This is a genomic window from Enterobacter sp. fkY84-1 (assembly GCF_052974705.1).
On the sequence record NZ_CP169393.1, the window covers coordinates 1,773,657 to 1,996,737 of the forward strand.

The 223,081-nt window shown below is 55.3% G+C and carries 224 protein-coding genes, 2 tRNA genes, 1 other RNA gene, 5 pseudogenes and 1 other annotated feature (1 of these 233 running past the window's edge); of the genes and pseudogenes, 131 read left to right on the top strand and 101 right to left on the bottom strand.

All coding sequences use genetic code 11. The annotated features are described in order from the left end of the window. The 18 genes from fabD to ACEPLT_RS08465 form a co-directional block, all read left to right on the top strand. Positions 1-342, top strand: partial view of an ACP S-malonyltransferase gene (gene fabD / locus ACEPLT_RS08380; protein ID WP_008500796.1) — the end only. 588 nt of this gene lie to the left of the window's left edge; only the last 342 of its 930 coding nucleotides appear in the window; its start codon lies beyond the left edge, outside the window; the stop codon is at positions 340-342. 12 nt (positions 343-354) lie between these two features. Next, positions 355-1,089, top strand: a complete 735-nt coding sequence (gene fabG / locus ACEPLT_RS08385; RefSeq protein ID WP_032674533.1) for a 3-oxoacyl-ACP reductase FabG — start codon at positions 355-357, stop codon at positions 1,087-1,089. 154 nt (positions 1,090-1,243) lie between these two features. Next, positions 1,244-1,480, top strand: coding sequence for an acyl carrier protein (gene acpP, locus ACEPLT_RS08390; protein WP_003857954.1), 237 nt, complete (start codon positions 1,244-1,246; stop codon positions 1,478-1,480). Positions 1,481-1,571: 91 nt separating this feature from the next. After that, positions 1,572-2,813: a beta-ketoacyl-ACP synthase II gene (gene fabF / locus ACEPLT_RS08395; RefSeq protein WP_008500794.1), complete on the top strand. Its 1,242-nt coding sequence runs from the start codon at positions 1,572-1,574 to the stop codon at positions 2,811-2,813. Positions 2,814-2,934: 121 nt separating this feature from the next. Continuing rightward, positions 2,935-3,744, top strand: coding sequence for an aminodeoxychorismate lyase (gene pabC, locus ACEPLT_RS08400; protein ID WP_032651330.1), 810 nt, complete (start codon positions 2,935-2,937; stop codon positions 3,742-3,744). Positions 3,745-3,746: 2 nt separating this feature from the next. Continuing rightward, positions 3,747-4,769 (top strand): cell division protein YceG, encoded by a 1,023-nt coding sequence (gene yceG / locus ACEPLT_RS08405; RefSeq protein WP_025911808.1) that lies wholly within the window; start codon positions 3,747-3,749, stop codon positions 4,767-4,769. Continuing rightward, complete coding sequence (gene tmk / locus ACEPLT_RS08410) at positions 4,759-5,400, top strand: dTMP kinase (RefSeq protein ID WP_008500791.1); 642 nt, start codon at positions 4,759-4,761, stop codon at positions 5,398-5,400. The genes yceG and tmk overlap by 11 nt, the downstream gene beginning before the upstream one ends. After that, the gene (gene holB / locus ACEPLT_RS08415; RefSeq protein WP_008500790.1) at positions 5,397-6,401 is read left to right on the top strand and encodes a DNA polymerase III subunit delta'; all 1,005 of its coding nucleotides are present in this window, start codon (positions 5,397-5,399) and stop codon (positions 6,399-6,401) included. Before tmk ends, holB begins: the two co-directional genes overlap by 4 nt. Positions 6,402-6,411: 10 nt before the next feature. Beyond that, positions 6,412-7,206, top strand: a complete 795-nt coding sequence (locus tag ACEPLT_RS08420) for a metal-dependent hydrolase (protein ID WP_008500789.1) — start codon at positions 6,412-6,414, stop codon at positions 7,204-7,206. A 297-nt stretch (positions 7,207-7,503) separates the two neighbouring features. Next, positions 7,504-8,937, top strand: a complete 1,434-nt coding sequence (gene ptsG / locus ACEPLT_RS08425) for a PTS glucose transporter subunit IIBC (RefSeq protein ID WP_008500788.1) — start codon at positions 7,504-7,506, stop codon at positions 8,935-8,937. Between the two features lie 246 nt (positions 8,938-9,183). After that, positions 9,184-9,543, top strand: a complete 360-nt coding sequence (gene hinT / locus ACEPLT_RS08430; RefSeq protein ID WP_008500786.1) for a purine nucleoside phosphoramidase — start codon at positions 9,184-9,186, stop codon at positions 9,541-9,543. A gap of 1 nt (position 9,544) precedes the next feature. Beyond that, positions 9,545-9,919 (top strand): YcfL family protein, encoded by a 375-nt coding sequence (locus tag ACEPLT_RS08435; protein ID WP_008500785.1) that lies wholly within the window; start codon positions 9,545-9,547, stop codon positions 9,917-9,919. A gap of 10 nt (positions 9,920-9,929) precedes the next feature. Then, complete coding sequence (gene lpoB / locus ACEPLT_RS08440; RefSeq protein WP_008500784.1) at positions 9,930-10,577, top strand: penicillin-binding protein activator LpoB; 648 nt, start codon at positions 9,930-9,932, stop codon at positions 10,575-10,577. Next, the gene (gene thiK / locus ACEPLT_RS08445; protein ID WP_032674534.1) at positions 10,558-11,370 is read left to right on the top strand and encodes a thiamine kinase; all 813 of its coding nucleotides are present in this window, start codon (positions 10,558-10,560) and stop codon (positions 11,368-11,370) included. The genes lpoB and thiK overlap by 20 nt, the downstream gene beginning before the upstream one ends. A gap of 23 nt (positions 11,371-11,393) precedes the next feature. Further along, the gene (gene nagZ / locus ACEPLT_RS08450; RefSeq protein ID WP_025911802.1) at positions 11,394-12,419 is read left to right on the top strand and encodes a beta-N-acetylhexosaminidase; all 1,026 of its coding nucleotides are present in this window, start codon (positions 11,394-11,396) and stop codon (positions 12,417-12,419) included. Between the two features lie 34 nt (positions 12,420-12,453). Beyond that, positions 12,454-12,996 carry an alpha/beta hydrolase YcfP gene (gene ycfP, locus ACEPLT_RS08455; RefSeq protein ID WP_032674535.1) on the top strand — a complete coding sequence of 181 codons (543 nt, stop codon included), beginning with the start codon at positions 12,454-12,456 and terminating at the stop codon, positions 12,994-12,996. A gap of 237 nt (positions 12,997-13,233) precedes the next feature. Then, positions 13,234-14,538 (top strand): NAD(P)/FAD-dependent oxidoreductase, encoded by a 1,305-nt coding sequence (locus ACEPLT_RS08460; protein ID WP_008500780.1) that lies wholly within the window; start codon positions 13,234-13,236, stop codon positions 14,536-14,538. A 193-nt stretch (positions 14,539-14,731) separates the two neighbouring features. Further along, on the top strand, positions 14,732-15,271 hold the full coding sequence (locus tag ACEPLT_RS08465) for a glycine zipper 2TM domain-containing protein (protein WP_008500779.1): 540 nt from the start codon (positions 14,732-14,734) through the stop codon (positions 15,269-15,271). Between the two features lie 60 nt (positions 15,272-15,331). Here the strand turns inward: ACEPLT_RS08465 and ACEPLT_RS08470 are convergent, their stop codons facing one another. Further along, positions 15,332-15,967, bottom strand: coding sequence for a TetR/AcrR family transcriptional regulator (locus ACEPLT_RS08470; protein ID WP_032674538.1), 636 nt, complete (start codon positions 15,965-15,967; stop codon positions 15,332-15,334). Positions 15,968-16,211: 244 nt separating this feature from the next. Between ACEPLT_RS08470 and bhsA the strand changes: the two genes are divergently transcribed. Beyond that, positions 16,212-16,469 (top strand): multiple stress resistance protein BhsA, encoded by a 258-nt coding sequence (gene bhsA, locus ACEPLT_RS08475; protein ID WP_008500777.1) that lies wholly within the window; start codon positions 16,212-16,214, stop codon positions 16,467-16,469. 75 nt (positions 16,470-16,544) lie between these two features. Here bhsA and ldtC read toward each other — a convergent pair whose 3' ends face one another. From ldtC to ACEPLT_RS08490, 3 genes are all read right to left on the bottom strand, one after another. Next, positions 16,545-17,510 (bottom strand): L,D-transpeptidase LdtC, encoded by a 966-nt coding sequence (ldtC, locus tag ACEPLT_RS08480; protein WP_025911795.1) that lies wholly within the window; start codon positions 17,508-17,510, stop codon positions 16,545-16,547. Positions 17,511-17,654: 144 nt separating this feature from the next. Then, entirely contained in the window at positions 17,655-21,101 is a 3,447-nt protein-coding gene (mfd, locus tag ACEPLT_RS08485) for a transcription-repair coupling factor (protein ID WP_232928393.1), read from the bottom strand. A 148-nt stretch (positions 21,102-21,249) separates the two neighbouring features. Next, complete coding sequence (locus ACEPLT_RS08490; protein ID WP_032674540.1) at positions 21,250-22,323, bottom strand: acyltransferase family protein; 1,074 nt, start codon at positions 22,321-22,323, stop codon at positions 21,250-21,252. A gap of 256 nt (positions 22,324-22,579) precedes the next feature. Between ACEPLT_RS08490 and lolC the strand changes: the two genes are divergently transcribed. The 5 genes from lolC to cobB are packed head-to-tail and all read left to right on the top strand — an operon-like array spanning position 22,580 to position 27,518. Then, on the top strand, positions 22,580-23,779 hold the full coding sequence (lolC, locus tag ACEPLT_RS08495; protein WP_232928395.1) for a lipoprotein-releasing ABC transporter permease subunit LolC: 1,200 nt from the start codon (positions 22,580-22,582) through the stop codon (positions 23,777-23,779). Further along, complete coding sequence (gene lolD, locus ACEPLT_RS08500) at positions 23,772-24,473, top strand: lipoprotein-releasing ABC transporter ATP-binding protein LolD (RefSeq protein ID WP_008500772.1); 702 nt, start codon at positions 23,772-23,774, stop codon at positions 24,471-24,473. Before lolC ends, lolD begins: the two co-directional genes overlap by 8 nt. Further along, entirely contained in the window at positions 24,473-25,717 is a 1,245-nt protein-coding gene (gene lolE / locus ACEPLT_RS08505) for a lipoprotein-releasing ABC transporter permease subunit LolE (protein WP_032674543.1), read from the top strand. Before lolD ends, lolE begins: the two co-directional genes overlap by 1 nt. 53 nt (positions 25,718-25,770) lie before the next feature. Further along, the gene (gene nagK, locus ACEPLT_RS08510; RefSeq protein WP_021240740.1) at positions 25,771-26,682 is read left to right on the top strand and encodes an N-acetylglucosamine kinase; all 912 of its coding nucleotides are present in this window, start codon (positions 25,771-25,773) and stop codon (positions 26,680-26,682) included. Positions 26,683-26,696: 14 nt separating this feature from the next. Further along, positions 26,697-27,518 carry a Sir2 family NAD+-dependent deacetylase gene (gene cobB, locus ACEPLT_RS08515; protein WP_021240739.1) on the top strand — a complete coding sequence of 274 codons (822 nt, stop codon included), beginning with the start codon at positions 26,697-26,699 and terminating at the stop codon, positions 27,516-27,518. A gap of 45 nt (positions 27,519-27,563) precedes the next feature. Here cobB and ACEPLT_RS08520 read toward each other — a convergent pair whose 3' ends face one another. Continuing rightward, complete coding sequence (locus tag ACEPLT_RS08520; RefSeq protein ID WP_232928397.1) at positions 27,564-29,495, bottom strand: methyl-accepting chemotaxis protein; 1,932 nt, start codon at positions 29,493-29,495, stop codon at positions 27,564-27,566. A 236-nt stretch (positions 29,496-29,731) separates the two neighbouring features. Between ACEPLT_RS08520 and ACEPLT_RS08525 the strand changes: the two genes are divergently transcribed. Next, entirely contained in the window at positions 29,732-30,961 is a 1,230-nt protein-coding gene (locus ACEPLT_RS08525; RefSeq protein WP_008500767.1) for an EAL and HDOD domain-containing protein, read from the top strand. 47 nt (positions 30,962-31,008) lie between these two features. Here ACEPLT_RS08525 and potD read toward each other — a convergent pair whose 3' ends face one another. Genes potD through potA form a run of 4 tightly spaced genes read right to left on the bottom strand, consistent with a single transcriptional unit; the run spans position 31,009 to position 34,817 of the window. Then, entirely contained in the window at positions 31,009-32,043 is a 1,035-nt protein-coding gene (potD, locus tag ACEPLT_RS08530; RefSeq protein WP_008500766.1) for a spermidine/putrescine ABC transporter substrate-binding protein PotD, read from the bottom strand. After that, positions 32,040-32,831, bottom strand: coding sequence for a spermidine/putrescine ABC transporter permease PotC (gene potC, locus ACEPLT_RS08535; RefSeq protein ID WP_447088364.1), 792 nt, complete (start codon positions 32,829-32,831; stop codon positions 32,040-32,042). The genes potD and potC overlap by 4 nt, the downstream gene beginning before the upstream one ends. Further along, positions 32,828-33,685 (bottom strand): spermidine/putrescine ABC transporter permease PotB, encoded by an 858-nt coding sequence (gene potB, locus ACEPLT_RS08540; protein ID WP_023292769.1) that lies wholly within the window; start codon positions 33,683-33,685, stop codon positions 32,828-32,830. Before potB ends, potC begins: the two co-directional genes overlap by 4 nt. Further along, positions 33,669-34,817, bottom strand: coding sequence for a spermidine/putrescine ABC transporter ATP-binding protein PotA (gene potA, locus ACEPLT_RS08545; protein WP_181367696.1), 1,149 nt, complete (start codon positions 34,815-34,817; stop codon positions 33,669-33,671). Before potA ends, potB begins: the two co-directional genes overlap by 17 nt. Positions 34,818-35,054: 237 nt before the next feature. Between potA and pepT the strand changes: the two genes are divergently transcribed. Both pepT and ACEPLT_RS08555 read left to right on the top strand, forming a co-directional pair. After that, complete coding sequence (pepT, locus tag ACEPLT_RS08550) at positions 35,055-36,278, top strand: peptidase T (protein ID WP_032674547.1); 1,224 nt, start codon at positions 35,055-35,057, stop codon at positions 36,276-36,278. Between the two features lie 95 nt (positions 36,279-36,373). Beyond that, positions 36,374-36,865 (top strand): REP-associated tyrosine transposase, encoded by a 492-nt coding sequence (locus ACEPLT_RS08555; protein WP_032674548.1) that lies wholly within the window; start codon positions 36,374-36,376, stop codon positions 36,863-36,865. 90 nt (positions 36,866-36,955) lie between these two features. On the opposite strand, the gene ACEPLT_RS08560 is transcribed toward ACEPLT_RS08555, so the two are convergent. The 8 genes from ACEPLT_RS08560 to rluE all read right to left on the bottom strand — a co-directional run bounded on the left by ACEPLT_RS08560 (position 36,956) and on the right by rluE (position 44,765). Then, positions 36,956-38,077 carry a ribosomal protein uL16 3-hydroxylase gene (locus ACEPLT_RS08560; protein WP_025911765.1) on the bottom strand — a complete coding sequence of 374 codons (1,122 nt, stop codon included), beginning with the start codon at positions 38,075-38,077 and terminating at the stop codon, positions 36,956-36,958. 91 nt (positions 38,078-38,168) lie between these two features. Then, entirely contained in the window at positions 38,169-39,632 is a 1,464-nt protein-coding gene (phoQ, locus tag ACEPLT_RS08565) for a two-component system sensor histidine kinase PhoQ (protein WP_008500759.1), read from the bottom strand. After that, a complete protein-coding gene (phoP, locus tag ACEPLT_RS08570; protein WP_025911763.1) occupies positions 39,633-40,304 on the bottom strand; it encodes a two-component system response regulator PhoP in 672 nt (223 codons plus the stop codon). 123 nt (positions 40,305-40,427) lie between these two features. Beyond that, entirely contained in the window at positions 40,428-41,798 is a 1,371-nt protein-coding gene (gene purB, locus ACEPLT_RS08575; protein WP_008500757.1) for an adenylosuccinate lyase, read from the bottom strand. A 19-nt stretch (positions 41,799-41,817) separates the two neighbouring features. Beyond that, positions 41,818-42,447 carry a high frequency lysogenization protein HflD gene (hflD, locus tag ACEPLT_RS08580; RefSeq protein ID WP_008500756.1) on the bottom strand — a complete coding sequence of 210 codons (630 nt, stop codon included), beginning with the start codon at positions 42,445-42,447 and terminating at the stop codon, positions 41,818-41,820. Positions 42,448-42,475: 28 nt separating this feature from the next. Further along, positions 42,476-43,588, bottom strand: coding sequence for a tRNA 2-thiouridine(34) synthase MnmA (mnmA, locus tag ACEPLT_RS08585; protein WP_021241033.1), 1,113 nt, complete (start codon positions 43,586-43,588; stop codon positions 42,476-42,478). 37 nt (positions 43,589-43,625) lie between these two features. Next, on the bottom strand, positions 43,626-44,102 hold the full coding sequence (locus ACEPLT_RS08590) for an NUDIX hydrolase (RefSeq protein WP_163342267.1): 477 nt from the start codon (positions 44,100-44,102) through the stop codon (positions 43,626-43,628). Positions 44,103-44,111: 9 nt separating this feature from the next. After that, positions 44,112-44,765, bottom strand: a complete 654-nt coding sequence (gene rluE, locus ACEPLT_RS08595; RefSeq protein WP_163342268.1) for a 23S rRNA pseudouridine(2457) synthase RluE — start codon at positions 44,763-44,765, stop codon at positions 44,112-44,114. Between the two features lie 117 nt (positions 44,766-44,882). Here rluE and icd point away from each other — a divergent pair, with 117 nt between their 5' ends. From icd to ACEPLT_RS08615, 4 genes and pseudogenes are all read left to right on the top strand, one after another. Continuing rightward, positions 44,883-46,133 carry an NADP-dependent isocitrate dehydrogenase gene (icd, locus tag ACEPLT_RS08600; protein ID WP_023292761.1) on the top strand — a complete coding sequence of 417 codons (1,251 nt, stop codon included), beginning with the start codon at positions 44,883-44,885 and terminating at the stop codon, positions 46,131-46,133. 172 nt (positions 46,134-46,305) lie between these two features. Further along, positions 46,306-46,598 (top strand): annotated as a pseudogene (gene tnpA, locus ACEPLT_RS08605) (IS200/IS605 family transposase); the annotation flags it as partial. A gap of 68 nt (positions 46,599-46,666) precedes the next feature. Further along, positions 46,667-47,813, top strand: a pseudogene (locus tag ACEPLT_RS08610) (IS3 family transposase). A gap of 19 nt (positions 47,814-47,832) precedes the next feature. Beyond that, positions 47,833-47,967: pseudogene (locus tag ACEPLT_RS08615) on the top strand (transposase); the annotation flags it as partial. A 73-nt stretch (positions 47,968-48,040) separates the two neighbouring features. Here the strand turns inward: ACEPLT_RS08615 and ACEPLT_RS08620 are convergent. Both ACEPLT_RS08620 and ACEPLT_RS08625 read right to left on the bottom strand, forming a co-directional pair. Next, a complete protein-coding gene (locus ACEPLT_RS08620; protein WP_232928399.1) occupies positions 48,041-49,150 on the bottom strand; it encodes an acyltransferase family protein in 1,110 nt (369 codons plus the stop codon). A 398-nt stretch (positions 49,151-49,548) separates the two neighbouring features. Continuing rightward, entirely contained in the window at positions 49,549-49,815 is a 267-nt protein-coding gene (locus ACEPLT_RS08625; RefSeq protein WP_032651471.1) for a DinI family protein, read from the bottom strand. A 100-nt stretch (positions 49,816-49,915) separates the two neighbouring features. Between ACEPLT_RS08625 and ACEPLT_RS08630 the strand changes: the two genes are divergently transcribed. The 3 genes and pseudogenes from ACEPLT_RS08630 to ACEPLT_RS08640 all read left to right on the top strand — a co-directional run bounded on the left by ACEPLT_RS08630 (position 49,916) and on the right by ACEPLT_RS08640 (position 51,949). Then, positions 49,916-50,155, top strand: coding sequence for a hypothetical protein (locus tag ACEPLT_RS08630; protein ID WP_032651473.1), 240 nt, complete (start codon positions 49,916-49,918; stop codon positions 50,153-50,155). A 41-nt stretch (positions 50,156-50,196) separates the two neighbouring features. Beyond that, positions 50,197-50,474, top strand: a pseudogene (locus ACEPLT_RS08635) (hypothetical protein). A 1,070-nt stretch (positions 50,475-51,544) separates the two neighbouring features. After that, positions 51,545-51,949, top strand: a complete 405-nt coding sequence (locus ACEPLT_RS08640; protein WP_447088365.1) for a tail fiber assembly protein — start codon at positions 51,545-51,547, stop codon at positions 51,947-51,949. A 527-nt stretch (positions 51,950-52,476) separates the two neighbouring features. Here ACEPLT_RS08640 and ACEPLT_RS08645 read toward each other — a convergent pair. Next, entirely contained in the window at positions 52,477-53,547 is a 1,071-nt protein-coding gene (locus ACEPLT_RS08645; protein ID WP_232928401.1) for an acyltransferase family protein, read from the bottom strand. 312 nt (positions 53,548-53,859) lie between these two features. On the opposite strand from ACEPLT_RS08645, the pseudogene ACEPLT_RS08650 reads away from it, so the two are divergent. The 3 genes and pseudogenes from ACEPLT_RS08650 to ACEPLT_RS08660 form a co-directional block, all read left to right on the top strand. After that, positions 53,860-54,036, top strand: a pseudogene (locus tag ACEPLT_RS08650) (isocitrate/isopropylmalate family dehydrogenase); the annotation flags it as partial. Between the two features lie 77 nt (positions 54,037-54,113). Continuing rightward, complete coding sequence (locus ACEPLT_RS08655; protein ID WP_008500751.1) at positions 54,114-54,461, top strand: DUF1304 domain-containing protein; 348 nt, start codon at positions 54,114-54,116, stop codon at positions 54,459-54,461. A gap of 74 nt (positions 54,462-54,535) precedes the next feature. Beyond that, positions 54,536-54,781: a DUF2543 family protein gene (locus ACEPLT_RS08660; protein WP_032639754.1), complete on the top strand. Its 246-nt coding sequence runs from the start codon at positions 54,536-54,538 to the stop codon at positions 54,779-54,781. 290 nt (positions 54,782-55,071) lie between these two features. Here the strand turns inward: ACEPLT_RS08660 and ACEPLT_RS08665 are convergent, their stop codons facing one another. Next, positions 55,072-56,571 carry an EAL domain-containing protein gene (locus ACEPLT_RS08665; RefSeq protein WP_232928403.1) on the bottom strand — a complete coding sequence of 500 codons (1,500 nt, stop codon included), beginning with the start codon at positions 56,569-56,571 and terminating at the stop codon, positions 55,072-55,074. A 236-nt stretch (positions 56,572-56,807) separates the two neighbouring features. On the opposite strand from ACEPLT_RS08665, the gene ACEPLT_RS08670 reads away from it, so the two are divergent. From ACEPLT_RS08670 to ACEPLT_RS08685, 4 genes are all read left to right on the top strand, one after another. Beyond that, the gene (locus tag ACEPLT_RS08670; protein WP_232928405.1) at positions 56,808-58,328 is read left to right on the top strand and encodes an EAL domain-containing protein; all 1,521 of its coding nucleotides are present in this window, start codon (positions 56,808-56,810) and stop codon (positions 58,326-58,328) included. Positions 58,329-58,495: 167 nt separating this feature from the next. Next, the gene (locus tag ACEPLT_RS08675) at positions 58,496-59,980 is read left to right on the top strand and encodes a sensor domain-containing diguanylate cyclase (protein WP_232928408.1); all 1,485 of its coding nucleotides are present in this window, start codon (positions 58,496-58,498) and stop codon (positions 59,978-59,980) included. 283 nt (positions 59,981-60,263) lie between these two features. Continuing rightward, complete coding sequence (locus tag ACEPLT_RS08680) at positions 60,264-60,512, top strand: GlsB/YeaQ/YmgE family stress response membrane protein (RefSeq protein ID WP_008500746.1); 249 nt, start codon at positions 60,264-60,266, stop codon at positions 60,510-60,512. Positions 60,513-60,541: 29 nt separating this feature from the next. Further along, entirely contained in the window at positions 60,542-60,664 is a 123-nt protein-coding gene (locus ACEPLT_RS08685) for a hypothetical protein (RefSeq protein ID WP_008500745.1), read from the top strand. On the opposite strand, the gene ACEPLT_RS08690 is transcribed toward ACEPLT_RS08685, so the two are convergent. Both ACEPLT_RS08690 and ACEPLT_RS08695 read right to left on the bottom strand, forming a co-directional pair. Further along, on the bottom strand, positions 60,643-60,741 hold the full coding sequence (locus ACEPLT_RS08690) for a YoaK family small membrane protein (protein ID WP_014883431.1): 99 nt from the start codon (positions 60,739-60,741) through the stop codon (positions 60,643-60,645). The genes ACEPLT_RS08685 and ACEPLT_RS08690 overlap by 22 nt on opposite strands. Positions 60,742-60,786: 45 nt before the next feature. After that, a complete protein-coding gene (locus ACEPLT_RS08695) occupies positions 60,787-61,815 on the bottom strand; it encodes a sensor domain-containing diguanylate cyclase (RefSeq protein ID WP_031274981.1) in 1,029 nt (342 codons plus the stop codon). Positions 61,816-62,124: 309 nt separating this feature from the next. Here ACEPLT_RS08695 and ACEPLT_RS08700 point away from each other — a divergent pair, with 309 nt between their 5' ends. Then, positions 62,125-62,379, top strand: a complete 255-nt coding sequence (locus tag ACEPLT_RS08700; protein ID WP_008500743.1) for a putative hemolysin — start codon at positions 62,125-62,127, stop codon at positions 62,377-62,379. An 80-nt stretch (positions 62,380-62,459) separates the two neighbouring features. Continuing rightward, the gene (locus ACEPLT_RS08705; protein WP_008500742.1) at positions 62,460-62,765 is read left to right on the top strand and encodes a hypothetical protein; all 306 of its coding nucleotides are present in this window, start codon (positions 62,460-62,462) and stop codon (positions 62,763-62,765) included. Here the strand turns inward: ACEPLT_RS08705 and ACEPLT_RS08710 are convergent, their stop codons facing one another. Further along, positions 62,766-63,110, bottom strand: coding sequence for a DUF488 domain-containing protein (locus ACEPLT_RS08710; RefSeq protein WP_023327138.1), 345 nt, complete (start codon positions 63,108-63,110; stop codon positions 62,766-62,768). A gap of 101 nt (positions 63,111-63,211) precedes the next feature. Here ACEPLT_RS08710 and ACEPLT_RS08715 point away from each other — a divergent pair, with 101 nt between their 5' ends. Then, a complete protein-coding gene (locus ACEPLT_RS08715) occupies positions 63,212-63,919 on the top strand; it encodes a CTP synthase C-terminal region-related (seleno)protein (protein WP_021241044.1) in 708 nt (235 codons plus the stop codon). Positions 63,920-63,950: 31 nt separating this feature from the next. On the opposite strand, the gene ACEPLT_RS08720 is transcribed toward ACEPLT_RS08715, so the two are convergent. Beyond that, entirely contained in the window at positions 63,951-65,138 is a 1,188-nt protein-coding gene (locus tag ACEPLT_RS08720; RefSeq protein ID WP_021241045.1) for a CynX/NimT family MFS transporter, read from the bottom strand. A gap of 99 nt (positions 65,139-65,237) precedes the next feature. Between ACEPLT_RS08720 and ACEPLT_RS08725 the strand changes: the two genes are divergently transcribed. Beyond that, positions 65,238-66,029, top strand: a complete 792-nt coding sequence (locus ACEPLT_RS08725) for an AraC family transcriptional regulator (protein WP_021241046.1) — start codon at positions 65,238-65,240, stop codon at positions 66,027-66,029. Here ACEPLT_RS08725 and ACEPLT_RS08730 read toward each other — a convergent pair. Further along, positions 66,013-66,459, bottom strand: a complete 447-nt coding sequence (locus ACEPLT_RS08730; RefSeq protein ID WP_008500737.1) for a DUF441 domain-containing protein — start codon at positions 66,457-66,459, stop codon at positions 66,013-66,015. The two genes, ACEPLT_RS08725 and ACEPLT_RS08730, sit on opposite strands and share 17 nt — an antisense overlap. Positions 66,460-66,603: 144 nt before the next feature. Here ACEPLT_RS08730 and yoaI point away from each other — a divergent pair, with 144 nt between their 5' ends. Continuing rightward, positions 66,604-66,708: a small membrane protein YoaI gene (gene yoaI / locus ACEPLT_RS08735; RefSeq protein WP_010430055.1), complete on the top strand. Its 105-nt coding sequence runs from the start codon at positions 66,604-66,606 to the stop codon at positions 66,706-66,708. 21 nt (positions 66,709-66,729) lie between these two features. On the opposite strand, the gene ACEPLT_RS08740 is transcribed toward yoaI, so the two are convergent. The 3 genes from ACEPLT_RS08740 to yeaG form a co-directional block, all read right to left on the bottom strand. Then, positions 66,730-67,230 carry a YbaK/prolyl-tRNA synthetase associated domain-containing protein gene (locus ACEPLT_RS08740; RefSeq protein WP_008500735.1) on the bottom strand — a complete coding sequence of 167 codons (501 nt, stop codon included), beginning with the start codon at positions 67,228-67,230 and terminating at the stop codon, positions 66,730-66,732. Positions 67,231-67,329: 99 nt separating this feature from the next. Next, the gene (locus ACEPLT_RS08745) at positions 67,330-68,613 is read right to left on the bottom strand and encodes a YeaH/YhbH family protein (protein ID WP_023292702.1); all 1,284 of its coding nucleotides are present in this window, start codon (positions 68,611-68,613) and stop codon (positions 67,330-67,332) included. A gap of 74 nt (positions 68,614-68,687) precedes the next feature. Beyond that, the gene (gene yeaG / locus ACEPLT_RS08750; RefSeq protein WP_008500713.1) at positions 68,688-70,622 is read right to left on the bottom strand and encodes a protein kinase YeaG; all 1,935 of its coding nucleotides are present in this window, start codon (positions 70,620-70,622) and stop codon (positions 68,688-68,690) included. Between the two features lie 431 nt (positions 70,623-71,053). Between yeaG and ACEPLT_RS08755 the strand changes: the two genes are divergently transcribed. Beyond that, entirely contained in the window at positions 71,054-71,800 is a 747-nt protein-coding gene (locus tag ACEPLT_RS08755) for a MipA/OmpV family protein (protein WP_021241048.1), read from the top strand. Positions 71,801-71,878: 78 nt separating this feature from the next. On the opposite strand, the gene ACEPLT_RS08760 is transcribed toward ACEPLT_RS08755, so the two are convergent. Continuing rightward, the gene (locus ACEPLT_RS08760; RefSeq protein ID WP_023327142.1) at positions 71,879-72,763 is read right to left on the bottom strand and encodes a D-hexose-6-phosphate mutarotase; all 885 of its coding nucleotides are present in this window, start codon (positions 72,761-72,763) and stop codon (positions 71,879-71,881) included. A gap of 72 nt (positions 72,764-72,835) precedes the next feature. Beyond that, on the bottom strand, positions 72,836-73,831 hold the full coding sequence (gene gapA, locus ACEPLT_RS08765) for a glyceraldehyde-3-phosphate dehydrogenase (protein WP_006809136.1): 996 nt from the start codon (positions 73,829-73,831) through the stop codon (positions 72,836-72,838). A gap of 341 nt (positions 73,832-74,172) precedes the next feature. On the opposite strand from gapA, the gene msrB reads away from it, so the two are divergent. Both msrB and ACEPLT_RS08775 read left to right on the top strand, forming a co-directional pair. Continuing rightward, positions 74,173-74,586, top strand: coding sequence for a peptide-methionine (R)-S-oxide reductase MsrB (gene msrB / locus ACEPLT_RS08770; RefSeq protein ID WP_008500710.1), 414 nt, complete (start codon positions 74,173-74,175; stop codon positions 74,584-74,586). Between the two features lie 41 nt (positions 74,587-74,627). Next, positions 74,628-74,900: a YeaC family protein gene (locus ACEPLT_RS08775; protein WP_021241050.1), complete on the top strand. Its 273-nt coding sequence runs from the start codon at positions 74,628-74,630 to the stop codon at positions 74,898-74,900. A gap of 50 nt (positions 74,901-74,950) precedes the next feature. On the opposite strand, the gene ACEPLT_RS08780 is transcribed toward ACEPLT_RS08775, so the two are convergent. The 4 genes from ACEPLT_RS08780 to sppA form a co-directional block, all read right to left on the bottom strand. Beyond that, positions 74,951-76,204 (bottom strand): glycoside hydrolase family 18 protein, encoded by a 1,254-nt coding sequence (locus ACEPLT_RS08780; protein ID WP_023343914.1) that lies wholly within the window; start codon positions 76,202-76,204, stop codon positions 74,951-74,953. A gap of 220 nt (positions 76,205-76,424) precedes the next feature. Beyond that, positions 76,425-77,066 carry a bifunctional nicotinamidase/pyrazinamidase gene (pncA, locus tag ACEPLT_RS08785; RefSeq protein ID WP_023327146.1) on the bottom strand — a complete coding sequence of 214 codons (642 nt, stop codon included), beginning with the start codon at positions 77,064-77,066 and terminating at the stop codon, positions 76,425-76,427. 9 nt (positions 77,067-77,075) lie between these two features. After that, positions 77,076-78,092 carry an asparaginase gene (gene ansA / locus ACEPLT_RS08790; protein WP_008500705.1) on the bottom strand — a complete coding sequence of 339 codons (1,017 nt, stop codon included), beginning with the start codon at positions 78,090-78,092 and terminating at the stop codon, positions 77,076-77,078. Between the two features lie 63 nt (positions 78,093-78,155). Further along, the gene (gene sppA, locus ACEPLT_RS08795; protein ID WP_232928410.1) at positions 78,156-80,012 is read right to left on the bottom strand and encodes a signal peptide peptidase SppA; all 1,857 of its coding nucleotides are present in this window, start codon (positions 80,010-80,012) and stop codon (positions 78,156-78,158) included. A gap of 167 nt (positions 80,013-80,179) precedes the next feature. Here sppA and ACEPLT_RS08800 point away from each other — a divergent pair, with 167 nt between their 5' ends. The 3 genes from ACEPLT_RS08800 (at position 80,180) to ACEPLT_RS08810 (ending at position 83,809) form a co-directional block, all read left to right on the top strand. Next, positions 80,180-80,731 carry an NAD(P)H nitroreductase gene (locus ACEPLT_RS08800; protein ID WP_045353688.1) on the top strand — a complete coding sequence of 184 codons (552 nt, stop codon included), beginning with the start codon at positions 80,180-80,182 and terminating at the stop codon, positions 80,729-80,731. A 116-nt stretch (positions 80,732-80,847) separates the two neighbouring features. Beyond that, positions 80,848-81,891: a selenide, water dikinase SelD gene (gene selD, locus ACEPLT_RS08805; protein ID WP_008500702.1), complete on the top strand. Its 1,044-nt coding sequence runs from the start codon at positions 80,848-80,850 to the stop codon at positions 81,889-81,891. Between the two features lie 4 nt (positions 81,892-81,895). After that, positions 81,896-83,809, top strand: a complete 1,914-nt coding sequence (locus ACEPLT_RS08810) for a DNA topoisomerase III (protein ID WP_032651511.1) — start codon at positions 81,896-81,898, stop codon at positions 83,807-83,809. 114 nt (positions 83,810-83,923) lie between these two features. On the opposite strand, the gene gdhA is transcribed toward ACEPLT_RS08810, so the two are convergent. Then, positions 83,924-85,267, bottom strand: coding sequence for an NADP-specific glutamate dehydrogenase (gene gdhA / locus ACEPLT_RS08815; RefSeq protein WP_008500700.1), 1,344 nt, complete (start codon positions 85,265-85,267; stop codon positions 83,924-83,926). Positions 85,268-85,496: 229 nt separating this feature from the next. Between gdhA and ACEPLT_RS08820 the strand changes: the two genes are divergently transcribed. Then, complete coding sequence (locus ACEPLT_RS08820; protein ID WP_008500699.1) at positions 85,497-85,769, top strand: YnjH family protein; 273 nt, start codon at positions 85,497-85,499, stop codon at positions 85,767-85,769. Here ACEPLT_RS08820 and ACEPLT_RS08825 read toward each other — a convergent pair. Further along, positions 85,729-86,145: a pyrimidine (deoxy)nucleoside triphosphate diphosphatase gene (locus ACEPLT_RS08825; protein ID WP_269837240.1), complete on the bottom strand. Its 417-nt coding sequence runs from the start codon at positions 86,143-86,145 to the stop codon at positions 85,729-85,731. The two genes, ACEPLT_RS08820 and ACEPLT_RS08825, sit on opposite strands and share 41 nt — an antisense overlap. A 75-nt stretch (positions 86,146-86,220) precedes the next feature. On the opposite strand from ACEPLT_RS08825, the gene ACEPLT_RS08830 reads away from it, so the two are divergent. Both ACEPLT_RS08830 and ACEPLT_RS08835 read left to right on the top strand, forming a co-directional pair. Then, positions 86,221-86,790 (top strand): carboxymuconolactone decarboxylase family protein, encoded by a 570-nt coding sequence (locus ACEPLT_RS08830; RefSeq protein WP_023292695.1) that lies wholly within the window; start codon positions 86,221-86,223, stop codon positions 86,788-86,790. Then, the gene (locus tag ACEPLT_RS08835; RefSeq protein ID WP_023292694.1) at positions 86,783-87,400 is read left to right on the top strand and encodes a CDP-alcohol phosphatidyltransferase family protein; all 618 of its coding nucleotides are present in this window, start codon (positions 86,783-86,785) and stop codon (positions 87,398-87,400) included. The genes ACEPLT_RS08830 and ACEPLT_RS08835 overlap by 8 nt, the downstream gene beginning before the upstream one ends. Here ACEPLT_RS08835 and ACEPLT_RS08840 read toward each other — a convergent pair. From ACEPLT_RS08840 to xthA, 6 genes are all read right to left on the bottom strand, one after another. Further along, the gene (locus ACEPLT_RS08840) at positions 87,397-88,704 is read right to left on the bottom strand and encodes a sulfurtransferase (protein WP_063417447.1); all 1,308 of its coding nucleotides are present in this window, start codon (positions 88,702-88,704) and stop codon (positions 87,397-87,399) included. The genes ACEPLT_RS08835 and ACEPLT_RS08840 overlap by 4 nt on opposite strands. Before the next feature lie 73 nt (positions 88,705-88,777). After that, positions 88,778-89,398: an ATP-binding cassette domain-containing protein gene (locus ACEPLT_RS08845; RefSeq protein ID WP_059364688.1), complete on the bottom strand. Its 621-nt coding sequence runs from the start codon at positions 89,396-89,398 to the stop codon at positions 88,778-88,780. Next, the gene (locus tag ACEPLT_RS08850; RefSeq protein WP_447088366.1) at positions 89,398-90,927 is read right to left on the bottom strand and encodes a thiamine ABC transporter permease; all 1,530 of its coding nucleotides are present in this window, start codon (positions 90,925-90,927) and stop codon (positions 89,398-89,400) included. Before ACEPLT_RS08850 ends, ACEPLT_RS08845 begins: the two co-directional genes overlap by 1 nt. Then, a complete protein-coding gene (locus tag ACEPLT_RS08855) occupies positions 90,900-92,060 on the bottom strand; it encodes an ABC transporter substrate-binding protein (protein ID WP_416172896.1) in 1,161 nt (386 codons plus the stop codon). The genes ACEPLT_RS08850 and ACEPLT_RS08855 overlap by 28 nt, the downstream gene beginning before the upstream one ends. 15 nt (positions 92,061-92,075) lie before the next feature. Then, positions 92,076-92,696: a TVP38/TMEM64 family protein gene (locus ACEPLT_RS08860; protein WP_227009863.1), complete on the bottom strand. Its 621-nt coding sequence runs from the start codon at positions 92,694-92,696 to the stop codon at positions 92,076-92,078. 69 nt (positions 92,697-92,765) lie between these two features. Beyond that, the gene (gene xthA, locus ACEPLT_RS08865) at positions 92,766-93,572 is read right to left on the bottom strand and encodes an exodeoxyribonuclease III (protein WP_008500688.1); all 807 of its coding nucleotides are present in this window, start codon (positions 93,570-93,572) and stop codon (positions 92,766-92,768) included. 433 nt (positions 93,573-94,005) lie between these two features. On the opposite strand from xthA, the gene astC reads away from it, so the two are divergent. The 7 genes from astC (at position 94,006) to ves (ending at position 101,716) form a co-directional block, all read left to right on the top strand. Next, entirely contained in the window at positions 94,006-95,226 is a 1,221-nt protein-coding gene (gene astC / locus ACEPLT_RS08870; protein ID WP_447088367.1) for a succinylornithine/acetylornithine transaminase, read from the top strand. Further along, positions 95,223-96,257: an arginine N-succinyltransferase gene (astA, locus tag ACEPLT_RS08875; protein ID WP_008500686.1), complete on the top strand. Its 1,035-nt coding sequence runs from the start codon at positions 95,223-95,225 to the stop codon at positions 96,255-96,257. Before astC ends, astA begins: the two co-directional genes overlap by 4 nt. Next, entirely contained in the window at positions 96,254-97,741 is a 1,488-nt protein-coding gene (gene astD, locus ACEPLT_RS08880) for a succinylglutamate-semialdehyde dehydrogenase (protein ID WP_021241066.1), read from the top strand. Before astA ends, astD begins: the two co-directional genes overlap by 4 nt. Then, positions 97,728-99,053 (top strand): N-succinylarginine dihydrolase, encoded by a 1,326-nt coding sequence (gene astB / locus ACEPLT_RS08885; RefSeq protein ID WP_232928418.1) that lies wholly within the window; start codon positions 97,728-97,730, stop codon positions 99,051-99,053. Before astD ends, astB begins: the two co-directional genes overlap by 14 nt. 10 nt (positions 99,054-99,063) lie before the next feature. Further along, a complete protein-coding gene (astE, locus tag ACEPLT_RS08890; protein WP_008500683.1) occupies positions 99,064-100,029 on the top strand; it encodes a succinylglutamate desuccinylase in 966 nt (321 codons plus the stop codon). Positions 100,030-100,367: 338 nt separating this feature from the next. Further along, positions 100,368-100,862 carry an ATP-independent periplasmic protein-refolding chaperone Spy gene (gene spy / locus ACEPLT_RS08895; protein ID WP_008500682.1) on the top strand — a complete coding sequence of 165 codons (495 nt, stop codon included), beginning with the start codon at positions 100,368-100,370 and terminating at the stop codon, positions 100,860-100,862. Positions 100,863-101,158: 296 nt separating this feature from the next. After that, a complete protein-coding gene (ves, locus tag ACEPLT_RS08900; RefSeq protein ID WP_021241069.1) occupies positions 101,159-101,716 on the top strand; it encodes an environmental stress-induced protein Ves in 558 nt (185 codons plus the stop codon). Here the strand turns inward: ves and cho are convergent. Together cho and nadE are read right to left on the bottom strand one after the other, a co-directional pair. Continuing rightward, positions 101,694-102,572, bottom strand: coding sequence for an excinuclease Cho (gene cho / locus ACEPLT_RS08905; RefSeq protein ID WP_025911692.1), 879 nt, complete (start codon positions 102,570-102,572; stop codon positions 101,694-101,696). The two genes, ves and cho, sit on opposite strands and share 23 nt — an antisense overlap. Positions 102,573-102,687: 115 nt before the next feature. Beyond that, the gene (gene nadE, locus ACEPLT_RS08910) at positions 102,688-103,512 is read right to left on the bottom strand and encodes an ammonia-dependent NAD(+) synthetase (RefSeq protein ID WP_008500678.1); all 825 of its coding nucleotides are present in this window, start codon (positions 103,510-103,512) and stop codon (positions 102,688-102,690) included. Between the two features lie 221 nt (positions 103,513-103,733). Here nadE and osmE point away from each other — a divergent pair, with 221 nt between their 5' ends. The 7 genes from osmE to chbG all read left to right on the top strand — a co-directional run bounded on the left by osmE (position 103,734) and on the right by chbG (position 109,583). After that, complete coding sequence (gene osmE, locus ACEPLT_RS08915) at positions 103,734-104,075, top strand: osmotically-inducible lipoprotein OsmE (protein WP_008500677.1); 342 nt, start codon at positions 103,734-103,736, stop codon at positions 104,073-104,075. Between the two features lie 284 nt (positions 104,076-104,359). Continuing rightward, entirely contained in the window at positions 104,360-104,677 is a 318-nt protein-coding gene (gene chbB, locus ACEPLT_RS08920) for a PTS N,N'-diacetylchitobiose transporter subunit IIB (RefSeq protein ID WP_008500676.1), read from the top strand. 79 nt (positions 104,678-104,756) lie between these two features. Then, a complete protein-coding gene (chbC, locus tag ACEPLT_RS08925) occupies positions 104,757-106,115 on the top strand; it encodes a PTS N,N'-diacetylchitobiose transporter subunit IIC (protein ID WP_008500675.1) in 1,359 nt (452 codons plus the stop codon). A gap of 46 nt (positions 106,116-106,161) precedes the next feature. Beyond that, on the top strand, positions 106,162-106,509 hold the full coding sequence (gene chbA, locus ACEPLT_RS08930) for a PTS N,N'-diacetylchitobiose transporter subunit IIA (protein WP_008500674.1): 348 nt from the start codon (positions 106,162-106,164) through the stop codon (positions 106,507-106,509). Between the two features lie 29 nt (positions 106,510-106,538). Next, positions 106,539-107,357 carry a transcriptional regulator ChbR gene (chbR, locus tag ACEPLT_RS08935; RefSeq protein WP_008500673.1) on the top strand — a complete coding sequence of 273 codons (819 nt, stop codon included), beginning with the start codon at positions 106,539-106,541 and terminating at the stop codon, positions 107,355-107,357. Between the two features lie 109 nt (positions 107,358-107,466). Continuing rightward, the gene (locus tag ACEPLT_RS08940) at positions 107,467-108,822 is read left to right on the top strand and encodes a 6-phospho-beta-glucosidase (protein ID WP_232928420.1); all 1,356 of its coding nucleotides are present in this window, start codon (positions 107,467-107,469) and stop codon (positions 108,820-108,822) included. A gap of 11 nt (positions 108,823-108,833) precedes the next feature. Beyond that, positions 108,834-109,583, top strand: coding sequence for a chitin disaccharide deacetylase (chbG, locus tag ACEPLT_RS08945; RefSeq protein ID WP_135346182.1), 750 nt, complete (start codon positions 108,834-108,836; stop codon positions 109,581-109,583). A 93-nt stretch (positions 109,584-109,676) separates the two neighbouring features. On the opposite strand, the gene katE is transcribed toward chbG, so the two are convergent. Further along, positions 109,677-111,926, bottom strand: coding sequence for a catalase HPII (gene katE, locus ACEPLT_RS08950; protein WP_232928422.1), 2,250 nt, complete (start codon positions 111,924-111,926; stop codon positions 109,677-109,679). 167 nt (positions 111,927-112,093) lie between these two features. On the opposite strand from katE, the gene cedA reads away from it, so the two are divergent. Then, the gene (gene cedA / locus ACEPLT_RS08955) at positions 112,094-112,369 is read left to right on the top strand and encodes a cell division activator CedA (protein ID WP_191091794.1); all 276 of its coding nucleotides are present in this window, start codon (positions 112,094-112,096) and stop codon (positions 112,367-112,369) included. A gap of 48 nt (positions 112,370-112,417) precedes the next feature. Here the strand turns inward: cedA and tcyP are convergent, their stop codons facing one another. The 3 genes from tcyP to hxpB all read right to left on the bottom strand — a co-directional run bounded on the left by tcyP (position 112,418) and on the right by hxpB (position 115,300). Continuing rightward, complete coding sequence (gene tcyP / locus ACEPLT_RS08960) at positions 112,418-113,809, bottom strand: cystine/sulfocysteine:cation symporter (RefSeq protein WP_008500667.1); 1,392 nt, start codon at positions 113,807-113,809, stop codon at positions 112,418-112,420. Between the two features lie 127 nt (positions 113,810-113,936). Next, positions 113,937-114,527 (bottom strand): metal-dependent hydrolase, encoded by a 591-nt coding sequence (locus ACEPLT_RS08965; RefSeq protein WP_014883483.1) that lies wholly within the window; start codon positions 114,525-114,527, stop codon positions 113,937-113,939. Between the two features lie 101 nt (positions 114,528-114,628). Next, positions 114,629-115,300 (bottom strand): hexitol phosphatase HxpB, encoded by a 672-nt coding sequence (gene hxpB, locus ACEPLT_RS08970; protein WP_021241077.1) that lies wholly within the window; start codon positions 115,298-115,300, stop codon positions 114,629-114,631. A 148-nt stretch (positions 115,301-115,448) separates the two neighbouring features. Here hxpB and ACEPLT_RS08975 point away from each other — a divergent pair, with 148 nt between their 5' ends. Then, positions 115,449-115,985 (top strand): YniB family protein, encoded by a 537-nt coding sequence (locus tag ACEPLT_RS08975; RefSeq protein ID WP_008500663.1) that lies wholly within the window; start codon positions 115,449-115,451, stop codon positions 115,983-115,985. Positions 115,986-116,021: 36 nt separating this feature from the next. Here the strand turns inward: ACEPLT_RS08975 and ACEPLT_RS08980 are convergent, their stop codons facing one another. From ACEPLT_RS08980 to pfkB, 3 genes are all read right to left on the bottom strand, one after another. After that, complete coding sequence (locus tag ACEPLT_RS08980) at positions 116,022-116,882, bottom strand: fructosamine kinase family protein (RefSeq protein ID WP_024909435.1); 861 nt, start codon at positions 116,880-116,882, stop codon at positions 116,022-116,024. Between the two features lie 105 nt (positions 116,883-116,987). Beyond that, entirely contained in the window at positions 116,988-117,278 is a 291-nt protein-coding gene (gene ghoS, locus ACEPLT_RS08985; protein ID WP_232928424.1) for a type V toxin-antitoxin system endoribonuclease antitoxin GhoS, read from the bottom strand. Positions 117,279-117,384: 106 nt separating this feature from the next. Beyond that, positions 117,385-118,317 (bottom strand): 6-phosphofructokinase II, encoded by a 933-nt coding sequence (gene pfkB / locus ACEPLT_RS08990; protein WP_021241080.1) that lies wholly within the window; start codon positions 118,315-118,317, stop codon positions 117,385-117,387. A 295-nt stretch (positions 118,318-118,612) separates the two neighbouring features. Between pfkB and ACEPLT_RS08995 the strand changes: the two genes are divergently transcribed. Next, positions 118,613-119,371, top strand: a complete 759-nt coding sequence (locus ACEPLT_RS08995; RefSeq protein ID WP_021241081.1) for a DUF481 domain-containing protein — start codon at positions 118,613-118,615, stop codon at positions 119,369-119,371. Positions 119,372-119,451: 80 nt separating this feature from the next. On the opposite strand, the gene yniD is transcribed toward ACEPLT_RS08995, so the two are convergent. Both yniD and yncL read right to left on the bottom strand, forming a co-directional pair. Next, entirely contained in the window at positions 119,452-119,559 is a 108-nt protein-coding gene (gene yniD / locus ACEPLT_RS09000; protein ID WP_008500658.1) for a small membrane protein YniD, read from the bottom strand. A 98-nt stretch (positions 119,560-119,657) separates the two neighbouring features. After that, positions 119,658-119,858 (bottom strand): stress response membrane protein YncL, encoded by a 201-nt coding sequence (yncL, locus tag ACEPLT_RS09005; protein ID WP_084635613.1) that lies wholly within the window; start codon positions 119,856-119,858, stop codon positions 119,658-119,660. 216 nt (positions 119,859-120,074) lie between these two features. On the opposite strand from yncL, the gene thrS reads away from it, so the two are divergent. The 14 genes from thrS to selO all read left to right on the top strand — a co-directional run bounded on the left by thrS (position 120,075) and on the right by selO (position 132,710). Continuing rightward, on the top strand, positions 120,075-122,003 hold the full coding sequence (thrS, locus tag ACEPLT_RS09010; RefSeq protein ID WP_008500657.1) for a threonine--tRNA ligase: 1,929 nt from the start codon (positions 120,075-120,077) through the stop codon (positions 122,001-122,003). A gap of 3 nt (positions 122,004-122,006) precedes the next feature. After that, complete coding sequence (gene infC, locus ACEPLT_RS09015) at positions 122,007-122,549, top strand: translation initiation factor IF-3 (protein WP_023616141.1); 543 nt, start codon at positions 122,007-122,009, stop codon at positions 122,547-122,549. Between the two features lie 97 nt (positions 122,550-122,646). Further along, on the top strand, positions 122,647-122,844 hold the full coding sequence (gene rpmI / locus ACEPLT_RS09020) for a 50S ribosomal protein L35 (protein WP_001124225.1): 198 nt from the start codon (positions 122,647-122,649) through the stop codon (positions 122,842-122,844). 49 nt (positions 122,845-122,893) lie between these two features. Next, positions 122,894-123,250, top strand: a complete 357-nt coding sequence (gene rplT / locus ACEPLT_RS09025; RefSeq protein WP_000124850.1) for a 50S ribosomal protein L20 — start codon at positions 122,894-122,896, stop codon at positions 123,248-123,250. Between the two features lie 117 nt (positions 123,251-123,367). Next, positions 123,368-123,492, top strand: a sequence feature (Phe leader region). Further along, entirely contained in the window at positions 123,373-123,417 is a 45-nt protein-coding gene (pheM, locus tag ACEPLT_RS09030) for a pheST operon leader peptide PheM (RefSeq protein WP_001386830.1), read from the top strand. Its footprint overlaps the feature before it by 45 nt. 62 nt (positions 123,493-123,554) lie before the next feature. Further along, the gene (gene pheS, locus ACEPLT_RS09035) at positions 123,555-124,538 is read left to right on the top strand and encodes a phenylalanine--tRNA ligase subunit alpha (protein WP_021241084.1); all 984 of its coding nucleotides are present in this window, start codon (positions 123,555-123,557) and stop codon (positions 124,536-124,538) included. Between the two features lie 15 nt (positions 124,539-124,553). Continuing rightward, positions 124,554-126,941, top strand: coding sequence for a phenylalanine--tRNA ligase subunit beta (gene pheT, locus ACEPLT_RS09040; protein WP_128301885.1), 2,388 nt, complete (start codon positions 124,554-124,556; stop codon positions 126,939-126,941). Positions 126,942-126,945: 4 nt separating this feature from the next. Continuing rightward, complete coding sequence (ihfA, locus tag ACEPLT_RS09045) at positions 126,946-127,245, top strand: integration host factor subunit alpha (RefSeq protein ID WP_003857805.1); 300 nt, start codon at positions 126,946-126,948, stop codon at positions 127,243-127,245. A 103-nt stretch (positions 127,246-127,348) separates the two neighbouring features. Next, on the top strand, positions 127,349-128,329 hold the full coding sequence (gene btuC / locus ACEPLT_RS09050) for a vitamin B12 ABC transporter permease BtuC (protein ID WP_128301884.1): 981 nt from the start codon (positions 127,349-127,351) through the stop codon (positions 128,327-128,329). Positions 128,330-128,351: 22 nt separating this feature from the next. Next, positions 128,352-128,903 carry a glutathione peroxidase gene (locus tag ACEPLT_RS09055; RefSeq protein ID WP_021241087.1) on the top strand — a complete coding sequence of 184 codons (552 nt, stop codon included), beginning with the start codon at positions 128,352-128,354 and terminating at the stop codon, positions 128,901-128,903. Beyond that, positions 128,903-129,658 carry a vitamin B12 ABC transporter ATP-binding protein BtuD gene (gene btuD / locus ACEPLT_RS09060; RefSeq protein WP_008500651.1) on the top strand — a complete coding sequence of 252 codons (756 nt, stop codon included), beginning with the start codon at positions 128,903-128,905 and terminating at the stop codon, positions 129,656-129,658. The genes ACEPLT_RS09055 and btuD overlap by 1 nt, the downstream gene beginning before the upstream one ends. 74 nt (positions 129,659-129,732) lie before the next feature. Further along, positions 129,733-130,197 (top strand): NlpC/P60 family protein, encoded by a 465-nt coding sequence (locus tag ACEPLT_RS09065; protein WP_008500650.1) that lies wholly within the window; start codon positions 129,733-129,735, stop codon positions 130,195-130,197. 292 nt (positions 130,198-130,489) lie between these two features. Beyond that, complete coding sequence (locus ACEPLT_RS09070; protein WP_008500649.1) at positions 130,490-131,206, top strand: EAL domain-containing protein; 717 nt, start codon at positions 130,490-130,492, stop codon at positions 131,204-131,206. 61 nt (positions 131,207-131,267) lie between these two features. Further along, on the top strand, positions 131,268-132,710 hold the full coding sequence (gene selO / locus ACEPLT_RS09075; RefSeq protein ID WP_447088368.1) for a protein adenylyltransferase SelO: 1,443 nt from the start codon (positions 131,268-131,270) through the stop codon (positions 132,708-132,710). Positions 132,711-132,748: 38 nt separating this feature from the next. Here the strand turns inward: selO and ACEPLT_RS09080 are convergent, their stop codons facing one another. From ACEPLT_RS09080 to ppsR, 8 genes are all read right to left on the bottom strand, one after another. Continuing rightward, positions 132,749-133,528 carry a heme ABC transporter ATP-binding protein gene (locus tag ACEPLT_RS09080; protein ID WP_023343942.1) on the bottom strand — a complete coding sequence of 260 codons (780 nt, stop codon included), beginning with the start codon at positions 133,526-133,528 and terminating at the stop codon, positions 132,749-132,751. Beyond that, positions 133,521-134,513, bottom strand: coding sequence for a FecCD family ABC transporter permease (locus tag ACEPLT_RS09085; protein WP_232928431.1), 993 nt, complete (start codon positions 134,511-134,513; stop codon positions 133,521-133,523). The genes ACEPLT_RS09080 and ACEPLT_RS09085 overlap by 8 nt, the downstream gene beginning before the upstream one ends. Continuing rightward, entirely contained in the window at positions 134,513-135,334 is an 822-nt protein-coding gene (locus ACEPLT_RS09090) for a heme/hemin ABC transporter substrate-binding protein (RefSeq protein WP_232928432.1), read from the bottom strand. The genes ACEPLT_RS09085 and ACEPLT_RS09090 overlap by 1 nt, the downstream gene beginning before the upstream one ends. Beyond that, entirely contained in the window at positions 135,331-136,359 is a 1,029-nt protein-coding gene (locus ACEPLT_RS09095; protein WP_128302188.1) for a hemin-degrading factor, read from the bottom strand. The genes ACEPLT_RS09090 and ACEPLT_RS09095 overlap by 4 nt, the downstream gene beginning before the upstream one ends. Positions 136,360-136,394: 35 nt before the next feature. After that, positions 136,395-138,377: a TonB-dependent hemoglobin/transferrin/lactoferrin family receptor gene (locus ACEPLT_RS09100; protein WP_232928433.1), complete on the bottom strand. Its 1,983-nt coding sequence runs from the start codon at positions 138,375-138,377 to the stop codon at positions 136,395-136,397. 72 nt (positions 138,378-138,449) lie between these two features. After that, complete coding sequence (gene hemP / locus ACEPLT_RS09105) at positions 138,450-138,632, bottom strand: hemin uptake protein HemP (protein ID WP_021241095.1); 183 nt, start codon at positions 138,630-138,632, stop codon at positions 138,450-138,452. Between the two features lie 198 nt (positions 138,633-138,830). Next, on the bottom strand, positions 138,831-139,877 hold the full coding sequence (gene aroH / locus ACEPLT_RS09110) for a 3-deoxy-7-phosphoheptulonate synthase AroH (protein WP_232928770.1): 1,047 nt from the start codon (positions 139,875-139,877) through the stop codon (positions 138,831-138,833). A 152-nt stretch (positions 139,878-140,029) separates the two neighbouring features. After that, on the bottom strand, positions 140,030-140,863 hold the full coding sequence (gene ppsR / locus ACEPLT_RS09115) for a posphoenolpyruvate synthetase regulatory kinase/phosphorylase PpsR (RefSeq protein WP_008500644.1): 834 nt from the start codon (positions 140,861-140,863) through the stop codon (positions 140,030-140,032). A 335-nt stretch (positions 140,864-141,198) separates the two neighbouring features. Between ppsR and ppsA the strand changes: the two genes are divergently transcribed. From ppsA to ACEPLT_RS09130, 3 genes are all read left to right on the top strand, one after another. Next, positions 141,199-143,577 (top strand): phosphoenolpyruvate synthase, encoded by a 2,379-nt coding sequence (gene ppsA, locus ACEPLT_RS09120; RefSeq protein WP_032674600.1) that lies wholly within the window; start codon positions 141,199-141,201, stop codon positions 143,575-143,577. Between the two features lie 234 nt (positions 143,578-143,811). Then, on the top strand, positions 143,812-145,212 hold the full coding sequence (locus tag ACEPLT_RS09125) for an MFS transporter (RefSeq protein ID WP_032674601.1): 1,401 nt from the start codon (positions 143,812-143,814) through the stop codon (positions 145,210-145,212). Positions 145,213-145,215: 3 nt separating this feature from the next. Next, positions 145,216-147,591 carry a glycoside hydrolase family 3 N-terminal domain-containing protein gene (locus ACEPLT_RS09130; RefSeq protein WP_232928771.1) on the top strand — a complete coding sequence of 792 codons (2,376 nt, stop codon included), beginning with the start codon at positions 145,216-145,218 and terminating at the stop codon, positions 147,589-147,591. Between the two features lie 5 nt (positions 147,592-147,596). Here the strand turns inward: ACEPLT_RS09130 and rprA are convergent. Both rprA and ydiK read right to left on the bottom strand, forming a co-directional pair. Then, an RNA gene (gene rprA, locus ACEPLT_RS09135) (antisense sRNA RprA) lies at positions 147,597-147,704 on the bottom strand. 207 nt (positions 147,705-147,911) lie between these two features. After that, positions 147,912-149,027 (bottom strand): AI-2E family transporter YdiK, encoded by a 1,116-nt coding sequence (gene ydiK / locus ACEPLT_RS09140; protein ID WP_021241100.1) that lies wholly within the window; start codon positions 149,025-149,027, stop codon positions 147,912-147,914. A gap of 200 nt (positions 149,028-149,227) precedes the next feature. Between ydiK and ydiJ the strand changes: the two genes are divergently transcribed. The 3 genes from ydiJ to ACEPLT_RS09155 all read left to right on the top strand — a co-directional run bounded on the left by ydiJ (position 149,228) and on the right by ACEPLT_RS09155 (position 152,971). Beyond that, positions 149,228-152,284, top strand: coding sequence for a D-2-hydroxyglutarate dehydrogenase YdiJ (gene ydiJ / locus ACEPLT_RS09145; protein ID WP_032674603.1), 3,057 nt, complete (start codon positions 149,228-149,230; stop codon positions 152,282-152,284). After that, on the top strand, positions 152,281-152,691 hold the full coding sequence (gene menI / locus ACEPLT_RS09150) for a 1,4-dihydroxy-2-naphthoyl-CoA hydrolase (RefSeq protein ID WP_008500638.1): 411 nt from the start codon (positions 152,281-152,283) through the stop codon (positions 152,689-152,691). The genes ydiJ and menI overlap by 4 nt, the downstream gene beginning before the upstream one ends. An 85-nt stretch (positions 152,692-152,776) precedes the next feature. Further along, positions 152,777-152,971 (top strand): YdiH family protein, encoded by a 195-nt coding sequence (locus ACEPLT_RS09155; protein ID WP_003857766.1) that lies wholly within the window; start codon positions 152,777-152,779, stop codon positions 152,969-152,971. Between the two features lie 50 nt (positions 152,972-153,021). Here ACEPLT_RS09155 and ACEPLT_RS09160 read toward each other — a convergent pair whose 3' ends face one another. After that, positions 153,022-153,663, bottom strand: coding sequence for a winged helix-turn-helix transcriptional regulator (locus ACEPLT_RS09160; RefSeq protein WP_032674604.1), 642 nt, complete (start codon positions 153,661-153,663; stop codon positions 153,022-153,024). Positions 153,664-153,747: 84 nt separating this feature from the next. Next, a complete protein-coding gene (locus tag ACEPLT_RS09165; protein ID WP_032651561.1) occupies positions 153,748-154,407 on the bottom strand; it encodes a winged helix-turn-helix transcriptional regulator in 660 nt (219 codons plus the stop codon). Positions 154,408-154,911: 504 nt separating this feature from the next. Between ACEPLT_RS09165 and ACEPLT_RS09170 the strand changes: the two genes are divergently transcribed. From ACEPLT_RS09170 to ACEPLT_RS09205, 8 genes are all read left to right on the top strand, one after another. Further along, on the top strand, positions 154,912-155,430 hold the full coding sequence (locus ACEPLT_RS09170) for a fimbrial protein (RefSeq protein WP_032651563.1): 519 nt from the start codon (positions 154,912-154,914) through the stop codon (positions 155,428-155,430). Between the two features lie 59 nt (positions 155,431-155,489). Further along, complete coding sequence (locus ACEPLT_RS09175; RefSeq protein WP_447088369.1) at positions 155,490-156,167, top strand: fimbrial biogenesis chaperone; 678 nt, start codon at positions 155,490-155,492, stop codon at positions 156,165-156,167. 40 nt (positions 156,168-156,207) lie between these two features. Continuing rightward, positions 156,208-158,748: a fimbria/pilus outer membrane usher protein gene (locus ACEPLT_RS09180; protein ID WP_032674605.1), complete on the top strand. Its 2,541-nt coding sequence runs from the start codon at positions 156,208-156,210 to the stop codon at positions 158,746-158,748. 8 nt (positions 158,749-158,756) lie between these two features. Further along, positions 158,757-159,680: a fimbrial protein gene (locus ACEPLT_RS09185; protein ID WP_032674606.1), complete on the top strand. Its 924-nt coding sequence runs from the start codon at positions 158,757-158,759 to the stop codon at positions 159,678-159,680. 10 nt (positions 159,681-159,690) lie between these two features. Further along, complete coding sequence (locus ACEPLT_RS09190; RefSeq protein WP_032674607.1) at positions 159,691-160,200, top strand: fimbrial protein; 510 nt, start codon at positions 159,691-159,693, stop codon at positions 160,198-160,200. A gap of 12 nt (positions 160,201-160,212) precedes the next feature. Then, positions 160,213-160,722: a fimbrial protein gene (locus ACEPLT_RS09195; RefSeq protein ID WP_032674608.1), complete on the top strand. Its 510-nt coding sequence runs from the start codon at positions 160,213-160,215 to the stop codon at positions 160,720-160,722. Between the two features lie 135 nt (positions 160,723-160,857). Continuing rightward, positions 160,858-161,451: an EAL domain-containing protein gene (locus tag ACEPLT_RS09200; protein WP_032674609.1), complete on the top strand. Its 594-nt coding sequence runs from the start codon at positions 160,858-160,860 to the stop codon at positions 161,449-161,451. Between the two features lie 3 nt (positions 161,452-161,454). Next, on the top strand, positions 161,455-162,096 hold the full coding sequence (locus ACEPLT_RS09205) for a LuxR C-terminal-related transcriptional regulator (protein WP_032651576.1): 642 nt from the start codon (positions 161,455-161,457) through the stop codon (positions 162,094-162,096). Between the two features lie 67 nt (positions 162,097-162,163). Here the strand turns inward: ACEPLT_RS09205 and fdhF are convergent, their stop codons facing one another. The 4 genes from fdhF to ycgZ form a co-directional block, all read right to left on the bottom strand. Further along, entirely contained in the window at positions 162,164-164,314 is a 2,151-nt protein-coding gene (fdhF, locus tag ACEPLT_RS09210; RefSeq protein WP_032674611.1) for a formate dehydrogenase subunit alpha, read from the bottom strand. A 189-nt stretch (positions 164,315-164,503) separates the two neighbouring features. After that, positions 164,504-164,782, bottom strand: a complete 279-nt coding sequence (locus ACEPLT_RS09215; protein ID WP_008500635.1) for a biofilm/acid-resistance regulator YmgB/AriR — start codon at positions 164,780-164,782, stop codon at positions 164,504-164,506. Positions 164,783-164,811: 29 nt separating this feature from the next. Then, entirely contained in the window at positions 164,812-165,132 is a 321-nt protein-coding gene (locus ACEPLT_RS09220) for a hypothetical protein (protein ID WP_021241105.1), read from the bottom strand. 4 nt (positions 165,133-165,136) lie between these two features. After that, on the bottom strand, positions 165,137-165,376 hold the full coding sequence (gene ycgZ, locus ACEPLT_RS09225) for a regulatory protein YcgZ (RefSeq protein ID WP_008500634.1): 240 nt from the start codon (positions 165,374-165,376) through the stop codon (positions 165,137-165,139). A 340-nt stretch (positions 165,377-165,716) separates the two neighbouring features. Between ycgZ and ACEPLT_RS09230 the strand changes: the two genes are divergently transcribed. The 9 genes from ACEPLT_RS09230 (at position 165,717) to ldtE (ending at position 174,796) form a co-directional block, all read left to right on the top strand. Beyond that, the gene (locus ACEPLT_RS09230; RefSeq protein WP_032674613.1) at positions 165,717-166,937 is read left to right on the top strand and encodes a diguanylate phosphodiesterase; all 1,221 of its coding nucleotides are present in this window, start codon (positions 165,717-165,719) and stop codon (positions 166,935-166,937) included. Positions 166,938-167,125: 188 nt separating this feature from the next. Further along, positions 167,126-167,854 (top strand): MerR family transcriptional regulator, encoded by a 729-nt coding sequence (locus ACEPLT_RS09235; RefSeq protein WP_008500632.1) that lies wholly within the window; start codon positions 167,126-167,128, stop codon positions 167,852-167,854. Positions 167,855-168,167: 313 nt separating this feature from the next. Continuing rightward, positions 168,168-168,536, top strand: coding sequence for a Fe-S cluster assembly scaffold SufA (gene sufA, locus ACEPLT_RS09240; protein ID WP_008500631.1), 369 nt, complete (start codon positions 168,168-168,170; stop codon positions 168,534-168,536). Between the two features lie 8 nt (positions 168,537-168,544). Continuing rightward, positions 168,545-170,035, top strand: coding sequence for a Fe-S cluster assembly protein SufB (gene sufB / locus ACEPLT_RS09245; RefSeq protein WP_008500630.1), 1,491 nt, complete (start codon positions 168,545-168,547; stop codon positions 170,033-170,035). Positions 170,036-170,044: 9 nt separating this feature from the next. After that, positions 170,045-170,791, top strand: coding sequence for a Fe-S cluster assembly ATPase SufC (gene sufC / locus ACEPLT_RS09250; protein WP_204624043.1), 747 nt, complete (start codon positions 170,045-170,047; stop codon positions 170,789-170,791). Continuing rightward, on the top strand, positions 170,766-172,037 hold the full coding sequence (sufD, locus tag ACEPLT_RS09255; protein WP_232928772.1) for a Fe-S cluster assembly protein SufD: 1,272 nt from the start codon (positions 170,766-170,768) through the stop codon (positions 172,035-172,037). The genes sufC and sufD overlap by 26 nt, the downstream gene beginning before the upstream one ends. Continuing rightward, a complete protein-coding gene (gene sufS / locus ACEPLT_RS09260; RefSeq protein WP_045406260.1) occupies positions 172,034-173,254 on the top strand; it encodes a cysteine desulfurase SufS in 1,221 nt (406 codons plus the stop codon). The genes sufD and sufS overlap by 4 nt, the downstream gene beginning before the upstream one ends. A gap of 14 nt (positions 173,255-173,268) precedes the next feature. Then, positions 173,269-173,685 (top strand): cysteine desulfuration protein SufE, encoded by a 417-nt coding sequence (gene sufE / locus ACEPLT_RS09265; protein WP_008500626.1) that lies wholly within the window; start codon positions 173,269-173,271, stop codon positions 173,683-173,685. A 97-nt stretch (positions 173,686-173,782) separates the two neighbouring features. Then, positions 173,783-174,796, top strand: a complete 1,014-nt coding sequence (gene ldtE / locus ACEPLT_RS09270) for a L,D-transpeptidase LdtE (RefSeq protein ID WP_045336088.1) — start codon at positions 173,783-173,785, stop codon at positions 174,794-174,796. Positions 174,797-174,856: 60 nt separating this feature from the next. Here the strand turns inward: ldtE and lpp are convergent, their stop codons facing one another. From lpp to ACEPLT_RS09295, 5 genes are all read right to left on the bottom strand, one after another. Further along, positions 174,857-175,093: a murein lipoprotein Lpp gene (gene lpp / locus ACEPLT_RS09275; RefSeq protein ID WP_001082307.1), complete on the bottom strand. Its 237-nt coding sequence runs from the start codon at positions 175,091-175,093 to the stop codon at positions 174,857-174,859. Positions 175,094-175,402: 309 nt separating this feature from the next. Then, positions 175,403-176,815 carry a pyruvate kinase PykF gene (gene pykF / locus ACEPLT_RS09280; protein ID WP_008500621.1) on the bottom strand — a complete coding sequence of 471 codons (1,413 nt, stop codon included), beginning with the start codon at positions 176,813-176,815 and terminating at the stop codon, positions 175,403-175,405. Positions 176,816-176,822: 7 nt separating this feature from the next. Beyond that, complete coding sequence (ynhH, locus tag ACEPLT_RS09285) at positions 176,823-177,119, bottom strand: protein YnhH (protein ID WP_418251755.1); 297 nt, start codon at positions 177,117-177,119, stop codon at positions 176,823-176,825. A 73-nt stretch (positions 177,120-177,192) separates the two neighbouring features. After that, entirely contained in the window at positions 177,193-178,338 is a 1,146-nt protein-coding gene (locus ACEPLT_RS09290; RefSeq protein WP_021241113.1) for a trans-sulfuration enzyme family protein, read from the bottom strand. 11 nt (positions 178,339-178,349) lie between these two features. Next, positions 178,350-179,720 (bottom strand): pyridoxal-phosphate dependent enzyme, encoded by a 1,371-nt coding sequence (locus ACEPLT_RS09295; protein ID WP_196095951.1) that lies wholly within the window; start codon positions 179,718-179,720, stop codon positions 178,350-178,352. Between the two features lie 400 nt (positions 179,721-180,120). On the opposite strand from ACEPLT_RS09295, the gene ACEPLT_RS09300 reads away from it, so the two are divergent. From ACEPLT_RS09300 to fumD, 4 genes are all read left to right on the top strand, one after another. Next, a complete protein-coding gene (locus ACEPLT_RS09300; protein WP_021241114.1) occupies positions 180,121-181,143 on the top strand; it encodes a methionine ABC transporter ATP-binding protein in 1,023 nt (340 codons plus the stop codon). Next, on the top strand, positions 181,136-181,804 hold the full coding sequence (locus ACEPLT_RS09305) for a methionine ABC transporter permease (RefSeq protein WP_008500617.1): 669 nt from the start codon (positions 181,136-181,138) through the stop codon (positions 181,802-181,804). Before ACEPLT_RS09300 ends, ACEPLT_RS09305 begins: the two co-directional genes overlap by 8 nt. Positions 181,805-181,952: 148 nt before the next feature. Continuing rightward, positions 181,953-182,765: a MetQ/NlpA family ABC transporter substrate-binding protein gene (locus ACEPLT_RS09310; RefSeq protein ID WP_008500616.1), complete on the top strand. Its 813-nt coding sequence runs from the start codon at positions 181,953-181,955 to the stop codon at positions 182,763-182,765. A 110-nt stretch (positions 182,766-182,875) separates the two neighbouring features. Next, positions 182,876-183,085 (top strand): fumarate hydratase FumD, encoded by a 210-nt coding sequence (gene fumD / locus ACEPLT_RS09315; RefSeq protein WP_023343959.1) that lies wholly within the window; start codon positions 182,876-182,878, stop codon positions 183,083-183,085. Here fumD and ACEPLT_RS09320 read toward each other — a convergent pair. From ACEPLT_RS09320 to ACEPLT_RS09335, 4 genes are read right to left on the bottom strand one after another with little or no spacing between them, the layout of a single operon-like run. After that, the gene (locus ACEPLT_RS09320) at positions 183,066-183,752 is read right to left on the bottom strand and encodes an amino acid ABC transporter permease (protein WP_232928773.1); all 687 of its coding nucleotides are present in this window, start codon (positions 183,750-183,752) and stop codon (positions 183,066-183,068) included. The two genes, fumD and ACEPLT_RS09320, sit on opposite strands and share 20 nt — an antisense overlap. Continuing rightward, positions 183,736-184,512 (bottom strand): amino acid ABC transporter permease, encoded by a 777-nt coding sequence (locus tag ACEPLT_RS09325; RefSeq protein ID WP_232928775.1) that lies wholly within the window; start codon positions 184,510-184,512, stop codon positions 183,736-183,738. The genes ACEPLT_RS09320 and ACEPLT_RS09325 overlap by 17 nt, the downstream gene beginning before the upstream one ends. Continuing rightward, positions 184,512-185,327: an amino acid ABC transporter ATP-binding protein gene (locus tag ACEPLT_RS09330; protein WP_046091741.1), complete on the bottom strand. Its 816-nt coding sequence runs from the start codon at positions 185,325-185,327 to the stop codon at positions 184,512-184,514. The genes ACEPLT_RS09325 and ACEPLT_RS09330 overlap by 1 nt, the downstream gene beginning before the upstream one ends. Positions 185,328-185,329: 2 nt before the next feature. Beyond that, complete coding sequence (locus tag ACEPLT_RS09335; RefSeq protein WP_072253605.1) at positions 185,330-186,160, bottom strand: ABC transporter substrate-binding protein; 831 nt, start codon at positions 186,158-186,160, stop codon at positions 185,330-185,332. A gap of 245 nt (positions 186,161-186,405) precedes the next feature. Here ACEPLT_RS09335 and ACEPLT_RS09340 point away from each other — a divergent pair, with 245 nt between their 5' ends. Next, positions 186,406-186,573: a hypothetical protein gene (locus ACEPLT_RS09340; RefSeq protein ID WP_008500610.1), complete on the top strand. Its 168-nt coding sequence runs from the start codon at positions 186,406-186,408 to the stop codon at positions 186,571-186,573. 144 nt (positions 186,574-186,717) lie between these two features. Next, entirely contained in the window at positions 186,718-188,124 is a 1,407-nt protein-coding gene (locus ACEPLT_RS09345; protein ID WP_032674619.1) for a DUF1996 domain-containing protein, read from the top strand. A gap of 45 nt (positions 188,125-188,169) precedes the next feature. Here the strand turns inward: ACEPLT_RS09345 and ACEPLT_RS09350 are convergent, their stop codons facing one another. Beyond that, positions 188,170-188,310: a hypothetical protein gene (locus ACEPLT_RS09350; protein ID WP_008500607.1), complete on the bottom strand. Its 141-nt coding sequence runs from the start codon at positions 188,308-188,310 to the stop codon at positions 188,170-188,172. A 125-nt stretch (positions 188,311-188,435) separates the two neighbouring features. Between ACEPLT_RS09350 and ACEPLT_RS09355 the strand changes: the two genes are divergently transcribed. Together ACEPLT_RS09355 and ACEPLT_RS09360 are read left to right on the top strand one after the other, a co-directional pair. Next, positions 188,436-189,218, top strand: coding sequence for an MBL fold metallo-hydrolase (locus ACEPLT_RS09355; RefSeq protein WP_032674620.1), 783 nt, complete (start codon positions 188,436-188,438; stop codon positions 189,216-189,218). Between the two features lie 72 nt (positions 189,219-189,290). Next, positions 189,291-189,926 carry a carbonic anhydrase gene (locus tag ACEPLT_RS09360; protein WP_008500605.1) on the top strand — a complete coding sequence of 212 codons (636 nt, stop codon included), beginning with the start codon at positions 189,291-189,293 and terminating at the stop codon, positions 189,924-189,926. A 28-nt stretch (positions 189,927-189,954) separates the two neighbouring features. Here the strand turns inward: ACEPLT_RS09360 and ACEPLT_RS09365 are convergent, their stop codons facing one another. The 4 genes from ACEPLT_RS09365 to mdtK form a co-directional block, all read right to left on the bottom strand. Then, complete coding sequence (locus ACEPLT_RS09365; protein WP_248213816.1) at positions 189,955-191,550, bottom strand: FAD-NAD(P)-binding protein; 1,596 nt, start codon at positions 191,548-191,550, stop codon at positions 189,955-189,957. Between the two features lie 119 nt (positions 191,551-191,669). Further along, positions 191,670-191,746, bottom strand: a tRNA-Val gene (locus tag ACEPLT_RS09370). Between the two features lie 4 nt (positions 191,747-191,750). Continuing rightward, positions 191,751-191,827: transfer RNA gene (locus ACEPLT_RS09375), tRNA-Val, on the bottom strand. Between the two features lie 153 nt (positions 191,828-191,980). Further along, positions 191,981-193,354, bottom strand: a complete 1,374-nt coding sequence (gene mdtK / locus ACEPLT_RS09380; RefSeq protein WP_021241123.1) for an MdtK family multidrug efflux MATE transporter — start codon at positions 193,352-193,354, stop codon at positions 191,981-191,983. 225 nt (positions 193,355-193,579) lie between these two features. Here mdtK and ACEPLT_RS09385 point away from each other — a divergent pair, with 225 nt between their 5' ends. After that, a complete protein-coding gene (locus ACEPLT_RS09385; protein ID WP_008500602.1) occupies positions 193,580-194,221 on the top strand; it encodes a riboflavin synthase in 642 nt (213 codons plus the stop codon). A 31-nt stretch (positions 194,222-194,252) separates the two neighbouring features. Here ACEPLT_RS09385 and cfa read toward each other — a convergent pair whose 3' ends face one another. Both cfa and punC read right to left on the bottom strand, forming a co-directional pair. Beyond that, on the bottom strand, positions 194,253-195,401 hold the full coding sequence (gene cfa / locus ACEPLT_RS09390) for a cyclopropane fatty acyl phospholipid synthase (RefSeq protein WP_023327201.1): 1,149 nt from the start codon (positions 195,399-195,401) through the stop codon (positions 194,253-194,255). Between the two features lie 298 nt (positions 195,402-195,699). Continuing rightward, positions 195,700-196,899 (bottom strand): purine nucleoside transporter PunC, encoded by a 1,200-nt coding sequence (punC, locus tag ACEPLT_RS09395; protein WP_023343967.1) that lies wholly within the window; start codon positions 196,897-196,899, stop codon positions 195,700-195,702. Between the two features lie 114 nt (positions 196,900-197,013). On the opposite strand from punC, the gene punR reads away from it, so the two are divergent. Then, positions 197,014-197,925, top strand: a complete 912-nt coding sequence (punR, locus tag ACEPLT_RS09400) for a DNA-binding transcriptional activator PunR (RefSeq protein WP_008500598.1) — start codon at positions 197,014-197,016, stop codon at positions 197,923-197,925. A gap of 17 nt (positions 197,926-197,942) precedes the next feature. Here the strand turns inward: punR and purR are convergent, their stop codons facing one another. Continuing rightward, positions 197,943-198,968: an HTH-type transcriptional repressor PurR gene (purR, locus tag ACEPLT_RS09405; RefSeq protein ID WP_014883552.1), complete on the bottom strand. Its 1,026-nt coding sequence runs from the start codon at positions 198,966-198,968 to the stop codon at positions 197,943-197,945. Between the two features lie 297 nt (positions 198,969-199,265). On the opposite strand from purR, the gene cydH reads away from it, so the two are divergent. Both cydH and ACEPLT_RS09415 read left to right on the top strand, forming a co-directional pair. Continuing rightward, positions 199,266-199,355 (top strand): cytochrome bd-I oxidase subunit CydH, encoded by a 90-nt coding sequence (gene cydH, locus ACEPLT_RS09410; protein WP_008500596.1) that lies wholly within the window; start codon positions 199,266-199,268, stop codon positions 199,353-199,355. Positions 199,356-199,518: 163 nt separating this feature from the next. Then, the gene (locus ACEPLT_RS09415; RefSeq protein ID WP_021241126.1) at positions 199,519-200,685 is read left to right on the top strand and encodes an MFS transporter; all 1,167 of its coding nucleotides are present in this window, start codon (positions 199,519-199,521) and stop codon (positions 200,683-200,685) included. A 38-nt stretch (positions 200,686-200,723) separates the two neighbouring features. On the opposite strand, the gene sodB is transcribed toward ACEPLT_RS09415, so the two are convergent. Beyond that, a complete protein-coding gene (gene sodB, locus ACEPLT_RS09420) occupies positions 200,724-201,305 on the bottom strand; it encodes a superoxide dismutase [Fe] (protein ID WP_023292633.1) in 582 nt (193 codons plus the stop codon). Positions 201,306-201,427: 122 nt separating this feature from the next. After that, complete coding sequence (locus tag ACEPLT_RS09425) at positions 201,428-202,201, bottom strand: C40 family peptidase (protein ID WP_023343969.1); 774 nt, start codon at positions 202,199-202,201, stop codon at positions 201,428-201,430. A gap of 338 nt (positions 202,202-202,539) precedes the next feature. Between ACEPLT_RS09425 and grxD the strand changes: the two genes are divergently transcribed. Continuing rightward, the gene (grxD, locus tag ACEPLT_RS09430; protein ID WP_003832760.1) at positions 202,540-202,887 is read left to right on the top strand and encodes a monothiol glutaredoxin 4; all 348 of its coding nucleotides are present in this window, start codon (positions 202,540-202,542) and stop codon (positions 202,885-202,887) included. A gap of 78 nt (positions 202,888-202,965) precedes the next feature. Here grxD and rnt read toward each other — a convergent pair whose 3' ends face one another. From rnt to eptA, 5 genes are all read right to left on the bottom strand, one after another. Beyond that, complete coding sequence (gene rnt / locus ACEPLT_RS09435; protein ID WP_032674625.1) at positions 202,966-203,622, bottom strand: ribonuclease T; 657 nt, start codon at positions 203,620-203,622, stop codon at positions 202,966-202,968. Positions 203,623-203,717: 95 nt separating this feature from the next. After that, the gene (gene gloA, locus ACEPLT_RS09440) at positions 203,718-204,125 is read right to left on the bottom strand and encodes a lactoylglutathione lyase (protein WP_008500591.1); all 408 of its coding nucleotides are present in this window, start codon (positions 204,123-204,125) and stop codon (positions 203,718-203,720) included. Between the two features lie 100 nt (positions 204,126-204,225). After that, a complete protein-coding gene (gene nemA, locus ACEPLT_RS09445) occupies positions 204,226-205,323 on the bottom strand; it encodes an alkene reductase (protein ID WP_008500590.1) in 1,098 nt (365 codons plus the stop codon). A 54-nt stretch (positions 205,324-205,377) separates the two neighbouring features. Beyond that, a complete protein-coding gene (locus tag ACEPLT_RS09450; RefSeq protein WP_021241130.1) occupies positions 205,378-205,977 on the bottom strand; it encodes a TetR/AcrR family transcriptional regulator in 600 nt (199 codons plus the stop codon). Between the two features lie 41 nt (positions 205,978-206,018). Further along, the gene (gene eptA / locus ACEPLT_RS09455) at positions 206,019-207,644 is read right to left on the bottom strand and encodes a phosphoethanolamine transferase EptA (RefSeq protein WP_032674626.1); all 1,626 of its coding nucleotides are present in this window, start codon (positions 207,642-207,644) and stop codon (positions 206,019-206,021) included. Positions 207,645-207,793: 149 nt separating this feature from the next. Between eptA and ACEPLT_RS09460 the strand changes: the two genes are divergently transcribed. From ACEPLT_RS09460 to sodC, 3 genes are all read left to right on the top strand, one after another. After that, the gene (locus ACEPLT_RS09460) at positions 207,794-208,033 is read left to right on the top strand and encodes a DUF1289 domain-containing protein (protein ID WP_008500587.1); all 240 of its coding nucleotides are present in this window, start codon (positions 207,794-207,796) and stop codon (positions 208,031-208,033) included. Positions 208,034-208,081: 48 nt separating this feature from the next. Beyond that, a complete protein-coding gene (locus tag ACEPLT_RS09465; protein ID WP_021241132.1) occupies positions 208,082-208,978 on the top strand; it encodes an aldo/keto reductase in 897 nt (298 codons plus the stop codon). A gap of 80 nt (positions 208,979-209,058) precedes the next feature. After that, positions 209,059-209,577, top strand: a complete 519-nt coding sequence (sodC, locus tag ACEPLT_RS09470) for a superoxide dismutase [Cu-Zn] SodC (protein WP_023343972.1) — start codon at positions 209,059-209,061, stop codon at positions 209,575-209,577. Here the strand turns inward: sodC and ACEPLT_RS09475 are convergent. Genes ACEPLT_RS09475 through ACEPLT_RS09485 form a run of 3 tightly spaced genes read right to left on the bottom strand, consistent with a single transcriptional unit; the run spans position 209,556 to position 212,688 of the window. Next, positions 209,556-211,589: an FUSC family protein gene (locus ACEPLT_RS09475; RefSeq protein ID WP_063616306.1), complete on the bottom strand. Its 2,034-nt coding sequence runs from the start codon at positions 211,587-211,589 to the stop codon at positions 209,556-209,558. The genes sodC and ACEPLT_RS09475 overlap by 22 nt on opposite strands. Continuing rightward, positions 211,589-212,449, bottom strand: coding sequence for an efflux RND transporter periplasmic adaptor subunit (locus tag ACEPLT_RS09480; protein WP_023292627.1), 861 nt, complete (start codon positions 212,447-212,449; stop codon positions 211,589-211,591). The genes ACEPLT_RS09475 and ACEPLT_RS09480 overlap by 1 nt, the downstream gene beginning before the upstream one ends. 2 nt (positions 212,450-212,451) lie before the next feature. Further along, positions 212,452-212,688: a DUF1656 domain-containing protein gene (locus ACEPLT_RS09485; RefSeq protein WP_008500581.1), complete on the bottom strand. Its 237-nt coding sequence runs from the start codon at positions 212,686-212,688 to the stop codon at positions 212,452-212,454. A 186-nt stretch (positions 212,689-212,874) separates the two neighbouring features. Between ACEPLT_RS09485 and slyA the strand changes: the two genes are divergently transcribed. Beyond that, positions 212,875-213,315, top strand: coding sequence for a transcriptional regulator SlyA (gene slyA / locus ACEPLT_RS09490; RefSeq protein ID WP_021241135.1), 441 nt, complete (start codon positions 212,875-212,877; stop codon positions 213,313-213,315). A gap of 35 nt (positions 213,316-213,350) precedes the next feature. On the opposite strand, the gene ACEPLT_RS09495 is transcribed toward slyA, so the two are convergent. Both ACEPLT_RS09495 and slyB read right to left on the bottom strand, forming a co-directional pair. After that, the gene (locus ACEPLT_RS09495) at positions 213,351-214,712 is read right to left on the bottom strand and encodes an MASE4 domain-containing protein (protein ID WP_447088370.1); all 1,362 of its coding nucleotides are present in this window, start codon (positions 214,710-214,712) and stop codon (positions 213,351-213,353) included. A 199-nt stretch (positions 214,713-214,911) separates the two neighbouring features. After that, positions 214,912-215,379 (bottom strand): outer membrane lipoprotein SlyB, encoded by a 468-nt coding sequence (gene slyB, locus ACEPLT_RS09500; protein ID WP_008500578.1) that lies wholly within the window; start codon positions 215,377-215,379, stop codon positions 214,912-214,914. A gap of 255 nt (positions 215,380-215,634) precedes the next feature. Between slyB and anmK the strand changes: the two genes are divergently transcribed. The 5 genes from anmK (at position 215,635) to pdxY (ending at position 220,217) form a co-directional block, all read left to right on the top strand. Beyond that, the gene (gene anmK, locus ACEPLT_RS09505; RefSeq protein ID WP_023343975.1) at positions 215,635-216,759 is read left to right on the top strand and encodes an anhydro-N-acetylmuramic acid kinase; all 1,125 of its coding nucleotides are present in this window, start codon (positions 215,635-215,637) and stop codon (positions 216,757-216,759) included. Positions 216,760-216,846: 87 nt separating this feature from the next. Next, positions 216,847-217,176: a C-type lysozyme inhibitor gene (mliC, locus tag ACEPLT_RS09510; RefSeq protein ID WP_085930290.1), complete on the top strand. Its 330-nt coding sequence runs from the start codon at positions 216,847-216,849 to the stop codon at positions 217,174-217,176. 57 nt (positions 217,177-217,233) lie between these two features. Next, positions 217,234-217,890 carry a pyridoxamine 5'-phosphate oxidase gene (pdxH, locus tag ACEPLT_RS09515; protein ID WP_008500575.1) on the top strand — a complete coding sequence of 219 codons (657 nt, stop codon included), beginning with the start codon at positions 217,234-217,236 and terminating at the stop codon, positions 217,888-217,890. Positions 217,891-218,015: 125 nt separating this feature from the next. Continuing rightward, positions 218,016-219,290 carry a tyrosine--tRNA ligase gene (tyrS, locus tag ACEPLT_RS09520; RefSeq protein WP_008500574.1) on the top strand — a complete coding sequence of 425 codons (1,275 nt, stop codon included), beginning with the start codon at positions 218,016-218,018 and terminating at the stop codon, positions 219,288-219,290. A gap of 66 nt (positions 219,291-219,356) precedes the next feature. Beyond that, on the top strand, positions 219,357-220,217 hold the full coding sequence (gene pdxY, locus ACEPLT_RS09525) for a pyridoxal kinase PdxY (RefSeq protein ID WP_044596742.1): 861 nt from the start codon (positions 219,357-219,359) through the stop codon (positions 220,215-220,217). A gap of 77 nt (positions 220,218-220,294) precedes the next feature. Here the strand turns inward: pdxY and gstA are convergent, their stop codons facing one another. Together gstA and dtpA are read right to left on the bottom strand one after the other, a co-directional pair. Further along, positions 220,295-220,900 carry a glutathione transferase GstA gene (gene gstA, locus ACEPLT_RS09530; protein ID WP_008500572.1) on the bottom strand — a complete coding sequence of 202 codons (606 nt, stop codon included), beginning with the start codon at positions 220,898-220,900 and terminating at the stop codon, positions 220,295-220,297. A 105-nt stretch (positions 220,901-221,005) separates the two neighbouring features. Next, positions 221,006-222,514, bottom strand: a complete 1,509-nt coding sequence (gene dtpA / locus ACEPLT_RS09535; RefSeq protein ID WP_008500571.1) for a dipeptide/tripeptide permease DtpA — start codon at positions 222,512-222,514, stop codon at positions 221,006-221,008. Positions 222,515-223,081: the final 567 nt, after the last annotated feature.

The following is a 223,081-nucleotide window of genomic DNA, read 5'->3' on the forward strand; positions in this document are numbered from 1 at the left end:
AGCGTGCCGTCCCACTGTGCGTTAATGAAGCCAGCCGCCGAGAAACTGGCGGTTGAGCTGGAAAAAATTACGTTTAACGCACCGACGATTGCCGTTGTGAACAACGTCGATGTGAAATGCGAAACCGCGCCGGAAGCTATCCGCGACGCACTGGTTCGCCAGCTCTACAGCCCGGTACAGTGGACCAAAACCGTTGAGTTTATGGCCGCTCAGGGCGTTGAGCATCTGTATGAAGTCGGCCCAGGGAAAGTCCTCACCGGTCTGACGAAACGTATTGTTGACACCCTGACAGCCTCGGCGATTAACGAGCCGGAAGCGATGTCAGCGGCACTCTCGCAATAAAAGAGGAATACCATGAGTTTTGAAGGAAAAATCGCCCTGGTGACTGGCGCAAGCCGCGGTATCGGGCGCGCAATTGCTGAAACACTGGTTGCGCGCGGCGCGAAGGTGATTGGTACAGCAACCAGCGAGAAGGGCGCTCAGGCCATCAGCGAGTATCTGGGTGCGAACGGTAAAGGTCTGGTACTGAATGTGACCGAACCAGCATCTATCGAATCTGTTCTGGAAAATATTCGCGCAGAGTTTGGTGAAGTGGATATTCTGGTCAATAATGCCGGGATCACTCGCGACAACCTTCTGATGCGAATGAAAGATGACGAGTGGAACGATATTATCGAAACCAACCTGTCATCTGTATTCCGTCTGTCAAAAGCGGTAATGCGCGCTATGATGAAAAAGCGTCATGGTCGTATTATCACTGTTGGTTCTGTGGTTGGTACCATGGGAAATGCTGGTCAGGCTAACTACGCTGCGGCGAAAGCAGGTCTGATCGGTTTCAGTAAATCGCTGGCGCGTGAAGTCGCGTCCCGCGGGATTACTGTAAACGTTGTTGCTCCGGGCTTTATTGAAACGGACATGACGCGTGCGCTGACCGATGAGCAGCGTGCGGGTACACTGGCGGCAGTTCCGGCGGGTCGTCTTGGCGACCCTAAAGAAATCGCCAGTGCGGTTGCATTTTTAGCCTCTGACGAAGCGGGTTACATCACTGGTGAGACCCTCCACGTCAACGGCGGGATGTACATGGTTTAATCACGATCGAAAATATTTGCGTTATTAGGGCAAATGGCCTCAAAATAACGTAAAATCGTGGTAAGACCTGCCGGGATTTAGTTGCAAATTTTTCAACATTTTATACACTACGAAAACCATCGCGAAAGCGAGTTTTGATAGGAAATTTAAGAGTATGAGCACTATCGAAGAACGCGTTAAGAAAATTATCGGCGAACAGCTGGGCGTTAAGCAGGAAGAAGTTGTGAACTCCGCTTCCTTCGTTGAAGACCTGGGCGCAGATTCTCTTGACACCGTTGAGCTGGTAATGGCTCTGGAAGAAGAGTTTGATACTGAGATTCCGGACGAAGAAGCTGAGAAAATCACCACCGTTCAGGCTGCCATTGATTACATCAACGGCCACCAGGCGTAAGTGAACATCTCCAGGCGGTCATTCGACCGCCTGAGTTTTATCTTTTTTAGTCCCACGAATCTCTTTTTTTATCCCTCCCTGGAGGACAAACGTGTCTAAGCGTCGTGTAGTTGTGACCGGACTTGGCATGTTGTCTCCTGTCGGCAATACCGTAGAGTCCACCTGGAAAGCTCTCCTTGCCGGTCAGAGCGGCATCAGCCTAATCGACCATTTCGATACTAGCGCCTATGCAACGAAATTTGCTGGCTTAGTAAAGGATTTTAACTGTGAAGAGATCATCTCGCGCAAAGAACAGCGCAAGATGGATGCCTTCATTCAATATGGAATTGTCGCTGGCGTTCAGGCCATGCAGGATTCTGGCCTTGAGATTACGGAAGAGAACGCAACCCGTATCGGCGCTGCTATCGGCTCCGGGATTGGCGGTCTTGGCCTGATCGAGGAAAACCATACATCGCTGATGAATGGCGGACCGCGTAAGATCAGCCCGTTCTTCGTTCCGTCCACGATTGTTAACATGGTGGCAGGTCACCTGACCATTATGTTCGGCCTGCGTGGGCCAAGCATTTCTATCGCTACCGCGTGTACGTCTGGCGTGCATAACATCGGCCAGGCCGCGCGTATCATTGCGTACGGCGATGCAGATGCTATGGTTGCGGGCGGTGCTGAAAAAGCCAGTACCCCATTGGGTGTCGGTGGCTTTGGTGCAGCGCGTGCGCTTTCTACCCGTAACGATAATCCTCAGGCGGCGAGCCGTCCGTGGGATAAAGACCGCGATGGTTTCGTGTTGGGTGACGGCGCAGGTATGCTCGTGCTGGAAGAGTACGAACATGCGAAAAAACGCGGTGCGAAAATTTATGCTGAAGTCGTTGGCTTTGGTATGAGCAGCGATGCTTATCACATGACCTCTCCTCCGGAGAACGGTGCGGGTGCTGCGCTGGCGATGGAAAACGCGATCCGTGATGCGGGTATTACCCCAGCGCAGATTGGCTACGTTAACGCTCACGGTACCTCTACGCCAGCAGGCGACAAAGCTGAAGCGCAGGCTGTGAAGTCTATCTTCGGCGAGTCTGCCAGCCGCGTACTGGTTAGCTCCACGAAATCTATGACCGGTCACCTGCTGGGTGCTGCGGGTGCAGTAGAGTCCATCTACTCTATCCTTGCGCTGCGCGATCAGGCTGTTCCGCCAACCATCAACCTGGATAACCCGGATGAAGGTTGCGATCTGGACTTCGTTCCTCATGAAGCGCGCCAGGTTAGCGGTATGGAGTACACCCTGTGTAACTCCTTCGGCTTTGGCGGCACGAATGGTTCTCTGATCTTCAAAAAGGTCTGAGCCTGACGGCCCGAAAGCTATAAAAAAAGGTCCGCTTGCCGGGCCTTTTTTATTAAGCCTAATCTTCTTGTCGGTTGCATGGCATCCTGCCAGACTAAACGCCCACGCATAAGGAGCCACCATGTTTTTAATTAATGGCCTTGAGCAAGACACGCTGCCGGCAAGCGACAGGGCGACGCAGTTTGGCGATGGCTGCTTTACGACTGCGCGTATTCTGGAAGGCGACGTGTGCTTGCTTGATGCACACCTCCGCCGTTTACAAGACGCCTGCCAGACGTTACTGATCCCTTTTACGCAGTGGGAAATTCTTGAACATGAGATGCGTCAGCTGGCGTCAGGTAAAACCAGCGGTGTCTTAAAAGTTATCATTAGCCGAGGCAGCGGTGGGCGGGGGTACAGTGGTACCGCCTGTCAGCATCCAACACGTATTCTCTCTGTTTCAGCTTATCCTGCTCACTATGCGCGCTGGCGTGAAGAGGGCGTGACGTTGACGCTGAGCCCGGTGCGGCTGGGGCGAAACCCGATGCTTGCCGGACTAAAACATCTTAACCGCCTTGAACAGGTGCTTATTCGTACTCATCTTGAACAGACGGACGCCGATGAGGCGCTAGTCCTTGACAGCGAAGGGTTCATTACGGAATGCTGTGCGGCTAATTTACTCTGGCGGAAGGGCCGTGAGGTCTTCACCCCTTCGCTGGTGCAGGCTGGCGTTAACGGCATCATGCGCCAGTTTTGTTTGCAACAGCTGGCACATGCAGGCTTTCGCGTTGTCGAAGTAAACGCGAAGGAAGAGGCGCTGCTGTCCGCCGATGAAGTTGTGATCTGCAATGCGTTGATGCCTGTTATCGCCGTCCGTGCGTATGACCAACAGCGCTGGTCTTCGCGCGAGCTGTTCCAGTTTTTAGCCCCGATATGTGAGCAAACCAGATAGTCATGAAGAAAATGTTGCGTTTTGTCCTTCTCCTTATTATTGCGCTGGGCATTGCTGGCGGAGCGGGAGTATGGAAAGTCCGCCAGCTGGCGAACAGTAAAATCTTGATTAAAGACGAGACGATTTTTACCCTGAAAGCCGGTACCGGGCGGATGGCGCTGGGCGAGCAGCTTTACGGGGATAAAATCATTAACCGTCCTCGTGTGTTCCAGTGGTTATTGCGTATTGAGCCTGACCTATCTCACTTCAAGGCCGGTACCTACCGCTTTACGCCCGGCATGACCGTCAGGGAGATGCTGCAACTGCTGGAAAGCGGTAAAGAAGCCCAGTTCCCGCTGCGTTTTGTCGAAGGGATGCGCCTGAGCGATTACCTCAAACAGCTGCGCGATGCGCCGTATATCAAACATACCCTGAAGGACGACAGCTACCAGACGGTGGCCGACGTGCTCAAGTTTGAGCATCCTGAATGGGTGGAAGGCTGGTTCTGGCCAGATACCTGGATGTATACCGCAGGCACGACCGATGTGGCGATTCTGAAGCGGGCGCACAAAAAAATGGTCGCCGCCGTGGATGCCGCCTGGGAAGGGCGAATGGATGGTTTACCTTATAAAGATCAAAATCAGTTTGTTACCATGGCCTCGATTATCGAAAAAGAGACCGCCGTTGCTGCTGAACGCGATCGGGTGGCGTCAGTATTTATCAATCGTCTGCGCATTGGTATGCGCCTGCAAACCGACCCTACCGTCATCTACGGCATGGGAGAGAACTATACGGGCAAGATTTCCAGAAAAGATCTGGAAACGCCAACGGCGTATAATACCTACGTGATTAGCGGTTTACCGCCTGGCCCGATTGCCACGCCGAGCGAGGCTTCTCTCAAAGCCGCCGCGCACCCGGCGAAAACACCGTATCTCTATTTTGTGGCTGATGGAAAAGGGGGGCATACCTTTAACACCAACCTTGCCAGCCACAATCGCTCTGTTCAGGACTATCTGAAGGCACTTAAGGAAAAAAATGCGCAGTAAATACATTGTCATTGAGGGACTCGAAGGGGCGGGTAAAACCACTGCCCGCAACGTAGTGGTGGACACGCTGAAATCGCTTGGCGTCGCCGACATGGTCTTCACCCGCGAGCCGGGCGGTACACAACTTGCGGAGAAACTGCGCAGCCTGGTGCTGGATATTAAATCCGTTGGCGACGAAGTTATCACTGACAAAGCCGAAGTGTTGATGTTCTACGCGGCGCGCGTACAGCTGGTTGAGACGGTGATCAAACCCGCGTTGGCCGAGGGTAAATGGGTGATCGGCGATCGCCACGATCTGTCGACTCAGGCCTACCAGGGCGGGGGACGCGGTATTGACCAGACGATGCTGGCAACGCTGCGCGATGCCGTACTGGGTGATTTTCGCCCCGACCTGACCCTCTATCTGGATGTTACGCCGGAAGTGGGCCTCAAACGCGCCCGCGCGCGCGGCGAGCTGGACCGCATTGAACAAGAGTCCTTTGATTTCTTTAACCGCACCCGTGCGCGCTATCTTGAGCTGGCGGCACAGGATAGCGCTATTCGTACCATCGATGCGACGCAGTCGCTGGATGACGTCACGCACAACATCCAGCAGACCGTTACGCAGTGGGTACAGGAGCAGCAGGCATGAAATGGTATCCATGGTTGCGTCCGCACTTTGAGCAGCTGATCGGCAGCTATCAGGCGGGGCGGGGGCATCATGCGTTACTGATTCAGGCATTGCCAGGGATGGGGGATGAGGCGTTAATTTATGCCCTCACCCGTTTTCTGATGTGCCAGCAGCCGGAAGGGCACAAAAGCTGTGGTAAGTGCCGCGGCTGCCAGCTGATGCAGGCGGGCACACATCCTGACTACTACACCCTTGAGCCTGAGAAGGGCAAGAGCGCGCTGGGTATTGATGCCGTGCGTGAAGTTAGTGAAAAATTGTACGAACATGCGCGTCTGGGTGGCGCTAAGGTCGTCTTGCTCAAAGACGCCACCCTGCTGACCGAGGCGGCGGCTAACGCCCTGCTTAAGACTCTTGAAGAGCCGCCGGAAAAAACGTGGTTTTTCCTCTCGTGCCGCGATCCGGGACGATTGCTGGCGACGTTGCGCAGCCGCTGCCGTCTTCATCACCTTGCGGTGCCTCAGGAATCATGGGCGCTGAGCTGGCTGGAGCGAGAGGTGACAACGTCACCTGAAAGTGCGCTGTCCGCCTTGCGCCTGAGTAGCGGCGCGCCCGCGGCGGCGCTGGCCTTGCTGCAACCTGACGTCTGGTCACAGCGAGAAGCGCTCTGCCGGGCCGTTGAAGCGGCGCTGAATAACAACGACTGGCTAAGCTTACTCCCGACACTTAACAGCGATAGTGCCGTTGAGCGTCTGCACTGGCTGGCCGCGTTGCTGCTGGATGCCCTTAAAATTCAGCAAGGGGCAACGCTGCTGACTAACCCTGACGCGTGGCCACTGGTGAGTACGCTGGCGAACCGCCTCTCCGGCGCGATTCTTCACGCGATGCTTCATGAAGTTTGCCAGAGCCGCGAACAGCTTTTAACCGTGACGGGACTTAATCGCGAGCTTTTACTGACCGACCAGTTACTGCGTATTGAACATTACCTGCAACCCGGCGTCACACCGCCAGTTTCCCATCTCTGAGAGAGACATTATGTTTTTAGTCGACTCACACTGCCATCTTGATGGCCTGGATTATCAATCCCTGCATAAAAACGTGGATGACGTGCTGGAAAAAGCCGCTGCCCGCGATGTGAAATTCTGCCTTGCGGTGGCGACGACGCTGCCGGGTTATCGCACCATGCGTGAGCTGGTGGGCGTTCGCGACAACGTGGTGTTCTCCTGCGGCGTGCATCCGCTGAATCAGGACGAGGCGTATGACGTTGAGGAACTGCGCCGACTGGCAGCAGAAGAGGGCGTGGTGGCGATGGGGGAGACCGGCCTGGACTATTTTTACACGCCGGAAACGAAACCGCGGCAGCAGGAGTCCTTCCGCCATCATATCCGCATTGGCCGCGAACTGAACAAGCCGGTCATTGTGCATACCCGCGATGCGCGTGCCGACACCCTGGCGATCCTTCGGGAAGAAAACGTGACGGATTGCGGTGGCGTACTACACTGTTTCACAGAAGACAGAGAAACGGCGGGTAAACTGCTTGATTTAGGGTTTTATATTTCGTTTTCCGGGATCGTGACGTTCCGTAACGCTGAGCAGCTCCGGGATGCCGCGCGTTATGTTCCGCTCGATCGCATTCTGGTGGAGACAGACTCTCCGTATCTGGCCCCGGTACCGCATCGCGGTAAAGAGAACCAACCGGCGATGACGCGAGACGTGGCTGAGTACATGGCCGTACTGAAGGGCGTCAGCATCGAAGAGCTGGCCCGCGTGACCACGGAAAACTTCTCAACGCTGTTCCATATTGACCCCGCCCGCCTGCAATCTGTCTGATACACCTGTTTTTTTTAGGCTCGTAATTAATAAATAAAACGAGTAAAGTTCACCGCCTCATTTGGGGCGGTGAGGGTGTTTTTAGACACATCCGGACATGCTTTTTGTAAATAACTGAAAGTTTTTCGACCGCCTTAAGCTGAAACGTGATAGCCGTCAAACAAACTCAGAGGGAATTATTTTACTCTGTGTAATAAATAAAGGGCGCTTAGATGTCCTGTCCACGGCACGGTACTCCCCCCGGGCCAATGCGTGAAAGCGTAAAAAAAGCACAAATACTCAGGAGCACTCTCAATTATGTTTAAGAATGCATTTGCTAACCTGCAAAAGGTCGGTAAATCGCTGATGCTGCCAGTATCCGTACTGCCTATCGCAGGTATCCTGCTGGGTGTCGGTTCTGCTAACTTCAGCTGGCTGCCAGCCGTAGTGTCCCATGTGATGGCCGAAGCAGGCGGTTCTGTCTTTGCTAACATGCCACTGATCTTCGCGATCGGTGTGGCTCTGGGCTTCACCAATAACGACGGCGTATCTGCGCTGGCTGCAGTGGTTGCTTACGGCATCATGGTGAAAACCATGGCTGTGGTTGCGCCGCTGGTTCTGCATTTACCGGCAGAAGAGATCGCCGCGAAACACCTGGCGGACACCGGTGTTCTGGGCGGTATCATTTCCGGTGCGATTGCAGCGTACATGTTCAACCGCTTCTATCGCATCAAGCTGCCTGAGTACCTGGGCTTCTTCGCGGGCAAGCGTTTCGTTCCGATCATCTCTGGTCTGGCAGCGATTTTCACTGGCGTGATCCTGTCCTTCATCTGGCCACCAATCGGCTCCGCTATCCAGACCTTCTCTCAGTGGGCTGCTTACCAGAACCCGGTTGTGGCGTTTGGTATCTACGGCTTCATCGAGCGTTGCCTGGTGCCATTCGGTCTGCACCACATCTGGAACGTTCCATTCCAGATGCAGATTGGTGAATTCACCAACGCAGCAGGCCAGGTATTCCACGGCGATATCCCACGTTACATGGCGGGTGACCCAACTGCAGGTAAACTGTCTGGTGGCTTCCTGTTCAAAATGTACGGTCTGCCAGCAGCGGCGATTGCTATCTGGCACTCTGCTAAGCCAGAGAACCGTGCAAAAGTGGGCGGTATCATGATCTCCGCAGCGCTGACCTCGTTCCTGACCGGTATCACCGAGCCGATCGAGTTCTCCTTCATGTTCGTTGCGCCGATCCTGTACGTTATCCACGCGATTCTGGCGGGCCTGGCGTTCCCAATCTGTATTCTGCTGGGTATGCGTGACGGTACGTCCTTCTCTCACGGTCTGATCGACTTCATCGTTCTGTCCGGTAACAGCAGCAAACTGTGGCTGTTCCCAATCGTGGGTGCGTGCTATGCCGTTGTTTACTACACCATCTTCCGCGTGCTGATTAAAGCACTGGACCTGAAAACCCCAGGCCGTGAAGATGCGACAGAAGACAGCAAAGCGGGCGCGACCAGCGAAATGGCTCCGGCACTGGTTGCCGCGTTCGGCGGTAAAGAGAACATCACTAACCTGGACGCGTGTATCACTCGTCTGCGTGTGAGCGTTGCCGACGTCGCGAAAGTAGACCAGCCGGGTCTGAAAAAACTGGGCGCAGCGGGCGTGGTTGTTGCAGGTTCTGGTGTACAGGCAATTTTCGGTACGAAATCCGATAACCTGAAAACCGAAATGGATGAATACATCCGCAACAACTAAGCTGTGACCTGGGGAGACTAAGGCAGCCGAATGGCTGCCTTTTTTATTTCTGTCTTAAAAAAATGCAGCAGCACGCTTTAACGGTCACTCTTCGTTCAGCTGATGAACATTCAGGAAAGAAATCGAGGGAGGAGGTTGAAAGGACAGGAGAAACTCGCTCATACTCTTGAATTGTGTCACGCACTCAACCAGAGCGTGTGTTAACAGCAATTGCTCGCGCCAGATTAAACAAAAAAGGAAAAGGTCATGGCTGAAGAAACGATTTTCAGTAAAATTATCCGTCGCGAAATCCCGTCGGATATCGTCTATCAGGATGAACTGGTAACGGCTTTCCGGGATATTTCCCCTCAGGCCCCGACGCACGTCCTTATCATTCCCAATATTCTGATTCCGACCGTAAACGACGTAAAAACCGAGCATGAAGTGGCGTTAGGTCGTATGCTGACGGTGGCCGCGAAAATCGCTGAACAGGAAGGCATTGCAGAAGACGGTTACCGTCTGATCATGAACTGCAACCGTCATGGTGGCCAGGAAGTTTATCATATTCACATGCATCTGCTGGGTGGACGTCCTCTGGGGCCGATGCTGGCACATAAAGGTCTTTGATATGCGTAAAGGGCGTATTGCAGCGCTGGTATTGACGATGATGATTGTGGGGTGCAGCTCGCGCCCGGCGATCCCCGTGAATGATGAACAGACGCTGGTGATGGAATCCTCCGTGCTTGCCGCGGGCATCACGGCGCAACAACCCGTGCTGACCATCAGTGAAATCAATTCCTCTGCCTCCTCTACGCTCTTTAATGAAAGACATGAACCCGTGACGGTCCACTACCGTTTTTTCTGGTATGACGTAAGAGGTCTTGAAATGCATCCGCTGGAGGCGCCGCGCAGCGTCACCATTCCGGCCAGATCGTCGGTAACGCTCTATGGCAGCGCCAACTATCTGGGTGCGCATAAGGTGAGACTTTATCTTTATCTCTAAGGGGTGAACCTTGATTAAAAACTTGAGCCGCTATGCGCTCGTGACAGCTTTCGCGCTGTTCCTGGCGGGGTGTGTGACCCGAACTGAACAGCCAGCGCCTGTGGAAGAGGCGAAACCGGGCACTGAACAGCCGACACAGCCAACGCAGCCGCAGCCAACCGTGCCGTCTGTGCCGTCTATTCCGTCACAGCCTGGCCCGATTGAGCATCCAGACCAGACGTCACAGCCCACGCCGCGCGTGCGCCATTACGACTGGAACGGCGCAATGCAGCCCATGGTCGGCAAAATGCTGCAGGCACAGGGCGTGACGGCAGGTAGCGTGTTGCTGGTTGATAGCGTAAACAACCGTACCAACGGTTCGCTGAACGCGGGTGAAGCGACAGAAACGCTGCGCAATGCGCTGGCAAACAACGGTAAGTTTACGCTGGTCTCGGCTCAGCAGCTCGCGGTAGCCAAACAGCAGCTGGGCCTGTCGCCGCAGGATAGCCTCGGCACACGCAGCAAGGCGATCGGCATTGCCCGTAACGTTGGCGCACAGTATGTGCTGTACTCTAACGCCACCGGTAACGTGAATACACCGGCCCTGCAGATGCAGCTGATGCTGGTTCAGACAGGCGAAATTATCTGGTCAGGTAAAGGTGCGGTTACGCAACAATGACAGCACGCGTGAAGAGATTCTGACGCGCTATTTTCCTCAGTACCGCCTTATCGCGCCGCAGGCCCACTCCGGGCTTGGCGGCGCGAGTTGCATTATTGCGCAGGGTGAGCAACGCCTGGTCCTGCGGCAAAATCACGATCCTTTCGCGCCTGCCTCCCATTTTCGTCGTCAGTTTCGTGCCCTGAGACGTCTTCCCTCAGATCTGGTACCCGCTCCTCGTTTTTTCAGACAGGGATGGATGGCCGTTGAGTATCTGGAAGGCGAGGTTAAAAGCGCGTTGCCGGACACGCCGCAGCTTGCGGCTATGCTGTATCATTTGCACCGGCAACCCCGTCTGGGATGGCGAATCACGTTATTTCCCTTGCTCGAACATTACTGGCAGCAAGCCCTGCCGGAGAGACGCAGCGCGGCGTGGCTGGCACAGCTCAAACGGCTGCGTAAAACGGGCGAGCCACAGCCGATTCGGCTCTCGCCGTTGCACATGGATGTTCATCCCGGAAATATTGTGCATACCCCGGCGGGGATCAGGCTGATCGACTGGGAATACGCCGGAGATGGCGATGTGGCGCTGGAGCTGGCAGCAGTCTGGACGGAGAGTGACGACGCGCGGCAGACGCTTATCAGGGACTACGCCGAGGTGGCGCGCATTGACGCCGACGCGCTGAGGCGTCAGGTCAAACGCTGGCGGCCATGGGTCGTCATGTTAATGGCTGGCTGGTTTGAAATGCGCTATCAGCAGTCAAGAGACAAACATTTTATTGCGCTGGCAGACGATGCCTGGCGTCAGTTATAAACGAAAGGATAAGAGAGGTGGATGTGGGTCCAGTCATGTTGGATGTAGAAGGGTTTGAACTGGATGCGGAGGAGCGTGAAATTCTGGCGCATCCGCTGGTGGGGGGCCTGATCCTGTTTACCCGCAACTATCACGATCCGGCGCAGCTGCGCGAGCTGGTGCGTCAGATCCGCGCCGCGTCGCGCAATCATCTGGTGGTCGCCGTCGATCAGGAAGGCGGCCGCGTGCAGCGTTTTCGCGAAGGGTTTACCCGCCTGCCGGCGGCCCAGTCTTTTGCCGCGCTGCTCGGCACGGAAGAGGGCGGGACACTGGCACAGGAGGCCGGCTGGCTGATGGCCAGTGAAATGATTGCCATGGATATCGACATCAGTTTTGCCCCGGTGCTGGACGTGGGGCATATCAGCGCCGCCATTGGCGAGCGCTCGTATCATGACGATCCGCGCATTGCGCTGGCCATGGCGACCCGCTTCATTGACGGCATGCACGATGCCGGGATGAAAACCACCGGGAAACACTTCCCTGGCCACGGGGCGGTAACGGCGGACTCGCATAAAGAGACCCCGCGCGATCCGCGCCCGGAAGCGGAAATTCGCGCCAAAGATATGTCGGTGTTCAGGTCGCTTATCACCGACAACAAGCTGGATGCCATCATGCCTGCGCACGTGATTTACAGCGACGTTGATCCGCGTCCTGCCAGCGGCTCTCCGCACTGGCTGAAAACCGTTCTGCGTCAGGAGCTGGGCTTCAATGGCGTGATTTTCTCTGACGATCTATCAATGGAAGGGGCGGCGATTATGGGCAGCTACGCTGAACGCGGTCAGGCGTCGCTGGATGCAGGTTGCGATATGATCCTGGTCTGCAATAATCGTAAAGGTGCCGTTAGCGTGCTGGATAACCTGTCGCCGATCAATGCAGAGCGTGTTACACAATTGTATCATAAAGGTTCATTTAGCCGTCAGGAGCTGATGGATTCGGCGCGCTGGAAGACGGTCAACGCCCGGCTTGAAGACCTGAATGAGCGCTGGCAGGCACATAAAGCCAGCCTGTAAACCCTCCCGGAAGGCGTAGCGTGGTGAGAAGACGATGATCATCTATTTACACGGTTTTGACTCAAACAGTCCTGGTAATCATGAGAAGGTGCTGCAGCTGCAGTTTATCGATCCGGATGTCCGGTTGATCAGCTACAGCACGCGCCATCCGAAGCATGATATGCAGCACCTGCTCAAAGAGGTGGACAAGATGTTGCAGCTCAACGTCGACGATCGGCCGTTGATTTGCGGCGTGGGGCTGGGCGGCTACTGGGCAGAGCGGATTGGCTTCCTGTGTGACATCCGTCAGGTGGTATTCAATCCCAACCTTTTCCCGAACGAAAACATGGAAGGCAAAATCGACCGCCCGGAAGAGTATATCGATATTGCGACCAAGTGCGTCAGCAATTTTCGGGAGAAAAACCGTGACCGCTGCCTGGTGATCCTGTCGCGTAACGATGAGGCTCTCAACAGCCACCGGGCTGCAGAACTGCTGCATCATTACTATGAAATTGTCTGGGACGAAGAACAGACCCACAAGTTTAAGAATATCTCCCCGCATCTGCAGCGCATCAAAGCCTTTAAAACGCTGGGCTAAACCACAGCCTGCCACTTCGGAAACCCGGTCGCGAACGCGCACCGGGTTTCTTTTTGTCCAGAATTGTCTACTTTTAAGCCATCAAAACTTGATGCATATCAATTTTGGTATGACCAATGCGCCTGACGTGGTATTCTCAATGCACCTGAATGGTTTCAGTGCTGTAACCTGTTGTTAATTAAGGGTTATTTTTATAACTTTTAATTAACAATTGGTTAATAATTTGAGGGGGTCACGTTGACTACGCCATTGAAAAAGATAGTGATTGTAGGCGGTGGTGCTGGCGGGCTGGAGCTGGCGACACAGTTGGGTAAGAAGCTGGGGCGCGGTAAAAAAGCCAAAATCACGCTGGTGGATCGTAACCACAGCCACCTGTGGAAACCGCTGCTGCACGAAGTAGCGACCGGCTCTCTGGACGAGGGCGTGGACGCGCTCAGCTATCTGGCGCACGCGCGCAACCATCATTTCCAGTTCCAGCTGGGCTCGGTGGTGGACATCAACCGTGAAAGCAAAACCATCACTCTGGCAGAACTGCGTGATGAAAAAGGGGAGCTGTTGGTTCCTGAGCGCAAGCTGCCGTACGACACCCTGGTCATGGCGCTGGGCAGTACCTCCAACGACTTCAACACGCCGGGCGTGAAAGAGCACTGTATCTTCCTCGATAACCCGCACCAGGCGCGTCGTTTCCATCAGGAAATGCTGAACCTGTTCCTGAAGTACACCAGCAATATGGGTGCGAACGGTAAGGTCAATATCGCCATTGTCGGCGGCGGTGCGACGGGCGTTGAGCTGTCCGCTGAGCTGCACAATGCGGTGAAGCAGCTGCACAGCTACGGTTACAAAGGGTTAACGAACGAAGCGCTGAACGTCACGCTGGTCGAAGCCGGTGAACGCATTCTGCCTGCGCTGCCTCCGCGTATTTCCGGTGCGGCGCACAATGAACTCACCAAGCTGGGCGTGCGGGTGCTGACGCAGACCATGGTGACCAGCGCCGACGAAGGCGGCCTGCACACCAAAGACGGCGAGTATATCAAAGCGGATCTGATGGTCTGGGCGGCAGGTATCAAAGCGCCTGACTTTATGAAAGATATCGGCGGCCTGGAAACCAACCGCATTAATCAGCTGGTCACGGAGCCAACGCTGCAAACCACGCGTGACCCTGAAATCTTTGCTATCGGTGACTGTGCCTCCTGCGCCCGTCCTGAAGGTGGATTCGTGCCGCCGCGCGCCCAGGCTGCACACCAGATGGCAAGCCTGGTCCTGCACAACATTCTGGCGCAGTACAAAGGCAAGCCAATGAAGGCCTATGTTTACAAAGACCACGGTTCTCTGGTGTCTCTGTCAAACTTCTCAACCGTCGGCAGCCTGATGGGCAACCTGATGCGCGGCTCGATGATGGTAGAAGGGCGCATTGCCCGCTTCGTGTACATCTCCCTGTACCGTATGCACCAGATTGCGCTGCACGGCTACTTCAAAACCGGGCTGATGATGCTGGTGGGCAGAATCAACCGCGTGATCCGTCCGCGTCTGAAGCTGCACTAATCTTTCACTCCCTCCGGGCTCTCCGGAGGGAGTTTTTAGCATTTCATGCTGTAGATCACAGTTTGACTGCTTAAGAGTTCTCCTAAATAGAATATATCTCCTCGCTATGCCCCTTTTTTGATCCTTTATCTGATTGGCGAAGCCGTGCCTCCATTGCAAAATTGTTACCAATAGCAACAAAGGAGGAAGTCCCGTGAATAAATCAATGTTGGCGGGTATAGGGATTGGCGTCGCGGCTGCGTTAGGTGTGGCTGCCGTTGCCAGTCTCAACGTATTAGACCGCGGCCCGCAGTATGCGCAGGTGGTTTCTGCTACACCGATTAAAGAAACGGTAAAAACGCCTCGTCAGGAGTGCCGTAACGTCTCCGTGACGCATCGTCGTCCGGTGCAGGATGAAAACCGTATCGCCGGTTCTGTTCTGGGCGCGGTAGCGGGTGGCGTGATTGGTCACCAGTTCGGCGGCGGCCGGGGTAAAGATGTGGCTACCGTGGTCGGCGCGCTGGGTGGCGGCTATGCCGGTAACCAGGTGCAGGGCGCGATGCAGGATAACGATACCTACACCACGACTCAGCAACGCTGCAAAACCGTCTATGACAAGTCGGAAAAAATGCTGGGTTATGACGTGACGTACAAAATTGGCGATCAGCAGGGCAAAATCCGCATGGATAAAGACCCGGGCACGCAAATTCCGCTCGATGGAAATGGTCAGCTGGTTCTGAATAACAAAGTGTAAAAAAGATGTTCTCTGAATTTAGCTCCTCATGCGCTCAGGCTGAGGAGCTTTTTTTTTGCTTCAGATTTTGAGTAGCTCAGGCCACATCCGCAGCGTGGTGTCGCTTATATTCTGCAGTTTTTCCAGCGTTGCCCCTTCACGGGCGCTGATTGACATCCCCTGCAAAATACAGCTCAGGTATTGCGCCAGCAGCTGAGGGTTGCACTGTGCAGGGAGTTCACCGCGCTGCTGCCGCTGAGCCAGAAAGGCGCTCAGCGTCTCCTCCTGCATGGCATGACGCGATTTCACCGTATTGGCAATCTCTTTCGAGGACGCCGCCAGGGTGGCAGAGGTGTTAATCATAAAGCAGCCCGCAGGCGTGTCCTTACTGGTGAAGCAGGTCGCGACGGCGGTGAAGTAATCTCGAAGCGCCTGTTCAACGCTTTTCTCTTCACAAAACAGCTGGGCTTCGTGTTTCGCCGCAAAGCGCGAAATGTATCTGTCCAGCACTGCCCTGAACAGCCCCTCTTTATTGGTAAATTCGGCATAGAGCGTCGGCGCTTTGGCGCCGGTGGCTTCTACCAGATCGGAAAGCGAGGTTGCTTCATACCCATGTTGCCAGAAGAGAGTCATGGCCTTATCAAGCGCTGCATCCCTGTCAAACACTTTTGGTCGGCCACGGCTTTTCTTTGCACAACTCGTGACGTCGGTTGTCATGTGCCGTTGGTCCTCTGTTGGTTTGTTGAATGACCATTATAAAAATAAACGCAAGTCACCACCAGCGCTGAATGCTTAAAAATAAATTAATCATATGAGTATGAAAAATAAAGACTTTAAAATTAAGTTAACGACCATTATAAAATTGTGTTGACGTGTGAGATGGATCACATTTATGATTTCCCTATCGATCGTTAACTAAATAGCTAACGACCTCCAAATTCATCTGCTAAAGGTAAACATCATGAAAAACGTAAAAACCCTCATCGCTGCTGCTGTCCTGAGTTCACTCTCTTTCGCAAGCTTTGCTGCTGTACAGGTACAGTCCACCCCGGTCGATCAGCATAAAGTCGGGACGATCTCTGCCTCTGCCGGGACTAACCTGGGTTCACTGGAAGATCAGCTGGCGCAAAAAGCGCAAGAGATGGGTGCAAAATCTTACCGCATCACCTCTGTGACCGGTCCTAACACCCTGCACGGCACCGCCGTCATCTACAAATAAGCCGGGCATAAACCCTCATTTATGCCACTGCAATAAAAAACGCCCTGCTTAGCAGGGCGTTTTTTTATTTATGATTTACATCGATTGCTGGATGACATCGTGATGCCGGGTGACGTCGGTCGGCATGCCTGAGCGGGCCTCCATTGCGCGCTCCATCACCTCGCTGTTGGTATTCGCATTCGTTTTAAAGCTTACCATCGCGGCATTCAGGTTAATGGGCAGCGTCTGCGGGTCATCGCCAATGTTTTTCGATAGCGGCTGGTGAATTTCAACCAGCCGCACGCCGCCCGGCTCCTCAGAAACCTTGATCGGCGTATTGATAATATTGACTTTCGTACCCGGCGTAACGACGTTAAACAGCGTTTTGATATCGTCATCGCGCAGACGAATGCAGCCGGAGCTGACGCGCATGCCGATGCCAAAGTCCGCATTCGTTCCGTGCAGCAGGTAAACGCCGCCGTAGGCCGCCAGACGGATCGCGTGGTGACCCATCGGGTTATCCGGGCCTGCTGGCACCACGGCTGGAAGATCGATGCCCTGAGCTTTATAACGGGCACGAATATTGGCCGTTGGTGTCCAGGTTGGATTCGCGCGTTTATCCGAGACGGTGGTGACCATCGTCGGCGTCAGGGTGTCGCCGCCCAGCTGACCAATACCAATCGGGTAGACGGTCACCTCATTTTTACCCGGCGGGTAATAGTACAGACGCAGCTCCGCCAGATTTATGACGATCCCCTCACGCGGAGCGTCCGGCAGGATAGTCTGTAACGGGATAGTCAATACGCTGCCCGCGCGCGGGACGTAGGGGTCGACGCCAGGGTTCGCCTGCAGCAGGGCCAGAAAACCAACGTTATATTTTTTGGCAATGGCTTCCAGCGAACCGCCATTATTTTCAACCACATGAAAGCGGTTTTCCCCCACCACCTTGCTGCCGGGCGGAGGAAGGGGCCAGGTATTTGCGCGAGCGGGAAGCGCAACGGCAACGGTGGCTGCCAGCGCAAACAGGGTTAACCAGCGAGTCATACGCGAAGAGATCATCACCATAGTCCATATAAATGATAAGGTTATTGTTTTATAAAGCGTTAAAGATAATTATGGCGAATGGGTGTGTCGGGAAGATCGGGTGAAGTGCAAAGAGTTTGTAAATTGTCCCCCGTTAGCGCTGGGCTAACGGGGGAAGGGAGGTTAGGCGATCGCATTCTCTTCCAGCTGGCGCATAAAGTTACGCACCCAGTCCATGCGGGTTTTGCGCTCCGTCAGCTCCTGGGTAAATTTCAGACGCGTTGGGCCATCCAGACGGAAATGCTGCGGCTGTTTTTGCAGCAGACCGATGAGCCACATCGGGTTGACGTGGTTCTTCTCGGCGAACTCAATCACGCCGCCTTTTTCGTTGCCTTCAAGCTTGCGAATGCCCAGCTTCTGCGCCTGCTGGCGCAGGCGCGCGATATCCAGCAGATTTCGCGCCGCATCGGGCAATAGACCAAAGCGGTCGATCAGCTCAACCTTAATCTCTTCCAGCTCGTTTTCCGTCTTCGCGCTGGCGATGCGCTTGTAGAACGACAGGCGGGTATTTACATCCGGAATGAAATCGTCCGGCAGCAGGGAAGGCATGCGCAGCTCGACCTCGGTCTGCTGGCTGGTGAGATCTTCCAGCGACGGCTCGCGCCCGGCCTTCAGGGCATCAACCGCGTTTTCCAGCAGTTCCATATAGAGCGAGAAGCCGATGGTCTCCATCGAGCCGCTCTGGTCCTCACCCAGCAGCTCACCGGCACCGCGGATCTCGAGATCGTGCGTGGCCAGCGCGAAGCCTGCACCGAGGTCTTCCAGCGAGGCGATGGCTTCCAGACGCTTTTGCGCGTCGGTGGTCATCGCTTTTGGATGCGGCGTCAGCAGCCAGGCGTAGGCCTGATGGTGCGAACGCCCGACGCGGCCACGCAGCTGGTGAAGCTGCGCCAGGCCAAAGTGATCCGCACGTTCAATGATGATGGTGTTCGCCGTCGGAATGTCGATCCCGGTTTCGATGATGGTGGTACACACCAGCACGTTAAAGCGCTGATGGTGGAAGTCGTTCATCACCCGTTCCAGCTCGCGCTCGCGCATCTGCCCGTGACCGATAGCAATGCGCGCTTCCGGCACCAGCTCCGCCAGCCTGTCGGCCGCTTTCTGGATGTTTTCCACGTCGTTGTACAGGTAATAGACCTGACCCCCGCGCAGCACTTCACGCAGAATGGCCTCACGCACCACAAGATTATCGTATTCGCGGACGAAGGTTTTTACCGCCAGACGGCGCGCCGGCGGCGTGGCAATAATCGACAGATCGCGCATGCCGCTCATCGCCATGTTCAGGGTTCTCGGGATCGGCGTCGCGGTCAGGGTCAGGATATCGACGTCGGCGCGCATCGCTTTGATACGTTCCTTATGACGCACCCCGAAGCGGTGCTCTTCGTCGACGATCAGCAGCCCCAAATCTTTCCACTTCACGTCGCTTTGCAGCAGCTTGTGGGTACCGATCAGAATGTCAATTTTGCCTTCGCTTGCCTGCTCCAGGATCTGCGCCTGCTCTTTGGTGCTGCGAAAACGTGACAGCATCTCGATGCGTACCGGCCAGTTGGCGAAGCGGTCGCGGAAGTTGTCGAAATGCTGCTGAGCGAGCAGGGTGGTTGGCACCAGCACCGCCACCTGCTTGTTGTTTTCCACCGCAAGGAAGGCGGCGCGCATCGCCACTTCGGTTTTACCGAAGCCGACGTCGCCGCACACTAAACGGTCCATCGCCAGCGGCTGGCACATGTCGCTCAGCACGGCGTTAATGGCCTGAGCCTGATCCGGCGTGGTTTCAAACGGGAAGCTGTCGCAGAAGAGCTGATACTGTTCCTTATCATGCTTAAAGGCGAAGCCCTCTTTGGCCGCGCGCTGGGCGTAGATATCCAGCAGCTCGGCGGCCACGTCGCGCACTTTTTCCGCGGCCTTCTGGCGCGCGCGCGCCCAGGCGTCGCCGCCCAGCTTGTGCAGCGGCGCGTTCTCTTCGGCACCGCCCGCGTAGCGGCTGATCAGATGCAGGGACGACACCGGGACATACAGTTTGGCGTCGTTGGCGTAGGTCAGCATCAGGTATTCACCTTTAATGCCGCCCGCCTCGAGCGTGGTCATGCCCTGATAGCGCCCAACGCCATGCTCCAGGTGCACAATCGGCTGGCCCGGATGCAGCTCGGCCAGGTTGCGGATCAGCGTGTCCGGGTTGATGGTTCGACGGCTGTCCTGACGACGGCGCGCGACGCGCTCGCCCAGCAGGTCGCTTTCGCAAATCAGCGCCAGGTTGTTGAGCGTGTCGATGAACCCATGCTCGGCGGCGCCAATCATCAGGTAACGGCCGTTTCCGGTCGCTTCGCTCAGGCGCAGGATGCGCTTCGGCGCCACCTTAATGCGTCCCAGCAGCTCACCTAACGCTTCGCGACGGCCTTCACTCTCAACGGAGAACACCACCGGGCCGGTAAACGACTCCAGAAACTTGCGCAGATTATCCAGCGGGGATTTCTGCTGCGCCTGGACGGCCAGGCCCGGCAGCGTCCGGAAGGCGAGGTTGGTGTTGGCGGCCTTGTCGTCAAGCGAATCGGTTTTCAGCTGCATGCGCGGCCAGCGCTTCAGCTCGGCGTTGAGCTCGTCGGTACGCAGCCACAGCGCCTCCGGCGGCAGCAGCGGACGCATCGGGTCAACGCCCCGGTTTTCGAAGCGAGCGCGGATTTCGCTTTCAAAGCGGCTGGCGCTGGCGTCGATATCCCCGGTGTTAACAATCAGGGTGTTCGCCGGGAAGTAGCTGAACAGGGCAGGGAGCGGCTCGCTGAAGAACAGCGGCTGCCAGTATTCGATCCCGGCAGGCAGCGTGCCTTTGCTGACCTGTTGATAAATATGTTCCGCGTCGCGCTTCACCTCGAACTTATCGCGCCACTGGCTGCGGAACAGTTCGATAGCGGTTTTGTCCGTCGGGAACTCATGCGCGGGCAGTAAATTGATGGACTCGACCTCCTCCAGCGTGCGCTGGGTGTCGGCGTCGAAGACGCGCAGGCTGTCGATTTCATCATCGAAAAAGTCCAGACGATACGGCTGGTCGCTGCCCATCGGGTAAAGGTCGAGCAGCGCGCCGCGGGTCGCGTATTCCCCGTGCTCCATCACCTGATCGACGTGGCGATACCCGGCGCCGTCAAGCTGCGCCCGCAGGGCATCACGGGACAGGCGCTGGCCTTTTTTCATTACCAGCGCATGGCCATGCAGGTAGCTGTGCGGACAGACGCGCTGCATCAGGGTGTTTACCGGCACAATCAGCACGCCGCGCTGCATGGTCGGGAGTTGATACAGCGTCGACAGGCGCGAGGAGATGATCTCCTGGTGCGGGGAGAAGCTGTCATAGGGCAGCGTTTCCCAGTCGGCCAGGCTGAACACCAGATTATCGGTGAACTGGCGAATTTCATCGTGCAGGCGCAGGGCGTTTTGCATATCCGGGGCAACCAGGATCACCGGGCCAGGATGACGCTCAGCAATTTCCGCCACCAGCGTGGCGCACGCTGCGCCCGTGAGTTCACCCAGCTGGCGCTGGTCGCCCGCTTTGACAGGCAAGGAATAACGATAGTGTTCAGGCATGGCTATGTCAGAGTCTCTTATGGATATACCAACAGTATTGGGGCATATCACTGATACGCAATGTCTTTATTATCCTCGATCGTTTTACATAAGCAAATCGTAACCGCACGGCGGGGTTATACGCCCCCGAAAGGGGGCGGAGAGGGCATTAACGGGTGGTCGGCGAGAGCGTAAGCGTCGAAGGCGGAGAAAAGAAAATGTCCCCGAACAGCGCGGTGGAGAGTTTACGCACCCCCAGCCCGGCCAGGGTACAGATAAGCAGGCTGGCAAACGGGTAGACCAGAATTAAGGTGAGTTCGGCCCAGACCGGCCAGTAAGCGGCATTCATCTCGCCAATCAGGAACAGGCTAAAGGCCTCAATGAGGATGCGGTGGGTGGTATAAATCGCAATGGTATTGGAGCCAATCACGTTCAGCAGGTTGTCAGGGTGAACGGCATAGCGCTGCTCAACGCTGTAGAACAGCTTCATGATCAGCACAATCGACAGCAAGGAGAGCAGCAGCGGAACGTTAGCAAACCACAGCACCACGGAGACGGCGGCGAAAGCGCCCGTTGCCAGCCAGGTGCGGCGCAGGTTTAGATTTTTCATCCATGCCATCAGCTCAGCGCCATACCACGCCCCGAGGCTGTAGTAGATCATGTTGCGTACCACGCTGTTCATTCCCCACCACGGCAGCGGCAGGAAGTTGATCGCGATGCTTGCCAGCGCCAGCAGTCCCAGCATCGGCAGCTTCCAGCGGCTCAGCAGTTTACACAACGTGAAGTAGACCACCAGGGCATACAGATACCACAGGCTGGTGCTGGCGGTGAGCATCCCTTGCACAAATCCCAGGAGCGAATCGGCGTAGGCCGCGTTCGACGAGGTGGCAACCTCGCGATCGGGCGCCAGCCAGGCGTTCAGGTGGGTCAGCGCCTGCCATTGCAGAATCCCCCACAGCGCCAGAACCCAGACAATGCTCCAGATTCGCTTGTCGAGGCTGGTTCGCCAGTCCACCTCGTCAATATAACGACGGATCAGATAGCCGGAGATAAAGAAAAAGACCGGCATACGGAAGGGGGCGAGATAGAGATTAAAATAGATCCAGCATTTGGCGAGAAGGCCAGAGAGCGGGTGTTGCAGCCCGATCAGGTGCGGATAAAACGTGATAACTGAATGGTAGATAACCACCAGGCAGATACACAGCCCTTTTATCTGGTTAATCCATAATGCTTTTTGCTTCATTGTTCGCAACTACCTTATTGCCTTAGACGAACGAGCAATTGTTGTTAAACGAAACCGGGCTGTAATGGGTAACAGTCTGTATCAGGAGGTTTTTCGGAAAAGGTGGAGGTTACGAGGTGCGGTTTCAGATATTAGTATCCTGATTTATCTGAATTTTTTGGAAAAATGATTACCAAAGCTTACGGTTTCAGTCATTTACGCTTAACGGATTCGCTTATATACTCGTGGGTCTGCTATCAGCAAACAGACGGACTTCATGTATCAACCTGTCGCACTCTTCATAGGCTTACGCTACATGCGTGGGCGCGCCGCGGACCGCTTCGGTCGCTTTGTCTCCTGGCTTTCGACTATTGGCATTACGCTTGGCGTGATGGCACTGGTGACGGTGCTTTCCGTCATGAATGGCTTCGAGCGCGAGCTGCAAAACAACATCCTGGGGCTGATGCCGCAGGCCGTACTCTCATCCACTAACGGTTCGGTTAACCCACAGCGGCTGCCGGAAAGCGCGGCGAAGTTACAGGGCGTCACGCGCGTTGCGCCGTTGACCACCGGCGACGTGGTGCTGCAAAGCGCCCGCAGCGTGGCGGTCGGCGTGATGCTGGGTATTGACCCGGCGCAAAAAGACCCGCTGACGCCGTATCTCGTAAACGTGAAGCAGACCGATCTGCAAGCCGGAAAATACAACGTGATTCTGGGTGAGCAGCTTGCCGGTCAGCTTGGCGTCAACCGCGGCGATCAGCTGCGCGTGATGGTGCCTTCAGCCAGCCAGTTTACGCCGATGGGGCGCCTGCCAAGCCAGCGCCTGTTTACCGTGGTTGGGACCTTTGCCGCCAACAGTGAAGTCGATGGTTACCAGATGCTGGTTAACATTCAGGACGCGTCACGCCTGATGCGCTACCCGGCCGGCAATATCACCGGCTGGCGCCTGTGGCTCGACGCGCCGCTGAAGGTCGATACCCTCAGCCAGCAAAAACTGCCGGACGGCACCAAATGGCAGGACTGGCGCGAGCGTAAAGGCGAGCTGTTCCAGGCCGTGCGGATGGAGAAAAACATGATGGGGCTGCTGCTGAGCCTGATCGTCGCCGTGGCTGCTTTTAACATCATCACCTCGCTGGGACTGATGGTGATGGAGAAGCAGGGCGAGGTCGCTATCCTGCAAACCCAGGGGCTGACGCCGCGGCAGATCATGGCCGTGTTTATGGTGCAGGGGGCCAGCGCCGGTATCATCGGCGCGCTGCTCGGGGCGGTGCTGGGTGCGCTGCTTGCCAGCCAGCTCAACAATTTAATGCCGATCATCGGCGCGCTGCTTGACGGCGCGGCGCTGCCGGTGGCCATCGAGCCGCTGCAGGTGGTCGGTATTGCGCTGGCCGCGATGGCCATTGCGCTGCTTTCTACGCTTTATCCTTCCTGGCGCGCTGCCGCCACTCAACCCGCTGAGGCTTTACGTTATGAATAAGATCCTGTTGCAATGCGACAACCTGTCCAAACGCTATCAGGAAGGCACTGTGCAAACCGACGTGCTGCACAATGTGAGCTTTAGCGTGGGCGAAGGCGAGATGATGGCGATTGTCGGCAGCTCCGGCTCCGGTAAAAGTACCTTATTACATCTGCTGGGCGGGCTGGATACTCCAACCAACGGCGACGTGATTTTCTCCGGCCAGCCGATGAGCAAAATGTCCTCAGCGGCGAAGGCCGAGCTGCGTAACCGCGAGCTGGGCTTTATCTACCAGTTCCACCACCTGCTGCCGGATTTCACGGCGCTGGAAAACGTGGCGATGCCGCTGCTGATTGGCAAAAAGAAACCGGCAGAAATTAACGCCCGCGCCAGCGACATGCTGAAAGCGGTAGGGCTGGGCCATCGCGGAAACCACCGTCCGTCGGAGCTGTCCGGCGGCGAGCGTCAGCGCGTGGCGATTGCCCGTGCGCTGGTCAACAACCCGCGTCTGGTGCTGGCGGATGAGCCTACCGGTAACCTGGACGCCCGCAACGCGGACAGTATTTTCCAGCTTCTGGGCGAGCTGAACGCCTCGCAGGGCACCGCGTTTCTGGTAGTGACCCACGATCTGCAGCTGGCAAAACGCATGGGGCGCCAGCTTGAGATGCGCGACGGCCATCTGAACGCGGAACTGACCCTGATGGGAGCAGAGTAATGGCGTCACCGTTATCGTTACTCATCGGTTTACGTTTTAGCCGCGGCCGCCGTCGCGGCGGCATGGTGTCGCTGATCTCCGTTATCTCGACCATCGGTATTGCGCTGGGTGTGGCGGTGCTGATCGTCGGCCTGAGCGCCATGAACGGCTTCGAGCGCGAGCTGAATAACCGTATTCTGGCGGTCGTGCCGCACGGGGAGATCGAACCGGTTAACCAGCCGTGGACGAACTGGAGCGACGCCCTGAACAAAGTGGAAAAAGTGCCCGGCATCGCCGCGGCTGCGCCCTACATTAACTTTACCGGGCTGGTGGAGAGCGGGGTAAACCTGCGCGCCATCCAGGTGAAAGGGGTGAATCCGACGCAGGAAGCGCGCCTCAGCGCGCTGCCGAACTACGTGCAGAACGGCGCGTGGGCCAACTTCAGGGCGGGCGAGCAGCAGATCATCATGGGTAAAGGCGTTGCTGATGCCCTGAAGGTGAAGCAGGGCGACTGGGTGTCAATCATGATCCCGAATGCCAGCGCCGATCACAAACTGCAGCAGCCAAAGCGCGTGCGCCTGCACGTTACCGGTATTCTTCAGCTGAGCGGTCAGCTTGACCACAGCTTTGCGATGGTGCCGATGGAGGATGCACGCCAGTATCTCGACATGGGCGACAGCGTGACGGGCATTGCCATTAAGGTGAACGACGTCTTTAACGCTAACAAACTGGTGCGCGACGCGGGCAGCGTGACCAATAACTATGTCTACATCAAAAGCTGGATCGGCACTTACGGCTATATGTACCGTGATATCCAGATGATCCGCGCCATTATGTATCTGGCGATGGTGCTGGTGATCGGTGTCGCGTGCTTTAATATCGTCTCGACGCTGGTGATGGCGGTCAAAGACAAGAGCGGCGACATCGCCGTGCTGCGTACCCTTGGGGCAAAAGACGGTCTTATTCGCGCCATTTTCGTCTGGTACGGTTTGCTGGCGGGGCTGTTCGGCAGCCTGTGCGGCGTGGTGATTGGCGTGGTGGTTTCCCTGCAGCTAACGCCGATTATCAACGGGATTGAAAAGCTTATTGATCACCAGTTCCTGTCGGGTGATATCTATTTTATTGACTTCCTGCCGTCAGAACTGCACTGGCTGGATGTTTTTTATGTGCTGCTTACAGCACTTTTACTGAGTCTGCTGGCAAGCTGGTATCCGGCGCGTCGCGCAAGCCGAATTGATCCGGCGAGGGTATTAAGTGGCCAGTAATTACGTCACGATCTAGCGGCTTTCGGGTCGCCAGATCGAAAGAGGAATGCGTTATGTATTATGGATTTGATATTGGCGGCACCAAGATTGCGCTCGGCGTGTTTGATAAAGACCTCAAACTGCAGTGGGAAACCCGCGTTCCCACGCCGCGCGACAGCTACGACGAATTTTTAACCGCCATTGCCGCGCTGGTGGCGCAGGCCGATGAACGCTTTGGCGTGAAAGGCAGCGTCGGCATTGGTATTCCGGGCATGCCGGAAACCGACGACGGTACGCTTTACGCGGCCAACGTGCCTGCCGCCAGCGGTAAACCGCTGCGCGCCGATCTCTCCGCGCTCCTTGAACGCGACGTGCGTTTAGATAACGACGCCAACTGCTTTGCGCTCTCCGAAGCCTGGGATGATGAGTTCCGTCAATATCCGCTGGTGATGGGGCTGATCCTCGGTACCGGCGTCGGCGGAGGAATCGTCATCAACGGTAAGCCCATCACCGGCCGCAGCTACATCACCGGCGAGTTTGGTCATATCCGCCTGCCGGTGGATGCGCTGGAGGTCGTCGGCCGTGATTTCCCGCTGACCCGCTGCGGCTGCGGGCAGCACGGTTGTATTGAGAACTACCTGTCAGGCCGCGGGTTTGCATGGCTTTACGAACACTTCTATCATCAGAAACTTGAGGCCCCTCAAATCATTACCCTGTGGGAGCAAGGGGATGCGCAGGCGCGTGAGCACGTCGAGCGCTATCTGGATCTGCTGGCGGTGTGTCTGGGCAATATTCTCACCATCGTCGACCCGGATCTGCTGGTGATCGGGGGAGGGCTCTCAAACTTTACCGCGATTACGGAACGGTTGTCCGGGCGTTTGCCCCGACACTTATTGCCGGTTGCCCGCGTGCCGCGTATTGAACGCGCGCGACACGGGGACGCAGGAGGCATGCGCGGAGCCGCATTCCTTCATCTCACCGATTAGTTTACGAGGTTTCTATGCTGTCGCGTCGCCAGGGTCGACTCAGCCGTTTTCGCAAAAATAAACGCCGCTTGCGTGAGCGCTTGCGCCAGCGGATCTTTTTCAGAGACAGAATGATGCCAGAAGCGATGGATAAACCCAGAGTGGTGGTGCTGACCGGGGCGGGGATCTCCGCCGAGTCAGGAATTCGAACCTTCCGCGCGGCGGACGGGCTGTGGGAAGAGCACCGCGTGGAGGATGTTGCCACGCCGGAAGGCTTTGCCCGTGACCCGGATCTTGTGCAGGCGTTTTATAACGCCCGCCGTCGTCAGCTTCAGCAGCCTGACGTCGCGCCGAATGCCGCGCATCTGGCGCTGGCGAAGCTGGAAGAGGCGCTGGGCGATCGTTTTCTGCTGGTGACGCAGAATATCGACAACCTTCACGAGCGGGCCGGTAACAAGAACATCATCCATATGCACGGCGAGCTGCTCAAGGTTCGCTGCGCCTGGAGCGGTCAGGTGCTGGACTGGAAAGAGGACGTGCTGCCGGAGGATAAGTGCCACTGCTGCCAGTTCCCGTCGCGCCTGCGTCCGCACGTGGTCTGGTTCGGCGAAATGCCGCTGGGAATGGATGAGATCTACAGCGCGCTGGCGATGGCCGACGTGTTTATCGCCATCGGTACATCCGGCCACGTTTACCCGGCGGCGGGGTTTGTTCACGAAGCGCGGCTGCACGGTGCGCATACGGTAGAGCTCAATCTTGAGCCAAGCCAGGTGGGCAGCGAGTTTGAAGAGAAACACTACGGCCTGGCAAGCACGGTTGTTCCGGAGTTTGTCGACAAGCTGCTGAAAGGGCTGTAACGGCAATCGCCTGAAAAGGCACCCGCCGGGCGGGTGCCTTTTTATTTAAGAATGAAAGAAGGCCAGCGTCTTCTCCAGCGATTTAGCCTGCTCGTCCAGCGAAAGCGCCGCCGCAGAGATCTGCTGAACCAGTGAAGCGTTCTGCTGGGTGGTGCTGTCCATCTGGTTGACGGCGGTACTGACCTGGCTAATCCCCCGATTCTGCTCGTCCAGCGCCTGAACAATGTCGTTGATGACCAGATGCACGTGCGACACCGCCTCAATCACCTGTTTCATCATTACGCCGGTCTCATTGACCAGCTCGACGCCTTTGCTGACGCGGCCTGAGGACTCGGCAATCAGCTGAGAGATCTCTTTGGCCGCGTTAGCGCTTCGCTGGGCAAGGTTGCGTACTTCACCTGCGACTACCGCGAAACCGCGTCCCTGTTCACCTGCGCGCGCCGCTTCAACGGCCGCATTCAGCGCCAGAATATTGGTCTGGAAGGCGATGCCATCGACGATACTGTTAATCTCACCGATCTTGCGCGCGCTCTCATCAATCTCGCCGATCACCACGACCACGTCGTTCACCAGTGTTTCTCCATGTCCGGCGAGCGTCGCAGCGCGATCGGTCAGGGTGGTCGCCTTGTGGGCGTTATCGGCATTGTTCTTCACCGTAACCGAAATCTCTTCCATGCTGGCAGCGGTTTCAACAATCGCCGCCGCCTGTTCCTCGGTACGCGAGGCGAGGTCAAGGTTGCCCGCCGAAATTTCGCTGGTCCCGCCGTGCACGGAGTGGCTGGCTTCGCTGATGTTGTCGACGATGCGCTTGAGCTGCGTCTGCATGGTGTGCAGGGCATAAAAAATGCTGTGGGTATCTCCGGAGCGCACCGGGATGGTGTTGTTCAGATCCCCGCGGGCGACGGCCAGGGCGATCCCGGCGGCCTCGGAAGGTTCTCCCCCCACCGGACGGTCAACCTTGCGGGTAAAAATCTGGGCCATCACCAGGCTAACCGCAACGATGCTTAACACCATCATGATGATGGCCTTCAGTAAAAATGCGCGCGCTTCGGCCATCACTTCGCTGACCGGGGTGATGATGGCGAGTTTCCACGGCGTCTGGCTATTACCGACGGCGATCGCCTGCCAGGTGATAAACACCTCTTCTTTCAGCAGCGGATCGTTTACCCGAGTGACGTCATGTCCTGCAATGTGACCCGCGTAAGGCTTGCCTGCCGCACCTTTTTCCGGGCTGGACACCACGTTATTGCCCGCAGACAGGAGCAGGGCGTAGCCTGTGCCGTTCCACGGTTTAATGGCGCCAATCATGGACTGCAGCGTGGCGAGCGAGAAGTCAGAGGTGACTGAGCCCAGAAACTGACCGTCACGCATGATGGGGGCGGCAATTGAGGTGAGCATCACGTCCACGCCGTTGTAGGGGTAAATATAGGGTTCGATGATCACATCTTTATGCCGCTGTTTCGGCAACAGATAGTAATCGCCGCTGCCGGGCGTTTCGATGTCCGTCAGCAGGTGCAGTGTCGGTTTGCCGGTGGCATCGCGGTCGACGTAGCGGGCGTAGCGCCCGGCAGGATCTTCGCCGCTCTGACCGGCAAAGACGGCATCTTTATCGTCAAACGCGTTGGGCTCAAAGGCCATCGACATCGAGAGAAACGACGGGTGAGCCGAGAGGTAGTGGACGAGCAGCTGGTTCAGGCTCTGGCGATCGGAAATGCCCGCTTCGCGTAGCGCGAGGGCGCTGTTGCCCATATCCCGGGCGGCAGTCAGGGCAGAATCCAGCTGTTTGCTGACCTGTAAAGCTTGTACCTCGGCTATCTGGCGAATATGGTTTTTGGCCAGCACCTCTTGCTGCGCCATCCATTGCCACATCATAAACCCGATCGTTGCCGTAAAGCCCACCGTCACGGTGAGGAAAATGGACAATAGCATCAACGTCTTGACTCTTATTTTTTGTCTTCGGACCATGGCGTCTTTCATTCTCATCTCCCGTAATGTCGTGCATGTCGGGCAGGCACAAAGTACTTATCGGATATTTCATCCCCTTTCTGTAGAGCGAAGGATATATTTAATTTAAATCCAGACGATTAATTCCCGTTAATTAGTGTGGATGCTTTTATTTTGTGCATTCAATCAAAATAGTGCTCGATAAAACTCGTTATCGTCGTGTAGAAAGAGGATGCTAATAAATATAAAGTGGTAGAGGAGGATGGGATATGTACGGATTTATCGCGCGACAACCCATTTTTAACCCTGAAATGAATACCGTAGCCTATGAGCTGCTTTTCAGAGACGGGATGACAAATCGTTTTCCGGATGTGTCGGCAGAATATGCCACGTCCAGGATGATATCAGATCAGTTCTTATGTGTGCCGTCCCAGCGCATTGCCGGGGCACATACGTCGTTTATTAATTTCCCTTCAAGGATGGTTATTGACCGCAGTGGAGAAGCGCTTGATAAAGAGAGCGTGGTGATTGAAATCCTTGAAGATGCTGTGCCGGGGGCCGAACTGCTGCAGGCCGTCAGGGAGATGAATGCGCACGGCTATCAGTTTGCGCTTGATGATTTCACCCTTGCGCCAGAATGGGATGTTTTTTTACCCTATATTTCAATCCTGAAATTTGACGTCAGAAATTATACCTTAGCGCAAATTAAAGCGTATCTGAAAGTACGTAAACATCTGACCGGTCATATTAAATATCTTGCTGAAAAAATTGAGACTAAAGAGGAATTCAACCAATACAGAAACGAGGGATTTTCCCTTTTTCAGGGCTATTTTTTCTGCCGTCCGGAGGTCATTAAATATAAACGGCTGTCGCAAAATCAGCTGGCGATTTTTCGGCTGCAAATGGAGGTCGGACGCAATAAACCTGATTTTCGAATCATCGAGTCGTTGATAAAAACCGATCTCACGCTCTCTTATAAAATCATGCGCTATATGAAGCATACGGCGTTTAAGCATGTCGGCGCCTGTAATTTCAGCAAGTTAACCCTGAGCGAGGTGCTCAGGTATCTTGGCGAAAACCAGCTCCGACGGTTTGTTGCCGTCGTGGTCCTCGCCAGTGCGGGCAATGACACCGTCAGCGAGCTTTACCCGCTGAGCATGATGCGCGGCAAATTTTGCGAACTGCTAGCTGAGACGATGAACGAACCTACTCTGGCTGAAAATGCGTTCATGTGCGGCCTGTTTTCTCTGCTCGATACCCTCCTGGAGCTTCCGATGGCAGAGCTGATGAAGCAAATTGCGGTACCGCAGAGCGTGAGCAACGCGCTGTGCCACCAGGAGGGACGGTTAGCCGACATGATTAACCTCTGCCGTTACTATGAACAGCAGCGGTGGGACGAGGCGACCCGGGTTCGTCAGGCGCTGGGCCTGTCAGATGAAGAGGTGGTTGAGGCGATGCGAAAGGCGACGCTCTGGGCTGGAGAGAATACGGTCAGTTAATCCTTCCTCACGCCGCGCAGGCGGCGTGAGGAAGAGCGCGATACCGGTTAGCGGCCCGCTTTTAACTTCTGGTAATACTCTTCATAGAGGCGGCTGGCGTCGCCGACATCGTTCTGCCACTCACCTTTGCTGATGGTTTCCGCATCCGGGTAGAGCGACTTATCGTTAGCCACTTCAGGCTTCAGCAGCTTGCGTGCGGCCAGGTTTGGCGTCGGGTAGCCAATCGTCTCGGCAACCTGTTTCGCCACGTCCGGGCGCAGCAGGAAGTTAATCAGCTTCAGCGCCCCATCCACATTTTTCGCGTTAGCCGGAATGGAGAGGCTGTCCATCCAGAAGATCCCGCCTTCTTTTGGCCAGACTACCTCAAGCGGCGTACCGGCCTGGCGGGCCACATACGCGGAGCCGTTCCACACCATCCCCAGGTTTACTTCGCCTTCCATATACGGGTTTGCCGGGTTATCAGAGTTGAATGCCGCCACGTTAGGCATCAGCTTTTTCAGCTCGGCATATGCCGCTTCAATCTCTTTAGGATCCGTCGTGTTGCCAGAGTAGCCAAGCTTGCGCAGCGCCACCTGGAAGACTTCGCGCGCGTCGTCGGTCAACAGCAGGCTGCCTTTGTATTGCGGTTTCCACAGATCGGCCCAGCTTGTCACCGATTTCGGATCGACGGCCTCGCTGTTAACGCCAATCGCGGTTGCCCCCCAGATATACGGAATGGAGTAGTCGTTATTTGGGTCAAACGGCTTGTTGAGCATCTCCGGATCGAGGTTTGAAAAATGGGTTAGCTTCGTTTTGTCGATCTTCTGGATCATGCCTTCTTTGCGCATTTTGTCGACAAAATAGGTGGACGGAACCACCAGATCGTACGCGCCATCTTTGTAGGTTTTGAGCTTGGCGTACATGGTTTCATTCGACTCGTAGGTCGAGTAGATCACCTTGATGCCCGTCTCCTTGGTGAACTGCTCCAGCAGGCCCGGCGGCACGTACTCGGTCCAGTTGTAGAAGTAGAGCGTTTTGCTGTCATCAGCGTGTGCGGCACCCATACCAAGCACCAGCGCCGCAGCGGCGAGCATTTTTTTCATTTCATTGTCCCCTGAGATTTTGTTTTATCACGAGCAATAACCTGGCTGGCGATCACCAGAACCAGCGAAAACACCAGCAGAATGGTCGCCAGCGCGTTCACCTCAGGTGAAACGCCGACTTTCACCATCGAATAAATTTTCAACGGCAGAATTTCATAGCTCGGCCCGGTCACGAAGGAGGAGACCACCACGTCATCCATCGACAGGGTAAAGCTCAGCAGCCATCCGGCCGCCACGGCGGGCATCGCCAGCGGCAGGATGATTTTGCGCAGGATGGTCACTTCGCTGGCGCCCAGATCTTTCGCCGCCTCCAGCATGCGCACGTCGAACCCTTTCAGGCGCGCAAAGACGGTCACCACCACAAACGGCAGGCAGAAGGTGATATGGGAAAACAGCAGCGACCAGAAGCCAAGCTGTACGCCCAGCAGCATAAACAGCACCAGCAGCGAAATCGCCATCACGATGTCCGGCGACATCATCACCACAAACAGCATGCCGCTGACGAACGGCTTACCGCGAAAGCGATAGCGATAGAGCGCCACGGCGGTCAGGGATCCAATCAGCGTGGCGAAGGTGGCGGAGAAGATCGCCATCGTCAGCGAGTGCTGAGCGGCCTGCAGCAGGCTGTCATTGTTCATCAGCAGGCTGTACCAGTCGGTGGTAAAGCCCTGCCAGTTAATCCCAAAGCGCGAGCTGTTAAACGAGTTCACGATCAAAATAATGATCGGGATATACAGGTAAGCGTAAATGGCGGTCATAAAACCGCCGCGAAGCAGTCGACCGATCATTCGAGTTCCACCTTCTTGTTCAGCAGCCGTGAGGCGCGCCAGTAAACCAGCAGCATCAGACCCATCACCACCGTCAACGTAATGCTGGTGGCGGAGCCGAACGGCCAGTCGCGAATGTTGAGGAACTGACTCTTGATCACATTCCCGATCAGCAGGTTTTTCGCGCCACCCATCAGGTCCGAAACGTAGAACAGACCCATGGCCGGAAGCATGACCAGTAGACAGCCCGCGATAATGCCGGGCATGGTCAGCGGAATGATAATGCGGATAAAGGTCTGGAACTTGCTGGCACCCAGATCTTTTGCCGCTTCCAGCAGCGGTTTATCCAGCTTCTCAATGCTGGAGTAGAGCGGCATCACCATAAACGGCAGCAGGATATAGACCAGACCCACAATTACCGCGCTCGGGGTAAACATGATGCGGATCGGCGTATCAATCACCCCCAGCCACAGCAGAAATTCATTGAGGTAGCCTTTGGTGCTGAGGAAGATTTTCAGCCCGTAGATGCGAATCAGCGAGTTGGTCCAGAACGGCACAATCAGCAGAAACAACAGCAGCGGACGCACCTTTTGCGGCAGACCCGCGAGGAACCATGCGAACGGATAACCCAGCACCAGGCAGGCAATGGTGGCAATCAGCGCCATATTGAGCGAATGCAGCAGCACGTCAAAATAGAGCGGATCGAGCAGGCGCGCGTAGTTGTCCAGCGTAAAAACCAGCGAAACGAAGTTTGCGTCGTCACGGGTCAGGAAGCTGGTGGCGATGATCATCAGGTTGGGTAAAAAGACAAACAACACAAGCCAACCGACGATCGTAGCAATCACCACATTCTGGAACTTACTTGTGTTCTTCATCAGCCAGTACAACCTCCCAGCTTTCTACCCAGTTGATAACCATTTTCTGGTCGAGAGAGTGGTCGAAGTCCGGGTCGTCCTCGTTAAAGAACTCGCTGACCATCACCATTTTGCCGTTCTCCAGCTCGACGACAGACTCCAGCGTCATCCCTTTGTAGTTGCGCTCGCGGATATAGCCGATTAACCCTTCGGCCTCGGTATTGCCGTGGATTTCATCGACGCGCAGATCTTCCGGGCGCAGCAGAACGTTGAGCTTTTGTCCCTTTTCGACGGGGAAATTCACCGTGATAGCGCACTCGCGTCCTTCGACGCACGCGCGAACGCGCTGGTCGTCCAGACGCTCAATCACCGTGGCGTCGAAGATATTGATCTCACCAATGAAGCTGGCGACAAACAGATTTTTCGGCTCTTCGTAGATTTCACGCGGCGTGCCGTCCTGCTCGATTTTGCCGTCGCGCATCACCACGATGCGGTCGGACATGGTCAGGGCTTCTTCCTGGTCGTGGGTGACGAAGACAAAGGTAATGCCGAGCTTGCGCTGCAGGGCTTTAAGCTCGTTCTGCATCTGCTTGCGCAGCTTGTAATCCAGCGCGGAGAGGGATTCATCCAGCAGGAGCAGACGCGGCTTGTTGACCACGGCGCGGGCGATGGCCACGCGCTGCTGCTGGCCGCCGGAAAGCTGATGCGGTTTTCGCTGGGCAAACGTCTCGAGCTGCACCATGCGCAGGGCTTCGGTGACGCGCGGTTCGATCTCACTCGCCGGGGTTTTTTGCATCCGCAGGCCAAACGCCACGTTTTCAAACACGGTCATGTGCGGGAAGAGGGCATAGCTCTGAAAGACAGTGTTGACGTGGCGGTCTTCGGCGGGAACCTGGGTGATGTCCTGACTTTCAAGATGGATATGGCCGTTATCGACGCTCTCCAGCCCGGCGATAAGGCGCAGTACGGTGGTTTTGCCGCAGCCGGAGGGGCCAAGCAGCGTCAGAAACTCACCGTCATTGATGGTGAGAGTGAGGTCGGATATGACGTCTTTGCCATCAAAACTTTTACGAATTCGTTCCAGTTGCACCAGCGGTGAACGTGAACGGGATTGTGTATTCAATTTTTGCGCTGTCCCATATAGACGCCTCAGGCAGCAGACTGAAGCGGGGTTTGTGTGTAACCACCTTGGTGACTCGTAATGAGGGCGGACATTCTACGGCAATCCCCCGCAATCGCCAATCCTTGTCACTGATTCATAAGCTACATTTACTAACGCACAACGATATAAACGGAAAATATTCTCGTTTGCGGGATAAAAGTGACCTGACGCAATATTTGCGTTTTGATGCTTATTGATAATGTTGTCACAAAAAGTGAGGGTGACTGCATGGATAAATTACTTGAGCGTTTTTTACAGTACGTTTCGCTGGATACCCAATCTAAGCCGGGTGTTCGCCAGGTGCCGAGCACCGAAGGCCAGTGGAAGCTATTAAACCTGCTTAAAGAGCAGCTTGACGCCATGGGGCTGGTCAACGTCACGTTAAGCGAGAAAGGCACTGTGATGGGAACGCTGCCGGCGAATGTCCCAGGCGACATTCCGGCGATTGGCTTTATCTCCCATGTCGACACCTCTCCGGATTTTAGCGGTAAACATGTGAACCCGCAGATTGTTGAAAACTACCGCGGCGGCGACATTGCGCTGGGCATTGGCGACGAAGTGCTCTCGCCCGTGATGTTCCCGGTGCTGCACCAGCTGCTCGGTCAGACGCTGATCACCACCGATGGTAAAACGCTGCTGGGGGCGGATGACAAAGCGGGCATCGCGGAGATCATGACGGCGCTGGCGGTGCTGAAGGGCAACGATATTCCGCACGGCGATATCCGCGTGGCCTTTACGCCGGATGAAGAGGTCGGCAAGGGCGCGAAGCACTTCGACGTGGACGCCTTTAACGCCCAGTGGGCCTACACCGTCGACGGTGGCGGCGTCGGTGAGCTGGAGTATGAAAACTTCAATGCCGCGTCAGTCACGATCAAAATTGTCGGCAACAACGTTCACCCAGGCTCTGCCAAAGGCGTCATGGTCAACGCGCTGTCGCTGGCGTCGCGTATTCATGCAGAAGTCCCGGCGGAAGAGAGCCCCGAACAGACCGAAGGGTATGAAGGTTTCTATCACCTGACCAGCATCAAAGGCACCGTGGACAGCGCGCAGATGCACTACATCATCCGCGATTTTGACCGTAAAGCCTTTGAGGCGCGCAAGCGTAAGATGATGGAGATCGCCAAGAAGGTGGGCAAGGGCCTGCATCCTGACTGCTATATCGAGCTCATCATCGAAGACAGCTATTACAATATGCGCGAGAAGGTGATGGCCCATCCGCATATTCTCGATATCGCCCAGCAGGCGATGCGCGACTGCGATATTGAACCGCAGCTGAAGCCGATTCGCGGCGGTACCGACGGTTCTCAGCTGTCGTTTATGGGACTACCGTGCCCGAACCTGTTTACCGGTGGCTATAACTACCACGGTAAACATGAGTTTGTGACGCTGGAAGGGATGGAAAAGGCGGTGAAGGTGATAGTGCGGATCGCGGAGTTGACCGCTAAACGCTAAAAAATGCCCGGTGGCGCTGCGCTTACCGGGCCTACGATCCGAATGTAGGCCGGGTAAGGCAAAGCCGCCACCCGGCAATGAGGCAAGGAGTGCCCATGTCAAACTACCGTCGCCATTACGTCCCCGGTGGCACCTGGTTTTTCACCGTTAACCTGCAAAACCGTCAGAGCGATTTGCTTACCCGCCATATCGATAACCTCCGTTCCGCCACCTCAACGGTTAAGCGTGCGAAGCCCTTCACCATCAACGCGTGGGTTATTTTGCCTGAACATATGCACTGTATCTGGACCCTACCGGACGGGGACAGTGATTTTTCCGCCCGCTGGCGGGATGTCAAAAAGACATTCAGCCGCAGCATCGACATGCGCTATATCTGGCAGCCACGATTCTGGGAGCACACTATCCGCAACGAAGAGGACTACCGGCGGCATGTGGATTACATTTATGTCAATCCGCTGAAGCACGGCTATGTGGGTAAAGTCAGCGACTGGCCGTATTCAACGTTTCATCGGGACGTGGCTGAAGGGTTGTATCCGGTGGATTGGACAGGAGAGATTGAGGATTTTGCCGCGGGGGAGCGGAAGTGAAAAGCCGGGTGGCGGCTACGCCTTACCCGGCCTACAAAAGCTCGATCCCGTAGGCCCGGTAAGCGCAGCGCCACCGGGCACTAAAGCGACTCAGTCCTCAAAGAACCAGTACCCGCTGTTGACCAGCGCGGCCAGCATCGCGAGGAAGGACGGGTCTTCCAGCGCATCGCCAAAGGTATCCGCAGTCAGCACCAGATGGCTGGCAATCGCTTCCAGCGCCGGACGATGCGGAGAGTCCAGCTTCTCGCCGTTGACGAACACGTCCTCACCAATGCGCAGCACGCGCAACCCGCCCAGGCGCGTCAGCTTGTCGCCTTGCTGAAGCGCATCGTAAATCTCGTCCGCCTGATACGGCGGCTCCGGAGGCGCAACGTCCAGCTCGTGGCGGGACTGGCTGATGAACTCGCCAAACCACTGACGGAAATGTTCCGGCTCGTTGATGAGATCCAGCATCATGCCGCGCAGCTTATCCAGCTCCGCAGGCAGGATGTCTGCCGGGTGCTCACGCGCAGGCACGTCGGGATCGCTATAACGATAGCTGCCCAGCTCGCGCTGCAGAACATAGTCGGCAAATCCGCTGATCATCTCGCGGCCGCTTGGCGCGCGGAACCCGACGGAGTAGTTGAGGGAATTCTCCAGGGAGTAACCTTCGTGAGGGAATCCCGGCGGGATGTAGAGAATGTCGCCCGGCTCCAGCTCTTCGTCGATAATCCCTTCAAACGGATCAACCTGAAGCAGGTCCGGATGCGGGCAGTGCTGCTTCATCGGCACTTTTTCGCCCACGCGCCAGCGGCGGCGGCCCGTACCCTGAATGATGAACACATCGTACTGGTCCAGATGCGGGCCTACGCCGCCGCCCGGTACGGAGAAGGAGATCATCAGATCGTCCATGCGCCAGTCGGGCAGGGCGCGGAACGGACGCATTAATGCGGCCGTCGGCTCGTGCCAGTGGTTGACCGCCTGTACCAGCAGCGACCAGTTGTTTTCACCGAGATGATCGTAGCTTTCGAAAGGACCGTGGCTAACCTGCCATTTCCCGTCCTGGTGGCTGACCAGGCGGCTGTCGACTTCGTTTTCCATGGCCAGACCGGCCAGCTCGTCAGGCGAGATAGGGTCGACAAAATTGCTGAACCCGCGTTTCAGAACGACCGGGCGTTTTTGCCAGTAACGTTCAATAAACTCGGGCCAGTTAAGCGTTAAGTGATAATCCATATTTTTTTATTCCGCAGGCTCTTACTGACTCGGATTATAACGGAAGCTCAGCCCCCCGGCTGCGAGATCCTCGCATTTTTCACATAACGGGTTAACTATCGTTCGATGTCGGCTGCTGGCGACCAAAAATGACCTCCATTCGCGCGCCGCCCAGCAAACTTTCGCTGGTTTCGATTTTCCCGTCATACTGGTCGACAATCTCCCGGGCGACGGCTAATCCAACGCCCTGGCCAGGACGTAGCGTATCGGCGCGCTGACCGCGATCGAACACCACATCACGTTTATTGCGCGGGATCCCCGGGCCATCATCCTCCACGATGATATGCAGTTCGTTATCCGTCTGCCGCGCCGACACTTCCACGAACTCCAGACAGTATTTGCAGGCGTTATCCAGCAGGTTGCCCATCACTTCCATGAAGTCATTTTTTTCACCCACAAAGCTGATCTCGGGCGAGATATCGAGGCTGATATTCACCCCTTTACGCTGATACACCTTGTTGAGGGCGGACGTGAGGTTATCCAGAAGCGGGGCGACCGGATGCAGCTCGCGGCTCAGCAGGGCGCTGCCGGAACGCATGCTGGCGCGGTGGAGGTAATAGCCAATTTGCTGGGAAATACGGCTGATCTGCTCCAGCATCACCGGCTCGGCATCGTCGACGCTCAGCTTCGAACTGCGCATGGAACGCAGGGTGCTTTGCATCACCGCGAGCGGGGTTTTCAGGCTGTGCGTCAGATCGGTAAGCGTCGTACGGTATTTATCATAGCGTTCGCGTTCACTTTTCAGCAGGCGGTTGAGGTTTCGCACCAGGCTGGTGAGCTCGCGGGTGGTTTCCGGATTAAGCTTTTCGCGATGATGTTCTTCCAGCTCGCGAACCTCTTTCGCCAGTGATTCAATGGGGCGCAAGCTCCACCACGCCGCTATCCACAGCAGCGGGATCACCAGCAGCAGATTTGCCGCCAGAACGTAGATGAACCAGCTCCAGACCATATAAGAACGCTTCAGCTCGACCGGAATGGTGTCGATCACCACGATGGTCAGCTGCGGCATGTTTAGCGTCGCCGGATAAAGGTTGATCGCAACGGAGTGCGTCATCTCCGTTTCGGCGTCGTCTGCGCGGATCTCGTTCAGCTTTTGCTGCAGGGAACGATCTTCACGGATCAGCGAGCTGGTGGTGTTGAGATCGGCTTCAATTTCGTGAAACCCGTTGGTTTTAAGCCACTCCGGACGAATGCTTTTAACCAGCCACGGAATGTCGCGCTGCGCCCACAGCAGCTTCCCCTTTTCGTTGTAAATCAGGGCGAGGGTGGGGCTTTGCTGATTAAGGTTTTCCGGCATTTCGACGGTGATTCGGTTGTCTTCCCATTTCGCCAGGGTATAAAACAGATTGCTTTCGCCGCGTAAGAGACGAAAGGTCGTTTTATCGAAGCTGACGCTGTACCCCACCAGGGCGACCATGCCGTAGGAGAGCGACAGCACCAGCACCACCGCAGCCGTTGCCAGTAAAAAACGAACCCGCAGTGAGAGGGGCAGAAGATGACGCAAAATCCGTCTCATTTAGCGTAATTCAAACAGGTAGCCCTGACCGCGGACGGTGGTAATCACATCCTGCGGGTACTGGGCCTGAATTTTCTTACGCAGTCGTCCCATCAGCACGTCAATGGTATGGCTCTCGCGCAGTTCAGCGTCAGGGTAGAGCTGAAGCATTAAAGAATCTTTACTCACCACCTTGCCGCTGTTGCGGATCAGCGTTTCCATAATCGTATATTCGAATGCGGTCAGCTTGATGACTTCATCGTTAATTGAGAGCTCGCGGCGGGAGAGATCGACCTGGAAAGGCGGGATGGAAATAACCTGCGACGCCAGCCCGCTGTTGCGACGGAGCAGCGCCTGCATGCGGGCCGCCACCTCTTCAATATGGAACGGCTTAGTGACGTAATCATCCGCACCCGCGCTGAGCACTTCAACCTTATCCTGCCAGCCTTCACGAGCGGTCAACACCAGAACCGGCAGGGAAACATCGTGGCTGCGCCAGCGACGAATCAACGACAGGCCGTCTTCGTCAGGCAACCCTAAATCGACAATGGCGATATCCGGCAGGTGTTCATTGAGATAATAATCGGCTTCTTTTGCATCTTCAGCATCGTCCACCTGATGTCCCATCTCCTGAAGCTGAACCTTCAGGTGATGGCGTAGCAATGCGTTATCCTCAACAACCAGTACGCGCATCATCTTTTCTCCCAGAATAAATAGTATGAATAGTTTAACGCTGATTATGTTGCTGTGGGGATAAACATTGAGTAAACCGGGGAAAAGCAACCCCCTTTCCGGGCGGAAAGGGGGGAGAGGAGATTACTTCAGCTCGTCAACCATGGTGATGGCGCGGCCAATGTAGTTCGCCGGAGTCATCGCCTTCAGGCGGGTTTTCTCTTCTTCCGGCAGCGCCAGGCCGTCGATAAACTGCTTCATACCTTCGGCATCAACGCGTTTGCCGCGGGTCAGCTCTTTCAGCTTCTCGTACGGTTTTTCGATGCCGTAACGACGCATCACGGTCTGAATCGGCTCCGCCAGCACTTCCCAGTTGTGATCCAGTTCGTCCAGCAGACGATCGCGGTTCACTTCCAGCTTGCTCACGCCTTTCAGCGTGGACTGATACGCGATCAGCGCGTAGCCGATGCCCACGCCCAGGTTACGCAGTACGGTGGAGTCGGTCAGGTCGCGCTGCCAGCGGGATACCGGCAGTTTGCTCGCCATATGCTGCAGCACGGCGTTCGCCAGACCCAGGTTACCTTCGGAGTTTTCGAAGTCGATCGGGTTCACTTTGTGCGGCATGGTGGAAGAGCCGATTTCACCGGCGATGGTTTTCTGCTTGAAGTGGTTCAGGGCGATGTAGCCCCACACGTCACGATCGAAGTCGATCAGGATGGTGTTAAAGCGCGCGATGCAGTCAAACAGCTCCGCAATATAGTCGTGCGGCTCAATCTGGGTGGTGTACGGGTTCCACTGAATGCCCAGCGAGGTCACGAACTCTTCGCTGAACTGGTGCCAGTCCACTTCCGGATACGCGGCGATGTGGGCGTTATAGTTACCGACCGCGCCGTTGATTTTGCCCAGAATTTCAACCTGTTCCAGCTGACGGTACTGGCGCTCCATACGGTACGCGACGTTCGCCATCTCTTTACCCATCGTGGATGGGGTGGCTGGCTGGCCGTGGGTACGGGAGAGTAGCGGAATGTCGCGGTATTCCACGGACAGCGCTTTCACCGCGTCGATGATTTTACGCCAGTAAGGCAGCACCACCTCTTTGCGCGCGGTGGAGAGCATCAGCGCATGAGAGAGGTTGTTGATGTCTTCGGAGGTACAGGCGAAGTGGATGAACTCAGACACGGCGTGCAGCGCAGGAACGCTTTCCACTTTCTCCTTCAGGAAGTACTCAACCGCCTTCACGTCGTGATTGGTGGTGCGCTCAATGGTTTTAATGCGCGCGGCGTCTTGTTCGCTAAACTCGGCAACGATTTTATCAAGGTAATCGTTTGCCTTTTCGTCAAAAGCAGGAACTTCCTTGATTGCTGCCTGGGCGGCCAGCTTTTGCAGCCAGCGTACTTCAACCTGAACACGGAACTTCAGCAAACCATATTCGCTGAAGATCCCGCGCAGCGCGCTGACTTTATCGCCGTAGCGTCCATCGACAGGGGATACGGCGGTCAGTGAGGATAATTCCATAATTCGCAACTCCGGGAGGTTAACAATGAGCAAGAATTTGTTTTGCCTGAGTGGTCAGGCGATTACGAGAAAACATTAACTGCAGGCGGCCACCGCCAACCTGGTGCCACAGCACGGCGGCACGGATCCCTGCCAGCAGGGAGGCGCGTACTTTTGCCTGTACCTGCGGGCTTTGCAGCACGGCAGGGGAGCCGGTGACCTGAATCCGTGGGCCCAGCGGGCTGATGACGTCAACATAAATGCCGGCCATGGCGCTCAGCAGCGTGTCGGACTGCAGGTCAAAATGGTCAAGCTGACGCTGTAACCCGGCAATGCGATCGCCCAGGGTATTAAGCGCGCCTTTTGCTGCGCTCAGCTTACGCTCCAGCACCATCAGGCTCAACGTGTAGCGGGTCAGCTCTGCGTTTAACCCCTGACGGCTGCTGGCGTTAAGCACGCCAAGCAGGGTTTCAAGACCGAGACGAAGATTGGTTTCACTGCCACCGAACACGCCCAGGGTCGAACCGGGGTTGAGGTCGATAACGCTATTGAGTGAAACGTGCAGGGCATCAGCGTCGCAATGACCCTGATGCGCCAGCTGTTGCACCAGACGGGCTGACTGGCAAATTCCCGCCAGGGCCAGGGTGATGTCATAGTAGTTCTTCGCCACACGGTCTCCTTTATGTGTGCAAACGCTGTTAAACAGCGGGCAGCGGCAGGCGCTGTTCAATGATCCCGCCGCCCAGGCAGATTTCGCCGCTGTAGAAGACAGCGGACTGACCCGGGGTGACGGCGGCGACCGGCTCGTCGAAGCGCACGTCAATGCGGTCGTCATCAAGCGCGGTAACGGTGCAAGGAATATCGGTCTGACGGTAGCGTGTTTTCACCGTGCAGCGCAGCGTGCCTTTCAGCGGCTCACGATCGACCCAGTGCAGCTGCTGCGCGATCAGGCCAACGGACATCAGACGCGGATGGTCGTGACCCTGAGCAACAACCAGAATATTGTTTTCGACATCTTTGTCGACCACGTACCACGGATCTTCGCTACCTTCTTTCGTCCCGCCGATACCCAGGCCTTTACGCTGGCCTAAGGTGTGGTACATCAGCCCCTGATGCTGGCCAATCTCTTCCCCGTCGACGGTGACAATTTTACCCGGCTGTGCGGGCAGGTAACGTCCGAGGAAATCGCGGAATTTGCGCTCGCCGATGAAGCAGATGCCGGTAGAGTCTTTTTTCTTCGCGGTGATCAGGTCCAGCTCTTCGGCGATTTTACGCACCTGCGGCTTTTCCAGCTCGCCGACCGGGAACAGGCTCTGGGCGATTTGCTCGTGGCTCAGCGTATAGAGGAAATAGCTTTGATCTTTGTTGCCGTCCAGACCGCGCAGCAGCTGGCTTTTACCATTCACGTCTGCCCGACGCACGTAGTGACCGGTCGCAATGTAGTCTGCGCCCAGATCTTCCGCGGCGAATTCCAGGAAGGCCTTAAATTTGATCTCTTTGTTGCACAGAATATCCGGGTTCGGCGTGCGGCCCGCTTTGTACTCTTCAAGGAACAGTTCAAACACGTTGTCCCAGTATTCTGCGGCAAAGTTAACGGTATGCAGTTCAATGCCGAGCTTATCGCACACGGCCTGCGCATCGGCGAGATCCGCTGCGGCAGTGCAGTATTCCTCGCCGTCATCTTCCTCCCAGTTCTTCATGAACAGGCCCTCCACCTTATAGCCCTGTTGCTGTAACAGGTAGGCGGAAACGGAGGAATCGACACCGCCGGACATGCCGACGATCACTTTTTTCTGGCTGTTATCTGACATGGAATACTCACGACATTGAACTTCAAGGCGGCGTATTCTAACACGCCCCCCCACCATTGGCACCCTCTGTAAACGGCCAGTTAAATGCGCCGATGACATCCAGCGGCAGGCGTGCGCCTGACTGCCAGCAGCGGATGCTTTCCGCAACCAGCGGCGAGCGCAGGTTTGGCGCGTTCAGGATCTCGTCGGCGGTGACCCACAGGCAGCGATCGATATCGTCATCCTGCGGTTCAGTGGCGCACGTTTCGCTAAGCTCAACGGCAAATAAAAAACGCAGGAACGGCGTGTGGTCGGGCGCAATCCACTGGTGCATACGGATGAAGTGCTGGGGCTCGGCGTGAATACCGGTCTCTTCCCACAGCTCGCGTTTTGCCGCCTGCAGGAGGGTCTCATTGGCTTCAAGGTGCCCGGCAGGCTGGTTCCACAGCGCTTTGCCGTTAATGCTCTCTTCGACAACAAGGAATTTCCCCCGGGCGTGGACCACGCAGGCTACCGTGACATGAGGTTTAAACATAGTGACTCCTTAAGAGGTAACGTCCCGCCATTCACCGTTTGCCAGCGTTTCCAGGGTGTAGTTGCCCATGGCGTAACGAATCAGGCGCAGGGTGGGGAAGCCGATGTGTGCGGTCATGCGCCGAACCTGGCGGTTGCGGCCTTCATAAAGGGTGATTTTAAGCCAGCTTGTCGGAATGGATTTGCGTTCGCGGATAGGCGGGTTACGCGGCCACAGCCACGCCGGTTCATTCACGCGTTCAATACCTGCCGGCAGGGTGGGACCGTCGTTGAGCGTGACGCCTTTGCGCAATTTTTCCAGCGTCTCGTCATCCGGCTCGCCTTCTACCTGGACGAAGTAAATTTTGCCGGTGCGTTTCCCCGGCTGTGTGAGTTTCGCCTGCAGCGCGCCGTCGTTGGTCAAGACCAGCAGGCCTTCGCTGTCGCGGTCCAGACGCCCGGCCGCGTAGACCCCCTGAACTGGGATGTAGTCCTTAAGCGTGCTGCGTCCGGCTTCATCGGTGAACTGCGGCAAAACATCGTAGGGTTTATTGAACAGAATCACCCGCTTTGGCTGGGTTTCTTGCGGTCGTCTGGCGGCTTGTCGCGAGCTGAATCGCTCAACCCGGTGTTTTGTAAAAGAAGTTTTCTTCATGGTATTTTCAGGCGTTATCAATTGCCGCATTATAGCCTAATAACGAAGACCTTTCATGGCGTCGGACAATCAGGTACTATCGAAGGGCTCATTACAATTTATTAACATAAGATCAGTAACAACCAGAAGCGCTCGAAGGAGAGGTTAATGGAAAGCAAAGTAGTTGTTCCGGCGGAAGGTAAAAAGATCACCCTGCAAAACGGCAAGATTAACGTTCCTCACAATCCGATCATTCCATTCATCGAAGGTGATGGTATCGGTGTAGACGTTACCCCGGCAATGCTGAAAGTGGTTGATGCCGCTGTTGAGAAAGCCTACAAAGGCGAGCGTAAAATTTCCTGGATGGAAATTTACACCGGTGAGAAATCGACGCAAGTTTATGGCCAGGACGTCTGGCTGCCAGCCGAAACGCTGGACCTGATCCGCGACTACCGCGTTGCTATCAAAGGCCCACTGACGACGCCAGTTGGCGGCGGCATCCGTTCCCTGAACGTGGCACTGCGTCAGGAGCTGGACCTGTACGTCTGTCTGCGTCCGGTTCGTTACTATCAGGGCACCCCAAGCCCGGTTAAGCACCCAGAACTGACCGACATGGTCATCTTCCGCGAAAACTCAGAAGACATCTACGCGGGTATCGAATGGAAAGCGGACTCTGCTGATGCAGAGAAAGTGATTAAATTCCTGCGCGAAGAGATGGGCGTGAAGAAAATTCGCTTCCCTGAGCATTGCGGTATCGGCATTAAGCCGTGCTCCGAAGAAGGGACCAAGCGTCTGGTGCGCGCGGCCATCGAATATGCGATCACCAACGACCGTGACTCTGTGACCCTGGTTCACAAAGGCAACATCATGAAGTTCACCGAAGGCGCGTTCAAAGACTGGGGCTACCAGTTGGCGAAAGAAGAGTTCGGCGGTGAGCTGATCGACGGCGGCCCATGGCAGAAGATCAAAAACCCGAACACCGGCAAAGAGATCGTCATTAAAGATGTGATCGCCGATGCGTTCCTGCAGCAGATCCTGCTGCGTCCTGCGGAATACGACGTGATTGCCTGTATGAACCTGAACGGTGACTACATCTCTGACGCCCTGGCAGCTCAGGTTGGCGGTATCGGTATCGCCCCTGGCGCGAACATCGGTGACGAGTGCGCCCTGTTCGAAGCGACCCACGGTACTGCACCTAAATACGCAGGCCAGGACAAAGTGAACCCGGGCTCTATCATCCTGTCCGCAGAGATGATGCTGCGTCATATGGAATGGTTCGAAGCCGCAGACCTGATCGTTAAAGGTATGGAAGGCGCGATCAACGCGAAAACCGTCACCTATGACTTCGAACGTCTGATGGAAGGCGCTAAACTGCTGAAATGTTCAGAGTTTGGCGACGCGATTATCGCGAACATGTAATCCAGTTTCTGGGTTAAACAAGAGCGGGGGCCTGAGGGTTCCCGTTTTTTATTGTCACCCCTAAACCACCTCCTAGGGAGGTGGTGATTGATCCTGTAAGGCTATAGCCTGAAGAATGCCCATGCCGGAATATCTCTGCTTACTCACCACAAGTAAAAGGAGACAGACCGACATGGGGCTTTACAGGAGTTCATCACATGTATATTGGCGTTGCAAATACCACATAGTTTGGACGCCAAAGTACCGCTTCAGGATCCTGAAAGATAAGCTGGGTAAGGAGCTTTACAGGACAATCTTCTCTGCGGAATAAAAGATTGTGACGTTCTGGAGCTAAATATTCAGCCAGATCATGTACATCTTGTTGTAATCGTCCCACCTAAAATCTCAATATCAACCCTGATGGGGCATCTGAAAGGCCGCAGTGCAATCAGGCTCTACAATCGTTTTCTACATATACGAAAGAAGCTATGTGAATCGCCACGGGTTTAACAGACACCTCAGAGTCATTTAAGATGACTTAAAGAGAGGTGCCCATGAGCGGTAAGCGTTATCCTGAAGAGTTTAAAATTGAAGCAGTCAAACAGGTTGTTGATCGTGGTCATTCTGTTTCCAGTGTTGCAACACGTCTCGATATCACCACTCACAGTCTTTACGCCTGGATAAAGAAGTACGGCCCGGATTCTTCCACTCATAATGAACAGTCAGATGCTCAGGCCGAGATCCGCCGTCTTCAGAAAGAGTTGAAGCGGGTTACGGACGAACGGGACATATTAAAAAAAGCCGCGGCGTACTTCGCAAAGCTGTCCGACTGAGGTACGCCTTTATCCGCGACAACAGCCGTTGCTGGCCTGTTCGTTTGCTCTGTCGGGTTCTGGATGTCCATCCGAGTGGATTTTATTTCTGGCTTCAGCAGCCACATCCGCAGCGTCACCAGACAGATCAGATGCTGACCGGGCAAATCAAACAGTTCTGGCTTGAGTCTGGCTGCGTCTATGGTTATCGCAAGATCCATCTCGATCTGCGTGATACCGGACAGCAGTGCGGAGTGAACCGGGTCTGGCGGCTGATGAAGCGTGCCGGAATAAAAGCTCAGGTTGGGTACCGTAGCCCACGAGCACGTAAAGGCGAAGCCAGCATCGTGACACCCAACAGGCTCCAGCGGCAGTTCAATCCGGACTCACCGGATGAGCGTTGGGTGACGGACATAACCTACATCCGAACCCACGAAGGCTGGCTGTATCTGGCCGTGGTGGTTGGCCTGTTCTCCCGAAAAGTTATCGGCTGGTCAAGCAACCCCGCATGACAAAAGAGATTGTCCTGAACGCATTACTTATGGCGGTGTGGAGGCGTAATCCTCAAAAGCAGGTACTGGTTCACTCTGATCAGGGTAGTCAGTACACGAGCCATGAGTGGCAGTCGTTCCTGAAATCACACGGTCTGGAAGGCAGCATGAGTCGTCGCGGTAACTGCCACGACAACGCGGTTGCGGAAAGCTTTTTCCAGCTACTGAAACGCGAACGGATTAAGAAAAGGATCTACGGAACGAGAGACGAAGCCAGAAGCGATATTTTTGATTATATCGAAATGTTTTATAACAGTAAGCGTCGGCATGGTTCGAGCGAGCAGATGCCACCGGCTGAATATGAAAACCTATATTATCAACGGCTCAGAAGTGTCTAGATTATCCGTGGCGATTCAATGGGGTAACCACTTTTGGTCACGTGGATACTTTGTAGATACTGTCGGTGTGAACGAGGAAATTATCAGACGATATGTGCGGCATCAGGAGAAAATGGAGCAAATGCACGAACAGCAGATGGAATTGCTAGAGTAGCATGAGGAAGGTGACAATGCCCCCCTTACAGGGGACATTCTCAAAAGCCACCTTCTTAGAAGGTGGTCTTTTACTAACTCTGTCTGCTTAGTTCATTTCCTAATGCAGGAAATTTACATGATATTATAGATCTTGATAATCTGATAAATGGCCTTTCTACTACATTGTAGAAAATATATGCAGTGGTTATCGTTATGATGAACAAAAGGATAAGTCTGGACATTCCTACCCACTGATTGTAAATTGGTATATTTGCTCCAAACTTATCTAAATACATGGTAATGGCAATATGCGTCAGATATAACGAATAAGAGATGTCACCGAAAAATGATAGCATCTTTATCTCTTTTATCTCATTTTTCATTTCATAGGCAACAAGTGTCGCAATCAGCAGGATCGCCCATAATCCATAGTTAAAAGGCCCGTGTGCTGCTTTGTATTGAGCAAAGTAGAAACAGAAAACTAACGAGCATGAAATTACAGCAATGACATTAATTTTGGGGGGTGATGATATTACGTTTCTTAATTCGTATACCATCATGCCAAATATGAATTCTATTAACATCGGCGATGAGGTAAACCGCAGGAATGCCGCTAAGCCTTCCGGCATTCCTGCCTGTAGTGCAATTGCATTGTCACCTTCCATGCTAATACTGCCATTAAAGTAAAGTTGCAGACTGAACACAGAGACGGCAAGCATAAATGATGCAATCCATGATCTGTATTTATGACTAATGCTCATCGCAACGAAGAATATCAGATAAAAATAAATCTCATAGGTCAGGGTCCACGCTTGCCCTATCATGTTGCCACCAAAGAACGGTGCCTGCTGGCTGTAGTCAGCCTGTATCAGTAACGCAGATCTCCAGAATGAAAAATTATCTTCGTTTGAAATAAATAAATAAAATATTGCCAACGTAATAATAAACAACGGATAAATCCTGAAGAATCTTTTTACAACATATTTAGTTAACATGTTGTCTTCACTCTTTGCGGTTGAAAGCGCAATAATAAATCCGCTAATCATGAAGAAAAGGTCTACCCCAAAGGATCCGCTTATGAACATTAAATCACCGAAATTCTTTATCGGATAAATATCATTAAGGTTACCTCTGAAGTGGAAGCCAACAACCAATATGGCCGCAATGCCTCGAAGGTATTGAATAGAACGCACTTGCTGCATAATTCTACCTAAGCTAGTTAATAATTTTCGTGTCGCGAATTGTAATCTATATGAAAGCCTGTGTCAGCAATGCATCATTTGGACGTCAGAAGGTGTCGCGGTAGTCGATCGGGGTCTGGTCGTGCGGCTGGATGACATTCTACTCGCCATTCTCGATGGTCGTAGCTACTTCGGTAAGGTAATGTAGAAAGTGATCATCACGGATTAAGATGATTCGATAGAAGGGGATTGTCTTGATGAGCTTGAAGCTGTTGTTACATCGGCCGCGCCGGATATCTCTGGCCTGAAAAACCTGCTTAACGAAGATTGCCGCCGCCCATCGTATGTAAGAACGGACGGCGGCTGGTTGCTCAGTGTTCATGCCCGAGCAAACGTCGGGGATAGTACCCAAGTTAAAATTAAAGGCCAACCTGGCGAACGGGCGATAACTCAGATACCAGCCACATATCTGCCTCTTCAAACATATCCTCCAGCATGCGGTTCAGCTTTTCCCGATCGTTTTTGCTGGCATCACTATTCAAGCCGTTCGCCTGCATTGGCTTTACCTTCACTTCTGCATCAGGAAAAATCTGGTGCACTCGCTTTGTTAGCTCAGCCAGGATGATCTCTCTGGCCCCTTGGAGCCCTTCAACATTTCGCTTGTCATAAACCAGTTCAACAAACATACCGATCCTCTTATAAGTGAAAAATTGCCTGTGCTTGATCTGTTTTCATAAAAATAATACTGTATATGCATACAGTCAATAAGCGAATGAGGGTGCGTTAATGCCTCGCCAACCGGATATTCGTGCTGCTTTTATTGCGGCCATACAGCAAAACCCTAAGGGCTATCTCTGCCTGCACAAAGACAAATTCATCGCTGAACTGCAGGAGAGGCACTGGCATTTCAGCCTGGCGGATGCAAATTCATGGATCGAGCGATTCCAGCCGGAGTTCGCCGATAAGACGACAAACGGAAGCGAGAACCGATACTGGATCCTGCGTAACATGGGGATGGTTTACTAATGGGATTTCCATCCCCAGCCATGGATTACTAGGAGCAGCGCATGACGATAGATGTTATCTGCGGTGTAGACAACAACTGCCGGGTTATTGAAACTTCATGCGGCTAGGCCGTTATTAACGTCAGTCTGAAGCCAGAAGAGGGGATGCGTTGCTGGTTAGCATGGACGGGAGAAACCAGTTTGTGAAGCTAATGGGTCAGGCGCTGATCACTTAAGATGGTGAAGCGATTGAAGGGGAAGCTCTGAATGATGTAACGGTGCACGGCGTTCTTACACATACACTTAACCAGGTTAAAGACGATAAATCGCCTGTAATGTAGCGTGTAACTGTCGGTGGTTATTCCCCAATTTATCCCCAATGCTTCCCCGTACAAATTTCAAACATGAAAAAACCAGCCGTAAAAGGCTGGTTTTCAATGTGTTTTTGGTCGGCACGAGAGGATTTGAACCTCCGACCCCCGACACCCCATGACGGATGTTCAAATTTCTTCTAGCTTATCTATTAGAGTAATTGAAGAGTCCGCAAAGTTATTTGCAGCGTCCTGTGGAATTTCAAAATTATGTTTATATGCAGCCATGTTACGCAGTTGCGTAAGCTATCGTGTAGAGCTGCAAAATCTAAATCAACCAAGCCAGCTTTATAAAGCAAGCGCATAAGATGATATCCATTCATTAGCTCAAAGCGTCGGTCGTTTGAATGAGGAGGCAATTCAATTGTTCCAACATCAACTTTTCGTTTCACACCATTCCGCAATGAATTTTCAAGTTTCAGATAGGATTTCATAACATTCTCATAAGGGCTTAAGAAAAAAGTCCTTGTAACGCTCTGAGTTGTCTTTTTCTTTATCTGAAATAATTTCAGCCTACCCAGCAGCTTCTGCTGCTTGCTCTTCAAACATAATCTCAAACTTATCATATTTTATTGATTTTATTGTTCTAATAAGTTTGAAAAGGTCATATCGACCGTAATAGAGAAAACTGGCCAAAAGAACTGGCCAGGCTAGCGACTTAATCATTGATGACAGGAATGTCAGAAAATCCATTGTCTTTGCTTTTCATCGAAGTAGAGATAGAGTATATGTTACAAAATCGTTCTCCTAAATGAAAGTAAATCATCTATATTTCAGCATGTCAGATTTTGTGGTTCAGCGTTAAAAAAATCTCTGTAATTAAGTGGTTTATCAAAATAACAAGGCCTTAAGATACTTTTTTAATTTAATGCTGTCAGCATTATCGATAAAGCGCAATTCAGGCTTAATGCCCTGGCTATTAACGCTGGTTCATTCACTATGTCGCCTGGTTATAACATCACCTAGCGCTGGTTCGCTATTGCGAGTTAGCTAAGACAATTAAATTCAGCGTAAAAGCACAGGCGTTTTATGATGAAAATTTGAGTGTTATCCCGGCTGATGCTGTAGACTTTACTCAAGAAGAACATATTCATCTCATCGCCGGGATGAATGATGGTGAGCAACGTGTCTGCAGTGATACAGGCGGGAAATTGATGCTGTCTGGCCGCAGACCTTCTCAATGGTATACCTGGGATAATGATAATAATGCGTGGGCTATTTCGGATCATGCACGGGTCCAGCTTGCAGAAGCTGAGAAATTTCGTCGAATCCATGAGGCAAACGACTTTATCAATAACCAGCAATTGCCTGGCAAAACTGCCATGGGGCGACTGAAAGATTCAGAGAAAGAACACTACAATTTGTGGCTGGATTATCTTAAAGCGCTGGAGGCGGTCGATACATCAACTGCGCCAGATATCCTCTGGATAGATAAACCTAAATAATCTGTGCTGGCGGTCGTCATCACTTGAATTTTCATTCCTCGCAGACTCAAGTACGGGCATGAAATATAAAGCTGCTTGGTTCATACTTTCAACAAAATTATTTTATATAAAAGGGAAGATCCATAAAAAAACAGTATTCAAGAGCATTATAGAGGTGGCTTCTGATCGCCGGTTTACGGGGCAAGGGTAAAGTTATTGTTATGCCCTTAATTGAAGTAAAAAGTTGTGGGTGGGGCAATAAATCGACAGAAAAACATAATATTTTCTTAATTTATCAATGCAATATAAGAAATTTAGTTATGTACAGTGTGGCCAGTAAAAGCGTTCTGACAAAAGGCGTGGTAACTCCTCTAGCATCCATGGAACTGACTCTGTTGCCAGGGGTCGTGCCACTGGCAACAGTGATTGTCTGTTTTGGTAAGATAGATTGACTGATTCGTGCCACACAACTTTCATTTGAAATGGTCAATACCCTGACAACGGGATTATCAGAATATCTTTAAAAATGAATCAGTCTTTCTCAACACTCAGGTTTGGGGTGAAATTTCTTTTCTTTTAAATGCAAAATTCTCTATGGACTTTCTTATATAGTTCATTGGTGTTTCGCATAGATAAAACATTAGCATCCCAAGCGCAATGCTCATAATAGTATTTGCAAAAATAGTTTCAACTGGCCCTCCATAGATATTTTGATTATTAGTAAGGAAAAGCCAATGATATAGATAAATAGAAAAACTGTATTTGCCTATAAATCTGAATGCTTTGTTACTAAAAAAAACAGCTGAGTATCCAGATGTGTTACATAAAATGAAAATTAAAATAGTGAATAGAATGCCAAGGAATACGTATTTATTCATAAGGTCGATTGGCTGAAATCTAAAGACGTTTTCTATTACGCCAGGAGATATTATGAATAATATTGAGATTATAAAGAGTATGATGCTATCACCCATTGTGTTGCTTACTTTTATATTATGTCTGCAATGCAGGATGGCAGAAAAAACACCAAAAAGGAAAACGGAAAGGTATGGTAGAGTTTGAATGGAGTTTTCAATGGTGATATTGTAAGGGTATGCATTCTGAACTAATAAAATAAGCAAGAATAATAAAGCCCCCCCTCCCATAATTCCTTTAATTTTATCTGCGACTAAGAATGATATTAAAAACAAAGGAAGGGTGAAGTAAAACTTGAATTCTACAGGGATTGTCCAGAAATGAAAATATGAAGAATTAAAGGAAATGGTGTCAATCATTTTTTGGTAATTCATGTAGCCCATATAATAATAAGTAAATACAGCTACGACAAATGGGGGGATGATTCTAAAGAATCTTGATATGATGTATTTAGCATACTCAGGAAATGTAGGTTTTTTATTCATGAGCTTGATGCTTAGTAAGAATGCGCTAAGTGTAAAAAATATCCACACTCCATATTTTTCACAGCCCTTTGTATATTGACCAATCGTAGGGAGATATTTACTAACATTATGAAGTATAATTACAATGAGGCAAGCTACTCCTCGGATACCATCTGCAGCAGAAAAATGTTTAGTCATGTGAGTTGAGTTTGGTTGTTTGCTTAGTATTAATTCTAACATCTTAGACAAACAGTGAACAGTGAAAGCAGCCTGGAAGCCTATGTGCTGGAGTATGGTGCCAGAGAGTGATAATCATTTACGACGTAGGTGTTTCAACGCAGTATAAAGTGCTCTGGCTAACAATTAGTAAAGTGCTCCAACAAGGTCGTATGCAAAAACAGGCGGTGGCTGGCTGGCTGGCGATCATTCGATAGCATTCCCCAAAATAAAAATTAATCCTATTAAAATCATTGGTTTAAAAGAGGTAGGTTGGGGCAATACATCGACAGAAAAACATAATTTTTTCACAAATTATCAATGAGATAGTAGAATAGCAGTTATGTACTGCTGCGTCATATGGAATGGTTCGAAGCCGCAGACCTGATCGTTAAAGGTATGGAAGGCGCGATCAACGCGAAAACCGTAACCTATGACTTTGAACGTCTGATGGAAGGCGCTAAGCTGCTGAAATGCTCAGAGTTTGGCGACGCGATTATCGCGAACATGTAATCCAGATTCTGGGTTAAACAAGAGCGGGGTCCTGAGGGTTCCCGTTTTTTTTGCCTCTGCCCGCGGGAGACAACCCGATGTTAGCCACTGTCCTTATCACTGTCGTTGCACTTATTCATCTCTACATTCTTGTGCTGGAAATGTTCCTGTGGAATACCAAAACAGGACACAAGGCCTTTAATCTGCGTCCTGATTTTGCACGCGACACCCGCGTGCTGGCGGCGAATCAGGGGCTGTATAACGGGTTCCTGGCGGCGGGCCTGCTGTGGAGCCTCTGGCTCGGCGAAAACGGGATTCAGGTGGCCATCTTCTTCCTGACCTGCGTGCTGATCGCCGGGCTTTTTGGCGCAGCCACCGCCAGCCGTAAAATTTTGTACGTGCAGGCTATTCCCGCGCTCGCTGCGCTGCTTGCGTTACTCATCTGAAGCAATGCTTTGGTTGAGATAATGCGTCCGATATACTCGTGACGTTACCTTTATTGACCAGAGACGAGACTGTTATGCACAACGATATCCCCCTGAAATATTATGATATTGCCGATGAGTACGCGACGGAGGCCGCAGAGCAAGTCGCGGAATCAGAGCGCGACGCGCTGGCACACTATTTCCAGCTGCTGCTTACCCGCTTAGCGAATAATGAGGAGATCAGCGAGGAAGCCCAGCAGGAGATGGCCGCAGAAGCCGGGATCCGTGCGGGTCGCATTGATGATGTTGCGAACTTCCTCAATCAGTGGGGAAATGAATAGCCTGCCTCAAAAACCGTTATGGTGATGCTTTGCGATACAGCTCAGCATCACGCTATCGGACCACATGCATTTTTTCCGCAGAATAGGCGAAGCGGGTTTATCGACAAGCAGCGCGAAAATAACGATCAGAAGAAAGAGTACTGCTGGAAAAACTAAGGATAATTTCACGTTTTTAACCAAAATAAGAGTGTGCTTCAGGGGAATCTACCGTCTGAATATTACGACTATATGTTTTGGCGGAAAAAATGGAAACGTCCGAGTGTAAAAAAACGAGCAGGACAGGCTTCAGGTTAGGGGGCGACGCCGGTGAGTCGCTTCGCCAGCTCGCTCCGGGTGAGTGCTTTTGAAAAATACCATCCCTGGATCAGCGCGTCGGGATATCTGTCCGCAATAAAGCGATACTGAGTTTCATTTTCCACGCCCTCGAAAACAAGGGTTTTATTCAACTTCGCGAGGGCATCGCTGAAGATAACAAAGATGTTTTGCTTATAATCTTCGCTGATGCCATCCACCAGCGATTTGTCAATTTTGATTTCATCATATTCAAGCTGTGACAGCCGGGCCAGATTTGAATTTTGCACGCCGAAATCATCGATTGAAATTTTAACGCCAAGCGATTTTAGTTCCTGGCAGAATCCCTCAAGGATATCCGCCGCGGAAACGGCTTTCTCAGAAAGCTCGACCTTCATCAGGGAAAGGGGAAGGTTGTTGACTAAGCACTCGCGACGCAAAATGTTAATAAACTGTCCGTCTTCAATTTCTTTCCGCCCAACGTTGATTGAAACGATCAGCTGATGCTTAATTGCCAGCGGGGCAATTTCTGAGAGCGATTTACCGATAACATTGCCATAATATCTTTTATACAGCCCGATTTTCTTAATTAATGGGATAAACAGCTCCGGCGAGACGTCTCCGTGTTTTTGATCGCGCCACCGCGACAGAACTTCCACGCCCACGATTTTTTGATCGCGAATGCGAATAATGGGCTGATAGTTAACGCTGAAGGTATTTGTTATCACGGCTTTGATTAGCGTACGTTCCAGCGAAAAACGGTCTTCATGGATACGGAAGACAAATAACGTTATCGCGACCCAGATAAAAAAGAGTATGACCGCGAGAAACGTAAAGATAAACGGGGGGAGAGAGGCCAGTCCCGCATCGTGATGTTTGACAATCACGCATAAATCCCACACGGCGCTGCACTGTGTAATGGTCAGGGTGAACAACGTGGAGTGCAGCCAGCTCCGCGCTCGCAGGTCGGGGGCAGCCGAAAAAAAGATCCGGCCAAAGTCCTTTGTGGTGGCACTCAGAGAATAGCTTGCGGTAACCGGGGTGAATTTATCGTAAGCATAGCGGGAAGTGAAGATAATAATATTATTATAAATGGCCGCATTGCCCGTGAAAAAGTCTTTTCTTGAAAACTGCGCGAGGAGAAAACCTCTCGGCGTTTTATGCAGTTCCGCAGGAAGTGGAACGGGCGTCGCGAGTTTACCCCAAAAAGCAGTACAGATAATTTTTCCTTTTTCAATAAAACCGATATCGCCGAAATAGAGGTTGTTAAGCTTTATTTGTCTGTAGCTATCAAGGCTGGTTTTATCACAGCCCTGCGTCGTTATGCTTTTAAGGCCCAGCGCCACGTTTTGGGACAGGTCTTCGGAATAATGTAAAAGGGTCCGGGATATTTCAAGCTGTTTGGTTTTTTGCTGACCAAGGATAACCGCATTGACCGCATAAAGAGACAGGATGACCAGAAGCGTTGAAACGATCGCAACGGCAATGCGCTTTTTCATTTTCCGGTTATCCTGTCCGCTCCCTGAATTCATAAATCTTAACACAGCCTGGGCAAGGCACAAGCCTGATAGTCACGCCGGGTGAGCAAATTCGGGCGGGTGAACTCATACGAAAGCATCAGTTTTTTAAGATAATTCTCAGCTAAGCTATTTTCATTGCGATCGGCAACGTCAGGTAAACCACGGGTTCTTCTTTCAGATCCTTCATGCTTGTTTATTCTATTAAGGAAAACATCGTGCGCAACGTGATGATCCCTATTCTCAGTGCCCTGTTTCTTTTTCTGATCGGCATACTGATTATTAACTGGCAGTTATGGCAGATGGCGAAAATGAATAACGTTCATACCGCCACGGTAAGCACCCAGAAAATAGAAAGCATTTTGTCGGAAGCCGTCAGTGCGGCCAGCACGGCGAAGCGCGTTGCGGAGCAGGGGTGTACCAGCAGCGGGCAGCTGGCGCTGGGGACAGAAGCTGCGCTAAAACCGCATCTGCGCGCCATCATGATCCAGCAGCAGGGGGAAATCATCTGTACATCCCTTCCGGGGAATGGCGTATTGATTGTTCATCCGGAGACGCTACCTGAAAAAGAATTAATGCTGCTCCCCGGTAATCGACTGGTGAACGGCATCCCGGTACTTGTCTTCCAGATGCCCATCGCGGGCGGGCGCATCATCGTCAGCGTCAGTGATGCGCATTTGCAGGACGTCATCGCGAATGCATCAAACAGCGTTGACCTGGGGTTGGTTGTCGGCGAAAGCATGTTTACGCGCAACGGTGACGTGACCGGATGGAAAGCGGCCTCGTGGACGGGTTCACTTACGGCATCTTCGCAATTCCCCTTTAGTATGGCCTGGCAACCGCCTGCCTTTTTTAGCCTGACGCGGCTACTGCACCAGGGCTGGAGCCTGATACTGCTGATTCTCGCGCTATCCCTGGCGGTGGGCATTTTGATCCGTCGATACAAGGGAAAAAGCACCACCTTTGAAGACGATTTGCGTAAGGCCATTTTGCAGGGAGAGATCGTGCCTTACTACCAGCCGATCGTGAACGGGGACACCGGCGGGTTATACGGGGTTGAAGTCCTGGCAAGGTGGAAGCATCCAAAGTCTGGGTTTATCCCGCCGGATGTCTTTATTCCGATTGCTGAACGTAGCGGGTTGATTATTCCGCTGACCAAAGGCTTGATGGCGAAAGTGGTCACACAGCTTAAGCCGCTGTTGCCGAAGCTACCGGATGGGTTCCATATCGGGGTGAACATCAGCGCCAGACACATTGATGCCCCTTCTTTCCTTGGTGACTGTCGTCTCTTCGGCAAGGGGTTTCAGGGTAAAGCCGTGAAGCTGGTTCTCGAGGTGACCGAGCGTGAACCGTTGATCGATAATCCTCATCTGGTGGAAAACCTCAACGCGCTGCATAACGCCGGTTTTGTCATTGCACTGGATGATTTTGGTACGGGGTATTCCGGGCTGTCATGTCTTAATGCGCTTGCCATAGATTGTATTAAAATTGATAAAAGCTTTGTTAACCGGGTTTCTGAGGAGAAGGACTCAACGATCCTGCTGGACTGCGTTATTGACCTGGCGAAAAAACTCTCATTGCGTATCGTGGCCGAAGGTGTAGAAACGAAAGAGCAGCTGGAGTATCTCAACCGTAATGAAATTACCCTGTTGCAGGGGTATTATTTTGGTAAACCCGTCTCCTATATCGATTTTATTAAAGTCATTTTATCTAAGCCCAGGGAGGCCGTGATGCTGTAAAACGTCAGGCGCTGTAAAAAAATCAGGAATAGAGCGGGTTGCCTGGCGGTGAAACACAAAATAAAGACGAGCTTCTGTTGTATGCTTAAGTGCAATTCATTTTCCTCTTATCCTGAGCTTTGTTACAGTGACAAGAGTTGTCAGCCAGGGATATCAGGCGTGATAAGGTGGAAAAGCTCGTGCATGTGAAAAATACTTTTTACACAACAACCATTACCGTCATCATTGTCTCATTGATCATCTCGCTGGCGCTTGCCGTCCAAATTGCCACGTCCAGACAGCAGTCAATCCAGCAAATTAATACCAGCGTCGCTAATCTTAGCCACACCCTGGATGTTTATACTGAAGGGATCATGCGCCAGAGTGAAATGTTAATTACTACCGTTTCCGACATAATCGAAATTTATGGCATGACCCCGCAGCAGGCGACCAATATTCAGCACATGATCCATAATCAGGATAACCTTCTTACCCAGATTAATAATGTGGTTGTTTACGATGCTCAGGGCGATATCTTCACCGCGCTGCATGAAAGTTTCACGGGGCCACGCAAAGGCTCGGACAGAGAGTTTTTTATCTATCACCAGGAAAATAAAACTCAGCAGGTCTTTATTGGGGAGCCGGTGGTAAGCAGAACCAATGGCAAATGGGTTATCACCCTCAGTCGGCGCCTTGAAACTCAGTCCGGGGCATTTAACGGTGTCGTGGTGGTGACGCTCGGTATTGAAAATTTTCTGGCACTCTACGGGCAGATTAATATCGGTCACTCGGGCGTCATCGGCTTAACGACGCAATCAGGCGTGCTGCTGGTCCGTTATCCCTTTAAAAATACCTATATCGGCACGATTGTTTCTGATTCACCGCTCTTCAGGAAATATCTCAAAGTACAAAATACGGGGATAGCCAGCTCCATCTCACGGTTTGATAAAATCGAGCGCATCTATGCCTATGAGAAAAACCGACGCTACGGACTGGTCACCACAGTGGCCGTCAGCATTGATGAAGCTCTTGCACCCTGGCGCAAGCAGGCGATTCAGCTGGCGGTACTCATTTTCGTGTTTACGGCGATACTCATCGTGGCGTCGTACTTCCTGTATTCCGACCTGTCCCGAAAAACACGGGATAACAAAGCGCTGAAGATTATCGCTTCAGAAGATGCGTTGACCGGGCTGTACAACCGCCGCGTCTTTGATGAAAAAATCCTCTCGGAAATTGCTACGTGCGCCGCGCATGACGCGCCGATTTCGGTACTGATCGTGGACGTGGACTACTTCAAAAAATACAACGATAACTATGGTCATCCTGAAGGGGACCGGTGTCTGGCTATGCTTGGAAACAGCCTCAGGGAGAGCCTTACCCGTGATAATCAGCTTGTGGCGCGATACGGCGGAGAGGAGTTTGCGCTGATATTGCCGGATACGGATATTCAGGAGGCGCTTCGTCTGGCCCAGACGATTATTCGCAATGTGTTCTCGCTGCAAATCGCGCATGCCTTTAGCCCCTTCGGCCGGGTGACGGTAAGCGTCGGAATTTCCACCGCCCGTGCCGTCGACATTGCAGGCAGCCAGCAAAATATCATTATTGCCGCAGACCAGGCGCTCTATCAGGCGAAACGCGCGGGACGTAACCGGTACGCGTTTGTTGGGGTATGAGCAAAAAAAAGCCCACTCAGGAGTGGGCAAGAAAAACTGGAAGCAATGTGAGCAATGTCGTACTGAATACTTGAGTGTTTCTCTCAACTATTCAGTGTTGAGAAAGATAATCTTTCTCAACAAAAGATGCAACCCCACAGTTTCTGTGGCCCGTACATTTTTTTGATGAATAATTCCCCACTCTCTCATTGTGATGCTTATCACAAATTTCCTTTCTGGAATCCTGTGCTATCCTTTTTTGTGTCGTTGATTTAATGACAAAAACCATACAGAGAGGAAAGTTATGGGAATTTTATCCTGGATTATCTTTGGGCTTATTGCGGGTATTCTGGCGAAGTGGATCATGCCGGGCAAAGATGGCGGTGGGTTTATCGTCACCGTAATACTGGGTATTGTCGGCGCGGTAGTCGGCGGCTGGATCAGTACGCTGTTCGGTTTTGGCAAGGTCGATGGCTTTAACTTCGGCAGTTTCGCCGTCGCGGTGATCGGTGCGCTGGTCGTTCTGTTTATCTACAGAAAGATCAAAAGCTAAGGTCTGAAAGCGTTGAAAAAGGCTGCCAGATGGCGGCCTTTTTACGTACTGGCGTTTACCACCAGCCAAGCTGCGTGCCGGCAAACGCCGCGATGGCAACGATCAGCATAATGACGGTTGTCTTCCGCATTTATGCCCCCGGCGCCGCGTAACCGCCGACAAAAAACCACGCTAAAAATACCACCGCCGTTATAAATATAACGACCGGGAAGAGGATCCCTATTCTCATACCATCACCTGTTTCGGTTTCTGTAACGCCGTAGAGTGTACGGGGTTAATCAATGGTGAGAAAGCGTGATTTGCTTTTTCCTTTCTTATCCTGATACATCGCGACATCCGCAGCGCGTAACGCGCTGTCAGGATCGGTTGCGGCAGGGTCCACTTCGATCACACCGAAGCTGGCGCCCGGATAAATAATATGAACGCTGCCCAGCCAGTATTCGCCAGCGATGCAGGCGCTGAGGCGCGTTTTAAGCAGCGTAAGCTGCGCGTTATCCCCGTCCTGGTGGGGCTGGCTTAGCGACGCCACCAGAAATTCATCCCCGCCCAGACGACCGATAATATCGTCCTGCTGTTTCTCTTCCGTCAAACGCTTACCCACTTCTATCAGGAACTGGTCGCCAGCCTCGTGGCCGTAACGATCGTTAATCAGTTTGAAATCATCCAGATCGATGAACGCGATGATGGCGTTACGCTTAAGATGCCGGGCCAGAGAAAAGAGGGTGGTCAGATCTTCAAAAATGGCGCGACGGTTGGGTAAACCGGTAAGGGCATCCGTATAGGAGTGCGCGATGAGGGCCGCATTGGCTTCGCGAAGCTGGGTGACCAGCGACTCTTTCTGAATGGACTGGGCGATCAGCCCGGCGAAGAGCTTCAGGACCTGTTCACCGCGCTCGCTCAGCGGCTTTCTGGCCGTGCTGGTGGCACAGAGCGTTCCGTAAAGTGAACCATCCGCAAGATGGACAGGAATACTCATGTAGGTGGTAATGCCAAGTGCTTTCGCTGCTTCACACTCGGGCCAACGCTCGGGCACGTCATTGCTGAATATCGTGTCACTATCCAGCGCGCGCTTGCACAGCGTCTCATCCCATGGGACGCTCAGCCCCTCCGGAATCGTCATCTGCTTGCTGTTGCGGGCGTAGAGAATGTGCTGAAGCCGCGCTTCGATATCCACCTTCGTCAGGTAGGTCGACTCCATGTCGGTGACAATCTCCAGCATCTCCAGCAGCTGGCGAACAAGGCTTTCAAGGGATTGCTCGGTGGCAAGGGTTTCTGAAACGCGAGCGAGGATAAGATCCGACATGACGTAGAATGACTCCCAGGCAGAAGACGTCTGCATCTGCATGTTATGCTGAATTTTTAGGCTTCAGGCATAGTAAAACATGAATACAGAAAATTTAATATATGCAGGAAGCGGGGAGCAGGCGCGAAAAAAAGCCCCGTTGTTGAGACCGGGGCAAAGACATCTTGATTACGGAATGATGTTCTCTGGTCATATCGAGAACATGCCACACTATAGTGCTGAAAAGTGCAGTTAAAATGGAGAAATCATGGAGAACGTGGCGATGACCCGTTACCCTTAGACTCTGATGACGTCAAAAGGATCAATGAGATGAGATTTCTGCTTCTGGCGCTGGCGCTTCCCCTGGCCGCCTGCACCGCCAAAACCACGCCACCTGATGCACCGAAACCGCCGCACGTTATCGGTATGGCGAACCCAGCTTCCGTCTACTGTCTGGAGAAAGGCGGGGAACAGGTCCCGGTTCAAAGCCCGCAGGGCGTGCGTACCGAGTGCAAATTACCGGGCGGCGAAGTGATCGATGAATGGACGCTCTATCGTCGCGACCATCCGCAACCCGCCAGGTGACAAAGTAATATTGCCTGCGATACACTTCTCTTTAAGATTATTCTTAGCCAGTTCCTGGCGTTCGTTATCGTGAGAGAAGTATGTTTCAGCTAAAACCGGGCAGCATGGCGATGATCGTTGGCGCCCGCACGGCGTCAGGCCGTCGCAATATTGGTAAATCCGTTGAGCTGTTTGGCCTTTGCCAGCCTGGCCTGCGTTTTGTTAACCCCGTCAACGGCGTGATGACGCAATTACCGGTCACCGCAGATCGCGCGCTTTGGCTGGTGACGGGGGATGTCTACGCCTTTGACAATCAGCATGGCTTTGCGTTTGTCCGCGCCGAACATCTGATGCCGCTCACCCCGGATGAAGCGCCGCAAATTCTGGATGAACTGACGATCGGCTGATCACAGATGGCGCAGCCAGTCGGCTAAGACCAGAGCGTGATTTTGCTCCGTGTTTTTGGCAGCAAAGAGCAGGGTGACGGTCTGCCTGCGCGCCAGCGTCGCCAGACGCACGCCCTCGTCAGCCTGCTGCGCCAGCTCTTCCCGATAGGCCTGACTGAAGGCGGCGAAATCAATCGTGTCGCTGTGAAAAGCCTTGCGTAATTCATTCGAAGGCGTGAGCGCTTTACACCATTCGTCATACGCGAGATCCGTTTTCTTCAGCCCGCGCGGCCACAGCCTGTCCACCAGTACCCGATAGCCGTCGTCAGGGCTTGCCTGTTCGTATACCCGTTTGCACTGAATCATGATTCCACCCTCCCAATTTAAGGTATTGTGATAATTGCAAAAGATCGGTAGTCTGAGGTTCCTTATGTTATCTGATAATACTCTGGCATAAGGAACCTTTCATGGAACACCTCCCGGTTAAAACAACGCTGCGCATTGCGCTGGTTGGCGATTACAATCCCAATGTTATTGCGCATCAGGCTATCCCGCTGGCCATTGACGACGCCGCCGCAGTGCTTGACCTCACCGCCGATTACGACTGGCTGGCCACGACGGAGCTAACAAGCGCTGAAGATCTGGTGGGCTACGATGCCATCTGGCTGGTTCCTGCCAGCCCCTATAAAAACACGGCGGCCGCTTTTATTGCCGCGCGCTACGCCCGTGAGAACGGCATCCCGTTCCTGGGCACCTGCGGCGGGTTCCAGCATGCGCTGATTGAGTATGCCCGAAACGTGCTGGGCTGGGCTGATGCGGCACACGCTGAGACGGATACCGAAGGCACCATGGTGATTGCGCCGCTGACCTGCTCGCTGGTGGAAAAAACGGATGCCATTGAGCTGCGCAATAATACGCTGATCGCCAAAGCGTATGGCAAGCCGGAAATTGAAGAGGGGTATCACTGTAACTATGGCGTGTCGCCGGCGTTTGCGCAGGCGCTGGAAAGCGGTGATATGCATGTAACGGGCTGGGACGATCAGGGTGAAATTCGTGCCGCGGAGCTGGTGACGCACCCGTTCTTCGTGATCACCTTATTCCAGCATGAACGTGCCGCGCTGGAAGGACGCCCGGTCGTGCTGGTGCAGGCGATGCTGCGCGCGGCGCGCGGGTAAAAAAGGCAGACCCGGTGGTCTGCCTGAGGATTTAACGGGGCGCGATCTCCCGGTCTCGCCCGGCTAACACACCGCAGATAGCCATTATCACAGCGGCCAGCGCACAGCCCAGAAGCGGGATTTGCCAGTCTCCTGCGGTATCGTGAATTTTCCCCATCAGCGGCGGGCCGCAGGCGGCAAGCAGGTAGCCAATCGACTGTGCCATTCCGGAGAGCGCCGCCGCCTGGTGCGCAGAGCTGGCGCGCAGGCCGATGAACGTCAGGCCGAGGATCATTGTTGCCCCTGTGCCAAAGCCAAACATCAGCGTCCACATCACCGCCATTCCGGGCATAAACCATAATCCTGCCGCGCTTATCGCGCACATCAGTGCCACTAAGCCTGCGATCGCTCGCTGATCTTTCAGGCGGTGGAGGATCAGCGGAACGGCGAGTCCCGGCACGGCCGTGGCCAGCTGCAACAGACCGTGCACCGAACCGGCCTGCGCTTCGCTGTAGCCGTGGCTCAGCAATATCGCCGGCAGCCAGCCGATGATGACGTAGTAGATCAGCGAGTTAATTCCTAAAAAGAGCGTCACCTGCCAGGCGAGGGCCGAGCGCCAGAGCGCGCGGTTTTGCAGCGCGCCTGCGCCCGTTACCGTTGCGACGTGTTTCTGACGCCACTGCGGCAGCCAGAGCAGCAGTGCGACCAGCGGAAACGCCATCAGCATCAGCAGCGCGCCATGCCAGCCCGCGCTCCCCTGTGCAAGGGGAACGATCATCGCTGAGCCAAACGCCGCCGAGACGCCCATCGTCAGGGAATAGGCGCCGGTGAGCTTCGCCACCTGGCCCGGAAAATCACGCTTAATTAATCCCGGTAACAGCACGTTCCCGAGCGCAATACCGCAGCCGACGATCGCCGTTCCGATGAAAAGCAAAGCGGCGGAAGGCAGCGAGCGAACGGCAATCCCGGCGCAAATGAGCAGCAGGGCGATAAACAGGCTGCGCTCCATGCCGATACGCCGGGCAACGCCTGCGGCGAGCGGCGAGACAAGGGCGAAAGCCAGCAGGGGCAGGGTGGTCAGCAGACCGGTTTGCGCCGTGCTTAAGCCATAATCAAGACGAATGGTATCGAGCAGCGGCGCTGCGCCAGTAAAGGTGACGCGAAGCGTGGTGGCAATCATCAGGATGCCTGCAATCAACAGCGCGCCGTGTTTTCCTGAGGTGCGAATAGCAGTAGTCATTATGTTCTCATACGTTCAAGCGAGCGCACACAATACCGATTTTCTCAGCGGTTGAAATCAGGCTAAAATGACAGTTTATCGCTCATATCGGACAAACTGATGATTGGTCTGGGACTGGAAGGCTACGATCCGGATAGCCAGTACGATGCGGCCGTCGCATTTCGCATTCAGGTAGTGGCGGAGGAACAATATATTCCGCTTCATCATCACCGTAAGGGGCAGCTGATTCTGGCCCTCGGCGGCGCAATCACCTGTGAAGTGGAAAATGCCATGCTGATGGTGCCGCCTCAGTATGCCGTCTGGATCCCTGGCCAGATGCCGCACAGCAACAGGGCCACGCCGGGCGCGCAGCTCTGCTTTTTGTTCATTGAGCCGGGGACTGCCAGCCTGCCCGAGCGCTGCTGTACCCTGAAAATTTCCCCCCTGGTGCGGGAGCTGATTTTATCGCTCGCGGAAAAATCACGTGAACAGCTGCAGCTCGCGGCCACCTCGCGTCTGGTGGACGTCCTGTTTGACGAGCTGCCGCTCCAGCGTCAGGAGCATCTGCAGCTGCCCGTGTCGCCCCATCCCAAAATCCGGCTGATGAGCGAGAAGATGGCGGAAGAGCCCGCCGCCTGGCAGACGCTGGCGCAGTGGGCGAGCCACTTCGCCATGAGCGAGCGCAACCTGGCGCGGCTGGTAGTGAAGGAGACCGGTCTGAGCTTCCGCCGCTGGCGTCACCAGCTGCAGCTGATTGTGGCGTTACAGCATTTAATAAGCGGCAAATCGGTGCAGCAGGTGGCCCAGTCACTGGGCTATGACTCGACCACCGCGTTTATCACCATGTTCAGGAAGGGACTGGGCCAGACGCCGGCGCGTTATATGGCCAGCCTGACTACGACTTCCCAATAAACAGCGAGACAAGGCCTGCCGCAATCAGCGGGCCGACCGGCACGCCGCGAAAGAGCGCCACGCCCAGCACGGTGCCCACCAGCAGGCCCGCCACCAGCGAGGGCTGGCTGCTCATCAGCGTGACGCCGCGTCCGCCCAGCCATGACACAAAAATCCCCACCGCGATCGCCACCAGCGATTTCCAGTTTACAAACGAATGCAGCAGCGTTGAGGCGGGAAGCGTGCCGCTGGCGATGGGCGCCATTACCCCGATGGTTAAGATGATGATCCCGATGGTGAGGCCTTGTTTTTCTATCCACGGGAAAAAGGTATTTAACGGAGTCACGCGCACAATTATCAGCACCAGAATCGAGATGGCGACGGTGGTGTTATGGCTGATAAAGCCGAGCGCGGCGAGTGCCAGAAGAATGAGCAGAGTAGGATCAAACATTGGGAATCCTTGCCAGAATAATGGTCCTGTTTACTGTACGCGCAAACGCGGCAGAGAACAGTGTTAAAAAGATTTTATCGTTGTCATAACCTTGTCATTTACGCGGATTAAAACGAAAGCAGATATCGCAAAAGGGTCGCCATCATGAACGATCACATGTTTGTGGAAACGCTGATTATCTCCTCATCGTTTTTCGCTATTGCCGTTATTCTTGTTGCCTCCGTGCTGTTCCTGGAAAGAAAAGGCTGACAGGGGCATCAGCCATCGCAGTTACGCTTTATGGAAGGTGACAAGCTCAGGACGGGCGATGCGCAGGTAATCCTGGGTATCCATAATAACGGATTTCTCCAGCAGGCCGGCGTTAAACGCGATTTCGTCAAAGCGCTCGAACAGCAGCGGGTCGGCAACCAGTGCCAGGTCAGGATGGAAGCTAAAGGGCGGGATAGCGCCGAAAACGCAGGCGGTCAGGGCATCGACTTCGGCCGGGCTGGCGAGGGAGGCCTTTAGCCCGCCAAAATGGCTGGCAAGCTGGCTCAGGTCAGCCTGCAGGTCGGCGGCGAGGATCGCCAGAACATGTTTCTTTACGCCGTTTCCCTTCACCTTGCAGACCAGGGCTTTGGCGCCTTGCCGCAGGTCGGTTCCGCGAATTTCACTTACCGCTTCACATTTCCCGACCGCCTCGTGCTCCATGACGCGAAAACGCGCGCCCTGCTCGGTGAGTAAGGTAATGAGCTGCTGGTGGGTTCCTGTTCCAATAACGTCGTCAGTCATAACGATTTTCCCGGTGATAATCCAGTATGCAGGGGTCTACATTAGCACGGGATGAACGGGGTCGAAAGAAAACAGCCAGCGGGTTCGCTGGCTGTGGGATTATGCGTTGCTGGTAGCAGACTGCTTGTGGAACAGCTCCCTGAACACCGGATAAATGTCATCCTGGTCACGGATATGCTGCATGGCAAAATTATCGAACATCGACTGCAGATGCTCATACTCCCGCCACAGGGTCTGGTGCGCACGACGGGTGATTTCGATATAGCTGTAGTAACGCACGACCGGCAGAATTTTCTTCGCCAGAATCTCGTGACACAGCGGCGAGTCGTCGGCCCAGTTATCGCCATCCGACGCCTGCGCGGCATAAATGTTCCACTGTGCCGGGTCGTAGCGCTCTTTGACCACTTCATCCATCAGCTTCAGCGCGCTCGAGACGATGGTGCCCCCGGTTTCCTGCGAGTAGAAGAACTCATGTTCATCCACTTCTTTTGCCTGGGTATGGTGACGGATATAGACCACCTCGACGTTTTTATAGGTTCTGCTCAGGAACAGATAGAGCAGGATATAAAAACGCTTCGCCATATCCTTGGTGGCCTGATCCATCGAGCCGGACACGTCCATCAGACAGAACATCACCGCCTGGCTGGAGGGCTCAGGGCGTTTTTCGTAGTTCTTGTAGCGCAGGTCGAAGGTGTCGATAAACGGGACCCGTTCGATCTTCGCCCTCAGCTCTGCAATCTCTTTACGCAGGCGCTCCTCTTCCAGCAGTTGCGCCGGTTCCGTATTTTCCACCACCTTCAGGCTGCTCTCCAGCTCGCGCAGTTCGCGACGTTTGCCTGCCGTCATGGCCGTGCGTCGCGCCAGCGAGTTCTGCAACGAACGCACGACGCTGATGTTGGCGGGCACGCCGTTGGCGGTATAGCCCGCGCGGTGGGTTTTATATTCATTAAGCTGACGATGCTGATTCTTTTTCAGATTCGGCAGCGCCAGGTCTTCGAACAGCAGGTCGAGATATTCATCTTTTGAAATCTGGAAAACAAATTCGTCCTGACCTTCACCGTCCTGGCTGGCCTGTCCCTGACCGCTTCCTGAACCACCGCCGCCGCCCTGAGGGCGCTCAATTCTGTCGTTCTGAACGAAGTGGTCATTACCTGGGTGTACGCGATGGCGCAGGCCGCCTCGCCCCTGATGAAACATCGGTTCGCTGATGTCATCGGTAGGGATGGAGACAGACTCGCCGCTGTCGACGTCGGTCACCGAGCGTTTGTTGATGGCCTCGGAGATAGACTGTTTAATTTGCGCTTTATAACGACGCAAGAAGCGCTGGCGGTTCACCGTGCTCTTGTTTTTGCCGTTAAGACGCCGGTCAATAAACCAGGTCATATACCCCCCGTACTGCATTTGCCAACTTGCATTTTGTAGGCCCGGCAGGCGCTAACCGCCGCCGGGCACTTGTTTTAAGACGATTTACGCACGCGCAGGTACCATTCGCAGAGCAGGCGGACCTGTTTGCGGGTGTAGCCTTTTTCCATCATTCGGTCGACAAAATCGTCGTGTTTTTTCTGTTCATCGGTTGAGGTTTTGGCGTTAAACGAGATCACCGGCAGCAGCTCTTCGGTATTGGAGAACATTTTCTTCTCAATGACCGTGCGCAGCTTCTCGTAGCTGGTCCAGTTCGGATTGCGCCCGTTGTTATGCGCTCTGGCGCGCAGGACGAAGTTCACAATCTCGTTACGGAAGTCTTTCGGGTTGCTGATCCCGGCAGGCTTCTCGATTTTTTCCAGCTCCGCGTTCAGGGATTCACGGTCAAACAGCTGGCCGGTATCCGGGTCGCGGTACTCCTGATCCTGGATCCAGAAGTCAGCGTAGGTGACATAACGGTCAAAAATGTTCTGCCCGTATTCTGAATAGGATTCCAGGTAAGCCGTCTGGATCTCTTTGCCAATGAACTCGGCGTATTTCGGGATCAGGTAACCTTTCAGGAACTCAAGGTAGCGTTCAGCCTGCTCCTGGGGGAACTGCTCGCGCTCGATTTGCTGCTCCAGCACGTAGAACAGATGCACCGGGTTGGCCGCCACTTCCGCATGGTCGAAGTTAAAGACGCGGGAGAGGATCTTAAACGCGAAGCGCGTGGACAGACCGTTCATCCCTTCATCAACCCCGGCGTAGTCGCGATACTCCTGATACGACTTCGCTTTCGGATCGGTATCCTTCAGGCTCTCACCGTCATAGACGCGCATTTTCGAGTAGATGCTGGAGTTTTCCGGCTCTTTCAGGCGCGACAGGATGGAGAAGCGAGACAGCGTTTCCAGCGTGCCCGGCGCGCACGGCGCATGCACCAGCTCACTGTGGTTAAGCAGTTTCTCGTAAATTTTGATCTCTTCGGAGATCCGCAGGCAGTAAGGCACCTTAACGATGTACACACGGTCAAGGAAGGCCTCATTGTTTTTGTTATTACGGAAGGTCACCCATTCAGATTCGTTCGAGTGGGCGAGAATAATCCCGTTAAACGGCAGGGCGGAGATACCTTCCGTCCCGTTGTAGTTTCCTTCTTGAGTGGCCGTCAGCAGCGGATGCAGCACCTTGATGGGCGCTTTAAACATCTCGACGAATTCCATAATCCCCTGGTTAGCCCGGCACAGCGCGCCAGAGTAACCGTAGGCATCCGGGTCGTTTTGCGCGAAGTTTTCCAGCTTGCGGATGTCGACCTTACCGACCAGCGCCGAAATATCCTGGTTGTTCTCATCACCGGGTTCCGTTTTGGCGATGGCGATCTGTTCCAGGATCGACGGCCAGACTTTCACCACGCGGAATTTGGTGATGTCGCCACCAAACTCATGCAGGCGTTTTGCCGCCCACGGCGACATGATGGTGCCGAGGTAGCGACGCGGGATGCCGTACTCTTTATCCAGAATCTGCGCATCTTCCTGCGGATTGAACAAGCACAGCGGATGGTCGTTCACCGGGCTGCGCTCGCCATTGGCGCTCAGGACATAGATAGGCACGCGCTGCATCAGCGACTTCAGGCGTTCCGCCAGCGAGGATTTACCGCCGCCCACGGGGCCGAGTAAATAGAGGATCTGTTTCTTCTCTTCCAGACCCTGAGCGGCATGCTTCAGGTAGGAGACAATCTGCTCTATGGCATCTTCCATGCCATAGAACTCTTCAAACGCCGGGTATCGGGCGACCACCCGATTCGAAAAGAGACGGGAAAGCCGGGGTTCCAGGGCAGTGTCAACCATGTTTGGCTCACCAATAGCCATCAATAGCCGTTCTGCCGCATTGGCATAGGCACTGCGATCTTGCCGACAGATGGTAAGAAACTCCTGCAGTGTGAACTCTTCGTCCTTGGCAGCTTCATAGCGCTGGCGATAGTGATCGAATATATTCATGGCATGCCGTCCTTTCGTTTTTTAGCACAGGATAAGAGCCGTTCGTATGAGTAGTGGAGGCTCCCGGAAGAGAATCTCTCGCACCTCACTGCCAGAGCAGCAACCTGTGTGCCAGGTCAGACGCTAAGAACCGCAGGGTGTTCAGGAAAACTCTTCTTAAATTAAAGCGTAGATGGCATTTGCAAAACTTGCATGCCCATAAAATCTACTTTCAATGACATATCAATAACTCATCCAAAAATTTCCACTCTGGTAATAAGGCAAAAGCACATTTTTCATTCAGCGGTCATGTAAATGAAAGCCGGTTGTCATCTGATAAGTTAAAAATAATGGGTTAATCAGACTGATTAGCAGGCAAAAAATTTTGGGATGTACGGGAATGGCGGTTACACTTCACCCGCTGATTATTTGACTACAGGAAAGAATGGATTGTGACCAAACTCAAACTTCTGGCATTAGGCATCCTTGCCGCGACCGCAGTAAGCACCGCACAGGCGGAAAGTCAGTGGACGGTTGGCGCGGGTGTTGGCGTCATTAACAGCCCGTACAAACAGTATGACCGTGATGTTTATCCTGTGCCGGTTATCACCTATGAAGGCGATAACGTCTGGTTCCGTGGGCTCGGCGGCGGCTACTATCTGTGGAACGATACGGCCGATAAGCTTTCCATCATGGCGTACTACGATCCTACGCACTTCAAGCCGGGTGACAGCGACAGCCACGCGCTTCGCCAGCTCGACAAGCGTAAAAGCTCGATGATGGCCGGCCTCTCTTATGTGCATAACACCCAGTATGGCTTCCTGCGTACGGCCCTGGCAGGCGATACGCTGGATAACAGCAACGGCTTTATCTGGGATCTGGCGTGGCTGTACCGTTACACCAACGGTGGTCTGACCCTGACGCCGGGTATTGGTGTGCAGTACAACAGCGAGAACTACAATGACTACTATTATGGCGTCTCTAAAAACGAGTCCCGTCGTAGCGGTCTGAAGAGCTACAGCGCAGATGACGGCTGGGATCCGTACCTGGAGCTGACCGCGAGCTATAACTTCCTTGGCGACTGGAGCGTGTACGGTACTGGCCGTTATGAGCGTCTGAGCGATGAAGTGAAAGACAGCCCGATGGTCGATAAGTCCTGGGCAGGCATCTTTTCCGTCGGTGTGACCTACAAGTTCTGATTGCGCACTTATATTGTGCAATTGGTGCATCAAAACGGGGCGCTTGCGCCCCGTTTGCTTTAGTGTGGTGCAGCGAGATTATCGCTTAATAATGCGGATCGTCTGACCTAAACGAGATGGCTTTTCTTCACTCGCTTTCTGCGGGGCAGTCACGCAGGCCGTTTCCACGCAGACAAACGTTTTATAACCGTCGTCAGGCACGTCGGCCATGCTGACAGACAGTGCAGGGCCCGGGTTCCAGCCCACCACGTTGCTGTGATGGTGATGTACTACCTCAATGCCGCGGTTCAGGGCACCGTCGTGGATCATGCTGCATGCTTCCGGATGCAGATAGACGCGGTCGGTACGGTCAGGAAAAGCCTGAACGCCGTCGCTGAGTTTGCCTTCTTTCGCGTTGTCGACTTTATCGATAAAGGTATCGCCAAGGCCACTCACCTTCACAGCGCTGATGTCACCCACGTTGAAATAGGTGTGCAGGGCGGAGGTGGTTTCGAACTCGCCGTGGGCTTCCAGTTCGATTTCACAGGTTTTACCCAGCTTAAAGCGGGCGTACAGTGTGAAATCGTGCGGCCACAGAGCGCGGGTTTCGTCATTTGCCTGCAGCTCAAAGGTCAGCACGGCGCCGCTGTCGTCTTCGTTATGCGCTTTCAGGGTCCACTGCTGGTTACGGGCAAAACCGTGAGAAGGCAAACCCGGCTGTGCGGACGGGCCGAACCACGGCCAGCAGATCGGTACGCCACCACGGATTGCAGCCCCTTTTTTGAAGGAGGTCGCATCACTGAGCCACAATCCCTCAACTTCACCTTCGGGTTTCCAGGAGAGCAGGTGGGCGCCGTTCAGCGCCACGGAGGCCTTAACGCGTGGATGGTCAACGACGATAACGTCAGCACCGTCAATCTGGCGGCGGGAGAGCACAGGGGTAAGTTGTTCGACTACCGGAAGTGCAAAAATTTTATTAATCATTAAGCAATCCTCTGTCTTATAAATAAAAAAGGCGACCGAAGTCGCCTTTTTGGATCAAACACTCATCTCAACTTATTTGGAGATGTGAGCGATCAGGTCCAGTACTTTGTTAGAGTAGCCGGTTTCGTTGTCGTACCAGGATACCAGTTTAACGAAGTTGTCGTTCAGTGCGATACCTGCTTTAGCATCGAACACGGAAGTGCACACTTCGCCGTTGAAATCGGTAGAAACAACGTCGTCTTCGGTGTAACCCAGAACGCCTTTCATTGGGCCTTCGGAAGCAGCTTTGATTGCTTTCTTAATTTCTTCATAAGAAGCAGCTTTTTCCAGACGAACGGTCAGGTCAACAACGGATACGTTAGGAGTTGGAACGCGGAACGCCATACCAGTCAGTTTGCCATTCAGTTCTGGCAGTACTTTACCTACAGCTTTAGCCGCACCGGTAGAGGATGGGATGATGTTCTGAGCCGCGCCACGGCCGCCGCGCCAGTCTTTGTGAGACGGGCCATCAACGGTTTTCTGAGTAGCGGTGGTTGCGTGAACGGTAGTCATCAGACCTTCGATGATGCCGAAGTTGTCGTTGATAACTTTAGCCAGCGGTGCCAGGCAGTTGGTGGTGCAGGATGCGTTAGACACGATATCCTGGCCAGCGTAAGTTTCGAAGTTTGCACCACGAACGAACATTGGGGTGTTGTCTTTGGAAGGACCCGTCAGAACAACTTTCTTCGCACCAGCAGTGATGTGTTTACGTGCAGTTTCGTCGGTCAGGAAGATACCGGTTGCTTCAGCAACAACGTCAACACCAATTTCGTTCCATTTCAGGTTAGCTGGGTCTTTCTCAGCAGTAACGCGGATGGTTTTGCCATTTACAACCAGGTGGCCGTCTTTCACTTCAACGGTGCCGTCGAAACGACCGTGAGTTGAGTCGTACTTCAGCATGTACGCCATGTATTCAGCGTCCAGGAGATCGTTGATACCAACGATTTCGATGTCAGAACGTTTCTGAGCAGCACGGAAAACAATACGGCCGATACGGCCAAAACCGTTGATACCTACTTTGATAGTCATATATTCCACCAGCTATTTGTTAGTGAATAAAAGGTTGCCTGTAAAATTACAAAAACCTTACGCAGCGTCAAGCGGAATCGTGTCAATCATTGCGACAAATCAATCCTGTGACTAACGTTTGTGCGACTGACTCGCCTCACTTTCCCTTTGAGCTTGCAACCACATGGGGGCTGCGCCCGGAATTTTAAAGTCCTCGCAGGATAAAAATGTGAATGTGATCACAATTGCCTGACCGCCTTTTCGCGACACATAAGTTTAGATCAAAAGTGCACGCAAGGGTGTTAATGTTTTGTTAGAATGCGGGGTAAAAGATGTCTGTTTCTACAGCGAGATGTAAGCATATGTCGAACCAACGTAACCCTGACGATTTGAAAAAAAACCTCACAGAAATGCAGTTTTACGTGACGCAGAACCACGGAACGGAACCCCCGTTCACCGGGCGTTTACTGCACAACAAGCGGGACGGTGTCTACCACTGCCTGGTCTGCGATGCCCCGCTGTTTAATTCACAAACGAAATTTGATTCGGGCTGCGGCTGGCCGAGCTTTTACGAGCCGGTGAGCGATGAGGCTATCCGCTATCTGACCGACTCGTCGCACGGCATGGTGCGCACCGAAATTCGCTGCGGCAACTGCGATGCGCACCTTGGACACGTCTTCCCGGATGGCCCTCAGCCAACGGGCGAGCGTTTCTGCGTGAATTCAGCCTCAATGAGCTTCACTGACGACGAAAACGGCGACCAGATCAAGGGTTGAAAAAACGATTCAGCAAATTATTCCTTTAAAAGGGCGGGATTGTGAATATTGAAGACATGATTAGCGGTATGACGCCGGAGATTTATCAGCGTCTGGTCACCGCCGTAGAGCTGGGAAAATGGCCCGATGGCGTCGCGCTGACCCCGGAGCAGAAAGAAAACAGCCTGCAGCTGGTGATGCTGTGGCAGGCGCGCAACAACACCGACGCGCAGCACATGACGATCGACACCCATGGTCAAATGGTGATGAAGAGCAAGCGTGAGCTGAAAGAGGACTTTGGTATCACCCCGAAGCCGATTGCGACTTTCAAATAATGCTCTCATGTAGGCCGGGTAAGCGCTAGCGCCACCCGGCACGCTACACTTTAGTGCGGGATCCCGAGCGACGCCGCCAGCTGCTTCGCTAACTGGTTTTCATCATCCGCGCCGTACTCCCAGAACATCGCTCCGGCGAGACCTTTCTCTTTGATGTAGTCCGCTTTGATCGCCACGGATCGCGGGTTCTCATACGAAATCGCAAACAGCGCGTTGCCATCGGCACCCTTCACCGAAAGCCACGGCACTTTCGCCTGGTCGTCCCAGTGCTCGGTAAAGCGTTTCTGCGGATCGTTCAGCAGCTTTTTGACGATATCGTTGTACTTCACGTAGGTATCTTTGGTCAGGTCGTAGCCGAGCGACTTGAACAACCCGATCTCCTGCGGCCCGAAGTAGGGCTGAGTGGCCGGATTTTTTTGCGCATCGGGTTTCGTCCAGTCAATGCCCGGCTCCACGGCGCGTTTCGGTACGCGGCCATAGAAACCAATCCCGAGATTCATCTGCTGCGGCTTCAACCCGGCGGCCAGATAGTTGTTCACCACAAAATCGACGCTGTATTTGTCCGCGGCGGCCACCGTCGGCCAGGCGCTGGAGTCGTACAGGTTGGCATTGAAATACTGCGTGCCGTACGCCATGTCGTAGGTCATCAGGTTGATGTAATCGAGCAGGGGGGCAATGGCTTTCACATCCACCCAGCTTTTCGGACTTTCCGCATTCGCGCCTACCGCAATGGTCACCAGCTTTTTATGCCCGAACGCGTCGCGCATCTCCTTCAGCAGGGCGGTAAAGTTATCCCTGTCGGCGGGCTGGCTTGCCACCAGGCCCCAGGCACCGTTGACCGGATACTCCCAGTCGAGGTCGATCCCGTCCAGACCATATTTTTCAACAATCTCCTGCGCGGAGCGGATGAACACCGCGCGACTCTCTTGGGTTGCCGCTGCGCCAGAGAAACCACGCGCGCCCCAGCCGCCGACGGAGAGCAGGACCTTAAGATTTGGGTTTTGCTTACGCAGGGTGGGGATCAAGGCCAGGTCGGACGCCACTTTTGGCGATAGCCAGATTTGATGCAGCTTCGCCGGATCTTTCAGCGCGGCGTTGGTTTCGTCTTTTTCGTCGTTATAGACCAGACCAAACGAGTAGTTCAGGTGGGTGATCTGGCGAACGTCAAGTTTATTGATATCGCCACCCGGTCCGGCGGTGACGTCGCCACCCCCGTTAAAATAGCCCACGGACATCAGGGAACTGGCGGAGGCAACTGACGCGCAAAGCAAGGGTAAGGCTGCCAGCAAGGGCAAACGTTTCATACAAGTTCCTCTTTGACTTAATAAAAATAACCACGCCACGGAAAAGGCGTGGCGAAAAAACAGCCTGAAGAGAATAGCATTGCCGCTTCGCTGAGGTTGCGAGGGAGTTCACTTTATGGGGATCGGAGGGGGAGTTTTGCCGGGTGGCGCTGACGCTTACCCGGCCTAAAACCAAAGAAGTCGGCCGGGTAAGGCGCAGCCGCCACCCGGCTTAAAAGGCCTAAGCCTGCGTTTCCAGCCAGTCTTCGAGCGTATACAGCGTCGCGCCTTCCGCAGCCATATCCATAAACGCCTGAGCGCTGTCCTGCGGGTGAATGTTCACCCCGCGGCAGCCGTCGGTGATGACGCTGACGGTGTAGCCTAACTGAAGCGCGTCCAGCACGGTGAACTTCACGCAGTAGTCCGTTGCCAGCCCCAGCACAATCAGCTCCGTGATTTCGTGGTGACGTAACCACGCATCGAGAGCGGTTTTCTGACGATGCCCGTTATCAAAAAACGCGCTATAGCTGTCGATAGCCGGGTTTTCGCCTTTGTGGAACACCGCATCGATGGCCTTTTGATTCAGGAGCGGATGCAGCGCCGCGCCTTCCGTTTGCTGTACGCAGTGATCCGGCCAGAAAGTTTGCGCCAGCCCGTCGAGTTCACCCTGGGTGAAGGGCTCGACATTGTGCTGGCTGGCAAAGCTGCCGTGATTTGCCGGGTGCCAGTCCTGGCTTGCGACAACTGCTTCACCACGGGCTTTGCACCAGTCAATCAGCGTGTTGGCTACGTCAACGGTGCTGTCACCTTCGGCGACGGCCAGCGCACCGCCCGCGCAGAAATCATTTTGCAAATCGACCAGGAGCAGGGCGCGTTGCTTCATGAGACCTCCTTATTCGTCAGGCGTCAGTTCGCCGCGCAGGTTTTGCATCATCGCGCTGCGAATGGACTGAATGTCCAGATCCTGACTCAGTAAATAGTGAAGTTTAGTCAGCGTTGCCTCAACGGTCATATCGAAACCGCTGATCACCCCCGCATGCGCCAGCGCGTTGCCGGTGGCATAGCCGCCCATATTGACTTTACCGGACATACACTGGGTCAGGTTTACCACCACAATTCCGCGCTCGCTGGCCTCCTGAAGCTCTTTCAGGAATTCACCGTTCTGTGGGGCGTTGCCCACGCCGTAGGAGCGCAGGATAAGCGCTTTCACCGGCTGGCGCAGGAAGTTACGCACCACGTCCGCAGAGATACCCGGATAAATGGTCACCACGCCAATCGGTTGCGGAGTAATCGGATGCACAATCAGCTCGCCCGCGGTGTTCGGCGCAGGAGGGGTTCCCAGACGACGGATATGAATCCCGGCCTCCAGCAGCGGCTGCAGGTTGGGTGAGGCAAAGGCGTCAAAGCCGTCGGCGTGGGCTTTGGTGGTGCGGTTACCGCGATAAAGACGGTTGTTAAAGAACAACGACACTTCGTTAATCGGGTAATTCGCCGCCACGTACAGGGAGTTCAGCAGGTTGATCTGCCCGTCAGAGCGCAGCTCCGCCAGCGGAATTTGCGATCCGGTGACGATAACCGGCTTGCTCAGGTTCTCCAGCATGAAGGAGAGCGCCGAGGCGGTAAATGCCATGGTGTCGGTACCGTGCAGGATCACGAAGCCGTCGTACTGGTCGTAATGGGCTTTAATATCATCCGCGATGTGCTGCCAGTCTTCCGGCGTCATGTCGGAGGAGTCCATCAGCGGCTCGTATTCGTGGATGGTAAAGTCAGGCATTTCCGGACGGTGGAATTCGGGCATCAGCGCAAGCTGACGCTGCAGGTGGCCGGAGACGGGGATATAGCCGTTTTCGGAGCGCTGCATACCGATGGTACCGCCAGTGTAGGCTACATAAATCGATTTCTTCTGCATGGTAGTGAGTTCTTGTTCTTCAAAAGAAAAAAATCCCCTCTTCGTAGGAAGAGGGGACGGTTTTTAACGGACGTTCGCGCAGGTCAGGCAAAACGCGTAACGACTCTGTGGATCGTTAAAGGCCGCAAGCTTATCGCTTTCTGCCTTCATCGCTTTTGCCGCCGTGGCGACCGGCGCAGGCAGGTAAGCCTGCAGCGCCTCCGGCAGCATGGCGCGTACCGAGCCGGACATGCTGTCCATGACCATATCGAAGAACGACGGTTCGTCCTGGTAATACTCGATATGCCACTGCTTCAGCTTCGCCAGTTCGGCGGCTTTCTTCACCGCGTCATCGAAGTCGCCAAGGCTGTCCACCAGTCCGTTGCTCTTCGCATCCTGACCGGTCCAGACGTGGCCCTGCGCAATCTGGTCGATCTGCTCAGGCGTCTTTTTGCGCGAGTCGGCGACCAGGGTGATAAAGCGTTTATAGCCGTTCTCAATGCTGAGCTGCATCATCTCAGAGACTTCCGGCGGCAGGGATTTGGTCACCGCGACATCCGCGAGCGGAGAAGTCGCTACGCCGTCAGTATGCACGCCCAGAGAATCCAGGCTGTTTTCTACGGTGTTGATCACCCCGAAGATGCCAATCGAGCCGGTGAGCGTGCTTGGGTTCGCCACGATGTAGTTGGCTGGCGTGGAGATCCAGTACCCCCCGGAGGCGGCCATTCCGCCCATTGAGACGACGACAGGCTTACCGGCGGCGCGGGCCGCGGCCAGTTCAGCGCGGATCACTTCGGAGGCGCTGACGCTACCGCCAGGGCTGTTGACCCGCAGGACAATCGCCTTCACTTTCGGATCCAGGCGCGCATCGCGGATTTGTGACGCGGTGGTGTCGCCGCCCACGTTCCCCGGAGTTTCCTGACCGTCCATGATCGCACCGTTAGCAAAGACCACCGCGACGCTGTCACCGTTCTCATCCGGTTTCTTCGTCGAGTAATCATACATGCTGATGGCGCTGTAATTTTTGTCCTCTTTGCTCCAGCCAAACTGTTTGCTCAGGGATTTTTCAATCTCGGCGCTGGTGCCCAGGGCATCAACCAGTTTGTTATCGAGCGCGTATTTCGCGGTATCGCCGTCAACCTTACGCAGGCCTGCCAGCACGCCCTGCGCGCCAGGGAACACCTGCTCAGGCGTAATCTGACGGTTCGCGGCAACGGTGCCGAGATAGTTCTGCCACAGCTCGCCAATCCAGCGGCTGTCCGCTTCGCGGGCGGCAGGTGACATATCGTCGCGGATAAACGGCTCCACGGCGGATTTGTACGTGCCGACGCGGAAGACGTGGGTGGTAACCTTCAGCTTGTCGAGCAGCGATTTGTAGTACAGGCCGTTGGTGGCAAAGCCGTGCAGATCGACCGTACCCTGCGGGGAGAGCCAGATTTTATTGGCGAAGCTCGCCAGATAATATTGTCCCTGGCTGTAGCTGTCGCCCACGGCAATCACCGGCTTGCCGCTGTCGCGGAATTCGCGCAGCGCTTTACCGATGTACTGCATAGAGGGCTGGTCGCCGCCGGCAAAATCTTTCAGATCCAGCACGATGCCGGTGATGTTGCGGTCATCTTTCGCCTGCCGGATGGCATCGACGATATCGAACAGGGAGTTTTCCTGCAGGCGGTCGGACGTGGCGCCAAACAGCTGGCGACTGATCACACCCAGACGGTTGCTGGCTGACGGTTTATCAACGATGACGCCGGTGATATCGAGTAACAGGGCCCCGCGAGTCGAATGCTGCGCCTGATTTGCGTTGCTGATGTGCATCCAGATGCCCGCGCAAACCAGAACCAGCAGGATGAAGAAGATATTCATCACCAGGTTGCGGACGAAGTTGAGCAGTCGCCACGTCCATTTAAAGAAACCGGCAATAATTCGCCAAAGGGTTCGCATGTATTCTCCCTAACCAGAAAATGACTGTTTCCGTCGCCACTGGACGGTAATGTTGGGTTATCGTAATGACCCAACCGCCACTTGTCAGCAGGAATCGCCTGCCAGGCTGTAACAAAATCTGCCGTCGTGTTAATTTTGTGAGTAAATTTCAAGAAAGGAGTTAACCAATGGACGCACTCGAACTGCTTGTTAACCGCCGTAGCGCTTCCCGTCTGGCCGAACCTGCCCCGGCAGGCGAGCAGCTGGAGAACATTCTGCGTGCCGGCATGCGTGCCCCCGATCATGGCACGCTGCAGCCGTGGCACTTCTTTGTGATTGAAGGCGAAGGCCGCGATCGTTTCAGTAAACTGCTGGAACAGGGGGCGGTGGCCGCAGGGCAGGATGAGAAAGGAATCGATAAGGCGCGTAATGCCCCGTTCCGCGCCCCGATGATCATTGCTGTCGTGGCAAAATGCCAGGCGGATCATAAAGTCCCGGTCTGGGAACAGGAAATGTCTGCGGGCTGTGCGGTGATGGCGATGCAGATGGCCGCCGTCGCGCAAGGCTTTAACGGTATCTGGCGCACCGGTGCGCTGACCGAAAGCCCGGCGGTCCGGGACGGTTTTGGCTGCGGTGAGCATGACAAAATTGTCGGTTTCCTCTATCTCGGTACTCCGCAGCTTAAAGCCTCCAGCACCATCAGCGTGCCGGACACCACGCCTTTCGTCAGCCGTTTCTGATAGCGCGCGCTAAACTGTCTGGATTCTGAGCATCTGCCGCAGAATTCAGACAGTCATACTTACCTCTTTATGGAATGAGCGCTACCATAGCGCGATTGAGATGACAGGAGACGTCCATGAGCGAGCAAACCATTCGTTTAACGCAGTACAGCCACGGAGCCGGTTGCGGTTGTAAAATTTCCCCGAAAGTGCTGGAGACCATCCTGCACAGCGAACAGGCGAAGTTTGTCGACCCGAACCTGCTTGTCGGTAACGAAACGCGTGACGATGCAGCGGTTTATGACCTGGGTAACGGCACCAGCATTATCAGCACCACCGACTTCTTTATGCCGATTGTCGACAACCCGTTCGATTTCGGGCGTATTGCGGCCACCAATGCCATCAGCGATATCTTCGCCATGGGCGGCAAACCGATTATGGCGATCGCTATTCTGGGCTGGCCGATCAACACCATCCCGCCGGAAGTGGCCCGTGAAGTGATTGATGGCGGCCGTTTCGCCTGCCAGCAGGCGGGGATTGCGCTGGCCGGTGGTCACTCTATCGATGCGCCGGAGCCTATCTTCGGCCTGGCCGTTACCGGCGTGGTCCCGACCGAGCGCGTGAAGCGCAACAGTACCGCGCAGGCGGGCTGCAAGCTGTTCCTCACCAAGCCGTTGGGCATTGGCGTGCTGACCACCGCCGAGAAAAAATCCCTGCTCAAACCGGAGCACAAAGGGCTGGCAACGGAAGTCATGTGCCAGATGAACCTCGCGGGTGCCGCTTTCGCCAATATCGACGGCGTGAAGGCGATGACCGACGTGACCGGTTTTGGTCTGCTGGGGCACCTCTCCGAAGTGTGTCAGGGCGCGGGCGTGCAGGCGCAGGTCTGGTATCAGGACGTGCCGAAGCTACCGGGCGTGGAAGAGTATATTGCTCAGGGCGCGGTCCCGGGCGGTACCCAGCGTAACTTCGCCAGCTATGGTCACCTGATGGGCGAAATGCCAGAAGAATGGCGCAACCTGCTGTGCGATCCGCAAACCTCCGGCGGCCTGCTGCTGGCGGTCACGCCGGAATCCGAAGCCGAGGTTCAGGCCACGGCCGCCGAGTTCGGCATTACCCTGACGGCGATCGGCGAGCTGGTGACCGCGCGCGGTGGCCGACCGATGATTGAGATCCGTTAATTCGATGCGGTTGTTTATTGCCGAAAAGCCGAGCCTGGCCCGTGCCATTGCCGATGTGCTGCCCAAGCCGCATCGCAAAGGCGACGGCTTTATCGAATGCGGTAACGGGCAGGTGGTCACCTGGTGTATCGGTCACCTGCTTGAGCAGGCGCAGCCGGATGTCTATGACAGCCGCTACGCCCGCTGGAATTTAAACGATCTGCCCATCGTGCCGGAAAAATGGCGCCTGCAGCCCCGACCTTCGGTGACCAAACAGCTCAACGTGATCAAGCGCTTCCTGCATGAAGCCGATGAAATCGTGCACGCGGGTGACCCGGACAGGGAAGGACAGCTGCTGGTGGATGAGGTGCTGGACTATCTTGAACTGGCGCCGGAAAAGCGCCAGCAGGTGCAGCGCTGCCTGATCAACGACCTCAACCCGCAGGCGGTGGAGCGTGCGATCTCGCGCCTGCGCGCCAACAGCGAATTTATTCCGCTGTGCGTCTCGGCGCTCGCGCGTGCCCGCGCCGACTGGCTGTACGGTATCAACATGACCCGCGCCTACACCATCCTCGGGCGCAACGCGGGCTATCAGGGCGTGCTCTCCGTGGGGCGCGTGCAGACGCCGGTGCTGGGGCTGGTCGTGCGTCGTGATGAAGAGATTGAGAACTTCGTCGCCAAAGATTTCTTTGAAGTGAAAGCGCATATCGTCACGCCTAAAGACGAACGCTTTACCGCCGTCTGGCAGCCGAGCGATGCCTGCGAGTCATATCAGGATGAAGAGGGGCGTTTGCTGCACCGTCCGCTGGCGGATCATGTGGTTAACCGCATTACCGGACAGCCCGCTATCGTCACCAGCTATAACGATAAACGGGAATCAGAACCCGCGCCGCTGCCGTTCTCGCTGTCGGCCCTGCAGATTGAGGCCGCGAAGCGCTTTGGCCTCAGCGCGCAGAACGTGCTGGACATCTGCCAGAAGCTCTATGAAACCCATAAGCTGATCACCTATCCGCGTTCGGATAGCCGCTACCTGCCGGAAGAGCATTTTGCCGGTCGTCATTCGGTGATGAACGCCATAGGCGTGCACGCGCCGGATCTGCTGCCGCAGCCGGTGGTGAACCCGGACACCCATAACCGCTGCTGGGACGACAAAAAGGTGGACGCCCACCACGCGATTATCCCGACGGCGCGCGCCAGCAGCGTCAACCTGACGGATAACGAAGCGAAGGTCTACAACCTGATCGCCCGCCAGTACCTGATGCAGTTCTGCCCGGACGCGGTGTTCCGCAAATGCGTGATCGAGCTGGAAATCGCAAAAGGGAAGTTTATCGCCAAAGCCCGTTTCCTCGCGGAAGCAGGCTGGCGCACGCTGCTCGGCAACAAAGAGCGTGACGAAGAGAACGACGGCACGCCGCTGCCCGTGGTCGCCAAAGACGACGAGCTGCTGTGCGAGAAAGGGGAAGTGGTGGAACGCCAGACCCAGCCGCCGCGCCATTTTACCGATGCGACGCTGCTTTCCGCGATGACCGGAATCGCCCGGTTCGTGCAGGATAAAGATCTGAAGAAGATCCTGCGCGCCACCGACGGTCTGGGTACGGAGGCAACCCGCGCGGGGATCATCGAGCTGCTCTTTAAGCGCGGTTTTCTTGAGAAAAAGGGGCGCTATATCCATTCGACCGAGCCGGGCCGCGCGCTGATTCATTCCCTGCCGGAGCTGGCCGCCAGGCCGGACATGACCGCGCACTGGGAATCGGTGCTGACGCAGATCAGCGAGAAGCAGTGCCGCTATCAGGACTTTATGCAGCCGCTGGTGGGGACGCTTTACCAGCTGATCGATCAGGCGCGCAGCACGCCCGTGAAAACGTTCAGAGGGATGGTTGCACCCGGTGGTGGCGCGAAGAAACCGTTTAAAAAGAAAAAGAGCGCGGCCGCCTCTTAACCCGTAGGCCGGGTCAGGCGAAGCCGCCACCCGGCGAAAAGCCGCTCTGCGGCCTGAAAAAAGCCCGGTGGCGCTAACGCTTACCGGGCCTACAGGGCGAGAACGCCGCGAAACTTAAATCACACCCTGCCCAATCATCGCATCCGCTACCTTCACGAACCCGGCGATATTCGCCCCACGCACGTAGTTGGTTTGTGACGCTTCACCGCCATATTCCACGCAGGCGTGGTGAATATCCAGCATGATATGGTGCAGGCGCGCATCCACTTTCTCCGCCTTCCAGCCGAGACGCGCGGCGTTTTGCGCCATTTCGAGGCCGGAGGTTGCCACGCCGCCCGCGTTGGCGGCCTTGCCCGGTGCAAACAGCACGCCTGCCTCCAGGAACAGGTCCGTCGCGTCGATGGTGGTCGGCATGTTTGCCCCTTCGGCGACCGCTTTTACGCCGTTGCTAATCAACGTGCGCGCGGCTTCAGCATCCAGCTCGTTCTGCGTGGCGCACGGCAGGGCGATATCCACCGGCACGCCCCACGGCTGTTTCCCTTCGAGGTAGGTCAGGCCAAACTCCCGGGCGTAATCCGCCACGCGTCCATCGCGGCTGGCTTTGATTTCACACAGGCGCGCCAGCTTCTCTGCCGTGAAGCCCGCTTCATCCACCACCGTTCCGCTGGAGTCAGAGGCGGTCACCACGCGAGCGCCAAACTGCATCGCTTTTTCAATCGCGTACTGCGCCACGTTACCGGAGCCGGAAACGGCTACGCGCATGCCTTCGAAGCCTAAGCCGTGACGCTTGAGCATGGCCTCTGTGAAGTAAACCAGGCCGTATCCGGTCGCTTCCGGGCGGATCAGGCTCCCGCCAAACGACAGCCCTTTGCCGGTAAAGACGCAGGCGCTGTTGTTGGAAAGCTTTTTCATCATCCCGGCCATAAAGCCCACTTCACGTCCGCCCACGCCGATATCACCGGCAGGCACGTCGGTGTCCGGGCCGAGGTGACGGTAGAGTTCGGTCATCAGCGCCTGGCAGAAACGCATCACTTCACCTTCGCTTTTGCCTTTCGGGTCGAAATCGCTGCCGCCTTTTCCGCCGCCCATGGGCAGCGTGGTCAGTGCGTTTTTAAAGGTCTGCTCGAAGCCGAGGAATTTCAGAATCGACAAATTCACGGACGGATGGAAACGCATGCCGCCCTTAAACGGGCCGATGGCGGAGTTAAACTGGACGCGCCACGCGCGGTTAACCTGCACCTGATTGCGATCGTCCACCCAGGTCACGCGGAACTGGATCACGCGCTCTGGCTCGACCAGGCGTTCGAGCAACGACATCTGGCGATAGCGCGGGTTTTGTTCAAGGAAGGGCCACAGGGTGGTCATCACTTCACGCACGGCCTGGGCGAACTCGCTTTGGTGCGGGTCGCGCTGCTGAACATGGGCAAGGAAACTTTCCAGAGAGCGTGTCTGATCCATAGATATAAGAACCTCTTATAATAATGTTTGTATATGACTTATGCGTTTTGTGTTGTTTTTTTGACTATACCACCCGTACCGCTTTGTGTGGCAAGCAGAAATTCAGGACGAAAGGGAAATTAATGACAGGTGCTGCGTCATAACCAAAAGCGATGACGAGATAAATTAAAGGTTCCGCGCCGGTTTACCGTTATAGTCATTATCAAGGGAACAACAGGAAGATGTGTCTATGAACCGTTATGTACTTACCGCGTTATGTGCGATCTTTACCGCAGGCGCGCAGGCTGACCGCATTCGCCCGGATGTAGAAGTGAACGTGCCGCCGGAGGTGTTTAGCTCCAGCGGCCAGCGCGCGCAGCCGTGTAACCAGTGCTGCATCTACCAGGATCAAAACTATTCTGAAGGGGCCGTCGTGAAGGCGGAGGGCGTGCTGTTGCAGTGCCAGCGCGACGAGCGCGCCATCAGCACGAACCCGCTGGTCTGGCGTCGCGTAAAACAATAAACGCCTCCAGCAGGGGAATATCCGCGGGGGCTAAGGCGTAGCCAAACGCCTCTTCCGGCGTGCACCATGCCAGCGCGCTGTGGTAGTGCGCCGTGAGCGCACCGCTAAACGCAGGAACGTGCCAGGCGTGCAGGTTGATTAAGCGCTGCGAGACTACACGCTGGTGGCTTGCCACGTATTGCGCGGGCCGCGCTTCAATACCCAACTCTTCGCGCAGCTCGCGGATAAGCGCCTCGGGCTGGGTTTCACCCGCCTCGACTTTGCCGCCTGCAAATTCCCACATGCCCGGCTGGTCGGCGTGGGCAGGGCGCTGCGCCAGTAAAATTTTGTCGTCTTTTTCGATGATGGCGGCAACGACATCGAGTGTTTTCAGCATGGTCGTCAATAATTGATAGCGAAAAAAGACATATTATCGTGCCCTTTCTCAGAGTCCAGTAATCAGGAGAATCAGGTGAAAGAGACTACCGCCTGGGTTGCCCCTATCGAATCCCTTCCCGCCAGCCTTAGACCGATTGCCGTGATGCAGAAAAAGCATTTTGGCGCCGTGCTGAATCCCACGCGCTGGTGGGGGCGCATGCCGCGTCTGTTCTGGCTGGTGGCGCTGTTCGTCGGTTTTCTGGAGCGTCGTCGCGCGCGCCTGTCACCCGTGCTGCGTTCGCTACTCATGACGCGGGTGTCCCAGCTCTGCCACTGCGCTTTCTGTATTGATGCCAACAGCCTGCGGCTGGCCGAGCGCTGCGGGGCGCTGGAAAAGGTGCAGGCCGTTAGCGACTGGCAGGCATCCGCCTTGTTCACGCAGCAGGAGCGCGCGGCGCTGGCCTACGCCGAGGCGGTGACCGCCACGCCGCCCCGGGCGGATGAGGCCATCAGAACGGCGCTGAAGCGCCACTTTACGGAAGATGCCATCACCGAGATGACGGCGCTCATTGCCTTTCAGAATCTCTCTGCCCGCTTTAACGCCGCGCTGGATATTCCGGCGCAGGGGCTATGCGCCACCTTTAACGAGACGCCCCATGCTTGATCGCCATCTTCACCCGCGGATAAAACCGGCGCTGGATCGTCTGGTCTCCGTGCTGGACAGGCCGGGCATCACGCCCGACGGATTGACCCTGACCGGGTTTGCCATCGGCGTGCTGGCGCTGCCGTTTCTGGTCCTTGGCTGGTATCCGGCGGCGCTGGTCGCCATCGTGCTTAACCGCCTGCTGGACGGTCTGGACGGGGCGCTGGCGCGCCGCAGAGGCCTGACCGATGCGGGGGGATTTCTCGATATCGCGCTCGACTTTCTGTTCTACGCCCTGGTGCCGTTTGGCTTTGCGCTGGCAGCACCGGCAGAAAATGCGCTGGCGGCCGCCTGGCTGCTGTTTGCGTTTATCGGGACCGGCAGCAGTTTTCTGGCGTTTGCGGCCCTGGCCGCGAAGCACGACATCGACAACCCCGGCTATGCGCACAAGTCGTTTTATTACATCGGCGGGTTAACGGAAGGGACGGAGACCATCATGCTGTTTGTGCTGTGCTGCCTTTTTCCTGCGCACTTTACGCTCTTCGCGTGGGTATTCGGTGCGCTGTGCTGGCTGACCACCACAACGCGCATCTGGAGCGGCTACGTGACGCTGAAGTCACTTAATCCTTAGCGCGCGCTTTCAGGCCCGCGCTCACCGGTCGTCACCGGGTTCTGCGGATGACTGCTCCATTCGTACCAGCCGCCGTCATAGACGGCGATATTCTTCCAGCCCATCGCCCGGGCGTACATAAAGGTTTCAGACGCCCGCCAGCCGGTGCCGCAGTAAAACGCGACGTGCTGTTCCGGCAGAATATTCCAGCGCTTCCACTGGGCGGCGATGTCGTCAGCGCTGCGCATGGTGCCATCCGGGTTATGGAAATCCTCCATGTGGGTGGCATCGCTGCCCGCGTGACCCCAGCGGGCACCGGCAATTTCACCTTTTGGCTTGATGTAGCTGTAGCCGCTGGTTTCGCCGATGAACTCCGGCCACGAGCGTATGCTGACCAGAGAGGCATCCTGACGGTGCAGCATGCCGCGCGCCTGTTCCATATCCACCATCAGCTGCGGCTGACCGGGGATCGGCGCGCCGAAATCGGGGGCGGGCGTCACTTTACCGGGCGTACCGCGCTCAACCGGCAGGCCTGCATCCGACCACGCCTTCCAGCCGCCGTCGAGAATACGCACATCCTTCACGCCCGCATACAGCATAATCTGCGCCACGCGCGCGGCGGCGTAGACGTCGCGGCCATACAAGATGACGGTGGTGTCGTGACGGATCCCGTGCTTCGCCAGCATCGCTTTCAGCTTGTCGTCGGAGACTTTATTCCACAGCGGTTCGCTTTCCACCTCGTTGGTGTCGATATAGCCCGCGCCGGGAATGTGGTTCAGCAGGTAAAACTTCGGTGCACCCCAGGCGGCCTCAATCACTTTCCAGTCGCCCGCCGGTGCGGCAGCCACGGGTTTACCCTGCTGGAGCCGGTGGATCCACTGCGGGTAAACAAGCTGTTCAAAGTGAGGCAGGCGCTGAAGGCGCTCGGGCGTCTGCAGAGCATCGCTGAGCAGCGAAACGTGGCGGTACCCGGCTTTCTCCAGGCGGGCTTTCACCGCCTGGTTATCGTTCTCGTCGCCGTACAGGGCGATGGTCGTCGCAGGGGTGAGCTGATGCTGTTTTGCCCACAGCGCAATCTGCTCGTCGCTCATGGCGCTGAGCCAGGCGGCAGCAAGGTTGAGCGCGGCGGGTTCATGCCCGGAGGGGCCGCTAAGCGTCTGCGGCCAGCCGTTATAGAAGGCGCTGGCGCGTGTGTCGACAGGCGTGCCGTGCTGTGCCTGAAGCTGAGACAGCGTGATGGCGTTGGGCATATCAGCCGCCAGCGAGGAAAAGGAAGCGAGGCCGCAGAGCAGGGCCAGCGCGGTCAGTTGAGAAACACGTTTCATCGAATAACCTGACGTCAGTAAAAGAGGGGGGCATTGTCGTCTCTCCCGAAACGGAAAACATTGCGTTAGCACATTATTGCCAGCGAGAAATCTCAATCAGCTCGCCGCCGGGTGGAATATCGTCCTCATCGTGCGTGACCAGCACCGCCGGAATATTGCGCGCGCGGACGGCGTCAAATACCCATGCCCGAAACGTGGCCCGTAACGCTTTATCGAGGCGGCTGAACGGTTCATCCAGCAGCAGCGCCTGCGGCTCCGCGAGCAGGGCCCGCAGCAGGCTGACCCGGGCACGCTCCCCGCCGGAGAGGGTGGCTGGATCGCTGGCGTAATGGCCGCTCAGCCCGGCGGAATCCAGCGCCTGCGCGACCGCCTCCCGACGCGCGCGTCCGGCGATGCGCTCAGGCAGCGCCAGCAGCAAATTTTGCCCGACGCTGAACTGATCGAACAGCAGCGCGTCCTGAAAGAGAATACCCATCCCGCGGGACTCCACGGGAAGCGCGTCGCAGCGACGCGCGTCGAGCCACAGTTCGCCACGCGCCTGGAAATCGTCTGACAGCGCGCCGACCATCCAGGCAAAAAGGGTCGACTTTCCGCTGCCGGACGGCCCCATCAGGGTGACGATCTCCCCGCGGGGCACGCAAAAACTGACCTCGCGGAAAAGCGGTTCGATGGTGAGATTTTTTACCTTCAGCATTAACGTAACCCTTGTCGGTAGCGGCCCGCGAGCCGGGATAGCAGGGCGGCAAGACCAAATACCGTGCCCGTGACCAGCAGTAATCCCAGCGCCCGGTTAGCGAGAATCGGGATGCTGCCCCCGCTGCTGAGCGCCACGGTTTCGGTGGTCAGCGTGGCGAAACGCCCCGCGCCCAGCCACAGCGTCGGCATATATTGCGCCATGCTGACGGAAAAGCCGGTGGCAAAGGCCAGTAGCGCAGGGCGCACCAGCAGCGGGCATTTCAGCAGTAAAAAGATTTTTGTCCGCCGCCAGCCGAGCGTTCTGGCGGTGAGGATAAGCCGGGGATCGATCCGGCGCCAGGCGGGTTGCAGCACCAGCAGCATCCACGGCAATACCCACAGGAGGTGGCTCCAGAGCACGGCGGCGTAGTGCCCGTCGACGCCCAGGTGCAACGCAATCGCATACTGGCCGGTGACGAGCGGGAGGGCCGGAAGGGCGAGCGGTAACCATACCCACAGCGTGCCGCGCTGCGGGCCCCACTCCAGCCAGAGTAACCCGACGACCAGGGCAATCAGGGCTGAAAGCAGACCGAAGGAAAGGCTGGTTCCCACCGGGCCAACGTCATCCCGTTGCGCCAGCATCAGCAGTACCGCGGCGCACAGGACGCCGCACGCGGGCAGAAACCCGCTCAGTGCCCGCTCAGGCAGGACGCGCTGCGACCGGGGACGCGTTCCGGTGAGGTCCGCAAGTGTGCGAACCCATGCCTTCCAGAGTCCGTATCCCAGAGCGGCAAGCGCGGCCAGCAGCAGAAGGAGAAGCAGGCACAGCAGCGTCCCTTTTGCCTGCTGCTGCGCGTCGCCCTGGCTTAACCACTGCCAGGCCAGCACGGCCAGGGTAGGCGGGTTGCCGGGCCCGAGAACGATCGCCACGTCCACGACCGACAGCGACCATGCCAGCACCGCCAGCATGACTGCCCCGAGGACGGGCGCGATAGCTGGCAGAATCAGCCAGCTCAGCGTCTGAAATCGCCCGTAGCCGAGCGTCTGCAGGACGATCTTCTGCTGCGTGAGCCGTTTTTCCGGCAGTACGGCATAAATCGCCCACAGGACAAACGCGCTCTCTTTGACCGCAAGCGTCAGCCCCAGCCCGGCGCCGTAGCGGTCAAACGGCGGCGAACAGACGGTGCAGACCTGATAAAACAGTCCGCCCTCGGCAAACAGCAGCAACGCGCCGGTGGCGAACGCCACATGGGGGATCGCCAGCAGCCACGGCAGGCGGGTTGTGAGACGTCGCCAGCGTTTCCCGGGCCAGAGAAGGCTGACGAGGAGAAGAGCAATGAACAACGCCCCCAGCGTGGCGATGAGCGTTGAGACCAGCGTGGCGACGGCCGCCTGCGGGAGCTGCGGATCGTTCAGCAGCCGCTGCCAGTTTGTCAGCGAAAACGCCGGGGCAAGCAGCATGGTGCCGGCGGGCAGGATCGGCAGATAAATCACCGCCATCGCCAGCCAGACGAGCCCGCTCAGCGGGTGCCGTAACGACGCAGCCATTCCTGCTCCAGCGCGTTCACCCAGGCGGACTGCGGCTCGGCAAGCACCTTCGGCAGCCCCTGAGGCGTGTGGGCCAGCAGCTGTCTGGCTTCTTCTTCGGGCAGCGTTTTCGCATCCAGCACGCTCGGATCGCCCCAGATGGCCGGGTCAGCTTTGCGGATCTGCGCCTGCGGCGACAGCAGGAAATTGGCGACCATTTTCGCCCCCGCGCTCGCGCTGGCGTTGGCCGGAATCGCCACAAAATGGACGTTGCCGAGCATCCCGCCCTGAAAACCAAAGCTATAGCCGTCGGCGGGCAGTTCGCCGCTCGCCACTTTCTGCTGCGCATGGGCCGGGTTAAAGGTCAGCGACAGATTCAGGCTGCCGCTGGCAAGCAGGGCATCCGTCCGTGCAGGAGAAGGGGGAAAATCTTTCCCTTCGCGCCACAGCAGCGGGTGGAGCGTGTCCAGATAATCCCAGAGCGGGGACGTGACCTCGGCAAAGGTGCTACCGGGGGCCTTTTGCAGCGCCTCCGGGTGAGCGGTTAGCGTCATCAGCAGCTGCTCAAGAAATGCCGTGCCGGTAAAATCGGGCGGGCGAGGATAGCTGATCTTGCCCGGATGCTGCTGCGCGTACGCCAGCAGCGCCTGAGGATCGGTCGGCGGCGTCGGCATGCTGGCTTTGCGGGCGATAAAGGTCAGCTGCGCGCCGCCCCACGGCGATTCCGCGCCGTCTGTGGGGATAGCAAAATCCTCCGTAACGGGCTTGCGGGTATCAACATAGCGCCAGTTGGGCAACGTCTGCGCCCATCCGGTCTCCAGCAGGTTTGCCTCTTTCAGCGTGCGGAAGTTCTCGCCGTTAACCCACAGCAGGTCGACGGAGCCGTTAGTCTTACGTCCCGCGGCGGCTTCGGTCTGAATACGTTTTACCGCGTCGGCAGCATCCGCCAGCGGGACAATTTTAAGGGTAATGGCATAGTGCGTTTGCATCTCGCCGCTGACCCACTCCAGATAGCGGTTGACCGCCGGATCGCCGCCCCAGGCGTTAAACCAGACGGTCTGGCCTTTGGCCTGTTGCTGAATAGCCTGCCAGCCGTCGGCGGCATACAGAGGGGCCGCGAGCAGCAGCCCGGTCAGAAACGCGCAAAAACGCACACGGCGCATAATGCCTCACTTTTTAGCAGACGGGAGATAACGGGAAAACAGCCGGCGGGTGACCAACGGCAATAACCCCAGTAGTGTAAAGGCGAATAGCATGCCCGGCGACAAAATATCGCGCAGCGAGGTCACTTTTCCCAGCTCGCGCCCGGCGTTGAGAAAGACCACCGTCGCGGGCAGCATGGCGACCTGGCTGACCCACCAGTAGCGAAATACTCCCATGCGGGTCAGTCCCATCAGCAAATTCACCAGGAAAAACGGGAACAGCGGCATCAGGCGCAGGGCAAAAAGATAGCCCGCGCCGTCGCGCGCCATGCCGGTATTCACCGTACCCATCTGCCTGGCAAACCGCCGTTGCACCCAGTCGCGCAAAAGATAGCGGCTGGCGAGCATCGCCAGCGTGGCCCCAAGCGTGGAGGCAAACGAGACCAGCACAGTGCCTTCCCACAGGCTAAACAACGTCCCGCCCAGCAGGGTCAGGATCGCCGCGCCGGGGATCGAGAGGGCGGAGACCGCCACATAGACCGCAAAGAAGATCAGCGCGCTGCGCAGCGGCGAGTGGTCGACATAGGAGAGTAATGCCTGCTGGTGCGTTTTAATCCCTTCCAGGGAGAGGGTTCCCGGCGGAAGCATGATAAACGCCAGAATAAAGGCGCCCAGAAGGGCGCACAGGAAGAGCGTTTTTGAAAGGTTCACGCGTCATTACAGCTTGAATTTAGCCCACACTGGCGCGTGGTCAGACGGTTTTTCCATGCTGCGGATGTCGTAGTCGATCCCGGTTTCGATGCAGCGCTCGGCCAGCGGGGAACTGGCCAGCAGAAGATCGATACGCAGGCCGCGGTTGTCGTCAAAGCCTTTAGAGCGATAGTCAAACCAGGAGAAGCGATCCTGCGTTTCCGGGTTGGCATTGCGGAAGGTATCCACCAGGCCCCAGCCCAGCAGGCGCTCCATCCACTCACGCTCTTCCGGCAGGAAGGAGCATTTGCCGGTGCGCAGCCAGCGTTTGCGGTTCTCTTCGCCAATACCGATATCGAGATCCGTCGGGCTGATATTCATGTCGCCCATGATCAGCACCGGATTCTCTTTTTTGAGTTCGGTGGTCAGGTAGTCCTGCAGATCCTGATAAAACTTCGCTTTAGCCGGGAATTTGGTCTCATGGTCACGGCTCTCACCCTGCGGGAAATAGCCGTTGATGACCGTGATATTGCCGATCGCAGAAGGGACTTCCGCCATGATAATGCGACGCTGTGCTTCTTCACCGTCGCCCGGGAAGCCGCGACGCACGGAAACTGGCGGCGCTTTGGTCAGCAGCGCGACGCCATAGTGACCTTTCTGGCCGTGATAAAAGACGTTGTAGCCGAGTTTCGCCACCTCTTCGAGGGGGAACATGTCGTCGTGAACCTTTGTCTCCTGCAGGCCGATCACATCTGGCTGATGTTGCTCAACGATAGCTTCAAGCTGATGAGGGCGGGCACGCAGGCCGTTGATATTAAAAGAGACAAATTTCATAGTCGCTGCCAGTGCAAGGTGAATAGTGCAAGGATGGTAGCAGAATTTGCGTCAACTGTTACCGGGTTCGACCAATAACTGCGACAGATAATGCCGGTGGTGCAATATTTGCACCATTCTGACGCGCTTCGCCCCCAAAGAGGGCGTAAATGGCCGATAAATTTCGCGAGCGATCACAATTCCAGAATTATATTTGGCCTGTGCATACTCTTTCTGATTTTCATGCGGCAAAGCGCCGCTTGTCGTAAAAATATTCACTTTTTATGCAATAATAGTGAATAACTACATGTTGTAACTTATTGATATTCTGTTCTCTCAACCCGTTTATGCATTTTTATCGCTGGCTGGCACGAAGGCTGCAATCTACATTCACAGTGCAAACACTCAATTATTTAACATTCAAATAACCTTTTATTTACCGGATGAGGTCGCTATGTCTCTGTCAATTACGCGTGAAAATTTCGATGAATGGATGATGCCGGTTTACGCTCCGGCGGCTTTTATTCCGGTTCGTGGGGAAGGCTCGCGCCTGTGGGATCAGCAGGGTAAAGAGTATATCGACTTTGCCGGTGGGATTGCGGTGAACGCGCTGGGGCATGCCCACCCGGCGCTGCGTCAGGCGCTCAATGACCAGGCGGCGAAGTTCTGGCATACCGGCAACGGCTTTACCAACGAGCCTGCGCTGCGCCTGGCCAAAAAACTGATCGACGCGACGTTTGCCGAAAAAGTCTTTTTCTGTAACTCGGGGGCGGAAGCCAACGAGGCGGCGCTGAAGCTGGCGCGCAAATATGCGCACGATAAGTTTGGTACCCACAAGAGCGGTATCGTGGCGTTCAAAAATGCCTTCCACGGACGCACGCTCTTTACCGTCAGCGCAGGCGGGCAGCCTTCCTACTCGCAGGATTTCGCACCGCTGCCGCCGGATATCCGTCACGGTATTTATAACGATCTGCAGTCTGCCAGCGAGCTGATTAACGACACCACCTGTGCGGTGATCGTCGAGCCGATGCAGGGTGAGGGTGGCGTGCTTCCGGCGCAAAAGGAATTCCTGCAGGGGCTGCGCGAGCTGTGCGATCGTCATAACGCGGTGCTGATTTTCGACGAAGTGCAGACCGGCGTGGGTCGCACCGGCGAGCTGTATGCCTATATGCACTACGGCGTCACGCCGGACGTGCTGTCGACCGCCAAAGCGCTGGGCGGCGGCTTCCCGATTGGCGCAACGCTGACCACCGATAAATTCGCCAGCGTGATGACCGTCGGCACCCACGGCACCACCTACGGCGGCAACCCGCTGGCCACCGCCGTTGCCGGACAGGTGCTCGACATCATTAATACCCCTGAGGTGCTGAAGGGCGTTAAGCAGCGCCACGACTGGTTTGTTGAGCGCCTGAATGCCATCAACGGCAAGGTTGGCCTGTTTAAAGAAATTCGTGGCCTGGGGCTGTTAATCGGCTGCGAGCTCACCGCTGAGTTTGCCGGAAAAGCTAAACTTATTTCACAGGAAGCGGCAAAAGTCGGCGTGATGGTGCTGATTGCCGGTGCCAACGTCGTGCGTTTTGCTCCCGCGCTGATTGTCAGCGAGGAAGAGGTGCAAACCGGTCTGGACCGCTTTGCGCTGGGGTGTGAAAAGGTGAAATCCGGGGTGTCATCATGATGGTCATCCGTCCCGTTGAGCGCGGCGATCTCGCCGGGCTCATGCAGCTTGCCGGTAAGACGGGAGGCGGGCTGACCTCGCTTCCTGCCGATGAAAAAACGCTGTCGGCGCGCATTGAGCGCGCCCTTCAAACCTGGCAGGGGACGTTGCCAAAAAGCGAACAGGGGTATGTGTTCGTGCTGGAAGACACCGACACGGGGACCGTGGCCGGGATCTGCGCCATCGAAGTGGCCGTCGGGCTTAACGACCCGTGGTACAACTACCGCGTCGGCACCATGGTTCATGCCTCGAAAGAGCTGAACGTCTATAACGCGCTGCCGACGCTGTTCCTCTGCAACGACCACACGGGCGCCAGCGAGCTTTGCACGCTGTTCCTCGACCCGGCGTGGCGCAAGGAGGGCAACGGCTATCTGCTCTCCAAATCGCGCTTTATGTTTATGGCCGCCTTCCGCGATCGCTTTAACGAAAAGGTGGTTGCGGAGATGCGCGGCGTGATCGACGACACCGGCTATTCACCGTTCTGGGAGAGCCTGGGCGAGCGCTTCTTCTCGATGGAGTTCAGCCGGGCGGACTATCTCTGCGGCACGGGTCAGAAAGCCTTTATTGCCGAACTGATGCCGAAGCATCCTATCTATACCCATTTCCTCAGCCCGGAAGCGCAGGCGGTGATCGGCGAAGTGCATCCGCAAACCGCGCCTGCCCGCGCGGTGCTGGAGAAAGAGGGCTTCCGCTACCGTAACTATGTCGACATCTTTGACGGTGGGCCTACGCTTGAGTGCGATATCGACCGCGTACGCGCGATCCGTAAGAGCCGGCTGGTTGAGGTCTCTGAAGGCCAGCCCGCGCCGGGCGACTGGCCGGCATGCCTGGTGGCAAACGAAAATTACGCCAACTTCCGCGCGATGCTGGTGCGGACCAACCCGAAATGTGAACGTCTGGTGCTGACGGCTGCAGAACTGGATGCCCTGAAATGTAACGCCGGCGATAAGGTTCGCCTGGTGCGTCTCTGCCCTGAGGAGAAAACAGCATGACATTATGGATTAACGGTGACTGGGTCACGGGCGAAGGCGAACAGCGCGTAAAGACCAATCCGGTAGGAAAAGAGGTGCTCTGGAAGGGGAACGACGCCAGCGCCGCGCAGGTGGAACAGGCCTGCCATGCCGCTCGCCGCGCGTTCCCGGCGTGGGCAAAACAGCCTTTCGCCGTGCGCCAGGCGCTTGTTGAAAAGTTTGCCGGGCTGCTGGAGGCAAATAAGGCCGAACTGACGCGCATCATCGCGTCTGAAACCAGTAAACCGCGCTGGGAAGCGGCAACCGAAGTGACAGCGATGATCAACAAAGTCGCCATTTCGGTGAAGGCGTACCACACCCGCACCGGCGAACAGCACACCGAGATGCCGGACGGCGCGGCCACGCTGCGCCACCGTCCGCACGGCGTGCTGGCAGTGTTTGGTCCGTACAACTTCCCGGGACATCTGCCGAATGGCCACATTGTGCCCGCGCTGCTGGCGGGCAATACCGTCATCTTCAAACCGAGCGAGCTTACGCCGTTAACCGGCGAGGCGGTGGTGAAGCTGTGGGAACAGGCTGGCCTGCCGCCGGGCGTGCTGAACCTGGTGCAGGGCGGACGCGAAACCGGCCAGGCGCTGAGCGCGCTGAGCGATATCGACGGCCTGCTGTTTACCGGCAGCGCCGGGACGGGCTATCAGCTGCATCGCCAGCTGGCGGGGCAGCCGGAAAAAATCCTTGCTCTCGAGATGGGCGGCAACAACCCGCTGATTGTGGAAGACCCGGATGATATTGACGCCGCGGTGCACCTGACGATTCAGTCCGCCTTTATTACCGCCGGACAGCGCTGCACCTGCGCCCGCCGCCTGCTGGTGAAACGGGGCGCGCAGGGGGATGCGTTCCTCAAACGTCTGGTTGAGGTGAGCGCGCGTCTGGTGCCAGCCGCGTGGGATGCCGATCCGCAGCCGTTTATCGGCGGGCTGATTTCCGAACAGGCCGCGCTGAACGTGCTGAAGGCCTGGCAGGACCACGTTGCGCGCGGCGCGAAAACCCTGCTCGAGCCGAAACAGGTTCAGCCGGGTGCCTCGCTCCTGACGCCGGGCATCGTTGAGATGAGCGGCGCGAGCAACGTGCCGGATGAAGAGGTCTTTGGCCCGCTGCTGTGCGTCTGGCGCTATGACGATTTTGACGACGCCATCGCAATGGCCAATAACACCCGCTACGGTCTGTCGAGCGGGCTGATTTCGCCGCATCGCGAGAAGTTTGACCAACTGCTGCTGGAAGCGCGCGCCGGGATTGTGAACTGGAATAAACCGCTGACCGGGGCCGCGAGCACCGCGCCGTTCGGCGGCGTGGGCGCGTCGGGGAACCATCGCGCCAGCGCGTGGTATGCCGCCGATTACTGTGCCTGGCCGATGGCGAGCCTGGAAACCCCGGCGCTGACGCTGCCGGAGACGCTTAATCCGGGGCTGGACTTTACCGGAGGGGATCGTCATGAAAGCGCGTGAAGTCAACTTTGACGGGCTGGTGGGGCTGACGCACCACTACGCCGGTCTCTCTTTTGGTAATGAAGCCTCCACGAAGCACCGTTTTCAGGTTTCCAACCCGAAGCTGGCGGCGAAGCAGGGGCTGCTTAAGATGAAAGCGCTGGCGGATGCCGGTTTCCCGCAGGCGGTGATCCCGCCGCAGGAGCGTCCGAACGTGGCGGTGCTGCGTCAGCTCGGCTTTAGCGGCACCGATGAGCAGGTGGTCGAAAAAGCGGGGACGCAGACGCCGCATCTGCTCTCGGCGGCAAGCTCCGCCTCTTCGATGTGGGTCGCCAACGCGGCAACCGTCGCGCCGTCAGCCGATACGCTGGATGGCAAAGTCCACCTGACGGTGGCGAACCTGAATAACAAGTTTCACCGCGCCACCGAAGCGGAAACCACCGAGCGCGTGCTGCGCGCCATTTTCAACCAGGATGCCCATTTCGCGGTGCATCAGGCCCTGCCGCAGGTGGCGATGTTTGGCGACGAAGGCGCGGCCAACCATAACCGCCTGGGGGGCGATTATGGCGAGCCGGGTGTGCAGCTGTTTATTTACGGGCGAGAAGAGGGGGGCCACGTCGCGCCAACCCGTTATCCTGCCCGTCAGACGCTGGCGGCCAGCCAGGCGGTTGCCCGCCTGAACCAGGTGAATCCTTCCCAGGTGATTTTTGCCCAGCAGAACCCGCATGTGATCGACCAGGGCGTGTTCCACAACGACGTGATTGCCGTTTCTAACCGCCAGGTGCTGTTCTGCCACGAGCAGGCGTTTGCCCATCAGGAAAAGCTGCTCGCCACGCTGCATGAGCGCGTGCACGGCTTCACGCCTGTCCAGGTGCCAACGGAGGCGGTGAGCGTGCAGGACGCGGTTGAAACGTATCTGTTCAATAGCCAGCTGCTCAGCCGCGATGACGGCAGCATGATGCTGGTCCTGCCGCAGGAGTCCCGGGATCATCAGGGCGTATGGCGCTACCTGACCGAGCTGGTGAAGGCGGATAACCCGATTGACGAACTGCGCGTGTTTGACCTGCGTGAAAGCATGGCCAATGGCGGTGGTCCAGCCTGTTTACGTCTGCGCGTGGTCTTGACTCAGGACGAAATGCAGGCGGTTAACCCGGCGGTCATGATGAACGATACGCTCTTTACGCGCCTGAATGACTGGGTCGATCGCTACTATCGCGACCGGCTAACGCAGGCCGATCTGGTTGACCCGCAGCTTCTGCGCGAAGGTCGCGAGGCGCTGGACGCGTTGTCGACAATCCTGCAGCTGGGATCGGTTTATCCGTTCCAGCGCTAAAGGAGTGGGTATGGAAAATTTACTGGCGCTGACCCTGGCCGATGAAACGCCGGAACAGAAAGAGGGGGATGGCCCCTCATTTCGCTGGCGGTGGCTGGGGCGCGGGGTGCTTGAGCTGACGCCGACCGCAAAGAGCGATCTCTCGCTGCTGCTTTCAACGGGCATTCACGGGAATGAAACGGCGCCCGTTGAGATTGTCGATCTGCTGCTGCGCGCGCTGTATCGCAATGAAATTGCCCTGAAGTGCCGCGTGCTGGTGGTGCTCGGCAATCCCCCTGCGCTGGCGCAAAATAAACGGTATCTGGTGAGCGACATTAACCGCATGTTCGGCGGGCGCTGGTCGCAGTTTCCGCAAAGTGACGAAACGGCGCGGGCAGCGTGGCTGGAGAACGTGGTGACCGCGTTCTTTGCCGCTGCGGGGCCCGTGCGCTGGCATCTGGATCTGCATACGGCCATCCGCGCGTCCTACCATGTCCGCTTCGGCGTGCTGCCGCAGCGCAATCAGCCGTGGGAGGAAGATTTCCTGAGCTGGCTGGGAGATGCCGGGCTGGAGGCGCTGGTGTTTCACCAGTCGCCGGGCGGAACCTTTACGCACTTCACCTGTGAGCACTTTGGTGCGTTGTCCTGTACGCTGGAGCTGGGGAAAGCGCTGCCGTTTGGGCAAAACGATCTCACCCGCTTTGCGCCAACGCATCTCGCCCTGCGGGCGCTGCTGGGCGGGTCGGCTCCCGAGCATACGCACCAGACCGTTGAGCGTTACCGGGTCGTGCAGCAGATCACGCGCCGCAGCGATGCCTTCCTGCTCCACATGGCCGCACACACCCTCAACTTCACCCCGTTCCGCAAAGGGGCGCTGCTGGCCGAGGACGGCGAGGAACGTTACGAGGTGCAGAAAACCACCGAGTATGTTTTATTCCCTAACCCAACCGTCGCGTTTGGCCTGCGTGCCGGGCTGATGCTGGAAAAAATATCCTGAACCTTTCCCCTCTCATCATCCGGGAGGGGAAGTTAAATACCTTTTCTTAGCAATTAAAGCGCGTGAACGTGTTTTGCAGAATATTCCTGGTGAATTGCTTTATTATTCACCTTCACTCCGTTATACTTTTGCTAAATCGCTTTAAAATCATCGCATTGAATATTTTTGGTTGCAATTCTCCACGCTTTATCCTTATTTCCTCCACATTTGGCGAAAATTTGTTTTTTACACTTTCATTGTTTTACCGTTGCTCTGACTAATTGACGATAAACCCCGTAAAGTTAATCTCGTCAACACGGCATAGCGCCGAAGAATAACTGAAAGAAAGGAAATAAATTATGCGTAAGTTTACTGCACTGTTTGTTGCTTCTACCCTGGCTCTGGGCGCTACCAGCATGGCGTTCGCCGCAGATACTGCGACCACCACCGCTGCCGCGCCTGCTGAAGGCAAAATGATGATGCATCATAAAGGCCCGGGTATGCACAACGAGATGATGATGTTTAAGGATCTCAACCTGACGGATGCGCAGAAACAGCAGATCCGCGATATCCGGAAGAGCGAACGCGACCAGATGAAACGTCCGCCGCTGGAAGAGCGTCGTGCCATGCATGACATCATCGCCAGCGACAGCTTCGACAAGGCGAAAGCCGAAGCGCAGATCGACAAAATGGCCGAGCAGCACAAAGCCCGCATGCTGGCTCACCTGGAAACCCAGAACAAGATCTACAACATTCTGACCCCGGAACAGAAAAAACAATTTAATGCGAATTTTGAGAAGCGTCTGACAGAACGTCCGGCGATGGAAGGTAAAATGCCAGCACCAACCGAATAATCGGTTCACTCTCTTAAGACCGCCGGGATCCTGTCCACAAAAGCGCAATCGCTGTGGACAGGACCGGCGGTTTTTCTTTCCTGCCCTCTTGTCTGCCGCCGCCAGCGCGGTATGCTCCTGTAGTCGCATCAGAGAATGTTTGTAGAGTCATGGCGTTAGAATTTTTATTAACGTTCCGCTAAGGCCTGCCCGCTCTGCTGCCGATACTGTGTTGTGAATACCTAACGATAACAAACAAGACAGCAACGATAGCAATATCCTTGCCCTGGCACGGGTTGTGCCATTCAGGAGTGGTGATGGAGTTCTTTGATATCCGTAAGATGCCGGTCAGCCTCTGGCGCAATGGTGCGGGTGAAACGCGTGAGATTTGTTGTTTCCCTCCCGCAACGCGCGATTTTCACTGGCGCGCCAGTATCGCGACTATCGCCAGCAACGGCGAATTTTCCTCTTTTCCCGGCGTCGATCGGGTAATTACCTTGTTGGAAGGCGGGGAGGTGACGCTGGATGCGGGCCAGGCGTTCTTCCATACCCTGAAGCACCATCAGCCCTACAGCTTTGCCGGCGACCTGCCGGTGAAAGCGCTGCTGTCCGATGGGCGGATGGCAATGGACTTCAACATCATGACCCGTCGCGACTGCTGCCGGGCGAAGGTGCGCGTGGCTGACCGTACCTTTACCACCTTTGGCACACGCGGGGGCGTGGTGTTTGTGTTAAGCGGGGCGTGGCAGCTGGGTGATAAATTGCTGACGGCCGATCAGGGCGCCAGCTGGGAGGAGGGTACCCATACGCTGCGTCTGCTGGAGGCTCAAGGTACCTTATTGTTCAGCGAAATCACGTGGCTGCCAGGCCATTGAGCTCAATGATTTCAAACTTACCGGCCAGCACAGGTTTACAGAGAATTTTGTAGCCATCGTGGTCAAATCCAGCGGGCGTGCGCAGCAGGGTTGCCGCGTCGTTGATATCGTCGACAGCGCCCAGCCAGAGCCAGTTATTGACGATGTGATATTGGGTCATCGCGTCACCCACTTCTTTTAGCGCAACGGCGCTTTCCCAGGGCCAGCACTTCACGCTGATGGCCGCCAGACCGGCGAGGAGCCGGGCGTGGTGCGCCTCAACGCTCTCTTTCCCACAGCAGGCACCGGCACAGCGCTTCAGCGCGGATCGGAAACAGGCGCGTCCACGCGTGGTCGCCTCCAGGCCCAAAAGGCTGTAGCAAAGCTGGAGCTCGTCCGCGAGCGTCTGCAGCGCCTGGAGTGCGGCTCTTTTATTGGCGAACAGCCCATAGAGATTCGGGGCATGAGAAAAATCGACGTCGCGCGCGTAGACGACCTGCGGCTTGCCTTCGTTGATCTGCAGGGAGCAGAGCTGACGGTTGCGGCGCAGGCGCTTGTTGAACAGCGGCTGCTGCTCTTTAATCAAACGCGCTTCCAGCAATAGCGCACCCATTTCTCCTGCCGTCTGGAACCAGGTAATGCGTCGCGACTGGCGCAGCATGGCGGCCTCGTCCGGGGTACGCAGATGGGATAACACCCGACTGCGAATGTTAACGCTCTTGCCGATGTAAAGCGGCAGCGTGTCGCTTTCACCGTGAAAGATATATACGCCCGGCTGTTTAGGCAGTGCCTCAAGCCAGGGGCGAAGGTGCTCGGGATATTCGTAGATAGCCGCCGCTTCAAACTCAAGACGCGGGGCGGATTGACGCCTGCTCACATACTGCTCCATATACTGTTCAGGCATACAGTGTAGCAGAGAGGGTTTGGTTAAAAAAGAGCCGGGTGGCGGCGACGCCTTACCCGGCCTACAAAACGGGGTTACCGTTTTGCGTTTATTTCCAGAAGTCGTCAAACACCGTAATTGGCGTGTGGCGCTTGTGCTCGGTTTTCAGATACCAGCCTTCGATGATCTTTGCGGTGCCTTCATCCAGCTTTTTGCCTTCCAGATAATCATCAATGTTGTCGTAGGTGACGCCAAGAGCCGCTTCATCCGGCAGGGAAGGGCGATCGTCTTCAAGGTCCGCTGTCGGCGCTTTCTTATACAGATGCTCAGGGCAGCCCAGCGCGGCCAGCAGCTGCTTACCCTGACGCTTGTTCAGGCGGAAGATCGGGTTGATGTCGGTGCCGCCGTCGCCATATTTGGTGAAGAAACCGGTGATCGCTTCCGCCGCATGGTCGGTGCCGACCACGACGCCTTTGGTCATCCCGGCGATGCTGTACTGCGCTTTCATGCGCTCGCGTGCCTTTTCATTGCCGCGAACGAAATCGCTCAGCTCAATGCCCGCTTCGCGTAACGCCTGCTCGCTTGCCAGCACCGAGCCTTTAATATTCACGGTCAGCACGCGGTCAGGCTGAATGAAGGCGATTGCATCCTGGCAATCCTGCTCGTCTGCCTGTACGCCGTAAGGAAGGCGCACAGCGATAAACTGCAGCGTCTCATCGCCCGTCTCTTCGCGGAGCTCTGAAATTGCCATCTGGCAGAGCTTACCGGTCAGAGTTGAATCCTGGCCGCCGCTGATGCCCAGCACCAGAGATTTCAGGAAAGAGTTCTTCTTTAAATACGCTTTTAAAAAATCCACGCTGCGGCGGATCTCTTCATTTGCATCTACCGCAGGCTTCGCGCCCAGCGCCTGGATAATCTCTTGTTGCAGAGTCATCACGCTCTCCATAAACAGAATGTCTTAACTGTTAAAACTAACCCTTTGGACGTAAAACGACAAGGATCACAGTTTCGAGTGCGCTAATTTGCGCCGTTTTAGCAGGTTATCGTTGTTTTATTAGAATTTTCCGAAATTCGTCTGGCGTAACGCACAAAGTTGAACAATAGTACTTTTTATCCCATGCTTAGATAACACGCTGATAAACAAGAGGACGGAATATGAACAAGAACGTAGCAGGAATTCTTAGCGCAGCGGCGGTACTGACTATGCTGGCAGGGTGTACGGCTTACGATCGCACCAAGGATCAGTTTACGCAGCCCGTAGTAAAAGATGTCAAAAAAGGGATGACCCGTTCGCAGGTCGCTGCGATTGCCGGTAAACCTTCTTCCGAAGTTACCATGATTCATGCGAAAGGGACCTGCCAGACCTACATCCTGGGTCAACGTGATGGTAAGGCAGAAACCTACTTTGTCGCCCTGGATGATACCGGTCATGTGATCAACTCCGGCTATCAGACCTGTGCTGAATACGACACTGACCCGCAGGCACCTAAGGCGTAGTCACCCTGCTTGCCTAAGGATGTTAACAAACCGGCCCTGAGGCCGGTTTTTTTATGCATCGGAAAATCTTATTTCTTTTCGCGAATTATTTGCCCGAAATGTGAGGGTAGTCAACAAGCCAGGTCAATGAGAGACAATTTGAGTCTGTTCAGAATTATCCCCTGTCTGTACCATTGCGTATACTCACTCCAACGATAAACAACAGTACGCAAACTACCTGTCTGCCGGGACAGCGAGTCGAGTGAGAACGCGACGGCAGGTAGTCATACAAGAGGGAAATTACGATGGAAAAGAAACATATCTACCTGTTCTGCTCAGCGGGCATGTCAACCTCGCTTCTGGTGTCAAAGATGCGTGCGCAGGCTGAAAAGTATGAAGTCCCTGTGGTGATCGAAGCGTTCCCGGAAACGCTGGCGGGCGAAAAAGGTCAGACAGCCGATGTTGTTTTACTGGGACCGCAAATTGCCTATATGTTGCCCGAAATTCAACGACTGTTACCCAATAAACCGGTCGAAGTGATCGACTCGGGGCTGTACGGCAAGATTGATGGTTTAGGTGTTCTTAAAGCTGCTGTGGCAGCGATTAAAAAAGCTGCTAATTAATTTTTATTTTTCCCGTCAAAGAGTTATTTCACACACAATACGCCGTAACATGCGTTACGGCATTTAAGGGTATTTTCCTATGAGTAAAGTCATCGCTTCACTTGAAAAGGTACTCCTTCCTTTTGCTGTTAAAATAGGAAAGCAGCCTCACGTTAATGCCATCAAAAACGGCTTTATTAAATTAATGCCGTTGACGCTGGCCGGGGCCATGTTCGTTTTAATTAACAACGTTTTTCTGAGCTTTGGTGAAGGTTCCTTCTTTTATTCATTAGGAATTCGGTTAGACGCTTCCACAATTGAAACCCTTAATGGTTTTAAAGCCATCGGCGGCAACGTCTATAACGGTACGTTGGGGATTATGTCGCTGATGGCGCCTTTCTTTATTGGGATGGCGCTGGCAGAAGAGCGTAAGGTGGACCCGCTGGCCGCCGGGTTATTATCCGTCGCCGCCTTTATGACAGTGACCCCGTACAGCGTCGGTGAAGCCTATGCTGTGGGCGCCAACTGGCTGGGTGGGGCTAACATCATCTCCGGTATTGTTATCGGCCTGGTGGTGGCAGAGATGTTCACCTTTATTATCCGTCGCAACTGGGTGATCCGCCTGCCGGATAGCGTACCGGCCTCCGTTTCCCGTTCATTTTCCGCGTTGATTCCAGGCTTCATTATTCTCTCTATCATGGGGATTATCGCCTGGGCGCTCTCTCACTGGGGCACGAACTTCCACCAGATCATCATGGACTCTATCTCTACGCCGCTGGCGTCTATGGGTGGCGTGGTCGGTTGGGCGTACGTGATTTTCACCTCTCTGCTGTGGTTCTTTGGCGTGCATGGTTCACTGGCACTGGCCGCGCTGGACAGCGGAATTATGACCCCGTGGGCACTGGAAAACGTTGCACTGTATCAGCAGTACGGCTCCGTTGATGCGGCGCTGGCAGCGGGTAAAACTTTCCATGTGTGGGCGAAGCCGATGCTTGACTCCTATATCTTCCTGGGCGGTACCGGGGCAACCTTGGGTCTGATCATCGCGGTCTTTATTGTCTCTCGTCGCGCAGACTACCGTCAGGTCGCGAAGCTGGCGCTGCCATCAGGCATCTTCCAGATTAACGAACCGATTCTGTTCGGTCTGCCAATCATCATGAACCCGGTCATGTTCATTCCGTTCATCCTGGTTCAGCCGCTGCTGGCCGCTATCACCCTGACGGCGTATTACATGGGCATCATTCCTCCGGTCACCAACATTGCACCGTGGACCATGCCGGCGGGCCTGGGCGCCTTCTTCAACACCAACGGCAGCGTCGCAGCCTTCCTGCTGGCGATATTTAACCTCGGGATTGCCACCCTGCTGTACATGCCGTTCGTGGCGATTGCGAACAAAGCCGCCACCATCATTGATGAAGAAGAGAGCGAAGAGGATATCGCCCTCTCACTGAAATTCTAAGATTGACGGCGCGGGGAAACCCGCGCCAGCCACAAGGAGCTTAAAGATGTTAGATTTGGATAATATTGTCGCAGACGACGCCGTCGAGAACGATCTCGAAGAAGTGGTGATGGGGCTTATCATCAACTCCGGGCAGGCCCGCAGCCTGGCCTACGCCGCGCTGAAGCAGGCCAAGCAGGGGGATTTCGCCGCGGCGAAAACCATGATGGAACAGTCCCGCACGGCGCTGAACGAAGCGCACCTGGTGCAGACAAAGCTGATTGAAAGCGATCAGGGCGAAGGGAAGATGAAGGTCAGCCTGGTGCTGGTCCACGCGCAGGATCACCTGATGACCTCGATGCTGGCACGCGAGCTGGTGGCGGAGCTCATTGAGCTTCACGAGAAGATGCAGTAAGTCAGACTGAGTAGCAGGAGGTCAGCACGATGGAAATTAAAACCGCCCTTGAACAGCAGCTGTTTAATGGCAAAAATTTTCACGTGGTTATCTACAACAAAACGGAGAGCGCCAGCGGTCTGCATCAGCATGACTACTACGAGTTCACGATTGTTCTGACCGGCCGCTACTACCAGGAGATCAACGGTAAGCGCGTTCTGCTTGAACGAGGGGATTTTGTCTTCCTGCCGATGGGATCTTATCACCAGAGCTTTTACGAATTTGGTGCCACCCGTATTCTGAATGTGGGCGTCAGCAGACGTTTCTTCGAGAAGCATTATCTGCCGCTGGTGCCGTTCTGCTTTGTGGCCTCCCAGGTTTATCGCGTCAAAAACGAGTTCATGACCTGGATTGAAACGGTTATCGCCTCGCTTAACTTCCGCGACAATGAATTTGATGAGTTTATTGAAACGGTGACCTTCTACGTGATGAACCGGCTGCGCCATCATCGTGAAGAGCAGCAGGTGACGGATGATATTCCGCAATGGCTGCGCAGCACCGTTGAGCTGATGCACGATAAAAGCCAGTTCAGCGAAAATGCGCTGGAAAATATGGTCTCCCTGTCGGGCAAATCCCAGGAATATCTGACCCGCGCGACGCAGCGTTATTACCGTAAAACGCCCGTGCAAATTATTAATGAAATCCGCATTAATTTTGCTAAAAAACAGCTGGAAATTACCAACTATTCTGTCACCGATATTGCATACGAGTCAGGATACAGCAGCCCCAGCCTGTTTATTAAAACCTTTAAGAAATTGACGTCATTCACACCGAACAGTTACCGGAAAAATTTGACGGTAATTAATTAACTGTCGGCGGATTACCCGCCACGAATATTGCTTTAATGGCTTGCCCAAATAGCGGGAAGAGCACGCTATACCTTGCAGGCGATTAACCTGATACGCTAAGGGAGATATTATGCAGAAGAAATTAAAAGTCGTAACCATTGGTGGCGGCAGCAGCTATACCCCGGAATTACTCGAAGGTTTCCTGAAACGTTATCATGAATTACCGGTCAGCGAATTATGGCTGGTAGACGTTGAGGAAGGTCAGGAGAAGCTGAATATTATTTTCGACCTGTGCAAGCGCATGGTGGAAAAAGCGGGCGTGCCTCTGACCGTGCATAAAACCCTCGATCGTCGTCTGGCGCTGAAAGATGCGGATTTTGTCACCACCCAGCTGCGCGTCGGCCAGCTGAAGGCGCGTGAGCTGGACGAGCGTATTCCCCTGAGCCACGGGTATCTGGGGCAGGAGACCAACGGCGCGGGCGGCCTGTTTAAAGGCCTGCGCACCATCCCGGTGATTTTCGACATCGTCAAAGACGTGCAGGAGATCTGCCCGAACGCGTGGGTCATTAACTTCACCAACCCGGCCGGTATGGTGACCGAGGCGGTCTATCGTCATACGAATTTCAAACGCTTTATCGGCGTCTGTAATATTCCGATCGGCATGAAGATGTTCATCCGCGACGTGCTGGCGCTGACCGACAACGACGATCTCTCCATCGATCTGTTCGGCCTGAACCACATGGTGTTTATTAAAGATGTCATCGTGAACGGGGAATCGCGCTTTGCCGAGCTCCTCGACGGCGTGGCCTCCGGTCGTCTGACGGCGGCATCGGTGAAAAACATCTTTGACCTGCCGTTCAGCGAAGGGCTGATCCGCTCGCTGAATCTGCTGCCTTGCTCGTACCTGCTTTACTACTTCAAGCAGAAAGAGATGCTGGCCATCGAAATGGGCGAGTATTATAAGGGCGGCGCGCGTGCGCAGATCGTTCAGAAGGTCGAAAAGCAGCTGTTCGATTTGTATAAAGACCCGAACCTGAACGTCAAACCGAAAGAGCTGGAGCAGCGCGGCGGGGCCTACTACTCCGATGCGGCGTGCGAAGTGATCAACGCCATCTACAACGACAAGCAGGCTGAGCACTATGTTAACGTCCCGCATCACGGCCATGTCGACAATATTCCGGCTGACTGGGCCGTCGAAATGACCTGCATCCTGGGGCGCGAGGGGGCTAAACCGCATCCCCGTATCACCCACTTCGATGACAAGATCATGGGGCTGATTCATACCATCAAAGGCTTTGAAGTGGCAGCAAGCAACGCGGCGCTGAGCGGTGAGCTCAATGACGTGCTGCTGGCCCTGAACCTCAGCCCGCTGGTGCATTCTGACCGTGACGCGGAGCAGCTGGCCAGCGAGATGATCCTGGCGCATGAAAAGTGGTTGCCGAACTTTGCCGCCACGATCGAGAAGCTGAAGTTCAAACAGCAATAAGAGGACGCACAATGGAAAACCTGCTGATCGTTAATGCTGATGATTTTGGTCTCTCGAAAGGTCAGAACTACGGCATTATTGAAGCCTGCCGCCGGGGGGTTGTGACCTCTACAACGGCCCTGGTTAACGCTGAGGCGGTTGAACACGCGGCGCAGCTGAGCCGCGAGGTGCCAGAGCTGGGCGTCGGCATGCATTTTGTGCTGACGCTCGGGATGCCGCTTTCGCCAATGCCGGGCCTGACGCGCGACGGCCAGCTGGGTAAATGGATTTGGGAACGGGCGGAGCAGGGTGCTCTGCCGCTCGAAGAGATTGCCCGCGAGCTGGAGTGCCAGTTCAACCGCTTCGTTGATGTGTTTGGTAAAGCGCCGACGCACATCGACAGCCATCACCACGTGCATATGATCCCGGCGATTTTCCCTGTTGTCGCCGGGTTTGCGCAGCGCAAAGGCGTGGCGATGCGCGTGGATCGCGAGGTGCACGGATTGCCGGACTGCGCTTTTACATCCACTGAGGGGTTCAGCAGCGCGTTTTACGGAGAAGAGATCAGCGAAGCGCTGTTCCTGAAGGTGCTGGATGATTCCGCTGCCCGTGGAGAAACCTCGGTGGAAGTGATGGCGCATCCTGCCTTTGTCGATAACACCGTGCGTAAAAGTGCCTACTGCTGGCCGCGGCTGGCGGAGCTGGACGTGCTGACGTCGGCCTCGCTGAAATATGCGATTGCCGAGCGCGGGTATCGGTTGGGGACGTTCAGGGAGCTGTAAGAGTTGCCGGGTGGCGGCTTCGCCTTACCCGGCCTACGAACGACCTGTTAACTCTTGTAGGCCCGGTAAGGCGAAGCCGCCACCGGGCTTTTTTTACGCCGGAATCTGATCGACCTTGCTGCTTCGCGACCAGACGCGGTGCGCGGCGAGCAAATCAAACAGCTTCGTCATGAAGGCATCGTCAATGTTATCTCCCTCGACAATCCCGTCCTCACCCTGATCGGCCACCTTCAGCTGCGCTTTGAACTGTCGCGCGTCGCCGGACAGCGCGATCGGCTTCAGGTGCTTATAGGCTTCCAGCAGATAATAGACGGCGTCGCCGTTGGTCAGCAGGCTGGCAATATCCCCGCACGGCACAATCACCGCATCGACGGTCAGCGATGGCGCACCGGCAAAGGTCGCCGCGACCGGCAGCACAGAACCATCGTCGGCCGTCACTTCACCCATGCGGGAATAGAGCAGTTTGGCATGTACGCCCTGGGTTTTCAGCGCCTGCATAATCCCCAGCACGTCGCTCGCGCGGGTTTTGTCGTTCAGCAGAATGGCGACCACGCGGCCTTTAATCGAGCCGCCCGGCACCGCATACAGGCTCAGCGACGGATCTTTCTTCACGCCGTTAACCTCTTTCGGCGGAGCAAGGTTACGTTGCTCATCGGTCAGCGTAATGCCCAGGTTATCCGCGACGCTCTGGGCAAGCTGAATATCAATATGCGCCAGCTGATCGACCACGCGCTCGCGGATGTAGGTGCGCACCACTTTACTCAGCTCGAAGCTGAAACCGCCGATGATGTGCTGTTGCTCAATCGGCGTCTGGCTGTTCCAGAACAGGCGAGGGTGGGCGTAATACTCACCGAACGAGGGGCTGCGCTCGCGAATTTTATTGCCATCGATACGCTCCTGATACGATTCGAATCCACCGCGTTTCGGTCCGGGAGGCGTTTCACGCGGCCAGTTATCGTTGATGGAGTTCGGCTCATAGTTTGCCGGGTTGGTATCAATATCCTGACGGTGCATCCCGTCGCGCTGGAAGTTGTGATACGGGCAGGTTGGGCGGTTAATCGGAATTTCGTGGAAGTTCGGCCCGCCGAGTCGGCTAATCTGCGTATCGGTATAGGAGAAAAGGCGTCCCTGCAGGAGCGGATCGTTGGTGAAGTCCAGCCCCGGCACGATATGCCCCGGGTGGAACGCGGCCTGCTCGTTTTCGGCAAAGAAGTTATCCGGGTTGCGGTTGAGCACCATTTTACCCACCAGCTGCACCGGTACCAGCTCTTCCGGGATCAGCTTCGTCGGGTCCAGAAGGTCGAAATCGAACTTAAATTCGTCCTCTTCCGGGATGAGCTGCAGGCCCAGCTCGTATTCCGGGAAGTCGCCCGCTTCAATGGATTCCCAGAGCTCGCGGCGATGGAAGTCCGGATCGCGCCCGGTCAGCTTCTGCGCCTCGTCCCACACCAGCGAGGCTTTACCCGCCACCGGCTTCCAGTGGAAACGGACAAACGTGGCTTTCCCCTCGGCGTTGATCATTCGGAAGGTATGGATGCCGAACCCCTCCATGGTGCGGTAGCTGCGGGGGATCCCGCGGTCTGACATCGCCCACATCACGTTGTGTAAGGTTTCAGGCTGCAGGGAGACATAGTCCCAGAAGGTGTCGTGCGCACTTTGTCCCTGCGGTATGGCCCAGTGGGGCTCCGGTTTTACCGCATGGACAAAGTCAGGAAATTTATGCGCGTCCTGAATGAAAAACACCGGCGTGTTATTGCCGACCAGATCGAAAATCCCCTCTTCGGTATAAAACTTGGTGGCAAAGCCGCGGATATCCCGGACGGTGTCTGCCGAACCTGCGCCGCCCTGCACGGTGGAGAAACGCACAAATACCGGGGTAATTTTATCCGGGTCGGAGAGGAAGTCCGCTTTGGTGATCGCCTTCAGGCTCTTGTAGGGCTGAAAATAGCCGTGCGCAGCGGAACCGCGTGCGTGGACGATGCGTTCCGGTATCCGCTCGTGGTCAAAATGGGTGATTTTTTCCCGCAGAATGAAGTCTTCCAGCAGGGTTGGCCCGCGCGAGCCTGCGCGAAGTGAGTTCTGATCGTCAGCAATGCGCACGCCCTGATTGGTGGTGAGCGCAAAACCTTCGCCGCCTTTACGGTGTGGCTCAAGCGATTTCAGCTTATCGTTTCCCGTATCCGGGGATTTCATGCTTCCCGGTGCGGTAGGCTGTTCGCCTGGTGCGGAAGGGCCCGGGGAGGGGCGGTGAGAGCCGTCTGCAGGGGCGAGAGAGTCCATGCCCGGTTGAGATTCTTCAGTGCCATGAATCGGTGATTGATGTGTTTTATCTTTGTTCGACATTGCACGCTTCTCCTTTATCCATTGCTAAAAACCCTATTAAGGATAGAACAATGTCGTGAGATGGCTCGCGAACTAAGAGTTTTCACATGCCATCATTAACGAAAGGAGCCATCTCACCCACTCGGAGCGCGACGGAAGGCAGCAGGATCGGCTATGATAGAATTTTCCTGCTTCAAGAATTTGCTTTAGTGAATCCGTCGCTTATGAAACCTCTTCGTCAACAAAACCGCCAGGTTATTAGCTATGTGCCCCGCGTTGAGCCCGCGCCGCCAGACCATGCCCTGAAAGTGGAGGGTTTTCGCGATGTGTGGCAGTTACGGGGGAAATACGTGGCCTTTGTGCTAATCGGCGAGCATTTCCGTCGCTCTCCCACCTTTACGGTGCCGGAGTCCGCACAGCGGTGGGCGATGCAGATCCGCCAGGATGAAGAGGTTGAAGAATAACAGCCATAAAAAAACCGCCTGTTGGCGGTTTTTTTATATCTACAGCGATTAACGATGCGCCAGTTCGGCGTCGTCTTCACTTTCCAGAATCGCTTTGTCGGTCTGCTTCAGCCACTGGCTGGTCAGCGTACCGGCGGTCATAGAGCCGCTGACGTTCAGCGCGGTACGGCCCATGTCGATCAGCGGCTCAACGGAGATCAGCAGGGCAACCAGCGTCACGGGCAGACCCAGCGCAGGCAGCACAATCAGCGCGGCGAAGGTAGCACCGCCGCCAACGCCCGCAACGCCTGCGGAGCTTACGGTGACGATCCCGACCAGCGTGGCGATCCAGACCGGATCCAGCGGGTTGATGCCGACTGTAGGAGCAACCATTACCGCCAGCATCGCCGGGTACAGACCCGCACAGCCGTTCTGACCAATGGTGGCACCAAAGGAGGCAGAGAAGCTGGCGATGGATTCAGGCACGCCCAGACGACGAGTCTGTGCTTCAACGTTCAGCGGAATAGACGCGGCGCTGGAACGGCTGGTGAAGGCAAAGGTCAGTACCGGCCAGACCTTACGGAAGTATTTCAGCGGGCTGACGCCGTTCACGCCCAGCAGGATGCCGTGCACCACGAACATAATGCCAAGGCCCAGGTAAGAGGCGACAACGAAGCTGCCCAGCTTAATGATGTCCTGCAGGTTAGAGCCGGCAACCACTTTGGTCATCAGCGCCAGCACGCCGTAAGGGGTGAGCTGCATGACCAGACGAACCAGCTTCATCACCCAGCTTTGCAGGGTATCAATCGCGGTCAGCACGCGTTCGCCTTTTGGCGCATCGTCTTTCAGCAGCTTCAGCGCCGCCACGCCCAGGAACGCGGCGAAAATAACCACGCTGATGATGGAGGTTGGGCTCGCACCGGTCAGGTCAGCAAACGGGTTCTTCGGAATGAAGGAGAGCACCATCTGCGGCACGGTCAGGTCAGCTACTTTACCCACGTAGTTGGTCTGAATTGCGGTCAGACGTGCCGTTTCAGCGGTCCCCTGAACCAGACCTTCTGCGGTCAGGCCAAACAGGTTAGTGACCAGCACACCCACCAGCGCGGCAATCAGCGTGGTGAACAGTAGCGTACCAATGGTCAGGAAACTGATTTTTCCCAACTGGGTCGCGTTATGCAGGCGGGCAACGGCGCTCAGAATAGAGGCGAATACCAGCGGCATAACGATCATCTGCAGCAGCTGAACATAGCCGTTACCGACAATGTTGAACCACTGAATGGAATCTTTCAGTACTGGATTATCGGAGCCATAAATAGCCTGTAATGCCAGACCAAATACGACACCCATGGCCAGACCAACCAGCACCTTTTTCGCCAGGCTCCACTGTTTATGGCGCGCCTGCGCGAGAAGCAATAGCAATACAACGAACACAACGACGTTCGCGATGAGTGGAAAATTCATCCCCGTTCTCCTGATTTATTATCGGGTCGGTTTTTACCGATCCTGTTGGCGGAAGGTTAGCAGAAGTGTGATGTCGCGCTTATATCCAAATGGAATGGGTTATGACAAATGGGATAGTTTTGTTGGTTTACTGTTCAATCTGGTGGTGAATAAAGCGATTGAACTGAAATTGCAGCGAATTAATCATCTGGGAAGACCAGCGGACTGCACTGTTTTCGGGCAACGTTTGCGGCATCCAGACGGCGTAAGCAAACAGCGCCATGCACAAGACGCGCTCAAGCTGGTTCCCTTTCTGCGGTGCCAGGATAGGAAAACGGAAGCGCCAGCGGCAGGGCCACAGCAGCGGTACGCCCGCAGGCGTCAGCATATCGGCCAGAATATGGCTCAGATAGCCCAGCACCATCCCCTGAATGGCATCGGCGGGGACGATCCAGCTTTCGGGCACTTTTAAATAGAAAAGCGTCAGCAGGCCAAACACGGCCAGCAGGCTGTGCGTAAACCCCCGGTGGCCGAACGCGCGGGCGATGGGTTTTGACACCCACTTCAGGCGCTGACCGAGGAAGGACTTGGGATGGTCAATGTCGGGCAGCAGACAGGTCAAAACGGCGGAAGGGACGATATGCCACCAGTCCCCCTGTGCCAGCACGGGGGTAAGTTCAGCGTTTTTGGCAAATACTGCGCACGCGATAGAAAAAAGCAGGTGGCCTTCCGCCGTCATGATAAAACCCATAAAACTGTCAATTCATACAGTATAGGGTTTTTATACAGTAGGCGGAAGAGGTGACGGTGTAACTGTTTGTCACAAACTGCAGGAGGGTCTTAACCGCCCCGCAGGTGATGCGCCGTGAGTTCTGCCAGTGAAATCAGCTTCACATCGGCAAGGGCAAACCGGGGATCGTGGCGGCCTTCTTCCGCAGGCACCACAATGGAGCGCATCCGCGCGGCTTTAGACGCTATCATGCCGTTAACGGAATCTTCCAGCGCAACGCAGTTGAGGGGATCCACGCCGAGCTTAGCGGCACAGTCGAGATAGACCTGCGGGTGCGGCTTGCTGTAAGGCAATTTCTCAGCGGACGCCAGCGCGTCGAAACTGTCGCGCAGTTCAAACATGATGAGTACTTTTTCCAGCATATGCAGCGGTGACGCCGAGGCCAGGCCGACCTTGAGCCCCTGGGCTTTACACAGCGCGACGGCCTCACGTACGCCGGGCAGCAGCGGCTTGCTCTCTTCTACCAGCGAAATGGCGCGGCTGATAATGCGCGCGGTCACTTCATCACGACCCGGTCCAGCCCACGGCTGTTGGGCAAACCACAGGTCAACCACCATATCGATGCGCAGGCCCAGCGTATCGGGAAGTTCATTACGGCGGCTGATATCCACGCCCAGGCTGGCCATGACCTCCAGTTCGGCGCGATCCCACAACGGTTCGGAATCGATCAGTAATCCATCCATGTCAAAAATTGCGGCAAGAATTTGGCGCGGTGTCGACATCACAACGTCTCCTTATCCAGGGTGTTCGACAGACGATAAGTGCTAAGCACACTCTGCAATTTAGCATATTGCTTTTAAAGAGCGGGCGAAATTGATGACCAGCAGGTAGACTTAGGCACAAATAACGCGTCTTTATGAAGAGGAACTGATGACGTATCAACAAGCTGGACGCATTGCGGTCTTAAAACGTATTGCTGGCTGGGTGATTTTTATTCCTGCCGTCATTTCTACGCTGATTTCTGTACTCAAATTTATGTACGATCACAGCGAAAAACAGCCGGGTATCAATGCGGTTATGCTTGATTTTGCGCATGTGATGATTGAGATGATGCGTTTTAATACGCCATTCTTGAATGTCTTCTGGTTTAACTCACCGACCCCGGATTTTCAGCATCAGCTGAATATCGGCTTTTGGGTGATCTACGCCCTGATCTTTGTTGCGCTGGCGCTGCAGGCCTCTGGCGCGCGAATGAGCCGTCAGACGCGCTTCTTACGCGAGGGCGTCGAGGACCAGCTCATTCTGGAGCAGGCCAAAGGCCCGGAAGGCATGAGCCGGGAGCAGATTGAATCCCGCATTGTTGTGCCGCGTCACACCATTTTCCTGCAAATTTTTCCGCTCTATATCCTTCCCGTGATTATCATTGTGGCAGGATACTTCTTCTTCTCACTGCTCGGTTTTCTGTAACCGATACGGGTGGCGGCAAGTCCACCCGTTCGCGTCTCAGGCGGCAAGCATGCGCTCAAGCGCTCGCTGGGCGTTAACCAGGTGTTCCCCACCAAAAAGTATGGCGCGGTTCATCAGCGTATAAAGCTGATACACCGGTTGACGATCGAGGAAGCCGGGCGGCAGGGGGGAAACCGACTGATACCCGTCGTATATCTGCGGCGGTTGTTCTGGGTGCAGCGGCAGCATGGCAAGGTCGCACTCACGGTCGCCCCAGTAGCAGGCCGGGTCGAAGATATAGGGGCCGTTGGGCCCCAGCGCGCAGTTATCGGACCACAAATCACCGTGGAGCAGAGACGCCTGAGGCTGGTGAGAGGCCAGACGTTGCTGCACGTGTTCGACGATGGCATCAATATTGCCAAATTCCAGCCCTTTTTCGGCGGCAAGCTCTAGCTGCCAGCCAATGCGCTGCTCGGCAAAAAACGTCGACCAGCGGCGCTGCCAGGCATTGGGCTGTGGCGTGGTGGAGAGATCGTTGTCAAAATCCAGGCCAAACTGCGGCTGGTCGCTCCACTGATGGAGGCGCGCTAGCTGCTGGCCAAGAATGAAAGCGTTATGGGCATCCAGCGGACGGGCGGGGAGATATTCCATGACCAGAAAACTGTAATCGCGGTCGCTACCGACGGCCAGAACCTGCGGGACCGTCACCGTTTTACTGCGCGACAGCAGCTCCAGCTGATCGGCTTCGGCGGTAAATATCGGAAGCAGCTCGCGTTCATCGCATTTTACGAAGAGATCGCGCCCTGCGTAGCGTAAATGCCACGCGGCGTGGATCTCTCCGCCTGGCAGTTCGTTACGCAGTTCAATTTCACCTTCACCCAGCTGCTCCCTTAAAAGATGACTGATAGCCTGCCACATGTTGACTCTCCCATGTTGTCTGCCAGATCATAAAGTTAGCGCATTATTGCGGTAAAAAAATACGAACTAACGCACACCTGAGCGGTTTAATTTCATACAGGGCACTTATTGTTCTTTTTTCTGCCAGCTTTCCCAGGTGTCGACGTCAATTTCGGCTGGCTTGTCGGTCACACTTTCCACCAGGCTGGCGGCCAGCGCATGGACCTCTTCTTTATTAAGCGCGCCGATCAGGCCAAATGTCAGAGTGCCTAAATCATGAATATTGCCTTCGTCATCCGTCAGGGTGAGGAGAAAATTAGCCCGGGTGAAGGCATTGTTGAGCTCATTTAGCTCGGTAAGCGATGCCTCATGAAGGTTGACGGTTACGACATAACGAGTGATGCCACCACTGCTCATAATTCACCTCATTGTTATCATGGAAGTTTTCTTAGCATAGTCGATAGTTTGCGTTTGGCGACTCGGGGATGACGTTCCCCTTCATGCAGATGAAGGGGAACAGACGTTAATTTCGGGACAGGTAATCGACGATTTTTTGCGTATCGGCCAGCGAACAGAGGCGCGTGCCCTGGTTGATGGTGGCGGCGCTACCCGCCGCCACGCCGTAGCGCGTCATCTCCAGCAGTGACGCACCCTGCGCAAGTTTAAGCGTCATCGCGCCCACCATGCTGTCACCCGCGCCAACCGTGCTCTGGCTCTTCATCGGCGGTGGAACAACCTGAACGGACGACGTTTCATCGACGGCCAGTGCCCCCTGCGGACCGAGGGAAACCACCACGCGTCGCGCTTTGCCGCTGCGTACCAGCTCCTGCGCGGCGGTGCGCACATCGTCAGGCTGCGTCAGTTCGCGGTTGACCAGCGCGCTTAGCTCTTTCTGGTTGGGTTTGACCAGCTCAAGATTGCCCGGCACTAAGGCCGCCTGCAGAGCCTCGCCGCTGCTGTCGACGATGCAGCGGATACCGCGTTGCTGCGCCGCCTGAATCAGCGCGGTTAATTTTTCCGTGCTGACGCCGGGCGGCAGGCTGCCGCTGACCACCAGCAGCGCGCCGCTTTCTATCGTCAGCACTTTCTCTTCAAGCTGACGAAACTCGTCATCGGTGAGTTTCGCGCCCGGCATGACAAACCGGTACTGCTCGCCGCTGGATTCCACGTGAACATGCAGGTTTTGCCGCGTCCAGTCTTTCGCCTCGACGGTCTCTACGGCCACCTGTTCATCTGCCAGCAGGGAGACCAGGTGTTCACCGGTAGCACCGCCTGCGGGGAAAATGGCCGTGGCTTTGCCGCCGAGGTGGGTAATGGCGCGCGCCACGTTGATACCGCCACCGCCGGGCTCAAAGACCGGGGCGCTACAGCGCAATTTACCTTCCGGATAAATCTGCGGCGTCAGGGTGGCGGAATCAAGGGAAGGGGAGAGCGTCAGGGTGTAGATAGGAACCATCATTACCTCCTTTTAGCATGGGTTCCTTTTAGTCTGGCACCATTTGTCAGGAAGGCAATGTAAATAACAGTATGATTTTAAATATGAATAGTGAATAAAAGTGAGGCCGGAGACATATAAAATAAAACGCTTTTTGGGATCGTTCTTATTCAAAAAATGAAATAAGAAAACATTGCTATGTTATTTGCGGCTTTTTATAATTTGTTACCTTTCTCTGGACGCCTTGTCATTGATCCTCAAGAAAGATTCCGGGACCGTGTGGTCTCTTTTTTTGTTGTACGGACTCCTTAATAAAATGAAGCTTTTAAAGACAGTGCCCGCTGCACTGATGCTGGCGGGTGGCGTGTTTGCGGCTATGAACGCGACCGCCGATGATTCCGTTTTTACTGTCATGGACGATCCCTCCACCGCGAAAAAACCGTTTGAAGGTAACCTGAACGCGGGGTACCTGGCACAATCCGGTAACACCAAAAGCTCTTCTCTGACGGCGGACAGTACGCTCACCTGGTACGGTAATACCACCGCCTGGTCTCTGTGGGGTAATGCCAGCAATACGTCCGCTAATGACGAACGCTCTTCCGAGAAATATGCGGTAGGCGGACGTAGCCGTTACAACATGACCGACTATGACTACCTGTTTGGTCAGGCAAGCTGGTTAACCGACCGTTACAACGGTTATCGCCAGCGTGACGTGTTCACGGCGGGTTATGGTCGTCAGTTCCTGAACGGTCCGGTACACAGCCTCCGTTTTGAATTCGGTCCAGGTGTGCGTTATGACGAGTACACCAATGGCGATACCAAAACCCAACCGCTCGGTTACGCTTCTGGTACCTATGCCTGGCAGATGACTGATAACACCAAATTTACACAGGGTGTTTCTGTATTTGGTGCCGACGACACGACGCTGAACTCTGAGACGGCGCTCAACGTGGCCATCAACGAACACTTTGGTCTGAAAGTCGCCTACAACGTGACCTGGAACTCTTCACCACCAGAGTCTGCACCGGATCATACCGACCGCAGAACCACGGTTTCACTGGGTTATAGAATGTAATAAAGACGGGCCGATGATAATGTCGGCCCGTTTATTCTCTCTGATCTTGTGACGTCCCTTCTGATGAGCTCTACTCGCCCCTAACCCCAAATCATCGCCGCCCAACGGAGTAACAGCATTGCGCCGCAGATGGCAATCAGCACCAGCACCATTTTCCAGTGTTTTACGGCAAATCGTTTTGTTGGCATAACCTAATCCTTGTTCGTTGATATCCACAGTCTACCAAACAGGGCCTGAATATGCCCCTTCGCAGGAACGATTGGGTTATGCCAGCGTAGGGGGCGGTTCAGAACCAGTGGAATCGTTCGGCGAGAATCAACAATAAACCTGTGGCGGAAAGGATGTTCAATATCACAACCGTTCTACTGGATACGTTCATGGTATGCACCTTTGGGTTTAAAGACCTGTTCAAGAGTAGCCCTGCATTTCTAAATTGCGAGCGCCGGGAATATGCAACCTGCAAATTCATGCGAAAGTGCCAGCACATCAATCTGCCAGCAGAGGGTGCAATCTCCCTTTTGTTAGTGTTAACATTGCAAGGCTTGCCGTATATCCGGCGTTGTCTGATTTTCCGGCAGGTGAATGATGACGAACCAATTTGACGATTGTTGGTCAGATGGTGTCGTAATCTATTGTCAAATCACGATTATTTTCTTTGTATATGCTCTTATGTGTGGGGCATCACTGCAAATAAGGATATAAAATGCCTGTAATTACTCTTCCTGATGGCAGCCAACGCCATTTCGACCGCGCTGTTAGCCCAATGGATGTTGCCCTGGACATCGGTCCTGGTCTCGCGAAAGCGACCATCGCCGGCCGTGTCAACGGTGAGCTGGTGGATGCCTCCGATCTGATCGAAAACGATGCGACACTGGCCATCATCACCGCAAAAGATGAAGAAGGTCTGGAGATCATTCGTCACTCCTGCGCGCACCTGTTGGGCCATGCCATCAAACAGCTTTGGCCAAACACCAAAATGGCGATCGGTCCGGTTATCGATAATGGTTTCTACTACGACGTTGACCTTGACCATACCCTGACTCAGGAAGATATCGACGCGCTCGAAAAACGTATGCACGAGCTCGCCGAAACGAACTATGACGTCATCAAGAAGAAAGTCAGCTGGCACGAAGCGCGTGAAACCTTCGTGAAGCGCGGCGAGAGCTATAAGGTCTCGATTCTTGACGAAAACATTTCGCATGATGACAAGCCTGGCTTGTACCATCACGAAGAATACGTCGACATGTGCCGTGGACCGCACGTGCCGAACATGCGCTTCTGTCATCACTTTAAGCTGATGAAGATCGCAGGCGCCTACTGGCGCGGCGACAGCAACAACAAGATGTTGCAGCGTATCTATGGTACCGCATGGGCCGATAAAAAAGCCCTGAACGCGTACCTGCTGCGCCTGGAAGAGGCGGCGAAGCGTGACCACCGTAAAATCGGCAAGCAGCTCGACCTGTACCATATGCAGGAAGAAGCGCCGGGCATGGTGTTCTGGCATAACGACGGCTGGACCATCTTCCGTGAACTGGAAACCTTCGTACGCTCCAAGCTGAAAGAGTACCAGTATCAGGAAGTGAAAGGCCCGTTCATGATGGACCGTGTGCTGTGGGAAAAAACTGGCCACTGGGACAACTACAAGGATGCGATGTTCACCACCTCCTCTGAGAACCGTGAATACTGCATCAAGCCAATGAACTGCCCGGGCCACGTTCAGATCTTCAATCAGGGTCTGAAATCCTACCGCGACCTGCCGCTGCGTATGGCGGAGTTCGGTAGCTGCCACCGTAACGAGCCATCAGGTGCGCTGCACGGTCTGATGCGCGTGCGTGGCTTTACGCAGGATGATGCGCATATCTTCTGTACCGAAGATCAGGTCCGTGATGAAGTTAACGCCTGTATTCGTATGGTCTACGATATGTACAGCACCTTTGGCTTCGAGAAGATCGTGGTCAAACTCTCTACGCGTCCGGAAAAACGTATCGGTAGCGATGAGACCTGGGATCGCGCAGAAGCGGATCTCGCCGTGGCGCTGGAAGAGAACGGCATTCCGTTCGAATACCAGCTGGGCGAGGGCGCATTCTACGGTCCGAAAATTGAATTTACCCTGTATGACTGCCTCGATCGCGCATGGCAGTGCGGTACTGTACAGCTGGACTTCTCCCTGCCGCAGCGTTTAAGCGCCTCTTATGTTGGCGAAGACAACGAGCGTCAGGTGCCGGTAATGATTCACCGCGCCATTCTCGGTTCTCTGGAGCGCTTCATCGGCATCCTGACCGAAGAGTTCGCCGGCTTCTTCCCAACCTGGCTTGCGCCGGTGCAGGTGGTGGTGATGAACATTACCGATTCTCAGGCAGATTACGTTAAAGAATTGACGCAGAAACTACAAAATGCGGGCATTCGCGTAAAAGCAGACTTGAGAAATGAGAAGATTGGCTTTAAAATCCGCGAGCACACTTTACGTCGTGTCCCGTATATGTTGGTCTGTGGTGATAAAGAGGTGGAAGCAGGCAAAGTTGCCGTTCGCACCCGCCGTGGTAAAGACCTGGGCAGCCTGGACGTAAGTGAAGTGATTGAGAAGCTGCAACAAGAGATTCGCAGCCGCAGTCTTCAACAACTGGAGGAATAAGGTATTAAAGGCGGAAAACGAGTTCAAACGGCACGTCCGAATCGTATCAATGGCGAGATTCGCGCCCAGGAAGTTCGCTTAACAGGTCTGGAAGGCGAGCAGCTGGGGATTGTGAGTCTGAGAGAAGCAATCGAAAAGGCTGAAGAAGCTGGAGTAGATTTAGTTGAAATCAGCCCTAACGCCGAACCGCCAGTTTGTCGTATCATGGACTACGGCAAGTTCCTTTATGAAAAGAGTAAGTCTTCTAAGGAACAGAAGAAGAAGCAAAAAGTTATCCAGGTTAAGGAAATCAAATTCCGTCCTGGTACCGACGATGGCGATTATCAGGTAAAACTCCGCAGCCTGATTCGCTTTCTGGAAGATGGCGATAAGGCCAAGATCACACTGCGTTTCCGCGGTCGTGAGATGGCCCACCAACAGATCGGTATGGAAGTGCTTAACCGCGTCCGTGACGATCTGAGTGAACTGGCAGTAGTCGAATCCTTCCCTACGAAGATCGAAGGCCGCCAGATGATCATGGTGCTCGCTCCTAAGAAGAAACAGTAAGGCCTTCAAGCAGCAAAATCTGTGGAGCCTTCGGGTTTCATAGGTTTTGTTCGCCTATGTTTCGTTTATTTAACAATGCGAAGTGGAAGTTATTAAAATGCCAAAAATTAAGACCGTACGCGGTGCTGCTAAGCGCTTCAAAAAAACCGGTAAAGGTGGTTTTAAGCACAAGCACGCTAACCTGCGTCACATTCTGACTAAGAAAGCTACCAAGCGTAAACGTCACCTGCGTCCAAAAGCCATGGTTTCTAAAGGCGATCTGGGCCTGGTCATCGCGTGCCTGCCGTACGCATAAGTCGTTTCGTTTAACTTTTTTAACTTAGAATAGATACAGGAGAGCACACATGGCTCGCGTAAAACGTGGTGTAATTGCACGTGCACGTCACAAGAAAATTTTGAAACAAGCTAAAGGCTACTACGGTGCGCGTTCACGCGTATACCGCGTTGCCTTCCAGGCTGTTATCAAAGCAGGTCAGTACGCTTACCGTGACCGTCGTCAGCGTAAGCGTCAGTTCCGTCAACTGTGGATTGCGCGTATCAACGCAGCAGCACGTCAGAACGGTATTTCTTACAGTAAATTCATCAACGGCCTGAAAAAAGCCTCTGTTGAAATCGACCGTAAGATCCTGGCTGACATCGCAGTATTCGACAAAGTAGCGTTCACCGCTCTGGTCGAAAAAGCGAAAGCAGCACTGGCATAAGCCAGTTGAGAGAGGGGGCCTGGCTCCCTCTTTTCATATAACCCTGTAAGAAGATTGACATTTACCCGTGCAGGCTTTTCAATAAGGTCTCAACGGTTTTTACCCAACAAGGTAACGCAAGCATGAATGCTGCTATTTTCCGCTTCTTCTTTTACTTTAGCACCTGACTTCAGGAGGCTAGCGCGTGAAAGATGAAACGAAAAACAGCGCCAGATAAGCCTCCCGATGGAGGCTTTTTTTGTGCCTGAATTTGAGAGAATAACTCCACCAAATCGGTGTCTGCACCGACATAATGAGGAAAATCATGTCACATCTCGCAGAGCTGGTTGCCAGTGCAACAGCCGCCATTAATCAGGCCTCAGATGTTGCCGCGTTAGACAATGTCCGCGTCGAATATCTTGGGAAGAAAGGGCACCTGACCCTTCAAATGACAACCCTGCGTGAGCTGCCGCCAGAAGAGCGCCCGGCAGCGGGGGCGGTGATTAACGAAGCCAAAGAGCAGGTACAGCAGGCGCTGAACGCACGCAAAGCCGAGCTGGAAAGCGCGGTGCTGAATGCGCGTCTGGCCGCAGAGACGATCGACGTTTCTCTGCCGGGTCGCCGCATCGAGAACGGCGGTCTGCACCCGGTTACCCGCACCATCGATCGCATTGAAAGTTTCTTCGGTGAGCTCGGCTTTACCGTGGCGACTGGCCCGGAAATTGAAGATGATTACCACAACTTCGATGCCCTGAACATTCCTGGCCATCATCCGGCACGCGCTGACCACGACACTTTCTGGTTCGACGCGACGCGTCTGCTGCGTACCCAGACCTCCGGCGTTCAGATCCGTACCATGAAGGATCAGGCGCCGCCAATCCGTATTATCGCGCCGGGCCGCGTCTATCGTAACGACTACGATCAGACCCACACCCCAATGTTCCACCAGATGGAAGGTCTGATTGTTGATAAAAACATCAGCTTCACCAACCTGAAAGGCACGCTGCACGATTTCCTGAACAACTTCTTTGAGGAAGATCTGCAGGTTCGTTTCCGTCCGTCCTACTTCCCGTTCACCGAACCGTCTGCGGAAGTTGACGTGATGGGCAAAAACGGCAAATGGCTGGAAGTGCTGGGCTGCGGCATGGTGCATCCAAACGTCCTGCGCAACGTGGGTATCGATCCGGAAGTTTACTCCGGCTTCGCCTTCGGTATGGGCATGGAGCGTCTGACCATGCTGCGCTATGGCGTCACCGACTTACGTGCATTCTTCGAAAACGATCTGCGTTTCCTCAAACAGTTTAAATAAGGGCAGGATAGAACAATGAAATTCAGTGAACTGTGGTTACGCGAGTGGGTGAACACCACGCTGGACAGCGACGCGCTTTCTAACCAGATTACCATGGCAGGTCTGGAAGTGGACGGCGTTGAGCCGGTTTCAGGGGCATTCAACGGCGTGGTCGTCGGCGAAGTGGTAGAGTGCGGCCAGCACCCTAACGCGGACAAACTGCGCGTAACAAAAGTAAACGTAGGCGGCGACCGTCTGCTGGATATCGTCTGCGGTGCGCCAAACTGCCGCCAGGGGCTGAAAGTGGCCGTGGCGACCGTCGGTGCGGTACTGCCGGGCGATTTCAAAATCAAAGCGGCTAAGCTGCGCGGCGAGCCGTCTGAAGGCATGCTGTGTTCCTTCTCCGAGCTGGGTATTTCCGACGATCACAACGGCATCATTGAGCTGCCGCTGGATGCGCCAATCGGCACCGACATCCGCGAATACCTGAAGCTTGATGACAACACCATCGAAATCAGCGTCACGCCAAACCGCGCTGACTGCTTAGGGATCATCGGCGTGGCGCGCGACGTTGCCGTGCTGAACCAGACCGAGCTGAACGCGCCGGAGATCGTCCCGGTTGAAGCGACCATCAATGACGTGCTGCCTATCCAGGTTGACGCTGCGGATGCCTGCCCGCGCTATCTCGGTCGCGTGGTGAAAGGCATCAACGTGAAAGCGCCAACCCCGCTGTGGATGAAAGAGAAGCTGCGCCGCTGCGGTATCCGCTCTATCGACGCCGTGGTTGACGTGACTAACTACGTTCTGCTGGAACTGGGCCAGCCAATGCACGCCTTCGATAAAGATCGTATCGAAGGCGGTATTGTGGTGCGCATGGCGAAAGAGGGCGAAACCCTGGTTCTGCTGGACGGCACCGAAGCGAAACTGAACGCCGACACCCTGGTGATTGCTGACCACAGCAAAGCGCTGGCAATGGGCGGTATCTTCGGAGGCGAGCATTCAGGCGTCAACGACGAAACGCAAAACGTCCTGCTGGAGTGCGCGTTCTTCAGCCCGCTTTCCATCACTGGTCGCGCACGCCGTCACGGCCTGCACACCGATGCGTCCCACCGCTACGAGCGCGGCGTGGATCCTGCGCTGCAATACAAAGCGATGGAGCGTGCGACTCGCCTGCTGATCGACATCTGCGGCGGCGAAGCGGGCCCGGTTATCGACGTCACCAACGAAGCCACGCTGCCGAAGCGTGCGACCATCACCCTGCGTCGCAGCAAGCTGGATCGTCTGATTGGGCACCATGTTGCCGACGCGCAGGTGACCGATATTCTGAAGCGTCTGGGTTGCGACGTAACCGAAGGTCAGGACGAGTGGAAAGCCGTTGCGCCGTCATGGCGTTTCGACATGGAAATTGAAGAAGATCTGGTGGAAGAAGTAGCCCGTGTTTATGGCTACAACAACATCCCTGACGAGCCTGTGCAGGCAGGTCTGGTGATGGGCACCCACCGTGAAGCCGACCTGTCCCTGAAGCGTGTAAAAACCATGCTGAACGACAAAGGCTATCAGGAAGTGATCACCTACAGCTTTGTTGATCCAAAGCTGCAGCAGCTGATCCACCCGGGTCAGGAAGCGCTGATCCTGCCAAGCCCAATTTCCAGCGAAATGTCCGCGATGCGTCTGTCCCTGTGGACGGGCCTGCTGGGCACTATCGTTTATAACCAGAATCGCCAGCAAAACCGCGTGCGAATTTTCGAAAGCGGTTTGCGCTTTGTACCGGATAATCAGGCAAATTTAGGCATCCGTCAGGATCTCATGCTGGCTGGCGCCATCAGCGGTAACCGCTATGAAGAGCACTGGGACCTGGCAAAAGGCACGGTTGATTTCTACGATATGAAGGGCGATCTGGAAGCGATTCTGGATCTGACCGGTAAATTATCTGAAATTGAATTCCGCGCAGAAGCCATCCCGGCCCTGCATCCAGGCCAGAGCGCTGCCCTCTATTTAGACGGCAAACGCATTGGTTTTATTGGGGTTGTTCACCCTGAGCTGGAGCGTAAACTGGACCTGAACGGCCGTACCATCGTGTTCGAGCTGGAATGGAACCTGGTGGCAGACCGCGTGATTCCTCAGGCTCAGGACGTCTCCCGCTTCCCGGCAAACCGCCGTGATATCGCGGTTGTGGTCGCGGAAAATGTGCCCGCAGCAGATATTTTGGCCGAATGTAAGAAAGTTGGCGTAAATCAGGTAGTTGGCGTAAACTTATTTGACGTGTACCGCGGCAAGGGCGTAGCAGAGGGCTTTAAGAGCCTGGCTATCAGCCTGATCCTTCAGGATACCAGCCGTACACTCGAAGAAGAGGAGATTGCCGCTACCGTCGCCAAATGTGTAGAGGCATTAAAAGAGCGATTCCAGGCATCATTGAGGGATTGAACCTATGGCGCTTACAAAAGCTGAAATGTCAGAATATCTGTTTGATAAGCTTGGGCTTAGCAAACGGGATGCCAAAGAGCTGGTAGAGCTGTTTTTCGAAGAGATCCGTCGTGCTCTGGAAAATGGTGAGCAGGTAAAACTCTCCGGCTTTGGCAATTTTGATTTGCGAGATAAAAACCAACGTCCGGGCCGCAACCCGAAGACGGGGGAAGATATTCCCATTACAGCCCGCCGCGTGGTGACCTTCAGACCCGGCCAGAAGTTAAAAAGCCGTGTCGAAAACGCAACGCCCAAAGCAGAGTAATATGAACTAACTAAAAAGGCCGCCCACGCGGCCTTTTTTCTTTGCGCTCTCAGGCAAACCCGCCGTAAAATCAATTACATCTCTCGCTACGAAAACCGTAAACATGCTTGATTATGCCCATCACCAGCACCGTTCCGATCGGCGTCGCCTGCTTTTGCTGGCGCTGCTGCTCATTATTGCCGCAGGCGTTAGCCTCTGCGCCGGTGACCGATGGATAGGGCCCGAAAGCTGGTGGGGGCCTGACGGACAGCTCTTCGTCTGGCAAATTCGTCTGCCGCGTACCGTCGCGGTGATGCTGGTGGGCGCCGCGCTGGCGCTGTGCGGCACCATAATGCAGGCATTGTTTGAGAATCCCCTGGCGGAGCCCGGGCTGCTCGGCGTGTCTAACGGTGCGGGCGTGGGGCTGATTGCAGCGGTGATGCTGGGCGGAGGAGAACTCTCCGGCTGGAGCATTAGCCTGAGCGCGATCCTCGGCGCATTACTGATAACGCTCATCCTTCTTCGTTTTGCCAGACGGCACTTATCGACCAGCCGTCTGCTGCTTGCCGGCGTGGCGCTGGGGATCATCTGTAGTGCGTTGATGACCTGGGCGGTCTACTTCTCGACCTCTTTTGACCTTCGGCAGCTCATGTACTGGATGATGGGCGGCTTTGGCGGCGTCGACTGGCAGCAGGGCTGGCTGATGGCGCTGCTGGTGCCGGTCATCGTGTGGGCTGCCCTGCAGGCGCAGCCGTTGAATATGCTCGCGCTGGGTGAAACCTCAGCCCGCCAGCTGGGCATGCCGATTGGGTTCTGGCGTAATGTGCTGGTCATCGCCATTGGCTGGCTGGTCGGCGTCAGCGTGGCTCTGGCGGGCGCGATTGGCTTTATCGGTCTGGTGATTCCGCATATGCTCCGACTGTGCGGAATCACGGACCATCGAACCTTGCTTCCGGCCTCGGCGGTTGCCGGGGCCGTCACGCTGCTGGTGGCCGACATCATCGCCAGGCTTGCCCTGACGGCCGCAGAGCTGCCCATTGGCGTGGTGACCGCCACGCTGGGCGCGCCGGTCTTTATCTGGCTACTATTAAAAGCTGGACGTTAAATCGACAACCTGAGGAAATGCTATGCAGTCAGATATCCTGAATACTGAAGTGACCACCATTGATGGCGATAAAACCACGCTGGAAGGCTACAAAGGCAATGTGTTGCTGATCGTCAACGTGGCATCCAAATGCGGCCTGACGCCGCAGTACGAGCAGCTGGAAAACATTCAGAAGGCCTGGGAGAAAGACGGTTTTACCGTGCTGGGCTTCCCCTGCAACCAATTCCTGGGGCAGGAGCCGGGCAGCGAAGAGGAGATTAAAACCTTCTGCAGCACTACCTACGGCGTAACGTTCCCGCTGTTCAGCAAAATCGATGTCAACGGTGAAGACCGCCACCCGCTGTATGCGAAGCTGATCGCTGCCGCACCCAAAGCCGTCGCGCCGGAAGGCAGCGGTTTTTATGAACGCATGGCCAGCAAAGGCCGCGCGCCGCTTTATCCGGACGATATTCTGTGGAACTTTGAAAAATTCCTGATAGGTCGCGACGGCCAGGTCGTACAGCGTTTTTCACCGGATATGACCCCTGAAGATCCGATCGTCATGGAATCGATCAAGCTGGCGCTGGCGAAATAATGTCGCTGCTGATGCAGCTCACGGACGTTGCCGAGAAGGGACGTCTGGAGCCGATAACCGGCGCCGTCAATGCGGGAGAAATCCTGCATCTTGTCGGGCCAAACGGCGCAGGAAAGAGCACGCTGCTGGCACGGATGGCAGGCATGACTGCCGGAGAAGGGCAGATAATGTTGCTGGAGCATACGCTGGCCGAGTGGTCGCCGGTCTCGCTGGCGCATCGGCGCAGCTATCTCGTGCAGCAGCAGGTCCCCCCCTTTGCGATGCCGGTCTGGCACTATCTGATGCTGCATTTGCACGACAAACATTCTACGGCACTGCTGACGGACGTGGCCGCGGCGCTGGGGCTGGAGGATAAACTCTCCCGGCATGTCAGCCAGCTATCCGGCGGCGAATGGCAGCGGGTGCGTCTGGCGGCTGTCATTGTTCAGATCCACCCGGCCGGTAATCCTCATGGGCGGATGCTGCTTCTCGATGAACCGATGAGCGGTCTGGATGTGGCGCAGCAGGCGGCCCTGGATACCCTGCTAAGTGCGCTCAGCCGAAAAGGCATCGCCGTGGTGATGAGCAGTCATGACCTCAACCACACCTTGCGTCATGCCCACCGGGTGTGGCTGCTGTCGCAGGGGAAGATGATCGCCAGCGGTACGCGGGATCAGGTTCTTACGCCGCCCAATCTTGCCCGCGCGTACAACATGTCGTTCCGCAGGCTGGATATTGAGGGCCATAAGATGCTGATTTCGACCGGGCAGGAGTAAGCGTTTCTTGCCTGTGAGCACAATTGCACGCTAAATTACGAAAAGAACAAAAAAAGCAGAGGATTCGTCTGAAAATGCGATTCTGGTTTCTCCTGATGGCCGCACTTTTTCTTGCGGGATGCAGTAGCCATCGTGCACCGCCGCCTAACCCACGGCTTTCAGATTCGATCACCGTCATTGCCAGCCTCAACGATCAGCTGAGCAACTGGCGCGGCACGCCTTATCGCTACGGCGGCATGAGCCGTGGCGGTGTAGATTGCTCCGGCTTCGTTCTGATGACGTTTCGCGACAAGTTTGATTTACAGCTGCCGCGTGAAACGCGTAAACAGGCAGAAATCGGCACGGAAATTGATAAAGACGACCTCCTGCCCGGGGACCTGGTTTTCTTCAAAACCGGATCGGGGGAAAGCGGACTTCATGTGGGCATTTATGATACTGACAACCAGTTCATTCACGCCTCGACGAGCCGCGGCGTGATGCGCTCTTCTCTTGATAATGTTTACTGGCGTAAAAATTTCTGGCAGGCACGACGTATATAATCTTCGTCGTATACCTCTCTTATGACGGCATGGTAGCGAATAACATGCCGTTTTTTCTCAAATAAGATGATTAAAGTTAAATTTACCTAAAATTAGCGAATCCCTCATGTATCTGTTTTATCTAAAACTGGCTATTATTTTGCAACCAGGATAAGATTATTTTAGATTCAGGGAAAAATCTGAAAATTAATACGGAACTAATGAAATTAATCTTATTAAAATCAAGACAGTGGAATTGTGTCGGCAATTGCTCCAGGATGTCCTCTCTCATCTTTAATGCGGGGCGAGTGCAATGATAATTACGCTAGATAATGCTTACCAGTCTGAACTGCTGCTTTTGCCTGCCCGTAATAGCGCAGGGGAGCTTAAAGGTTTAGAAATTCTGGTTAACTTTACTGGCGTCGACAGCGATGTGCGGATCCCCACTGAGCTTGTTATCCCACGACTTTCAGCGGCTGAAGAGTTAGCACTGTTTAACGAAAAACTGCAATTGCTTGATACCTGCAAACTGTTTTTTATTCAGCATCAGTTAATTGCATGGATCAATATTACACCTGCAATAGTTGAATTTTTATTAAGTAATGGAAACGCTGTTTCAATTCTTGAGCGTTATCCGTTTCTTGAGTTTACTGTTAATGAGAATTATCCAGGTTTAAATAACGGAAAGGACGATCTTCAGCTGGCGAGAATGGCAATCCATTTCCCATTGGTGCTGGCAAACTTTGGTGCAGGCGCTGCATCGCTCAAGGCGGTGTATGATGGATTATTTAAACGGGTTATTCTCGATAAAGGCTTCATTCAGCAACGTGCTTCAGAGCTCTCTTTTGAGCCATTTATGCGCGCCATCCTCTGGCAAATCACGCCGCACTGCCAGTCTGTGATTGTCTCGGGCATTGACGACCACGGTCTGTTGCAGCGCGTGTTGTCCTTTAATTTTGGCGCCATGCAGGGAACACTCTGGCCTGCCGTCTCGGCGGAACACGTCACTACGCTGGTTCAGCAGCGATAACCCTTGCTTTCGCCCGTGTTTAAGTCCGGGTAAACCCTCTACACTAAGAGCAGGAGGACTTATGACCCTGTCTTTTACTGCTCACTGGCATGACGAGTTGCCGGGATTTTATACCGCACTCAAACCCACACCGTTACAACATTCACGCCTTATCTGGCATAACGATCGGCTGGCAGAAGAGCTGGCCATTCCGCCTGAGCTGTTTCAGCGTTCAGGGAGCGCTGGCGTCTGGGGAGGCGAAACGCTGCTCGCCGGTATGCAACCCCTTGCTCAGGTCTATAGCGGGCATCAGTTTGGCGTCTGGGCTGGGCAACTGGGCGACGGCAGGGGGATCCTGCTCGGTGAACAACAGCTTCCCAACGGGGAGACGGTTGACTGGCACCTGAAAGGTGCGGGCCTGACGCCCTATTCGCGGATGGGCGACGGGCGTGCGGTTCTGCGTTCAACGATTCGCGAATGCCTGGGCTCCGAAGCGATGCATGCCCTCGGTATCCCCACCACCCGTGCGCTGTCGATCGTGACCAGCGACACGCCGGTTGCGCGCGAAACCGTGGAAAAGGGCGCAATGCTGATGCGCATTGCGCAAAGCCATTTGCGCTTCGGTCATTTTGAGCACTTTTACTATCGCCGCGAGCCGGACAAGGTGCGCCAGCTGGCTGACTTTGCCATTCGTCACCACTGGGCGCATTTGCAGGACTACGCGGATCAATACGTTCTCTGGTTCAGGGACGTGGTGGCCCGTACCGCAGCCCTGATTGCCCGCTGGCAAACGGTAGGTTTTGCCCATGGCGTCATGAATACGGACAACATGTCGCTTCTTGGGTTGACCTTTGACTACGGCCCGTTTGGTTTCCTGGATGATTATCAGCCAGGGTACATCTGTAACCACTCCGACTATCAGGGGCGCTACAGTTTTGACAATCAGCCCGCGGTGGGCCTGTGGAACCTGCAGCGACTTGCGCAAACCCTGTCGCCGTTCATCGACGTTGATGCCCTCAATGATGCGCTCGACAGCTATCAGGCGATCTTACTGCGAGAGTATGGCTCGCTGATGCGCAACAAGCTGGGGCTAGTCACGCAGGAGAAGGGCGATAACGACATCCTCAATGGCCTGTTTGCCCTGATGGCGCGCGAGGGCAGCGATTACACGCGCACCTTCCGGATGCTGGGCCAGACGGAGCAGCACAGTGCCGCCTCGCCGCTGCGCGATGAGTTTATTGACAGACAGGCGTTTGACGACTGGTTTGCATCGTACCGCGCGCGGCTGCAGCAGGAGCAGGTGGATGATGCGACCCGCCAGGCGCAGATGAACGCTACGAACCCTGCGATGGTGTTGCGCAACTGGCTGGCGCAGCGGGCGATTGAGCAGGCCGAGCAGGGCGAGTACGACGAGTTACACCGTCTGCACGTGGCGTTGCGCACGCCGTTTGCCGACCGGGATGATGATTACGTCAGCCGCCCGCCTGAGTGGGGCAAGCGGCTGGAGGTCAGTTGCTCAAGCTAGTGTCTGGCCGGAGTCGGCGTCGTCAGAATCCGGACCGGTCAGGGGGCGAGAAACACCTGCGGCACGGCGTGAGCGGGATGCCTGCCGACGTGAACCTGTGCGCCGTACCAGCGCGCCAGCGCATCGGCCTGCAACACGGTTTCCGGCTCTCCCTGGGACACGATCCTGCCGCTGTGCAGGAGCAGGATGCGATCCGCCCACAGCGCTGCCAGGTTGAGGTCGTGCAGCACCGCGCACACGTGCAGATGTCCCCGGCTGGTCAGGGATTTCAGCAGGCGCAGCAGATGCTGCTGGTGATAGAGATCCAGCGCGGACGTCGGTTCATCAAGAAACAGCCAGCCGCGCGGCGCACCGTCGCACCAGAGCTGAGCCAGCGCGCGGGCGAGCTGAACGCGCTGCTGCTCGCCGCCGGAGAGCGCGGCAAACTGCCTGCCCGCCAGCGGTAAACAGCCGGTGATGGCCATCACCTCCTCGATCACCGACGCTTCTGGCGTGCGGGTCCAGGGCGCACGCCCCATACCGACCACCGCCTCAACCGGCCAGTCAAATCCGAGCTGCGTGCTCTGGCGCATTACCGCCCGGTAGCGGGAGAGCCTTTCCGGCTGCCAGGCCGCAAGCGGTGTGCCCGCCAGGCTGCACCGTCCCCCAGCAGGTTTAAGATAGCCGGTAAGCAGCCGCAACAGCGTCGATTTCCCGGCACCGTTGGGGCCAATCAACGCCACCAGCTCGCCCTGAGATAAGGTCAGCGACACGTCGTTAATCAGCGTGCGTTGCCCGGCGCGAAAAACAAGGTTTTCTGCACAATAGCGTTCAGCCATGCGCACCTCCACGACGAAAGATCAGCCACAGGAACCACGGCGCGCCGAGAAGGCTGGTCAATAAGCCAACCGGCATTTCCGCCGGAGCGACCACGCTGCGCGCCAGCGTGTCGGCCACCAGCAGGAGCAGCGCACCGGCCAGCACCGAGCCGGGGAGCGTGGCCCGGTGGTCGGCTCCCAGCCACATGCGCACCAGGTGCGGCACCACCAGGCCAACAAAACCGATCACGCCGCTGATCGCAACGGCGGCAGCTACTAGTAGGGCGCTGCACAGCAGCAGGATCCGCTGCACGGCGGCCACCTCCACGCCGAGATAGTGCGCCTCTTCGTCGCCCAGCTGCAGCAGGTTGAGGGGCCCTGCCAGACGCCAGATAACCAGCACGGTGGGGATCATCAGCGACGCGACGGCCAGCAGCGTCGACCACTGCGCCTGGCCAAGGCTGCCCATTCCCCAGAGCGAAAGCTGGCGAAGCTGGGCATCATTGCTGAGCCATGACAGCACGCCGACGGCCGCACCGCACAGGGCGTTGATGGCAATGCCCACCAGCAGCAGGCGCGACAGGGAAGCGTCACGCTGACGGCTGAGCAGGAAAATCACGAAGGTGGCGGCCAGCGCGCCGAGAAACGCCGCCAGCATCGGGGCATACAGCATCACCAGTGCAGGCAGCGAGAGCGGAAGCACCACCCACAGCGCGACGGCAAGTGCCGCGCCGCTACTGATGCCGAGCAGGCCCGGGTCCGCCAGCGGGTTGCGGAACAGCCCCTGCATCACGCAGCCCGCGAGCGCCAGCGAACCGCCGATCGCCAGCGCCAGCAGCACGCGTGGCAGGCGGATCGTCAGCCAGATCTGACGCAGGGCCTCGTCGGTGCCGTTCCAAAGCAGGCTGATCGGCAGGCGCAGCGCGCCAATACCGCTGGCCGTCAGCGTCGTGACGACCAGCAGCGCGGCCAGCATCCACAATGACAGGGCGACTCGCCGGGACATCAGGGCAGTTGCTCCGCTTTGGCCCGCAGTTGCCGGATGGCTTCCGGCGTTCGCACGCTAAAGCCCAGCAGCGCCATATCGTCCATCGCCAGCACCTGCTTATTGCGTCCTGCCGGGGTTTGCGCCAGCCCGGGCAGCGTCCACAGATTCGCTTCCCCACCCAGGGCGTTGATGCCGTCCTGCGAAATCACCACCAGATCGGGCCGGCTGGCAATCACCCCTTCCTGAGACAGCGGCTGATAGCGGGTGAACCCCTGCATCGCATTCTGCAGCCCCGCCGCGCGAATGGCCGCGTCCGCGCCGGTCTGTTGTCCGGCAGCCATCGCGGTCATCCCGCCGTGGTTGAGAATAAACAGCACCCGTTTGTTGAGTGGCGATGTGGGCAGGGTTGACAGCGCCTGACGCAGCTTGCCGCGCAGGGCTTCCCCCTCGGCCTCGCGATGCGTCGCTTCCGCCACGATCCGCACTTTTTCGTCGATGACGCTCAAATCGTTAGCGGCTGGAACCGCGATAACCCGGACGTGGCTTTGCTCAACCTGCTTTAGCGCCAGGGAGGGCTGCGCCTGGGCGCTGGCCAGCACCAGCGTGGGGCGCATGGATAAGATACCTTCCGCATTGAGCTGGCGCAGATAGCCCACGTCCGGCAGCACGTTCGCCGCCTGCGGCCACTGGCTGGTGCTGTCGCGGGCCACCAGGGAAGACGACGCGCCGAGGGCGTAGACAATCTCGGTGACGTCGCCGCCGAGCGTGACGATTTTCTCCTGCGGCGCAGCAAACGCCATCAGGGGCAGGGCGCTGAACAGGACAAGCCACCGTTTCATGCGGCCAGCCCTTTTGCCGTCAGGGCGTCTATCTGGCTGCGCCACTGGCTTTGCTCCGGCTCGCCTTCGGTGCGCTGGCCGTACAGCTGGGCGATTTGCGTCCCGTCGGCGGCAAACAGCTCCAGGCTGGTGACGTGCCCGTCAGCGGTTGGTTTGCGCGTGACCCACGTCTCCGCAATGGCGTCTTCAAGCAGGTGCAGGGTAAAGGTTGAGTTGAAGATGTTCAGCCAGCCTTTCATCGGCGCCAGCTTTTCCACCACGCCGGTGAAAATCTGTACGCAGCCGCGGTTGCCGACGAAGACCATGATTTCATTGCCGTCCCGGCGCGCCGTCTCCAGCAGCTGCGCCAGCGCGCTGTTCTCTACCCGACAGGCCAGATCGTCCCCGACCAGGCGAAACGCCTGCTGGCGGCTGAGGTTATGGCGTTTGAGGATGCTGAAGAACTGGTGCACGTCGGTCATGGCGCGCCACTCGTTGTCCACGAGCGCAGCTTGCGCATTTTCCGCGTGAGCAGGCATATCGGGCTTCTTCAACGCCAGCGATGGATTATCGGCAAAGATAAAACGGGTCAGCACGTCGCCCCAGGCGGAAAGGTCGGTGTTGTCCGTGGCGTAGACCTTCAGCAGGGCATCGCCCTGGTGGTCGAAGAACTGAATGCTCTGCCGCTCGCCGCGGGCGGTGGCTTCACTGATGTGAAACGCGCTTGCCCACTGGTTGAGGAACAGGCGCAGATCCAGCGCGCGCGGGTTCAGCACCAGCCCGGCATGGCCGTTCAGGTGCTGGTTGGTGAAGCTTCCGACCTGCTCGTGAACGGCGTAGTTGTTGCGGCAGATGCATTTGGTTTCGCCCACCGCCTCCAGCGCGCCCAGGATCTCGCGGATCTCACCGCGCAGTCGCCAGGCGTCGTGACCCACGCGGGCAAAGGTCAACTCTGCTTCGCTGATATTCATTAACCCTGCGATGTCGCGCGCGTACTTACCCGGATTGTCTTCTTTCAGCTCAAGCCAGCGCGTGTAGTGATTCATTTTCTTATCCTTCTGAAGAGTTGCCCCGACGGGAATTACCACTGATAGCTTACGAAAATCTTGCCGTTACGGCCGTCCTGCGGAATGCCCTGAGGTGACCAGTATTCTTTGTCAAAGGCGTTGCCGAGCACCAGCGTCGTGGTTACGCCTTTGAGCTGCTCCTGACCCTTATAGCTGACGTAGAAGTCATTGACCGCGTAGCCCGGCTGCTTGCTGTAGCTGCTGCTGATATGCGTTGAGCGATCGACAAAGGTGCCAATCCAGCCGACGGAAAAACCGCTCTGCGCCACCGGAATGTCCAGCTTGCTGGTGACGGTATCCGGGTTGATGCTGGAGATGTACTCGCCCGTATCGGTGTCTTTCCCGCGCGTGCGGTTATAGGCCAGGTCGAGGTTGAAGAGGTCGGCAGAGTATTTTGCCATCATGTCCCAGCCCCAGATTTTGGCGTTCGGAACGTTATAAGACATGGTGGTCGCGGCGGCAAAATTGACGGTGGTGGAGATATAGTCTTTAGCTTTGGTATCGAAATAGCTGGCTTTAAACTCCAGCGCATCGTTGGCAAGCAGCAGATCGTCAAAGCGCAGACCGAACCCAAACTCCTGCGTTTCGTTGGTTTCCGGGCGCAGGTTCGGGTTTGGCACCCAGTAGTTGGTATAGAAGCGGCCAATAGAGAAGTGTTTGGCGTCGTTGTACATCTCGCCCATGGTGGGCGCGCGGAACGCCTGCGCGTATGAGCCAAACAGCATCAGCCAGTCGGTCGGGCTGACGGTCAACCCGGCGCGGGAGGACCATTTATCGGCATCCACGTCGTCGTAGCCATTGCTGCTGCCGCGGTAGTTGTCATAGCGCGTACCGCCCAGCAGGGTGACCGGCAGATCGCGCAGGGTGATCTCATCCTGCAGCCAGCCGGAGCTGAAGTCGATTTTCGCCTCCGGGAAGCCGGTGGTCGCGCCGCCCGGATGCTGCTCCTGACGGTAGTATTCCCCACCGTAGGTCAGCAGATGTGCTGCTAAAGTGTCGCTGAACAGGCGGGTGCGGTTTTCCACCTTGCCGCCTTTGGTGGTCTGTTTGCGGAACTCACCGCTGTTGTCGATATTCTGGGCATTAATGCGCGCTTCGGACCAGTAGACCTTCGCGTCGGCATTCAGCCAGTCGTTACCTTCCGGGGCGATGCGGTAGCCCACCTGCGCGTCACGCTGGATGGTGGAGCGATCGGTCATCGGGTTACTGCTGTCCGTCCCCGTGGTTTGCGGGTTTTTTGGTTCCTGCGCATCGTTGTTGTAGTAGCGCAGGGTGCCGCTCAGGGTCTGGGCCGGGTCGATTTTCCAGCTGCCTTTCGCCAGCATGTTATTGATGGATTCGTCGTTAGGGGCGGTTGCTCCGTCGCTCTGGCGAATATCACCGCGATCCCGGCTGGACCAGGCCACCAGACCGTCTAGTGTGTCGGTGCGGCCGTAGGCGCTGGCCCCTATGCCGAGACTGTGATCGCCCGTCGCGCCCGTCCCAAACACGCGGTAGCCGCTTTTTTTACCCGTTTCCAGCAGGTCTTTTGCATCGACGGTGTCATAGGAAATCACGCCGCCCAGCGCGCCGCTGCCGTACAGCAGGGCCGACGGGCCGCGAACCACTTCGATACGTTTAATCAGCGCCGGATCGAGGAACGTGCTGTTCAGGTGGCCGGTGTCGGTGCCCTGACGCACGCCGTCAACCAGCACCAGCACGCCGCGACGATCGTAGCCGCGCAGGTTCACATCCTGCCCGTTGGTGCGCCCGGTGCCGTCCAGCATCAGGCCGGGAACGTTACGCAGCAGATCGGCCGCCGAGCTGGCGGTTTGTTTCTCCGGGGCGGTGGCATCAATCACGCTCACCATCATGGGGGCTTCAAAGGCGCTGCGGGCGTTGCCCGTGGCGGTGACGGTCATTTCATCTGCGGCAGCAAACGCGACGCCCGGCAGGGTGCTGACAATCGCCAGCGCCAGAAGTGACGGGCGTAAAGACGCGGAAGGCAGGTGTGGCATAGCAACTCTCCATAAAGAATCGAAAGCGCTGGCTGCCTGGGGATCACCTGGGTGGCTGGCGAAGTTTTTGGTTTATTTTGTGAGGATCAGTTTTCCGGCATGGGTCTGGCGCAGCAGATAGCGCTGGCCGTCATGCTCGATAATGACCCGCCCCGCATCGCCGAGCAGGGTTTTGCTGTCAATCCGACGCTCGGTAGGGGCTGGTGCTGTGTCTGTTTTTGCTGGCGTTGCCGCGCTGTTATCCGTACGTGACATAATGTTTATAAATAACAATCAATGTAACAATGATAATCATTATCAATAAACTGCAAATTTACGGCAAGCGTTTTTGTGAAAAAAGGGTGAGAGGATCAATATTGTGCAATTAAAAGCCCGGTGGCGGCTTCGCCTTACCGGGCCTACAACGGCACGAATCGTAGGCCGGGTAAGGCGAAGCCGCCCCCCGGCAGGAAGTTAAAAGCGCGTGTCCACGGCTGCAGCCAGCTTCTCCAGCAGCAGCTCGCTGTCTTCCCAGCTCAGGCACGGGTCGGTGATCGACTGGCCGTACACCATCTGCTGGCCAGCAACGATTTTCTGCGTGCCTTCTTTGATAAAGCTCTCCGCCATAATCCCTGCAACGGCGGTTGAACCGCTGCGGATCTGCTGGCAGATCTCATCGCAGACGTCCAGCTGGCGGCGATGCTGCTTCTGGCAGTTGCCGTGGCTGAAGTCCACCACCAGATGTTCCGGCAGGTCGAATTCCGCCAGCGTTTCACAGGCCGCCGCAATATCTTGTTCATGATAATTGGGCTTCTTCCCGCCGCGCATAATGATATGCCCGTACGGGTTACCGCTGGTCTGGTAGATAGTCATGTGACCGCTCTTGTCCGGCGACAGGAACATGTGGCTGGCACGGGCCGCGCGGATGGCATCAACCGCAATACGGGTATTGCCGTCGGTCCCGTTTTTAAAGCCGACCGGACAGGAGAGGGCGGAGGCCATCTCGCGGTGGATTTGGCTCTCGGTGGTGCGTGCGCCAATCGCGCCCCAGCTGATCAGATCGGCGATAAACTGCCCGGTCACCATATCAAGGAACTCGGTGGCGGTTGGCACGCCCAGCTCGTTGACCTGCAAAAGCAGCTTCCGCGCCAGCTCGATGCCGTGGTTCACGCGATAGCTGCCGTTAAGGTCAGGGTCGGAAATCAGCCCTTTCCAGCCCACCACGGTACGCGGTTTTTCAAAGTAGGTTCGCATCACAATCTCAAGGCGGTGCTGGTACTTATCCCGCAGGCTCTGAAGCCGTTTTGCATAATCCATCGCGGCATCCAGATCGTGGATGGAGCAGGGACCAATCACCACCAGAAGACGCTTGTCTTCACCATTGAGGATTTTTTCAATGCGGCGGCGGGAGGCTGTCACGTGTTCCGCAACGGCAGCGGAAACAGGATGCCGCTGGGCCAGTTCAGCCGGCGTGACCAGGCTGTCAATGCGCGCAGTGCGGAGTTCATCGGTTTTATTCATGGAATGTCTCAGAAAATTTTTGCTTCATCGGCAGACTACCGGGAAGTGATGGGCATCACCTTAAACCAATCCCTGCTGATTTCAAGTTCGGGGCGACACCGCCCCGTGGTTGCCGATGATGATACCTGAATCTGAGCTAATGTACTAGCATATTAGTACATGCGGCGATTAAGCCCCATGATGTCGAGAATTTTGGTGGCAATTTCTTCCACAGAGTAGTTGGTGCTGTTCAGCCACGGGATCTGATTTTTGCGGTACAGGGCTTCCACTTCGGAGACCTCCATCCGGCACTGGCGCATGGAGGCGTAGCGGCTGTTCTCGCGGCGCTCTTCGCGGATGGCGGCAAGGCGCTCCGGATTAATGGTCAGCCCGAACAGCTTGTGCTGCAGCGGCTTCAGGGCGGCGGGCAGCACCAGGTTATCCATATCGTCAGCGATGAACGGGTAGTTGGCGGCGCGAATGCCGAACTGCATCGCCAGGTAGAGGCTGGTCGGCGTTTTGCCGCAGCGCGACACGCCAAGCAGGATCACCTGCGCCTGGTCGAGATTACGCAGCGAGATGCCGTCGTCGTGCGCGAGGGTATAGTCAATGGCGGCGATACGGGCATCGTACTTGGTCAGGTTGCCGGGGTTCAGCCCGTGGGTACGGTGGGCGATAGGCGTTGGGTCGAGCTTCAGCTCGCTTTGCAGCGGAGCCACCAGCGCCTGCACGATATCCTGGCAGAAGCCTTCACTCTGCAGAATGATGGCGCGAATCTCGGGGATCACAATGGAGTAGAACACCAGCGGGCGGACGCCGGTCTGCTGGTAAATGGCGTCGATCTGGTCCTTCACCGCTTTGGCGCGGCTCTCATTTTCGACAAAAGGCAGCGTAATGCTGTTGATCGATACGGGAAACTGCGACATCACCGCGTGGCCCAGCACCTCGGCGGTGATCGCCGTACCATCAGAAATATAAAAAACGTGACGATCGACAGCACTATCCATTTTATCCACCCTGAATATCAGACGTAATTGTCTGAAAGCATAAATTAAAAAAGTAATTTACACAGCAAAGAACTTATCCTAATTATGAATGAAACGCTGTTTTTGATTTTCCTGAAAAGTGGATTTCATTTTTCAAATAGCGACTTTATTTTTGGGGTTTCTGGCTGAATATAGAGGAATCATCGGGTTAATCGTTGATGGGAAAGTATCCGAAAAGTTGAAAATTTAAATTGCTTACACGATTCACCGTTTTTTTAGCGGAAATAATTATGCCAGTATAAATACGTAGTCAGGTGTTTCTTACTCCGATCAAATATCACAAAAGGATTGTTTCGATGTCCAACAATGGCTCGTCACCGCTGGTGCTTTGGTATAACCAACTCGGCATGAATGATGTAGACAGAGTTGGGGGCAAAAATGCCTCCCTGGGTGAAATGATTACAAACCTGTCGGGTATGGGTGTCTCCGTACCGAACGGGTTTGCCACCACCGCCGATGCCTTTAACCTGTTTTTAGACCAGAGCGGTGTTAACCAGCGCATTTACGACCTGCTGGATAAAACGGATATTGATGACGTGACCGAGCTTGCGAAAGCCGGGGCGCAGATCCGCCAGTGGATCATCGACACACCTTTCCAGCCGGAACTGGAAAAAGCCATTCACGACGCGTACAACCAGCTCTCCGCTGACGATGCGCAGGCCTCCTTTGCCGTGCGCTCCTCTGCCACCGCAGAAGACATGCCGGACGCCTCGTTTGCCGGGCAGCAGGAAACCTTCCTGAACGTCCAGGGTTACGATGCGGTGCTGGTGGCGGTGAAGCACGTGTTTGCTTCCCTGTTCAACGACCGCGCCATCTCCTATCGCGTGCATCAGGGCTATGACCATCGCGGCGTGGCGCTCTCCGCTGGCGTGCAGCGCATGGTGCGCTCGGACGTGGGCTCATCCGGCGTGATGTTCTCCATTGATACCGAATCCGGCTTCGACCAGGTGGTGTTCATCACCTCCGCGTGGGGTCTGGGTGAGATGGTTGTGCAGGGTGCGGTAAACCCTGACGAATTCTACGTTCACAAGCCTACGCTGGCCGCTGGCCGTCCGGCGGTGGTGCGCCGCACCATGGGCTCGAAAAAAATCCGCATGATCTATGCCCCGACCCAGGAGCATGGCAAGCAGGTTAAAATTGAAGACGTACCGCAGGAGCAGCGCGACCGCTTCTCCCTGACCGACGCCGAAGTGCAGGAGCTGGCGAAGCAGGCGGTGCAGATTGAAAAACACTACGGCCGTCCGATGGATATCGAATGGGCGAAAGACGGGAACACCGGCAAGCTGTTTATCGTGCAGGCGCGCCCGGAAACCGTCCGCTCACGCGGCCAGGTAATGGAGCGTTACACGCTGCACGCCCAGGGCAAAATCGTGGCGGAAGGCCGTGCCATCGGTCACCGCATCGGTGCCGGTCCGGTGAAGGTGATCCACGACATCAGCGAGATGAACCGTATTGAGCCGGGCGACGTGCTGGTGACCGACATGACCGACCCGGACTGGGAACCGATCATGAAGAAAGCGGCGGCTATCGTCACCAACCGCGGCGGCCGTACCTGTCACGCGGCGATCATCGCCCGCGAGCTGGGGATTCCTGCGGTTGTCGGCTGCGGTGACGCCACCGAGCGCATGAAGGACGGGCAGAACGTGACCGTCTCCTGTGCCGAAGGTGATACCGGCTACGTGTATGCCGATATTCTCGACTTCAGCGTGAAGAGCTCCAGCGTGGATACCATGCCGGATCTGCCGCTGAAGATCATGATGAACGTCGGCAACCCGGACCGCGCGTTCGACTTCGCCTGCCTGCCGAACGAAGGCGTAGGCCTGGCGCGTCTGGAATTTATCATCAACCGTATGATCGGCGTTCACCCGCGTGCGCTGCTGGAGTTTGACGACCAGGAGCCGAAGCTGCAGAACGAAATCCGCGAGATGATGAAAGGCTACGACTCGCCGAAAGAGTTCTACGTCGGCCGTCTGACCGAAGGGATCGCGACGCTGGGTGCCGCTTTCTATCCGAAACGCGTGATTGTGCGCCTGTCTGACTTCAAGTCAAACGAATACGCCAACCTGGTGGGCGGCGAGCGCTACGAGCCGGAAGAAGAGAACCCGATGCTGGGCTTCCGCGGGGCCGGACGCTACGTGTCCGACAGCTTCCGCAACTGCTTCGCGCTGGAGTGTGAGGCGGTGAAGCGCGTGCGCAACGACATGGGGCTGACCAACGTCGAAATCATGATCCCGTTTGTGCGTACCGTGGATCAGGCGAAAGCGGTTGTTGACGAGCTGGCGCGTCAGGGTCTGAAGCGCGGCGAGAACGGGCTGAAGATCATCATGATGTGTGAAATTCCGTCCAACGCCCTGCTGGCCGAGCAGTTCCTCGAGCACTTCGACGGCTTCTCTATCGGCTCGAACGACATGACGCAGCTGACGCTGGGTCTGGACCGTGACTCCGGCGTGGTCTCTGAGCTGTTCGACGAGCGTAACGAGGCGGTGAAAGCGCTGCTCTCCCTGTCCATCCGCGCGGCGAAGAAGCAGGGTAAATACGTCGGGATTTGTGGTCAGGGCCCATCCGACCATGAAGACTTTGCCGCATGGCTGATGGAAGAGGGGATTGATAGCCTGTCCCTGAACCCGGACACCGTGGTGCAAACCTGGCTGAGCCTGGCGGAACTGAACAAGTAACGCCACGCTGACCCGAAAAGGCGAGGATATTATTCCTCGCCTTTTTTATTTCCGCCCGAATATGCTCCCCATCACAAATAAAGTAAAAAACTAAATATCATAATTTGCCTGTCAATTTAGACAATTGTTAGCGCGCAAACCGTTGCTAATACTTGAGCCTTACATGCGCATTTCCCTTCAGATGATGCGCAACTGGTTGAAATACGTTTTAACCTGATAAAAAGGCAAATAACAATGACACTCTCCTCTGTATTGCGTACCAAAGATAAAATAGGTTATGGCTTAGGTGATATGGCCAGCGCGCTGGTCTGGCAAACGGCAACGTTATTTCTCGCCTATTTCTATACGGACGTTTTTGGGCTGCCCGCCGCAATCATGGGCACCATGTTTTTAGTGGTGCGCGTGGTCGATGCGTTTGTCGACCCGTGCATTGGCGCGCTGGTGGATCGCACTCAAACGCGCCACGGCCGTTTCCGTCCCTGGCTGCTGTGGTTCGCCATTCCGTTTGGCGTAAGCTGCCTCATCACCTTCTATGTACCGGACGTGGGGCCGACGGCGAAAATCGTTTATGCCTGCCTGACCTACGCGATCTTAAGCCTGATTTACTCCGCGATTAACGTGCCTTACTGCGCTATGCCCGGTGCGCTGACGCTGGATCCGCGCGAGCGTCACTCCCTGCAGTCGTGGCGCTTTGGCCTGTCGTTTATCGGCGGGTTGATTGTGACGGTGATTGCCCTGCCGCTGGTCTCACTGTTAGGCCAGGGCAACGTGCAGAAAGGCTATTTCTACGCCATGAGCCTGATGGGGCTGCTGGGCATTGTGCTGTTTTTCTGCTGCTTCCTGATGACCCGCGAGCGTTATTCTCCGCGCAGTGATACTTCCGGCTCGATGCTCACCGATTTAAAACTGCTGGCCGGAAACAGCCAGTGGCGCATTGTTTTCTTGTTTAATATTTTGCTGTTAACGGCGGTGGTAACGCGCGGTTCCGCCACGATGTATTACGTGAACTACGTGCTGTTGCGCCCGGAACTGGTTTTTGCCTTTATTGTTTCCGGAATGGTCGCCTCCTTAAGCGGCGCACTATTATCTGAACGGCTGCTGGGGAAATTTGACCGCGTGCGCGCCTACCAGTGGACCATTATTTCCTTCGTCATTTTCGGGGCGCTGATTTTCTTCCTGCCGCCTTCGCAGGTGTGGCTGATTTTTGGCCTCAACATTGTCTTTAGCTTTGTGCAAAACCTCACCACGCCGCTGCAGTGGACCATGTTCTCCGATGTGGTCGATTACGAAGAGCATCGCAGCGGCCGCCGCCTGGACGGGCTGGTTTTCTCTACCGCGCTGTTTGCCATCAAATTTGGGCTGGCGCTGGGTGGGGCGGTCGTCGGCTGGGTGCTTGGCATGGTGGATTACGCCCCGGGACAGGCAGCCCAGGCGCCGCACGTGCTCTCTACGATCAACGCCCTGTTCACCCTTATCCCTTGCGCGCTGTTCCTCTGCATGGTCACGCTGCTTTCAATCTACAAGCTTAACAGTCGGCTGGTGGATTCCATCGCCCGGGAGCTGGCCAGCAAGCGTGAGGTGAGACCCGAAGCAGGGCCGCTCAGCCCGGCAACCCCTTCCGCACTACAGGAGTAAAACATGACAGCTATCTATAAGGACGCGGGACGTCCCGTGCACGAGCGCGTCGCCGATTTACTGGCGCGTATGACCCCGGAAGAGAAGTTCGCCCAGATGCATGCGTACTGGCTGATCCTCGATGAAAACGGCAACCACCGCGAGCGCAGCGATCTGAGCGACGAATTCGCTGGCGTGAGCGAGCAGGCCGCGCTGAGCGAGCGGCTGAAGCTGGGCGTCGGGCAACTTACGCGCCCGCTGGGCACCCATATCGTTGATGCGAAAACCGGCGTGCGCGCCGCTAACCGCCTGCAGCGCATGATGATGGAGGAGACGCGCCTCGGCATTCCGGCCCTGTTCCATGAAGAGTGCCTGGTGGGGCTGCTGTGCAAAGACGCCACGCTGTTCCCGTCGTCGCTGAACTACGGTTCGAGCTGGGATCCGGAGCTGGTGCAGCGCGCGGCAGAGCAGATTGGCAAAGAGGCGCGATCCGTCGGCTGCCAGCAGGGGCTGGCGCCGGTGCTGGACGTTTCCCGCGACGTGCGCTGGGGGCGAACCGAAGAGACCTTCGGGGAAGATCCCTGGCTGGTGGGCGTGATGGCGACCGCCTACGTGAAGGGCTTACAGGGCGATAAGCGCGACCTGCTGGCGACGCTCAAGCACTACGTGGGCCACTCGTTCAGCGAAGGGGCGCGCAACCATGCGCCGGTACATCTGGGCTTTAGCGAACTGAACGACACCTTCCTGCTGCCGTTTGAAATGGCGGTGAAGCTGGCAAACGCCGGTTCGGTCATGCCCGCCTACCACGATATCGACAATCAGCCGGGGCACAGCGATAGCTTCCTGCTGACCACCGTCCTGCGCGAACGGTGGGGCTTCGACGGCATTATTGTGGCGGACTACGGCGGCGTCAGCCTGCTGCACCAGCATCACGGCATTTCCCACGATGCGGCCGAATCCGCCGCGCTGGCCTTCAACGCCGGGCTGGACGTTGAGCTGCCGAAAGATGACTGCGCACGCCATCTGGCAGACGCCGTTGAGCGCGGGCTGATCTCTATGGCGAAAGTGGATGAGATTGTGGGCCGTGTGCTGACTGAAAAATTCCGTCTCGGCCTGTTTGAGAACCCGTATGCCGATGAAAACGGCATCGATCTGCAAAATGAGATGACCCGCCAGGTGGCGCGGGAGGTGGCGACAAAATCGGTCACGCTGCTGGAAAACAACGGTATTTTACCGCTCGGCGGTAAGCCCCGCGTGGCGGTGGTGGGGCCGACGGCAGACGATCCGCTGGCGTTGCTCAGCGGCTACAGCTTCCCGGTACATCTGATCATCAGCGATATGGTTGAAGAGACCTCGCAGGTAACGACCCCGCGCGCGGCGCTGGAGCAGTACCTGGGTGCATCGAACGTGCGCTACGCGAAAGGGTGCCACATTATCGAAAAACGGATGGCGGGTGCGCCGGTCTTCCCGGGCGACAGCGGCGGTAAGCCGATGCAGCAGTCTCCCGTGTCGCAAAGCACCGCCCTTATCCCCGAGGCGGTCAATGCCGCGCAGGAGAGTGACGTGGTGGTGGCCTGCGTGGGCGATCTCGCCGGGCTGTTCCAGAGCGGTACCGTGGGGGAAGGTTCCGACACCGATTCCCTGAACCTGCCGGGCGTGCAGCAGCAGCTGCTGGAGGCGCTGGTGGCGACGGGCAAACCGGTGATTGTCGTGATGACCGGCGGGCGTCCTTACACTCTTCAGGGCCTGGAGGACAAGGTGGCCGCGCTGATCGTGGCGTGGGCACCGGGGCAGGAAGGGGGCTGGGCGATTGCGGACGTGTTAACGGGACGGGCAGAGCCGCAGGGCCGTCTGGTGGTGAGCGTGCCGAAAAGCGCCGGGGCCATGCCGTATTACTACAATCACAAGCTCAAAAGCGGCGGCACGCCGTTTGCGTTCCACTTCGGTTCACGTTATCCGTTTGGCTTCGGCCTTGGCTGGACGACGTTTCGCTGGAATGCTGCCCGCGTCGCTGCAAGCAGCGTGCCGGTCGACGGCGAGGTGACGCTGAGCGTGGATATCACCAATACCGGGGAACGCAGCGGCAGCGAGGTGGTGCAGGTTTACGTCAGGGATAAGGTCGCCACCCAGGTTCGGCCGCTCCAGGAGCTGAAGGCCTTCCAGCGCGTCACGCTCTCGCCGGGCGAAACTGCCACGCTCAGCTTTACGCTGCCGGTGGAGATGTTCAACTTCACCCGTCGCGACGGGAAACGCATCGTTGAGCCGGGCGAGTTTGAACTGCAGGTTGGCGCATCGTCGGCGGATATCCGCCAGGTGGTGACGGTCAATGTGACCGGGGAAACGCGGGTGCTGCCTGCCGAGTGGCGGATGCTCAGTACCTGTGAGGTTACGCGCGCGTAGTCAGGATAAAAAAAAGCCCATCGTGGGAGATGGGCAAAGACTACACACAGCAATTCGTTGTTTCACTCAGGGGATTTCCATGCTTATAAATCAAGGTGTTGATTTATAACCGTGTGCTAATAGTATGCATGTCCGCTTTTAGCGTCGATCGGATTCGTCTCAATAGTTAAAGAGATATAAAGATTTCTTGAGGTTATGAGCAGATTGAGTGCAGAAATTGCGGGTCTGACCAGTGTGCAACGAATAAATACTTTAGCAGCGTTAAAGTATTGGGTGGGGGAATGTAGGCCGGGTAAGCGTTAGCGCCACCCGGCAAAAACTTAATGCGTGTTCTTCTCTTCCAGCTCTTCCAGTTCGCTCAAAATCACGTCCGGGTCGGTTCCCGGCGGCGGAATTTCATGCACCCAGGCGGAGAACAGACGCCAGGTAACGGCGAGCAGCACCGGGCCGATAAACAGGCCAATCATGCCGAAGGCAATCAAGCCGCCAATAACCCCGGAGAGGATCAGGATCAGCGGCAGGTCTGCGCCCATACGGATGAGAATCGGGCGAATGACGTTATCCATGGTGCCGACCACGCAGCTCCAGACCAGCAGCACCGTTCCCCACGTGGTATCTCCCGTCCAGTAGAGCCAGATAATGCAGGGCACCAGCACCAGCAGCGGCCCCAGTTGTGCAAGACAGGTCATCAGCATGACAACGGTGAATATCGTGGCATACGGTACGCCGGAAATCGCCAGACCAATACCGCCCAGCACCGCCTGCACCAGCGCGGTGACCACCACGCCCAGCGCCACCGCGCGTACGGCCTGCGCCGCCAGCAGTACCGCAGCGTCACCGCGTTTGCCCGCCAGGCGGGTGGCAAAGTGACGAACGCCCAAAGCCACCTGCTCACCGCGCCAGTAAAGCAGGGCGCTGAAGAGCAGCATCAGGGTACAGTGCATCATAAAGCGGCCAATATGCGCCGCCTGACCCACAAACCAGGTGGTGGTGGTGCCAATATACGGGCGCACTTTTGCCATCAGCGCGCTGCCGCCCATCTCCAGCAGGCTGTGCCAGCCGCTGTAGAGCTTGGCGCCCACGACCGGAATGCTGTTCAGCCAGGCGAGATCCGGCAGCGTGAGATCGCCGCTGGTCACGGCGCGGATCACCGGGCCGCTGGAGTCGACGAGACTGTTTACCAGCAGCGCAATGGGAATAATAAACAGCAGGAACAGCAGCAGCGTCATGACCAGCACCGCTAACCCGCGGCGGCCGAACAGCAGCTTCTGCAAGCGCAGCAGCAGAGGCCACGTGGCAACGACAACGGTCGCGGCCCAGGCGAAGCCAAGAATAAAGGGTTGAACAATCCACAGACACGCAATGATCATGAGGGCCAGGAACAGCACCGACAGCAAAATTTGCGCAACATCCCTGGGCTGGCGAAGATTGACCATAAATGAAACTTTCCTTAAAAGAACGCCAGCGCGGCTGGCGGGAACGGAAAACCGCATCTCTTTAATCATTAATGATCTCAGCGGTTTTTGACAGGCGGATTTTGCCCGTAATTCTACGAAGCACATAAGAAAAAAATGTGATAAAACTTTCCGGACACAACGCAAACGATTTCACATTACTCTAATTAGGGTCGACAGTCATGATCCCACAGATTTCCCAGGCACCCGGCGTCGTTCAGCTGGTGCTTAATTTTTTGCAGGCACTGGAGCAACAGGGTTTTACAGGTGATACCGCCACGAACTATGCCGACAGGCTGACGATGGCAACCGATAACAGTATTTACCAGCTTCTTCCCGATGCCGTCGTTTTCCCTCGTTCTACGGCCGACGTGGCGCTGATTGCCCGGCTGGCCACGCAGGAGCGCTTCGCCTCGCTGGTCTTTACGCCGCGCGGCGGCGGCACCGGGACCAACGGTCAGGCGCTGAACCAGGGCATCATTGTTGATATGTCGCGCTATATGAACCGCATCATTGAGATCAACCCGGAAGAGGGGTGGGTGCGGGTCGAAGCGGGCGTTATCAAAGATCAGCTTAACCAGTACCTCAAGCCTTACGGCTACTTTTTTGCCCCGGAACTTTCCACCAGTAACCGCGCGACCCTCGGCGGGATGATCAACACGGATGCCTCCGGTCAGGGCTCGCTGGTCTACGGCAAAACCTCCGATCATGTGCTGGGCGTGCGGGCCGTTCTGCTGGGCGGCGATATTCTCGATACGCAGCCGATGCCGGTCGAACTGGCGGAAACGCTGGGTAAAGATAACACCGCCAGCGGACGCATCTACCGTACCGTGCTGGAGCGCTGCCGCGACAACCGCCAGCTTATTCTCGACAAATTCCCCAAACTGAACCGCTTCTTAACGGGCTACGACCTGCGCCACGTCTTTAACGACGACCTGACCCAGTTCGATTTAACCCGCGTGCTCACCGGTTCCGAAGGGACGCTGGCGTTTATCACCGAGGCGCGGCTGGATATCACCCGCCTGCCGAAGGTGCGTCGTCTGGTGAACGTCAAATATGACTCTTTCGACTCCGCGCTGCGCAATGCGCCGTTTATGGTGGAGGCGAAAGCGCTGTCGGTTGAGACGGTCGACTCCAAAGTGCTCAACCTGGCCCGGGAAGATATTGTCTGGCACTCCGTCAGCGATCTCATTACCGACGTGCCGGACAAAGAGATGCTCGGTCTTAACATCGTGGAATTTGCTGGCGACGACGCGGAGCTGATTGAGCGTCAGGTCACCACGCTCTGCCAGCGACTGGATGAGCTGATTTCGCAGGGCGAAGGCGGCGTGATCGGCTGGCAGCTCTGTAACGATCTGGCCGGGATTGAGCGTATCTATGCGATGCGTAAAAAAGCCGTGGGTCTGCTCGGCAATGCGAAAGGGGCCGCGAAGCCCATTCCTTTTGCCGAAGATACCTGCGTGCCGCCTGAGCATCTGGCGGATTATATCGTCGAGTTTCGCGCCCTGCTGGACAGCCACGGCCTGAGCTACGGCATGTTCGGCCACGTCGATGCCGGGGTGCTGCACGTGCGTCCGGCGCTGGATATGTGCGACCCGCAGCAGGAGATCCTGATGAAGCAGATCTCCGACGACGTGGTGGCCTTAACCGCTAAATACGGCGGTCTGCTGTGGGGCGAGCACGGGAAAGGGTTCCGCGCAGAATACAGCCCGGCGTTCTTCGGCGAACAGCTCTATGCGGAGCTGCGCAAGGTGAAAGCGGCTTTCGACCCGCATAACCGCCTTAACCCGGGTAAAATCTGCCCGCCAGAAGGCGTGGATGCCCCCATGCTGCAGGTGGATGCCGTCAAGCGCGGTACCTACGACAGACAGATCCCGATTGCGGTGCGCTCCTCCTGGCGCGGCGCGATGGAGTGCAACGGCAACGGCCTGTGCTTTAACTTTGACGTGAAAAGCCCGATGTGCCCGTCGATGAAAATCACCAGCAACCGCATTCATTCGCCGAAAGGGAGGGCGACGCTGGTGCGCGAGTGGCTGCGGCTGCTGGCGGACCGTGGCGTCGATCCCCTCAAGCTGGAGCAGGAGCTGCCGGAAAAACGGGCCAGCCTGCGCTCGCTGATTGAGCGCACCCGCAACAGCTGGCATGCCAACAAGGGCGAGTATGATTTCTCCCATGAGGTGAAAGAGGCGATGTCCGGCTGTCTGGCCTGTAAAGCCTGCTCTACCCAGTGCCCGATTAAAATCGACGTCCCGGAATTCCGCTCGCGCTTCCTGCAGCTTTACCACACGCGCTACCTCCGCCCGGTGCGCGACCATCTGGTGGCGACGGTAGAGAGCTACGCGCCGCTGATGGCGCGCGCGCCGAAGACCTTCAACTTCTTTATCAACCAGCCGCTGGTGCGCAAGCTTTCCGAAAAGCATATCGGCATGGTCGATCTGCCGCTGCTGTCGGTGCCGTCTCTGCAGCGCCAGCTCGTCGGGCATCGTTCGGCGAACATGACCCTGGAGCAGCTGGAGGCGCTCACGCCCGAGCAAAAAGCGAAGGTGGTGCTGGTGGTGCAGGATCCGTTTACCAGCTACTACGATGCCCAGGTGGTTGCGGACTTCATCCGCCTGTCGGAAAAGCTGGGCTATCAGCCGGTTGTGCTGCCGTTCTCGCCCAACGGCAAGGCGCAGCACATTAAAGGCTTCCTGACGCGCTTTGCGAAGACCGCGCAGAAAACATCTGACTTCTTAAACCGCGTGGCGCAACTCGGGATACCGATGGTCGGCGTCGACCCGGCGCTGGTGCTGTGCTACCGCGATGAATACAGGCAGACGCTGGGCGATAAGCGCGGTGATTTCCACGTCATGCTGGTGCACGAGTGGCTGCCGACGGCCCTGGAAGACAAAGCGGCTCAGGACGTCAGCGGTGAGCCGTGGTATCTGTTCGGACACTGCACGGAAGTCACCGCGCTGCCTGGTGCCCCCGCGCAGTGGGCGTCCGTCTTTGCCCGCTTCGGCGCGAAGCTGGAGAGCGTCAGCGTGGGCTGCTGCGGCATGGCCGGCACGTACGGACACGAAGTGAAAAACCACGCCAACTCGCTCGGCATTTATGAGCTGTCCTGGCATCAGGCGATGCAGCGCTTGCCGCGAAACCGCTGTCTGGCGACGGGATACTCCTGCCGCAGCCAGGTGAAACGGGTAGAGGGTAACGGCGTACGCCACCCATTGCAGGCTTTACTGGAGATAATTGGATGATCTGGAAACGTGCCGTGACGCTGCAGGCGCTGAACGCCATGGGCGAGGGGAATATGGTGGGGCTGCTGGATATCCAGTTCACCCGCATTGGCGACGATGACATTGAGGCCACCATGCCTGTCGATCATCGCACCCACCAGCCGTTTGGTTTATTGCACGGCGGGGCGTCCGTCGTGCTGGCCGAAACCCTGGGCTCGGTGGCGGGATATCTCTGTACCGAAGGGGAGCAGAAGGTGGTCGGACTCGAGGTGAATGCTAATCATATCCGCTCGGTACGCAGCGGGCGCGTGCGCGGCGTGTGCCGCGCGCTGCACGCCGGTAGTCGCCACCAGGTGTGGCAGATTGACATTCTCGACGAGCAGGATCGCCTGTGCTGCTCTTCAAGGTTGACGACAGCGGTCGTGTAAAGTTTTCAGATGTTTTGCCTTTGGTCAAAAACTAGCCAGCGGGTTGTGATATACTGGTCAGGTTTTGTACATAAGCGAGGACATCATGGATACTGAAATAACCCCAACACAGCTGGCAATTGAATATTTACGTCGCGATAAGAGCAATCTGTCCCCGGCGCAGTACCTGAAAAAGCTGAAACAGCTTGAGCTGGAATTTACAGATTTGCTGGCGCTCTCTTCGAATGAGCTGAAAGAAGAGATCTACTTTGCCTGGCGGTTGGGCGTTCACGTCCATTGAGAGAGTAATGTTGAAAAGGCCGCAACTGCGGCCTTTTTTGTGCCTGAGATTCAGTATTTAGCGGGGAGCTTGTTGATTTTGATAAGCCTGCCTTCTTCCATTTCGATAAATCCGCCGGTTTTCAAATCCGCCAGAATGCGCATCACGCCGCTGCGGGAGAGGTGGGTTTTATCGCGGATATAGCGTTCAGCGGTTATCGATTTGCGAAAAGTGTCTTCTTCGCGCATCAAATCGATTAACTGTCCACGAATAATCTCATAGGCAGAGGGCGCAATTCGATGAAGCATGTTTTTATAGAGGCGATTGGTAACATGCATAATATGTTGAGATAGAATGTTCCAGAGATTGTGGGTTTCCACAACTTCCCGCGCTTTTTCTACCGGGATAACACCCGTCAGCCCTGGTGTAATGACTTTACAATACTCATCAAAAAAGACGTCCGTCACATTGCCTATCCCAAACAAAGCGGGGGCCTGCACGGTGAACAACAGGGTCTCATCATCCCGGCGGTAGGAGGCCACGCTTCCCTCCAGTATGAGGTAGCACATGGCCTCACCATGAATTGTATGCTCTAAACGTTCTCCGACGACTGTCGTATGAAAGACAGCAAAGGGACGCAGATGTGCAATTAGTTCACTCGCGAAAGGTGATGAGCGATAACGATCATCTGCGATGTCCTCAAAATCTGGCATAGATAACGACCTTACTGTTTCATTGTATTATCGAAACATTATAGCGCCGACAGGGCTTTCAGGCTCTAACTCAGCAAGGTGTTATCAATACTTTAACGGTAAATGATTTATCTCCTGTAGAACCCCACGCTGCATCGTAATGTATCCGCCTGTTCTGAGTTCGGAGAGGATCCGCATGATGCCGCTACGTGAAAGCCATGTACGGCTCTTAATGTAATTTGCCGCAGTAGTATGTTCCCGAATGGACTCGGGTTCCTGCATAAGCTCCACGAGCTGAGTGCAGATAATATCGTACGCGGACAGCTGCGAAATCATCGCGCAATGCTCGTATACCCGGGAAGCCGAATACATTAGCAGCCTGGCGAAGTGTTCCCACAAATTGTCATTCGCAATGATCTGATTGAAGCTGGCGAGCGCCAGCATACCAATCTCAGATGTTTCTAACGCCCTGACGTACATATGGCCGTTGGTATGCTGGTTACTGACGCCCAGAACAAAGGGAGCCGACTCAGAGTTGAGAATGATGCCATCCCCTCGACGGTGCAGGGCAACGCTGCCGCTTAACAATAAAAAGCAATAGCGTGCTTCGTCGCGATAATAGTGCATAACCTCACCTTTCTCGATTACCATCCGCTCTGAGAATGGCACCATGTGATTAATGAGTAATTCAATTGCGGAGAAAGGTTTTGTCGCTAAGGCGGAGATCCGCGCCTGAGGGGATAACGTCTCTAGCCTGGTATTCATAGTTAACCTCTGTTTTAACCGGTGCAGTTGAGCATGCGCACATAGCCGCATTATCTAAAACGTTGAGCACCAGGGAAATATACCCTACCGGTCTAAATGTAGACCGTTAAAGTAATAGTTATTATAAGTGCTTGATTTATTTATTAGCGAGTGACTGGTCTATGTTTGGACTGGTTTTTTATTTGAATGTAAGAATTTTCTTGGGCTTTGATTCTGTATGTGAAGTTATTAAAAGGTTAATGTTTTCTTTATAGGGTTAAGGTCTACAGTTGGACTGAAAATTAAATTGTCTTTTATCGGACATTTTAATAAATTTCGTTTCAGCCAGTGAACAGCATTGAAGCTCCTGTCTTGTTTGCAGACGTTGTCTGTTATTTAAAGGGAGAGGGTTCAACGTTATGCTTACGGCACTTTTAAAACCGGCACATATAAATGGTCGAATAAACCATAGGGATGATGTTGCCGAAATGATAGTTATAAATAAAGTTACTAAGGATATAAATCATGAAAAAGACGATTATTGCTGCTGCTTTCGCTGCGACTGCTGCTCTGACCATGTCTAATGCATTCGCTTCTGCTGGTACCGTTAATTTTACCGGCGAAATCATCGATGCAGCGTGCACCGTTGATGCGGGTTCTGTAAACCAGACCGTTGATCTGGGCCGTTACAGCAAATCTGAATTTACCGCTGCTGGCGATAAAACCGCTGCGACTAAATTCTCAATCGTTCTGACCAACTGCCCGGCAACCGTAACTGGTGCAACCATCAAGTTTGACGGTTCTGCAGATCCAGCAAACTCTAACCTGCTGGCTGTAACCGGTGGCGCAACGGGTGTTGCTATTAACCTGATGACGGCTGATAGCCAGGATCTGCCGCTGGCGGGTGTTAACAGCCACGTATACAGCCTGGCTGAAACTGTACCAAACACGCTGGACTTCTTTGCTCAGTACGAAGCAACGTCTGCAACTGTTGGCGTAGGTCCAGCAAACGGTGTAGCTAACTTCTCCGTTAGCTACCAGTAATCTTCCTGACCGGAAAAATATGAGGGCCGGTATACGGCCCTTTTTTATCGAGGTGTAAAATGAATTTTCTTAGCAAAACTTTAATTGCCTGCGCAGTGATTTCAGCAAGCGTGTCCGCCGCCAATGCGGGTGTTATTATTGGCGGAACGCGTGTCGTCTATGATGGCAATAAAAAAGAAGCTTCCATTGATGTTAACAACCCGGATAAGACGCCGTACCTTATTCAGTCATGGGTTGAGACATTAAATGGTGGCGCTGAGAAAGCTCCTTTTATTATTACCCCTCCACTGTATCGTCTCGATGGTGGACAGCAGAACATTGAGCGTGTCGTGGTGACCGGCAATTTGCCACAGGATAAAGAAAGTCTCTACTGGCTAAATATTAAAGCGATACCGTCAGCGCCCAAAAAAGATAATACGCTGCAAATTGCGATTAAAACGCGCATTAAGCTGATATACCGTCCGGCAGGCTTAAAGTCTCAGCAGCCGCAGGAGTTGAGTCATCAGTTAACCTGGCGCCGGAATGGAAATCAACTTCAGGTTACCAACCCAACCAGCTATGTCATTAACTTCAATGAAATCAGTCTGGGCGGTAAAAAAATTGAAAATGTTTCGTATGTACTTCCTGGGGAATCAATGAATTTCACGCTGCCTGCTGGCGCTAACTCAACCTCTATTAATTATAAAGTCATTAGTGATTATGGGGCGGTGAGTGACGTGCAAAGCGCAAGCTTGTGAAAATAATTGGTTTTGGAATGTCGTTTCCAAGGTGACGTGAATGATGATAGTAAGGGAATATAATAATTTTAAACCTGCGCGATTGGCTTTATTAATTGCATTTGCCCTCGCGGGTTCAATGCAGAATGCCATGGCGCGTGATTACTTCAACCCGGACCTGGTTGAACTCGATAATCCGCAAAATGGAGGTAAAGCCGATCTCGCTGCGTTTGAAGCGGGCTCGCAGGCGCCGGGAACCTATCACGTCGATGTGATGCTGGATAACGAACTTGTTGATACGCGTGATATCGAATTCAAAACCTCTGGTGCTCCCAATGATGAGGGGAAATTAGAACCTTGTCTGACCGTGGAGCAGCTTAAAGAGTGGGGCGTAAAAACCGATCTATTCCCGGCGCTGGCGGTGGACAACGAGCGTTGTGCGAACCTGCACGCGATACCATCCGGATCCACTGAATTCCAGTTTGGCGCACAGCGTCTGCTCATCAGCATCCCGCAGGCGGCCATTTCTCGTCAGGCGCGTGGATACGTTCCACCAGAACAGTGGGATGACGGTATCACGGCTGCGCTGCTCAACTACAGCCTGAGTGGCGCCAACAACCGCTCGCGCAACGGGAGCAGTGATACCAGCAACACGCAGTACGCTAATTTGCGTCCGGGAATCAACATCGGGCCATGGCGTCTGCGCAATTACACGACCTGGTCACGGGATGAAGATGGCAAGGACAAATGGGATAGCGTTTATACCTACGCCCAGCGCGCGATCGTTCCGCTAAAAGCGCAGATGACCCTTGGCGATAGCACTGCGCCCGCTGATGTCTTCGACAGCATGCCGTTCCGCGGTGCGCAGCTGGCCTCCGATGATGATATGCAACCCGACTCCCTCAAAGGGTACGCACCCGTCGTCCGCGGTATTGCGCGTACCAATGCGCAGGTCATTGTCCGTCAGAATGGGTATGAGATTTACCAGACCTACGTTGCGCCTGGTGCCTTCGAGATCACGGATATGTATCCGACAGGGGGAGCCGGCGATCTGCAGGTCACGATAAAAGAGGCTGACGGTAGCATTCAACAATTCACCGTTCCCTTTGCGTCATTGCCTGTACTGCAGCGAGAAGGGCGATTTAAGTACGCCGTCACGGGTGGGCAATATCGTTCCTACAACAGTAGTGTAGATAAGACGCCGTTTGCGCAAATTACGGGCATCTATGGCTTACCGTATGGCTTAACGGCATACGGCGGTGGTCAAACGTCCAGCCACTACCAGTCGGTCGCTGCCGGTATGGGTAAGAACATGGGAGATCTCGGCGCAGTTTCTGTCGACGTCATTCAGGCATGGTCCACTCCACAAAATCTGCCGAGTGATAGCGGCCAGTCCTGGCGAGCACGCTACAGTAAGAACTTTGTCGAAACCGGCACTAACTTTGCTATTGCAGGCTACCGCTATTCGACCAAAGGCTTTTACGGTATGCAGGAAGTGCTTGATTCATATGGCGATAACGGTGTGATGCAAAACAGACGTCGTAACCGTATGGAGCTGACGATGAACCAGTCTCTGGGCGGTTCATTAGGCTCGATCATGGTGAGCGCTGTTCGTGAAGATTACTGGAATTCCGGGCGAGCGATGGAGTCCTGGAGTCTGGGGTATAACAATTTCTGGAACGGCATCAGCTACGGCCTGACGTATACCTCCACGCGAAACGGGACGCCTGGTACCTACGGTAACCCGACGAGCTATGACAAAGACCGGATGGTGGCATTTAACATCAGCGTGCCGCTGGATAAATTCCTGCCGCAGACGTGGGCAAACTACAGCGTCAATAACAGCAAAAATAGCGGAACGACCCATACGGTTGGCATCAACGGCACCGCGCTGGATAACAATGCCCTGAACTGGAACGTTCAACAGGGGTATGGCAGCGATAATGTCGGATACAGCGGCAACGTGAACGGTGATTACAAGGGGACCTATGCTGAGGTGACGGCAGGGTACAGCTACGACCAGAACAGTGAGCGTCTGAACTACGGTATCCAGGGCGGGGTCATCGCGCATGCTGACGGCGTGACGTTATCGCAACCGCTGGGCGAAACGAACGTTCTGGTAAAAGTGCCGGGAGCGAAAGGTCTGACGGTGCGAAACCAAACGGGCGCGAAAACGGACTATCGGGGATATACCACGGTAAATAACGTCAACGTCTACCGTAAAAACGATATCGTAATCGACCCAGAAAGTATGTCTGATGATGTAGAACTGGATCTCACGACCCGAACCGTTGTGCCAACGCGTGGGGCTGTTGTTCGCGCTGAATACACTGCCAACGTCGGTCAACGTGCATTATTTACGTTATTGCGTGGTAACGGAAAGCCTGTTCCATTTGGGGCGATTGTCAGCGTAGGTGGTATTAAAAACAGCGGCTTTATTGTCGGCGATAATGGACAGGTTTATCTCACAGGCCTAGGCGAGAATGTCGACCTTATCGCGCAATGGGGTGAGGGTAGTGATAAGCAGTGTAAAGCCTCATACGTGTTAAAACCTACCGATGTTAAAAATAACATTGCGGTTGTCAGTACTGTCTGTCGATAGGAAAGAAAATGAATGCATTTAAATATTTTTTGCTGTTGCTTTTGACGTTAATATCCGTAGAAAGCTTTGCAGGCTGTACGAACAATATCGCTACGCAAAACTTTAATTTAAATTTTAATACAATTACTGCGCAGCGGGACGTGGCGCCAGGAACGGTTGTCGCTGCACAGTCGGGTATTTACAATGTGAATTTCTCATGTACTGATTCCTCGAATACCTATCAGGAAGCGATGAACGGTACCTCTCTGGGAAATAACCTTTATGATATAGGCGTAAGTGGGTACGGCATACGTGTGTCAGAAAATGATTCAGGCGGCGGGTTCCACCACTACTTTCCTATGGCATTTGCTCTTGGTACTTATAGCGCGTCATATATGTATAAAGTTGAGTTGGTCAGGACATCTGATCCTGCTGCATCCGGATCGCTACGCAGCGGTCAAATTGCTAACGTATCTATTTCAAACCAATTTTTCATTGCGACATGGAACATCACTGGCGGAAGCATTACGACACTTGCCTGTAGTCTTTCTTCTGGATCGCTGAGTTTTCCGATAGGTAATATCCCTGCGACAAGCTTTGGCTCAACAGTGGGTACAACGCCAGTTAATACTCAGGTTTCGCAGACTCTCGGCTTAACCTGCAATCCTGGCGCAAATATCAACATTTCTTTGAGTGGACAGCAAAACCCTGATGTGGCCAATACCAGCGTTTTAGCGTTATCGGGTCAGGGTGGCCCGGGGGTAGCGCAGGGAGTAGGTGTACAAATATTATATGGTGGTACACCTCTTAATCTTAATAATACCGTTTTCCTGCAGCAATCTGGCGGTGGGTTGGCGTCATTCCCAATCGTGGCCCGTTATTATCAGACTAAATCTGTTGTTTTACCTGGGACAGCGAACACAACAGCAACGTTGAACATTACCTATCAATAAGGGGGAAGATATGAATATTAAATGTTTAGTCCTGAGCTTGTCAGCAATGATACCGTTTTTGTCTTATTCAGCAGATACGGTAAATATTAACGTGACAGGTAATATCGTGGCATCACCCTGTATTGTCAACGGAGGAGCAAGCAGCCTTAATGTTGATTTAGGTAATATTCAGGCAACAGCACTGGCAGCTCCTGACTCATCATCTACTGCGGTACCGTTTACACTGACAGTCACAAATTGCCCAACAGGCACCAGTACTGTCCGAGCTGATATAGGGGGTTCTGCATCACATGATGCGCCTAATCTTTATGAGAATTCAGGTACGGCAGGGAATGTTTATGTTGTTTTGTATAATGGCGTGACGGGTGATTCTTTAGGTCCTGGTTCTACAGTATTTTTACCAGTGCAGAGCGACCGTACAGCATCGATGGCACTTAAAGCTGGCGCATATTCTCTTTATGGCAATACGACACCTGGTACGATTAATTCGGTTATAATTGTTACAATGAGTTATCAGTGAAAGTAAAATTATATGAATACTAAACTCTTTTTATCTGCCTTCCTCTTGAGTTCAGCCCCGTTAATTACCTGCGCTGATACCAATATCAACGTTACAGGCCAGGTTATTGCCAGCCCGTGTGTCGTTGACACGGGCACCGTTTCGAAAGTGGTCAATCTGGGGGAAGATACAAAGCAGAATCTCATTAATGCCGGTGATGGGGGCGTCTGGTCTGATTTTGATCTGCTGGTGCAAAGTTGCCCAGCTGGCACCAGCAGCGTAACGGCCAAATTTACCGGTAATGCCGATACGCAAGATCCCACGGCGTGGAAAAACAGCGGGACCAGCAACAATGTGGCATTACGTATTGCCAGCAGGGATCATGCGACAACATATAGCGTGAACAGCACAATGCAGGTGAATGTCGACAGCAGCACGCGCAGTTCGACATTCCCGCTGTCAGCGAGAATGTTTACGCCGCAGGGAAATTCCACTGCCGGAACGTTCCAGTCAGTAATGAACGTTGATTTTACCTATCAATAACGGCTGAAATATCTTTTTCAAAATAATAAGTTTGAGACCTCCATGTTGATTAATTCCTTGCTTGGGCATGCTATATGTGGTGTTCGGTTCCAGCCTATCTATTCTTCACAGGAAAACAAGATAAAGGCATGGGAGATGCTAAGTACCTTACGTCAGGGAATTGACTGCGAAACGTTTTTTGAAAAGATGTCTTTAAATGCAAGCTCTCGTTTGCTGCGCTGGCAGTTGCGTATAATTTCTCTGTGTGAAGAGGCCGGTGACTATTTTATTAACGTCCCCGCAAGGTTATTATGCCAATCCGAATTGGTCAGTGAAATATTGCCCAGCCTGCGTTCTGGTATCGTTATTGAGGTGCAAGATCCATGCAATTTCATTTTGCTAACAAATGAAGAGCGAGACAGTTTTAATACATTGCATCAGAAGATAAAAAAAACAGGTGCAAAGATATGGTTAGATGATGTTAAAAGCGAGCATTTAGCGCTGCTGGGTGAACGTATTAGCGTATTTGATGGCGTTAAAGTAGATAAAAAAAGCTTATGGGAAAATAGATGTACCCCCTGGGTCTTACAATCAATGATAGCTTACTGCTCAGTAATGGTAGAGCAAGTACTTATTGAAGGCATCGAAGATAACGAGCTCTTTGCTTTGGCTCAGGGTTCAGGGTGCAATTTAATGCAGGGATTTCTTTGGCCTGAAAAAAGGTTGAATATTGATTATGTCTCGGTCTAATAAATGATAAATGTTTTAATTAAAGAAGATGACTTTTTATATCACCATAGCCTCAGGTCATTTGTTGAAGATTTTTTTAACAATGAATATGCAAAAAACGTCAATTTTCTCAAAGGCTATGAGGTGGAGAATATTGCTCGGGCGGAAATAATCGTTTATGCGTTCAGCAAAGGTGAGCATTATACCTGTTTCCCAGAATTAAAGTGTGCGCCTAAATGCGCCATCATTGGTATTATAGAAGCGGAAGAACCGTCATCATCGTTTTTACCGTTCTGCATTCAGCAGACTTTCTTTGTGTCACGCTCAGCGCCACTCTATCTGTTGAAAAGGGTATTCCGTCAGGCATGGGGTGCATACAGTGCTTCCGCTCTCCCTTTCTTTTCAAAAGCCTGCGAAAGCTGTAAGCATAAAACGTTATCACAGCGCGAATTAAATATAATGGCCGGGATTTACAAGGGGGAATCCGTCAAAAACATAGCCAGGGAGATGATGCTCACGCCAAAGACGGTCTATGCCCATAAGTATGCTGTTATGCATAAGTACAACCTGAGCAATGAGCACGAGTTGCTTGAACTCCTGAACAGCTTACTGGAAAAACGCTGTAACCCGAATTTGTTTCGCGAAGCATTAGATCAATTTCGTTAGGGAATTACCCGGCCAAAAAGATGATCATCCCAGTGCCGGGTAAAACTTTTGCTAATTCCTGTTTTCCTCAGACGTTCGCCGCACTTATCAGCCGCGACTTCATGGACTGATACGCCGATGCGGCATAGTCCTCTGCCCAGCGCTGGTCCTTAATCGCCTCCAGCTGCACCGCGCAGTACTTCGTTTCCGGGGTTTTGGAGATGGGATCGAGGTTATCCTGGGTTAGCTCGTTGCAGGCGCCAATCCACCACTGATAGGTCATATAAACGGCCCCGGCGTTGATGCGCTCGCTGATGCTGGCGCGGGAAATTACTTTCCCCCGGCGGGAGCGTACCCAGACCAGCTGTCCGTCAGTAATGCCCAGCTTGTCCGCATCGGCAGGGTTCATTTGCACCCGCCCCGGCTCGTCGGCCAGGCTTTGCAGCGCGGCGCAGTTCCCGGTCATGGAGCGGCAGGAGTAGTGGCCCACCTCGCGGACCGTACAGAGCACCAGCGGGAAATCCGCATCCGGGATTTCTGCCGGCGCGCGCCACGGTGCGGCAAAGAGCTGCCCTTTACCGGTTGGGGTATCGAACTGATTATCTTTGTACAGGTACGGCGTACCGGGATGATCCAGCGTCGGGCACGGCCATTGAACGTGACCCATCTCGCCCATTTTTTCATACGTCACGCCGTAGAAGAGCGGGCACAGCTCGCGCATCTCGTCCCAGATCTGCTGGTTGGAGTCATAATGCATCGGGTAGCCCATCTCGGTGGCGAGCAGGCTGATGATCTCCCAGTCGCGCTTCACGTTGCCGCTGGCTTCAATGGCTTTGCCAAAACGCTGGAAGCCGCGATCGGCACAGGTAAAGACGCCGCCGTGTTCACCCCATGAGGTAGCCGGAAGCAGAACGTCCGCCACCTCTGCCGTTTTGGTCATAAAGATGTCCTGAACCACGACAAAATCGAGCGCTTCAAAACCGCTGCGCACCAGGCTGAGATCGGCTTCCGTCTGGAGCGGATCTTCTCCCATGATGTAATAGGCTTTGACCTTGCCTTCCAGCGCAAGATGCGGCACTTCGGTAATGCGCGTCCCGACGCGACCGTCCATTTTATTGACATCAATACCCCAGGCATCAGCGAACTTCTGCCGGACCGCCGGGTCGGTCACATCCTGATAGCCGGGGAACATATTCGGCAGTACGCCCATATCGCAGGCACCCTGGACGTTGTTCTGACCGCGCACCGGTCCGACGCCGACGGCGGGGCGACCGAGATTCCCGGTCAGCAGCGCCAGGCTGGAAAGCCCTTTGACCACATCCACAGCCTGACCAAACTGGGTCACGCCCATTCCCCACATCACGGTGGCGGAAGGGGCCGCTGCGAAGGTGCGCATTGCCTGGCGGACGTCACGGGCGGGGATGCCGGTAAGATGTTCGACCTTCTCAGGCGCATAATCTTTTACCGTTTGCCGGTAGGCCTCAAGCCCCTCCGTAAAGCGCGCCACGTAACTTTTATCGTACAGCTCCTCTTCCAGCAGCACATAGCCAAAGGCGTTCACCAGCGCCATGTTGCTGCCATTTTTCAGCTGCAGATGTTGGTCGGCAATACGCGCCGTTTCAATACGGCGCGGATCGCAGACGATAATTTTTGCGCCGTTTTCACGCGCTTTCAGCACGCGGCGGGCAACGATAGGGTGGGAGTCCGCGCAGTTATAGCCAAACACCAGCAGGCATTTTGAGTTTTCAATATCGTTAATAGAGTTGCTCATCGCGCCGTTGCCGAGCGTTTCCTGTAAACCCGCCACGGACGGGCCATGACAGACGCGCGCGCAGCAGTCCACGTTGTTGGTGTTCAGCACCGCGCGGGCAAACTTTTGCATCACGTAGTTGGTTTCATTGCCGGTGCCGCGAGAGGAGCCGGTGGTCATGATCGACCGCGGCCCGTGCTGCGCTTTAATGCTGCTGAGCCTGTGGGCGGTGTAGCGGATCGCCTCTTCCCAGGTAACGGGGGTGAAGGCTTCGCCTTTGCGGTAGCGGATCATGGGCTGGGTAAGGCGGGGGGTGAGAAGACGGGTATCGTTGAGGAAGTCCCAGCCGTAAAACCCTTTCAGACATAAGGTGCCCTGGTTTGTGACCCCCTCTGCCGCTTCGGCACGGATGATACGGTTATTTTCAACGACAAGGTTCAATTTACAGCCTGCACCGCAGTACGGGCAGACGCTGGCGATCTTTTTCATCAATAACAGACCTGTTAAGAAATGAAGCAAAGTTGACTGGAAACCCAGTCCCGTATACGGAAATAAGCAGGAACCGTGCCAGGTTGATTTTGCGTGGATTACAGGGTGTTATGGGGGAGGGCGCGTGTCATCGTCAGGCCGATCGTCAGTTTTGACGATGACACGTTAGGGGGCGCGGCGAGCAGGAACTCAGAGATCGTCCATGGTGTAACCCACCACGATTTCCAGCGTCTTACGAATCACATCCGCCTGAACCACGTCGTTGGTGGATTCCAGCGTCTGAATGAGCCAGAGGATGATCGCTTTATTGGAAAGATGACCTTCGGAGGCCAGAACACAGCGTACTGCAGTAGAAAAAATAGCGGACTCTTCAGCAAAACGATCGCCTGCATGGCGGAAATACTCCGCCAGCGCACTGTCTAAAAAAGCAGAGTGATATTCGGGTTGAAGCTGAATATTTTGTCTCATTTGTTCTCACCGTAGCTGTTAAATTGCAGTCAATGTATTTTTTTGGGATCGGACGGTTTTCCACTTCCAAATAACGGCACTACATTGTCTCGGTTATCGTTGAGAGATCCCTCTCTTTTTGTTCGTCCTTGCGCGGTTCTGCGACGTGTAAAGGCGATGCTGTTTGAGCCGATCTCGGCAATCACCATCGCAAGTGTCTCCCGCCGCTGGGGATCCTTTTCATGTTCTTTCATGACCCGCAGACGCTGTAGCAAGCCTTCTGTTGTCACCGGCCCCCGCTCTTTCAGAAGAGAGAGAACGGCTTCACCGATAAGCTGGTCTATCAGTCGGTCTGCGTTACTGCGATTCATATCCTTACCGTTCGAAGAGCAGACCAAGCAGCATGTGGTAATGCTCTTCCTCTTCCGGCCCATCGGCCTTTTCGAGGCGGCTGAGCAATTTTGTACAAAGCGATTTGCGATTAAGGTTTCGCCCGTCGCTGAGAATTTCAACAACCACCTGGCCCAGCGTTTCCTGTTGGGTCGGAAGCGCGGCTTTTTCGAAGTACTGTGCGATTGCTGCTGCGGAATCTGCGACGTAACCTTTCTGCTGCATGTTTCGCTCCTGTAAAATTTTGTAATCAGTAACGTTACATTTAAGGTATACACAATTTCCAAATCTGTACATCTAAAATGTACAGATTTTTAGATTTTTTACGATATATTTTATAAATCATTTATTTTTCATTACGTTGGGTTGGCGTTGTGATGGGGGGTGAGTGCAGGATATATTGTACAAAAAGCGCATGTGCTGGTAAGTTGTACAGCCGAGTCAAACGGTCTCATTAACTGCCGTAAATGGTTGAGATGTAAATTATTTGTCAGGCAATTAATGTGCTATAAATAAACATTCCCCACGTCTTTTGTGGCCAAAACCCTAACCCCCCAGGAATAGCATGCTCACAACCATCATTTACCGCAGTCATATCTGCGAGGACGTTCCAGTGAAAGCGCTGGAAGCAATGGTCGCTGCTGCAAATCGTAAAAATCGGCAATCCAATGTCACGGGGATCCTGCTGTTTAACGGCACACATTTTTTTCAACTGCTTGAAGGGCCGGTGGAGCACGTTTCGGCTATCTATGAGCAGATCTGCAACGACCCGCGCCACCATAACGTGGTCGAGTTAATGCGCGATCACGGCCCTGTCCGGCGTTTTGGCAACGTGGGTATGGAGCTTTTTGATTTGCGCCACTTCGACCGGGACGAGGTGCTGCAGCAGATACTTAATAAGGGGACGACACGCTACCAGCTGGCCTATAACGATCGCCCTCTGCAGTTTTTCCGCACCTTTGTCGAGGCCACGGAAAAAGCGAACTATTTTGAACTGCCGCCTGCGGATACATGGGATTTCGTACGCGAAGAGACGCGTTTGTCCGCACAGCCTGAGGTGGTCGCGAAAGGGGCGGATTGCAGCTTCGCGTTCCAGCCGATAGTCGATCCGTTTATGCAGCAGGTTGTCTCCTGGGAGGCGCTTCTCCGCACCCCGTCCGGCGACTCGCCGGGGGCCTATTTCGCCAGCCTTCCGCAGGAGGAAGTGTACACCTCTGATTTGCAGAGCAAGCAGGTGGCTATGTCTATGGCCAGCGCGCTGGGGTTACAGGACCAGACGTTATCCCTGAACCTGCTGCCTATGACGCTGGTTAACATTCCCAACGCCGTGGATTTTCTGCTCACCGCGATTGAAGCAAACGGGTTTGTACCTGAGCAAATCGTGGTGGAGTTCACCGAGAGCGAAGCCATTTCCCGTTTTGATGAATTCACGGATTCGGTCAGGCAGTTAAAAAGCGCGGGTATCAGCGTGACGATCGATCACTTTGGTGCCGGTTTTGCCGGGCTGCAGCTGCTGGCCCACTTCCAGCCTGACAGAATTAAGATTAATCGCGATCTGGTCGCGAACGTGCATAAAAGTGGCCCCCGACAGGCCATCATTCAGGCGATCATCAAATGCTGTTCCTCGCTTGAAATCCAGTTCTGCGCGGTGGGGGTAGAGAAGGCAGAAGAGTGGATGTGGCTGGAATCTGCGGGAATTTCCCAGTTCCAGGGGCATCTTTTTGCCAGCCCCCGGCACGGCGGGATTCCAGCCATTGCCTGGCCGGAGAAAAAGTTCGAATTGTGATAAAGCTGTACACAATCTGGCAGTCGTTACTGTACGAACGGTAAATTTTATACAACAATGTATTAACAGGTGGATGGGGTGGTAAGCCATTCACCCGTTCAAAATGCGGTCTTAGTTATACAAATGGTTTGTACAATCTGATAAGGTTGGTGCAGTTAGGTATGGAAGTTCTGAGCGTGAGGGAGTTAATGGCCTATTACAGTATCGGCGAAGTGGCCGAACGATGCGGTATCAACCCCGTTACGCTGCGTGCCTGGCAGCGCCGTTATGGATTGTTGAAGCCGCAGCGCAGCGAAGGGGGCCATCGTCAGTTTGACGATGAAGATATCCTGCGTATAGAAGAGATCAAACGCCTGATGAAGAGCGGCGTTTCGGTCGGGAAAGTAAAAGCCTTGCTGGAAAACAAGGAAGTGTTGACTCAGGGCAACTGGGTCTCGTTCCAGGAAGAGATGATGACCGTTCTGCGCTACGCCAGCCCGGCAAAGCTGCGCGCCAAAATTGGTGAGTTCCGCCGCGATCACCCGATAGATTCCCTGATTGACAATATCATTTCTCCCGTCCGTCAGCGGATGAACCAGGACCAAAATACCGTGCGACACATGGCGAGCCTGTTAGACGGTGTCCTGATTGAATTCGCGATTGCAAGCCTGGCGGAGTCCCGTAAGAAAGCCGGTAAAGACGCTCTCCTGATCGGCTGGGAGTGCGATGACCGCACCCATCTGTGGCTCGAAGCCGCGCGCTTAGCGCAGAAGGGCTGGCACATTGACGTCCTGGCAGAACCGATTGATTCGCCGCGTCCTGAACTGTTCCCGGGACAAAAAATCTTCGTCTGGACGGGGAAATCGCCAACGCCTCGACAGCAGGAACAGCTCGACCACTGGCGTGAACAGGGGTTTGCTGTCTCATTTCATCATTAAGTGTAAGAGGCCTTGAGGGCCTTTTTTTATTTTTGTCACTTTCCATGCAAAAGCTATCTCAAAAATAGGCATTTCCAATGCATATTTTACGTTTCTCCTCTCCTGCCCGAATGCCACAACGAAATGCATTATTAATCAATGTATTGAACAATTAAATCCATCCTGCCTGCATCCTGCCACAGGGTCTATGCTTAATAAAAGTAGGCAAAAAGGGCGGTTTAGCCGAATGCCCCTGCTGACAGAGGGTTGAAGTGATAATCGTTATCACTAACATGGTGTTATGCCCTGATGGCTTATCAGATGAGGTGGACCTATGGAACTGCATTCAGAAACCTTTAATCCTGCCGATTTCGCCTGGCGCGGGTTAACGCTCACGCCGGCTGCGGCGGCACATATTCACGAGCTGGTGGCGAAAAAGCCCGAGATCCTTGGCGTGCGTTTAGGTGTCAAACAGACCGGCTGCGCAGGTTTCGGTTACGTGCTTGATACCGTCACCGAACCCGAGAAAGATGACCTGGTGTTCGAGACCGACGGCGCAAAATTGTACGTCGCGCTGCAGGCCATGCCCTTTATCGACGGCACCGAAGTGGACTACGTCCGCGAAGGCTTAAACCAGTTATTCAAATTTCATAACCCGAAAGCCCAGAACGAATGCGGCTGCGGCGAAAGCTTTGGGGTATAGGCGGAACTATGTCTCGTAATACTGAAGCAACGAGTGAAGTAAATACCTGGAGCGGCGGGCACCTCAACTATAAAGAGGGGTTCTTCACCCAGCTGCAGACCGATGAGCTGGCAAAAGGCATCAATGAAGATGTCGTGCGGGCGATCTCGGCGAAACGTAACGAGCCCGAGTGGATGCTGGAGTTTCGCCTGAGCGCCTACCGCGCCTGGCTGGAGATGGAAGAGCCGCACTGGCTGAAAGCGCATTATGACAAGCTGAACTATCAGGACTACAGCTACTACTCCGCGCCCTCCTGCGGCAGCTGCGATGACACCTGCGCCTCGCAGCCCGGCGCGGTGCAGCAAACCGGCGCGGAGAACAGTTTCCTCAGCAAAGAGGTAGAAGAAGCCTTCAACCAGCTGGGCGTACCGGTGCGCGAAGGAAAAGAGGTGGCGGTGGACGCCATTTTTGACTCCGTCTCGGTGGCGACGACCTACCGCGAGAAGCTGGCAGAGCAGGGGATCATTTTCTGCTCCTTCGGCGAAGCGATTCACGATCATCCTGAACTGGTGAAAAAGTACATCGGAACCGTGGTGCCCTCTAACGACAACTTCTTTGCGGCGCTTAACGCAGCGGTGGCCTCGGACGGCACCTTTATTTACGTGCCGAAAGGCGTGCGCTGTCCGATGGAGCTTTCCACCTATTTCCGCATCAATGCCGAAAAAACCGGCCAGTTCGAACGTACCATTCTGGTCGCGGATGAAGGCAGCTACGTCAGCTACATCGAAGGGTGTTCCGCTCCTGTGCGCGACAGCTATCAGCTGCACGCGGCGGTGGTGGAGGTCATCATCCATAAAGACGCCGAGGTGAAATACTCGACGGTGCAAAACTGGTTCCCGGGCGACGGCAATACCGGCGGCATCCTGAACTTCGTGACCAAGCGTGCGCTGTGCGAAGGCGAAAACAGCAAGATGTCGTGGACCCAGTCCGAAACCGGCTCGGCCATCACCTGGAAATACCCGAGCTGCATCCTGCGCGGGGATAACTCCATCGGCGAGTTCTACTCGGTGGCGCTCACCAGCGGCCATCAGCAGGCCGATACCGGCACCAAGATGATCCACATCGGTAAAAACACCAGATCGACCATCATCTCGAAAGGGATTTCCGCCGGACACAGTCAGAACAGCTATCGCGGGCTGGTGAAAATCATGCCGACGGCGACCAATGCGCGAAACTTCACCCAGTGTGACTCGATGCTGATTGGCGCTGACTGCGGGGCGCATACCTTCCCATACGTCGAATGCCGTAATAACACGGCCCAGCTGGAGCACGAGGCGACCACGTCACGGATTGGGGAAGATCAGCTCTTCTACTGCCTGCAGCGCGGGATCAGCGAAGAGGATGCCATCTCGATGATCGTAAACGGCTTCTGTAAGGACGTGTTCTCTGAACTGCCGCTGGAATTTGCCGTTGAAGCCCAGAAACTCCTCGCCATTAGTCTTGAACACAGCGTCGGTTAAGGAAAGCACATGTTAAGCATTAAAGATTTACAGGTCAGCGTAGAAGATAAAGCTATCCTGCGTGGCCTCAATTTTGACGTCAAGCCGGGCGAAGTCCACGCCATCATGGGGCCGAACGGTTCCGGGAAAAGTACGCTTTCTGCGACGCTGGCGGGACGCGAAGATTATGAGGTGACCCACGGCTCGGTCGAATTTAACGGCAAAGATCTGCTGGAGATGTCGCCGGAAGACCGCGCGGGCGAGGGCATCTTTATGGCCTTCCAGTATCCGGTAGAAATCCCCGGCGTCAGCAACCAGTTCTTCCTGCAAACCGCGCTCAACGCGGTGCGGAAATACCGGGGGCTGGAGGCGCTCGACCGCTTCGACTTCCAGGATTTAATGGAAGAGAAAATCAAGCTGCTGAAAATGCCGGAAGATTTGCTCACCCGCTCGGTGAACGTCGGTTTTTCCGGCGGCGAGAAAAAGCGTAACGACATTCTGCAGATGGCGGTGCTGGAGCCCGAGCTGTGCATTCTGGATGAGACCGACTCCGGTCTGGATATTGACGCCCTGAAGATTGTCGCCGACGGGGTGAACGCCCTGCGCGACGGCAAGCGCTCGTTTATTATCGTCACCCACTACCAGCGCATTCTGGACTACATCAAGCCGGATTACGTCCACGTGCTTTACCAGGGGCGCATTGTGAAATCTGGTGATTTTAAGCTGGTTAAACAACTGGAGGAGCAGGGTTATGGCTGGCTTACCGAACAGCAGTAATGCGCTCCAGCAGTGGCACCGGCTGTTTGAGGCGCAGGGTAATACGCGCTCCGAGCAGGCGCAGCAGCATCTGCAGCAGATGCTGCGTCTTGGCCTGCCGACGCGTAAGCATGAGAACTGGAAATACACCCCGCTCGATGGCTTGCTGAACGCCGAGTTTGTGACCCGCCTGGCGGATCTCACGCCTGCGGAGCGTGACGCGCTGGCAGTGGGCGTGGATGCCGTGCGCCTGGTGTTTGTCGACGGTCAGTTCCGCCCTGAGCTGAGCGACACGCTCCAGGAGAGCGGATTTGAGATTGAGATAAACGACGATCGCCAGCGCCTGAACGCCCCGGTTCAGCCTGAGGTCTTTCTGCACCTGACCGAAAGCCTGGCCCGCAGCGTGACGCATATCGGCGTGAAGCGTAACCAGCGTCCGGCCAAACCGCTGCTGCTGATGCACATCACTCAGGGTCTGGACGGTGACGAAATCAATACCGCGCACTATCGCCACCATCTTGAGCTGGCGGAGGGGGCGGAGGCCACGGTCATCGAACACTACGTCAGCCTCAATGAGACACGTCACTTTACCGGGTCGCGACTGACGATGAACGTGGCGGCGAATGCCCAGCTACACCACATCAAGCTGGCGTTTGAGAATGCGAAGAGCCACCACTTTGCCCATAACGACATTGTCCTGGGACAGGATGCCGCCGCGTACAGCCACAGCTTCCTGCTCGGCGGGGCGGTGCTGCGCCACAACACCAGCACGCAGCTTAACGGTGAAAACACCACGCTGCGCATCAACAGCCTGGCGATGCCGGTTAAATCGGAAGTGTGTGACACGCGCACCTGGCTGGAGCACAACAAAGGCTACTGCAACAGCCGCCAGCTGCACAAAACCATCGTGAGTGATAAAGGGCGCGCGGTGTTTAACGGCCTGATTAACGTGGCGCAGCACGCCATTAAAACCGACGGGCAGATGACCAACAACAATCTGCTGTTAGGTCGCCTTGCAGAGGTGGACACCAAGCCGCAGCTGGAGATCTACGCCGACGACGTGAAATGCAGCCACGGTGCGACGGTCGGGCGAATCGACGACGAGCAGATGTTCTACCTGCGCTCGCGCGGCATCGACCAGCAGGCGGCGCAGAAAATGATTATCTTCGCGTTTGCCGCCGAACTGACGGAAGCGCTGCACGATGGTCAGTTAAAACTGCAGGTGCTGGATCGGATCGGTCAGCGCCTGCCTGGAGGCGAAGCATGAGTTTTCCCGTCGAAAAAGTACGGGCAGATTTCCCGGTTCTGACCCGTGAAGTAAACGGTCTGCCGCTGGCCTATCTGGACAGCGCGGCTAGCGCGCAGAAGCCGAATCAGGTGGTGGATGCCGAAGCCGAGTTCTATCGCCACGGCTATGCCGCCGTGCATCGCGGTATTCATACCCTGAGCGCCGAGGCGACCCAGCGGATGGAAAACGTGCGCACGCAGCTTGCCGCCTTCCTTAACGCCCGCTCGCCGGAAGAACTGGTTTTTGTTCGCGGGACCACCGAAGGGATCAACCTTGTTGCTAACAGCTGGGGCAACGCGCAGGTCCACGCGGGGGATAACATCATCATCACCCAGATGGAGCACCACGCCAATATCGTGCCGTGGCAGATGCTCTGCGAGCGCGTGGGCGCCCAGCTGCGGGTGATCCCGCTAAACGCTGACGGGACGCTTCAGCTTGAGCAGCTTGACCTCTTGCTGGACGACCGCACGCGGCTGGTGGCGGTTACCCAGGTCTCCAACGTGCTGGGGACCGAAAACCCGGTGGCGGAGATCGTCGAGAAGGCCCACCAGGCGGGCGCAAAGGTCCTGATTGACGGCGCGCAGGCGGTGATGCACCACGCGGTTGACGTCCAGGCGCTGGACTGTGATTTCTACGTCTTTTCAGGCCACAAGCTCTATGGGCCGACCGGGATTGGCGTGCTGTATGTGAAAGAAGAGATCCTGCAGGCGATGCCGCCGTGGGAAGGGGGCGGGTCGATGATCGCCACCGTCAGCCTGACGGAAGGCACGACCTACGCGCGCGCCCCGTGGCGTTTTGAGGCGGGCACGCCCAACACCGGGGGCATTATCGGGCTGGGGGCGGCGGTCTCTTACGTCTCTGCCATCGGTCTTGATGCCATTCAGGAGTATGAACAGCTGCTGATGCACTACGCGCTTGCAGAGCTTGCCAGCGTGCCGGATTTGACCCTCTACGGGCCTGCCAACCGGCAAGGGGTAATCGCGTTTAATCTTGGGAAACACCACGCCTATGACGTGGGCAGTTTCCTCGATAACTACGGCGTGGCGGTCCGCACCGGGCACCACTGCGCCATGCCGCTGATGGCGTTTTACCAGGTACCGGCAATGTGCCGCGCATCGCTGGTGATGTACAACACGACGGAAGAGGTCGACAGGCTGGTGGCGGGGCTGAAGCGCATTCATCAGCTGCTGGGCTAACGGAGAGGCGAAAGATGGCAGAGCTGCCGGACAAAGATAAATTACTGCGCAATTTCTCGCGTTGCGCAAACTGGGAAGAGAAGTATCTCTATATCATCGAGCTGGGACAGCGTTTGCCGCCGCTCGGTGAAGAGGCGCACAGCCCGGAGAACAGTATTCAGGGCTGCCAGAGCCAGGTGTGGATTGTGATGGCGCAGTCGGATGACGGCACGATCGAATTGCGCGGCGACAGCGATGCCGCCATTGTAAAAGGGCTTATTGCGGTCGTCTTTAGCCTTTACCAGCAGATGTCGGCGCAGGATATCGTCGCGTTCGATGTCCGTCCGTGGTTTGAAAAAATGGCCTTAACCCAACACCTCACCCCGTCCCGCTCTCAGGGACTGGAAGCGATGATTCGCGCCATCCGCGCCAAAGCTGCAATCCTTAGCTAGACTTACAGAACAGCATTCATTCTGTTTCGCGAGGTGGTTCCCGCCTCGCTGGTTTTTCAGCTTTCTGGCGTTCTGTCAGTGAATAAGGAATCTCTGCATGAAGCGCGCGTCTCTCATTACTCTATTACTCCTCAGTTCGCTCGGCGCCCTTCATTCGGCCCGCGCGATGGACTATCCGTTGCCGCCCGCAGGCAGTCGTCTGATTGGGCAAAATCAAACCTACACGATACAGGAAGGAGATAATAAGCTGCAGACCATCGCCCGCCGGTTTAATACGGCGGCGCAGGTGCTCCTGGAAACCAACAATACCATTGCGCCGGTAAACCCTGCGCCGGGCACCGTGATAACCATTCCGTCGCAAATGCTGTTGCCGGATACGCCCCGCGAGGGGATTGTGGTGAATCTTGCTGAGCTTCGGCTCTACTACTTCCCGCCGGGGCAAAATATTGTTCAGGTTTATCCTCTGGGTATAGGGCAACTGGGGCTGGAAACGCCGGTGACGACCACGCGGGTGAGCCAGAAGATCCCGAATCCCACCTGGACACCCACGCCGGGCATACGAGCACGTTCTCTGGAGCAGGGCATTAAACTGCCTCCTGTGGTCCCTGCCGGGCCAAATAACCCCCTGGGACGCTTCGCACTGCGTTTAGGCGTGGGGAATGGGGAATATCTCATTCATGGCACCAGCGCGCCGGACAGCGTTGGCCTGCGGGTCAGCTCTGGCTGTATGCGGATGAACGCCCCGGATATTAAGGCGCTGTTCGAACAGGTGCGGGTGGGCACGCGGGTGCAGATTATCAATGAACCCGTGAAGTTCTCCGTGGAGCCGGATGGTAAACGCTATATTGAGGTCCACCGTCCGCTGGCGCAGGTAGAAGGGGAAAATCCGCAGGTCTCGCCCATTACCCATTCCGCCGACTTTGCGGCCTTTGTTTCTCAGGCAGGAAGCGATAAGGCGCTGATTGATAAAGCGCTTTCACGTCGTGCCGGGATCCCGGTTATCGTGTCGTCCGGTAGCGGCCCGTCAGCCAGCAATAGCGTGTTGTCGGTGCAGAACAGCCGGGTGTCTGCTGCGGTGGCGGAAGATGAAGGGGAAAGGGTGACGCAGTAGGCGTTTGACGCAGGCAAAAAAAATGGCGCACAATGTGCGCCATTTTATTAACAGGTACTATTACTTACGGTATTTAGTAGCCTGGTTGTCCAGACGCTGGTTAGCGCGAGCTGCGTCGTCTTTAGCAGCCTGAACGTCGGAACGCATTGCGTTCACGTCGTTGCTCAGCTGGTCAACTTTAGCGTTCAGAGTCTGAACGTCAGAAGACAGCTGATCGATTTTAGCGTTGCTGGAGCAACCAGCCAGCAGAGTAGAACCCAGGATTACCGCGCCCAGTACCAGTTTAGTACGATTCATTATTAATACCCTCTAGATTGAGTTAATCTCCATGTAGCGTTACAAGTATTACACAAAGTTTTTTGGGTTGAGAATATTTTTTTGATGGGAATACACCTATTTTTGATCGTTCGCTCAAAGAAGCACCGAATCAGCCCTTTTCGGGCAAAAATCTAAGGAAAAAAAGGCATTTATCATCGGATTCATCTTAGATAATTCGCAATTAAATAGAAAAACCCGATTTGCATTTTGAATGCGTTTGGCTAATGCCGGGAATAAAAAAAGCGCCCAATGGGCGCTTTTTATCCAAATTAATTCGTTCGGGAATTATTACAGCACGTGAACAGATGCGGTATTGGTGGTGCCGCTTGGTACCAGGGCGCCAGAAACCATGACCACAACGTCGCCTTTCTGTGCCAGACCGCTTTCCAGAGCCAGTGCTTTACCCTGAATGTAGAAATCGTCAGTAGAGGCGATCTCTTTAACCAGGTGCGCAACGACGCCTTTGCTCAGCACCAGCTGACGAGCGGTGGTTTCGTTGGTGGTCAGGGCCAGGATGGTCGCATCCGGGAAGTATTTACGCACGGCGCGCGCAGATTTACCGCCCTGAGTAGCAACCACAATCAGTGGTGCTTCCAGTTTCTCAGCAGTTTCTACCGCACCGCGGCATACTGCTTCGGTGATACGCAGCTTGCGGCTGTCGTTGTTGAAGTCCAGACGGCTGGTCATCACGCGGTCAGTACGTTCACAGATGGTCGCCATGATGCCGACCGCTTCCAGCGGGTATTTACCTTTCGCGGATTCACCGGACAGCATAACCGCATCAGTACCGTCGAGGATGGCGTTTGCCACGTCGCCTGCTTCAGCGCGGGTTGGGCGTGGGTTTTTGATCATGGAGTCCAGCATCTGCGTGGCGGTGATAACCACTTTACGCGCGCGCACACACTTCTCGATCATCATCTTCTGCGCGAAGATCACTTCTTCAACCGGGATTTCAACGCCCAGGTCACCACGTGCAACCATGATGCCGTCAGACGCTTCGAGGATTTCGTCGAAGTTGTTCAGGCCTTCCTGGTTTTCGATTTTGGAGATGATCTGGATCTTCTCGCCGCCGTGTGCTTTCAGGTGCTCACGGATTTCAACCACGTCGGAACGCTTACGGATGAAGGAGGCCGCGACGAAGTCAACGCCTTGCTCGCAGCCGAAGATCAGGTCCTGTTTGTCTTTTTCAGCCAGGGCTGGCAGCGCGATGGAGACGCCCGGCAGGTTAACGCCTTTGTTTTCGCCCAGGTCGCCGTTGTTCAGCACTTTACAGATAACTTTGTTGCCTTCGATAGCGGTGACTTCCATACCGATCAGGCCATCGTCGACCAGCACGGTGTTACCAACGGACAGATCGCTGGTGAAGCCTTCGTAGGTCACTGCAACGATTTCGCTGTTGCCGATAACGGATTTGTCGGTGGTGAAGGTGAAGGTCTGGCCCGCTTTCAGAGAGACGTCGTTACCGCCTTCCAGCTTGATGGTACGGATTTCTGGACCTTTGGTATCCAGCAGGATGGCCGCTTTTTTACCGGTCTTGCTCATCACGTTGCGCAAGTTCTGGATGCGCTGGCCGTGTTCTGCGTAGTCGCCGTGGGAGAAGTTCAGACGCATCACGTTCATGCCGGCATCCAGCATTTTGCTCAGCATCTCTTCAGATTCGGTTTTCGGGCCGATAGTACAAACAATTTTCGTCTTTTTCATGACAGTCTTAGTCTTTAAGTTGGGAAGGATATGGAAATCTCGCTCCGGGGGCGCACCGCCGCGGAGTCAAACCTGTGTTGCAAAAGAGTATATGACACGCACTAAGGATAGGAGACATCAAATGAGCGTGCAGAAGAAAGTGTGCCTGAGTGACAGCCCAACGAAGGAGAGGAGAAGTTGTACGTTGTTTTTTGTATTCCAAGCGCTGAAACCATTCACCAGGGATTAGGCGCGCATTATACGCTGATTTTAAGATAAAAGGAAAATGGAAACGGTGTTTCAGAAATAATCTGTGCTGTTTCACATAATATTGTTATCAAGGCGTTAAGCCATGATGACAACTTATCGCGGCAGGTGAGGGACCTGCCGCACTTTGCTTATTTTTGCAGCGCCTGGCTGAGGTCGGCAATCAGGTCTTTAGGATCTTCAATCCCCACCGACAGGCGGATCAGCTGCGGCACAATGCCGTTTGCGAGGCGTTGCTCCAGCGGAATCGAGGCGTGGGTCATGCTGTAAGGCTGGCTCACCAGACTTTCCACGCCGCCCAGGCTTTCCGCAAGGGTGAACAACTTCAGGTTGCGAATCACCTCGGTGGCGCGTTGCGCATCGCCTTTTACCACGACGGAAATCATGCCACCGGGCAGCGCCATCTGCGTGCGGGCAAGCTGGTACTGCGGATGCGATTCCAGTCCTGGATAGTACACGTTTTCGACCAGAGGATGCTGCTCCAGCCATTGCGCAATCGCCAGCGCGTTGGTGCTGTGCTTTTCGACCCTCAGCGCGAGCGTGCGAATACCGCGCAGCGTCAGGAAGCTGCTGAACGGATCCAGAACGCCGCCCACCGCGTTTTGCAGATAGCCGAGCTTGTCCGCCAGCGCCTTGTTATCGCCCACCACCGCCAGCCCGGCCACCACGTCAGAGTGGCCGTTAAGGTATTTAGTGGCCGAGTGCACCACGATATCGAACCCGGACTCCAGCGGACGGTGGATCACCGGCGACGCGAAGGTGTTATCCGCCACGCTGATGACGTTATGACGACGGGCGATCGCCGCGATGGCCGCCAGATCGGCCAGCTTCAGCAGCGGGTTGGTTGGCGTTTCGACCCAGACCATACGCGTTTCCGGGCGAATGGCGGCCTCGAGCCCGGCCAGGTCGTCCGGTTTGACCCAGCTGACCTGCAGCCCGGTGCTGCGCTTGCGCACGTTTTCAATCAGGCGGTACGTCCCGCCGTATACGTCATCAATGGCGACAATATGGCTGTCTTTATCCAGCAGTTCGAGCACCGTGGAGATGGCCGCCAGACCGGAAGCGAAGGCGTAGCCGCGCGTGCCGCCCTCCAGTTCGGCGATGGCGGTTTCCAGCGCATGGCGGGTGGGGTTGCCGCTGCGGGAGTACTCATAGCCGGTATGCTCCCCGGGCGCGGGTTGCGCAAACGTCGAGGTGGCGTAAATTGGCGGCATAACGGCGCCGTGCTGGTCGTTGAATTCGCCGCTGTGAACGCTGAGGGTGGCCAAATTTTTCATCATTGATTCCTTTATTGCTGTAGACGGTTGCGCCAGGCGGTCAGAACGTCGCTGCGCGTAATCAGACCGAGAAAACGGTCGTTGTCATTAATGACGGCCACCAGGCCGCGGTCGAAGATGGCGTGCAGGGCGCTTTCCGGCGCGTGCTTGTCAAGGAACTCGACCTGACGCGTCATGGCTGCCGTCACCGGCAGCGCGAAGCGATCGCCATCGCCGCCGATATGTCGCAGGAGATCCCACTCGTCGATAATGCCCACCACCTTGCCGTCCTCCAGCACCGGCAGCTGGGAGATGTCATACAGACGCATGCGCGCCAGGACGGTGGAAAGCGTGTCGTCCGGGGCCGCGGTGACGGTGGCACCTTCGTCGTGGCGCAGGGCGATGTAGTCGGAGAGATCGCCGGCCTGAGGACGCGTGATCAGCCCCTGCTGTCGCATCCAGTCGTCGTTGAACATCTTCGAGAGATATTTATTGCCGCTGTCGCAGGCGAAGGTCACCACGCGCTTCGGCGTGGCCTGCGCCTGGCAATACTTCAGCGCGGCCGCCAGCAGCGTGCCGCTGGAGGAGCCCGCCAGAATGCCTTCCGTTTTCAGCAGCTCGCGCGCGGTGGTGAACGCTTCGCGGTCGGTGATGCGCCAGGCGCGATTCACCCCTTCAATGTGGGCCAGCGGAGGAATAAAGTCTTCGCCAATTCCCTCAACCAGCCAGGAGCCCGCGTCGTGGTAGCGTCCGGTTTCCACCTGGTCGGCGAGAACGGATCCGGCCGGGTCAGCCAGGACAAATTCCGTGTGCGGAGAGTGCTCGGCGAACCACGCCTGCAGGCCGCCCAGCGTGCCGCCTGAGCCGACACCCACGACGATGGCGTCGATCCTGCCGTCAAGCTGTTCATACAGCTCAGGCGCCGTGGTGGTGCGGTGCGCCAGCGGGTTGGCTTCGTTGTTGAACTGGTCGATGTAAAACGCGCCCGGCAGTTCGTTAGCCAGACGCTGGGCATAATCCTGGTAATAGGCAGGATGGCCCTTGTTAACGTCGGAGCGGGTCAGCACCACCTGGGCACCCAGCGCGCGCAGGTGGAAAATCTTCTCGCGGCTCATTTTGTCCGGCACTACCAGGATCAGCGAGTAGCCTTTCTGGGCGGCGATCAGGGCCAGGCCGAGACCGGTATTGCCCGCCGTGGCCTCAATTATCGTGCCGCCAGGCTGCAGCTGGCCGGTACGTTCCGCTTCGTTAATCATCGACAGCGCAACGCGATCCTTAATCGACCCGCCCGGATTCTGGTTTTCCAGCTTCAGAAAGAGCGAGCAGGGACCGGTATCAAGCTTATGCAGCTGGATCAGCGGGGTACGACCAATCAGTTCGGTGACGGAGTGATAAATCGTCATGATGTTTTCCTTTCTGGATGTCATGACGGGATGATAGGGCGGTGAAATTTTCTCAATAAAGAACCATTCACTGCCGTTTAGAACAGAAAGGAATATAAATGCCATTTCTGGATGGCAGGACAGCAAGACGTAAAGTTGTCTGGAAGTGAGGATGGCTATATCGGGATAAAATGCTGCAAAAATGAGCGTTTTTTGCGCCCGTCCGCCAGCAGATATGCATCCGGCAGATAATCATTGCTGAAATTGGTCTAAATGCTTCCCACCCGGTAAATCCGCTGTTTATTGCCGAAAGTTATAACACATTCTTTTTTGTTCATTTAAAAGCTGATAACGCCTGTTTACTATCGTTTGGACATCCATACTGCTAAACCGCCACGGGCGGCACGGATAACGAATAAGAATGATAGTTCTCAGCAATATTTCGAAGGTTTTTGACAACGGAAAGGTGGCGCTCACGGCCGTTGATAATGTCAATTTGACGATAGCACAGGGACAGATATACGGGATCATTGGTTACAGCGGAGCAGGTAAAAGTACGCTTATCCGCCTGCTGAATGGTCTGGAAAAACCGAGCAGCGGCAGCGTAACCATCAACGGGCAGAACATTTCTGCCGCAAAAGGTGAAGCACTGCGCCAGGCGCGTCTGAAGATCAGCATGGTGTTTCAGCACTTCAACCTGCTGTGGTCGCGCACGGTCAGCGAGAATATTGCGTTCTCGATGCAAATTGCTGGCGTACCGAAAGCCGACATTAAGGCCCGCGTGGCCGAGCTTATTGAACTCGTTGGCCTGAAAGGTCGCGAGCATGCTTATCCGTCACAGCTGAGCGGTGGGCAAAAGCAGCGCGTGGGCATTGCGCGTGCGCTGGCTAATCGCCCGGATGTGCTGCTCTGCGATGAAGCTACCTCCGCGCTTGACCCGCAGACCACCGATCAGATCCTCGATCTGTTGCTGGATATTAACCGTCGTTTCAGGCTGACCATCGTGCTGATCACGCACGAGATGCACGTGGTGCGCAAAATCTGCGACCGCGTGGCGGTGATGGAGAACGGTAAAGTGGTGGAAGAGGGAGACGTGCTGAGCGTCTTTACCCATCCGCAACAGCCGATTACGCAGCAGTTTGTCCGTCAGGTGAGCCAGTACGCTGAAGAAGAAACCTTCAATACCGAACTGGCAAACGATCTGGAAGGCACGGTTATCAGGCTGACCTTTACCGGGCACAGCACGCACAAACCGATTGTGGGCGAACTGACGCTGCGCTACGGCCTGCCGTTTAACATCCTGCACGGAAAAATGACCCAAACCGCTCACGGCGTGTTTGGTCAACTCTGGGTGCACGTCGTGGCATCTGATGAACAACTGAACAATATCCTCGCCGACCTGCAGCACAGCGATATTGAAGGCGAGGTGATTAAACATGGCTGAGAATCTCTTTCCGCATCTCAAGTGGGATCAGCTCTGGGCGGCGACGCTGGAGACGCTGTACATGACTGCGCTGTCCGGCGTAGCGACCTTTGTACTAGGCATCGTGCTGGGTCTGGCGCTGTTTTTAACCGCGCGCGGCGGATTGTTCCACAACCGCACGGTGTATAGCGTCATTTCGATTGTGGTGAACGTGTTCCGCTCGATTCCGTTCATCATTTTGATTGTGCTGCTGATCCCGTTCACCAAGACCGTTGTCGGCACCATTCTTGGCGCCAACGCGGCGCTGCCGGCCCTGATTGTGGGTGCCGCACCGTTCTACGCACGCCTGGTGGAGATCGCCCTGCGTGAAGTGGATAAAGGCGTGATTGAAGCGACGCGCTCGATGGGCGCACGACTGAGCACGCTCGTGTTTCGGGTTTTACTGCCGGAATCATCACCCGCACTGGTCTCGGGTATTACGGTGACGCTGATTGCGCTGGTGAGCTACAGCGCGATGGCGGGGGTGATTGGCGCCGGTGGTTTGGGAAATCTGGCTTATCTGGAAGGATTCCAGCGCAACCATGGTGACGTCACGCTGGTGGCAACGGTGACCATTCTGATCATCGTTTTCATTATCCAGTTCTGCGGCGATGTCATTACTTCACTGTTAGATAAACGCTAATACCCATCATATTTCGAGCCTCAGGCGCGTTGGCTGCATTCGTTCACCCCAGTCACTTACTGTATGTAAGCTCCTGGGGATTCACTCACTTGCCGCCTTCCTGTGACTCGAACTATTTAGGGTAACAACAACACACAGGAACCACATCATGAAAAAGACACTGACACTGATCGCCGCTGCAACCCTGAGCGCCCTGAGCTTCGCCTCCTGGGCCGACACCCTGACCGTGGGCGCGTCCAACACGCCGCATGCGGAAATTCTGGAGCAGGCAAAGCCGATTCTGGCAAAGCAGGGTATCGACCTGGAGATTAAACCGTTCCAGGACTACATTCTGCCGAACACCGCGCTGGCGGGTCATGACATCGACGCGAACTATTTCCAGCACATTCCTTACCTGAACAGCGTGCTGAAAGATCATGCGGGCGATAAAGACTACGATTTTGTCAGTGCGGGCGCGATCCACATTGAGCCAATCGGTATCTACTCCAAAAAATACAAGTCGCTGAAAGACCTGCCGGAAGGCGGCAAAATCATCATGCGTGACGCGGTTTCTGAAGAGGGGCGTATTCTCTCCATCTTCGAGAAAGAGGGCGTGATCAAGCTGAAGCCGGGCATCGATAAAGTCACCGCGCGCATCAGCGACATCGTCGAGAACCCGAAAAAGCTGAAGTTTACGCCTAACGTGGAAGCGTCTCTGCTGCCGCAGATGTACAACAATAACGAAGGCGACGCGGTGGTGATTAACGCCAACTACGCGATTGACGCCGGTCTGGATCCGGTTCATGACCCGATTGCGGTAGAGAGCGGTGAAAACAACCCGTACGCTAACATCATTACCGTGCATCGCGGTGACGAGAAGAAGAAAGACATCGTCGCGCTGGTGAACGTGCTGCACTCGAAAGAGATTCAGGACTGGATCCGCACCAAGTACAAAGGCGCGGTCATTCCAGTAAACAACTAATTGACTGATTTTACAGATGAAGCCCGGCGAGTCTCTCGCCGGGCTTCTTTTTTGTATCCGGCAGGAGAATCATTTAAGCTCAACGTTTAACAGGCAATGGAGTGATGACGATGGGTAACGTGACCAAAGATGAAGCGCTGTACCAGGAGATGTGCCGGGTGGTCGGAAAGGTGGTGCTTGAGATGCGTGATTTAGGGCAGGAGCCAAAGCATATTGTCATTGCCGGTGTTCTGCGTACCGCGCTGGCGAACCAGCGCGTGAAACGCAGTGCATTGACAACCGAAGCGATGGAAACGGTGGTTAAAGCGCTGGCCGGGTAAGGCGCCAGCGCTTCGCAATCTGCTCAAGCGAGCAGCAGAGCAGGTAATAGACCACGCCCGTAAAGATAAAAATGGCCGCCGGGTAGATTTGCACCCGGTTGTTGACCTGTCCCGCCACCGTGGCCAGCTCCGGGACGTTCACGATAAACGCCAGCGACGTATCCTTCAGCAGGCTGATAAAAATCCCCACCAGCGACGGCAGAATATTCCCCAGCGCCTGCGGCAGCAGCACGCGCCACAGGGTTTGCTGCGTGCTGAATCCCTGTGACAGCGCGGCTTCGAACTGCCCGGTCGGCAGCGCGCTCAGCCCGGCCAGGACCGAGTGCATCACGGTGGCCGCCGTAAACCAGGCCAGCGCCAGCGTGACGGTCAGCGCTCCCGGCAGATCGCCCCCGGTGATGAGCGGCAGGAGATACCACATCCAGAAAATCACGAAGATGAGCGGGATCCCGCGAATCAGCTCTGCCCATAAAAAGAGGGCTTTGCGCACGAGCCCGGTAAAGCGCCAGGCCAGGCACGCGAGCGCAATCCCCGCGGGCAGGGCGATAACGGCTGCTCCAGTCGCCATCATCAGCGAGAGCAACACGCCCCCCGGTTCACCGGCTGCCGCGCGTCCCCACAGCAGATAATCGAGGTTATCGGTGATGACATTAAGTCCGGCAATCATGTTTTTCACTCCCTGTGGTGGCGACGATCGGACGTTTACGTTTCGCCTGCGGCCCAAGGCGAACCAGCACCATTCCCATGACCAGACCGGTCAGGAGATAGAGTGCGGTACCGAGGGTAAATGCCTCCAGCGCGTGCGCGTTATAGCTTTCGATCTGCCTGACCTGGTAGGTGAGCTCGGCGAAGCCAATCCCGCTGGCGAGCGAGGAGAGCTTCATCAGGTTGAGATACTGGCCCACAACGGGCTGCCAGGCGTTAGCCAGCCCCTGCGGCAGCAGAATGTAGCGAAACAATCGCCACGTGGAGAAACCCTGGGCGAGCGCCGCCTCCCGTTGCCCGGCTGGCACAGACCGCAAGCCTGATTCCACTTCTTCGATTAAAAACGCCGAGGTAAATACGCCCAGCCCCCAGGCAGAACATAAAAATTCGGGCGTAAACCACCAGACGTCGCCGGGCAGAATGGACCAGCTGTGATCGGCGTTGACCGCGTCGCGAAACGCCTGCGGCAGGCCGTTCCAGGCGGCAAAATACCAGAACAGCAGCTGCACCAGCAGCGGGGTATTGCGAAACAGCGATACCCAGCCGCTGACGATCGCTTTCCCGACGCGTCCGCCTGAAAGGCGCAGAAGCATAAAGAGCAGTGCGAGCAGGCTGGCCAGCACGATCCCCGCCAGCGTCACCCACAGGGTGGTAAGAAATCCGGAAAGTATCCACTGCAGAGGCTGTCCGGTCAGTACTCCCTGCCAGTCGAGCGCGGGCATTACAGATGCTCCTGATGCAGCGGGTCCAGCACCTTTTGCAGGAACCGCTGCGCGCGCGGATGCGCTGGCTGGCTGAAAAACTGTGCCGGCGGCGCGGTTTCCAGAATGTGCCCGCCGTCGATAAAGACAATCCGGTCGGCGATTTCCCGGGCAAACTGCATCTCGTGGGTCACCACGATCATCGTGATCCCGCTGTGGGCGAGGGCTTTCATCACAAACAGCACTTCACCAATCATCTCGGGATCGAGTGCCGACGTCGGCTCGTCAAAGAGAATGATTTGCGGTGACGAGGCCAGGGCGCGGGCAATCGCCACCCGCTGCTGCTGTCCACCGGAAAGCTCAGCCGGGTAATGGTGGGCTTTTTCCAGCATCCCGACTTTCTCCAGCAGGGCCAGCGCGCGCGCCTGAGCGGGCAGCGGCTTCCAGCCGTGGACGTGCTCAAGCGCCAGGGTGATGTTCTGGCTGGCGGTGAGGTGGGCATAAAGATTGAACTGCTGAAACACAAACCCCACGCGGCTTCGCAGCTGGCGCAGCCCGCTACCGGAGAGCCTGCCGGTAGGCTTGTTGTCGACCAGGATCTCTCCGCCGCTCAGGGGTTCAAGCTGGTTGATAAGACGAATCAGGGTGGATTTACCGGAACCCGACGGGCCGAGGATGGCAACCACTTCACCGGGCGTGATGGTGAGGTTAATGTCGTTTAAAACCTGATGGTCACCGTAGCGTTTGTCCACGTGGCGAAACTCGACGCTGGCCTGTTCCAGATGTGAAAAATCCGCGGCACCGGCCGCGGAGTGGGAAAATAAACCTGAGAGCATCATTATCTGGCTTCTATTTTAAAGGCGCGGGGCTGTGGAGCAGGGGTGCCAGGACCAAACCAGACGTCGTAGATTTTAGCCGCCTGACCGGTCTTCTCGAGATTAACCAGCTCGTCGTTAACGGCTTTCAGCAGCGCCGTTTCACCTTTCTTCACCCCCACGCCAATCTCTTCTTTACTGAGCAGGTCGGGCAGAATTTTGAAGTTGGCTTTGTCCGGCGCCTGCGCCAGCAGACCGGCCAGAATGGTGCTGTCCTGAGTGATGGCCTGTACGTTGCCGTTGCGCAGTGCGGTCAGCGCCAGGGGAATGTCGTCATAAGAGAGGACGCGGGACTGCGGGAAACGCTGGTGCAGCGCCTGCTCGCCCGTTGTGCCTTTGACCGCGCCAATGCGCGCCCGGCTATAGTCATCGAGCTTGTCCGGTGATTTCGCCGGAACCAGGAACTGCTGGCCAGTGACGAAGTAAGGCGTCGAGAAATCAATGACCTGTGCGCGTTCCGGGGTGATAGTAATATCCGCCACGATCAGGTCGGCTTTGCCGGACTGCAGCAGCGGAATGCGGTTGGCCGGATTGGTGGCAACCAGTTCAAGCTTCACGCCGAGCGATGTTGCCAGCGCTTTGGCGAAGTCCACGTCGTAACCCACGATCTCATGCGTTTTGGCATCAATCGAGCCAAACGGCGGGTTGGCATCAAACGTGGCGACTTTCACCACCCCTGCTGCCTTGATATCCGCCAGCTGATCGGCCTGCGCCTGCGCTGAAAACAGGCCCCAGGCTGCCACTACGCCCAGAACCAGCGTCCGTTTTTTAAACCCTTTCATTTTTGCTGCCATAGTCATACGCCATCCCGTTGTTTTTGTTTTACCCCGTTACGCTCCCATAAGGGAAAGCTATCGCCAAATAAGAAATCATTCTTTGCTATGAGCAAAAAAGCATTAGTGAACAAGGTGTTAATGAAGCGTGAAAAGGACGGGGCGCTATTTGCAGATCCTGCACATCGACAGTGGATTTTGGTATTTCCCCTGCACGGGATTGGGGTGCTTAACTGAAGGCAGATACGGCGAGAGAGGGTAAGACGATGAAAAAATGGATCAGCACGTTACGGCGGTTTTTTGCGACCCGACCAGCGAATGCGGAGAACAGCGCGCAACGTGTTCTTGAGTCGATACTGCCTGTCGCCAGCCTGTATGGCGTAGACGTTGCCAACATTGACCCGGAGTGGTTCCATGATAAAACGCCACGCTGAACTGCGCCGCACGCGCGAAACGTACTGGAATGAGGTGTGCGTGACGTCTGTAAAGCCTCAAAAGACGGAAAAGTACGCTCTGAATCATTCGGTTAATTAGCCCGCTTTTGTTACCAATGTGTCCTTTCAGTCATGGAGAAAATGATGAAACGGACAACGTTAACACGCGCGCTTTCTGTCCCTGCGCTACTTTTCACAATTCATGCGGCACACGCCGCACCGCAGGCGCATGTTGTTTGCGGCTATTCCCATACCCTTGGCGATGACGCCATTATGATGTACGGCATGCCCAACGAGGCCATGCTGCACGACTTCTTCGGCAACGTGCAAACGGATGCTGACTCCAGCCGTGAATCCCTGCGCCGGGATGAAAAGACCACCTGCGATAACAAAGCCGACAGCTCTGCCTACTGGGCACCTTCGCTTCGCCTGCCTGACGGCACGGTCGTCAAACCGGCGTATCAAAAAACCTATTATCAGGCATCGAACGTGGACGCCTGGCCGCTACACCCTTTCCCGGCGGGGCTGTCGCTGCTGGCGGGCGACCATCACGGTAGTGCGCCGAATCCACATATCACCTTTTTATGTGCCAACGGCAAGGGTTACACCACCAAAACCGGTGAGGTCTGCGGCTTGCGCAAGGCGAACGATGCCGTGCAGTTTAATATCGGCATTCAGTTTCCTAACTGCTGGGATGGAGTGAACCTGAAGCCTGCCCATGGTCTGATTAACGCCACCTACGACGTCAAGGGGCAGTGCCCGTCCACCTTCCCGGTGAAAATTCCCACCGTGAACATGAACATTGCTTACGTACTCCCGACGATTAGCTCGCTTGATACCAGCAAAGTGCAGCTCTCCATGGACCCCATCATGCACGGCGATGAGCGAGAAGAGCGGTGGGGTAGCCTGTATACGGCGCATGCAGATTTTATGAACGGCTGGACGGAAGACGCCGCGCGCTTTATGACGGACCTGTGCATGAACCGCGGGTTAGATTGTGGCACCACCGTCCCGTATGGTTATTCCAGAGCGAAGGCCAACGTCTGGCTCAGCAGCCTGGAGCCAGACCTCTCCCAGCCCGAACCGCAGGTTTTACTGGTGCAGGATAACTGGCAGAACGGGGGACGAACGAAAAACAGCGAAACGCTGTCGCTGGTGAAGTTCCACATTCCCCCTCTGCCTGCCGGGCAGGATCCTTCGCAGTTTACATACCGCGTGCGGATTTATGGCGGCAAAGTGGAAACTAACGGTGCCGATCAGATCTTCTTCTATCCGGCCAGCAATGACTGGGATCCTGCTACCGTAAGATGGGCCTCGCGTCCGGCCTGTAACTATCGCTCCGACGCAGTGCTCTATCTGAACCATTCTCGTGAATACCGGATGGTGAACGTGGACAAAGCCGTGCGCAAGGCGCTGGCGGAAGGAAAAACCGAAGTCTCGTGGTATATTGGCGGTGACCGCCAGGGGAATCATTACCAGTTCGAACCGGCGTCTTCATCAGAAAGCCTGGTTCTGATGCTAACGGGGTTTAAAAAGACGCCTGAGCTGTAATCTTCCCCGCAATGAAAAAAGCACCGGTTTTCCGGTGCTTTTTTATCAGATCTTGCAGGCGTCGCCGCAGTCGTCGTCGGCAATAATCGCCTGCGCTTTTTTATCCGCATCGTCCAGACGTTCTGCGTTACGCTCTTCCGCTTCATCCAGACCGTTAAAAACTAAGTTATCGAGATCAATTTCCATCTTGCACCTGCTCTGTTCGGTTTTTGATACTGGCACAGTATAGGGTAAAAAACGCCAGCAATGTACCTCGCAGCACATAAGGATAATCCCTGCCATACTCAGTGCTTTATCACTGAGGAGCGCTCATGATTACACTCTGTAGAACCTGCGGTACTTCCTATGAGGGAACGCCGGAGAGATGTGCCATTTGCGAGGATGAACGTCAGTATGTTCCGGCCAGCGGCCAGGCGTGGATCGAGTACGCGACGGTAACGGCGACACACGCCAACAAATGGCAGCAGCTGGAGCCGCAGTTATTCAGTATCAAGACGGTACCCGCTTTTGCCATTAACCAGCGGGCACTGCTCCTGCGTACTCCCCACGGTAACATTCTCTGGGACTGCATCGCCAACCTTGATCCTGCAACCCAAACGCTCATCGCCGCACTCGGCGGACTTCGCGCGATTGCGATTTCGCATCCGCACTATTACACCACGATGCAGGAGTGGGCCGCGGCTTTCGACGCGCCGGTCTATCTGCACGTGAGCGATAGCGAATGGGTGATGCGCGACAGCCCGGCGATTCATTTCTGGGATGGCGATGCGCTGGAGATAGTACCGTCGGTTACGCTGCTGCGTCTCGGCGGGCATTTTGCGGGCGGAACGGTACTGCACTGGCAGGAGGGCGAGGGCGTTTTACTGGCGGGAGACATTTTGCAGGTGACCCCAGGGAAAGAGGCCGTGTCGTTCATGTGGAGCTACCCGAATATGCTTCCGCTGCCTGCCCGTACGGTTGAGGACGTTACCCGGCGCCTGGCGGGAAAATCGTTCGCCCGTCTTTACGGCGCGTTCGAAGGGCAGAACATTCCGGCAAACGCCGATGACATCGTGCAGCGGTCGGGCCAGAAATATATTGCTTGTCTCAAGTGAAGCACGGTGGGTAAACTTTGCGAGTGTGATCTCGATCATGCCTAAACGAAAACAGATAAAAGAGAAATTGCTATGCAACATATCATTGAAGGTTTTCTCAGCTTTCAAAAAGAGATTTTCCCGCAACGTAAAGAGCTCTTTCGCAGTTTAGCGTCCAGCCAGAATCCCAAAGCGCTGTTTATCTCCTGCTCCGACAGCCGTCTGGTCCCTGAACTGGTCACCCAGCAAGAGCCGGGACAACTCTTTGTTATTCGTAATGCTGGCAACATTGTTCCACCGTTCGGGCCGGAGCCAGGCGGCGTCTCTGCCACTATCGAGTACGCGGTAGTGGCGCTGGGCGTGACCGACATCGTGATCTGCGGCCACTCCAACTGCGGCGCGATGAAGGCGATTGCCGATAACGCGAACCTGGAGCCGATGCCTGCTGTATCGCACTGGCTGCGCTATTCCGACGCGGCAAAAGCCGTGGTAGAGAAGAAAAGCTGGGATAAGCCGATCGATAAAGTGAATGCGATGGTGCAGGAAAACGTCTTTGCGCAGCTCAGCAACATCAAGACCCACCCGTCCGTCGCGGTGGGCCTGCGTAATAACTCGCTTCGCCTGCACGGATGGGTATACGACATTGAAAGCGGCAAAATTCTCGCCCTGGATAAAGCGACGAAAAGCTTCGTCTCGCTGTCGGAAAACCCGGAAGTGTTCTTCGAATAATCTCGCGTTGCAGGGCATGGAAGCCCTGTCAGTTCTCCACGTACGGTAACCGACGCCGTATACCTGAGGCCGGTTTTTCAGCCGCCTTCGCCATCGCTTCTGCAATCTCCGCACACTCTGCCAGCCCCTGAACGAAGGGACGATCGTGCATCAGCCACGGTATTGCGCCGAAGGCGATGCGCCCACGAACCGTTTCTGGCGCTTTTAACGTGTAATCCTCGCCGATGTCGGGGATCTCATCGCCCGTCTCCTCAAGCTGTCCGCGCAGCGATGGGAAAGGCAGATCGTTTGTTTTAAGCGGCTTTTGCCCGCGCGCATCAATAAAGACGTCGAAACGATAAACGGTCTCTTGTGTGGTGATGACTGTCCGATCGCTGCCGGCATCAAGCGTGTAATCATCGCCGAGCGCCGCCACGCTAATGATGCCGGCCTCGCGAAGCGCAAGCAGCCTGCGGATAGACTGCGGCGGGATGGCGGCATAGTTGTCGATAAACACGCGGGCGAGGCCTTGCTTAAAGCGCTCTCTGTCCTCTTCGTTGAGGTGGGGCACAATCTCCTGAACCACCTCATGCAGTCGAAGGACGGTATAGCGCCAGGCCACGGTGCGCCGTTCGCGTTTATTGCGTTCAACCTCGTTGAGATTCTCTTCCGCCCAGGTAAAGGGCCCGTGGCGCTTACGATCCTCAAACCAGGCCTCACGAATGGTGTCCGCATTCAGCGTATGCAGAGACATTTTCTCGCACCACGCCGGGTCGGCGAGTTCAAGCTCTTTCGCCATCAGGGCAAAGACTCGGTCAAGCAGGCCATCCGGTCCTTTGGCTATCTCGCTTTCCACTACGAATTCGGTCAATACCGACAGCGGTTCATAAGGGATGGGGCAGTAAAAATCGGCTTCCGGGAGAATGCCCGTCCGTGACATCAGCGTAATGTTTAACCCTTCGCTGCCGCTGTCGAGGATGAATTTACCGTCACGAAACTCGCCGTGCTGCATCACCACCGCCATAGCCGCGTCCAGACCGCTCAATGAGGTGCCCATAATGCCCACGCGGCAAGGGGGAATGCGGGCGTCCATCAGGCCGGACCACGGGCTTGGGAAGAACGTGCGCGTGGCTTCATCCTCCTCTGGCCAGACGTGGCCGGTGGCAATAACCGCCAGGTCGAATTTATCCGCTAATGTGCGGTCATTGACCGAAATCGTCACGCCGGTTGTCGAAGGGTTGATGTCGGTGACCTTCGCAGATTCATGGACCTCAACCTGGAACCCCAGCTTTTTCGCCTCTTTTACGATTGAACGAAAGCTGTCGCGAAAATACTCTCCCAACAGGAGCCTGGGCAGGAACTGCCGATCGTGCAGGCTGGCTTTATCAACTTTAAAGCGCGCCAGATGGTCGTCGCTTTGCTCCTTAAGCCAGTCGAGGTAGGTCATAAAAATGGGCGGGATTTCAATGCTCGCAATGTTCGCCAGCATCAGCCGGGAATTATCGTCGTCGTTATAGGGCATGCCCACGCCAGCTTCATCGGCCTGTTCAAAGACGGAAACGGAGAGTGGGGTATTGTTATTAAGCAGATGATAAAAGGTGTAAATTCCCGTGGGGCCGGAGCCGATAATCGCGATCTTCTTCATCAACACGTTTCCTGTGTTTCTTTCCATAGGAAAAGCGTAGCAGGAGAATAATGATGAAAATAAGGGATTAAGAAAATTCAGGATAACTGAAGAGAATTTGCACCATTTCAGGACTGAAATGGTGCGTCCGAGTGGACTCGAACCACCGACCCCCACCATGTCAAGGTGGTGCTCTAACCAACTGAGCTACGGACGCAGAATGGTGCGTTCAATTGGACTCGAACCAACGACCCCCACCATGTCAAGGTGGTGCTCTAACCAACTGAGCTATGAACGCAACGTGTTGTCGGTGACAACGGGGACGAATATTAGCGGCACAGCACCGAGGTGGCAAGAGGGAAAATGCAATTTTCTCTCTGATTTCACGCGATTGCTGTATTACCGCGCAAAGTGAAGAGAAAGTAGCCGCCGGGCGGCGGCTGCTGCGTATTTAACGTGCAGCGCGTTGCAAAATGATCGTTGATGGCTGGCGCTGCAGGAAGCGCATGCGCAACATCATCATAATTGCCGCCGACGTCAGGCCGATGATAAAGCCCATCCAGAACCCCGCCGGTCCCATGCGGTCAACCACCAGGTCGGTCAGAGCCAGAATATACCCACACGGCAGACCCAGCACCCAGTAGGCGATGAAGGTGATAAAGAAAATGGAACGCGTGTCTTTATAGCCGCGCAGCACCCCGCTGCCAATCACCTGGATGGAGTCCGAAATCTGGTAAATCGCGGCCAGCAACATCAGGTGCGAGGCCAGCGCGACGACTTCCGGATTGTCGTTGTAGAGCAAGGCAATCTGCTCGCGCAGCGCCACGGTAAAAAGCGCCGTGCAAATGGCCATGCAGACGCCGACGCCCAGTCCGGTGCGCGCGGCGGTTTGCGCATCGAGCGTCGAGCCTTGCCCCAGGCGGAAGCCCACGCGAATCGTCACTGCTGCGGCCAGCGACATCGGCAGGACAAACATCAGGGAGCTGAAGTTGAGCGCAATCTGATGCCCGGCGACGTTCACAATGCCCAGCGGGGAGACCAGCAGGGCGACCACGGCAAACAGGGTCACCTCAAAGAACAGCGCAAGGGCAATCGGCAACCCTAACTGCACCAGGCGCGTCATGATGTTCCAGTCCGGCGTGCTGAATCTGTTCTCGTTACGAATATCGCGCATGGAGCGGGCGCGCTTCACGAAGGTAAGCATTGAGAAGAACATGACCCAGTAAACGGCGGCCGTCGCCACGCCGCAGCCGACACCGCCCAGCTCCGGCATCCCGAAATGACCGTAAATAAAAACATAGTTAACGGGAATGTTGACCAGCAACCCGATAAAGCCCATCACCATGCCGGGCTTGGTTTTCGCCAGACCTTCACACTGGTTACGCGCCACCTGGAAGAAGAGATATCCAGGCGCCCCCCAGAGCAGGGCGCGCAGATAGCCCACGGCTTTGTCCGCCAGGGCCGGGTCAATGTTATGCATAGCGCGAATGATATGGCCCGCGTTCCAGAGCACGACCATGATCAGCACAGAGACAAACCCGGCCAGCCAGAAACCCTGGCGGACCTGATGGGCAATGCGCTCGCGGCGCCCCGAGCCATTGAGCTGAGCGATAACAGGCGTGAGCGCGAGCAGCAGACCGTGACCGAACAGGATGGCCGGAAGCCAGATTGACGTGCCGATAGCCACGGCCGCCATGTCGGTGGCGCTGTAGCCACCTGCCATTACCGTATCCACAAATCCCATTGCGGTCTGGGCCACCTGCGCGACGATCACGGGTATAGCCAGTGCCAATAACTGGCGCGCTTCATTCATGTACTTCTGCACGTGAACACCTTTATTTTGTAGTTATATGAGAGACTAAAAAAGCCGCCGAAACGGGCAGCAAGAAGAAAATGCAGGGGGGTGCCAGCTATTGTAGCGGGCTTTAGCTATTTATCTAGTGAAAAAATCGCCAGAAAATGCGCTCCGCTGGCAACCTGTTTTTCCAACTGTTATTGTGGAGGGATTAAACGGTGTCATCACCGTTCGGAAAAAACAGGAGTTGTAAGCATGTTTACTGGTATTGTGCAGGGCACTGCCAAAGTGGTGTCCATTGATGAAAAACCTAATTTCCGTACTCATGTTGTTGAGCTGCCGGAATATATGCTTGAGGGCATCGAAACCGGCGCCTCGATTGCCCATAACGGCTGCTGCCTGACCGTGACCGAAATTAACGGCAACCAGATTAGCTTTGATTTAATGAAAGAGACGCTGCGGATCACTAACCTGGGCGAGCTGGTGGTAGGCGATACCGTCAACGTTGAGCGCGCGGCGAAGTTCAGCGATGAGATTGGCGGTCACCTGATGTCGGGGCACATCATGACCACTGCCGAAGTGGCGAAAATCGTGACCTCGGAAAATAACCGTCAAATCTGGTTTAAAATGCAGGACCCGTCATTAATGAAATACATCCTCTATAAAGGATTTATTGGCATTGACGGGATTAGCCTGACGGTGGGAGAAGTGACGCCAACGCGTTTTTGCGTGCATTTAATTCCTGAAACGCTGCAGCGCACCACGCTGGGCGCGAAAAAACTGGGGCATCGCGTGAATATCGAAATCGATCCGCAAACCCAGGCCGTGGTTGATACGGTGGAGCGCGTGCTGGCAGCAAAAGAAGCCGCAATAATAAAGACCGCAGAAGAAGAATAAAAAATAACCCCGGCTATCCGGGGTTATTTTTTTAGCGTGCGACACGCAGTCCGTGTTCAATCCCCCGGCTGAATACCACCTGCCAGAGCTGAATATCCCGTGCGCGAAACGCCCCCGCGCAGGCATTCAGATAATAGCTAAACATCCGTTTAAATCGTTCTGAATAGTTGTCCGCAATCTCGGGCCAGGCTTTCTGGAAACGTTCATGCCACGCCATTAAGGTGGTGTCGTAGTCCGCGCCAAAGTTATGCCAGTCTTCCATCACGAAATGGGATTCACTGGCGTTGGCAATCTGGCGAACGGACGGTAAACAACCATTCGGAAAGATGTATTTATTGATCCACGGGTCAACGTTGTTATCGGTCCGCTTAGAGCCGATGGTGTGCAGCAGGAAGAGGCCGTCCTGTTTCAAATTACGATCCACCACCTCAAAGTAGGTGTCGTAGTTTTTTGGCCCCACGTGCTCGAACATGCCGACGGAAACGATCCGGTCGAACTGCTCGTTCAGGTCACGGTAGTCCTGCAGCCGGATATCCACATCAAGACCCTGACAGCGCTCCCGCGCCATTTTTTGCTGTTCCGCTGAGATCGTCACGCCGACCACGCTGACGCCGTAGTGCTTCGCCATAAAATACGCCAGCCCGCCCCAGCCGCAGCCGATATCCAGCACGCGCATGCCGGGCTGTAGCTGCAGCTTCTCGCTGATCAGGCGCAGCTTGGCCTGCTGTGCTTCCTCAAGCGTCGACGCGTCTTTCCAGTAGGCGCAAGAGTATTGCATGAAAGGGTCCAGCATGCGGCTGAACAGGTCGTTGCCGAGATCGTAATGTTCTTTGCCGACGATCCAGGCGCGTTTTTTACTTTGCAAGTTAAACAGTCGGGCAGAGGCGACACGCAGGGTGTCTTTCAGATTGCGGGGGAGTTGATTTTCCAGACCGGCGCGCAACACGCTGGCAAAAAAGATATCCAGACGTTCGCACTCCCACCAGCCGTCCATATAACTTTCTCCCAGGCCTAACGATCCTTCCCGCAACACGCGTTTAAAAAAGTCGGGATGTTTTACCTGGGGATCGGATGGCGAAGATCCGTTGATAGTGATGCCTGCTCGACCTAACAGTTCACTGACGATCCGGGACCAGTTGTCGTCCGGAACGCTGACTTCTTCTATACACGATGAACTCATAGCTTCTCCATCACCCTGATGTGATCAGAACCTTCAAACAGCGTAGACGCTTTTTTTGGTTTGTGAGAAATCTCACGGTAAATACCGCGAGGCTAGTATCCGACGTAGAACAGAGGAAGGGAGATAACCCTTGCCGAAATGCCTTCCATGGTAAAACGGGAGCACTCCGGCTCCCGTTAACACTTAATATTTATCGTATTTAATCGAACCAAATTTAGTATAGGCCTCAAAATTTGGTGATTCAATAGAAAATTGTTAGCAACCTAATCACTGAAATGTAACATGATTTCAGGCGCAATCAGGCATGCGAAGTTTCCACCTGCGCGCCGTTATCCTGCTCGCGCTGCGCGGACGCCTGCATGCGGAAACCCAATACCGCCAGCGCTACGGTGAACAGCATCACGCTGGTGGTGGTCAACAGCGGCGTGGCAATCAGCGCCGAGACCACCAGACTTGCGAGGAAGCACAGACCCAGCTGCAGGGTATTTTGCAGCGCGGCGGCGCGGCCAGTCGCCTGCGGGAACGGACGTAACGCTTGTGCCACCACGATCGGATAAATCGCTCCGTTTGCCACGGCCATCACGCAGAAGGGGACCAAAATTTCAGCCAGACCCGCGCCCGGAATAAACCCGACGGCCCAGGTACCGATGACGCTCAGCGCATAGAGCACCAGCAGCCATGGCAGCATCTGCTGACCTTCCCATTTTTGCAGCGCCGCGCGGCAGCCGTACCCGCCCACCAGGAACGCGATGGTCTGCGGAACATAGCTCAGACCGATGGCCGCCGGGCTGTAGCCCATATCGTGCAGAATAAACGGCGAGCCGGTGAGCCACGCGAAGAAGCTGGCCGAACAGGCGGCATAAATCAGGACATTCCCGCGATACGCTTTGGCGCTCAGAAGGGAGGTGAAGGTAATCGGCGTCGCGTCGGCATGCGCCTCTTTTTTATGCGCGGGCTTAAGGGCAAACGCCGGCAGCATCAGCACCAGCGTGATGGCAAACAGCGTGGCAAAAATGGCCTGCCAGTCAAAGTGCGCGAGGATCCAGCTGCCCAGCAGCGGAGCCAGGGCAGGGGAGAGGCCCACCAGCGGCATAATGGTGGCGAAAATACGGTTTGTGCGGTTAGCCGGGTAGTAGTCGGTCACCAGCGCCTGCCAGGTCACCGCCGCGGCACAGACGCCCACGGCCTGAACGAAGCGCAGTACCAGCAGCCAGGTAGCATCGCGCACCCACAGCATCCCCAGGCAGCCCACGGCAAAAATGGCCAGACCCAGCAGCAGTACCGGTTTACGGCCGAAGCGATCCGAGAGGGGTCCCCAGAGCAGTTGGGCGAAAGCAAAACCGGCAAGGAACAGGCTCAGGCTGGCGCTGATGGCCGCGGCAGGGGTTTGCAGGTCTTCCTGCATCGCGGCAAACGCGGGCAGGTACATGTCGGTGGCCAAAAAGCCCAGCACGCTTAAGCCGCCGAGCCAGACTAAAAATCCTTTCCTGGGTTGCATTCTTTTATTCTCCTGAGGAGGCAGGTGTACGTTGGCGCAGAGTGTAGGGAGTGCAAAGCGGCTTGTGAAACGCTAATATTTGGCGGGTGCATTCAAATTTTTTGCAGGCAGAAAATGTGGTCAGATTATTCGCTTGAAGTGGTCGATGCTGTTGCGCGTAACGGCAGCTTTAGCGGTGCAGCGCAGGAGTTGCACCGCGTCCCTTCGGCCATCAGCTACACGGTGCGTCAGCTTGAGGAGTGGCTGGCGGTTCCGCTGTTTGAACGGCGGCATCGCGACGTGGAATTAACGCCCGCCGGAGCATGGTTTTTGAAAGAAGGGCGTTCTGTTATCAAAAAAATGCAGATCACCCGCGAACAGTGTCAGCAGATCGCCAACGGCTGGCGGGGGCATCTCGCCATCGCGGTAGATAACATCGTGAAGCCGGAACGCACCCGACAAATGATCGTGGATTTCTATCGTCATTTCTCTGACGTCGAGCTACGGGTCTCGCAGGAGGTGTTCAACGGCGTCTGGGATGCGCTGGCGGACGGCAGGGCGGAGATGGCGATTGGCGCGACGCAGGCGATCCCGGTCGGGGGACGTTACGCCTTTCGCGACATGGGTATGCTGAGCTGGAAATGCGTGGTGGCCAGCGATCATCCTCTGGCAGCGATGGAAGGTCCGCTGAGCGACGATACGCTGCGCAACTGGCCGTCGCTGGTGCTGGAGGATACGTCCCGTTCATTGCCCAAGCGTATCACCTGGCTTCTGGATAACCAGCGGCGGGTGGTGGCTCCTGACTGGGAATCATCGGCGACGTGCCTCAGCGCCGGGCTGTGCGTCGCGATGGTGCCCGCTCATTTTGCGCGTCCGCGCATCGATACCGGAGAATGGGTTGAACTGACGCTGGAGAATCCTTTCCCGGACGCGGCCTGCTGCCTGACCTGGCAACAAAATGATGTCTCGCCCGCCATGGCCTGGCTGCTGGATTATCTGGGGGACAGCGAAACCCTAAACCGGGAATGGTTACGGGAGCCAGCGTAGCTGGCCCCGTCAAGGGATTAACGACGGTAGTCGCGGAACGGACCGTCCGCAACGGAACGGCGTTCAATCAGGCGCGGGTGAACTTCAATGGACTGCGACTCTTCGCGCTTGTTGACGATCCTGTCCAACAGCATATTGAAGGCCGTTTCGCCCAGCGAATCTTTTGGCTGGTGAATGGTTGTCAGCGCCGGGGTGAAAAAGCGCGCGTTACGCACGTTGTCATACCCGATCACGGAAATATCCTGCGGTACGCGCAGACCCAGCTCATCGGCGGCGCAGAGTGCGCCCATGGCCATGATGTCACCACCGCAGAAAACGGCGGTCGGGCGGTGCTGCTGGGAAACGATCTGCTGCATCGCGCGGTAGCCTGATTCCGGCTCAAAGTCGCCCTGCACGATCCAGTTTTCCGGCACGGTGATGAGCGCTTCTTCCATCGCTTTCATAAAACCGGCCAGACGGCCCGCGCCGGTGTTACGCTCCAGCGGACCGGGGATCACGCCAATCTCGCGGTGACCGCGTTCGATCAGGTAACGACCCGCCATGTAACCGCCTTCGAAGGCGTTGTCGATGACGGAGTCGGTGAAGTCCGCGCGCGCTTCACCCCAGTCCATGACCACCATGGGGATATGGCGATACTCTTCCAGCATCGACAGCACGGATTCCGGGTACTCGGAACACATGACCAGCAGGCCATCGACGCGCTTTTGCGCCATCATCGACAGGTAGGCGCGCTGTTTTTCTATGCTGTTCCACGCGTTGCCCAGAATCAGGGTATAGCCTTTCTGGAAGCAGTTCTTCTCTACCGCTTCTATGATCTCGGCAAAATAGGCCGCTTCACTGCTGGTCGCCAGCAATCCAATGGATTTGGTGTGATTAACCTTGAGGCTGCGCGCAACCGCACTTGGCGAATAGTGCAGCTCTTTGATTGCTGCCCAGACGGCGTTGCGCGTCTCTTCCGCCACAAAGCGGGTTTTGTTAATTACATGTGATACGGTTGTAGTGGAAACGTTTGCGCGTTTTGCTACGTCTTTAATTGTTGCCATTAAATGTCACTCCAGACCATATCCTAAACTCCTGAAAAACTTGAAGGTAAACGTTTGCCTTCTCTCACCCTTATCACGCAATCTTGAATTGCGGCACGCCGGGAAAACGACACGGGACGTCAGGAGGGGGTCAATGGCCGGTACGCTAATAAATTTAGCGTGGAATTTTGTCCTATCTTGATGAAAAGGGGAAGAGGTAAAGTGTTTATCAGCCTAAATCCAGGAAGATTTTTGACGTAAATTATGCAAAAATGAGCAGGCTCACTTTTCGTGGGGGGATTAAAAGGAGAAAAATTGATGAGTTCCGATCTGAAGTTTTCGCTGTTCACCACCGTGGTTGTGCTGGCTCTGATTGTCGCGGCGGGTCTGACGGCCGCGCTGCACTGATTTACGCGGAGGGAGAGCCTTCTCCCTCCCGCTCCCCCCGATTGTTACTCCTAAGGCAAAAATCTTTTGCCATTTTGTTAACTTCTCATTTTTTGTGATTGATGTCATGCTTTCCGCTTCTTTGTTCTGTGTCACCACATGACACGGCATCCGGAGTTGACGCATGAAAATCAATTTTCCCCTGCTGGCCCTGGCGATTGGCGCTTTTGGGATTGGCACCACTGAATTTTCCCCGATGGGGTTACTGCCCGTTATCGCCCGCGGCGTGGACGTCTCGATCCCTGCGGCCGGCATGTTAATCAGCGCCTACGCCATTGGCGTGATGGTGGGGGCGCCGCTGATGACGCTTCTTCTTTCACACCGCGCGCGCCGCAATGCGCTGATTTTCCTGATGGCGATTTTCACCCTCGGCAACGTGCTTTCGGCCATTTCGCCGGACTACACCACGTTGATGCTTTCGCGTATTCTGACCAGCCTTAACCACGGCGCGTTCTTTGGGCTGGGGTCGGTTGTGGCGGCAAGCGTGGTGCCGAAACACAAGCAGGCCAGCGCCGTAGCCACCATGTTTATGGGCCTGACCATCGCTAACATCGGCGGCGTTCCTGCGGCAACCTGGCTGGGCGAGGTCATTGGCTGGCGGATGTCCTTCCTGGCGACGGCCGGACTGGGCGTGGTCGCGATGGTGGCCTTGTTCTTCTCCCTGCCAAAGGGCAGCGCCGGAGAACGTCCGGAAGTGCGTAAGGAGCTGGCGGTGCTGATGCGCCCGCAGGTGCTCTCCGCGCTGCTGACCACCGTGCTGGGGGCAGGGGCGATGTTTACCCTCTACACCTATATTTCACCGGTGTTGCACGATATCACCCACGCAACGCCTCTCTTTGTGACCGCGATGCTGGTGCTGATTGGCGTGGGCTTCTCGATTGGCAACTATCTAGGCGGGAAATTTGCCGACCGTTCCGTGAGCGGAACGCTGAAGGGCTTCTTAACCCTGCTGATTGTTATCATGATCGCCATTCCGTGGCTGGCGCGTAACGAGTTTGGTGCCGCGATCGCAATGGTTGTCTGGGGGGCTGCAACGTTCGCGGTGGTGCCACCGCTGCAGATGCGCGTGATGCGTGTCGCGCATGAAGCGCCGGGCCTCTCATCCTCGGTCAATATTGGCGCCTTTAACCTGGGCAATGCGCTCGGTGCGGCGGCCGGTGGGGCCGTGATTTCCGGTGGGCTGGGGTACAGTTTTGTGCCGGTGATGGGGGCGATTATTGCCGCGCTCGGTCTGCTGCTGGTGATGATGTCGGGTCGTAAACAGCCAGAAGCAGCCTGCGCTGCGGAATAAACCAAAAACGCAGAAGGGCGAGCCCTTCTGCGTGTCTCTTACGCGGCGAAGTTCTTCGCCACAAAGTCCCAGTTAACCAGTGCCCAGAAGTGCTCCAGGTAGTTAGGGCGCGCGTTGCGGTAATCGATGTAGTAAGCGTGTTCCCATACGTCCACGGTCATCAGCGGCTTCGCGCTGGTGGTCAGCGGGGTGCCTGCGTTAGAGGTAGACACGATAGCCAGTTTGCCATCCGCCTCTTTCACCAGCCACGTCCAGCCTGAACCGAAGTTCTTGATGGCGGCATCGGTGAACTTCGCTTTGAATTCCGCGAAGCTGCCAAAGGCGGCGTTGATGGCGGTAGCCAGTTCACCGACAGGTTCGCCACCGGCGTTTGGCGCCAGGCAGTGCCAGTAGAAGGTGTGGTTCCACACCTGAGCGGCGTTGTTGAATACGCCACCCTCAGAACTGCGCACGATCTCTTCCAGCGTTTTGCCTTCAAAATCGGTGCCCTTGATCAGGTTATTGAGGTTGGTGACGTACGTCTGGTGATGCTTGCCGTAGTGATATTCCAGGGTTTCCGCAGAAATGTGCGGGGCCAGGGCGTCTTTTGCATACGGTAGTGCAGGTAATTCGAACGACATTGCTTCTCTCCTTATTGTATTTTGTGTTGCCAATAACCACACAGACAACAAGGACAGGATAGCAAATTGAAAGAGTATGCAAAAGAGGAACTTACCCTGCCACGGGTGTGGCAGGGTAGGGGTTAGCGAATGGTTTTCGGCGTCATCACGCGACGCGCGCCGACGTAATGGCGCACCCAGTAGTCTTCACTGAGCGAGGTGATCTGAATATCCTGGCCACTACGCGGTGACTGGATGAATTTTCCGTTGCCGACATAGACGCCAACGTGGTCAGCCGTCCCGCGACCCTGCGTGCGGAAGAAGACCAGATCGCCGTTCTCCAGCTCTCCTCGGTTGACCGGGGACGCGTCGCGCAGGTGGTACATCTCGTTGGCGGTGCGCGGAATGCGGAACTTGACCAGATCTTTATAGGCGTAATAGACGAGGCCGCTGCAGTCAAAACCGGTACGTGGCGAAGTCCCGCCCCAGTGATACGGTTTGCCAATCTGCCCCATCAGCTTGTTCATTGCGGTTTTTTGCGCTTTCTGGACGCGCACTTTATGCACTTCCGCTATTTTTGTGACCTTGGTGCATTTCGCCTTATGGCCTTTACGCGCGATGCATTTTTCAGTCACGAGGTTAGCGGCGGTTTGCGAAGCTTTACTTTTGGCGGTGTGGGCAGTGCGGGAAGAGGTGGTTTTCGTCTTGCTGGAAGCGGTTTTTTTAGTCTGTGTGGTTGTCTTTTTCTTGTCGTTCTTAGCGGTGGTTTTTTTCTTACGTTCTGTGGCTTTCACCAGATGGTTTTTTTGTACAGCAGAATGCCGCGCCTGCTGAGAGGCGTTTGCCACTGGCGTGAAGGTGAGTGAAGTAAACAGTAAAGCACAGAGCGTGATCGAGATTTTAGTTATCCGCGCCACTGGGCAGTCCCCTGATAAATGCAGGTCATCAATAATACCCGCGTGTGATTTACAAAGCCCGTCGATTCTAATCCATAAAAAGCCAGAAAGTTAATACCATTTTTCAATCTACGATCCTGTTTCGTTAGCAAGTGCAAAAAAATTCATCGTTCTGTCGTACATTTGCCCATTCCCTAAGCAAAACCCTGACTCACGCAGGGGTAAACACCATTTGCAATGCAACTTTTCATCACTCGGAGTAGAATGTCTATACGTGACAAAAATGTTATTTTCCGATGCCAGTCTGAACCGCTACAATGTCAGACGAATGCCGTAACAGAAGTTAAAGGAAGCAAGACATGAGCACCACTATTGAAAAAATCCAGCGCCAGATCGCTGAAAACCCGATTCTGCTGTATATGAAAGGTTCTCCAAAGCTGCCAAGCTGCGGCTTCTCCGCGCAAGCGGTTCAGGCGCTGTCTGCCTGTGGTGAGCGTTTTGCTTACGTTGATATCCTGCAGAACCCGGACATCCGCGCTGAGCTGCCTAAGTACGCGAACTGGCCGACCTTCCCACAGCTGTGGGTAGACGGTGAACTGGTTGGCGGCTGCGATATCCTGATTGAAATGTATCAGCGCGGCGAACTGCAGCAGCTGATCAAAGAAACCGCGGCGAAGTACAAAACGGAAGAGCCGGACGCAGAGTAACTTTCTGCGGAAATAAAAAAGCGACCTGCTATGTGGTCGCTTTTTTTTTGTCGGGTGGCGCTGTGCTTACCCGACCTACTATTGGCGCTCGGCCTCATCATCCATCGGCAGCGGCCAGCCACCCAGACGCTTCCAACGGTTGACGATCTCACAGAACAGCTCTGCGGTACGCTCCGTGTCATACAGCGCGGAGTGCGCCTGCGTGCCATCGAACGGAATGCCAGCCGTAATACAGGCCTTTGATAACACCGTTTGTCCCAGCGCCAGGCCGCTCAGCGCGGCGGTATCGAAGGTCACAAACGGGTGGAAGGGGTTGCGCTTGAGCGCGGCCCGCTCGGCGGCGGCCATGGTAAAGCTGTGATCGAAGGTGGCGTTATGAGCCACCATAATGGCGCGGCTGCAGTTGCTCTCCTTCATGCCTTTGCGCACCATTTTAAAAATGGCGTGCAGCGCATCATATTCACTGACGGCACCGCGCAGCGGGTTATGCGGATCGATACCGTTAAACGCCAGCGCTTCCGGCTGTAAGTTTGCCCCTTCGAAAGGTTCAACGTGGAAATGCAGCGTGGTGTCCGGTGTAAGCCAGCCCTGTTCATCCATCTTCAGCGTGATGGCGGCAATTTCGAGCAGCGCATCGGTTTTAGCGTTAAATCCGGCTGTTTCTACATCAATGACAACGGGATAAAAACCACGAAAACGGTCGCACAGACCGCTAAATTGAGCGTTATCGGACATCAGGGTCTCTTACATGGGGAAAAAGCAGAGCGCATTATGGCAAATTTTGCGGGGTGATGCAGTAAAACTACGGGCGCACGTTGCGCCCTGAGGGATCAGTTGCCCAGACCGCGGCCGGCGTCTTTGGCTTCAATCAGCTCGATTTTGTAACCGTCCGGATCTTCCACAAACGCAATCACGGTGGTGCCGCCTTTTACCGGGCCCGCTTCGCGCGTAACGTTACCGCCATTTTTGCGAATGCGTTCGCACGCGTCGGCTGCGTTGTCTACTTCCAGCGCGATATGGCCGTAGGCCGTGCCCAGCTCATAGCTGTCAACGCCCCAGTTGTAGGTCAGCTCAATCACCGCTTCATCCGTTTCCGGGCCGTAACCCACGAACGCCAGCGAGTATTTGTATTCCGGGTTTTCGCTGGTGCGCAGCAGCTTCATGCCCAGGACGTTAGTGTAGAAATCGATTGAACGTTGCAGGTCGCCAACGCGCAGCATGGTGTGAAGTAGGCGCATAATTTCCTCATTAACCAATGGAATAAAAAAGCTTTTTGAACAGAAACGATGTTTTAGTATAGCGGCGAAGTGTCGCCGCTATCAATGAACAATGGCGAGATTACAGAGAAGGGTAGTCGGTGTAGCCTTCCGCGCCGCCGCCGTAGAAGCTTTCCGGACGCTGCGGGTTCAGCGCCGCTTTTTTCTGCAGACGGGCAACCAGATCCGGGTTGGCGATGTAGTCGCGGCCAAACGCGACGGCATCAATCAGCCCTTTGCCGATCAGGTCTTCGGCTTTCTCTGGGGTATAGGCGCCTGCACCGATGATCACGCCGTGGAAGCGCTCGCGCACTTTCTGGCGGAAGGCTTCAGTGTAAGGCTTACCGCCAGCCCAGTCAGGCTCGGACATGTGCAGATAGGCAATACCGCGTTTGGCCAGCTCTTCAATCAGATAGAGCGCGTCCGCTTCCTCGTTCGGGCCGTTGTCGACGTTCTGGAAAGACCCGATTGGGGAGACGCGGATCCCGATACGGTCCGGGCTCCACTCCTTGCATACCGCATCCACCACTTCCAGCACCAGACGGGCGCGGTTTTCGACGCTGCCGCCGTACTGATCGGTGCGATGGTTTGACGACGGTGACAGGAACTGGTGCAGCAGATAGCCATGCGCGGAGTGCAGCTCAATCAGGTCAAAGCCGGCTTCACGGGCGTTGGCCACGGCCTGACGGAAGTCGTTAACAATCCCCGGGATTTCGTCCAGCTCCAGCGCGCGCGGCATAGAGGTATCCACGCGGATCGCATTGCCGTTTTCATCGCGCAGGGACGTACGGGTATTGGCGCTCAGGGCCGACGCGGAGACCGGTGCCTGACCGCCAGGCTGGATGCTGCTGTGAGAGATACGACCGGTGTGCCACAGCTGAACCGCAATGCGGCCCTCTTCAGCGTGAACGCCCGCGGTGATTTTCTGCCATGCCGCGATCTGCTCCGGGCTATGGAGGCCCGGCGCACCGGCGTAACCCTTCGCCTGAGCAGAGATCTGCGTGGCTTCCGTGATGATCAGGCCAGAGCTTGCGCGTTGACGGTAGTATTCGCCCATCAGCGGGGTTGGGATGTCACCCGGCTCAATGCTGCGCAGACGGGTCAGCGGAGCCATGAACACGCGGTTTGGCGCCGTGACGGCACCCACTTTCAATGGGGTAAACAGTTTTTCAGCTGACATAAAGACTCCTGAGTAGACCAGTCGACTAGTAATAAAGTAAATAAAAAGCGCCCGTTATACGCCAGGCGCAGTAATGCTGTTTTTCACATGTGCCAGCGCGCTTTCGAGCGGCAAGGCACTGCGCGAAATTTTTGCCTGCAGGTTGGCCCCTAACCACAGGGAATAGAGCACCTGAGACTGCATTAAGGGGTCGCCGGTAAAGGCCAGCGTTTTTTCGTCGCGGCCTTTTTCCAGCGCCTGGGCCAGCAGGGCGATCACGCCGCGGGCACCCTTATCCATCGCCGAGCGCATATCTTCGGAAAGATCGCACACCTCGGCAGACAGCTTGACCGTCAGGCATCCGCTGATAATGCCCTGCTGACAGAACTGGTTCAGCGTTTCCTGATAGTAGTTCAGAACACGATCCCGATAGTTTCCTTCACCCGACGCAAAGTGGGTCGCCAGACGCTGGTGGTAGCCCGCGTAATGACGCTCCAGCATTGCCACGCCAAAGGCTTCTTTGGACCGGAAGTAGTGATAAAACGACCCCTTCGGTACCTCAGCGGTTTTTAATAACTCGCTCAACCCCATACCGGTAAACCCGCGATGCATGCAAAGACGCTCGCCGGTTGCCAGGAGATGTTCGCGGGTATCGTGTTCAGTATTTCTGCTCATGGCCGCACTCTAATAGACCGTTCGGTCTAATGCAAGCGAGTTTATTGCCGACATGCGCTCAGAATATCCAGCTGCTGTTGATAAACGTTTGATTTCACGTCCATCATACCCAGTACGGTCGAGAACAAATTGTCCTGGGAAACCGCATTTTTTGCAGCGTGGTCGCGTAAACACTGTTCATTGATGCCAAAGTTTTTCGCGTAGTCCGGTGACAGCCAAAACATAAACGGAATGTGCGTTTGCTGCTCCGGTGCCAGCATGTACGGCGTACCGTGCAGATAAATGCCGCTTTCACCCAGTGACTCACCGTGATCCGAGAGATAAATCAGGGCGGTGTTCATGCTTGCCTGGCGCGCTTTCAGCGCATCAATGGTTTTGCTGACCATGCTGTCGGTATACAGGATGGTGTTATCATAGGTATTCATCAGCGCCTGATGGTCGCAATCCTGAATTTCATTGGTGTCACAGGTTGGGGTGAATTTACGGAAATTGTCCGGGTAACGGCGATAGTATGCCGGACCGTGGCTCCCCATCAGGTGGATAACCAGCACCGTGTCCTGCTTCAGACCATCCAGCACGTTGTCCAGACGGTAGAAATTCACATCATCAATACAGGATTTGTCTTTGCAGAACTGATCCAGATTCCACTGCGTCATATCGGTATGCGGCACGCGATCGCAGGCGCCTTTACAGCCGCCGTCGTTGTCGCGCCAGAGCAGGTTGATCCCCGCATGCTTCAGCACATCGAGCAGACCTTCCTGATGGTGAGCCAGGTCGGCATCGTATTTGCTGCGCGTCATGCCCGAGAACATGCACGGAACGGAAACGGCGGTTTCGGTGCCGCAAGAGGAGGCCTGCGGGAAGTTAATCACATCCTGCTTTTTCAGCTCCGGGTTCGTTTCACGATTGTAACCATTCAGGGAGTAGTTCGCCGCGCGAGAGGCTTCCCCAACGACCAGCACCAGAACGGTTTTCTTTTGCTGGCCGGTAATCAACGGTCCTTTATGGGCATCTTCGCCAATCCGCACCAGCGTTTGATCGCCTGCAAACCAGCGCATTTTGCTGTACTTCACCACGGCGCTGACATAGTTGGCCGGGGTCACCATTTTGACGATGCTTTTGTTGTTGCGAAACAGCGACGCGTAATCTTTATAAAACAGCGCCGCAATCAGGATAATCACCAGCAGGGCACCGAGCATCGCGGCGACGCGCGTCAGCAGGGCATACCACCATTTCCCGGTACGAATGCGGGTCAACGCCAGCACCACGGAGGGAACGAGGCCTGCGATAACAATCCACAGAATCATCTGCGGGGTCACCAGGGCTGTCGCTTCCTGAGAGTTGGTTTCGAACACGTTCACAATCATGTTCTGATCGATCACCGCGCCGTAGGTGTACATAAAGTAGGTGGCCGCGGCGCATCCGACCGTTAAGACGATCAGCAGCGGCTTACGGATATAGGGGATATTCAGCAGGCTAAAGACAATCACCCAGCCGCAAAACAGCACCAGCGGTACGGACGCGGCAAAGAGGATGTCGTGCAGGTGCGCAGGGGCAATAATGGCCCAGCTGCGCTGGATAAACAGCCCATTAATCAACGTAAAAAAGAGTGCACAGCCCAGAGTAAATTTAATGTCGTTACATTGTAACTTTTTGATTAACCACATCGATCGGTAAACCTGTCATTGTCATGATGGGCCGAGTATAAAGAAGGAAGATTAGTGAAACCTTAATGCCACAAATCTGTGGTATAGGCCTTGCACGTGGCGCGTTTAGCGTCTTCACTGTAGGTGAGAGTGGTTATCAGGAGGTGAGTGTGGCAGAGCAGCTGGAGTTTTTCCCCATCCAGAGCCCGTGCCGGGGGATTTGTCAGGTGGATGAACGCGGATATTGCCGCGGGTGCATGCGTACCCGCGATGAGCGTTTTAACTGGCAAAACTTTAGCGACACGCAAAAGCAGGAGGTGTTACGCCTCTGCCGTCAGCGTCTTCTGCGCAAAATACGCGCAAACAAAGCCGGTGAGACCGAAGAACCCCAGCAACCTTCACTTTTTTAACACGGTAATTGCGTATACTCATGACATCACGTCCTTGAGGAAAATGTTATGGTTCAGCGTATTACCCTTGCCCCCCAGGGGCCAGAATTCTCCCGTTTTGTGATGGGCTACTGGCGCCTGATGGATTGGAATATGTCCCCCCTCCAGCTGGCGAGCTTTATTGAAGAGCATATCGATCTGGGCGTTACCACGGTCGACCATGCGGATATTTACGGTGGCTATCAGTGTGAAGCCGCATTCGGCGAGGCGCTCAAGCTGGTTCCGGCACTCCGCGACCGCATGGAGATCGTCACGAAGTGCGGGATTGCCACCACGGCAAAACCGGAACACGCCCTTGGGCATTACATCACCGACAGCGCGCATATCATCAAGAGCGCTGAGCAGTCGCTGGTCAACCTGGCGACCGACCGTATCGACCTGCTGTTAATCCACCGTCCGGACCCGCTCATGGATGCCGATGAGGTGGCAGAAGCCTTCCTGAACCTGCATCAGAGCGGCAAAGTGCGTCACTTTGGCGTTTCCAACTTTACCCCTGCGCAGTTTGCACTGCTTCAGTCTCGTCTGCCGTTTACCCTGGCCACCAACCAGGTGGAGATCTCCCCGGTACACCAGCCGCTGCTGCTGGACGGTACGCTCGACCAGCTGCAGCAGCTGCGCATTCGCCCGATGGCCTGGTCGTGCCTGGGAGGCGGACGCCTGTTCAATGATGATGAATTCCAGCCGCTGCGCAACGAGCTGGACACCATCGCCCGCGAGCTGAACGCGGAGAGCATCGAACAGGTGGTTTACGCCTGGATCCTGCGCCTGCCGTCAAAACCGCTGCCGATTATTGGTTCTGGCAAAATTGAACGCGTGCGTTCTGCACTGGCCGCTGAAGAGCTGCAGATGACCCGCCAGCAGTGGTTCCGCATCCGCAAGGCTGCGCTGGGTTACGACGTGCCATAAACCGCCAGAAGATGACTTTCCGGTGAAATCTTTGCCCCTGGTATACACTTAAGGGGCAAAAAATAACCAGCGGAGGTCATATGAAGCGTTTTGCTCTGGCAATGGTCGCGCTGGTTGTTTGCGCAGGGGCGCAGGCAGCCAGCGACGAAGTGGAAATGAATCTCGTCACCTCTCAGGGTGTGGGTCAGTCCATCGGTACGGTGAAAATCACGGAAACCGATAAAGGACTGGAGTTCGCTCCCAACCTCAAAGCACTCCCTCCCGGTGAGCATGGTTTTCATGTTCACGCCAAAGGAAGCTGTCAGCCCGCGTTAAAAGAGGGGAAAGCGTCGGCTGCGGAAGCGGCAGGCGGTCACCTTGACCCGCAGCACTCCGGCAAGCATGAGGGCCCCGAAGGCATGGGACATCTGGGCGATCTGCCCGTGCTGGTGGTCAATAACGACGGTAAAGCCACCGATCCCGTTGTCGCGCCGCGGCTGAAAAAGCTGGATGAGGTGAAAGGCAAAGCGCTGATGATCCACGTCGGCGGCGACAATATGTCCGATCAGCCTAAACCGCTTGGCGGCGGCGGGGCGCGTTATGCCTGCGGCGTGATCTGATCCCCAATCGTACCCGGCGGTGGTGCCTGTTCCAGCTGCGACAGCGAGCAGTGCAGCCGCCAGATTATCGAGGCCAAATCGCGGGCGGCGGGGAGATGATGTCGTGCAAGCGTATCGCAGATCCGCTGCAGTTCATTCAGCGTGGCTTCCAGCGGCCGCTGCTGGACCCCGCGTTCGCTCATGACATCGCGCAGCAGGGAGATGCAAACGTCACGCACCTGCGACAGCGGGTCGGAACGCGTTTCCCACCCGCGAAGCTGCCAGACCACGTGCGAGCAGTTCAGCAGCACCACGCCCCAGCGCAGCAGCCAGCGCCGGGAAAGCTCGTCCTGGCTGTTATTGAGCTGGCTGACGTGATGATAAACCAGCGATTCATATTCACTCTCACGAAGATGCGGTTTGCGGCTGAGCTGATCGACAAACCCCCGGCGTAACTCCCGGATATGCCTGCGGCTTTTGCGGGCATCGGAGCCGGGACGCAGCACCGCGAAGGCCAGCCACGCCAGCCCCACGCCAAGGATCTTTGCCAGGTTGTCATTGAGAAAATCGGCGTAATCGTACACCGGTGGATTCGTCACGGAGATAAACGAGCCCATAAAGACAATCAGCTGTCCCCACAGTCCCGCCAGCTTCGGCATCTGCAGCTTGAGTAGCTGCATGGTGGTCAACAGCGGAAAGAGGAACAGCAGGAACTGCCAGAGATCGCTTATCTGCACCATCAGGCCAAACTTCACCACAAAACTGAACAGCGACAGCAGCACCAGGGTGCGCAGCAGGAGCGTCAGCGAGTTAAACGGCGAGGCCGCGACGGAGTAAAGCACGCAGCTGATGGCGGCGAGCGTCAGGGCCGCCGTACCGGACTCCCACTGCGTGGTGATACTCCACGCGCCCACCAGCATCAGCGCGCAAAAGGTGCGAAAACCGCTCCACAGCGCTTCCAGGTAGTCGGTATGGCGGGCGAGAGCCGGGCTCCCGGGAACGTTGAACTCCGTGACCGGCGTGGCGTTCTCTACCGCGTTAATCCAGCGGCTGCTGCGCAGGTAGAGTCGGCAAAAGTAATTCAGACGCTGCCAGAAGGCGCGATGGCGATAATCATATTCATCCACCGGGGCGAGCGGGGCGATTATTCGCGCGACCGTGTAGATGTCTGCATCCGGGCGCGCAAGGGTTGCGAGCAGCGTTTCAATCACCGCGCGCGTGTTTTCCGGCGGCGTTGGCCAGTTGAGCAGCATCCGGCGCAGGCTGGAGATGGCGCTGGTCATGCGCAGCTGCTGGTGCAGCAAATAGTTAAGCAGGGTGTTCTGACGGCGAAAGCGGTAGTGGCTCCAGAACGCCTGAATACGCAGCAGATTCATTGTCAGGATCTGTCCTATCACCTTTTCATGGGCGAGACGGATCTCATCGCTGGTATCCGGTTGCCACAGCAGGCTCGCGTGTTCAAGCAACCGGGTATGCATGGTTTTAAGGGCGGTGATGAGTGCGGTGCCGTCGGAGGTGCTGGGGAGGATCATCATCATAAATCCGCCGCAGAGGATCCCGACAATCACTTCGCAGACGCGCGCCTGTGCAATATCCCACAGCTCGGTGGTATCGAGCACATTCACCACCGGGAAGGCAATAATGGCGGCGGTATAGCCCGCCAGCTGGAAAGCGTAGGCGACGTTGTTGGTGAAATGGGCGCAGGCCCAGGTACAGCATCCCAGCCATGCCGCCATGCTCAGGAGGAACAGCCATGGGTCGTTCAGCGTGTGGCCGGCGATAATTAACGCCGCCGTGGCACCCAGCAGGCTGCCGGCGATACGCCCAAGGCTTTTACTGATCACCCCACCAACGGTGGGAAAACTCACCACTGCGGCAGAGGTCATCGCCCAGTAGGGCTCATCCAGGTTCAGGTAATAGGCGACGGTCAGCGCCAGACACATGGCAATGCCGTTACGCAGCGCGTAGCGCCACTGAGGACGCGTCGCTTTCATCCACGGCGAGTTTTGCCAGGAGAGCGCCTGCAGCTTCATTAAGGGGTTCCGATGGAGACAGTGCAGGTGGTGCCGGATACCAGCGTGATGCCCTGCGGTAAATGGTCAAACTCCACGCGAACAGGCACGCGTTGAGCGAGACGCACCCAGGGGACGTTCGGCTTGATATCCGGCACCAGGCCGGAATCTGTTTCAACGCTTTGATCGTAAATGGCGCGACCAATGCTGGAGACGTGACCCTGTAACCTTTGCGAGCCGCTGTACAGCGTAATCGCTGCTGGCGATCCCTCGCGAATATGCCGAAGCTTGGTCTCTTCGAAGTAGCCCACTACGTAGAAGGAGTGGCTGTCGACCAGGGCGAAAACGGGCTGTCCCGTGGTGGCATAGTTACCCACGCGGGCGGAAAGGTTGGTCACCCATCCATCGACAGGGGCGGTAATCACGGTTTGGGTCAGCTCCCACTGCGCCTGCTTCAGCGTCGCCTCAGCCACGTTGACGCTCGCCTGCATCGCCTTAACGTTGAGGTTGGCGGTGTCTAAATCTTCCGCGGAGATGTAGTTTTGCGACAGGTGACGGCGGCGGTTGGCCTCGTTGTTGGCCTTTGCCAGATCAGACTGGGCTTTTGCCAGCTGCGCCTGGGCATTCAGAATCGCGATGTGGTACGGGGTGTCGTCGATTCGGAATAAAACCTCTCCCTTTTTAACGTACTGGTTATCCTTAACCAGCAGCGACGTAATGCTTCCCGATACCTGCGGGGTAATGCTGACCTGCTCAGCGCGAATCTTACCGTCACGCGTCCAGGGAGACTGCATGTAATAATTCCAGAGCCACCATCCGGCGACCAGCGCAAGGACCAGAACAAACAGGGTGGAAAAGTACTTCAGCGTTTTCAGGGGCATAGTCACCACACGATCAGAACAGCAAGGCCCAGGCATACACAGAGGGCAAACAGGGAAAGATCCATCAGCATGGGATGCCAGATTTCGCCGGAATACATCCAGTCGCGAAGCAGGCGATGCGCGATGAGCCAGAGAATAAAGCCCACCAGCACGGCCTTAAACAGAGGGGGAAAGTAGACTGACGCACCGAAGATCAGGTCCTGGAGGGGTAAACCCTCTGAGCGATGAAAAAAGGTCACGAGCAGAGATCCTTTGCAGTGAACAGAATGCCGTGTTGGCTTGTCTGAGTATGAAGAAGCATCACAATTCAGTGTAAGTCATACTTTTGAGTTAGATGAATGCAGTATTGCATTTGTTTTGCCATTACAAATGCTGCACACTATTCTAAAATCAGTATAATAACTTAGCAAGCTAATTATAAGGAGATGAAATTGGAATCGCCATTAGGTTCTGATCTGGCAAGGTTGGTACGCGTCTGGCGTGCTCTGATTGACCATCGCCTGAAACCTCTGGAATTGACACAGACGCATTGGGTCACGCTGCACAACATTCATCAGCTGCCGCCCGACCAGTCGCAAATTCAACTGGCAAAAGCGATAGGCATTGAGCAACCGTCACTGGTGCGCACGCTTGACCAGCTGGAAGAGAAGGGGCTGATCTCCCGACAAACCTGCGCCAGCGATCGTCGCGCCAAGCGGATAAAACTCACTGAGAAAGCGGCGCCTATCATTACTGAAATGGAAGCTGTGATTACCAAAACGCGCGGTGAAATCCTTTCAGGCGTTTCACCGGCGGAGCTGGAAATGCTCATTAGCCTCATTGCTCGCCTTGAGCAAAACATCCATGAGCTACAGTCTCGCGACTGATCAACACTAAGGTCTTGCAGCAGCAAGGCCTTTTTTTACTTAAAGACCACCACTCGATTACGGCCTGTCTCCTTCGCTTCATACATCGCCTTGTCGGCACTCTCCACGCACGCTTCTGCGGTCACGGACGATGACGTCGCCGTAAATACTCCCATGCTGATGGTAATCGGCTCAGGTAGCTGCCCTCCGCTGCTGGTTTTATCAAAGCTGCTTAGCTTCAACCGAATGCGTTCCGCCACCTGGTGGGCTGCATCTGAAGAGGTGTTGGCCAGCATCAGCACAAACTCCTCACCGCCGATTCGAGCCGCGATGTCCTGCGGGCGTACGGAATCCATCAGCAGATTGGCGACAAACTGTAAGACTTTGTCTCCCTGAAGGTGGCCATAGTTATCGTTGATACGCTTGAAGCGGTCGAGATCGCTGACGATAACCGAAACTGGGCGGCTGGGTTTCGCCATGTCCAGCGCCTGGTTTAACGATTCATAAAAATAGCTGCGGTTATACAGGCGCGTAAGCGTATCGCGAATCGAATTTTGATATGACTGCTGATATTTTAAATGGGAATCGCGGTACAGCATGAAGACGTCGTAGAGCAGTACAAAAATAATCATCAGCGTAGCGACGGTTTCAAATAGCCGGGCGCGATACCACGATATATCTTCAGCATGTCCGCCTACTAACAGCATGGCGAGCGTGACGATATAGCAAACGCACAGGAAATTTCCGCCTACCCAGAATAAATTGCGCACGCGCGTGACAAACATCAGCGTTACTAATGAAACCACCCAGAAGACAATTAAAGAAATATTTATGGATTGGCTCCAGAGCACCATAAACTGACGGGTTTCGTTATCAACCAGGTCAATGGATAACAAGGGCGAGTGACTGGAATATATCCAGGCCAGTCCCACAACGCAGGCGGTAAAGAGAAACGCCCCGCTCACAATTGAGATATGCGCCAACCGTGAAAAGGGGTAATCGCGCGTAGGATAGAGTATTGCCGCAACGATGAACAACACCGCCATTAAAAAGTGGCGGAACATAAAGTAGATCATCGCATCGTTGTAGTTCACGACGTTGAACTGATAGAGGTCTAGCCACGCTGGAAAGCTGGACAGCGTTCCGACCATCAACAGTGCCGAACCGGCAAAGGCAAAGGCGATCGCAATCAGATAGAGCCGCCGCTTATCACACCAGTATTTCATTGCCATAAAGCAGGCAATAAACAGGTGAAACACGAGTAAAAAAATGGTGAGCGTAGGGAACAAAAGAGGCGAGAAGGAGGGAACCCATTCAACCACTTTTGAAAAGAGAGCTTGTAATATTCCGATGACGACAAGGCAACCGAAACAGAACGAGATATAACGACCTTTTAGACAACGACTATTCGCAAGCATATAAGTTTTTACAAAATGAGAAATACATCATGAAGAGGTAATTGCGAAGAGTCTAAGCAAGTAATGCAATAAATACTTTGCGCGGAGACAATATACGATGAGATTAAATATTTGTGGGGCGAATATATTTTGTAAAAATATTCGTATAAGTGATGTATATTGTAAATGGATGTGGCCCAATGGCCACATCCATTTTTAATTAACGTGGAGAAACGGTCACCTGGCTTCCGTTGCTTGCCAGCACAACGCGCTGACCTGCGGAGAAGCGGGTGCTGCCTTGTTTCTGAACAACCATAATGGTGCTGCCGTCGTCTTTACGAATTTCCAGCTCAACGCCCTGGGTTTTGTTCATCGCACCCTGAACACCCTGGCCTGCTACACCACCGGCCACTGCGCCTGCGGCTGTTGCCAGAGAACGGCCCGTACCGCCGCCGACGGTATTACCTAGGAAACCACCCAGAACGGCACCGCCGATGGCGCCCATCACGTTGTTTTCATCACCACCCTGAATCTGTACAGGGCGTGCGTTAACAACGGTACCGTAAGTCACGTTCTGAACCTGTTTCGCTTCAGAAGCGCTATAAACGTCGCCAGAAAGTGAACTGTCATTCACACAGCCAGCCAGAGTTAAACCAATCAGCGAAACGCCCAGTACACGTAAAATCATTTGAATCTCCTGTTCACCAAAAACGCCCGATGGGGGGCATCCGTTATGGCTAAATTATATGGCATAAGGGGCCATCGTTCATATCTTTGCACTAACAATAGGAAAATTGTACTTGAATTTGACTTAACGAGACATAAACAGGATCCGCCCACGCTACCCGTCTGACATTGTTAAAAAATATTATTGCCGGATGGCAAAGCGACGCCGTTTATGGTTGAGTGGATATCCTTAGCCCACGCAACGTAAGGAAAGCGCATGAAATCGGGTCGCTACATTGGTGTGATGTCAGGCACCAGTCTGGATGGGGTAGATGTCGTTCTGGCTGCCATTGATGAGAACATGGTGGCGCAGCAGGCGAGCCTGACCTGGCCAATCCCCATTTCACTGAAAGAGGATATTCTCAGTATCTGTCAGGGGCAGCAGCTGACCCTTTCGCAGCTTGGACAGCTGGATGTCCGCCTGGGGGCGCTGTTTGCAGATGCGGTGCAGGCTTTGATGCAAAAAGAACATCTTCGTCCGCAAGATGTGGTGGCCATCGGGTGTCACGGACAAACGGTCTGGCATGAACCCATCGGCGATGCCCCGCACACCCTGCAAATCGGCGATAACAACCAGATTGTGGCGAAAACGGGCGTCACGGTGGTCGGCGATTTCCGTCGTCGCGATATAGCCCTTGGCGGACAGGGCGCACCGCTGGTGCCCGCGTTTCATCAGGCGCTGCTGGCGCACCCTTCAGAACGGCGCATGGTGCTCAACATTGGTGGGATCGCCAATCTGTCGATGCTTATTCCGGGGCAGCCGGTCCGCGGCTACGATACCGGTCCGGGCAATATGTTAATGGATGCCTGGATCTGGCGTCAGTGCGGGCAACCGTATGATAAAAACGCGGAGTGGGCGAGTGAGGGTAAGGTGATTCTCCCGCTGCTGCAGTCCATGCTGAGCGATCCTTATTTTGCCTTACCGGCACCGAAAAGCACGGGGCGTGAATACTTCAACTTTGGCTGGCTTGAGCGCCAGCTGGCGTCATTCCCGGCGCTCGCGCCGCAGGATGTTCAGGCGACGCTTGCCGAGCTTACGGCCGTGTCGATTTCTGAACAGGTGCTGCTTAGCGGCGGATGTGAACGCCTGCTGGTGTGCGGCGGGGGAAGCCGTAACCCGCTGGTGATGGCGCGTCTTGCCGGGCTGCTGCCGGGTACCGAAGTGTCGACGACCGATGAGGCCGGCATCAGCGGGGATGATATGGAGGCGCTGGCCTTTGCCTGGCTTGCCTGGCGCACCGTTGCCGGGCTGCCGGGCAATTTACCGTCGGTCACCGGCGCGCGCGAGGCGAGCGTGCTAGGGGCGATTTTCCCGGCAAATCCGCGTCATAATCAGAGTTAACTGAAATTCAGCGCGGCGCGTCGTCGTTAGAATGGAACGAAACAGGGGGGCAGCCATGCCCTCCAGGACCAGGATAGTCTTCGGAATATGCCCATGAAAAAACTTCTTCTTATTGCCGCCCCTTTGCTGCTGTCAGGATGCAGCGTCTACAACCAGCTCGTTGAGCGCATGCAGACCGATACCCTGGAATATCGCTGCGACGAAAAACCGCTGACCGTGAAGCTGAACAATCCGCGCCAGGAAGCCAGTTTTGTTTACGACAATAAATTGCTGACGCTGAAGCAGGGCATTTCGGCCTCGGGCGCACGCTACACCGACGGTATCTATGTCTTCTGGTCGAAAGGCGACAGCGCCACGGTCTACAAACGCGACCGTATTGTGCTGAACAATTGCCAGCTCGAAAATCCGAAGCGTTGAGATTTTTACAGGGGCGGCGCACAATAGCGCCACCCACTCTCAATGTCAGCTAACGCCATGTCAGATAACGACGAACTGCAGCAAATTGCGCATCTGCGCCGTGAATACACCAAAGGCGGCCTGCGTCGCCAGGATCTTCCCGCTGAACCCCTCGTGCTTTTTGAACGCTGGCTGAAACAGGCCTGCGAAGCGAAACTTGCCGACCCAACGGCGATGGTTGTCGCAACGGTAGATGAAAACGGTCAACCGTATCAGCGTATCGTATTGCTCAAGCATTATGACGAGAAAGGGCTGGTGTTCTATACCAACCTTGGCAGCCGCAAAGCGCATCATCTGGAAAACAATCCGCGTATCAGCCTGCTGTTCCCGTGGCACATGCTGGAACGTCAGGTCATGGTGACCGGCAAAGCGGAACGTCTCTCGACGCTGGAAGTGGTGAAGTATTTCCACAGTCGTCCGCGTGACAGCCAGATTGGCGCCTGGGTATCAAAACAGTCCAGCCGCATTTCCGCTCGCGGCGTGCTGGAAAGTAAATTCCTCGAGCTGAAGCAGAAGTTCCAGCAGGGTGAAATCCCGCTGCCGAGCTTCTGGGGTGGTTTCCGCATCCCGATTGAGCAAATCGAATTCTGGCAGGGGGGCGAACATCGCCTGCACGACCGCTTTTTATACCAGCGCGAGAATGGCGGCTGGAAAATCGACAGACTGGCGCCGTAATCCCCGAAATTTGTTGATTTAAGCGCTAGCGCACACCGCGCTTGCGCTTTATTCTATGGTCCTTTCGCATCAGGCGAAAAGTCGTGTACCGGCAAAGGTGCAGTCGTTTATACATGGAGAATTTGATGGCAAGCAGTAACTTGATTAAACAATTGCAAGAGCGGGGCCTCGTGGCCCAGGTGACGGACGAGGAAGCGTTAGCAGAGCGACTGGCGCAAGGCCCGATCGCGCTCTATTGCGGCTTCGATCCCACCGCTGACAGCTTGCATTTGGGGCATCTTGTTCCATTGTTATGCCTGAAACGCTTCCAGATGGCGGGCCATAAGCCTGTTGCCCTGGTGGGCGGCGCGACCGGTCTGATTGGTGACCCAAGCTTTAAAGCCGCTGAGCGTAAACTGAACACCGAAGATACCGTGCAGGAGTGGGTCGATAAGATCCGCAAACAGGTTGCACCGTTCCTCGACTTCAACTGTGGCGATAACGCCGCGATTGCCGCGAACAACTACGACTGGTTTGGCAGCATGAACGTGCTGACCTTCCTGCGCGACATCGGCAAGCACTTCTCTGTTAACCAGATGATTAACAAAGAGGCCGTGAAGCAGCGTCTGAACCGTGACGACCAGGGTATCTCCTTTACCGAGTTCTCCTACAACCTGCTGCAGGGCTATGACTTTGCCTGCCTGAACAAACTGCACGGTGTTTCCCTGCAGATTGGCGGTTCTGACCAGTGGGGTAATATCACCTCCGGTATCGACCTGACCCGTCGCCTGCACCAGAATCAGGTCTTTGGTCTGACCGTTCCGCTGATTACCAAAGCAGACGGTACCAAATTTGGTAAAACCGAAGGCGGCGCGGTATGGCTCGATCCGAAGAAAACCAGCCCGTACAAATTCTACCAGTTCTGGATCAACACGGCGGATGCAGATGTTTATCGCTTCCTGAAGTTCTTCACCTTTATGGATATTGAAGACATCAATGCGCTGGAAGAAGAAGACAAGAACAGCGGTAAAGCGCCACGCGCGCAGTACGTGCTGGCGGACGAAGTGACCAAACTGGTTCACGGTGAAGAAGGTCTGGCCGCGGCAAAACGCATTACCGCAAGCCTGTTCAACGGTACCCTGAGCGATCTGAGCGAAGCGGACTTCGAACAGCTGGCGCAGGACGGCGTGCCAATGGTTGAGATGGAGAAAGGGGCTGACCTGATGCAGGCGCTGGTGGATTCTGAGCTGCAGCCTTCCCGCGGTCAGGCGCGTAAAACCATCGCCTCAAACGCGATCACCATCAACGGTGAAAAGCAGGCTGACCCGGAATACACCTTTGTTGATGGCGACCGTCTGTATGGCCGCTACACCCTGCTGCGTCGCGGTAAGAAAAACTACTGCCTTGTCTGCTGGAAATAATTAACAGTCTCGAGGGGCGTGGGAAACCACGCCCCTTTTGTTTTTTCAGGGTTTGGTAAGCATAAAATGAAGAACATCCTCGCCATTCAGTCCCACGTTGTTTTTGGACATGCTGGCAACAGCGCTGCGGAATTCCCGATGCGCCGCCTCGGCGTCAACGTCTGGCCCCTCAATACCGTTCAGTTCTCTAACCACACGCAGTATGGCAAATGGACCGGCTGCGTGATGCCGCCTTCGCACCTCACCGAGGTTGTGCAGGGCATTGCCGATATCGACCAGCTTAAGCGCTGTGACGCCGTATTGAGCGGTTATCTTGGTTCAGCGGAGCAGGGGGAACATATCCTCGGCATCGTGCGTCAGGTAAAGGCTGCCAACCCGTCGGCAAAATACTTCTGCGACCCCGTTATGGGCCATCCGGAAAAAGGCTGTATCGTGGCGCCAGGCGTGGCAGAATTCCACGTTCGCCATGCGCTGCCCGCCAGCGATATCATTGCGCCAAACCTGGTCGAACTGGAAATTCTCTGCGAGCATCCGGTTAACAGCGTAGAAGAGGCCGTAAGCGCGTCACGCGAGCTGATCGCGCAGGGGCCTGAGGTTGTGCTGGTAAAACACCTCGCGCGCGCAGGGCTAAGCCAGGATCGCTTTGAGATGCTGCTGGTGACGAAAGAGGATGCCTGGCATATCAGCCGCCCGCTGGTGGATTTTGGCCCGCGTCAGCCGGTGGGCGTGGGCGATGTGACCAGCGGGCTGCTGCTGGTGAAACTGCTTCAGGGTGCAACGGTGAGGGACGCGCTGGAGCACGTTACGGCAGCGGTGTACGAAATTATGATTGCGACGAAAGAGATGCAGGAATATGAACTGCAGGTGGTCGCGGCACAGGATCGTATCGCGAAGCCGGAGCACTATTTCAGCGCAACCCAGCTTTAAACGATGCCGGGTGGCGCTGCGCTTACCCGGCCTACAAAACCCGTAGGCCCGTGCCAGCGCAGCGCCGCCGGGCGATATTAGTTAAGACCTTCCGCTTTCAGCGCCGCAGCCACCGCAGGACGTTCAGCCACGCGTTTCATATACGATGCAATGTGGTCTAACCCTTCCAGATTCAGCTTAACCGCACGTGCCCAGCGCAGCACGGTGAAGAGATACGCATCAGCGATCGTGAAGCGCGAGCCGCCAATCCACTGTTCGTCTTTCAGCGATTCGTTAACGTACTGCAGCTTTTTCTCCAGCAGGGCGCGCAGGGTCGGCTTAAACTCTTCCGGCGTATCCGGGCGGAACAGCGGCGTAAAGCCTTTGTGCAGCTCGGTGGCAATGTAGTTCAGCCATTCCAGCGTTTTATAGCGAGAAATCGTACTGACCGGTGCCAGCAGCTGGCGATCGGGCACGCTATCGGCCAGGAACTGCATAATCGCCACGCCTTCGGTCAGCAGGGTACCGTCATCCAGCAGGAGCGCCGGAACCTGTCCTTTCGGGTTAATGGCAAGAAAGTCATCGCCGTTTTCCAGACGTTTTTTCATCAGATCAACGCCATCCAGCGTGAAATCTTTGCCGCTCTCGCGCAGGGTGATATGGGAAGCAAGAGAGCACGCGCCCGGTTTGTAGAACAGTTTCATCGGTAACTCCTTTTCGCTGAGGTTTCAGCTATGTTAGTGCGCAAACGGATAAAAAAAAAGCCGCTAATCAATTAGCGGCTTCTGGTCAGTCGTTTCTCACGGATTTCACGCAGTAGCGGTTTTGGTCGCCTTAGCGGTCTTGTCGTCGTCCTGAGTCATGCGATTCAGTTTCGGTGCGGTCAGCAGCATCAGAGCGGCAATAACGGCAGTCGCGATACCAATCTGCATGAACACGGTACCGTAGACGTTCAGGGAAACCAGTGGGTCAGTGACGTTTTCCGGCACGGCCATCAGGTTCGCAATCTTACCGGCGATAATTGCTGCACCGGCAGTGGTCAGGAACCAGCTACCCATAATGAAGCCCATCAGACGCTGCGGAACCAGCTGTGCAACCATTGCCAGACCCAGACCAGAGATCATCAGTTCGCCGATAGACTGCAGCGCGTAGCTCAGGATCAGCCAGTTAACGGATACGATACCGGCGTCGGTAGCAAATTTGGTACCCAGCGGCAGCACCAGGAACGCGCCGGAGCACAGCACCATACCGATAGCAAACTTGTGCGGCATTGGCAGACGGTCGCCCATCTTGTTATAGATCGCGGCCAGAATCGGGCTACCAATCATGATCCAGAACGGGTTCAGTGCCTGATACTGCTCCGGTTCGAACGCGATGCCCAGAATAGAGTGCTCAACGTTACGAATGGCGAAGAAGTTCAGAGAGGTTGGCATCTGGCTGTACAGCACGAAGAAGATAATCGCTTCCAGCATCAGAATGAAGGCCACGATCATCTTACGACGGGCAGCACCCTGCATAGCGAATGCTTCTTTCGCGAAGATAACCACGATACCCAGCGCCACAACGCCCAGAACGGCACGTGCGATACCCTGGTTGTGCAGCAGCCAGGTAGCGATGGCCGCCAGGACCACAACACCTACGATGGTCGCCAGCAGTTTGCCCATATGCACAGGCTCGAAGTCTGGTTTTGAACCGTAGTTTTTAACCCAGCTGCGGCAGAACAGGAAGTTCACCACGGTGATCAGCATACCGACGAAGCTCAGTGCAAACGCCACGCTCCAGCCGAATTTCGCTGCGAGCCATGGGGTTGCCAGCATCGAGAAGAACGAACCGATGTTGATGGACATGTAGTACATGGTAAATGCACCGTCCAGACGCGGGTCATCTTTGCTGTAGCAGGTAGAGAGCAGGGAAGACGGGTTCGCTTTGAACAGACCGTTACCCACGGCGATCGTGGCCATGCCCATATACACGACAGCGGCATCATGCCCTGACCATGCTACCAGTCCATAGCCAATCGCCAGAACAATGGCGCCCAGCATAATGACGCGCTTAGTACCCAGAACTTTATCACCCAGCCAGCCGCCGATAGCAACCAGACCATAGACCAGGGCACTGAAGGAGGAGAACAGCGTGATGGAATCGGCTTCGGACATACCCAGCTGTTTCACCAGGTAAACCGCCATGATCCCTTGCAGGCCGTAGTAACCAAAACGCTCCCATAACTCGATAGAGAAGATGAGATAGAACGCTTTAGGTTGTTTAAAAGCGTTCAGACTCACGCTTTCATCTGTTGGTTTATTGTTTGCAGTCGACACATATACCTCTTTTTTTACATCCCATATTAACGGGGGTGTTCATAGCGTGATGGCCGTAGTCCATACGCCTTATAGTTATATTGGGAGGAGAAACGGCGGGTAATGTTCACTATCCTGCCCCATCTGGCAATACGTTTGTAATAATCTGTTACATATATCCTGAGTGGTATAATCGTCGGTTCATGCAAATGTTATTCAGCGTTAAATTTCATACGCTGAGTAAAGGTAGTTTTTTCGACTGGTAATCACCGGTCAGTACGGGCTGTTGGCGATATGTTCTGCTATTTGCCGCTTGTGGCAGTGATATAGCCCATATTCTGAAAAATAGCTGGTCTTATCGTCGGCAAAGAAAGAGGAGTGTCTTGTCAGATAAAGGGTTTAGGTCGATTTTGACAACAAAAATACAACATGAAGTTATCAGGGTGATCGCGATCACAGATGTATAGAAATTTTCGGCTATGAAAAAACTATTAACCTGTTTCAGCGTTAAAGGGCCGAATAAGTGACAGGTGAGGCGAAACGAAAGGCGAACAAATAACGGTCAAAAGAAGAGCGTTTGAAAGCCCT

What these genes read in the sequence shown, in the direction of transcription:
- fabG (WP_032674533.1), top strand. Translation starts at nt 355, where the DNA reads ATGAGTTTTGAAGGAAAAATCGCCCTGGTGACTGGCGCAAGCCGCGGT.
- acpP (WP_003857954.1), top strand. Translation starts at nt 1,244, where the DNA reads ATGAGCACTATCGAAGAACGCGTTAAGAAAATTATCGGCGAACAGCTG.
- pabC (WP_032651330.1), top strand. Translation starts at nt 2,935, where the DNA reads ATGTTTTTAATTAATGGCCTTGAGCAAGACACGCTGCCGGCAAGCGAC.
- yceG (WP_025911808.1), top strand. Translation starts at nt 3,747, where the DNA reads ATGAAGAAAATGTTGCGTTTTGTCCTTCTCCTTATTATTGCGCTGGGC.
- tmk (WP_008500791.1), top strand. Translation starts at nt 4,759, where the DNA reads ATGCGCAGTAAATACATTGTCATTGAGGGACTCGAAGGGGCGGGTAAA.
- holB (WP_008500790.1), top strand. Translation starts at nt 5,397, where the DNA reads ATGAAATGGTATCCATGGTTGCGTCCGCACTTTGAGCAGCTGATCGGC.
- ACEPLT_RS08420 (WP_008500789.1), top strand. Translation starts at nt 6,412, where the DNA reads ATGTTTTTAGTCGACTCACACTGCCATCTTGATGGCCTGGATTATCAA.
- ptsG (WP_008500788.1), top strand. Translation starts at nt 7,504, where the DNA reads ATGTTTAAGAATGCATTTGCTAACCTGCAAAAGGTCGGTAAATCGCTG.
- hinT (WP_008500786.1), top strand. Translation starts at nt 9,184, where the DNA reads ATGGCTGAAGAAACGATTTTCAGTAAAATTATCCGTCGCGAAATCCCG.
- ACEPLT_RS08435 (WP_008500785.1), top strand. Translation starts at nt 9,545, where the DNA reads ATGCGTAAAGGGCGTATTGCAGCGCTGGTATTGACGATGATGATTGTG.
- ycfP (WP_032674535.1), top strand. Translation starts at nt 12,454, where the DNA reads ATGATCATCTATTTACACGGTTTTGACTCAAACAGTCCTGGTAATCAT.
- ACEPLT_RS08470 (WP_032674538.1), bottom strand. Translation starts at nt 15,967, where the DNA reads ATGACAACCGACGTCACGAGTTGTGCAAAGAAAAGCCGTGGCCGACCA.
- bhsA (WP_008500777.1), top strand. Translation starts at nt 16,212, where the DNA reads ATGAAAAACGTAAAAACCCTCATCGCTGCTGCTGTCCTGAGTTCACTC.
- mfd (WP_232928393.1), bottom strand. Translation starts at nt 21,101, where the DNA reads ATGCCTGAACACTATCGTTATTCCTTGCCTGTCAAAGCGGGCGACCAG.
- ACEPLT_RS08490 (WP_032674540.1), bottom strand. Translation starts at nt 22,323, where the DNA reads ATGAAGCAAAAAGCATTATGGATTAACCAGATAAAAGGGCTGTGTATC.
- lolC (WP_232928395.1), top strand. Translation starts at nt 22,580, where the DNA reads ATGTATCAACCTGTCGCACTCTTCATAGGCTTACGCTACATGCGTGGG.
- lolD (WP_008500772.1), top strand. Translation starts at nt 23,772, where the DNA reads ATGAATAAGATCCTGTTGCAATGCGACAACCTGTCCAAACGCTATCAG.
- lolE (WP_032674543.1), top strand. Translation starts at nt 24,473, where the DNA reads ATGGCGTCACCGTTATCGTTACTCATCGGTTTACGTTTTAGCCGCGGC.
- nagK (WP_021240740.1), top strand. Translation starts at nt 25,771, where the DNA reads ATGTATTATGGATTTGATATTGGCGGCACCAAGATTGCGCTCGGCGTG.
- cobB (WP_021240739.1), top strand. Translation starts at nt 26,697, where the DNA reads ATGCTGTCGCGTCGCCAGGGTCGACTCAGCCGTTTTCGCAAAAATAAA.
- ACEPLT_RS08520 (WP_232928397.1), bottom strand. Translation starts at nt 29,495, where the DNA reads ATGAAAGACGCCATGGTCCGAAGACAAAAAATAAGAGTCAAGACGTTG.
- ACEPLT_RS08525 (WP_008500767.1), top strand. Translation starts at nt 29,732, where the DNA reads ATGTACGGATTTATCGCGCGACAACCCATTTTTAACCCTGAAATGAAT.
- potD (WP_008500766.1), bottom strand. Translation starts at nt 32,043, where the DNA reads ATGAAAAAAATGCTCGCCGCTGCGGCGCTGGTGCTTGGTATGGGTGCC.
- potC (WP_447088364.1), bottom strand. Translation starts at nt 32,831, where the DNA reads ATGATCGGTCGACTGCTTCGCGGCGGTTTTATGACCGCCATTTACGCT.
- potB (WP_023292769.1), bottom strand. Translation starts at nt 33,685, where the DNA reads ATGAAGAACACAAGTAAGTTCCAGAATGTGGTGATTGCTACGATCGTC.
- pepT (WP_032674547.1), top strand. Translation starts at nt 35,055, where the DNA reads ATGGATAAATTACTTGAGCGTTTTTTACAGTACGTTTCGCTGGATACC.
- ACEPLT_RS08555 (WP_032674548.1), top strand. Translation starts at nt 36,374, where the DNA reads ATGTCAAACTACCGTCGCCATTACGTCCCCGGTGGCACCTGGTTTTTC.
- ACEPLT_RS08560 (WP_025911765.1), bottom strand. Translation starts at nt 38,077, where the DNA reads ATGGATTATCACTTAACGCTTAACTGGCCCGAGTTTATTGAACGTTAC.
- phoQ (WP_008500759.1), bottom strand. Translation starts at nt 39,632, where the DNA reads ATGAGACGGATTTTGCGTCATCTTCTGCCCCTCTCACTGCGGGTTCGT.
- phoP (WP_025911763.1), bottom strand. Translation starts at nt 40,304, where the DNA reads ATGCGCGTACTGGTTGTTGAGGATAACGCATTGCTACGCCATCACCTG.
- purB (WP_008500757.1), bottom strand. Translation starts at nt 41,798, where the DNA reads ATGGAATTATCCTCACTGACCGCCGTATCCCCTGTCGATGGACGCTAC.
- mnmA (WP_021241033.1), bottom strand. Translation starts at nt 43,588, where the DNA reads ATGTCAGATAACAGCCAGAAAAAAGTGATCGTCGGCATGTCCGGCGGT.
- ACEPLT_RS08590 (WP_163342267.1), bottom strand. Translation starts at nt 44,102, where the DNA reads ATGTTTAAACCTCATGTCACGGTAGCCTGCGTGGTCCACGCCCGGGGG.
- rluE (WP_163342268.1), bottom strand. Translation starts at nt 44,765, where the DNA reads ATGCGGCAATTGATAACGCCTGAAAATACCATGAAGAAAACTTCTTTT.
- icd (WP_023292761.1), top strand. Translation starts at nt 44,883, where the DNA reads ATGGAAAGCAAAGTAGTTGTTCCGGCGGAAGGTAAAAAGATCACCCTG.
- ACEPLT_RS08620 (WP_232928399.1), bottom strand. Translation starts at nt 49,150, where the DNA reads ATGCAGCAAGTGCGTTCTATTCAATACCTTCGAGGCATTGCGGCCATA.
- ACEPLT_RS08625 (WP_032651471.1), bottom strand. Translation starts at nt 49,815, where the DNA reads ATGTTTGTTGAACTGGTTTATGACAAGCGAAATGTTGAAGGGCTCCAA.
- ACEPLT_RS08630 (WP_032651473.1), top strand. Translation starts at nt 49,916, where the DNA reads ATGCCTCGCCAACCGGATATTCGTGCTGCTTTTATTGCGGCCATACAG.
- ACEPLT_RS08645 (WP_232928401.1), bottom strand. Translation starts at nt 53,547, where the DNA reads ATGTTAGAATTAATACTAAGCAAACAACCAAACTCAACTCACATGACT.
- ACEPLT_RS08655 (WP_008500751.1), top strand. Translation starts at nt 54,114, where the DNA reads ATGTTAGCCACTGTCCTTATCACTGTCGTTGCACTTATTCATCTCTAC.
- ACEPLT_RS08660 (WP_032639754.1), top strand. Translation starts at nt 54,536, where the DNA reads ATGCACAACGATATCCCCCTGAAATATTATGATATTGCCGATGAGTAC.
- ACEPLT_RS08665 (WP_232928403.1), bottom strand. Translation starts at nt 56,571, where the DNA reads ATGAAAAAGCGCATTGCCGTTGCGATCGTTTCAACGCTTCTGGTCATC.
- ACEPLT_RS08680 (WP_008500746.1), top strand. Translation starts at nt 60,264, where the DNA reads ATGGGAATTTTATCCTGGATTATCTTTGGGCTTATTGCGGGTATTCTG.
- ACEPLT_RS08685 (WP_008500745.1), top strand. Translation starts at nt 60,542, where the DNA reads ATGGCGGCCTTTTTACGTACTGGCGTTTACCACCAGCCAAGCTGCGTG.
- ACEPLT_RS08690 (WP_014883431.1), bottom strand. Translation starts at nt 60,741, where the DNA reads ATGAGAATAGGGATCCTCTTCCCGGTCGTTATATTTATAACGGCGGTG.
- ACEPLT_RS08695 (WP_031274981.1), bottom strand. Translation starts at nt 61,815, where the DNA reads ATGTCGGATCTTATCCTCGCTCGCGTTTCAGAAACCCTTGCCACCGAG.
- ACEPLT_RS08700 (WP_008500743.1), top strand. Translation starts at nt 62,125, where the DNA reads ATGAGATTTCTGCTTCTGGCGCTGGCGCTTCCCCTGGCCGCCTGCACC.
- ACEPLT_RS08705 (WP_008500742.1), top strand. Translation starts at nt 62,460, where the DNA reads ATGTTTCAGCTAAAACCGGGCAGCATGGCGATGATCGTTGGCGCCCGC.
- ACEPLT_RS08710 (WP_023327138.1), bottom strand. Translation starts at nt 63,110, where the DNA reads ATGATTCAGTGCAAACGGGTATACGAACAGGCAAGCCCTGACGACGGC.
- ACEPLT_RS08715 (WP_021241044.1), top strand. Translation starts at nt 63,212, where the DNA reads ATGGAACACCTCCCGGTTAAAACAACGCTGCGCATTGCGCTGGTTGGC.
- ACEPLT_RS08720 (WP_021241045.1), bottom strand. Translation starts at nt 65,138, where the DNA reads ATGACTACTGCTATTCGCACCTCAGGAAAACACGGCGCGCTGTTGATT.
- ACEPLT_RS08725 (WP_021241046.1), top strand. Translation starts at nt 65,238, where the DNA reads ATGATTGGTCTGGGACTGGAAGGCTACGATCCGGATAGCCAGTACGAT.
- ACEPLT_RS08730 (WP_008500737.1), bottom strand. Translation starts at nt 66,459, where the DNA reads ATGTTTGATCCTACTCTGCTCATTCTTCTGGCACTCGCCGCGCTCGGC.
- yoaI (WP_010430055.1), top strand. Translation starts at nt 66,604, where the DNA reads ATGAACGATCACATGTTTGTGGAAACGCTGATTATCTCCTCATCGTTT.
- ACEPLT_RS08740 (WP_008500735.1), bottom strand. Translation starts at nt 67,230, where the DNA reads ATGACTGACGACGTTATTGGAACAGGAACCCACCAGCAGCTCATTACC.
- ACEPLT_RS08745 (WP_023292702.1), bottom strand. Translation starts at nt 68,613, where the DNA reads ATGACCTGGTTTATTGACCGGCGTCTTAACGGCAAAAACAAGAGCACG.
- yeaG (WP_008500713.1), bottom strand. Translation starts at nt 70,622, where the DNA reads ATGAATATATTCGATCACTATCGCCAGCGCTATGAAGCTGCCAAGGAC.
- ACEPLT_RS08760 (WP_023327142.1), bottom strand. Translation starts at nt 72,763, where the DNA reads ATGATTAATAAAATTTTTGCACTTCCGGTAGTCGAACAACTTACCCCT.
- gapA (WP_006809136.1), bottom strand. Translation starts at nt 73,831, where the DNA reads ATGACTATCAAAGTAGGTATCAACGGTTTTGGCCGTATCGGCCGTATT.
- msrB (WP_008500710.1), top strand. Translation starts at nt 74,173, where the DNA reads ATGTCGAACCAACGTAACCCTGACGATTTGAAAAAAAACCTCACAGAA.
- ACEPLT_RS08780 (WP_023343914.1), bottom strand. Translation starts at nt 76,204, where the DNA reads ATGAAACGTTTGCCCTTGCTGGCAGCCTTACCCTTGCTTTGCGCGTCA.
- pncA (WP_023327146.1), bottom strand. Translation starts at nt 77,066, where the DNA reads ATGAAGCAACGCGCCCTGCTCCTGGTCGATTTGCAAAATGATTTCTGC.
- ansA (WP_008500705.1), bottom strand. Translation starts at nt 78,092, where the DNA reads ATGCAGAAGAAATCGATTTATGTAGCCTACACTGGCGGTACCATCGGT.
- sppA (WP_232928410.1), bottom strand. Translation starts at nt 80,012, where the DNA reads ATGCGAACCCTTTGGCGAATTATTGCCGGTTTCTTTAAATGGACGTGG.
- ACEPLT_RS08800 (WP_045353688.1), top strand. Translation starts at nt 80,180, where the DNA reads ATGGACGCACTCGAACTGCTTGTTAACCGCCGTAGCGCTTCCCGTCTG.
- selD (WP_008500702.1), top strand. Translation starts at nt 80,848, where the DNA reads ATGAGCGAGCAAACCATTCGTTTAACGCAGTACAGCCACGGAGCCGGT.
- ACEPLT_RS08810 (WP_032651511.1), top strand. Translation starts at nt 81,896, where the DNA reads ATGCGGTTGTTTATTGCCGAAAAGCCGAGCCTGGCCCGTGCCATTGCC.
- gdhA (WP_008500700.1), bottom strand. Translation starts at nt 85,267, where the DNA reads ATGGATCAGACACGCTCTCTGGAAAGTTTCCTTGCCCATGTTCAGCAG.
- ACEPLT_RS08820 (WP_008500699.1), top strand. Translation starts at nt 85,497, where the DNA reads ATGAACCGTTATGTACTTACCGCGTTATGTGCGATCTTTACCGCAGGC.
- ACEPLT_RS08825 (WP_269837240.1), bottom strand. Translation starts at nt 86,145, where the DNA reads ATGCTGAAAACACTCGATGTCGTTGCCGCCATCATCGAAAAAGACGAC.
- ACEPLT_RS08835 (WP_023292694.1), top strand. Translation starts at nt 86,783, where the DNA reads ATGCTTGATCGCCATCTTCACCCGCGGATAAAACCGGCGCTGGATCGT.
- ACEPLT_RS08840 (WP_063417447.1), bottom strand. Translation starts at nt 88,704, where the DNA reads ATGAAACGTGTTTCTCAACTGACCGCGCTGGCCCTGCTCTGCGGCCTC.
- ACEPLT_RS08845 (WP_059364688.1), bottom strand. Translation starts at nt 89,398, where the DNA reads ATGCTGAAGGTAAAAAATCTCACCATCGAACCGCTTTTCCGCGAGGTC.
- ACEPLT_RS08850 (WP_447088366.1), bottom strand. Translation starts at nt 90,927, where the DNA reads ATGGCTGCGTCGTTACGGCACCCGCTGAGCGGGCTCGTCTGGCTGGCG.
- ACEPLT_RS08860 (WP_227009863.1), bottom strand. Translation starts at nt 92,696, where the DNA reads ATGCTTCCGCCGGGAACCCTCTCCCTGGAAGGGATTAAAACGCACCAG.
- xthA (WP_008500688.1), bottom strand. Translation starts at nt 93,572, where the DNA reads ATGAAATTTGTCTCTTTTAATATCAACGGCCTGCGTGCCCGCCCTCAT.
- astC (WP_447088367.1), top strand. Translation starts at nt 94,006, where the DNA reads ATGTCTCTGTCAATTACGCGTGAAAATTTCGATGAATGGATGATGCCG.
- astA (WP_008500686.1), top strand. Translation starts at nt 95,223, where the DNA reads ATGATGGTCATCCGTCCCGTTGAGCGCGGCGATCTCGCCGGGCTCATG.
- astD (WP_021241066.1), top strand. Translation starts at nt 96,254, where the DNA reads ATGACATTATGGATTAACGGTGACTGGGTCACGGGCGAAGGCGAACAG.
- astB (WP_232928418.1), top strand. Translation starts at nt 97,728, where the DNA reads ATGAAAGCGCGTGAAGTCAACTTTGACGGGCTGGTGGGGCTGACGCAC.
- astE (WP_008500683.1), top strand. Translation starts at nt 99,064, where the DNA reads ATGGAAAATTTACTGGCGCTGACCCTGGCCGATGAAACGCCGGAACAG.
- spy (WP_008500682.1), top strand. Translation starts at nt 100,368, where the DNA reads ATGCGTAAGTTTACTGCACTGTTTGTTGCTTCTACCCTGGCTCTGGGC.
- ves (WP_021241069.1), top strand. Translation starts at nt 101,159, where the DNA reads ATGGAGTTCTTTGATATCCGTAAGATGCCGGTCAGCCTCTGGCGCAAT.
- nadE (WP_008500678.1), bottom strand. Translation starts at nt 103,512, where the DNA reads ATGACTCTGCAACAAGAGATTATCCAGGCGCTGGGCGCGAAGCCTGCG.
- osmE (WP_008500677.1), top strand. Translation starts at nt 103,734, where the DNA reads ATGAACAAGAACGTAGCAGGAATTCTTAGCGCAGCGGCGGTACTGACT.
- chbB (WP_008500676.1), top strand. Translation starts at nt 104,360, where the DNA reads ATGGAAAAGAAACATATCTACCTGTTCTGCTCAGCGGGCATGTCAACC.
- chbC (WP_008500675.1), top strand. Translation starts at nt 104,757, where the DNA reads ATGAGTAAAGTCATCGCTTCACTTGAAAAGGTACTCCTTCCTTTTGCT.
- chbA (WP_008500674.1), top strand. Translation starts at nt 106,162, where the DNA reads ATGTTAGATTTGGATAATATTGTCGCAGACGACGCCGTCGAGAACGAT.
- chbR (WP_008500673.1), top strand. Translation starts at nt 106,539, where the DNA reads ATGGAAATTAAAACCGCCCTTGAACAGCAGCTGTTTAATGGCAAAAAT.
- ACEPLT_RS08940 (WP_232928420.1), top strand. Translation starts at nt 107,467, where the DNA reads ATGCAGAAGAAATTAAAAGTCGTAACCATTGGTGGCGGCAGCAGCTAT.
- chbG (WP_135346182.1), top strand. Translation starts at nt 108,834, where the DNA reads ATGGAAAACCTGCTGATCGTTAATGCTGATGATTTTGGTCTCTCGAAA.
- katE (WP_232928422.1), bottom strand. Translation starts at nt 111,926, where the DNA reads ATGTCGAACAAAGATAAAACACATCAATCACCGATTCATGGCACTGAA.
- tcyP (WP_008500667.1), bottom strand. Translation starts at nt 113,809, where the DNA reads ATGAATTTTCCACTCATCGCGAACGTCGTTGTGTTCGTTGTATTGCTA.
- ACEPLT_RS08965 (WP_014883483.1), bottom strand. Translation starts at nt 114,527, where the DNA reads ATGACGGCGGAAGGCCACCTGCTTTTTTCTATCGCGTGCGCAGTATTT.
- hxpB (WP_021241077.1), bottom strand. Translation starts at nt 115,300, where the DNA reads ATGTCGACACCGCGCCAAATTCTTGCCGCAATTTTTGACATGGATGGA.
- ACEPLT_RS08975 (WP_008500663.1), top strand. Translation starts at nt 115,449, where the DNA reads ATGACGTATCAACAAGCTGGACGCATTGCGGTCTTAAAACGTATTGCT.
- ACEPLT_RS08980 (WP_024909435.1), bottom strand. Translation starts at nt 116,882, where the DNA reads ATGTGGCAGGCTATCAGTCATCTTTTAAGGGAGCAGCTGGGTGAAGGT.
- ghoS (WP_232928424.1), bottom strand. Translation starts at nt 117,278, where the DNA reads ATGAGCAGTGGTGGCATCACTCGTTATGTCGTAACCGTCAACCTTCAT.
- pfkB (WP_021241080.1), bottom strand. Translation starts at nt 118,317, where the DNA reads ATGGTTCCTATCTACACCCTGACGCTCTCCCCTTCCCTTGATTCCGCC.
- ACEPLT_RS08995 (WP_021241081.1), top strand. Translation starts at nt 118,613, where the DNA reads ATGAAGCTTTTAAAGACAGTGCCCGCTGCACTGATGCTGGCGGGTGGC.
- yniD (WP_008500658.1), bottom strand. Translation starts at nt 119,559, where the DNA reads ATGCCAACAAAACGATTTGCCGTAAAACACTGGAAAATGGTGCTGGTG.
- yncL (WP_084635613.1), bottom strand. Translation starts at nt 119,858, where the DNA reads ATGTGCTGGCACTTTCGCATGAATTTGCAGGTTGCATATTCCCGGCGC.
- thrS (WP_008500657.1), top strand. Translation starts at nt 120,075, where the DNA reads ATGCCTGTAATTACTCTTCCTGATGGCAGCCAACGCCATTTCGACCGC.
- rpmI (WP_001124225.1), top strand. Translation starts at nt 122,647, where the DNA reads ATGCCAAAAATTAAGACCGTACGCGGTGCTGCTAAGCGCTTCAAAAAA.
- rplT (WP_000124850.1), top strand. Translation starts at nt 122,894, where the DNA reads ATGGCTCGCGTAAAACGTGGTGTAATTGCACGTGCACGTCACAAGAAA.
- pheS (WP_021241084.1), top strand. Translation starts at nt 123,555, where the DNA reads ATGTCACATCTCGCAGAGCTGGTTGCCAGTGCAACAGCCGCCATTAAT.
- pheT (WP_128301885.1), top strand. Translation starts at nt 124,554, where the DNA reads ATGAAATTCAGTGAACTGTGGTTACGCGAGTGGGTGAACACCACGCTG.
- ihfA (WP_003857805.1), top strand. Translation starts at nt 126,946, where the DNA reads ATGGCGCTTACAAAAGCTGAAATGTCAGAATATCTGTTTGATAAGCTT.
- btuC (WP_128301884.1), top strand. Translation starts at nt 127,349, where the DNA reads ATGCTTGATTATGCCCATCACCAGCACCGTTCCGATCGGCGTCGCCTG.
- ACEPLT_RS09055 (WP_021241087.1), top strand. Translation starts at nt 128,352, where the DNA reads ATGCAGTCAGATATCCTGAATACTGAAGTGACCACCATTGATGGCGAT.
- btuD (WP_008500651.1), top strand. Translation starts at nt 128,903, where the DNA reads ATGTCGCTGCTGATGCAGCTCACGGACGTTGCCGAGAAGGGACGTCTG.
- ACEPLT_RS09065 (WP_008500650.1), top strand. Translation starts at nt 129,733, where the DNA reads ATGCGATTCTGGTTTCTCCTGATGGCCGCACTTTTTCTTGCGGGATGC.
- ACEPLT_RS09070 (WP_008500649.1), top strand. Translation starts at nt 130,490, where the DNA reads ATGATAATTACGCTAGATAATGCTTACCAGTCTGAACTGCTGCTTTTG.
- selO (WP_447088368.1), top strand. Translation starts at nt 131,268, where the DNA reads ATGACCCTGTCTTTTACTGCTCACTGGCATGACGAGTTGCCGGGATTT.
- ACEPLT_RS09080 (WP_023343942.1), bottom strand. Translation starts at nt 133,528, where the DNA reads ATGGCTGAACGCTATTGTGCAGAAAACCTTGTTTTTCGCGCCGGGCAA.
- ACEPLT_RS09085 (WP_232928431.1), bottom strand. Translation starts at nt 134,513, where the DNA reads ATGTCCCGGCGAGTCGCCCTGTCATTGTGGATGCTGGCCGCGCTGCTG.
- ACEPLT_RS09090 (WP_232928432.1), bottom strand. Translation starts at nt 135,334, where the DNA reads ATGAAACGGTGGCTTGTCCTGTTCAGCGCCCTGCCCCTGATGGCGTTT.
- ACEPLT_RS09095 (WP_128302188.1), bottom strand. Translation starts at nt 136,359, where the DNA reads ATGAATCACTACACGCGCTGGCTTGAGCTGAAAGAAGACAATCCGGGT.
- ACEPLT_RS09100 (WP_232928433.1), bottom strand. Translation starts at nt 138,377, where the DNA reads ATGCCACACCTGCCTTCCGCGTCTTTACGCCCGTCACTTCTGGCGCTG.
- hemP (WP_021241095.1), bottom strand. Translation starts at nt 138,632, where the DNA reads ATGTCACGTACGGATAACAGCGCGGCAACGCCAGCAAAAACAGACACA.
- aroH (WP_232928770.1), bottom strand. Translation starts at nt 139,877, where the DNA reads ATGAATAAAACCGATGAACTCCGCACTGCGCGCATTGACAGCCTGGTC.
- ppsR (WP_008500644.1), bottom strand. Translation starts at nt 140,863, where the DNA reads ATGGATAGTGCTGTCGATCGTCACGTTTTTTATATTTCTGATGGTACG.
- ppsA (WP_032674600.1), top strand. Translation starts at nt 141,199, where the DNA reads ATGTCCAACAATGGCTCGTCACCGCTGGTGCTTTGGTATAACCAACTC.
- ACEPLT_RS09125 (WP_032674601.1), top strand. Translation starts at nt 143,812, where the DNA reads ATGACACTCTCCTCTGTATTGCGTACCAAAGATAAAATAGGTTATGGC.
- ACEPLT_RS09130 (WP_232928771.1), top strand. Translation starts at nt 145,216, where the DNA reads ATGACAGCTATCTATAAGGACGCGGGACGTCCCGTGCACGAGCGCGTC.
- ydiK (WP_021241100.1), bottom strand. Translation starts at nt 149,027, where the DNA reads ATGGTCAATCTTCGCCAGCCCAGGGATGTTGCGCAAATTTTGCTGTCG.
- ydiJ (WP_032674603.1), top strand. Translation starts at nt 149,228, where the DNA reads ATGATCCCACAGATTTCCCAGGCACCCGGCGTCGTTCAGCTGGTGCTT.
- menI (WP_008500638.1), top strand. Translation starts at nt 152,281, where the DNA reads ATGATCTGGAAACGTGCCGTGACGCTGCAGGCGCTGAACGCCATGGGC.
- ACEPLT_RS09155 (WP_003857766.1), top strand. Translation starts at nt 152,777, where the DNA reads ATGGATACTGAAATAACCCCAACACAGCTGGCAATTGAATATTTACGT.
- ACEPLT_RS09160 (WP_032674604.1), bottom strand. Translation starts at nt 153,663, where the DNA reads ATGCCAGATTTTGAGGACATCGCAGATGATCGTTATCGCTCATCACCT.
- ACEPLT_RS09165 (WP_032651561.1), bottom strand. Translation starts at nt 154,407, where the DNA reads ATGAATACCAGGCTAGAGACGTTATCCCCTCAGGCGCGGATCTCCGCC.
- ACEPLT_RS09170 (WP_032651563.1), top strand. Translation starts at nt 154,912, where the DNA reads ATGAAAAAGACGATTATTGCTGCTGCTTTCGCTGCGACTGCTGCTCTG.
- ACEPLT_RS09175 (WP_447088369.1), top strand. Translation starts at nt 155,490, where the DNA reads ATGAATTTTCTTAGCAAAACTTTAATTGCCTGCGCAGTGATTTCAGCA.
- ACEPLT_RS09180 (WP_032674605.1), top strand. Translation starts at nt 156,208, where the DNA reads ATGATGATAGTAAGGGAATATAATAATTTTAAACCTGCGCGATTGGCT.
- ACEPLT_RS09185 (WP_032674606.1), top strand. Translation starts at nt 158,757, where the DNA reads ATGAATGCATTTAAATATTTTTTGCTGTTGCTTTTGACGTTAATATCC.
- ACEPLT_RS09190 (WP_032674607.1), top strand. Translation starts at nt 159,691, where the DNA reads ATGAATATTAAATGTTTAGTCCTGAGCTTGTCAGCAATGATACCGTTT.
- ACEPLT_RS09195 (WP_032674608.1), top strand. Translation starts at nt 160,213, where the DNA reads ATGAATACTAAACTCTTTTTATCTGCCTTCCTCTTGAGTTCAGCCCCG.
- ACEPLT_RS09200 (WP_032674609.1), top strand. Translation starts at nt 160,858, where the DNA reads ATGCTAAGTACCTTACGTCAGGGAATTGACTGCGAAACGTTTTTTGAA.
- ACEPLT_RS09205 (WP_032651576.1), top strand. Translation starts at nt 161,455, where the DNA reads ATGATAAATGTTTTAATTAAAGAAGATGACTTTTTATATCACCATAGC.
- fdhF (WP_032674611.1), bottom strand. Translation starts at nt 164,314, where the DNA reads ATGAAAAAGATCGCCAGCGTCTGCCCGTACTGCGGTGCAGGCTGTAAA.
- ACEPLT_RS09215 (WP_008500635.1), bottom strand. Translation starts at nt 164,782, where the DNA reads ATGAGACAAAATATTCAGCTTCAACCCGAATATCACTCTGCTTTTTTA.
- ACEPLT_RS09220 (WP_021241105.1), bottom strand. Translation starts at nt 165,132, where the DNA reads ATGAATCGCAGTAACGCAGACCGACTGATAGACCAGCTTATCGGTGAA.
- ycgZ (WP_008500634.1), bottom strand. Translation starts at nt 165,376, where the DNA reads ATGCAGCAGAAAGGTTACGTCGCAGATTCCGCAGCAGCAATCGCACAG.
- ACEPLT_RS09230 (WP_032674613.1), top strand. Translation starts at nt 165,717, where the DNA reads ATGCTCACAACCATCATTTACCGCAGTCATATCTGCGAGGACGTTCCA.
- ACEPLT_RS09235 (WP_008500632.1), top strand. Translation starts at nt 167,126, where the DNA reads ATGGCCTATTACAGTATCGGCGAAGTGGCCGAACGATGCGGTATCAAC.
- sufA (WP_008500631.1), top strand. Translation starts at nt 168,168, where the DNA reads ATGGAACTGCATTCAGAAACCTTTAATCCTGCCGATTTCGCCTGGCGC.
- sufB (WP_008500630.1), top strand. Translation starts at nt 168,545, where the DNA reads ATGTCTCGTAATACTGAAGCAACGAGTGAAGTAAATACCTGGAGCGGC.
- sufC (WP_204624043.1), top strand. Translation starts at nt 170,045, where the DNA reads ATGTTAAGCATTAAAGATTTACAGGTCAGCGTAGAAGATAAAGCTATC.
- sufD (WP_232928772.1), top strand. Translation starts at nt 170,766, where the DNA reads ATGGCTGGCTTACCGAACAGCAGTAATGCGCTCCAGCAGTGGCACCGG.
- sufS (WP_045406260.1), top strand. Translation starts at nt 172,034, where the DNA reads ATGAGTTTTCCCGTCGAAAAAGTACGGGCAGATTTCCCGGTTCTGACC.
- sufE (WP_008500626.1), top strand. Translation starts at nt 173,269, where the DNA reads ATGGCAGAGCTGCCGGACAAAGATAAATTACTGCGCAATTTCTCGCGT.
- ldtE (WP_045336088.1), top strand. Translation starts at nt 173,783, where the DNA reads ATGAAGCGCGCGTCTCTCATTACTCTATTACTCCTCAGTTCGCTCGGC.
- lpp (WP_001082307.1), bottom strand. Translation starts at nt 175,093, where the DNA reads ATGAATCGTACTAAACTGGTACTGGGCGCGGTAATCCTGGGTTCTACT.
- pykF (WP_008500621.1), bottom strand. Translation starts at nt 176,815, where the DNA reads ATGAAAAAGACGAAAATTGTTTGTACTATCGGCCCGAAAACCGAATCT.
- ACEPLT_RS09290 (WP_021241113.1), bottom strand. Translation starts at nt 178,338, where the DNA reads ATGAAAAATTTGGCCACCCTCAGCGTTCACAGCGGCGAATTCAACGAC.
- ACEPLT_RS09295 (WP_196095951.1), bottom strand. Translation starts at nt 179,720, where the DNA reads ATGACGATTTATCACTCCGTCACCGAACTGATTGGTCGTACCCCGCTG.
- ACEPLT_RS09300 (WP_021241114.1), top strand. Translation starts at nt 180,121, where the DNA reads ATGATAGTTCTCAGCAATATTTCGAAGGTTTTTGACAACGGAAAGGTG.
- ACEPLT_RS09305 (WP_008500617.1), top strand. Translation starts at nt 181,136, where the DNA reads ATGGCTGAGAATCTCTTTCCGCATCTCAAGTGGGATCAGCTCTGGGCG.
- ACEPLT_RS09310 (WP_008500616.1), top strand. Translation starts at nt 181,953, where the DNA reads ATGAAAAAGACACTGACACTGATCGCCGCTGCAACCCTGAGCGCCCTG.
- fumD (WP_023343959.1), top strand. Translation starts at nt 182,876, where the DNA reads ATGGGTAACGTGACCAAAGATGAAGCGCTGTACCAGGAGATGTGCCGG.
- ACEPLT_RS09320 (WP_232928773.1), bottom strand. Translation starts at nt 183,752, where the DNA reads ATGATTGCCGGACTTAATGTCATCACCGATAACCTCGATTATCTGCTG.
- ACEPLT_RS09325 (WP_232928775.1), bottom strand. Translation starts at nt 184,512, where the DNA reads ATGCCCGCGCTCGACTGGCAGGGAGTACTGACCGGACAGCCTCTGCAG.
- ACEPLT_RS09330 (WP_046091741.1), bottom strand. Translation starts at nt 185,327, where the DNA reads ATGCTCTCAGGTTTATTTTCCCACTCCGCGGCCGGTGCCGCGGATTTT.
- ACEPLT_RS09335 (WP_072253605.1), bottom strand. Translation starts at nt 186,160, where the DNA reads ATGGCAGCAAAAATGAAAGGGTTTAAAAAACGGACGCTGGTTCTGGGC.
- ACEPLT_RS09340 (WP_008500610.1), top strand. Translation starts at nt 186,406, where the DNA reads ATGAAAAAATGGATCAGCACGTTACGGCGGTTTTTTGCGACCCGACCA.
- ACEPLT_RS09345 (WP_032674619.1), top strand. Translation starts at nt 186,718, where the DNA reads ATGAAACGGACAACGTTAACACGCGCGCTTTCTGTCCCTGCGCTACTT.
- ACEPLT_RS09350 (WP_008500607.1), bottom strand. Translation starts at nt 188,310, where the DNA reads ATGGAAATTGATCTCGATAACTTAGTTTTTAACGGTCTGGATGAAGCG.
- ACEPLT_RS09355 (WP_032674620.1), top strand. Translation starts at nt 188,436, where the DNA reads ATGATTACACTCTGTAGAACCTGCGGTACTTCCTATGAGGGAACGCCG.
- ACEPLT_RS09360 (WP_008500605.1), top strand. Translation starts at nt 189,291, where the DNA reads ATGCAACATATCATTGAAGGTTTTCTCAGCTTTCAAAAAGAGATTTTC.
- ACEPLT_RS09365 (WP_248213816.1), bottom strand. Translation starts at nt 191,550, where the DNA reads ATGAAGAAGATCGCGATTATCGGCTCCGGCCCCACGGGAATTTACACC.
- ACEPLT_RS09385 (WP_008500602.1), top strand. Translation starts at nt 193,580, where the DNA reads ATGTTTACTGGTATTGTGCAGGGCACTGCCAAAGTGGTGTCCATTGAT.
- cfa (WP_023327201.1), bottom strand. Translation starts at nt 195,401, where the DNA reads ATGAGTTCATCGTGTATAGAAGAAGTCAGCGTTCCGGACGACAACTGG.
- punC (WP_023343967.1), bottom strand. Translation starts at nt 196,899, where the DNA reads ATGCAACCCAGGAAAGGATTTTTAGTCTGGCTCGGCGGCTTAAGCGTG.
- punR (WP_008500598.1), top strand. Translation starts at nt 197,014, where the DNA reads ATGTGGTCAGATTATTCGCTTGAAGTGGTCGATGCTGTTGCGCGTAAC.
- purR (WP_014883552.1), bottom strand. Translation starts at nt 198,968, where the DNA reads ATGGCAACAATTAAAGACGTAGCAAAACGCGCAAACGTTTCCACTACA.
- cydH (WP_008500596.1), top strand. Translation starts at nt 199,266, where the DNA reads ATGAGTTCCGATCTGAAGTTTTCGCTGTTCACCACCGTGGTTGTGCTG.
- ACEPLT_RS09415 (WP_021241126.1), top strand. Translation starts at nt 199,519, where the DNA reads ATGAAAATCAATTTTCCCCTGCTGGCCCTGGCGATTGGCGCTTTTGGG.
- sodB (WP_023292633.1), bottom strand. Translation starts at nt 201,305, where the DNA reads ATGTCGTTCGAATTACCTGCACTACCGTATGCAAAAGACGCCCTGGCC.
- grxD (WP_003832760.1), top strand. Translation starts at nt 202,540, where the DNA reads ATGAGCACCACTATTGAAAAAATCCAGCGCCAGATCGCTGAAAACCCG.
- rnt (WP_032674625.1), bottom strand. Translation starts at nt 203,622, where the DNA reads ATGTCCGATAACGCTCAATTTAGCGGTCTGTGCGACCGTTTTCGTGGT.
- gloA (WP_008500591.1), bottom strand. Translation starts at nt 204,125, where the DNA reads ATGCGCCTACTTCACACCATGCTGCGCGTTGGCGACCTGCAACGTTCA.
- nemA (WP_008500590.1), bottom strand. Translation starts at nt 205,323, where the DNA reads ATGTCAGCTGAAAAACTGTTTACCCCATTGAAAGTGGGTGCCGTCACG.
- ACEPLT_RS09450 (WP_021241130.1), bottom strand. Translation starts at nt 205,977, where the DNA reads ATGAGCAGAAATACTGAACACGATACCCGCGAACATCTCCTGGCAACC.
- eptA (WP_032674626.1), bottom strand. Translation starts at nt 207,644, where the DNA reads ATGTGGTTAATCAAAAAGTTACAATGTAACGACATTAAATTTACTCTG.
- ACEPLT_RS09465 (WP_021241132.1), top strand. Translation starts at nt 208,082, where the DNA reads ATGGTTCAGCGTATTACCCTTGCCCCCCAGGGGCCAGAATTCTCCCGT.
- sodC (WP_023343972.1), top strand. Translation starts at nt 209,059, where the DNA reads ATGAAGCGTTTTGCTCTGGCAATGGTCGCGCTGGTTGTTTGCGCAGGG.
- ACEPLT_RS09475 (WP_063616306.1), bottom strand. Translation starts at nt 211,589, where the DNA reads ATGAAGCTGCAGGCGCTCTCCTGGCAAAACTCGCCGTGGATGAAAGCG.
- ACEPLT_RS09480 (WP_023292627.1), bottom strand. Translation starts at nt 212,449, where the DNA reads ATGCCCCTGAAAACGCTGAAGTACTTTTCCACCCTGTTTGTTCTGGTC.
- slyA (WP_021241135.1), top strand. Translation starts at nt 212,875, where the DNA reads ATGAAATTGGAATCGCCATTAGGTTCTGATCTGGCAAGGTTGGTACGC.
- ACEPLT_RS09495 (WP_447088370.1), bottom strand. Translation starts at nt 214,712, where the DNA reads ATGCTTGCGAATAGTCGTTGTCTAAAAGGTCGTTATATCTCGTTCTGT.
- slyB (WP_008500578.1), bottom strand. Translation starts at nt 215,379, where the DNA reads ATGATTTTACGTGTACTGGGCGTTTCGCTGATTGGTTTAACTCTGGCT.
- anmK (WP_023343975.1), top strand. Translation starts at nt 215,635, where the DNA reads ATGAAATCGGGTCGCTACATTGGTGTGATGTCAGGCACCAGTCTGGAT.
- mliC (WP_085930290.1), top strand. Translation starts at nt 216,847, where the DNA reads ATGCCCATGAAAAAACTTCTTCTTATTGCCGCCCCTTTGCTGCTGTCA.
- pdxH (WP_008500575.1), top strand. Translation starts at nt 217,234, where the DNA reads ATGTCAGATAACGACGAACTGCAGCAAATTGCGCATCTGCGCCGTGAA.
- tyrS (WP_008500574.1), top strand. Translation starts at nt 218,016, where the DNA reads ATGGCAAGCAGTAACTTGATTAAACAATTGCAAGAGCGGGGCCTCGTG.
- pdxY (WP_044596742.1), top strand. Translation starts at nt 219,357, where the DNA reads ATGAAGAACATCCTCGCCATTCAGTCCCACGTTGTTTTTGGACATGCT.
- gstA (WP_008500572.1), bottom strand. Translation starts at nt 220,900, where the DNA reads ATGAAACTGTTCTACAAACCGGGCGCGTGCTCTCTTGCTTCCCATATC.